At 62.9% G+C, this 226791-nt stretch carries 214 protein-coding genes, 1 tRNA gene and 3 pseudogenes (2 of these 218 cut by a window edge); 106 read left to right on the plus strand and 112 right to left on the minus strand.

The features are described 5' to 3' along the window. Both C4K40_RS24345 and C4K40_RS24350 read right to left on the minus strand, forming a co-directional pair. On the minus strand, positions 1-831 hold the 5' portion of the coding sequence (locus tag C4K40_RS24345; protein ID WP_022640521.1) for a mechanosensitive ion channel family protein. It extends 9 nt beyond the left edge of the window; 831 of the gene's 840 nt are visible here — the first part of the coding sequence; it begins with the start codon at positions 829-831; its stop codon lies beyond the left edge, outside the window. Between the two features lie 138 nt (positions 832-969). Then, entirely contained in the window at positions 970-1455 is a 486-nt protein-coding gene (locus C4K40_RS24350; RefSeq protein ID WP_022640522.1) for a YajQ family cyclic di-GMP-binding protein, read from the minus strand. 144 nt (positions 1456-1599) lie between these two features. Here C4K40_RS24350 and C4K40_RS24355 point away from each other — a divergent pair, with 144 nt between their 5' ends. The 3 genes from C4K40_RS24355 to C4K40_RS24365 are packed head-to-tail and all read left to right on the plus strand — an operon-like array spanning position 1600 to position 5177. Beyond that, positions 1600-2517 carry a putative 2-dehydropantoate 2-reductase gene (locus C4K40_RS24355; RefSeq protein ID WP_053131568.1) on the plus strand — a complete coding sequence of 306 codons (918 nt, stop codon included), beginning with the start codon at positions 1600-1602 and terminating at the stop codon, positions 2515-2517. A gap of 45 nt (positions 2518-2562) precedes the next feature. Further along, positions 2563-4599 (plus strand): ATP-binding protein, encoded by a 2037-nt coding sequence (locus C4K40_RS24360; protein WP_053131570.1) that lies wholly within the window; start codon positions 2563-2565, stop codon positions 4597-4599. 2 nt (positions 4600-4601) lie between these two features. Continuing rightward, the gene (locus C4K40_RS24365; protein ID WP_053131573.1) at positions 4602-5177 is read left to right on the plus strand and encodes a cob(I)yrinic acid a,c-diamide adenosyltransferase; all 576 of its coding nucleotides are present in this window, start codon (positions 4602-4604) and stop codon (positions 5175-5177) included. A 45-nt stretch (positions 5178-5222) separates the two neighbouring features. Here C4K40_RS24365 and C4K40_RS24370 read toward each other — a convergent pair whose 3' ends face one another. The 3 genes from C4K40_RS24370 to secA all read right to left on the minus strand — a co-directional run bounded on the left by C4K40_RS24370 (position 5223) and on the right by secA (position 10361). After that, positions 5223-6167, minus strand: coding sequence for a Nudix family hydrolase (locus C4K40_RS24370; protein ID WP_031320390.1), 945 nt, complete (start codon positions 6165-6167; stop codon positions 5223-5225). 115 nt (positions 6168-6282) lie between these two features. Continuing rightward, positions 6283-7500, minus strand: coding sequence for a bifunctional glutamate N-acetyltransferase/amino-acid acetyltransferase ArgJ (gene argJ / locus C4K40_RS24375; protein ID WP_053131576.1), 1218 nt, complete (start codon positions 7498-7500; stop codon positions 6283-6285). Positions 7501-7619: 119 nt separating this feature from the next. Further along, complete coding sequence (secA, locus tag C4K40_RS24380) at positions 7620-10361, minus strand: preprotein translocase subunit SecA (protein ID WP_053131579.1); 2742 nt, start codon at positions 10359-10361, stop codon at positions 7620-7622. Positions 10362-10684: 323 nt separating this feature from the next. On the opposite strand from secA, the gene C4K40_RS24385 reads away from it, so the two are divergent. Next, entirely contained in the window at positions 10685-11140 is a 456-nt protein-coding gene (locus tag C4K40_RS24385; RefSeq protein ID WP_031320396.1) for a DUF721 domain-containing protein, read from the plus strand. 1 nt (position 11141) lies between these two features. Here C4K40_RS24385 and C4K40_RS24390 read toward each other — a convergent pair whose 3' ends face one another. Then, entirely contained in the window at positions 11142-12626 is a 1485-nt protein-coding gene (locus tag C4K40_RS24390; protein ID WP_053131582.1) for a helicase HerA-like domain-containing protein, read from the minus strand. 194 nt (positions 12627-12820) lie between these two features. On the opposite strand from C4K40_RS24390, the pseudogene C4K40_RS32300 reads away from it, so the two are divergent. Next, a pseudogene (locus tag C4K40_RS32300) lies at positions 12821-13852 on the plus strand (cache domain-containing protein); the annotation flags it as partial. 93 nt (positions 13853-13945) lie between these two features. Continuing rightward, positions 13946-14710, plus strand: a complete 765-nt coding sequence (locus tag C4K40_RS32305; protein WP_371263433.1) for a methyl-accepting chemotaxis protein — start codon at positions 13946-13948, stop codon at positions 14708-14710. A gap of 59 nt (positions 14711-14769) precedes the next feature. On the opposite strand, the gene C4K40_RS31665 is transcribed toward C4K40_RS32305, so the two are convergent. Both C4K40_RS31665 and purU read right to left on the minus strand, forming a co-directional pair. Then, a complete protein-coding gene (locus tag C4K40_RS31665; RefSeq protein ID WP_164485039.1) occupies positions 14770-14940 on the minus strand; it encodes a hypothetical protein in 171 nt (56 codons plus the stop codon). A 66-nt stretch (positions 14941-15006) separates the two neighbouring features. Beyond that, positions 15007-15855: a formyltetrahydrofolate deformylase gene (gene purU, locus C4K40_RS24400; protein WP_022640532.1), complete on the minus strand. Its 849-nt coding sequence runs from the start codon at positions 15853-15855 to the stop codon at positions 15007-15009. 348 nt (positions 15856-16203) lie between these two features. On the opposite strand from purU, the gene mvaT reads away from it, so the two are divergent. Further along, positions 16204-16578 (plus strand): histone-like nucleoid-structuring protein MvaT, encoded by a 375-nt coding sequence (gene mvaT, locus C4K40_RS24405; protein ID WP_053131589.1) that lies wholly within the window; start codon positions 16204-16206, stop codon positions 16576-16578. Positions 16579-16680: 102 nt separating this feature from the next. On the opposite strand, the gene sbcB is transcribed toward mvaT, so the two are convergent. Then, the gene (gene sbcB, locus C4K40_RS24410; protein WP_022640535.1) at positions 16681-18108 is read right to left on the minus strand and encodes an exodeoxyribonuclease I; all 1428 of its coding nucleotides are present in this window, start codon (positions 18106-18108) and stop codon (positions 16681-16683) included. Between the two features lie 184 nt (positions 18109-18292). Between sbcB and C4K40_RS24415 the strand changes: the two genes are divergently transcribed. From C4K40_RS24415 to C4K40_RS24430, 4 genes are read left to right on the plus strand one after another with little or no spacing between them, the layout of a single operon-like run. Next, entirely contained in the window at positions 18293-19018 is a 726-nt protein-coding gene (locus C4K40_RS24415; protein WP_031320398.1) for an RDD family protein, read from the plus strand. Beyond that, positions 19015-19995 carry a stage II sporulation protein M gene (locus tag C4K40_RS24420; RefSeq protein WP_022640537.1) on the plus strand — a complete coding sequence of 327 codons (981 nt, stop codon included), beginning with the start codon at positions 19015-19017 and terminating at the stop codon, positions 19993-19995. Before C4K40_RS24415 ends, C4K40_RS24420 begins: the two co-directional genes overlap by 4 nt. Next, complete coding sequence (locus tag C4K40_RS24425; protein WP_031320399.1) at positions 19982-21541, plus strand: DUF4129 domain-containing protein; 1560 nt, start codon at positions 19982-19984, stop codon at positions 21539-21541. The genes C4K40_RS24420 and C4K40_RS24425 overlap by 14 nt, the downstream gene beginning before the upstream one ends. Next, positions 21538-22701: a DUF4350 domain-containing protein gene (locus tag C4K40_RS24430; RefSeq protein ID WP_053131592.1), complete on the plus strand. Its 1164-nt coding sequence runs from the start codon at positions 21538-21540 to the stop codon at positions 22699-22701. The genes C4K40_RS24425 and C4K40_RS24430 overlap by 4 nt, the downstream gene beginning before the upstream one ends. A 748-nt stretch (positions 22702-23449) precedes the next feature. Here the strand turns inward: C4K40_RS24430 and C4K40_RS24435 are convergent. Further along, positions 23450-23650, minus strand: coding sequence for a hypothetical protein (locus C4K40_RS24435; RefSeq protein WP_022640540.1), 201 nt, complete (start codon positions 23648-23650; stop codon positions 23450-23452). Here C4K40_RS24435 and C4K40_RS24440 point away from each other — a divergent pair. From C4K40_RS24440 to C4K40_RS24450, 3 genes are all read left to right on the plus strand, one after another. Further along, complete coding sequence (locus C4K40_RS24440; protein WP_053131596.1) at positions 23649-24752, plus strand: terpene synthase family protein; 1104 nt, start codon at positions 23649-23651, stop codon at positions 24750-24752. The genes C4K40_RS24435 and C4K40_RS24440 overlap by 2 nt on opposite strands. Positions 24753-25102: 350 nt before the next feature. After that, entirely contained in the window at positions 25103-26122 is a 1020-nt protein-coding gene (locus C4K40_RS24445) for a MoxR family ATPase (RefSeq protein ID WP_053131599.1), read from the plus strand. A 13-nt stretch (positions 26123-26135) separates the two neighbouring features. Then, positions 26136-27467 (plus strand): DUF58 domain-containing protein, encoded by a 1332-nt coding sequence (locus C4K40_RS24450; protein WP_053131602.1) that lies wholly within the window; start codon positions 26136-26138, stop codon positions 27465-27467. A 15-nt stretch (positions 27468-27482) separates the two neighbouring features. On the opposite strand, the gene C4K40_RS24455 is transcribed toward C4K40_RS24450, so the two are convergent. Together C4K40_RS24455 and C4K40_RS24460 are read right to left on the minus strand one after the other, a co-directional pair. Further along, on the minus strand, positions 27483-27842 hold the full coding sequence (locus C4K40_RS24455; RefSeq protein WP_022640544.1) for a PilZ domain-containing protein: 360 nt from the start codon (positions 27840-27842) through the stop codon (positions 27483-27485). A gap of 240 nt (positions 27843-28082) precedes the next feature. Next, positions 28083-28457, minus strand: a complete 375-nt coding sequence (locus C4K40_RS24460; protein ID WP_022640545.1) for a hypothetical protein — start codon at positions 28455-28457, stop codon at positions 28083-28085. Positions 28458-28615: 158 nt separating this feature from the next. On the opposite strand from C4K40_RS24460, the gene pyk reads away from it, so the two are divergent. Further along, on the plus strand, positions 28616-30067 hold the full coding sequence (pyk, locus tag C4K40_RS24465) for a pyruvate kinase (protein ID WP_022640546.1): 1452 nt from the start codon (positions 28616-28618) through the stop codon (positions 30065-30067). 97 nt (positions 30068-30164) lie between these two features. Here the strand turns inward: pyk and C4K40_RS24470 are convergent, their stop codons facing one another. Genes C4K40_RS24470 through C4K40_RS24480 form a run of 3 tightly spaced genes read right to left on the minus strand, consistent with a single transcriptional unit; the run spans position 30165 to position 32980 of the window. Beyond that, the gene (locus C4K40_RS24470) at positions 30165-30914 is read right to left on the minus strand and encodes an enoyl-CoA hydratase-related protein (RefSeq protein WP_022640547.1); all 750 of its coding nucleotides are present in this window, start codon (positions 30912-30914) and stop codon (positions 30165-30167) included. A 28-nt stretch (positions 30915-30942) separates the two neighbouring features. Next, a complete protein-coding gene (locus tag C4K40_RS24475; RefSeq protein ID WP_053131605.1) occupies positions 30943-31881 on the minus strand; it encodes an iron-sulfur-binding ferredoxin reductase in 939 nt (312 codons plus the stop codon). Next, entirely contained in the window at positions 31874-32980 is a 1107-nt protein-coding gene (locus tag C4K40_RS24480) for a diguanylate cyclase (RefSeq protein ID WP_053131608.1), read from the minus strand. The genes C4K40_RS24475 and C4K40_RS24480 overlap by 8 nt, the downstream gene beginning before the upstream one ends. Positions 32981-33396: 416 nt before the next feature. Between C4K40_RS24480 and C4K40_RS24490 the strand changes: the two genes are divergently transcribed. The 4 genes from C4K40_RS24490 to C4K40_RS24505 all read left to right on the plus strand — a co-directional run bounded on the left by C4K40_RS24490 (position 33397) and on the right by C4K40_RS24505 (position 39706). Beyond that, the gene (locus tag C4K40_RS24490) at positions 33397-34920 is read left to right on the plus strand and encodes a fumarate hydratase (RefSeq protein ID WP_053131611.1); all 1524 of its coding nucleotides are present in this window, start codon (positions 33397-33399) and stop codon (positions 34918-34920) included. A gap of 150 nt (positions 34921-35070) precedes the next feature. Then, positions 35071-36837: an ATP-binding protein gene (locus C4K40_RS24495; RefSeq protein ID WP_022640552.1), complete on the plus strand. Its 1767-nt coding sequence runs from the start codon at positions 35071-35073 to the stop codon at positions 36835-36837. Further along, a complete protein-coding gene (locus C4K40_RS24500) occupies positions 36831-38165 on the plus strand; it encodes a sigma-54 dependent transcriptional regulator (RefSeq protein ID WP_022640553.1) in 1335 nt (444 codons plus the stop codon). The genes C4K40_RS24495 and C4K40_RS24500 overlap by 7 nt, the downstream gene beginning before the upstream one ends. Positions 38166-38383: 218 nt before the next feature. Then, positions 38384-39706 (plus strand): MFS transporter, encoded by a 1323-nt coding sequence (locus C4K40_RS24505; RefSeq protein ID WP_053131615.1) that lies wholly within the window; start codon positions 38384-38386, stop codon positions 39704-39706. Between the two features lie 55 nt (positions 39707-39761). On the opposite strand, the gene C4K40_RS24510 is transcribed toward C4K40_RS24505, so the two are convergent. Further along, positions 39762-40517: a membrane protein gene (locus C4K40_RS24510; RefSeq protein WP_022640555.1), complete on the minus strand. Its 756-nt coding sequence runs from the start codon at positions 40515-40517 to the stop codon at positions 39762-39764. Between the two features lie 365 nt (positions 40518-40882). Between C4K40_RS24510 and C4K40_RS24515 the strand changes: the two genes are divergently transcribed. Together C4K40_RS24515 and C4K40_RS24520 are read left to right on the plus strand one after the other, a co-directional pair. Then, complete coding sequence (locus tag C4K40_RS24515; protein WP_053131617.1) at positions 40883-41179, plus strand: hypothetical protein; 297 nt, start codon at positions 40883-40885, stop codon at positions 41177-41179. 142 nt (positions 41180-41321) lie between these two features. Further along, entirely contained in the window at positions 41322-41951 is a 630-nt protein-coding gene (locus tag C4K40_RS24520) for a flavin reductase family protein (protein ID WP_053131620.1), read from the plus strand. Here C4K40_RS24520 and C4K40_RS24525 read toward each other — a convergent pair. Both C4K40_RS24525 and C4K40_RS24530 read right to left on the minus strand, forming a co-directional pair. Further along, on the minus strand, positions 41944-42216 hold the full coding sequence (locus C4K40_RS24525; RefSeq protein WP_022640558.1) for a hypothetical protein: 273 nt from the start codon (positions 42214-42216) through the stop codon (positions 41944-41946). The genes C4K40_RS24520 and C4K40_RS24525 overlap by 8 nt on opposite strands. A gap of 9 nt (positions 42217-42225) precedes the next feature. Next, a complete protein-coding gene (locus tag C4K40_RS24530; protein WP_022640559.1) occupies positions 42226-42591 on the minus strand; it encodes a putative quinol monooxygenase in 366 nt (121 codons plus the stop codon). Positions 42592-42922: 331 nt separating this feature from the next. Here C4K40_RS24530 and C4K40_RS24535 point away from each other — a divergent pair, with 331 nt between their 5' ends. Next, positions 42923-43864 carry an AraC family transcriptional regulator gene (locus tag C4K40_RS24535; protein ID WP_022640560.1) on the plus strand — a complete coding sequence of 314 codons (942 nt, stop codon included), beginning with the start codon at positions 42923-42925 and terminating at the stop codon, positions 43862-43864. On the opposite strand, the gene C4K40_RS24540 is transcribed toward C4K40_RS24535, so the two are convergent. Together C4K40_RS24540 and C4K40_RS24545 are read right to left on the minus strand one after the other, a co-directional pair. Further along, on the minus strand, positions 43861-45309 hold the full coding sequence (locus C4K40_RS24540; protein WP_053131623.1) for an aldehyde dehydrogenase family protein: 1449 nt from the start codon (positions 45307-45309) through the stop codon (positions 43861-43863). The two genes, C4K40_RS24535 and C4K40_RS24540, sit on opposite strands and share 4 nt — an antisense overlap. After that, positions 45306-46943, minus strand: a complete 1638-nt coding sequence (locus C4K40_RS24545) for a 5-guanidino-2-oxopentanoate decarboxylase (protein WP_022640562.1) — start codon at positions 46941-46943, stop codon at positions 45306-45308. The genes C4K40_RS24540 and C4K40_RS24545 overlap by 4 nt, the downstream gene beginning before the upstream one ends. Before the next feature lie 147 nt (positions 46944-47090). Between C4K40_RS24545 and C4K40_RS24550 the strand changes: the two genes are divergently transcribed. Beyond that, entirely contained in the window at positions 47091-47972 is an 882-nt protein-coding gene (locus tag C4K40_RS24550) for a LysR substrate-binding domain-containing protein (RefSeq protein WP_022640563.1), read from the plus strand. 203 nt (positions 47973-48175) lie between these two features. On the opposite strand, the gene C4K40_RS24555 is transcribed toward C4K40_RS24550, so the two are convergent. Together C4K40_RS24555 and C4K40_RS24560 are read right to left on the minus strand one after the other, a co-directional pair. After that, on the minus strand, positions 48176-48790 hold the full coding sequence (locus C4K40_RS24555) for an NAD(P)-dependent oxidoreductase (protein WP_022640564.1): 615 nt from the start codon (positions 48788-48790) through the stop codon (positions 48176-48178). A gap of 72 nt (positions 48791-48862) precedes the next feature. Beyond that, positions 48863-49747 carry an MBL fold metallo-hydrolase gene (locus C4K40_RS24560; protein WP_022640565.1) on the minus strand — a complete coding sequence of 295 codons (885 nt, stop codon included), beginning with the start codon at positions 49745-49747 and terminating at the stop codon, positions 48863-48865. 113 nt (positions 49748-49860) lie between these two features. Between C4K40_RS24560 and C4K40_RS24565 the strand changes: the two genes are divergently transcribed. Together C4K40_RS24565 and C4K40_RS31670 are read left to right on the plus strand one after the other, a co-directional pair. Next, positions 49861-50766 (plus strand): LysR family transcriptional regulator, encoded by a 906-nt coding sequence (locus C4K40_RS24565; protein WP_053131626.1) that lies wholly within the window; start codon positions 49861-49863, stop codon positions 50764-50766. A gap of 146 nt (positions 50767-50912) precedes the next feature. Continuing rightward, positions 50913-51089, plus strand: a complete 177-nt coding sequence (locus C4K40_RS31670) for a hypothetical protein (RefSeq protein ID WP_164485040.1) — start codon at positions 50913-50915, stop codon at positions 51087-51089. Here the strand turns inward: C4K40_RS31670 and C4K40_RS24570 are convergent. Next, complete coding sequence (locus tag C4K40_RS24570) at positions 51082-51996, minus strand: helix-turn-helix domain-containing protein (RefSeq protein WP_053131629.1); 915 nt, start codon at positions 51994-51996, stop codon at positions 51082-51084. The genes C4K40_RS31670 and C4K40_RS24570 overlap by 8 nt on opposite strands. A 355-nt stretch (positions 51997-52351) precedes the next feature. Here C4K40_RS24570 and C4K40_RS24575 point away from each other — a divergent pair, with 355 nt between their 5' ends. Then, the gene (locus C4K40_RS24575) at positions 52352-53866 is read left to right on the plus strand and encodes an MDR family MFS transporter (protein WP_053131632.1); all 1515 of its coding nucleotides are present in this window, start codon (positions 52352-52354) and stop codon (positions 53864-53866) included. Positions 53867-53887: 21 nt separating this feature from the next. Here the strand turns inward: C4K40_RS24575 and C4K40_RS24580 are convergent, their stop codons facing one another. The 4 genes from C4K40_RS24580 to C4K40_RS24595 form a co-directional block, all read right to left on the minus strand. After that, on the minus strand, positions 53888-54730 hold the full coding sequence (locus C4K40_RS24580; RefSeq protein WP_022640571.1) for a cache domain-containing protein: 843 nt from the start codon (positions 54728-54730) through the stop codon (positions 53888-53890). Positions 54731-54846: 116 nt separating this feature from the next. Next, positions 54847-55686: a hypothetical protein gene (locus C4K40_RS24585; protein ID WP_053131635.1), complete on the minus strand. Its 840-nt coding sequence runs from the start codon at positions 55684-55686 to the stop codon at positions 54847-54849. A gap of 106 nt (positions 55687-55792) precedes the next feature. Continuing rightward, a complete protein-coding gene (locus C4K40_RS24590; protein WP_022640573.1) occupies positions 55793-56785 on the minus strand; it encodes an NAD(P)-dependent oxidoreductase in 993 nt (330 codons plus the stop codon). Positions 56786-56882: 97 nt separating this feature from the next. Continuing rightward, positions 56883-57782, minus strand: a complete 900-nt coding sequence (locus C4K40_RS24595; RefSeq protein ID WP_022640574.1) for a LysR family transcriptional regulator ArgP — start codon at positions 57780-57782, stop codon at positions 56883-56885. Between the two features lie 110 nt (positions 57783-57892). Here C4K40_RS24595 and C4K40_RS24600 point away from each other — a divergent pair, with 110 nt between their 5' ends. The 8 genes from C4K40_RS24600 to C4K40_RS24635 all read left to right on the plus strand — a co-directional run bounded on the left by C4K40_RS24600 (position 57893) and on the right by C4K40_RS24635 (position 67350). Beyond that, positions 57893-58297, plus strand: a complete 405-nt coding sequence (locus C4K40_RS24600) for an ACT domain-containing protein (RefSeq protein ID WP_053131638.1) — start codon at positions 57893-57895, stop codon at positions 58295-58297. Positions 58298-58299: 2 nt separating this feature from the next. Next, positions 58300-58902 (plus strand): LysE/ArgO family amino acid transporter, encoded by a 603-nt coding sequence (locus C4K40_RS24605; protein WP_022640577.1) that lies wholly within the window; start codon positions 58300-58302, stop codon positions 58900-58902. 176 nt (positions 58903-59078) lie between these two features. Continuing rightward, on the plus strand, positions 59079-59675 hold the full coding sequence (locus C4K40_RS24610) for a superoxide dismutase (RefSeq protein ID WP_053131640.1): 597 nt from the start codon (positions 59079-59081) through the stop codon (positions 59673-59675). Positions 59676-59979: 304 nt separating this feature from the next. After that, complete coding sequence (locus tag C4K40_RS24615; RefSeq protein WP_053131642.1) at positions 59980-62031, plus strand: bifunctional diguanylate cyclase/phosphodiesterase; 2052 nt, start codon at positions 59980-59982, stop codon at positions 62029-62031. Between the two features lie 161 nt (positions 62032-62192). Then, complete coding sequence (locus C4K40_RS24620) at positions 62193-63530, plus strand: imelysin family protein (protein WP_053131644.1); 1338 nt, start codon at positions 62193-62195, stop codon at positions 63528-63530. A 190-nt stretch (positions 63531-63720) separates the two neighbouring features. Beyond that, positions 63721-65142, plus strand: coding sequence for a di-heme oxidoredictase family protein (locus C4K40_RS24625; RefSeq protein WP_022640580.1), 1422 nt, complete (start codon positions 63721-63723; stop codon positions 65140-65142). 43 nt (positions 65143-65185) lie between these two features. Then, entirely contained in the window at positions 65186-66250 is a 1065-nt protein-coding gene (locus tag C4K40_RS24630; RefSeq protein WP_053131646.1) for an imelysin family protein, read from the plus strand. Between the two features lie 2 nt (positions 66251-66252). Further along, complete coding sequence (locus C4K40_RS24635; protein WP_031320406.1) at positions 66253-67350, plus strand: DUF1513 domain-containing protein; 1098 nt, start codon at positions 66253-66255, stop codon at positions 67348-67350. Between the two features lie 66 nt (positions 67351-67416). Here the strand turns inward: C4K40_RS24635 and C4K40_RS24640 are convergent, their stop codons facing one another. The 9 genes from C4K40_RS24640 to C4K40_RS24685 form a co-directional block, all read right to left on the minus strand. Beyond that, on the minus strand, positions 67417-67644 hold the full coding sequence (locus tag C4K40_RS24640; RefSeq protein ID WP_053131648.1) for a hypothetical protein: 228 nt from the start codon (positions 67642-67644) through the stop codon (positions 67417-67419). Between the two features lie 2 nt (positions 67645-67646). After that, positions 67647-68360 (minus strand): lipopolysaccharide kinase InaA family protein, encoded by a 714-nt coding sequence (locus C4K40_RS24645; protein ID WP_031320407.1) that lies wholly within the window; start codon positions 68358-68360, stop codon positions 67647-67649. 4 nt (positions 68361-68364) lie between these two features. Continuing rightward, complete coding sequence (locus tag C4K40_RS24650) at positions 68365-69045, minus strand: class I SAM-dependent methyltransferase (protein WP_022640584.1); 681 nt, start codon at positions 69043-69045, stop codon at positions 68365-68367. A 197-nt stretch (positions 69046-69242) separates the two neighbouring features. Next, entirely contained in the window at positions 69243-70523 is a 1281-nt protein-coding gene (locus C4K40_RS24655) for a HAMP domain-containing sensor histidine kinase (protein ID WP_053131651.1), read from the minus strand. After that, positions 70513-71196, minus strand: coding sequence for a two-component system response regulator ColR (colR, locus tag C4K40_RS24660; RefSeq protein ID WP_053131653.1), 684 nt, complete (start codon positions 71194-71196; stop codon positions 70513-70515). Before colR ends, C4K40_RS24655 begins: the two co-directional genes overlap by 11 nt. Before the next feature lie 271 nt (positions 71197-71467). Continuing rightward, a complete protein-coding gene (gene groL, locus C4K40_RS24665; RefSeq protein ID WP_053131655.1) occupies positions 71468-73114 on the minus strand; it encodes a chaperonin GroEL in 1647 nt (548 codons plus the stop codon). A gap of 49 nt (positions 73115-73163) precedes the next feature. After that, positions 73164-73457 (minus strand): co-chaperone GroES, encoded by a 294-nt coding sequence (locus tag C4K40_RS24670; protein WP_011063093.1) that lies wholly within the window; start codon positions 73455-73457, stop codon positions 73164-73166. Between the two features lie 254 nt (positions 73458-73711). After that, the gene (locus C4K40_RS24680) at positions 73712-74185 is read right to left on the minus strand and encodes an FxsA family protein (RefSeq protein ID WP_053131657.1); all 474 of its coding nucleotides are present in this window, start codon (positions 74183-74185) and stop codon (positions 73712-73714) included. Between the two features lie 66 nt (positions 74186-74251). Beyond that, on the minus strand, positions 74252-74983 hold the full coding sequence (locus tag C4K40_RS24685; RefSeq protein WP_053131659.1) for a HugZ family protein: 732 nt from the start codon (positions 74981-74983) through the stop codon (positions 74252-74254). Between the two features lie 163 nt (positions 74984-75146). Here C4K40_RS24685 and C4K40_RS24690 point away from each other — a divergent pair, with 163 nt between their 5' ends. Continuing rightward, positions 75147-75905 (plus strand): SDR family oxidoreductase, encoded by a 759-nt coding sequence (locus tag C4K40_RS24690; RefSeq protein WP_053131661.1) that lies wholly within the window; start codon positions 75147-75149, stop codon positions 75903-75905. A 91-nt stretch (positions 75906-75996) separates the two neighbouring features. On the opposite strand, the gene apbC is transcribed toward C4K40_RS24690, so the two are convergent. After that, complete coding sequence (gene apbC, locus C4K40_RS24695; protein ID WP_022640600.1) at positions 75997-77091, minus strand: iron-sulfur cluster carrier protein ApbC; 1095 nt, start codon at positions 77089-77091, stop codon at positions 75997-75999. A 184-nt stretch (positions 77092-77275) separates the two neighbouring features. Between apbC and metG the strand changes: the two genes are divergently transcribed. From metG to C4K40_RS24735, 8 genes are all read left to right on the plus strand, one after another. Continuing rightward, positions 77276-79321 carry a methionine--tRNA ligase gene (metG, locus tag C4K40_RS24700; RefSeq protein WP_022640601.1) on the plus strand — a complete coding sequence of 682 codons (2046 nt, stop codon included), beginning with the start codon at positions 77276-77278 and terminating at the stop codon, positions 79319-79321. Positions 79322-79451: 130 nt separating this feature from the next. Then, positions 79452-80030, plus strand: a complete 579-nt coding sequence (locus C4K40_RS24705; protein ID WP_022640602.1) for an Rnf-Nqr domain containing protein — start codon at positions 79452-79454, stop codon at positions 80028-80030. Continuing rightward, complete coding sequence (rsxB, locus tag C4K40_RS24710; RefSeq protein WP_053131662.1) at positions 80027-81283, plus strand: electron transport complex subunit RsxB; 1257 nt, start codon at positions 80027-80029, stop codon at positions 81281-81283. Before C4K40_RS24705 ends, rsxB begins: the two co-directional genes overlap by 4 nt. Beyond that, entirely contained in the window at positions 81270-82259 is a 990-nt protein-coding gene (locus C4K40_RS24715) for an RnfABCDGE type electron transport complex subunit D (protein WP_053131665.1), read from the plus strand. Before rsxB ends, C4K40_RS24715 begins: the two co-directional genes overlap by 14 nt. Beyond that, positions 82256-82867 carry an RnfABCDGE type electron transport complex subunit G gene (locus C4K40_RS24720; protein ID WP_053131668.1) on the plus strand — a complete coding sequence of 204 codons (612 nt, stop codon included), beginning with the start codon at positions 82256-82258 and terminating at the stop codon, positions 82865-82867. Before C4K40_RS24715 ends, C4K40_RS24720 begins: the two co-directional genes overlap by 4 nt. Beyond that, the gene (locus tag C4K40_RS24725) at positions 82860-83444 is read left to right on the plus strand and encodes an Rnf-Nqr domain containing protein (protein ID WP_053131671.1); all 585 of its coding nucleotides are present in this window, start codon (positions 82860-82862) and stop codon (positions 83442-83444) included. The genes C4K40_RS24720 and C4K40_RS24725 overlap by 8 nt, the downstream gene beginning before the upstream one ends. A gap of 7 nt (positions 83445-83451) precedes the next feature. Further along, positions 83452-84090, plus strand: a complete 639-nt coding sequence (gene nth / locus C4K40_RS24730) for an endonuclease III (RefSeq protein ID WP_022640607.1) — start codon at positions 83452-83454, stop codon at positions 84088-84090. A 107-nt stretch (positions 84091-84197) separates the two neighbouring features. After that, a complete protein-coding gene (locus C4K40_RS24735) occupies positions 84198-84377 on the plus strand; it encodes a PA3496 family putative envelope integrity protein (protein ID WP_022640608.1) in 180 nt (59 codons plus the stop codon). A 137-nt stretch (positions 84378-84514) separates the two neighbouring features. Here the strand turns inward: C4K40_RS24735 and C4K40_RS24740 are convergent, their stop codons facing one another. The 5 genes from C4K40_RS24740 to C4K40_RS24760 form a co-directional block, all read right to left on the minus strand. Further along, positions 84515-85141: a response regulator transcription factor gene (locus C4K40_RS24740; protein ID WP_053131674.1), complete on the minus strand. Its 627-nt coding sequence runs from the start codon at positions 85139-85141 to the stop codon at positions 84515-84517. 313 nt (positions 85142-85454) lie between these two features. After that, entirely contained in the window at positions 85455-85694 is a 240-nt protein-coding gene (locus tag C4K40_RS24745; protein ID WP_053131676.1) for a hypothetical protein, read from the minus strand. Positions 85695-85871: 177 nt separating this feature from the next. After that, positions 85872-86291, minus strand: coding sequence for a hypothetical protein (locus C4K40_RS24750; protein ID WP_022640611.1), 420 nt, complete (start codon positions 86289-86291; stop codon positions 85872-85874). 279 nt (positions 86292-86570) lie between these two features. Then, positions 86571-87788: an argininosuccinate synthase gene (locus C4K40_RS24755; RefSeq protein ID WP_022640612.1), complete on the minus strand. Its 1218-nt coding sequence runs from the start codon at positions 87786-87788 to the stop codon at positions 86571-86573. Between the two features lie 129 nt (positions 87789-87917). Continuing rightward, on the minus strand, positions 87918-88832 hold the full coding sequence (locus C4K40_RS24760; RefSeq protein ID WP_022640613.1) for an OmpA family protein: 915 nt from the start codon (positions 88830-88832) through the stop codon (positions 87918-87920). Between the two features lie 157 nt (positions 88833-88989). Between C4K40_RS24760 and pyrC the strand changes: the two genes are divergently transcribed. Both pyrC and rnt read left to right on the plus strand, forming a co-directional pair. Next, positions 88990-90036: a dihydroorotase gene (pyrC, locus tag C4K40_RS24765; protein ID WP_053131679.1), complete on the plus strand. Its 1047-nt coding sequence runs from the start codon at positions 88990-88992 to the stop codon at positions 90034-90036. Next, positions 90033-90701, plus strand: coding sequence for a ribonuclease T (gene rnt / locus C4K40_RS24770; protein ID WP_022640615.1), 669 nt, complete (start codon positions 90033-90035; stop codon positions 90699-90701). The genes pyrC and rnt overlap by 4 nt, the downstream gene beginning before the upstream one ends. A 60-nt stretch (positions 90702-90761) precedes the next feature. Here rnt and C4K40_RS24775 read toward each other — a convergent pair whose 3' ends face one another. After that, positions 90762-91364, minus strand: coding sequence for a peroxiredoxin (locus tag C4K40_RS24775; RefSeq protein WP_022640616.1), 603 nt, complete (start codon positions 91362-91364; stop codon positions 90762-90764). Between the two features lie 324 nt (positions 91365-91688). On the opposite strand from C4K40_RS24775, the gene C4K40_RS24780 reads away from it, so the two are divergent. Continuing rightward, positions 91689-91907, plus strand: coding sequence for a bacterioferritin-associated ferredoxin (locus C4K40_RS24780; protein ID WP_022640617.1), 219 nt, complete (start codon positions 91689-91691; stop codon positions 91905-91907). A gap of 203 nt (positions 91908-92110) precedes the next feature. Next, entirely contained in the window at positions 92111-92584 is a 474-nt protein-coding gene (gene bfr, locus C4K40_RS24785) for a bacterioferritin (protein ID WP_022640618.1), read from the plus strand. Between the two features lie 128 nt (positions 92585-92712). On the opposite strand, the gene grxD is transcribed toward bfr, so the two are convergent. The 3 genes from grxD to C4K40_RS24800 form a co-directional block, all read right to left on the minus strand. After that, positions 92713-93054 carry a Grx4 family monothiol glutaredoxin gene (gene grxD, locus C4K40_RS24790; protein ID WP_022640619.1) on the minus strand — a complete coding sequence of 114 codons (342 nt, stop codon included), beginning with the start codon at positions 93052-93054 and terminating at the stop codon, positions 92713-92715. Between the two features lie 96 nt (positions 93055-93150). Next, positions 93151-95259 carry a molybdopterin oxidoreductase family protein gene (locus C4K40_RS24795; protein WP_053131681.1) on the minus strand — a complete coding sequence of 703 codons (2109 nt, stop codon included), beginning with the start codon at positions 95257-95259 and terminating at the stop codon, positions 93151-93153. Between the two features lie 134 nt (positions 95260-95393). Continuing rightward, the gene (locus C4K40_RS24800; RefSeq protein WP_022640620.1) at positions 95394-95684 is read right to left on the minus strand and encodes a hypothetical protein; all 291 of its coding nucleotides are present in this window, start codon (positions 95682-95684) and stop codon (positions 95394-95396) included. 413 nt (positions 95685-96097) lie between these two features. Here C4K40_RS24800 and argF point away from each other — a divergent pair, with 413 nt between their 5' ends. Then, the gene (argF, locus tag C4K40_RS24805) at positions 96098-97018 is read left to right on the plus strand and encodes an ornithine carbamoyltransferase (RefSeq protein WP_031320415.1); all 921 of its coding nucleotides are present in this window, start codon (positions 96098-96100) and stop codon (positions 97016-97018) included. Then, entirely contained in the window at positions 97015-98124 is a 1110-nt protein-coding gene (locus C4K40_RS24810; RefSeq protein ID WP_031320416.1) for an ABC transporter ATP-binding protein, read from the plus strand. The genes argF and C4K40_RS24810 overlap by 4 nt, the downstream gene beginning before the upstream one ends. 58 nt (positions 98125-98182) lie before the next feature. Here C4K40_RS24810 and ybaK read toward each other — a convergent pair whose 3' ends face one another. After that, positions 98183-98653: a Cys-tRNA(Pro) deacylase gene (gene ybaK / locus C4K40_RS24815; protein ID WP_053131683.1), complete on the minus strand. Its 471-nt coding sequence runs from the start codon at positions 98651-98653 to the stop codon at positions 98183-98185. Between the two features lie 371 nt (positions 98654-99024). Here ybaK and C4K40_RS24820 point away from each other — a divergent pair, with 371 nt between their 5' ends. From C4K40_RS24820 to C4K40_RS24885, 14 genes are all read left to right on the plus strand, one after another. Next, entirely contained in the window at positions 99025-99873 is an 849-nt protein-coding gene (locus tag C4K40_RS24820) for an MIP/aquaporin family protein (protein ID WP_031320417.1), read from the plus strand. 76 nt (positions 99874-99949) lie between these two features. Further along, positions 99950-101455, plus strand: coding sequence for a glycerol kinase GlpK (glpK, locus tag C4K40_RS24825; RefSeq protein WP_022640625.1), 1506 nt, complete (start codon positions 99950-99952; stop codon positions 101453-101455). Positions 101456-101677: 222 nt separating this feature from the next. Further along, positions 101678-102433 carry a DeoR/GlpR family transcriptional regulator gene (locus C4K40_RS24830; RefSeq protein ID WP_011063123.1) on the plus strand — a complete coding sequence of 252 codons (756 nt, stop codon included), beginning with the start codon at positions 101678-101680 and terminating at the stop codon, positions 102431-102433. 266 nt (positions 102434-102699) lie between these two features. Beyond that, positions 102700-104238, plus strand: a complete 1539-nt coding sequence (glpD, locus tag C4K40_RS24835) for a glycerol-3-phosphate dehydrogenase (protein WP_053131686.1) — start codon at positions 102700-102702, stop codon at positions 104236-104238. 360 nt (positions 104239-104598) lie between these two features. Continuing rightward, positions 104599-105513: a glutamate/aspartate ABC transporter substrate-binding protein gene (locus tag C4K40_RS24840; protein ID WP_022640627.1), complete on the plus strand. Its 915-nt coding sequence runs from the start codon at positions 104599-104601 to the stop codon at positions 105511-105513. Positions 105514-105707: 194 nt separating this feature from the next. After that, entirely contained in the window at positions 105708-106454 is a 747-nt protein-coding gene (locus C4K40_RS24845; RefSeq protein WP_022640628.1) for an amino acid ABC transporter permease, read from the plus strand. Further along, entirely contained in the window at positions 106454-107125 is a 672-nt protein-coding gene (locus C4K40_RS24850) for an amino acid ABC transporter permease (RefSeq protein WP_022640629.1), read from the plus strand. The genes C4K40_RS24845 and C4K40_RS24850 overlap by 1 nt, the downstream gene beginning before the upstream one ends. Next, a complete protein-coding gene (locus tag C4K40_RS24855) occupies positions 107122-107856 on the plus strand; it encodes an amino acid ABC transporter ATP-binding protein (protein ID WP_022640630.1) in 735 nt (244 codons plus the stop codon). Before C4K40_RS24850 ends, C4K40_RS24855 begins: the two co-directional genes overlap by 4 nt. A 176-nt stretch (positions 107857-108032) precedes the next feature. After that, a complete protein-coding gene (locus C4K40_RS24860; RefSeq protein ID WP_053131689.1) occupies positions 108033-109934 on the plus strand; it encodes a sensor histidine kinase in 1902 nt (633 codons plus the stop codon). Next, positions 109931-111256, plus strand: coding sequence for a sigma-54 dependent transcriptional regulator (locus tag C4K40_RS24865; RefSeq protein WP_022640632.1), 1326 nt, complete (start codon positions 109931-109933; stop codon positions 111254-111256). The genes C4K40_RS24860 and C4K40_RS24865 overlap by 4 nt, the downstream gene beginning before the upstream one ends. A 27-nt stretch (positions 111257-111283) precedes the next feature. Continuing rightward, the gene (locus C4K40_RS24870) at positions 111284-111613 is read left to right on the plus strand and encodes a GlpM family protein (RefSeq protein WP_172681635.1); all 330 of its coding nucleotides are present in this window, start codon (positions 111284-111286) and stop codon (positions 111611-111613) included. A 127-nt stretch (positions 111614-111740) separates the two neighbouring features. Beyond that, positions 111741-112661 (plus strand): arginase, encoded by a 921-nt coding sequence (locus tag C4K40_RS24875; protein ID WP_053131694.1) that lies wholly within the window; start codon positions 111741-111743, stop codon positions 112659-112661. Beyond that, positions 112658-113032, plus strand: coding sequence for a transporter (locus C4K40_RS24880; RefSeq protein WP_053131697.1), 375 nt, complete (start codon positions 112658-112660; stop codon positions 113030-113032). The genes C4K40_RS24875 and C4K40_RS24880 overlap by 4 nt, the downstream gene beginning before the upstream one ends. Before the next feature lie 31 nt (positions 113033-113063). After that, entirely contained in the window at positions 113064-113465 is a 402-nt protein-coding gene (locus C4K40_RS24885; RefSeq protein WP_022640636.1) for an EamA family transporter, read from the plus strand. Between the two features lie 167 nt (positions 113466-113632). Here the strand turns inward: C4K40_RS24885 and C4K40_RS24890 are convergent, their stop codons facing one another. Both C4K40_RS24890 and C4K40_RS24895 read right to left on the minus strand, forming a co-directional pair. Next, entirely contained in the window at positions 113633-114496 is an 864-nt protein-coding gene (locus C4K40_RS24890) for a fatty acid desaturase (protein WP_022640637.1), read from the minus strand. 112 nt (positions 114497-114608) lie between these two features. Next, a complete protein-coding gene (locus C4K40_RS24895) occupies positions 114609-115379 on the minus strand; it encodes a MipA/OmpV family protein (RefSeq protein ID WP_053131700.1) in 771 nt (256 codons plus the stop codon). Between the two features lie 229 nt (positions 115380-115608). Here C4K40_RS24895 and C4K40_RS24900 point away from each other — a divergent pair, with 229 nt between their 5' ends. From C4K40_RS24900 to C4K40_RS24925, 6 genes are read left to right on the plus strand one after another with little or no spacing between them, the layout of a single operon-like run. Continuing rightward, positions 115609-116304 carry an HAD-IB family phosphatase gene (locus C4K40_RS24900; protein ID WP_022640639.1) on the plus strand — a complete coding sequence of 232 codons (696 nt, stop codon included), beginning with the start codon at positions 115609-115611 and terminating at the stop codon, positions 116302-116304. Then, positions 116297-117691 (plus strand): aspartate aminotransferase family protein, encoded by a 1395-nt coding sequence (locus C4K40_RS24905; protein ID WP_022640640.1) that lies wholly within the window; start codon positions 116297-116299, stop codon positions 117689-117691. The genes C4K40_RS24900 and C4K40_RS24905 overlap by 8 nt, the downstream gene beginning before the upstream one ends. Beyond that, positions 117688-118554, plus strand: coding sequence for a carboxylesterase (locus C4K40_RS24910; RefSeq protein WP_022640641.1), 867 nt, complete (start codon positions 117688-117690; stop codon positions 118552-118554). Before C4K40_RS24905 ends, C4K40_RS24910 begins: the two co-directional genes overlap by 4 nt. Positions 118555-118568: 14 nt before the next feature. Beyond that, the gene (locus tag C4K40_RS24915; protein WP_053131702.1) at positions 118569-119696 is read left to right on the plus strand and encodes a GNAT family N-acetyltransferase; all 1128 of its coding nucleotides are present in this window, start codon (positions 118569-118571) and stop codon (positions 119694-119696) included. Continuing rightward, positions 119693-121471: an ATP-binding protein gene (locus C4K40_RS24920; RefSeq protein WP_053131705.1), complete on the plus strand. Its 1779-nt coding sequence runs from the start codon at positions 119693-119695 to the stop codon at positions 121469-121471. The genes C4K40_RS24915 and C4K40_RS24920 overlap by 4 nt, the downstream gene beginning before the upstream one ends. Beyond that, on the plus strand, positions 121461-122858 hold the full coding sequence (locus tag C4K40_RS24925; RefSeq protein ID WP_053131708.1) for a sigma-54 dependent transcriptional regulator: 1398 nt from the start codon (positions 121461-121463) through the stop codon (positions 122856-122858). Before C4K40_RS24920 ends, C4K40_RS24925 begins: the two co-directional genes overlap by 11 nt. A 71-nt stretch (positions 122859-122929) precedes the next feature. Here the strand turns inward: C4K40_RS24925 and C4K40_RS24930 are convergent, their stop codons facing one another. Beyond that, positions 122930-123964 (minus strand): alpha/beta fold hydrolase, encoded by a 1035-nt coding sequence (locus C4K40_RS24930; protein ID WP_053131711.1) that lies wholly within the window; start codon positions 123962-123964, stop codon positions 122930-122932. 233 nt (positions 123965-124197) lie between these two features. Between C4K40_RS24930 and metR the strand changes: the two genes are divergently transcribed. After that, positions 124198-125115, plus strand: a complete 918-nt coding sequence (metR, locus tag C4K40_RS24935; RefSeq protein WP_053131712.1) for a transcriptional regulator MetR — start codon at positions 124198-124200, stop codon at positions 125113-125115. A gap of 24 nt (positions 125116-125139) precedes the next feature. Here the strand turns inward: metR and C4K40_RS24940 are convergent, their stop codons facing one another. The 6 genes from C4K40_RS24940 to C4K40_RS24965 form a co-directional block, all read right to left on the minus strand. Continuing rightward, positions 125140-125649 (minus strand): GNAT family N-acetyltransferase, encoded by a 510-nt coding sequence (locus tag C4K40_RS24940; RefSeq protein WP_031321378.1) that lies wholly within the window; start codon positions 125647-125649, stop codon positions 125140-125142. Positions 125650-125651: 2 nt separating this feature from the next. Then, positions 125652-126017 carry a nuclear transport factor 2 family protein gene (locus tag C4K40_RS24945; protein ID WP_022643458.1) on the minus strand — a complete coding sequence of 122 codons (366 nt, stop codon included), beginning with the start codon at positions 126015-126017 and terminating at the stop codon, positions 125652-125654. Positions 126018-126033: 16 nt separating this feature from the next. Continuing rightward, entirely contained in the window at positions 126034-126672 is a 639-nt protein-coding gene (locus C4K40_RS24950; RefSeq protein WP_022643459.1) for a LysE family translocator, read from the minus strand. Positions 126673-126695: 23 nt separating this feature from the next. Continuing rightward, positions 126696-127127, minus strand: coding sequence for an NUDIX domain-containing protein (locus C4K40_RS24955; protein ID WP_053131715.1), 432 nt, complete (start codon positions 127125-127127; stop codon positions 126696-126698). An 87-nt stretch (positions 127128-127214) separates the two neighbouring features. Beyond that, positions 127215-128561: an HD domain-containing phosphohydrolase gene (locus C4K40_RS24960; RefSeq protein ID WP_053131718.1), complete on the minus strand. Its 1347-nt coding sequence runs from the start codon at positions 128559-128561 to the stop codon at positions 127215-127217. A gap of 196 nt (positions 128562-128757) precedes the next feature. Beyond that, on the minus strand, positions 128758-129027 hold the full coding sequence (locus tag C4K40_RS24965; RefSeq protein ID WP_053131721.1) for a type B 50S ribosomal protein L31: 270 nt from the start codon (positions 129025-129027) through the stop codon (positions 128758-128760). Between the two features lie 120 nt (positions 129028-129147). On the opposite strand from C4K40_RS24965, the pseudogene C4K40_RS24970 reads away from it, so the two are divergent. From C4K40_RS24970 to C4K40_RS24990, 6 genes and pseudogenes are all read left to right on the plus strand, one after another. Next, a pseudogene (locus C4K40_RS24970) lies at positions 129148-129246 on the plus strand (LuxR C-terminal-related transcriptional regulator); the annotation flags it as partial. Between the two features lie 163 nt (positions 129247-129409). Further along, a complete protein-coding gene (locus C4K40_RS24975) occupies positions 129410-131029 on the plus strand; it encodes an FMN-binding glutamate synthase family protein (protein WP_022643463.1) in 1620 nt (539 codons plus the stop codon). Between the two features lie 58 nt (positions 131030-131087). After that, a pseudogene (locus tag C4K40_RS31815) lies at positions 131088-131378 on the plus strand (cupin domain-containing protein); the annotation flags it as partial. A gap of 84 nt (positions 131379-131462) precedes the next feature. Further along, positions 131463-132305, plus strand: coding sequence for an alpha/beta fold hydrolase (locus tag C4K40_RS24980; protein WP_053132159.1), 843 nt, complete (start codon positions 131463-131465; stop codon positions 132303-132305). Positions 132306-132553: 248 nt separating this feature from the next. After that, positions 132554-133147, plus strand: a complete 594-nt coding sequence (locus tag C4K40_RS24985) for a papain-like cysteine protease family protein (RefSeq protein WP_022643466.1) — start codon at positions 132554-132556, stop codon at positions 133145-133147. A gap of 9 nt (positions 133148-133156) precedes the next feature. After that, positions 133157-133756, plus strand: a complete 600-nt coding sequence (locus C4K40_RS24990) for a hypothetical protein (protein ID WP_022643467.1) — start codon at positions 133157-133159, stop codon at positions 133754-133756. A gap of 102 nt (positions 133757-133858) precedes the next feature. Here C4K40_RS24990 and C4K40_RS24995 read toward each other — a convergent pair whose 3' ends face one another. Beyond that, positions 133859-135277, minus strand: coding sequence for an amino acid permease (locus C4K40_RS24995; RefSeq protein ID WP_022643468.1), 1419 nt, complete (start codon positions 135275-135277; stop codon positions 133859-133861). A 592-nt stretch (positions 135278-135869) separates the two neighbouring features. Between C4K40_RS24995 and C4K40_RS25000 the strand changes: the two genes are divergently transcribed. The 3 genes from C4K40_RS25000 (at position 135870) to C4K40_RS25010 (ending at position 140505) form a co-directional block, all read left to right on the plus strand. Continuing rightward, positions 135870-138977 carry a transglycosylase domain-containing protein gene (locus tag C4K40_RS25000; protein WP_022640646.1) on the plus strand — a complete coding sequence of 1036 codons (3108 nt, stop codon included), beginning with the start codon at positions 135870-135872 and terminating at the stop codon, positions 138975-138977. 164 nt (positions 138978-139141) lie between these two features. Then, entirely contained in the window at positions 139142-139723 is a 582-nt protein-coding gene (locus C4K40_RS25005; RefSeq protein WP_022640647.1) for a PadR family transcriptional regulator, read from the plus strand. Next, positions 139720-140505 (plus strand): siderophore-interacting protein, encoded by a 786-nt coding sequence (locus tag C4K40_RS25010; protein WP_022640648.1) that lies wholly within the window; start codon positions 139720-139722, stop codon positions 140503-140505. The genes C4K40_RS25005 and C4K40_RS25010 overlap by 4 nt, the downstream gene beginning before the upstream one ends. Positions 140506-140559: 54 nt before the next feature. Here the strand turns inward: C4K40_RS25010 and C4K40_RS25015 are convergent, their stop codons facing one another. Both C4K40_RS25015 and C4K40_RS25020 read right to left on the minus strand, forming a co-directional pair. Continuing rightward, positions 140560-141231 (minus strand): Pr6Pr family membrane protein, encoded by a 672-nt coding sequence (locus C4K40_RS25015; protein WP_022640649.1) that lies wholly within the window; start codon positions 141229-141231, stop codon positions 140560-140562. 8 nt (positions 141232-141239) lie between these two features. Beyond that, positions 141240-141470: a VF530 family DNA-binding protein gene (locus C4K40_RS25020; RefSeq protein ID WP_022640650.1), complete on the minus strand. Its 231-nt coding sequence runs from the start codon at positions 141468-141470 to the stop codon at positions 141240-141242. Between the two features lie 404 nt (positions 141471-141874). Between C4K40_RS25020 and C4K40_RS25025 the strand changes: the two genes are divergently transcribed. After that, entirely contained in the window at positions 141875-143914 is a 2040-nt protein-coding gene (locus C4K40_RS25025) for a TonB-dependent receptor (RefSeq protein ID WP_053131724.1), read from the plus strand. A 30-nt stretch (positions 143915-143944) separates the two neighbouring features. Here the strand turns inward: C4K40_RS25025 and C4K40_RS25030 are convergent, their stop codons facing one another. Next, complete coding sequence (locus tag C4K40_RS25030) at positions 143945-145333, minus strand: PLP-dependent aminotransferase family protein (protein WP_053131727.1); 1389 nt, start codon at positions 145331-145333, stop codon at positions 143945-143947. A 314-nt stretch (positions 145334-145647) separates the two neighbouring features. Here C4K40_RS25030 and C4K40_RS25035 point away from each other — a divergent pair, with 314 nt between their 5' ends. The 6 genes from C4K40_RS25035 to C4K40_RS25060 all read left to right on the plus strand — a co-directional run bounded on the left by C4K40_RS25035 (position 145648) and on the right by C4K40_RS25060 (position 152762). Then, a complete protein-coding gene (locus C4K40_RS25035; RefSeq protein ID WP_053131730.1) occupies positions 145648-146850 on the plus strand; it encodes a benzoate/H(+) symporter BenE family transporter in 1203 nt (400 codons plus the stop codon). Between the two features lie 220 nt (positions 146851-147070). Beyond that, on the plus strand, positions 147071-148426 hold the full coding sequence (locus tag C4K40_RS25040; RefSeq protein ID WP_053131733.1) for a carbohydrate porin: 1356 nt from the start codon (positions 147071-147073) through the stop codon (positions 148424-148426). Positions 148427-148544: 118 nt separating this feature from the next. Next, positions 148545-150965 (plus strand): glucose/quinate/shikimate family membrane-bound PQQ-dependent dehydrogenase, encoded by a 2421-nt coding sequence (locus C4K40_RS25045; protein ID WP_031320422.1) that lies wholly within the window; start codon positions 148545-148547, stop codon positions 150963-150965. A 317-nt stretch (positions 150966-151282) separates the two neighbouring features. Next, positions 151283-151543: a hypothetical protein gene (locus tag C4K40_RS25050; RefSeq protein WP_022640657.1), complete on the plus strand. Its 261-nt coding sequence runs from the start codon at positions 151283-151285 to the stop codon at positions 151541-151543. A gap of 176 nt (positions 151544-151719) precedes the next feature. Further along, positions 151720-152013, plus strand: a complete 294-nt coding sequence (locus tag C4K40_RS25055; protein ID WP_022640658.1) for a hypothetical protein — start codon at positions 151720-151722, stop codon at positions 152011-152013. A gap of 101 nt (positions 152014-152114) precedes the next feature. Continuing rightward, positions 152115-152762, plus strand: a complete 648-nt coding sequence (locus tag C4K40_RS25060) for a carboxypeptidase-like regulatory domain-containing protein (RefSeq protein ID WP_053131737.1) — start codon at positions 152115-152117, stop codon at positions 152760-152762. Positions 152763-152768: 6 nt separating this feature from the next. Here C4K40_RS25060 and C4K40_RS25065 read toward each other — a convergent pair whose 3' ends face one another. Next, positions 152769-154397, minus strand: a complete 1629-nt coding sequence (locus tag C4K40_RS25065) for a hybrid sensor histidine kinase/response regulator (protein WP_053131740.1) — start codon at positions 154395-154397, stop codon at positions 152769-152771. A gap of 141 nt (positions 154398-154538) precedes the next feature. Here C4K40_RS25065 and C4K40_RS25070 point away from each other — a divergent pair, with 141 nt between their 5' ends. Together C4K40_RS25070 and C4K40_RS25075 are read left to right on the plus strand one after the other, a co-directional pair. Continuing rightward, positions 154539-155156: a response regulator transcription factor gene (locus C4K40_RS25070; protein WP_022640661.1), complete on the plus strand. Its 618-nt coding sequence runs from the start codon at positions 154539-154541 to the stop codon at positions 155154-155156. A gap of 59 nt (positions 155157-155215) precedes the next feature. Continuing rightward, complete coding sequence (locus tag C4K40_RS25075; protein WP_053131741.1) at positions 155216-155647, plus strand: hypothetical protein; 432 nt, start codon at positions 155216-155218, stop codon at positions 155645-155647. 36 nt (positions 155648-155683) lie between these two features. On the opposite strand, the gene C4K40_RS25080 is transcribed toward C4K40_RS25075, so the two are convergent. Next, entirely contained in the window at positions 155684-158026 is a 2343-nt protein-coding gene (locus C4K40_RS25080; RefSeq protein ID WP_031320427.1) for a bifunctional diguanylate cyclase/phosphodiesterase, read from the minus strand. A 457-nt stretch (positions 158027-158483) separates the two neighbouring features. Between C4K40_RS25080 and lon the strand changes: the two genes are divergently transcribed. From lon to cmoB, 5 genes are all read left to right on the plus strand, one after another. Continuing rightward, entirely contained in the window at positions 158484-160904 is a 2421-nt protein-coding gene (lon, locus tag C4K40_RS25085) for an endopeptidase La (protein WP_022640664.1), read from the plus strand. Positions 160905-161082: 178 nt separating this feature from the next. Next, complete coding sequence (locus C4K40_RS25090; protein WP_022640665.1) at positions 161083-161475, plus strand: protease inhibitor I42 family protein; 393 nt, start codon at positions 161083-161085, stop codon at positions 161473-161475. Position 161476: 1 nt separating this feature from the next. Continuing rightward, positions 161477-162112: a lysoplasmalogenase gene (locus tag C4K40_RS25095; RefSeq protein WP_031320428.1), complete on the plus strand. Its 636-nt coding sequence runs from the start codon at positions 161477-161479 to the stop codon at positions 162110-162112. Between the two features lie 110 nt (positions 162113-162222). Further along, a complete protein-coding gene (gene cmoA / locus C4K40_RS25100) occupies positions 162223-162966 on the plus strand; it encodes a carboxy-S-adenosyl-L-methionine synthase CmoA (RefSeq protein WP_022640667.1) in 744 nt (247 codons plus the stop codon). Next, complete coding sequence (gene cmoB, locus C4K40_RS25105; RefSeq protein ID WP_022640668.1) at positions 162963-163919, plus strand: tRNA 5-methoxyuridine(34)/uridine 5-oxyacetic acid(34) synthase CmoB; 957 nt, start codon at positions 162963-162965, stop codon at positions 163917-163919. Before cmoA ends, cmoB begins: the two co-directional genes overlap by 4 nt. Before the next feature lie 123 nt (positions 163920-164042). Here cmoB and tadA read toward each other — a convergent pair whose 3' ends face one another. The 7 genes from tadA to treP all read right to left on the minus strand — a co-directional run bounded on the left by tadA (position 164043) and on the right by treP (position 173420). Further along, a complete protein-coding gene (tadA, locus tag C4K40_RS25110) occupies positions 164043-164537 on the minus strand; it encodes a tRNA adenosine(34) deaminase TadA (RefSeq protein WP_053131743.1) in 495 nt (164 codons plus the stop codon). Continuing rightward, positions 164537-165919 carry a multicopper oxidase family protein gene (locus C4K40_RS25115; protein WP_053131745.1) on the minus strand — a complete coding sequence of 461 codons (1383 nt, stop codon included), beginning with the start codon at positions 165917-165919 and terminating at the stop codon, positions 164537-164539. The genes tadA and C4K40_RS25115 overlap by 1 nt, the downstream gene beginning before the upstream one ends. A gap of 127 nt (positions 165920-166046) precedes the next feature. Continuing rightward, on the minus strand, positions 166047-166337 hold the full coding sequence (locus C4K40_RS25120; protein WP_053131748.1) for a PTS transporter subunit EIIB: 291 nt from the start codon (positions 166335-166337) through the stop codon (positions 166047-166049). Positions 166338-166339: 2 nt separating this feature from the next. Then, a complete protein-coding gene (gene ptsP, locus C4K40_RS25125) occupies positions 166340-168871 on the minus strand; it encodes a phosphoenolpyruvate--protein phosphotransferase (protein ID WP_053131750.1) in 2532 nt (843 codons plus the stop codon). Between the two features lie 60 nt (positions 168872-168931). Beyond that, the gene (locus C4K40_RS25130; protein WP_022640673.1) at positions 168932-170155 is read right to left on the minus strand and encodes a carbohydrate porin; all 1224 of its coding nucleotides are present in this window, start codon (positions 170153-170155) and stop codon (positions 168932-168934) included. 120 nt (positions 170156-170275) lie between these two features. Beyond that, a complete protein-coding gene (treC, locus tag C4K40_RS25135) occupies positions 170276-171925 on the minus strand; it encodes an alpha,alpha-phosphotrehalase (protein WP_053131753.1) in 1650 nt (549 codons plus the stop codon). A gap of 52 nt (positions 171926-171977) precedes the next feature. Then, the gene (gene treP / locus C4K40_RS25140; RefSeq protein ID WP_022640675.1) at positions 171978-173420 is read right to left on the minus strand and encodes a PTS system trehalose-specific EIIBC component; all 1443 of its coding nucleotides are present in this window, start codon (positions 173418-173420) and stop codon (positions 171978-171980) included. A gap of 230 nt (positions 173421-173650) precedes the next feature. Between treP and treR the strand changes: the two genes are divergently transcribed. Then, the gene (treR, locus tag C4K40_RS25145; protein WP_022640676.1) at positions 173651-174355 is read left to right on the plus strand and encodes a trehalose operon repressor; all 705 of its coding nucleotides are present in this window, start codon (positions 173651-173653) and stop codon (positions 174353-174355) included. Between the two features lie 12 nt (positions 174356-174367). On the opposite strand, the gene C4K40_RS25150 is transcribed toward treR, so the two are convergent. After that, on the minus strand, positions 174368-174889 hold the full coding sequence (locus tag C4K40_RS25150; RefSeq protein ID WP_053131755.1) for an AlpA family transcriptional regulator: 522 nt from the start codon (positions 174887-174889) through the stop codon (positions 174368-174370). Between the two features lie 5 nt (positions 174890-174894). Next, complete coding sequence (locus tag C4K40_RS25155; protein WP_031320431.1) at positions 174895-175173, minus strand: hypothetical protein; 279 nt, start codon at positions 175171-175173, stop codon at positions 174895-174897. Between the two features lie 230 nt (positions 175174-175403). On the opposite strand from C4K40_RS25155, the gene C4K40_RS25160 reads away from it, so the two are divergent. Next, a complete protein-coding gene (locus C4K40_RS25160) occupies positions 175404-175850 on the plus strand; it encodes a GNAT family N-acetyltransferase (protein WP_022640679.1) in 447 nt (148 codons plus the stop codon). 12 nt (positions 175851-175862) lie between these two features. Here the strand turns inward: C4K40_RS25160 and C4K40_RS25165 are convergent, their stop codons facing one another. From C4K40_RS25165 to C4K40_RS25185, 5 genes are all read right to left on the minus strand, one after another. Beyond that, the gene (locus C4K40_RS25165) at positions 175863-176588 is read right to left on the minus strand and encodes a M24 family metallopeptidase (RefSeq protein ID WP_164485041.1); all 726 of its coding nucleotides are present in this window, start codon (positions 176586-176588) and stop codon (positions 175863-175865) included. Positions 176589-176890: 302 nt separating this feature from the next. Beyond that, on the minus strand, positions 176891-178468 hold the full coding sequence (guaA, locus tag C4K40_RS25170) for a glutamine-hydrolyzing GMP synthase (RefSeq protein ID WP_022640681.1): 1578 nt from the start codon (positions 178466-178468) through the stop codon (positions 176891-176893). 104 nt (positions 178469-178572) lie between these two features. Next, positions 178573-180048 (minus strand): IMP dehydrogenase, encoded by a 1476-nt coding sequence (gene guaB / locus C4K40_RS25175; RefSeq protein WP_022640682.1) that lies wholly within the window; start codon positions 180046-180048, stop codon positions 178573-178575. Between the two features lie 162 nt (positions 180049-180210). Then, positions 180211-180759: a hypothetical protein gene (locus C4K40_RS25180; protein WP_053131758.1), complete on the minus strand. Its 549-nt coding sequence runs from the start codon at positions 180757-180759 to the stop codon at positions 180211-180213. Between the two features lie 131 nt (positions 180760-180890). Continuing rightward, positions 180891-181661 (minus strand): sulfite exporter TauE/SafE family protein, encoded by a 771-nt coding sequence (locus C4K40_RS25185; protein WP_053131762.1) that lies wholly within the window; start codon positions 181659-181661, stop codon positions 180891-180893. Positions 181662-181763: 102 nt separating this feature from the next. Here C4K40_RS25185 and C4K40_RS25190 point away from each other — a divergent pair, with 102 nt between their 5' ends. From C4K40_RS25190 to leuA, 4 genes are all read left to right on the plus strand, one after another. Continuing rightward, on the plus strand, positions 181764-182660 hold the full coding sequence (locus tag C4K40_RS25190; protein WP_053131765.1) for a LysR family transcriptional regulator: 897 nt from the start codon (positions 181764-181766) through the stop codon (positions 182658-182660). A 47-nt stretch (positions 182661-182707) separates the two neighbouring features. Further along, complete coding sequence (xseA, locus tag C4K40_RS25195) at positions 182708-184087, plus strand: exodeoxyribonuclease VII large subunit (RefSeq protein ID WP_022640686.1); 1380 nt, start codon at positions 182708-182710, stop codon at positions 184085-184087. Between the two features lie 3 nt (positions 184088-184090). After that, entirely contained in the window at positions 184091-184912 is an 822-nt protein-coding gene (locus C4K40_RS25200; RefSeq protein WP_053131768.1) for a M23 family metallopeptidase, read from the plus strand. A gap of 378 nt (positions 184913-185290) precedes the next feature. Then, a complete protein-coding gene (gene leuA / locus C4K40_RS25210) occupies positions 185291-186970 on the plus strand; it encodes a 2-isopropylmalate synthase (RefSeq protein ID WP_022640688.1) in 1680 nt (559 codons plus the stop codon). A 93-nt stretch (positions 186971-187063) separates the two neighbouring features. Here leuA and C4K40_RS25215 read toward each other — a convergent pair whose 3' ends face one another. The 22 genes from C4K40_RS25215 to trmJ form a co-directional block, all read right to left on the minus strand. Next, the gene (locus tag C4K40_RS25215) at positions 187064-187471 is read right to left on the minus strand and encodes a hypothetical protein (RefSeq protein WP_053131772.1); all 408 of its coding nucleotides are present in this window, start codon (positions 187469-187471) and stop codon (positions 187064-187066) included. Between the two features lie 66 nt (positions 187472-187537). Then, the gene (locus C4K40_RS25220) at positions 187538-188329 is read right to left on the minus strand and encodes an amidohydrolase (protein ID WP_022640690.1); all 792 of its coding nucleotides are present in this window, start codon (positions 188327-188329) and stop codon (positions 187538-187540) included. Next, a complete protein-coding gene (locus tag C4K40_RS25225; RefSeq protein WP_053131775.1) occupies positions 188317-189465 on the minus strand; it encodes a pyridoxal phosphate-dependent aminotransferase in 1149 nt (382 codons plus the stop codon). Before C4K40_RS25225 ends, C4K40_RS25220 begins: the two co-directional genes overlap by 13 nt. 166 nt (positions 189466-189631) lie before the next feature. Further along, positions 189632-191104, minus strand: coding sequence for a ribosome biogenesis GTPase Der (gene der / locus C4K40_RS25230; protein WP_022640692.1), 1473 nt, complete (start codon positions 191102-191104; stop codon positions 189632-189634). Positions 191105-191245: 141 nt separating this feature from the next. Continuing rightward, the gene (gene bamB / locus C4K40_RS25235) at positions 191246-192397 is read right to left on the minus strand and encodes an outer membrane protein assembly factor BamB (protein ID WP_022640693.1); all 1152 of its coding nucleotides are present in this window, start codon (positions 192395-192397) and stop codon (positions 191246-191248) included. Beyond that, entirely contained in the window at positions 192390-193031 is a 642-nt protein-coding gene (locus tag C4K40_RS25240) for a tetratricopeptide repeat protein (RefSeq protein WP_022640694.1), read from the minus strand. Before C4K40_RS25240 ends, bamB begins: the two co-directional genes overlap by 8 nt. A gap of 40 nt (positions 193032-193071) precedes the next feature. Continuing rightward, a complete protein-coding gene (gene hisS / locus C4K40_RS25245) occupies positions 193072-194361 on the minus strand; it encodes a histidine--tRNA ligase (protein WP_053131778.1) in 1290 nt (429 codons plus the stop codon). A gap of 22 nt (positions 194362-194383) precedes the next feature. Further along, a complete protein-coding gene (ispG, locus tag C4K40_RS25250; RefSeq protein ID WP_022640696.1) occupies positions 194384-195493 on the minus strand; it encodes a flavodoxin-dependent (E)-4-hydroxy-3-methylbut-2-enyl-diphosphate synthase in 1110 nt (369 codons plus the stop codon). A gap of 3 nt (positions 195494-195496) precedes the next feature. Next, positions 195497-196513, minus strand: a complete 1017-nt coding sequence (locus C4K40_RS25255) for a RodZ family helix-turn-helix domain-containing protein (RefSeq protein ID WP_022640697.1) — start codon at positions 196511-196513, stop codon at positions 195497-195499. Beyond that, positions 196513-197271 carry a type IV pilus biogenesis/stability protein PilW gene (gene pilW / locus C4K40_RS25260; protein ID WP_053131780.1) on the minus strand — a complete coding sequence of 253 codons (759 nt, stop codon included), beginning with the start codon at positions 197269-197271 and terminating at the stop codon, positions 196513-196515. The genes C4K40_RS25255 and pilW overlap by 1 nt, the downstream gene beginning before the upstream one ends. A gap of 12 nt (positions 197272-197283) precedes the next feature. Continuing rightward, positions 197284-198432, minus strand: coding sequence for a 23S rRNA (adenine(2503)-C(2))-methyltransferase RlmN (gene rlmN, locus C4K40_RS25265; protein ID WP_031320437.1), 1149 nt, complete (start codon positions 198430-198432; stop codon positions 197284-197286). A gap of 31 nt (positions 198433-198463) precedes the next feature. Then, on the minus strand, positions 198464-198889 hold the full coding sequence (ndk, locus tag C4K40_RS25270; protein WP_022640700.1) for a nucleoside-diphosphate kinase: 426 nt from the start codon (positions 198887-198889) through the stop codon (positions 198464-198466). Between the two features lie 94 nt (positions 198890-198983). Next, complete coding sequence (gene iscX / locus C4K40_RS25275; RefSeq protein WP_022640701.1) at positions 198984-199184, minus strand: Fe-S cluster assembly protein IscX; 201 nt, start codon at positions 199182-199184, stop codon at positions 198984-198986. 14 nt (positions 199185-199198) lie between these two features. Then, complete coding sequence (gene fdx, locus C4K40_RS25280; protein ID WP_022640702.1) at positions 199199-199540, minus strand: ISC system 2Fe-2S type ferredoxin; 342 nt, start codon at positions 199538-199540, stop codon at positions 199199-199201. A 3-nt stretch (positions 199541-199543) separates the two neighbouring features. Beyond that, complete coding sequence (gene hscA / locus C4K40_RS25285; protein WP_053131783.1) at positions 199544-201406, minus strand: Fe-S protein assembly chaperone HscA; 1863 nt, start codon at positions 201404-201406, stop codon at positions 199544-199546. Positions 201407-201457: 51 nt separating this feature from the next. Then, positions 201458-201979, minus strand: a complete 522-nt coding sequence (gene hscB, locus C4K40_RS25290) for a co-chaperone HscB (RefSeq protein WP_053131786.1) — start codon at positions 201977-201979, stop codon at positions 201458-201460. Positions 201980-201987: 8 nt separating this feature from the next. Next, complete coding sequence (gene iscA, locus C4K40_RS25295; protein WP_053131791.1) at positions 201988-202311, minus strand: iron-sulfur cluster assembly protein IscA; 324 nt, start codon at positions 202309-202311, stop codon at positions 201988-201990. 42 nt (positions 202312-202353) lie between these two features. Then, the gene (iscU, locus tag C4K40_RS25300; RefSeq protein ID WP_007929523.1) at positions 202354-202740 is read right to left on the minus strand and encodes a Fe-S cluster assembly scaffold IscU; all 387 of its coding nucleotides are present in this window, start codon (positions 202738-202740) and stop codon (positions 202354-202356) included. 93 nt (positions 202741-202833) lie between these two features. Further along, positions 202834-204048, minus strand: coding sequence for an IscS subfamily cysteine desulfurase (locus C4K40_RS25305; RefSeq protein ID WP_022640706.1), 1215 nt, complete (start codon positions 204046-204048; stop codon positions 202834-202836). 50 nt (positions 204049-204098) lie between these two features. Further along, the gene (iscR, locus tag C4K40_RS25310; protein ID WP_011063217.1) at positions 204099-204590 is read right to left on the minus strand and encodes a Fe-S cluster assembly transcriptional regulator IscR; all 492 of its coding nucleotides are present in this window, start codon (positions 204588-204590) and stop codon (positions 204099-204101) included. A 236-nt stretch (positions 204591-204826) separates the two neighbouring features. Next, entirely contained in the window at positions 204827-205603 is a 777-nt protein-coding gene (cysE, locus tag C4K40_RS25315) for a serine O-acetyltransferase (RefSeq protein WP_022640708.1), read from the minus strand. Further along, positions 205603-206373 carry a tRNA (cytosine(32)/uridine(32)-2'-O)-methyltransferase TrmJ gene (gene trmJ / locus C4K40_RS25320; protein ID WP_053131794.1) on the minus strand — a complete coding sequence of 257 codons (771 nt, stop codon included), beginning with the start codon at positions 206371-206373 and terminating at the stop codon, positions 205603-205605. The genes cysE and trmJ overlap by 1 nt, the downstream gene beginning before the upstream one ends. A 226-nt stretch (positions 206374-206599) precedes the next feature. Here trmJ and suhB point away from each other — a divergent pair, with 226 nt between their 5' ends. Next, positions 206600-207418 (plus strand): inositol-phosphate phosphatase, encoded by an 819-nt coding sequence (suhB, locus tag C4K40_RS25325; protein ID WP_007941397.1) that lies wholly within the window; start codon positions 206600-206602, stop codon positions 207416-207418. Positions 207419-207505: 87 nt separating this feature from the next. Here the strand turns inward: suhB and C4K40_RS25330 are convergent, their stop codons facing one another. From C4K40_RS25330 to queA, 6 genes are all read right to left on the minus strand, one after another. Next, on the minus strand, positions 207506-208054 hold the full coding sequence (locus tag C4K40_RS25330; protein WP_053131796.1) for a glycine zipper 2TM domain-containing protein: 549 nt from the start codon (positions 208052-208054) through the stop codon (positions 207506-207508). Positions 208055-208175: 121 nt separating this feature from the next. Next, entirely contained in the window at positions 208176-209090 is a 915-nt protein-coding gene (gene secF, locus C4K40_RS25335; protein ID WP_022640713.1) for a protein translocase subunit SecF, read from the minus strand. A gap of 9 nt (positions 209091-209099) precedes the next feature. After that, positions 209100-210968, minus strand: coding sequence for a protein translocase subunit SecD (gene secD / locus C4K40_RS25340; protein WP_053131797.1), 1869 nt, complete (start codon positions 210966-210968; stop codon positions 209100-209102). A 61-nt stretch (positions 210969-211029) separates the two neighbouring features. Next, positions 211030-211368 carry a preprotein translocase subunit YajC gene (gene yajC, locus C4K40_RS25345; RefSeq protein WP_011063224.1) on the minus strand — a complete coding sequence of 113 codons (339 nt, stop codon included), beginning with the start codon at positions 211366-211368 and terminating at the stop codon, positions 211030-211032. Between the two features lie 46 nt (positions 211369-211414). Next, positions 211415-212530, minus strand: a complete 1116-nt coding sequence (tgt, locus tag C4K40_RS25350) for a tRNA guanosine(34) transglycosylase Tgt (protein ID WP_022640715.1) — start codon at positions 212528-212530, stop codon at positions 211415-211417. A 14-nt stretch (positions 212531-212544) separates the two neighbouring features. After that, a complete protein-coding gene (gene queA / locus C4K40_RS25355) occupies positions 212545-213609 on the minus strand; it encodes a tRNA preQ1(34) S-adenosylmethionine ribosyltransferase-isomerase QueA (RefSeq protein ID WP_022640716.1) in 1065 nt (354 codons plus the stop codon). 108 nt (positions 213610-213717) lie between these two features. Here queA and C4K40_RS25360 point away from each other — a divergent pair. The 3 genes from C4K40_RS25360 to C4K40_RS25370 all read left to right on the plus strand — a co-directional run bounded on the left by C4K40_RS25360 (position 213718) and on the right by C4K40_RS25370 (position 216110). Beyond that, positions 213718-213802: transfer RNA gene (locus tag C4K40_RS25360), tRNA-Leu, on the plus strand. A gap of 567 nt (positions 213803-214369) precedes the next feature. Further along, positions 214370-215053 carry a bifunctional 2-polyprenyl-6-hydroxyphenol methylase/3-demethylubiquinol 3-O-methyltransferase UbiG gene (locus tag C4K40_RS25365; protein WP_022640717.1) on the plus strand — a complete coding sequence of 228 codons (684 nt, stop codon included), beginning with the start codon at positions 214370-214372 and terminating at the stop codon, positions 215051-215053. 7 nt (positions 215054-215060) lie between these two features. After that, positions 215061-216110 (plus strand): hypothetical protein, encoded by a 1050-nt coding sequence (locus tag C4K40_RS25370; protein ID WP_053131799.1) that lies wholly within the window; start codon positions 215061-215063, stop codon positions 216108-216110. Between the two features lie 296 nt (positions 216111-216406). Here C4K40_RS25370 and C4K40_RS25375 read toward each other — a convergent pair whose 3' ends face one another. The 5 genes from C4K40_RS25375 to C4K40_RS25395 are packed head-to-tail and all read right to left on the minus strand — an operon-like array spanning position 216407 to position 219966. Next, positions 216407-216646: a Rieske 2Fe-2S domain-containing protein gene (locus C4K40_RS25375; RefSeq protein ID WP_053131800.1), complete on the minus strand. Its 240-nt coding sequence runs from the start codon at positions 216644-216646 to the stop codon at positions 216407-216409. After that, positions 216630-217487 carry an iron-containing redox enzyme family protein gene (locus C4K40_RS25380; RefSeq protein ID WP_053131802.1) on the minus strand — a complete coding sequence of 286 codons (858 nt, stop codon included), beginning with the start codon at positions 217485-217487 and terminating at the stop codon, positions 216630-216632. The genes C4K40_RS25375 and C4K40_RS25380 overlap by 17 nt, the downstream gene beginning before the upstream one ends. Then, positions 217487-218287, minus strand: a complete 801-nt coding sequence (locus C4K40_RS25385; protein ID WP_053132165.1) for a dihydrodipicolinate synthase family protein — start codon at positions 218285-218287, stop codon at positions 217487-217489. The genes C4K40_RS25380 and C4K40_RS25385 overlap by 1 nt, the downstream gene beginning before the upstream one ends. Next, positions 218277-218795 (minus strand): DUF6190 family protein, encoded by a 519-nt coding sequence (locus tag C4K40_RS25390; protein WP_053131805.1) that lies wholly within the window; start codon positions 218793-218795, stop codon positions 218277-218279. Before C4K40_RS25390 ends, C4K40_RS25385 begins: the two co-directional genes overlap by 11 nt. Beyond that, positions 218788-219966 carry a pyridoxal phosphate-dependent aminotransferase gene (locus C4K40_RS25395; RefSeq protein WP_053131807.1) on the minus strand — a complete coding sequence of 393 codons (1179 nt, stop codon included), beginning with the start codon at positions 219964-219966 and terminating at the stop codon, positions 218788-218790. The genes C4K40_RS25390 and C4K40_RS25395 overlap by 8 nt, the downstream gene beginning before the upstream one ends. Positions 219967-220292: 326 nt before the next feature. On the opposite strand from C4K40_RS25395, the gene C4K40_RS25400 reads away from it, so the two are divergent. Beyond that, positions 220293-220931, plus strand: a complete 639-nt coding sequence (locus C4K40_RS25400) for an acyl-homoserine-lactone synthase (RefSeq protein ID WP_371263432.1) — start codon at positions 220293-220295, stop codon at positions 220929-220931. On the opposite strand, the gene C4K40_RS25405 is transcribed toward C4K40_RS25400, so the two are convergent. Both C4K40_RS25405 and C4K40_RS25410 read right to left on the minus strand, forming a co-directional pair. Next, positions 220901-221629 carry a LuxR family transcriptional regulator gene (locus tag C4K40_RS25405; protein ID WP_083456904.1) on the minus strand — a complete coding sequence of 243 codons (729 nt, stop codon included), beginning with the start codon at positions 221627-221629 and terminating at the stop codon, positions 220901-220903. The two genes, C4K40_RS25400 and C4K40_RS25405, sit on opposite strands and share 31 nt — an antisense overlap. A 285-nt stretch (positions 221630-221914) precedes the next feature. Next, a complete protein-coding gene (locus tag C4K40_RS25410) occupies positions 221915-222544 on the minus strand; it encodes a glutathione S-transferase family protein (protein WP_022639706.1) in 630 nt (209 codons plus the stop codon). 117 nt (positions 222545-222661) lie between these two features. Between C4K40_RS25410 and C4K40_RS25415 the strand changes: the two genes are divergently transcribed. Continuing rightward, positions 222662-223780: a hypothetical protein gene (locus C4K40_RS25415; protein WP_022639707.1), complete on the plus strand. Its 1119-nt coding sequence runs from the start codon at positions 222662-222664 to the stop codon at positions 223778-223780. A 4-nt stretch (positions 223781-223784) separates the two neighbouring features. Here C4K40_RS25415 and C4K40_RS25420 read toward each other — a convergent pair whose 3' ends face one another. Beyond that, positions 223785-224237 carry a MarR family winged helix-turn-helix transcriptional regulator gene (locus C4K40_RS25420; protein ID WP_022639708.1) on the minus strand — a complete coding sequence of 151 codons (453 nt, stop codon included), beginning with the start codon at positions 224235-224237 and terminating at the stop codon, positions 223785-223787. Positions 224238-224415: 178 nt separating this feature from the next. On the opposite strand from C4K40_RS25420, the gene aceE reads away from it, so the two are divergent. Continuing rightward, positions 224416-226791, plus strand: partial view of a pyruvate dehydrogenase (acetyl-transferring), homodimeric type gene (gene aceE / locus C4K40_RS25425; protein WP_022639709.1) — the 5' portion only. The gene runs 294 nt beyond the window's last position; the window shows 2376 of its 2670 coding nt (coding positions 1-2376); its start codon is at positions 224416-224418; the stop codon falls past the right edge of the window.

A 226791-nucleotide genomic window follows, 5' to 3' on the forward strand; every position in this document is an offset into this window, starting at 1 on the left:
GGCTTCCTGGACCATGCGGATCACCCGTTGCGGAAACGGGATATCGATACCCGCGGCCTTCAAACGATCACGGGACAACTCGTTGAACTGGAACATGACATCCCAGTAGTCGGCAGTCTTGACCCAGACGCGCAACGACAGGGTGATGGCACTGTCGCCCAGGGTCGAAACCACGGCCACCGGCGCCGGGTCGGCCAGCACACGCTCATCCTTGGCTAGCTCCAGCAACACTTCACGGGCCTTCTGCAGGTCCGCGTCGTAATCCACGCCCACATCGAATACCACCTTGCGAGTGGGTTGGCGGTTGTAGTTGGTGATGATGCCGTTGGACAGGTTGCCGTTGGGCACGATCACCGTCTTGTTGTCACCGGTACGCAGCACCGTGTGGAAGATCTGGATGCTGTCGACGGTACCGCTGATGCCCTGGGCTTCGATGAAGTCACCAATGCGGAACGGACGGAACAGCAGGATCAGCACTCCGCCGGCAAAGTTCGCCAGGCTGCCTTGCAGCGCCAGGCCAATGGCCAGGCCGGCGGCGCCGATGGCGGCGACGAAAGAAGTGGTCTCGACACCGATCATCGAGGCCACGCTGACGATCAGCAGGACCTTGAGCACGATGTTCGCCAGGCTGCTGATGAAGCCCTGCAACGCCAGGTCGGCATTACGCAGCGCCAGGAGCCTGCCCACTTTATGGGTCAGCTTGTTGATCAGCCACCAACCGATGGCCAGGGTGACCACGGCCAGCAGCACGCGACTGCCGTATTCCATGATCATCGGAATCCAGGCCTGGGAAGCCCGGACCAGGTTGTCTACTTCAGCATTCAAATCCATCTATCTCTCCAGGTTTCCGCGATTGCGCAGGATGCATGACTGACAGGCAGAACGACCGGCTCCCGGGGAGCTCAATCGTTTCTGCCATCGCTCCGGCCTCGGACGCCAACAAGAGCTAGAGGTTCCCGGAAGCGTCGATCAATCACGAAAGTTGTTGAACTGCAGCGGCATGCCGAATTCCTTGCCACGCAGTGCCGCGATGGCCTCTTGCAGGTCGTCGCGCTTCTTGCCGGTCACCCGGACCTGCTCGCCCTGGATGGCGGCCTGCACCTTGAGCTTGGCCTCCTTGATATGGGCAACGATCTTCTTCGCCAGTTCCTTGTCGATCCCTTCCTTGAGCACCGCTTCCTGCTTCATCACCTTGCCGGAGGCATAGGCGTCCTTGATTTCCAGGCATTGCACGTCGATCTTGCGCTTGACCAGGGCCAGCTTGAGGATCTCGATCATCGCTTCCAGCTGGAACTCGGCTTCAGCGGTCAGGTTGACGGTCAGGTCCTTGTCCTTGAACTCGAAGCTGCCCTTGCCCTTCAGGTCGTAGCGGCGATCCAGTTCCTTGACGGCGTTTTCCACCGCGTTGGTGACTTCGTGCTTGTCCAGTTCGGATACCACGTCAAACGACGGCATGTACTCTCTCCAAATAAAAAAGGGGCGCTGTTCAGAACATCGAACACGCCCGGCTTGCGGTTAAAATCCGCGCTCATTATAACGGGTCTTTCCCCTCCTTCACCGCGTGCCCTCCCCGGGCCTGCCAAACAGAGCGAAAACTTGATGTCCACCACCTGGCACGTCCTCGGCGCCGGCAGCCTCGGTACTCTCTGGGCCACACGCCTGGCCCGCGCCGGCCTGCCGGTACGCCTGATCCTGCGGGACCAGGCCCGCTTGCAGGACTACCAAGCCGCTGGCGGCCTGACCCTGGTCGAACAGGGCCAGAGCCACCTGTATCCGATCCCCGGCGAAACCTGCGACAGTCCGCAACCGATCCAGCGTCTGCTGCTGGCTTGCAAGGCCTACGATGCCGAGGCGGCGGTGGCGCGCATCGCCACCCGCCTGGCTCCAGGGGCCGAGCTGATCCTCTTGCAAAACGGCTTGGGCAGCCAGGACGCCGTGGCCGCCCGGGTTCCCGGGGCACGCTGCATCGCCGCCTCCAGCACCGAGGGGGCATTCCGCGATGGCGACTGGCGCGTGGTATTCGCCGGACATGGCTATACCTGGCTCGGCGATGCCGGCCACCCCAGCGCACCGATCTGGCTGGATGAACTCAGTGCCAGTGGCATTCCCCACGAATGGACCACCCAGATCCTCACCCGGCTCTGGCGCAAGTTGGCGCTCAACTGCGCCATCAACCCCCTGACGGTGCTGCACGACTGCCGCAATGGCGGCCTGCAGCAACACCGCTGTGAAGTCGCCACCCTGTGTGCCGAACTGGGCGAGCTGCTGCAATGCTGTGGGCAACCCGATGCGGCGCAAGACCTGCAACAGGAAGTCGAACGGGTGATCCAGGCCACCGCCGCCAATTACTCCTCGATGTACCAGGACGTGGCCAACCAGCGGCGTACCGAAATCCGCTACCTACTGGGCCACGCCTGCGCAGTCGCCAACCGCCATCGGCTGGCGTTGCCGCACCTGCAGCAATTGCAACTGCGCCTCAAGGAACACCTGCAACTGCACGGATTGCCCAGCGACTGAGCAGCGGCTACGCTGCCCACTTGCTCATTTCCAGCGATATAGCCGATGCCATTGCGCCAGCGTCTCGAAAACCTGCCGGTGGGCCAAAAGCTCCTGGCGGCTCTGCTTGTCTTGCTGACCACAGTGCTGCTGGTCGCCAACCTGACCTTCATCAGCGCCGCCTACTGGATCTCCCAGGAGAGCATGGCGCCCCAGGCCCTGCAGACCATCGGCCGGTTGGTGTCCAATCCGACCCTGTCGCTCCAGGCGTTGAACTCGCCCCAGGATGCGGAACGGTTGCTCAGCGAACTCGATAGCTACTCGCCCCTGCGCGCAGCGGCCATCTATGACGGCAGCGGCCAGCGCATCGCCCAGTTGCAGCACGGCGATCGCCTCAAGCTGCCCGAGCGCTACCGGCATATCGAGGCCTGGCAACTGACCGAGTTTCGCAGCAACCAGGTGATCCCCCTGCCACGTCCGGGCCAGGAGCCGGGTCACCTGCTGCTGGTGGCCACCAGCGAACTGCCCATGGCCTTCTATACCGGCACCCTCACCGCCAGCCTGGGCATCCTGATCTTCAGCGTGCTGCTGTGGCTGATCATCGCCCGGCAGATCAAGCGCCTGATCACCCAGCCGATCCACCAGCTCGAGGAACTGTCGCGCCAGGTCACCCGTGAAGAGAACTACGCCCTGCGCGCGGCGCGCGGCAACCACGACGAAATCGGCAGCCTGGCCGAGGCCTTCAACACCATGCTGTCGCGGATCGAGGCTCGGGAGCAGCAGCTCAAGCGTGCCCGGGACGATTCCCAGGCCGCCTACGACCAGGCCCAGGGGCTGGCCGAAGAGACCCGCCACACCAACCGCAAGCTGGAACTGGAAGTCCAGGTACGCAGCAAGATCGAGAAGAAGCTCACTGGCTTCCAGAACTACCTCAACAGCATCATCGACTCCATGCCCTCGGCGCTGATCGCCCTGGACGAACAGCTGTACGTCACCCAGTGGAACCAGGAGGCCAGCGCCCTGTCCGGGACACGCCTGGACGAGGCGCTGAACCAGCCGATCTTCCTGGCCTTCGAACCGCTCAAGCCATTCCTGCCCCAACTCAAGGAAACCGTGGAACAGCACACGGTGGCCAAGATCGAGCGGGTTACCTGGTTCAAGGATGAAGAAGCCAAGCACTATGCCCTGACCTTCTACCCGCTGATGGGCGGAGCCGGACGCGGGGTGGTGATCCGTATCGACGACATCACCCAACGCCTGTCCCTGGAAGAAATGATGGTGCAGTCGGAAAAGATGCTCTCGGTGGGCGGCCTCGCGGCCGGCATGGCCCACGAGATCAACAACCCCCTGGGGGCGATCCTGCACAACGTGCAGAACATCCGCCGCCGGCTATCCCCGGAACTGCCGAAGAACCTCGAATATGCCCAGCAGAGCGGGGTCGAGCTGCAAACCGTCAATCGTTACCTGGAAAGCCGCGAAGTCCCGCAATTGCTCGATGGCATCCAACAGGCCGGGGGCCGAGCGGCGAAGATCGTCACCCATATGCTCAGCTTCAGTCGCCGTAGCAACCGGCAGATGGCGCCCTGCGACCTGCCGGCGCTGATCGACCAGGCAGTGGAGATCGCCGGCAACGACTTCGACCTGGCGATCGGCTTCGACTTCAAGGGCCAGGCGATCATCCGCCAGTTCGATCCGAACCTGGGCCCGGTTCCCGGCACCGCCAACGAACTGGAGCAGGTGCTGCTCAACCTGCTGAAGAACGCCGCCCAGGCCATTCACCAGCGCGACGACGACAGCGAGCCGGGACGGATCATCCTGCGTACCCGGCTCAATCCGCCCTGGGCGGAAATCCAGGTGGAGGACAACGGCATTGGCATGAGCGAGAACGTGCGCAAGCGCACCTTCGAGCCATTCTTCACCACCAAGGAAATCGGCCAGGGCACCGGCCTCGGCCTGTCTGTGTCGTACTTCATCATCACCAACAACCACAAAGGGCAGATGGAAGTGCAATCGACCCGGGGCCAGGGCACCTGCTTCACCCTGCGCCTGCCCCTGGCCAGCAACCAGCCCCCGGTCCAAGCACCGTTACCACTGGAGAACTAGACATGGGTTTTCGCTTGTCGAAGATTTACACCCGCACCGGCGACAAGGGCGAAACCGGCCTGGGAGATGGGCGCCGAGTGCCCAAGGACCATCCGCGGATCGAGGCCATCGGCGAAGTCGACACCCTGAACAGCCAGTTGGGCCTGCTGCTGGCCGGCCTGGAAGAACAGCGCATGGCTTATCCCGGGCTGGCCCAGGTGATCGAGGTCTTGGCGCCCTGCCAGCATCGCTTGTTCGACCTTGGCGGCGAGCTGGCGATGCCGGTGTACCAGGCGCTCGATCAGCTGGAAGTGCAGCGCCTGGAGGCTGCCATCGATAGCTGGAACGAGGAGCTGGGCCCGCTGGAGAACTTCATCCTGCCCGGAGGCTCGATGCTGATCGCCCAGGCCCACGTCTGCCGTAGCCTGGCCCGCAGCGCCGAACGCCGCTGCCAGCAACTCAATGCGATCGAGCCGCTACAGGGAGTCGGGCTGGCCTATATCAATCGCCTGTCGGACCTGCTGTTCGTCGCTGCTCGCTTGATTGCCAAGCGCCAGGGCATCGCCGAGATCCTCTGGCAGGCCGCCGCCAAACCCTGACGGGCAACGACTTGGCGGGGCGGCACCGGCAAGCCGTTGCTTGATTCAGTCTTGCGGCCAGAAGGCACGGATCCCCGCCACGCCCTGGGCGCCGCAGGCCCAGGCCTGTTCGCACTGGGCCGGAGTTACGCCACCTAGCAAGTACACCGGCTTGTTGAAGCCGACGATCAGTTGCCCGGCCTGCTCCCAACCCAGGGGCTGGGCATCGGGATGGGTCTGGGTCGGCTGCACCGGCGACAGGGTCACGAAGTCCACGTCCATCTGCTGCGCCAGGGCCAGTTCCTCGGCGTCATGACAGGAGGCCGCCAACCAGCGATCCTTGCCGAATGGGCGCCCGGCACTGGCGTACTTGCGCAGTTGGGCCGACGTCATATGCCAGCCGGCCGACGGAAAGTCTCCCAGCCACTCGAAAGGTCCCTTGAGCATCAGCTGCGCCTTGCCAGCGCACAGGCCCACCGCATCCACCGCCAGGTCGCGATACTGCGGGTCGTAGCCACCGGGCGCCCGCAACTGGATCAGCTTGCAGCCCTGGGCAATGGCCTTCTGCATGCCACGCAGCAGGGCCGGGGTTTCCAGGCCCTCTGGAGTAATCAGGTAGTGCTCGGGCAAACGCGCTGCCGCGACGATCGGCTGATTGGCCGCCGGGAACTCATAATCGCCCAGTTGCCGTGGACTCACCCAGGCCAGGGGCTGGCCTTCGGCACCATGGGGCTCGCCGCTGAAGGCCGAGACCTCCCATACATCCAGCAAAACCTGCTTGTCCGGATAGTCGTGCTGCACCTTGATCAGTGGGCGCGCAGCCTGCATGGCAATGCCCAGTTCTTCCTGCAGCTCCCTAGCCAATGCCGCCTGCACTGTTTCCCCGGCCTCGACCTTGCCCCCGGGAAACTCCCAAAGGCCCCCTTGATGCTGAGTATCGGCACGTCGGGCGATCAGGATCTTGCCATTGGCATCCCGGATGACGGCCGCTGCCACATGTACTCGTTTCACCGCGTTTTCCTCTGGTCCGGCATTCGGCCGGCCTGGGTGGCCAGCCGATGAAAAAATGATGGTCGCCAAGCGCGAAGGCCTGCCCCGGATGGTTCCGAGGCGGCCATAGCGAGTATCAGGTACGGTACTCGGCGTTGATCTTCACATACTCGTGGGACAGGTCGGTGGTCCAGATGGTTTCGCTGCAGGTACCACGTCCCAGTTCGATACGGATGGTGATCTCTTCCTGCTGCATCACCGCCGCACCCTGGGCCTCGGTATAGCTGGCAGCCCGAGCGCCACGACTGGCGATGCAGACCACGCCGAGGAACACGTCGATCTTGCTCACATCCAGGTCCGGCACGCCGGCACGCCCAACGGCTGCCAGGATCCGCCCCCAGTTCGGGTCGGAAGCGAACAGTGCCGTCTTGATCAGCGGCGAGTGGGCCACGGTGTAGCCCACGTCCAGGCACTCCTGGTGGTTGCCACCGCCATTGACTTGGACAGTGACGAACTTGGTGGCGCCTTCACCGTCGCGGACGATGGCCTGGGCCACTTCCATGCAGACTTCGAACACCGCCTGCCTCAGCGCAGCGAACAGCGGGCCGCTGGCCTCGGTGATCTCCGGCAGGTCGGCCTGGCCGGTAGCGATCAGCATGCAGCAGTCGTTAGTGGAGGTGTCGCCGTCGATGGTGATGCGATTGAAGGACTTGTTGGCACCATCCAGCAGCAGGTTCTGCAGCACTTCGCGGGAGACCTTGGCGTCGGTGGCGATGTAGCCAAGCATGGTCGCCATGTTCGGCCGGATCATTCCCGCGCCCTTGCTGATACCGGTGACTGTGATGGTCACGCCGTCATGCTGGAACTGGCGGCTGGCGCCCTTGGGCAGGGTATCGGTGGTCATGATCCCGGTGGCGGCAGCGGCCCAGTTATCCACGGACAGGTCGTCCAGGGCGGCTTGCAAGGCACCTTCGATCTTCTCCACAGGCAGCGGCTCGCCGATGACCCCGGTGGAGTACGGCAGCACGGCGCTGGCGTCGACCCCGGTCAGCTCCGCCAGCTTGGCGCAGGTACGGCTGGCTGCCGCCAGGCCAGGCTCGCCGGTACCGGCGTTGGCATTACCAGTGTTGGTCAGCAGGTAACGCACCGGCCCCTGCACGCGCTGCTTGGCCAGGATCACCGGCGCGGCGCAGAACGCATTGAGGGTGAACACCCCGGCCACCGTCGAGCCTTCGGCACAGCGCATGACCACCACATCCTTGCGCCCGGGGCGCTTGATACCAGCCGAGGCGATACCGAGTTCGAAACCGGCAACCGGGTGCAACGTTGGCAAAGGACCAAGACCAACAGCCATGAATGCGCTCCTCTTATCAGATGGGGCACCGTCGGCATAAAAGACGGTGCTGCAAATGGAAAAACGCCGCGACGGCTGATGCCGTCACGGCGTGGGTGTTTCAGTGTCTGGCGAGGATCTTAGTTGATCTGGCCGTGACAGTGTTTGTACTTCTTGCCCGAACCGCAGTAGCACAGTTCGTTGCGACCCAGCTTCTGTTCATTGCGTACCGGCGCGGAAGCCAGGGCCACGTCCACCTCGACGCCCTCTTCCATTGCTTCGGGCTGGTCCAGGCCTGGAGCCTCGGCGTGCTCGAACTGCATGCGACGGGCCAGGGCCTCGGCTTCCTGGCGCAGGCGCGCCTCTTCCTCGGCCGGGTCTTCGCGACGCACCTGGACGTGGGACAGCACGCGGATCGAGTCGCGCTTGATGGAATCCAGCAGCTCGGAGAACAGCGTGAAGGACTCGCGCTTGTACTCCTGCTTGGGATTCTTCTGCGCATAACCACGCAGGTGGATGCCGTGGCGCAGGTGGTCCATGGTCGACAGGTGGTCTTTCCACAGGTCGTCCAGGACCCGCAGCACGATCTGCTTCTCGAAGGTGCGCAGCGCTTCGGCGCCGGCCTGGTCTTCTTTTTCGTTGTACGCGGCGATCAGCTCGTTGAGCAGCTTCTCACGCAGGGTTTCTTCGTACAGGTGATCGTCTTCGTCGAGCCATTGCTGGATCGGCAGGTTCACCCCGAAATCGCTCTGGAGTGCAGCCTCCAGGCCAGCCACATCCCACTGCTCAGGCAGCGACTGTGGAGGAATATGGGCACTGACGGTGGCGCTCAGCACGTCCTGGCGGAAGTCGGCGATGGTTTCGCCGATGTTGTCCGCGGCCAGCAGCGTGTTGCGCATGTGGTAGATCACCTTGCGCTGCTCGTTGTTGACGTCGTCGAACTCCAGGAGCTGCTTGCGGATGTCGAAGTTACGGCCTTCGACCTTGCGCTGGGCCTTCTCGATGGCGTTGGTCACCATGCGGTGCTCGATCGCCTCGCCGGACTGCATGCCCAGGGCCTTCATGAAGTTCTTCACCCGGTCGGAGGCGAAGATGCGCATCAGGCTATCTTCCAGTGACAGGTAGAAACGGCTGGAACCGGCGTCGCCCTGGCGACCGGCGCGACCACGCAGCTGGTTGTCGATACGCCGCGATTCGTGGCGCTCGGAAGCGATGACCTGCAGGCCACCGGACTCCAGAACCTGCTGATGGCGTTTCTGCCAGTCGGCCTTGATCTGGGCGATCTGCTCGGGAGTCGGGTTCTCCAGGGAGGCGACTTCCACTTCCCAGTTGCCGCCCAGCAGGATGTCGGTACCACGGCCCGCCATGTTGGTGGCGATGGTCAAAGCTCCCGGACGACCGGCCTGGGCAATGATCTCGGCTTCCTTTTCGTGGAACTTGGCGTTCAGGACCTTGTGCTCGATGCCTTCCTTGTTGAGCAGGTTGGACATGTGCTCGGAGGTCTCGATGGTGGCGGTACCCACCAGCACCGGACGACCCTTGGTCATGCAGTCCTTGATGTCGCTGATGATCGCGGCGTATTTCTCGTCCGCGGTCAGGAACACCAGGTCGTTGTAGTCCTTGCGCGCCAACGGCTTGTTCGGCGGGATGACCATCACCTGCAGGCCGTAGATCTGATGGAACTCGAACGCTTCGGTATCGGCGGTGCCGGTCATGCCGGACAGCTTGGTGTACAGGCGGAAGTAGTTCTGGAAGGTGGTCGAGGCCAGGGTTTGGCTCTCGGCCTGGATATTGAGGTTTTCCTTGGCCTCGATGGCCTGGTGCAGGCCCTCGGAGAGGCGCCGGCCGGGCATGGTGCGACCGGTGTGCTCATCCACCAGGACCACCTGGCCGTCCTGCACGATGTACTCGACGTTGCGGTTGAACAGCTTGTGCGCTCGCAGGCCGGCATAGACGTGGGTCAAGAGGCCCAGGTTGTGGGCCGAGTACAGGCTTTCGCCTTCGGCCAGCAGGCCGACCTGGGTCAGCATCTCTTCGATGAACTGATGGCCGGCTTCGTTGAGTTCGACCTGGCGGGTCTTCTCGTCGACGGTGAAGTGACCGGCCTTGGTGACCTGGCCTTCCACTTCCTCGATGTGCTGTTCAAGACGCGGGATCAGCTTGTTGATCTCGGTGTACAGACGGGAGCTGTCTTCGGCCTGGCCGGAGATGATCAGCGGAGTACGGGCTTCGTCGATGAGGATCGAGTCGACCTCGTCGATCACGGCAAAATTGAGCTCGCGCTGGAATTTTTCTTCCATGCTGAAAGCCATGTTGTCGCGCAGGTAGTCGAAGCCGAATTCGTTGTTGGTGCCGTAGGTGATATCGGCGGCGTAGGCGGCGCGCTTTTCCTCCGGCGGCTGGAACGGCGTGACCACGCCGACGCTCAGGCCGAGGAACTCATACAGAGGGCGCATCCAGTTGGCGTCGCGGCGTGCCAGGTAGTCGTTCACCGTCACCACGTGCACGCCCTTGCCGGACAATGCGTTGAGATAGACACCCAGGGTCGCTACCAGGGTCTTGCCCTCGCCAGTGCGCATCTCGGCGATCTTGCCTTCATGCAAGGTCATGCCACCGATCAGCTGCACGTCGAAGTGGCGCATCCCCATGATCCGCTTACCGGCTTCACGGGCGACCGCAAAGGCTTCGGGCAGCAGTTTGTCGAGGGTTTCACCCTTGGCGATACGGGCCTTGAACTCTGCGGTCTTGGCACGCAATTGATCGTCCGAAAGGGCCACCATTTGCTCTTCGAAGGCATTGACGATCTGTACCGTCTTGAGCATGCGCTTGACTTCACGCTCGTTCTTGCTTCCAAAAAGTTTCTTTAACAAAGGCGCAAACATATCGGTAGGATCTTCCACACATAGGGTTGGAGGGCGGCCCCGGTGAGTCGCCCGAGCAGCCCTCATGGCCGCATGCGAACGAGCATTCTACCCGGAAACGATGGTGAGGAAAGTGGCGTTATTCCACGATGCTGGCACAGCGCTTTGACGGGGCCCACCTAAAATAAGGGCTTTTCGTTGAACTTCAAGTACATTCCCCACAGAAGTTACTGATCACGATCAGCAAAGGATCACCAACTCGGCGCCAGGCGGAAAAATGACGAACCGGGTACGCCGGACGCTTTCTGTTACCATGGTGCCTCTGTAACTTCAGGTTTCTAACCATGGCATTTCGCCCTCTTACGGCGCGTCCTCCCGCCGTTCTTCTTCGCGAAGCCAAGCCTCTCAAAGCCATACTCGGCCACGCCCAGCGCCTGGCGCACCTGCAGCGCCTGCTGGACAGCCAATTGCAGCCGGCGGCTCGCGAACATTGCCACGTCGCATCCTGGCGCGAAGGCAGCCTGCTGCTGATCGTCACCGACGGGCACTGGGCTACCCGCTTGCGCTACCAGCAGAAGCGCCTGCAGCGCCAACTCCAGGCGTTCGACGAATTCGCCCGCCTGACGCGCATCCAGTTCAAGGTCCAGCCCCCTACCGTCCAGCGGGGAGCGACCGGACACAGCATAGACCTGTCGAACAACGCCGCCGAGACCATCCAGGCCACTGCCAACGGCATCTCCGACCCCAAGTTGCGCGCGGCCCTGGAGCGCCTGGCCAGCCACGCCAAGCCGCGCAGCTGAGTCAGCGGCGCTTGCCGCCCAGCAACGAGCCCATCAGCCCACGCACCAACTGCCGCCCCAACTGATTGGCGGCCTGGCGCATCGCCGACTTCAAGGCCTGCCCGGCCGCGGTCCCCAGGAACTCACCAGCCCGGTCGGCCAGGCTCGGTTCCTCGGACAGCGGTTTGCCAGCTTCGACCTGCCCCTGCGGCGCCAACTCCTTGCGCCCCATCAGCACCTCATAGGCGGATTCGCGATCGATCGGCTTGTCATAGCGTCCCAATAGCGGCGAACTGGCGATCAGGGCCTGGCGCTCGGCCTCGGTCAACGGCCCGATCCGTGATTGCGGCGGCGCTACCAGCACCCGCTGGACCATCTCCGGCGTGCCCTTGTCCTGCAGGGTGCCGACCAACGCCTCGCCAATGCCCAGCTCGGTCAGCACCGAGAGCGCATCGAATGCCGGGTTGGGCCGGAAACCATCGGCCACTGCCCGCAGCGACTTCTGTTCCTTGGCGGTGAACGCCCGCAGACCGTGCTGGATGCGCAAGCCCAGCTGGGCCAGCACATCATCCGGCAGGTCCCCCGGCGACTGGGTCACGAAGTACACCCCGACGCCCTTGGAGCGAATCAGCCGCACCACTTGCTCCAGGCGATCCTGCAAAGCCTTTGGGGTACCGGCGAACAGCAAGTGCGCCTCGTCGAAGAACAGCGCCAGCAACGGTTTGTCGGCATCGCCCCGCTCAGGCAATTGCTCGAACAACTCAGCCAGCAGCCATAGAAGGAAGGTGGCATAGACTTTCGGCGCCTCGTGCACCAGGCGACTGGCATCGAGCAAGTGGATCCGTCCCCGACCATCGGCGGCCGGCTGCAGGATGTCCTCCAATTGCAGAGCCGGCTCGCCGAACAACGATTCGGCGCCCTGTTGCTCCAGCGTAGCCAGGCGCCGCAACAAGGCCTGGCTGGAGCCGGTGGTCATCAATGCCGCGTCTTCGCCCAGCAGTTGCGGATTGTCCTTGAGGTGGTTGAGCAGCGCCTTGAGATCCTTGAGATCCAGCAGCAACAAGCCTTCGCGATCCGCCACCTTGAACGCCGCATACAACGCCGACTGCTGGCTGTCGGTGAGCTCCAGCAGGCTGCCCAGCAACAGCGGTCCCATTTCGCTCAGGGTGGTGCGCAGCGGATGACCGGACTGGCCATGGATATCCCACAAGGTCACGGGATAGGCCTGGGGCCGGTGGTTGAGCCAGGGCATGCCGGCAATCCGCTCGGCGACCTTGCCCTGGGGATTGCCCGCGGCACCCAGCCCGCAGAGATCCCCCTTGATGTCCGCGGCGAAGACCGCCACCCCGGCATCGCTGAAAGCTTCCGCCAGGCGCTGCAGGGTGACGGTCTTGCCGGTACCGGTAGCGCCAGCCACCAGGCCATGGCGGTTGGCCAGGCGCATGGCCTGGACGATCGGCTGGCCGTCGAGGCCGGCGCCGATGATGAGTTGCGATGAGTCAGGCATTTTGTCACCCCTGGTTAATCTTTGGCCTTACACGGTCGATATGAAGAAATGATGGATCAGAAGTATCTGAAATAAAGGTCAGGTAATTCCCTTGGGATAGATGGAGATATCAGCTTATTTATAACACCGCCTCTTTGGCGCACCGTTCCAACCCGATGCCCTGGACTCAAAGACCTTAGCGGACACCCCAAGCCATGAACAAAAATCTGCGCTTCAGCCACAAGATCCTGCTTGCCGCCTCGCTCATCGTCATAGCTGCCTTTGCACTATTCACGCTCTATAACGATTACCTGCAACGTAACGCCATCCGTGATGATCTGGACAACTATCTTCAGGAAATGGGCGACGTCACTGCAAAAAATATTCAGACCTGGCTCGCTGGCCGTGCGCTGTTGATCGAGAACCTCTCCCAGTCGGTGGCCCTGAACCCCGACCCGGCCAATGTCAGCAACCTGCTGCAACAGAAGGCCGTGAGCTCCACCTTCATGGGTGCCTACCTGGGCAACCAGGACGGCAGCTTCATTATCCGCCCGGACAGCAAGATGCCCGATGGCTACGACCCGCGCGCGCGCCCCTGGTACAAGAGCGCCGAAAGCACCAATGGCTCGGCCCTGACCGAACCCTATGTCGACCTGGCCACGGGGCAACTGGTGATATCCATCGTCGACAGCGTGCTCAAGAACGGCCAGCGCACCGGCGCGGTCGGCGGCGACCTGAGCCTGCAAGTGATCGCCGACACGGTCAACGCCCTGGACTTCGACGGCATGGGCTACGCCTTCCTGATCAGTGCCGACGGCAAGGTGCTGGTCCACCCGGACAAGAACCTGGTGATGAAGAATCTCAAAGACATCTACCCCCAAGACACGCCGAAGATCAGCAATGAACTGAGCGAAATCAGTGTCGACGGCAAGACGCGCATCGTCACCTTCACCCAGATCAAGGGCCTGTCCTCGGTAAACTGGTACATCGGCCTGTCGGTGGACAAGGACAAGGCCTTCGCGATGCTCAGCGAATTCCGCACCTCGGCGGTGATCGCCACCCTGACAGCGGTGGCCCTGACCATCGCCCTGCTGGGCCTGCTGATTCGCCTGCTGATGCAACCCTTGCACGTGATGACCCGTGCCATGCAGGACATCGCCGACGGTGAAGGCGACCTGACCCGCCGCCTGAACATCCATAACCACGACGAGTTCGGCATCCTGGGCATCGCCTTCAACCGCTTCGTGGAACGCATTCACGGCTCGATCCGCGAGGTGTCCTCGGCCACCGAACACGTCAACGAGGTCGCCCTGCGTGTGGTCAGCGCCTCCAACTCGTCGATGCTCAACTCCGACGAACAGGCCAGTCGCACCAATAGCGTCGCCGCCGCCATCAATCAGCTGGGCGCCGCGGCCCAGGAAATCGCCCGCAACGCCGCCCAAGCCTCGCAACAGGCCAGTGACGCTCGCAACCTGGCCGAGGATGGCCAGCAAGTGGTGGATCGCAGCATCCAGGCGATGAACCAGCTGTCGGACATGATCAGTGCCTCCAGCAATAACATCGAGACCCTCAACAGCAAGACCGTGAACATCGGCCAGATCCTCGAGGTGATCACCAGCATTTCCCAGCAGACCAATCTGCTGGCGCTCAACGCCGCGATCGAGGCCGCCCGCGCCGGCGAGGCCGGACGTGGCTTCGCCGTGGTCGCCGACGAAGTACGCAACCTGGCGCACCGTACCCAAGAGTCGGCGCAACAGGTGCAGACCATGATCGAGGAGCTGCAAGTCGGCGCCCGTGAGTCCGTCAGCACCATGAGCAACAGCCAGCGCCACAGCCAGGACAGCGTGGAGATCGCCAACCAGGCCGGAGAACGCCTGAACAGCGTGACCCAGCGTATCGGCGAGATCGATGGCATGAACCAGTCGGTGGCCACCGCCACTGAAGAGCAGACCTCGGTGGTGGAGTCCATCAACATGGACATCACCGAGATCAATACCCTGAACCAGGAAGGCGTGGAAAACCTGCAGGCGACCCTGCGCGCCTGCTCCGACCTGGAGCAGCAGGCAGCACGCCTGAAGCACCTGGTGGGCAGTTTCAGGATCTGAAGATCGGGGCGAACGCCCCTTGGACAGGCCGGCGGCGCATCAGGCGCCGGCCACCAGCCTCAACGCGATGGCGCAGAAGGCTCTTGCTGCAACTGCTCCCAGAGTTCGGCCGCCCCCGGGAAATCGGTGCCATCCTCGGCATCGAGTTCATCGGGGTCGTAGCGACTCAGGCAACCCTCGCCCAGTACGGCGGGAGCCTGGGAAGTGGCTTTATCCAGAGGATCGGTCATGGGGCTGACCTCGTCGATTGCAAACCAGGACCGGGATATTCAGCGCCCGCTCCTGGTTTTTTTCAATCAGAACACCACGGTCTTGTTGCCGTGCACCAGCACGCGGTCTTCCAGGTGGTAGCGCAGGCCGCGGGCCAGCACCATCTTCTCCACATCACGCCCGAACCGCACCATATCCTCGATGCTGTCGCTATGGCTGACCCGCACCACGTCCTGCTCGATGATCGGACCGGCGTCCAGCTCTTCGGTCACGTAGTGGCAGGTGGCGCCGATCAGCTTCACGCCACGCAGGGATGCCTGGTGGTAAGGCTTGGCGCCGACGAAGGACGGCAGGAAGCTGTGGTGGATGTTGATGACCTGCTGGGCGTACTCCTGGCACAGCTGCGGCGGCAGGATCTGCATGTAGCGCGCCAGCACCACCACGTCGGCACCATGCTCCTTGACCAGGCGCGAGACCTCGGCGAAGGCCGGCTGCTTGTCCTTCGGATCCACCGGAACGTGGAAGAACGGGATACCGTGCCATTCGACCATGCTGCGCAGGTCGTCGTGGTTGGAAATCACGCAAGGGATATCGCAGTCCAGCTCATTGCTGTGCCAGCGGTGCAACAGGTCGGCCAGGCAATGGGACTCGCGGCTGGCCATCAGCACCACGCGCTTTTTCTCGGCGGTATCGGTGATCCGCCAGTCCATCGAGAACTCTTCGGCGATGGGCGCGAACGCCTGGCGAAATGCCTCGAGGCCAAAAGGCAGGGAGTCGGCACGAATCTCGTGGCGCATGAAGAACCAACCGCTCTGGTTGTCCGAGTGGTGGCTCGCTTCGGTGATCCAACCGTTATGGGAGGCCAGAAAGTTACTGACTTTGGCAACGATGCCAACGCGGTCAGGGCAAGAAATCACCAACCGAAAGGTGCGCATGGGGGGGAAACTCCAGAACTTCGCAAAGGTCGCCATTCTAGCCATTGCGCAGCAAAACTGCAGTATTCATTGCACCAGCAGTGCCGATCGGTGCCGGCAACAGGGCCTTAGATCAGGCTTAACCAGCGGTGTTCCCAGTACAGATGGCAACACTTGCAAATAGCGCACAACTAATTTGTGAATATCACAAGAAAACCTGCCCTTCTTTTAAATAGCGAAATGACTGTTACGCCTAAAGACACTAAGAAGACCAAATAAAGCATCGGTATTATGTTTACTTGTACAAACTCCGTGACTATTATTGCAACATTGTCATCCAGCCACCCAGCGCCCAACAAGGTAGCCCCCATGTCCCTGATCAACGAATACCGTGCAACAGAAGAAGCTATCAAAGAACTGCAAGCACGTTTGAAGAACCTGTCCCAAGACGACAAGCTGAAAGCCGAGCTGGAGTTCGAAGGCAAACTGCGCAGCCTGATGGGCGAGTACTCCAAGTCCCTGCGCGACATCATCGCGCTGCTGGATCCGGAATCCAAAGTTAAAGCGCCGCGGACCGCTGTGAAAACCACCGGCACCAAGCGTGCGCGTAAAGTTAAACAGTACAAAAACCCGCATAACGGTGAAGTCATCGAAACCAAAGGCGGCAACCACAAGACCCTCAAAGAGTGGAAAGCCAAGTGGGGTGGCGATGTGGTTGAAGGCTGGGCAACCCTGCTGGGCTAAGGCTCGCAGACCGACCCACGGTCTTTTCGCTACAACTAAAAAACGCCAGGTCACTGGCGTTTTTTATGCCAGGCGTTCACGTCGAACGCCGCCGGCAACTTTTTAAAGGCCCAGTCGCAGGGCCAGATCACGAACATGTTGCTGCCACTGCTCCAGCACCTGGCGTTGTCTCGGATCAGCACTTAACAGGGATTGCTCCAGAGCTTGCCGAAAACTTTCCAGGGTATTGGGCGCCCCCAGTTGCGGATCAAGCAAACGCTGCTGGCAGAATCCGCGCCAGCGCTCTTGCTCATCCTTGCTCAATGTTTCCGAAAAGTTACGGGCACGGTAGCGGAACAGAAGTTCCGGCAACCGCTCATCATCGAACGGCCATTCTTGCAGAGCCAAATGCTGCGGATCGGCCTGGCGTACTTGCTCACACAAGCGGCGATCGCGATCACCAATAAAGCCATCGTACAACTGCTGCTCCGGATCCTCGCTGGCAGCGAATTCATCAGGTCCGTAAATCAGCGAAAGTTTATCCTGCCAAACTTCCCGAGCCTCGCTCAGACGCAAAGCGCGGCGCTGGTATTCTTCCATATCCAAGTGCAGGCGCTGTTGATCTTCGACACGCAACACATTCAACGGCGCCACAACCGGGCAGCGATTGATATGGATGAGTTTCAACGGCACCGGCAATTCGCCTTCGGCCAGGTCTTCACGCCGGGTATACAGGCGCTGGCGCAACGTCTGGGCATCCAGGTCCAGGAGCCCTTGGGGATCCAGGTGCAGGTCGCAGACGATCAAGGCATTGCGATTGCGCGGATGCCAGGCCAGGGGCAACACCACGCCGACATAATGCCGCGCGGCAGAGAAACGCCCGGAGATGTGCACCATCGGCTGCAACAGGCGGATCTGGTCCATCACCCGCTGCTTGCTGCGTAACTGGAACAACCATTCATAGAGCTTGGGCTGCTTGTCGCGGATCAATCGCGCCAGGGCAATGGTCGCTCGCACATCGGACAAGGCCTCGTGGGCCTGGCCATGGTCGATGCCATTCTCTGCCGTCAGGCGCTCCAGTTTCAGCGTCACCTGGCCCTGCTCTTCAGGCCAGGCGATACCCTGGGGCCGCAGCGCATAGGCCGCCCGCACCACATCGATCAGGTCCCAGCGACTGTTGCCGCCTTGCCACTCCCGGGCATAGGGGTCGAAGAAATTCCGATACAGGCCGTAGCGAGTCATCTCGTCGTCGAAACGCAAGGTGTTGTAGCCCGCGCCGCAGGTTCCCGGGCGGGCCAACTGCTGATGCACCCGGGTCATGAAATCGGCCTCGCTCAACCCGCGCTCGGCCAGGCGCTGCGGAGTGATGCCGGTGATCATGCAAGCTGCCGGGTGCGGCAGGATATCGTCGGCGGGCTGGCAATAGAGGTTGACCGGCTCGTCAATTTCATTGAGCGCCAGGTCGGTGCGAATACCTGCCACTTGCAACGGACGGTCGTTGCGCGGGTTGATGCCAGTGGTTTCGTAGTCGTACCAAAAGAGGGAAGTCACGGCCTGTTCCTGAACTGAAAGACCGACGCAGTCTAGGCGCTTGCATAGCGCCAGGGCCAGTCGCATCGACCCGCAGCCCTGCCCCGAAGTACTTTAATTCGCAGTTAATGATGTCGTTTGCCCCTCAGACACTGCTAGCATCGGCGCTGGATTTTTCTCCACCAGGCCATCCAGCAAGTTGCCCATGTCCGAAACACCAGCACCGCCAAGGAACGCATCGCTGCCCCCGCCATTGGATACGCGTTACCAGGTCGAGACCCCGGAGGGTATCGATCTGCCACTGCGACCGGCGGGACTGCTGGTTCGTGCCCTGGCCTATGGCCTGGATCTGGGCATCCGCGCCCTGGTCATGGGCGTGCTGTTCGTCGCCCTGGGCTTTTTCGGCGAGATCGGCATCGGCCTGGGTTCGATCCTGCTGTTCCTGATCAGCTGGTGGTACATGGTGCTGTTCGAGGTGCTGAACCAGGGCCGCTCCCCCGGCAAGCAGATGATGGGGCTGCGGGTGGTACAGGACGATGGCACGCCGATCGGCTGGAGCGCCTCCCTGACCCGCAACCTGCTGCGCTTTGCCGACATGCTGCCGTTCGCTTACTTCCTCGGCGCCATCAGTTGCCTGCAGCACCCGGCCTTCAAGCGCCTGGGCGACCTGGCCGCCGGTACCCTGGTGATCTATCGCGAGCAGACAGTCGAACGGCCGCAACTTCCCCCGGCCACGCCCCGCAGCGCGCCCTTCGCCCTGAGCCTGGATGAACAACGGGCGATCCTCGGTTTCGCCGAGCGCCAGGCCCAGCTGTCCGCTGAACGGACCCAGGAGCTGGCGGCCATCCTGGCCCAGCCGCTGCACGTACCCACCGCCCAGGCCACTGCCGAACTCAACGGCATTGCCCGCGGTTTCCTGGGAGCGACATGAAGCAAAGTCTTTTCGAGAGCCGCCACCAGGCCCAATGGCAGCACTTCGCACAACTGCTCGAGCAACTTGAACAAGGCCGGGCCAAGGCCGAGCGATGCCAGACCTTCGTCCAGGACTACCGGCGCCTGTGCCAGCACCTGGCCCTGGCCCAGGAGCGCGGCTACAGCAGCTACTTGATCGATCCGCTGCAACAGCTGGCGCTGCGCGGCCACCAGCAGCTATACCGCCGGCGCACCGCCATCAGCGCCAACGTGCTGGGCTTCCTGCTGGCCGGCTTCCCGCGCCTGGTGCGCCAGGAGTGGCGCCTGGTAACGATCGCCAGCCTGCTGTTCTTCGTCAGCCTGCTGGGCATCGGTCTGCTGGTGTACCTGTATCCCGAACTGGTCTACAGCCTGATCAGCCAACAGCAGGTGGGCGAAATGCGCGGCATGTACGACCCGGCCGCCGGTCACCTGGGTCGCGCCGTCGAACGCGCCTCCAGCGAAGACTGGGTGATGTTCGGCTACTACATCATGCACAACATCGGCATCGCCTTTCAGACGTTCGCCAGCGGCCTGCTGTTCGGCCTGGGCAGCGTGTTCTTCCTGGTCTTCAATGGCCTGATCATCGGGGCCATCGCCGGCCACCTGACCCAAATCGGTTTCGGCCAGACCTTCTGGCCTTTCGTCATCGGCCATGGCGCCTTCGAGCTCACGGCCATCGCCCTGTCCGGTGCCGCAGGCCTGAAGCTGGGTTGGGCGCTGATCGCCCCTGGTCGCCTGCCTCGTGGTGAAGCCCTGTTGCAGGCGGCGCGAATCAGCGTGCAATTGGTCTATGGGGTGATCGTCTTCCTGTTGATCGCAGCCTTCATCGAGGCCTATTGGTCCTCCATGACCTGGCCCGCGCCCTGGCTCAAGTACAGCGTCGGCGCGGCGCTGTGGGCCCTGGTCCTGTCCTACCTGGGCCTTGCCGGAAGAGTCCCCCATGCGCCTGAGTGATGCCAGCGTGGTGATCCGCCCGCGCAACGCCTGGGAAGCCATGGACCTGGGCATGCTCATGGGCCAGCGCCACCGGGGCTTGTTGATGACCAGTTGGGCCATCGTCAGCTTACCGGTGTTCGCCCTGCTGAGCCTGTTGCTCTGGGATTGGCCATCCCTGGCATTGCTGTTGTTCTGGTGGCTGAAGCCGGCCTTCGAGCGCCTGCCGCTGTTCATCCTGTCCAAGGCGCTGTTCGGCGATACCCCGAGCCTGGGCCAGGCTTTGCGGCAATGGCCACGCCTGCTCAAGCCGCAACTGCTGGCCAGCCTGACCTGGCGCCGCTTGAGCATGAGCCGCAGCTTCCTGATGCCGGTAATGCAACTCGAGGGGTTGAGCGGCGATGCCCGCCAGCAACGCCTGGGGGTACTGCTGCAGCGCAATGCCGGGGCCGCACGCTGGCTGACAGTGATCGGGGTGCACCTGGAAGGCGCGCTGTGGATCGGCCTGATGGCGTTGTTCTACCTATTATTGCCGCAGCAAGTGGAACTGGACTGGAACTGGCAGACCCTGATCGTCGCCGCCCAGCAGGACTGGCTATGGTTGGAACACCTGACCAATGCCTTCTACGCCCTGGTGCTGGTGGTCTGGGAGCCGCTCTACGTAGCCTGCGGCTTCAGCCTGTACCTCAACCGCCGCACTGAGCTGGAAGCCTGGGACATCGAACTGGTGTTCCGCCGCCTGCGCCAGCGCCTGGCCGGTGCCAGCGCCTTGCTGCTGGTACTGGGCGCGTTGTGGCTGGCACCCAGCCAGTCGCTCTGGGCCGCCACCGCCAGCAATGCCAAGCAGGTCGTGGCTGGTCCCGAGAGTCCGCGCCTGCTGCAACAGCCGCTTACCAGCAAGGCGGCGCAGGACAGCATCAAGGGCATCCTGGCAAAGCCACCGTTCAAGAATCAAGAATCGGTGACCCGCTATCGCTTCGGCGAAGAGCAACCACAGAAAAAAGACGCCAAGGGCAAGCCCCCGGGTTGGCTCAAGGATCTGCTGGAAGGCCTGGGCAAGAGCAACTTCAACGCCCTGGGCAAAGGCCTGGAGATATTGCTCTGGGGGCTGCTGCTGGGGGCGCTGGCATGGTTGCTGTGGCGATATCGCGACTGGTTGCGCACTTTCGTCGGCTGGCGCCCGCAGCCACGCAAGACCCGTCCGCCGGCCATGCCTCAGCAACTGTTCGGCCTGGAGGTCGGCAGCCAGACCTTGCCGGATGATGTCGCGGCCCATGCCGCCGCGCTCTGGCCAAGCCAACCGCGCGAAGCCCTGGGCCTGCTCTATCGGGCCCTGCTCAGCCGCCTGCTGGAAGACTTCCACCTGCCCCTGGACATCGGCGACACCGAAGGCCAGGTGCTGGAACGGATCAAGGCCCTGCGGCACCCGCAGCTGGAGAGCTTCAGCATCGAACTGACCCGGCATTGGCAGAACATGGCCTACGGGCACCAGGTTCCCGGCACCGAGGCGCAGCCACGCCTGTGCGATGGCTGGCGCCAGCTCTTCGGCCCAGGAGTCGCATCATGAGTCGTACCGTATGGGGCATCCTCGCCCTGCTGGTGATCCTGGTGCTCGGCACTGCCGGCTATTACCTCTATCGCCATGCCACGCCCTACCAGGAGCTGGTGGATCACGGTCCGTCGCCGCAAGCCCTGGCCAACCCATACCTGGCGGCGCAGATGTTCCTGCGCGAACGTGGCCTCAAGGTGGAACACGCCAATGGCCTGGAGGTGCTGGCGACTCTCAAGCCTGCCGGCAATAGCCTGCTGATGCTCGGGGACCGCTCGAACATGAGCCCACACCAGGCCGACCAGGTACTGGACTGGGCCCGTGCCGGCGGGCACCTGGTGTTCGTCGCCGAAGCGCTGTGGGACGAGGAGACCGAGCAAAGCGGCGACCTGCTGCTGGACCGGGTCCAGGTGCAGCAGATGATGAGCGAGGACCTCGAGGAACCACCGGAGCCGGAGGCGGACGACGCTTATCCGAAGCTGACCAAGGTCCATGTCGAAGGCGAGCGGGCCCCGGCCTACATCAGCTTCGATACCGCCTACCACCTCGAAGACCCGCAAGGCCTGGCGCAGTCCTGGGCCAGCAGCGGCGTGGCCACCCACATGCTGCAGCTCGAGCACGGCAAGGGCAGCATCACCGTGCTGACCGATGCCGATATCTGGAAGAGCCCGGCCATCGGTCGCTACGACAACGCCTGGCTGTTGTGGTACCTGAACGCCGATACCGCGGTGACGTTGCTGTTCGACACCAACCATCCGAATCTCTGGCAACTGTTGTGGAAGAACTTCCCCCAGGCGCTGGTGGCCCTCGGCCTGCTCATCGTCCTGTGGCTGTGGCACGCCGGATTCCGCCAGGGCCCATTGCTGGCACCGGCGCCCAAGGCCCGGCGCCAGCTACTCGAGCACCTGCGCGCCAGTGCCGGTTTCATTCTTCGCCATGGCGGCCAGGGCCCCTTGGTGCAGGCCCTGCAACTGGACATCCGGCGCCGGGCCCGGCGCCGACACCCGGGCTTCGAACAACTCGAGCTCCAAGCCCAGTGCGAAGTGCTCGCGCTGCTCAGCCAGCAGCCCGTGGAGGCAGCCAGGCAAGCACTGCAACCGCGGTCCGGGCAACGGCTGTCCAGTACCGACTTCAGCCACCTGGTTGCCCAGTTGCAAACCCTCAGGAATGCCTTGTGATCTTTTGTCCCACACGACAACCAAAGCATTGCGATAGCGATACCCCGGGACAGCCTCAGCCTACGAGAGCCCATCACAGTTGATGAGGGCACAGGCACTAAAACCCACTAGACCAGGCTTGAACATCGCAAGCTCCCGATATAGCCAAACGTGCTAATCAGCATCATGGGATGTGCTAGAAACTATTGAGAGCCTGCGGGCCCAACCTGGGTACTTTTACTGTTGCGTTTCCAAACCTGACACACACCAGATTCCCCCTCCTCTTTTCAATCTCCTTGGTCATGACGCAACATCGGACTGAAAAACACAACCAACTATAAAACCATCTACTGACGCTTACCGAACATACTCAAGCGAAAAACATCATGGATAGAGACTGCTATTGGGAACGATTCCCACAAGACAAATCAACATTCTGGCAATGGCAAAACAGCAGCTTGACTTGTTCCAGCTACCGAGCAAGATTCGTTAGCGCCTCCAACGACAAGGAACTTGCAACTCCAATCCCAGCTATCAGCCATGTTGCGCATAACGCAGAAGAATACTGCCGGCCATCATTGTGTATCTCTGCAAGCAGTTTCGCGAAAGCGCCATATGAAGCCGCCAGTTCTACAGCTTTCCAAACTCTCCCGAGCCACCTTATAAAACCCTCTGTTCAAGGACAGCCATACTGTTCCAATACCTGGTGAAAAGTTATCGCCCTGCTACGAAGCATGGGGATTTCAGGGCCAATAAAACCCCAAGTCATCTAGATAGCCATAGACACCCAGGGGACAACTTGGCCATTGATGACCCACTGGGCAACCGCGCCGACAAACACCAGGCAAGAGGCCACTGGCAATGAGATCAAGCTTGATCCGAAACCCAACAATAGAAGCGCCAGCACTTCGTTCTTAATTTGATCACCAATAATCATGATTGAAAGGTGGCGGTTCTCAATGAACAGCATGACTGATGACGATACCCGGCTCTATCTCCCTTTCGACTTCAAGCCTCACCACTCTCAAAACACCGAGCTGCTTGGGAGCACCCTATGGCTGAAGAAAATGCAGCTCATCGAAGACGGCAGTTTTGCCGAAGCCGTCGTACACACGGCCTCGCAGTACATACGCCTCATACACCCCTGCATCGACAACAAGTTCATCAACGTCGTATTCGACCTGGCATCCTGGATATTGGTCATAGACGACATAATTGAAAATAGCGCTTCCGCCAACACGACCGATAGCACTATCGAGTTGCTCAGCACCATTAAATTCATCTGCGAGTTCGATCACGAGCAGAACCCAAGCCTGGATGACCAGCATCCCGCAATAAAATCCTTTATCGACATACGGCAAAGGTTCATGAAGCAACTACCCCGCAAAAACCACATGCACCTGATGAACGCCGTAAGCAATCAAATGTCAGGTTTCATCTGGGAAATATGCAGCAACCAGGCAAAATCTAGCATATCCCTCAATACATATTGCGCAATTAGAGCTTCAAGTTTTGGCGCACAAATCTGCTATTCACTCTTTCTTGCACTCAACAGCATTCCCATCAATAGAATGATCGAAACGAGAAATGAATTCGTAAAAATGAAAAACTGCATCTTCCTTGCAGTCGGCATCGACAATGACCTTTATTCCTACGCAAAAGAACACACCGACGGCAGCAAGGCCTTCAATATCATCGACGTCATTCAGCAAGCACTGAATATCGACTTGTACAGCTCGATCAGAAAAACCATCAATCTAAGAAATATGCTAATAAATCGATACACCATCTTGAACAGCTCGCTATCAAGCGAGACAGAGATAAGATGCCGCGCAGTCCATCTTGAAGAATTGCTAGCCAGAAACATCCACTTCGGAAAGACCAGCGAGCGATATAGAAAAACCCCTGAGGGTGCAACAGAAGGCGACAACTACTTCTTTTCCGCGTCCTACCGTTTCAACACAACCAATGCCTTTGAAAAAAAAGAAATAAAAGAAATTCTCGAATTAGCCCCTCTCATATCAAGCTTGTGGCATGACCCGGCGACAAACCCTGCTAGCCAGCTGGATTAGCCCAGCCAACGTGGATGGTGGCGTCCATCTGTTGCAGCCGCAGCGTTACAACCTGGGCCTTACTCCCAGAATTCAGCCAACGGCGGCGCCCTCTCCTGCCGACAGCAAGAGAGTCGTAGCGCCGCCTGCCAATGTCTGAATGTCGTCTCGATCAAGAGCGGTGATTCGAGCAGCCCCAACGATCAAGGCCAGGATGGCAGGCTTTGATGCAATCAAACTGACTGCATGGATAGAATGCGCATGGCTGGTCAGTCTCCCAGCCGGCCTGCAGGACACAAGCGCGAGAAATTTTGGTTATGCGCCTGTGTTATGGGCGCTAAAAACTAACCGTCAGTAAGGTTGCGTAATCCATGAGTGAACAATCCGCAGAACCACTTGCCTGCGCCGAGCCGTCCCCAGCCACAGCGCCCCAGCAGCGGCAACGGGCCAGCCAGCTGGCCCAGGCGGTGCGCCAGGAACTGCAGAAGGCCGTGATCGGCCAGCAAGCGGTGATCGACGACGTGCTGACGGCGCTGATCGCCGGGGGCCACGTGCTGCTCGAGGGTGTTCCAGGCCTGGGCAAGACCCTGCTGGTACGTGCCCTGGCCCGCTGTTTCGACGGCGATTTCGCACGTATCCAGTTCACTCCCGACCTGATGCCCAGCGACGTCACCGGCCATGCGGTGTATGACCTTGCCAGCGAGCAATTCAAGCTGCGCAAGGGGCCGCTGTTCACCAACCTGCTGCTGGCCGACGAGATCAACCGCGCGCCGGCCAAGACCCAGGCCGCCCTCCTGGAAGCCATGCAGGAACGCCAGGTGACCCTCGAAGGCCGGGCGCTGCCCATTGCCCAGCCGTTCATGGTCCTGGCCACACAGAACCCCATCGAGCAGGAAGGCACTTATCCGCTGCCCGAAGCCGAGCTGGATCGCTTCATGCTCAAGCTGCGCATGGACTACCCGGACGCCGTCCAGGAGCTGGAGATGGTCCGCCAGGTGGCGCGCTCGACCCGCGCCGACATGCTCGATGTGCAACCCCTGCGCACCGTGCTGCAGGCCGAGGATGTGCAGGACCTGCAACGCATCGCCAGCGAGCTGCCGCTGGACGACCAGGTGCTCGACTACGCCGTGCGCCTGGCCCGGGCGACTCGCAGCTGGCCGGGCCTGACCCTCGGCGCCGGCCCGCGGGCGTCCATCGCCCTGGTACGCGGCGGTCGGGCCCGGGCGTTGCTGCGCGGTGGCGACTTCGTGATTCCCGACGACATCAAGGGCTGCGCCATGGCCGTATTGCGCCATCGGGTGCGTGTCGCCCCGGAACTGGACATCGAGGGCCTGTCGGTGGAACAGGTGCTCCAGCAGATGCTCGAACAAATTCCGGCACCACGCCTGTGAGCGGCCAACGGTGATGAAACCGACCCGTTTACTGCTGATCTGGCTCGGCGTCCTGGCCGGCCTGGGCACCATTCTCGGAGCGACCCGGGCCCTGGGCGTGGAGATCGCCCCACGCCTGGACTCGGTCGCCTGGGGCCTGGTGCTGGCGTTGTCGTTGCTGGCCCTGCTCGACGCCTGGCGCGCCTGGCGCCTGCCTGCGCTGCAGGTACGCCGGCATCTGCCCGGCAGCCTGCCCCTGGGACGCTGGAGCGAAGTGCAACTGGAAATCCGCCACGCCCATGGACAGGCACTGGATGTGCAGCTGTTCGATCATCCGCCCCAGGGCCTGGCCTTCGAACACCTGCCGCAGTCGGCCAGCCTCGAGCCCGGCCATGCCAGCCGCGTGAGCTACAACGTGCGCCCGTTGCTGCGGGGCCGCTTCGATTTCGAACGGTGCGCTATCAGCCTGCCCAGCCCACTGGGCCTGTGGCAGGTCCGGCGCCTGGTGGCGGTCCAGGACAGCACCCGGGTCTACCCGGACTTCGCCCGCCTCTACGGCGGCCAGTTGCTGGCGGTGGACAACTGGCTCAGCCAACTAGGGGTACGCCAGCGGCAACGCCGGGGCCTGGGCCTGGAATTCAACCAGCTTCGGGAATTTCGCGAGGGCGACAGCCTGCGCCAGATCGATTGGAAGGCCACCGCTCGCCAACGCACGCCGATCGCCCGGGAATACCAGGATGAACGCGACCAGCAGATCATCTTCATGCTCGATGGCGGACGCCGCATGCGCAGCCAGGACGATGAGCTGGCGCACTTCGACCACGCCCTCAACGCCTGCCTGCTGCTGAGCTACGTGGCCCTGCGCCAGGGTGATGCAGTGGGCTTGTGCAGCTTCGCCGCCAATCCGTCACGCTACCTGGCACCGGTCAAGGGGCCGGCCCAGCTCAGCGTGTTGCTCAACGGCGTCTACGACCTGCAGAGCAGCCAGCGCCCCGCCGACTACCAGGCCGCCGCCAGCGAACTGCTGGCCCGGCAGAAGCGCCGCGCGCTAGTGGTGCTGGTCACCAACCTGCGGGACGAGGACGACCAGGAACTGCTAACGGCGGTCAAGCGCATCGGGCGCCAGCATCGGGTGCTGGTGGCCAGCCTGCGCGAAGAAGTCCTCGACCAGGTGCGTCAGACGCCGGTGCAGACCCTCTCCGAGGCGTTGACCTATAGCGCTACGGTCCACTACCTCAACAGCCGCGCCGAGCTCCACGAGCGCCTGGGCGCCCACGGCATCAGCCTGCTCGACGTCCGTCCGGGAGAGCTGGGCGCCGAGCTGGTAAGCCGTTATCTGAACTGGAAGAAAGCAGGCAGCCTGTAGCGGCTGCCCGGGGAGTCAGGCCGAGGCCTGCAATGGATAGAAGCTGAAGTAATGCCGCAGGGCCTGCTCCAGCTCGGCCAGTTCCGGCGAGGAACGCTGCAGGCTGAAGCCACTGTCGTAGTGATGGGGCGTAAGGTCCTCGTGACACCACAGGCAACGGGCGCTGAAATCCACCAATTGCAACTGGCCTTCGCCCGCTGGCACCTTGACCCGCAACTCGAACTCGCCACCGACCAACATCGGCAATTGGCTGATCAGCATCAGCCCATCGGCCGAGAGATTACCGAGGAACCCGACGGGCTTGTCGGTGAACCGGTTGAAGACCTTCAAAAAAGACGGCAGCTGCTGCCGTTCGATCCGACGTTCCGTGAACATGCTGGGTATCGCTATGCAAAGGTCATTAAGCATGACCGCGCTAGTGCTTCGGAACGGCCCCGATACTGGCTCGCTCTCCCGGCCAGGTAGGCGAGCAACGTCGCCATAGGGCTCCATGCCCCTGCCCCGGAGAAGTTCGGGGGCAGTCTTCGAACCGCACCTGCAGAACTACGCCTGCAGGGCCGCATGTACGAATGTTAGCTCAAGCACCCGGGGCGATGGCAATGCCCCGAGAGGATCTCACAAGGCGGTGCGACGAACCTGGGCCGCACCATTGGCCGGGTAGTGTCCCAGTTGCTGCAAGGTGTCCAGGCGCGCCCGGGCGCGGTAGGCATATTCGCTGGTGGGGTACTGGGTGATGATGAACTGGTAGGTCTGGACGGCGTCGACGAACAGCTTCTGGCGCTCCAGGCACTGGCCACGCAGCATCGACACTTCAGGCTGGATATAGCGCCGCGCACGACTGGCGCGATCGACCTGGCTCAGCTCGAGCATCACTCGCTCGCAACTGCCAGCGTCATAGGCGCGGTAGGCATTGTTCAGATGGTGGTCCATGGACCAGCGGGTACAGCCGACAACACTGACGGCCAGGGCAGCAATGAGTACGAATCGCATGGGGTATCTCCTGTCTTGTGCAGTGTATCGACTCATTGGCGAAAATCTTCAAGGTTGTCGCTGCAAACAAACAAAGCATTTAAGTAGTGCAAACGAACAATGACTACAACTGCGGAGCATAGTAGCCTCTCGTTGCGCTTGAATTCAGGAGTCCGTGCATGTCCGTTCGTCGTACCAAAATCGTCGCCACCCTTGGCCCGGCCAGTAACTCGCCGGAAGTTCTCGAACAACTGATTCTCGCTGGCGTGGATGTCGCCCGTCTGAACTTCTCCCACGGTACTCCCGCCGAGCACAAGGCCCGCGCCCAACTGGTCCGCGACCTGGCCGCCAAGCATGGGCGCTTCGTGGCGATCCTCGGCGACCTGCAAGGCCCGAAGATCCGCATCGCCAAGTTCACCAACAAGCGCATCGAATTGAAGATCGGTGACAAGTTCATCTTCTCCACCAGCCATTCGCTGACCGAAGGTACCCAGGAAATCGTCGGCATCGACTATCCGGACCTGGTCAAGGACTGCGGCGTCGGCGACGAACTGCTGCTGGACGACGGCCGCGTGGTGATGCGGGTGGAAACCGCCACCGCCACCGAACTGCATTGCGTGGTGACCGTCGGCGGCCCGCTGTCGGACCACAAGGGCATCAACCGTCGTGGTGGTGGCCTGACCGCCCCGGCCCTGACCGAAAAAGACAAGGCCGACATCAAGCTGGCAGCCGAGATGCAGGTCGACTACCTGGCCGTGTCCTTCCCCCGTGATGCCGCCGACATGGAATATGCGCGCCAACTGCGCGACGAATCCGGTGGTACCGCCTGGCTGGTGGCCAAGATCGAACGCGCCGAAGCCGTGGCCGACGACGAAACCCTCGATGGCCTGATCAAGGCCAGTGATGCGGTGATGGTCGCCCGTGGCGACCTGGGCGTGGAAATCGGCGATGCCGAGCTGGTGGGCATCCAGAAGAAAATCATCCTGCACGCCCGCCGCCACAACAAGGCGGTGATCGTGGCGACCCAGATGATGGAGTCGATGATCCAGAACCCGATGCCGACCCGTGCCGAAGTATCCGACGTGGCCAACGCCGTGCTCGACTACACCGACGCGGTCATGCTCTCGGCGGAAAGCGCCGCCGGTTCCTACCCGCTCGAAGCGGTCCAGGCCATGGCGCGGGTCTGCGTCGGTGCGGAAAAGCACCCGACCAGCAAGACCTCCAGCCACCGCATGGGCAAGGTGTTCGAAAGCTGCGACCAGAGCATCGCCCTGGCCGCCATGTACACCGCCAACCACTTCCCCGGCGTGAAGGCGATCATCGCCCTGACCGAGAGTGGCTACACCCCGTTGATCATGTCGCGGATCCGCTCCTCGGTGCCGATCTACGCCTACTCCCCGCATCGTGAGACCCAGGCCCGGGCCGCCATGTTCCGTGGTGTTTACACCATTCCGTTCGACCCGGCATCGCTGCCTCCGGAGCAGGTCAGCCAGGCCGCCATCGACGAACTGCTCAAGCGTGGCGTCGTGGAAAAAGGCGACTGGGTGATCCTCACCAAGGGCGATAGCTACCACACCACCGGTGGCACCAACGGCATGAAGATCCTGCACGTTGGCGATCCGGTAGTCTGATTCAGGCTCCGCGCGAGACAAAAAAGCCCCGGCGTGAACACGCCGGGGCTTTTTCATGTGAGCAGGGTTTTTCCGCATAGCGCCAATACTGGCGCTCTCAGCTCTTGGCGAGGAACCCGGACAAGGCAGCGATCGCTTCCGGTGAACGCAGGCGCTGGGTGAACAGCTTGCCCTCCTCCTCGATGACCCGGCGCAGCAGCTCACGATCCGGGGCCTTCATCAGTTGCTTGCTGACCTGCACAGCTCCCGGCGCCAGCTGGCTGAAACGCAAAGCCGCTTCCCGGGCCTTGGCCAGGGCCGCCGCGCCGCTTTCCAGGGCAGCGGTGGCGATACCCCAGGCGGCTGCCTGTTCACCGGAAAAACCCTCGCCCAGCAACAGCAACTCGGCGGCCCTGGCCTGGCCCAACAGGCGCGGCAGGATCAGGCTAGAGCCGAACTCCGGACACAATCCGAGGTTGACGAACGGCATGCGCAAGCGCGCGTCACGACTGACATAGACCAGGTCGCAATGCAGCAGCAAGGTGGTGCCGATGCCCACCGCCGGGCCGGCCACCGCCGCCACCACCGGCTTGCGGCACTCCAGCAGGCTGCGCATGAAGTGGAACACCGGGCTATCCAGGTCGGTAGGCGGTTGCTGGAGAAAGTCGGCGATGTCATTGCCGGCGGTGAAGCACTCGCTGCTTCCGCAGATCAGCAGCGCGTTGATTTCAGGGTCGGCATCGGCCTCGACCAGGACCTCGGCCAGGCGGCTGTACATGGCGCGGGTCAGGGCATTCTTCTTGTCGGGGCGGTTCAGGCGCAGGGTCAGCAGCCCGCCCTCGCGTTGCAACTCGATGGCATCGGTCATGGGGATCTCGCTCTGGGGGAATCAGCACTCAACCACGAGGCAGGAACACATCGGCCAGCAGTTGGTTGCGCGGCAACCCAGCCAGGTAGAGGCGCCTGGCGAAGGCTTCGACACTGTCAGGGTGACCGCAGAGTAAGGCCTGGGTTTGCCGGGAAACAAGCCGCAATTGCGCCAGGAACGACGCCAGCTGCGCCCCCTCCAGCAGGTCCACGGTCAGTTCGGGACGATTGGCCGCCAGTGCCGCCAGGGGTTTGGCCAGGTAGTGCTCGCTCGCATCATGGGCCACGTGAATGACCCGGATGGGGCCTTGGTGATCCTGGTGCAAGGCCTCGCGCAGCACCCCGAACAACGGTGCCAGGCCGGTCCCCGCGGCCAGCAGCCAGAGCGGCCGCTGCTGCCAGTCCGGATCGTAATGCAGGGCACCGCCGCGCAACTCCCCCAGGCGTAGCGGATCGCCCACTTGCAACTGGCGGGCCGCGTCGCTGAATTGCCCCGGATGGCGGCAATCGAGATGGAACTCCAGGAAGCGATCATCCTCGGGCAGGCTGGCCAGGGAGTATGGCCGGGCGATCCGGCTGGCGGTCCACAGCACCAGGTGCTGGCCGGCCCGGTAGCGCAGCGGCCGACCGGGTTGCAGGCGCAGGCGCAGGACGGTGGTGGACAGCCAATCGATACCTATGACCGTGGCGGGCAAGCCATCACGCAAAGGATCGAAGGTCTCTACCTGCAGGTTTTCTACCACTTGGCATTGGCACGCCAGGCGCCAGCCCAGTTGCCGCTGCTCGTTGCTCAAGGCATCGGGCCGGATGTCGGCGGGCAAGCCCTGGACGCAGTGCACCAGGCAGGCATGGCAGCTACCGGCCCGACAGCTATAGGGAACGGCCACCCCTGCCTGGTTCAATGCATCCAGCAGGTTGCTGCCAGGCGCCACCTGCCAGCGCTGGCCGCCCACGGTCAATTCAGGCATCGAGTGTTTCCCAGGCTGCACAGCAACGATTGCGCCCATCGCGCTTGGCCCGATACAGCGCCTGGTCGGCGCGCTGCAAGGCGTTATCCAGCTCGTCGCCGGCCTGCAGCAGGGTCATGCCTGCCGACAGGCTGAGGTCGGGGATGTCCAGGCCCACCAGTTGCACTTGCATGAAGGCCAGGCGCAGGCGCTCGCAGCAGGAGGTCAGGCGCTCGGCATCGCATTCGGGCAGCAGCACCACGAATTCTTCGCCGCCATAACGCGCCAGCACATCGCCGTCCCGCAGGCACGCGGTGGCCACCGCGGAAAACGCCTGCAATACCTGGTCGCCCGCGGCATGGCCATGGATATCGTTGATACGCTTGAAGTGATCCAGGTCGATCAGCGCCAAGCCGTGGACCTGCAGCCGGTCCATGGCCTGAAGCTCGCGGCCGGCGATACGCAGGAAGTGCCGGCGGTTGAACAAGCCGGTCAGCTCGTCGGTGGCCACCAGGTCCTCGAGCTGGCGCATCATGCCGCGCAAGGTGTCCTGGTGGGCCTGCAAGGCGAATCGGCGCTGGCGCATGCGTGAGCGCGAGGCCTGGACATAGGCGGCGTACAGGCACAACCACACCAGCATCACCAGCAGTACGCAGACCTGCAGCGCCGCCAGCTGCGGGTCGTCGAGGGCAAAGTGATAGCCGTCCCAGAGATTGACGCCGGCAAAGCAGAAGAAGATCAGCACCGTGCAACGCAGGTAGGCCCGGCGCGACAAATGGAACAGGCCGAACAGCAGCGGCAGGACATAGAACACCAGGAAGGCGCCCCGGGCCTGGTCGAGCAAGGCGACCAGCCAGGTCTGCCAGGCGATGCCCAGGACCACCTGGACCTCGGTCAGGCTGGGATCGGCCAGGCGCAGGTTGCGCCCACTGAGAAATACCCAGCACAACAATCCCTGGCTGGCCAGGACCAGGACCGTGCCCAGCAGTGCACTGCCGGTGGATGCCCGGTAGTGCCCCGTGAGAACGGCCAGCCAGAACAGCAGCAGGATCAGTCCGTAGGTGCCCGCAGCGATGGTGAAGCGCTTGAATAACAAGCTCTGGATGGTTTTATGGGTCAATCGTTGACTCACCGTGAGATAAAGAGGCTCAAGAGTTTCCTACTCTGCAGGCCACTCGCCACTTTAGTGCTGCGCCCGGCAAATGACTATGCAAATTTCCGGCAGTCCTCCGAGCGGTAGTCATCTCTGCAAGGCAAGAACAGTGCCCGTGCGCCAGGCGACTTTCGTTTGCCTGCCTGGCGGGTGTGCCCGGCACCCAGGCGCGGTATACTGCCGCGCCTTTTTAGTGTCGCGCCAGTTGTCTGTCCGGCGTGCCTAAGGTTCTGCACGACAACTCGCCTCGCCTGTTTTCAACGCCGCAGGGTCAGCGCGCAGGCCGTTTTCGTACATGACCCGGAAGGTGCCTGCAACCGACCGATCCACCCAAGCTGCAGTCACCTTATTAAATGTTCCCGTCTTTTAGAGGAGCGCGACTCATGACCGTGATCAAGCAAGACGACCTGATTCAGAGCGTTGCCGACGCCCTGCAGTTCATTTCCTACTACCACCCCGTGGACTTCATCCAGGCGATGCACGAGGCTTACCTGCGCGAAGAATCGCCAGCGGCCCGCGACTCCATGGCACAGATCCTGATCAACTCGCGCATGTGCGCCACCGGCCACCGGCCAATCTGCCAGGACACCGGCATCGTCACCGTATTCGTGCGCGTAGGCATGGACGTGCGCTGGGACGGCGCCACCATGAGCCTGGACGACATGATCAACGAGGGCGTGCGTCGCGCCTACAACCTGCCGGAAAACGTCCTGCGCGCCTCGATCCTGGCCGACCCGGCAGGTGCCCGCAAGAACACCAAGGACAACACCCCGGCGGTGATCCACTACTCCATCGTTCCCGGCAACACCGTGGAAGTGGACGTGGCAGCCAAGGGCGGCGGCTCCGAGAACAAATCGAAGATGGCCATGCTCAACCCGTCCGACTCGATCGTCGACTGGGTCCTCAAGACCGTGCCGACCATGGGCGCCGGCTGGTGCCCGCCTGGCATGCTCGGCATCGGCATCGGCGGTACCGCCGAGAAGGCCGCGGTGATGGCCAAGGAAGTGTTGATGGAATCCATCGACATCCACGAACTCAAGGCCCGCGGCCCGCAGAACCGCATCGAGGAACTGCGCCTGGAGCTGTTCGAGAAGGTCAACCAGCTGGGCATCGGCGCCCAGGGCCTGGGCGGCCTGACCACCGTGCTCGACGTGAAGATCATGGACTACCCGACCCACGCCGCTTCGCTGCCGGTGTGCATGATCCCCAACTGCGCCGCCACCCGCCACGCGCACTTCGTGCTCGACGGCTCGGGCCCGGCCGCCCTGGAAGCGCCGCCCCTGGACGCCTACCCGGAAATCGTCTGGGAAGCCGGCCCATCGGCCCGTCGCGTCAACCTCGACACCCTGACTCCGGAAGAAGTGCAAAGCTGGAAGCCGGGCGAAACCGTCCTGCTCAACGGCAAGATGCTCACCGGCCGCGATGCCGCGCACAAGCGCATGGTCGAGATGCTCAACCGTGGCGAACAACTGCCGGTGGACCTCAAGGGTCGCTTCATCTATTACGTCGGCCCGGTGGATCCGGTCGGTGACGAAGTGGTGGGCCCAGCCGGTCCGACCACCGCCACCCGCATGGACAAGTTCACCCGCCAGATCCTCGAGCAAACCGGCCTGCTGGGCATGATCGGCAAGTCCGAGCGCGGCCCGACCGCCATCGACGCGATCAAGGACAGCAAGGCCGTGTACCTGATGGCCGTCGGTGGCGCCGCCTACCTGGTGGCCCAGGCGATCAAGAAGTCCAAGGTGCTGGCCTTCGCCGAACTGGGCATGGAAGCGATCTACGAGTTCGAGGTCAAGGACATGCCCGTCACCGTCGCCGTGGACAGCAACGGCGAGTCGGTACACATCACCGGTCCTGCCATCTGGCAGAAAAAGATCAGTGACAGCCTGGCAGTAGAAGTGCAATAAGCCTTCCCGGCCTGGCCAGAGCGGCGGTGCTGTTGATCCAACGGCCCGCCGCTTTTTTATGCCGCGCCCTTTGCCGACACTGTCCGCGATCAACGTTCCACCCGGCGCTCATGCTATCGTTCCCGCCCCCAATGCAGCCTGCCCCGACCCATGGCCCAGATCTCACGCTCCCTTCGCCTGACGTTCTACATCCTGGTGATTCTCGCTGGCACCGTCGTCAGCGCCGGCCTGGCCATGCGCCACGCCGAACGCCAGACCCTGGTGGAGGAAGCCGCACGCGCCAACGAGCAATTGGGACTGTATGCCAACTCCCTGCACACCCTGATCGAACGCTATCGGGCACTGCCGGCGGTGCTGGCCCTGGACCCGGAGTTGCGCGCGGCGCTCCAGGGATCGGTGACGCCTGAAACCCAGGACGCGCTGAACCGCAAGCTGGAGAAGATCAACGGCGCCGCCCGTTCCTCGACCCTGGAACTGCTCAACCATGACGGCCTGGCCGTGGCCGCCAGCAACTGGCGCCTGCCCAGCAGCTACGTCGGCCACAACTACGGTTTCCGTCCCTACTTCAAGCAGACCCGCAGCCAGGGCAGCGGGCGCTTCTATGCCATCGGCGTGACCAGCGGCATCCCCGGGTATTTCCTCTCAAGCGCGGTCAAGGCCGACAACGACGAGTTTCTCGGGGCCATGGTGGTCAAGCTGGAGTTTCCCGAGCTGGAACATGAATGGAGCCAGGGCAGCGATACCCTGCTGGTGACCGATGCCCGCGGCATCGTGTTCATCGCCAACCAGCCGGGCTGGCGCTACCGCCACCTGCAACCGCTGTCGGCCAACGATCTGGAAGAGATCCGCCTGACCCGCCAGTACGACAAGCAACTGCTGGTGCCCCTGCAACATACCCAGCTGCAGCAGATCGACGACGGCAGCCAGTTGATCCGCGTCCAGGACGACCAGGGCGCGACCAATTACCTCTGGGAATCCCTGCCGCTGGCCGCCGAGGGCTGGACCCTGCACCTGCTGCGCAAGCCGCCCAGTGCCTTCGAGGAAAGCCGTAACGCCGGCCTCGCCGCCGGTGGCGCCTGGCTGGCCCTGGTGTTCCTGCTGCTCTTCCTCAACCAGCGCTGGCGCCTGGGCAAGATCCGCCAACGCAATCGCCAGGAGCTGGAGCAACTGGTGGAGGAGCGCACCCGCGACCTGCGCACCGCCCAGGAAGGCCTGGTGCAATCGGCCAAGCTCGCGGCCCTGGGGCAGATGTCCGCAGCCCTGGCCCATGAAATCAACCAGCCCCTGACCACCCAGCGCATGCAGTTGGCCACCTTGCGACTGCTGCTGGAGCACGGCCGGGTGGACGAAGCCTACAAGGCCCTGCGGCCGCTGGACGACATGCTGACCCGTATGGCCGCCCTGACCAGCCACCTCAAGACCTTCGCCCGCAAGAGCCCCAGCGGCCTGCGCGAGCGCCTGGACCTGGCCGCGGTGGTGGACCAGTCCCTGCAACTGCTCGAAGCACGGCTGCGCACGGAAAACATCCAGGTCATGCTGCAAGTGACTCGCCCCGCCTGGGTCCGCGGCGATGCCATCCGCCTGGAGCAGGTCTTGATCAACCTGCTGCGCAACGCCCTGGACGCCATGCTGGACAAACCCCACAAACACCTGCAGATCAGCCTCGAGGCCGAGGACCAGCTCTGGCAGTTGCGCGTGGCCGATACCGGCGGCGGGATCGCCGACGAGCATCTGCTGAGCGTGTTCGATCCGTTCTTCACCACCAAGCCGGTGGGCGACGGCCTCGGGCTCGGGCTGGCGGTGTCCTACGCCATCGTCCATGAACTGGGCGGCCGCCTGAGCGTCGCCAACCAGGACCAGGGCGCAGTGTTCACCCTGAGCCTGCCCATCGACCTGGAGGCACATATCCAATGCTGAACTCAGTGCTGGTGGTGGACGACGAAGCCAGCATCCGCAGCGCCGTGGAGCAGTGGCTGAGCCTGTCGGGCTTCGAGGTGCAGCTGTTCAGCCGGGCCGAGGAATGCCTGGCGCGACTGCCACGGGACTTTCCCGGGGTGATCCTCAGCGATGTGCGCATGCCCGGCATCAGCGGCCTGGAACTGCTGGCCCAGGTCCAGCGCCTGGACCCGGACCTGCCGGTGATCCTCCTGACCGGCCATGGCGACGTGCCCATGGCGGTGGAGGCCATGCGCGATGGCGCCTATGACTTCCTGGAAAAACCCTTCAGCCCCGAGATCCTCCTCAGCAGCCTGCGCCGGGCCCTGGACAAGCGCCGGCTGGTGCTGGAGAACCGCCGCCTGCACCAGCAGGCCGATAGCCGCGCCAGGCTCGACGCCACCTTGCTCGGCGTTTCCCAGGCCTTGCAGACCCTGCGCCGCCAGGTGCTGGAGCTGGCCCCGCTGCCGGTGAACGTGCTGGTGCGGGGCGAAACCGGTAGCGGCAAGGAGCTGATCGCCCGCTGCCTGCATGACTTCGGACCGCGGGCCGACAAGCCCTTCGTCGCCCTCAATTGCGCGGCGATTCCCGAACAACTGTTCGAGGCCGAGCTGTTCGGCCACGAAAGCGGCGCCTTCACCGGTGCCCAGGGCAAGCGCATCGGCAAGCTGGAATATGCCAACGGCGGCACCCTGTTCCTCGACGAGATCGAAAGCATGCCCCTGGCCCAGCAGGTCAAGCTGTTGCGGGTGCTGCAGGAACAGAAGCTCGAACGCCTGGGCTCCAACCAGAGCATCAGCGTCGACCTGCGGATCATCGCCGCCACCAAGCCCGACTTGCTGGAAGAGGCCCGGGCCGGGCGTTTTCGCGAAGACCTGGCCTACCGCCTGACTGTTGCCGAACTGCGCCTGCCGCCATTGCGCGAACGCCGCGAGGACATCCCCCTGCTCTACGAGCACTTCGCTCGCCAGGCCGGACAACGCCTGGGCCGCCAGGTGGTCGCGCTGGACGGTCCACAGCTGGGGCGCCTGTTCAGCCATGACTGGCCAGGCAACGTGCGCGAGCTGGCCAATGCCGCCGAGCGCCAAGTGCTGGGACTGCAAGAGCAGCAGGCCGAAGCGCTCGCCGTTGGCCAATCCCTTGCCGCCCAGCAAGAGGCCTTCGAAGCACAGTGCCTGCGCGCCGCCCTGGCCCGGCACAAGGGCGAGATCAAGGCGGTGCTCCACGAACTGCAACTGCCGCGCCGCACGCTGAACGAAAAGATGCAGCGCCATGGCCTGAGCCGGGAAATGTTCGTCAAAGGCAGTTGAAAATCCTGAGGGCCGCAAGGCATGCATCTGGCCTCTGGCGACGTCCCTTCCTAGGCAATTTCCCGCTCATAGCCCTCCCCGCGATAGGCGGATTTCCGCTTATCGATTCATCAAGACCCTTCTAGACCGGGCTTCTCGCTCCTGGCACAGCTCCTGCTATAGCCCTGGCAGGCTGCGTTTGCGCGCACTCCACAACAACAATGAATAGAAGGTTCGTGATGGATATTTCCAATACCCTGCCTGCCGGGTCGGCCGCCGTGCCCACCCAGGAAAAGACCACCGCCAGCCGCTTGAAATCGATTTTCAGCGGCTCGATCGGCAACATGGTCGAGTGGTACGACTGGTACGTCTACGCCGCATTCTCGCTGTACTTCGCCAAGGTCTTCTTCCCCAAGGGCGACACCACCGCCCAACTGCTCAATACCGCCGCGATCTTCGCCGTGGGCTTCCTGATGCGCCCGATCGGCGGCTGGTTGATGGGGCTCTACGCCGACCGCAAGGGGCGCAAGGCCGCCTTGATGGCCTCGGTACTGCTGATGTGCGCAGGCTCCCTGATCATCGCCCTGACCCCGGGCTACGAGACCATCGGCGTTGGCGCGCCGATCCTGCTGGTGCTGGCGCGACTGATGCAGGGCTTGTCGGTGGGAGGTGAATACGGCACCTCGGCCACCTACCTCAGCGAAATGGCGACCAAGCAAAGCCGTGGTTTCTTCTCCAGTTTCCAGTACGTCACCCTGATCTCCGGCCAGCTCATTGCCCTGGCGGTACTGATCGTCCTGCAGAACTTGCTGACCACCGAAGAACTGCAGTCCTGGGGCTGGCGGATTCCGTTCGCCATCGGCGCCCTCTGCGCCGTGGTGGCGCTGTACCTGCGCCGTGGCATGGAGGAAACCGAGTCCTTCGCCAAGAAGAAGGAAAAACCCAAGGAAAGCCTGATGCGCACCCTGCTGCGTCATCCCAAGGAACTGCTGACCGTGGTTGGCCTGACCATGGGCGGCACCCTGGCCTTCTACACCTACACCACCTACATGCAGAAATACCTGGTGAACACCGTCGGCATGAGCATTTCCGACTCCACCACCATTTCCGCAGCGACCCTGTTCCTGTTCATGTGCCTGCAACCGGTGATCGGCGGCCTGTCGGACAAGATCGGCCGACGCCCGATCCTGATCGCCTTCGGTGTGCTCGGCACCCTGTTCACGGTGCCGATCCTCAGCACCTTGCATAGCATCCAGACCTGGTGGGGTGCGTTCTTCCTGATCATGGCGGCCCTGATCATCGTCAGTGGCTACACCTCGATCAACGCGGTGGTGAAGGCCGAGCTGTTCCCGACCGAGATCCGCGCCTTGGGCGTGGGCCTGCCCTACGCCCTGACCGTCTCGGTATTCGGCGGTACCGCGGAATACATCGCCCTGTGGTTCAAGAGCATCGGCATGGAAACCGGCTACTACTGGTACGTCACCGCCTGCATCGCCTGCTCGTTGCTGGTCTACGCGACCATGAAGGACACCGGCAAGCACTCGCGGATCGAAACCGACTGACAAGACCAAGCGCCCGGGTGCAAGGCCCGGGCGCTTGGTTCGACCCATCCGGGGTTCAAGACAGTTGCGCGGCGCCCTGGCGCGAGTCGCGCTTCTGCGCCCAGCAAGCCCCGACGACCAGCACCAGCAGGATCCCCGCCAAGACCACCGACGAGCCGACAGTGCCGAAGTCCAGGCCGCCCTTTTCATGGGACTTGGTCAGGAAGTCGCCCAAGGTCGCACCGAACGGCCGGGTCAGCACGAAAGCCACCCAGAACAGCAGGACCGGCGACAACCTGGTGCAGTACTTGAGCACCACCACCAGGGCAATGGCCGAGCCGATCAGCAGCGCACCGCCAGCAAAGCCCAGGCCCGAGTCATCGGCCAGGAAATCACCGAGCGCGGTGCCCAGGGTGTTGGAAAACAGGATCGCCAGCCAATAGAACAGCTCGCCACGAAAACCCTGGACCCGATTCACGTTCAACGACTCGCCGCTCATGCGCCAGGCAGCGAAGATCACCAGCAAGATAGCGATCAGGATCAGCGACCCACTGGCGTAACCCAGGCCCAGGGTGCGGTCCATGAAATCGGACATGGTGGTGCCCGCGGTACTGGTGGAGAGGATCACCAGCCAATACAGCACCGGGTTGTAGGTCTTGGAAAACAGCTGGGTGACCAGCGTCAGCAGGAACACGCTGATGAGGATCATTGAGCTGATGGCGTAGCCGACATCGAGGGTCATCGACAGCAAGTCACCGGCGGTTTCGCCCAGGGTCGTCGCGCAGATTTTCATGACCCAGAAGGCCAGGGTGATCTGGGGAAGTTTGTTCATTCGGTAGGGAGCTCCAAGGGTCGCATTCGAGGTGGCCTGTCTTGGTATGCAGGCTTGCGTGGAGGCTGAACGGCGGCGAGTGAAAAATCGGTAGGGCGTGTATGAAAAAACCGTTGGCCGGCATTTTCTGGCGCATGACTGCTCAATTAATGATCAGTTAACCCAGGGTATCCAGCCTGTCAGCGGGATAAATCCGAATCCATCCAGAAGCCTGATGCCCCTTATAGGCAGGTGAGCACAGACCGCAAAAACATCGATTTAACTGATTATTTAAAGCATTTATTTGCGCTTTTTAATCAACTTGATCGGAGTAGGATTCATCCCAAGCCCACCAACAACGCCCCACCCCATCCGGAGTCGCCATCATGAAAAACCAACTGATCCTGGCCCTGACCCTGTCGGTACTGGCTGCCCATTCCTTCGCTGCCGATGGCTACGATCGCACCGGGTCCGCCACCTTCGCCGCCGATGGCTACGACCGCACCGGGTCCGCCACCTTCGCCGCCGATGGCTATGACCGCACCGGTTCCGCTACCTTCGCCGCCGATGGCTACGATCGCACCGGTTCCGCTACCTTCGCCGCCGATGGCTACGATCGCACCGGGTCCGCCACCCTCGCTGCCGATGGCTACGACCGCACCGGTTCCGCCAACATCGGCTGATCGTTCTTCTGGACAGCACAGCCCGGCACTTGCGCCGGGCTCGATCTTTCCAGGCCACACATCCTGCACGGCGAAGCTGGAATTCGCCGGATGCGCACTGCACTATGGCGCCCCCTAAAGCTCCCAGCAGGAACCGCGAGCCATGCCCGACGATATCCACTACTACGAACCCGCCCTGGGCCACGGCCTGCCCCACGACCCGTTCAACGCCATCGTCGGCCCGCGTCCCATTGGCTGGATTTCGTCCCAGGACGAGCAGGGTCGCCTGAATCTTGCGCCCTACAGCTTCTTCAACGCCTTCAACTACATTCCGCCGATCATCGGGTTCTCCAGCGTCGGGCGCAAAGACAGCCTGAACAACATCGAGAAGACCGGCGAGTTCGCCTGGAACCTGGCCACCCGGCCATTGGCCGAGCAGATGAACCAGAGCTGCGCTGCCGTGGCCCCCGAGGTCGACGAATTCGCCCTGTCGGGCCTGACGCCAGTGGCTTCGAAAGTCATCGCCGTGCCACGGGTAGCCGAAAGCCCGGTGTCCTTCGAGTGCAAGGTCACGCAGATCATTCAGTTGCAGCGGGCGGACAAGGAGCTGGTGCCGAGCTGGCTGATCCTCGGCGAAGTGGTCGCCGTGCATATCGCCAAGTGGCTGCTCAAGGACGGCATCTATGACACCGCCGCGGCAGAACCCATTCTGCGCGGCGGCGGTCCGGCGGATTACTTCCAGCTGGGCCCCGAGGCCCTGTTCAAGATGTACCGCCCGGGAGTGGTCAAATAGTCTTCCAGCACAATTGACCGTCGGCGTCGACGTCTATCAGCTGTTCGAGTTGTTGCGCGGCAGCCTGGTCGGCGTCATGGGCGGTCTTGAACTTCTGCTCGTCCAGGACTTTGTGAAAGCGCGGGGCTCCTGAAACATCCAGGGCCTTGATGGCGATGGCGGCGCTGTATCCCCCCTCCCCTGGAACCACAGCGGAAACTGCTTCGTAATGTGCAAACTCTTTGCGTGCCATGTTGCGGGTCCTGGCCAATGGAAAGTCGGCCATTCTAAACCTTCAACTGGCCAGCTTGTGCACCGGCACGCAGTGCAACTGGGGGTACTCGCCCGGCAGTTCCTGTGCCGAAACGGTATCGAAGGTGTGCAAGTCCAGGCTGTCGACCACCAGGTCCTGGACCAGCTCGCTGAAGACCTCCATGGCCGGCGAGCTGAAATAAGCGGTCATCGCCTGCTGGCTGCTCCAGAACCCGGACACCAGCCACAACTGGGCATCGCACTGCGAGCGTTGCAAGGCGAACTGCAGGCAGCCGGGCGCCTGGCGGGACGGTTCAATCAGGCTGCTCAGGCGAGCGCCCAGCTCTGTGGAGCGCCCCGCACGGGCGCGGACCAAAGCCATATGGCTGACGGGAATATGCGTGGACATGTGCGACCCTCCCAGGTGTCGTCGAGGCAGCCGGGGGACGGGCTGCGACAGGATCCAACGATACGGGCCGCGGGTGAACCCGGGTTAGTCGATTCCTGCCGCTAATTTGCCCAATCCTGCGATATCGCCCACCACCAGCTTGCTCGTCCCGCGCCATGGGACAAAATGACTACAGCGGTGTTTCAAGCAAGTGAAACTCCAGTCGATGGGACAACCTCGTACATCGCGCGCGCAAGTAGCAGGATCAGGCAAGTTTTACGCAGGATCGGCCTAGCCTCCCCGCTTGCACAAACTTAAGCTGTGCCGATCGCAAAACCCCGGAGGCTGCCCCATGTCATCCCAGGAAAACCTGCCGGCTCCCCTCGCCCCGGAAATGGAACGCCAGCGTGCGGAACTGGCGGCGATCATCGATCGCCATACCGTCGTCGACGGCAGCCATGCCACGGCCATCGATTCGCTGTTCGTCTCGCGCCACAGCCATACCCACCAGTTCGCCCCGGTGCTGGCGCAGCCGGCGCTGTGCATCATGGCCCAGGGCCGCAAGGAGGTGCAGCTGGCCGACGAGACCTACAACTACGACCCGTTGAACTACCTGGTGGTCTCGGTTGCCGTGCCCCTGAGCGGCAAGGTGGCGATGGTTTCCCCCGAGCAGCCGATCCTGGCCCTGCGCCTGGACATCGACCCCGGCGAGATCAACGCCCTGATCGCCGACGCCGGTCCCCTGGGCGTGCCCGCCCGGCCCACCGGACGCGGCCTGTACGTGGAACGCCTGGATTCGCCGATGCTCGATGCGGTGTTGCGCCTGACCCGCCTGCTGGACACACCCAAGGACATCGCCATGCTGGCGCCCCTGGTCCGCCGGGAAATCCTCTACCGCCTGCTGCGCAGCCCCCAGGGCCATCGCCTGTACGAGATCGCCACTACCAATAGCCAGAGCCACCGGGTCAACCAGGCGATCGAATGGCTCAACGGTAATTTCGAACAGTCGCTGCGCATCGACGACCTGGCGCGCGAGGTCAACCTGAGCGTGTCGACCCTGCACCATCGCTTCAAGGCGATGACCGCCATGAGCCCGCTGCAATACCAGAAGCAATTGCGCCTGCAGGAAGCCCGCCGGCTGATGCTGGCCGAAGGCCTGGAAGCCTCGGTGGCGGGCTATCGGGTGGGGTATGAAAGCCCTTCGCAGTTCAGCCGCGAGTACAGTCGCCTGTTCGGCGCGCCACCCTTGCGGGACATGGCGCGCCTGCGGGCAGGCAGCTTGGGACCGGGTTAGTTGGCCCGTACCACGTGCTTGATCTCCTGGAACGCCTGTAGCCCCCAGGGCCCCAGCTCACGACCGATGCTGCTCTGCTTGTAGCCGCCCCAGGCCGTCTGGGGAAAGATCACCTGCGGTGCGTTGATCCACACCAGTCCGGCCTGCAGGGCATTGGCCACCGCCTCGGCATTGGCGGTATCGCCACCCACTACACTGGCGACCAGGCCGAACTCGCTGTCGTTGGCCAGTTCGATAGCCTCTTGCTGGCTGTCGAAGCTGCGCACGCACAGCACCGGACCGAAGATCTCCTCCCGCCACAACGCGCTGTCAAGCGGCACCTCGGTGAATACCGTGGGCTGGATGAAGTAGCCCTGTGCCAGGTGCGCCGGGCGACTACCGCCACATACCAGCCGGGCCCCAGACTGCAAGCCACGGTCGATATGCCCCAGCACCCGCTGGTATTGCGCCTGGTTGACCAGCGCGCCCATCTGCGCCCCGGCCTCGAACGGCTCGGCCACCCGGATGCCTTCGGCCCGGGCCTTGAGCCGGTAGAGGAATTCATCGGCCAGTTCAGCCGCCACCAGCACCCGGCTGGTGGCCGAGCACATCTGCCCGGCGTTGAAGAATCCACCGCCGCAGGCCAGCTCCACCGCCAGGTCCAGGTCTGCATCCGCCAGGACCAGCAACGATGATTTGCCGCCCAGCTCCAGGCTCACGCCCTTGACGGTTTCCGCCGCCCGCTGCATGACCTGGACACCCACCGCATTGCTGCCGGTGAAGGAGATCTTCGCCACTCGCGGGTCCGCCGCCAAAGGCGCCCCCACTGCCAGGCCGGTGCCGCAGACCAGGTTGAACACCCCCTGGGGCAAGCCGCTCTGGGCAATGATCGCCGCCAGCTCCAGCTCCGGCAACGGTGTGACTTCCGATGGCTTGAGCACTACGCTGCAACCTGCCGCCAGGGCCGGTGCAAGCTTCCAGGCGGTGGTGACCATGGGGAAGTTCCACGGCACGATGAGCCCGACGATGCCACATGGCTCGCGGCGCAGGCGGGCGCTGAAGTCCGCGCTGGGCAGCGCCACCTCGGCATCCTGGCGAGCGTCCAGGCCCTCGGCCAGTTCGGCGTAGTAGTCGAACGTGGCGATCACGTCGTCGACGTCCATGCCCGCCTCGGTCTGGGGCTTGCCGTTGTTGCTTGATTGCAGTTGCACCAGGCGCTCGCGACGCGCAGCCACGCCAGTGGCGATCCTGCGCAGCACCACCGCCCGCTCGGCACCAGTGCTTCTGGCCCAGCGAGCCAGCCCGCCAGTGGCAGCACGCAACGCGCGGTCCACGGCCTCTGGCCCACCGCCGGCCACCCGGGCCAGGGGAGCCTCGGTGGCCGGGTTGATCACTTGCAGCGGCTCATTGCCGGCCGACCATTGGCCGTCGATATACAGGCCGTCCAGCATCGGTTGCGCAGTCATGCCTGTACTCCCTGGGTCCAGCGATTCTGGTCGATTTCAATCAGGCTCGGGCCCTGGCGATCGACCGCCAGGCGCAAGGCCGCGCGCAACTGCGCGATGTTGTCGACGCGCTCGGCAGCGCAGCCCAGGCCCTTGGCCACGGTGATGAAGTCCGGGGTGTAGATGTCGACGCCCACTGGTTCGATGGCGCGATTGACCATGTACTTCTTGATCTCTTCGTACCCCTGGTTATTCCACAACACGACGATGACCGGAGTTTGCGCCTCCACGGCGCAAGCCAGTTCAGCCAGGGTGAACTGCAAGCCGCCGTCACCGATCAGGCAGGCCACCGGCCGCCGCTGGGCCGGGCTCGAGCCACCGCCGAGCCAGGCGCCGATGGCCGCCGGCAAGGCATAACCCAGGGTGCCGTAGCCGGTGGAAGCATTGAACCAGCGTCGTGGCTGGTCAGGATTGAAGGTCAGGTTGCCGCTGTATACCGGCTGGGTGGAGTCGCCCACCAGGACGATCTCCGGCAACTCCTCGACCAGGGTTTGCAAAAGCCGGGTCTGGGCCCGGGTCGGGGCATCCCAGATGAGCTCCAGCTCCTGGCGCAAGGCATCGACACGCACAGCCCCCCAGTCACTGCTGCGCTCGGCCAGGGTTTGCCGCGACAGCTCCGCCAGCAAGGCCTGGGCGGCGATATCGGCATCGGCTACCAGCGCCACTTTCGGCGGGTAGTTGCGCACGGTCTGGTCGGCATCGATATCGACCCGCAACAGCGTGCCGGGAATCTGGAAACCACCGGCGAAGGTCACGTCGTAGTCGGTTTCCGCCAGTTCGGTGCCGATGGCCAGCACCACATCGGCCTGGGCCACCAGGGCCCGGGTAGCCACCAGCGACTGGGTCGAACCGATCAGCAGCGGGTGCGCCGAAGGCAGCATGCCCTTGGCGTTGATGGTCAAGGCCACCGGGGCCTGCAGCAGCTGCGCGAGCTGGGTCAGGGACGCGGCGGCATCGATAGCGCCACCGCCAGCCAGGATCAGCGGACGCTTGGCCGTCGCCAGCAACTGGCCCATCTGCGCCACGGCCGCCGGGGCGGCGCCGGCCCGGGCGATCTGTACCGGCTCGCTGGCCAGCAGGTGGTCGGCGTCCTGGACCAATACGTCAAGCGGGATCTCGATATGCACCGGACGCGGACGGCCAGCCTGGAACAGGGCGAAGGCCCGGGCCAGCACCACCGGCAACTCATCAGCACACATCAGCGTATGGGAGAACGCTGCCACGCCACCGACCAGGGCACTCTGGTTCGGCAACTCATGGAGCTTGCCGCGCCCGCCGCCCAGTTGGCTGCGGGTCTGCACGCTGGAGATCACCAGCATCGGGATCGAATCGGCGTAGGCCTGGCCCATGGCGGTGGTGATGTTGGTCATGCCAGGGCCGGTGATGATGAAGCACACCCCGGGCTTGCCGCTGGTGCGGGCGTAGCCGTCGGCCATGAAGCCGGCGCCTTGCTCATGGCGCGGGGTGACGTGGCGGATGGAGGAACGGGCCAGGCCCCGATACAACTCGACGGTATGCACTCCAGGGATACCGAACACCTGCTCGACCCCATACCCCTCGAGTAACTTGACCAGTACTTCGCCACATGTCGCCATCTCATCGCCCTTTCTTGTTGGTTGATACCGTGCGACCGGGAAACACCCGTGGACGCCGGAAGGGGGCTATTGGAACGGCGCGCCGGTAGCCGGAACAATGGATAAAAAGTCATACTAGCCATGTCCTCACGTCATGCCTGGCCCTCCATGAAACGCCTGCCTCCCCTGCCCGCGCTGCACACCTTCCTGGTCACCGCCCAGTGCTGCAACTTCACCCGCGCCGCCGAGCAACTGCATATCACCCAGGGCGCGGTGAGCCGACAGATCGCCGGACTGGAAAGCCACCTGGGCTATCCATTGTTCCAGCGCCAGGCTCGTGGCTTGAGCCTGACCACCGAAGGCCTGGAGTGGCTGCCACGGGTGCAGCAGGTATTCGAGTTGATCAATGGCGCGGTGGACGAGATCGGCAGCCGCAGCCGCAACCTGCGCCTCAAGGCCCCGACCTGCGCCATGCGCTGGCTGCTGCCACGGCTGTTGCAATGGCAGAAGGAACGACCGGAAGTGCCGGTGCAACTGACCACCACCATCCAGCACGGCGTGGACTTCACCCGCGAGCCGTTCGATGCCGCAGTGATGTATGGCGCCCCGCCCTCCCCGAACCTCGGTTCCCGGCACTTGTTCAATGAACAGCTGACCCCGGTGTGCTCGCGACCGCTGATGGAGGGCCCTACGCCCCTCAGGAGCCCGGCGGACCTGCAGCACCACCTGTTGCTGCATCCGTCCCATGACCAACGGGATTGGCAACGCTGGCTGAAGGCTGCGGGCACGCCGTTCAACACCCTGGGCAAGGGCCAGCATTTCGAGACCCTGGATCTGGCGATGTCGGTGGCGTCCCAGGGGACCGGGGTGGCGATGGGCGACTGGGCCCTGATCGGCGATGACCTGAGTGCCGGGCGGCTGGTCATGCCGTTCGAATTGAAGATACCGACGGGCCAGGCCTATTACCTGGTCTATCCGGAGCGTCCGGGGCCTTCGGCGCAATTGCTGGAGTTGCTGGACTGGCTGGTGGAACAGGCGCACCAGCGCTAGTACGCTGCTTTCGGACTGGAACCCTGCGGGCCCCTCGCAGGCTCGACAGCGGCTACAGCCACGGTGCGAGCCGCTTCATGTAGTCGCTGCCGCAGGCTGCATAAGGGGGCGCAGCAGCCGCAAGTTGCTGATTCAACCCTAGCTGCCTCGCAAGCTGTGGCGGCTACACCGGGGAGTGCAGCCGCCAGAGCCCGATAGTCGGATCAGTAACCGACGGTGAAGCGCTGGCGCACGTGAGCGGGTTTTTCCACTTCGTCGAGCATGGCGATGGCGTAGTCGGCGAAGCTGATCCAGCTACGACCTTCGGCGCTGACCAGCAGGTCGTCCTGGCCCAGGCGGAACTTCCCGGTGCGTTCGCCTTCGACGAACTCCGCCGACGGCGAGAGGAAGGTCCAGTCCAGGTCCTGCTCCTTGCGCAGGGTCTCCAGGTACACTCCGCCGGCACTGGCTTCGGCCTTGTACTCCTCGGGAAAGCCGGGGCTGTCGATGACCTTGCCGCCACCGGGCAACAACAGCGAACCGGCACCGCCCACCACCAGCAGGCGCTTGACCCCGGCCTTCTTCACCGGATCGATGATGGCGCTGGCGGCGATGGGGGCGAAATGCGCGGCGCTGAGCACCACGTCATGGCCCGCCACGGCCGCTTGCAGCGCGGCGCTGTCGGCCACGTCCACGGCCCGGCTGACGATCCCGGCCCGCTGGCCGATCTTCGTGGTGTCGCGGGCGATGGCGGTGACGCTGTGACCACGACGCAGGGCTTCTTCCAGGAGTTGGCTGCCGGCCCGGCCGGTGGCACCGATGATTGCGATCTTGCTCATGACGATTCTCCAGTTGGCAAAGAGAGTACAGCGCCCCCCGCTCCCGGTCCGGGAGCGGGGGTCAGGAAGGTTTCACCACTTCATTTCGCCCTTGGCGACCTTGGCGCTCAGTTCCAGCGAGCTGTCCTCGCCCAGGTCCGGGTAGCGCTTCTTCATGGCGGCGATCAGCGCCGCGGAGTCCTTGGCCTTGGCAGTTTCCTCATCGAAGGCCTTGATGTAGTCCGCCGTGAAATGCACCGGCTTCAGGGACCGCGCGCTGTCGCCCAGGTAGTGACCGGGAATCACGGTCTTGGGCTTGAGGCCATCGATGGTCTTGAGGGTCTTCAGCCATTGCTGGTGGGACTGGGCAGTCTGGGTATCGGCCATCCACACATGGATGTTCTCCGAGACCACCACGCCGCCGACCACTGCCTTGATCGAAGGGATCCAGACGAAGCTGCGGTCCGGTTGCTTGCCATCCAGGCCGATGACGTCGAGCTTCTGCCCTTCCAGGGTCAGGCTGTGGCCCTCGAGCACGCTTGGCACGATGGTCTTGGCCGGAACGTCAGCGCCCATTTGCGGCCCCCAGAAAGCCAGCTTGCCTTCGACGGTGGCCTTGATGTGTTCGACCGTCGGCTGCGAGGCCACGACCTTGGCGTCCGGGAAGGCGCTGGTCAGGGTGTCGAGACCGAAGTAGTAATCCGGATCGCCATGGCTGATGTAGATGGTGGTCAGGTGCTTGCCGCTGGCGCGGATCTTGTCCACCAGCTGCTGGGCCTGGGACTTGCCGAACTGGGCGTCCACCAGGATCGCGTCCTTCTTGCCGCTGACCAGCACCGAGCTGACCGGGAAGATGGCGTTGCTGCCAGGGTTGTAGACATCCAGTTGCAGGGCGGGCTCGGCAGCTGCGGCATGGGCGGCGAAACCGAGGACGGCGGTGGCCAGCAGCAGGCGTTTGAATGAAGTGAATCCGATCATGGGGGCAGCTCCAGCAGCGGTTGGCGTATTGGGAATGGAGCAAGCTTAGTTGCCAGACTCGTCACAAAAAATGCGATGCTTGGACATAGTTTGTTTCTGAAAGCGGGCAAATCATGGATCGTCTCCAAGCAATGCGAGTCTTCGTCACCGTGGTCGACCTGGGCAGCCAGTCGGCGGCGGCCGATCACCTGGACCTGTCGCGACCGGTGGTCTCGCGTTACCTGGCGGAGCTGGAAGACTGGGTCGGCGCGCGGCTGATGCACCGCACCACGCGCAAGCTCAGCCTGACCGCTGCCGGTAGCGAGATCCTGCCCCGTTGCCGGCAGATGCTGGAGCTGTCCAGCGACATGCAGGCGGCGGTGAGCGAGCCCGACGATGTCCCGCGTGGGCTGCTGCGCATCAGCGTCAGCACCTCGTTCGGCCAGTCGCAACTGGCCGCGGCCATGGCCGACTACGTCAAGGACCACCCCGGGGTGAGCATCGACCTGCAGATGCTCGATCGCACGGTGAACCTGGTGGACGAACGCATCGACCTGGCGATCCGCACCAGCAACGACCTGGACCCGAACCTGATCGCCCGGCGCCTGACGGTCTGCCGCTCGGTGATCTGCGCGGCCCCGGCCTACCTGCGCGAACACCCGGCGCCCCAGCGGGTGGAAGAACTGAGCCAGCACAACTGCCTGACCCACTCTTACTTCGGCAAGAGCCTGTGGCACTTCGAACAAGATGGCGAGCCGGTGTCGGTGCCGGTCCAGGGCAACATCAGCGCCAACGAGGCCAGTACCCTGCTGCGTACCACAATGGCTGGTGCCGGCATCGCCATGTTGCCCAGCTACCAGGCCGGGGAATACATCAAGCGCGGGGAACTGGTGCGCCTGCTGGCCCATGCCGAGCCTCGCCGGATGAACATGTACGCGGTCTACGCATCGCGCAAGCACATGCCGGCCACCTTGCGCAGCATGCTGGATTTCCTGGTACTCAGGTTTCCCCAGGAGCCCACCTGGGACCAGGGGCTCTAGCGGAAGGGGCGAGGCAGCGGGACGATCCATTTGCTGAATACCCCGCCAAACAGCCGAGGTGGGGTTCCTGGCAAGTCCGGACAGCTGGCCTATTCTGATAACAGTGCTTTGGAAAATACCGAGGCACCGGTTCAGAGGTCATCGCCATGAACGTCAAGACAAGAAGATACCTGGCCATTTTCATGACCTGCACCGTGACCCTGGCGCTGTACGGCACCGCTGCCTACCGCGTCGAACAGGCCCGCATGCAGACTCGCGCCTATGCCAGTTGCAACCTGGAACGCTGCATCCCCCACAACGCCACCCTGAACGCCCTCAGGTAAGCGACAGGGAGCCCGGATCGCCAGCCTGCTCGGCCTTCAGGCGGTCACGGAAGACCTTGGGCGAAATGCCTACCCGGCGCCGGAACAGCCGGGTGAAGTTGGTCGGGTCGGAAAACCCCAGCTCGGCGGAAATCTCGTAGATGGTCATCCCGGTGTAGGTCAAGAGGCGCTTGGCCTCCAGCAACTGGCGCTCGTGCATGATCTGCAGCGCGGGTTGTCCCGCCAGTTCCCGGCAAGTGCCATTGAGGTGCGATACCGAAATCCCCAGCTTGTGGGCCAGCTCCTCGACCTTCACATGCTCGCGATAGTGCGCCTCCACCAACTGCATGAAACCGTTGAAATAGTCCCGGGCTCGCTGTGGCCGCTGGCTGGCCTTGCTGCGCTGCAACGCCTGACGCCCGACCCAGACCACGATCATGCCCACCAGGGAATGCATGAGCATCTCCCGTGCTGGCTGCTGGCCCTGGTACTCGTCCTGCAGCGCCCTGAACAAACCGTCCAGGTACTGCGCATCGTCGCCCGCAGGATAGCTGGCGCAAGTGCCGAGGATGTCCCGTGCCTGCCCCAACTGGGCTTGCAGGTGCCCCACCAGCGGCGCCGCCAGGGTCACCACATGGCCTTCGACATCCTCGGAGAAACGAAAACCGTGGACCGACAGCGGCGGCACGACCTGGATCGCCACCTCATCCAGCGAAGTCCGCTGGTCCTCGACCTGCATCTGCACCTGGCCACGCCGCACGAACAGCAGCTGGCACAGATCGGCATGCCGGTGGGGTTTTATTTCCCAATGCAATTCGCGACCGCGCTGGCTGAAGGGCTCGCAGTGCAATAGATCGGGAGTGGGCCACTCCAGGCTCTCGCCATAGAGTTTGAAAACGGGAATGGATGCAAGGGCTGGCTTGTTCATCGCTGCAATCCGGGCCTCGGAGGAACGGGCAGGCATGGTGCCCAGGGAATGGGTACATGCAGATTCCGTTGGGTTGTCTTGCTCAATTGACGGATTCGCCCAGTCAAAATGCAAGCATAGGCAACATTCATAAACACTCATTCTGTGGCCTGCCAGGCAGGGCGTGCAGAAGTGCCACTATACAGAATGCTTCCCATTTCGCTGCAAGCAACTGTAAATCCCCCCACCCCAAACGTTTGATGAAATAACTGTCAGGAACATGCTTGCAGAGCTATCCGGTAGGTAGCTATCAAGTACACTGGCCCACATCTTCGCCGGCATCCCGTCCGGCCCATCAATGCCCGCAGGTTCCTTCGTGTCCCACCTCCACCAACCTGGCCCCCCACCGGTGGCCATCCGCAACGTGCTGGTCGCCCTGATGCTGGCGATCTTCCTCGGTGCGCTGGACCAGACCATCGTCGCCGTCTCGATGCCGGCCATCTCCGCCCAGTTCAAGGATGTCGGCCTCCTGGCCTGGGTGATTTCCGGCTACATGGTGGCCATGACCGTGGCCGTGCCGATCTATGGCAAGCTCGGCGACCTCTATGGTCGGCGCCGCCTGATGCTGTTCGGCATGGGCTTGTTCACCCTGGCCTCGCTGTTCTGCGGCCTGGCCCAGAACATGGAACAGCTGGTGCTGGCGCGGATCTTCCAGGGCATTGGCGCCGGCGGCATGATCTCGGTGAGCCAGGCCATCATCGGCGACATAGTCCCGCCCCGGGAACGCGGACGCTACCAGGGTTACTTCAGCAGCATGTACGCGGTGGCCAGCGTCGCCGGCCCCGTGCTGGGCGGCTACATGACCGAGTTCTTGTCCTGGCGCTGGGTGTTCCTGATCAACCTGCCCCTGGGCCTGGGCGCCTGGTGGGTGGCCTATCGCACCCTGGTGGGACTACCAGTTCCCCAGCGCAAGCCGATCATCGACTACCTCGGCACCCTGCTCTTGATCATCGGCCTCAGCGCCCTGCTGCTGGGCATCACCCAGATCGGCCAGGGGCACTCCTGGCGCAGCGCCGAAGTGCTCGACCTGCTGGCCATCGCCATCATCGTCCTGGCGCTGTTCACCTGGCATGAACGGCGGGCCCGCGAGCCACTGTTGCCCATGCACTTGTTCGCCAACCGCAGCGCCCTGTTGTGCTGGTGCACGATCTTCTTCACCAGCTTCCAGGCCATTTCGCTGATCGTGTTGATGCCCCTGCGTTTCCAGAGCATCACCGGAGCCGGGGCCGATAGCGCCGCGCTGCACCTGCTGCCCCTGGCCATGGGCCTGCCCATGGGCGCCTACTGTGCCGGACGGCTGACCTCGGTGACCGGACGCTACAAGCCGATGATCCTCACCGGGGCCTTGTTGATGCCGGTCGCGATCCTCGGCATGGCCCTGGTTCCGCCCCAGGCGGAACTGGGCAGCGGCTTGTTCATGTTGCTGTGCGGGATAGCCAGCGGCATGCAGTTCCCCACTTCGCTGGTGGGCACCCAGAACGCGGTGGAACAGCGTGATATCGGGGTCGCCACCAGTACCACCAACCTGTGCCGTTCCTTGGGCGGCGCGGTCGGGGTGGCGTTGATGTCGGCACTGCTGCTAGCCTTGTTGCAAGACTCTGGCCTGGCGCACCTGGGCGGCGGACTACTGAGCGAAGGCCACACCGGCAATGCCCTGCTCGAAGGCCTGAATGCCGCGCCCGGTCCGGATCGGGATGCCCTGCGCAGCGAGTTGCTGCTGACCTTCCGCCACCTGCTGCTGGTCAGCGCCGGAGTCTCGCTGCTGGGCCTGGCGGCGGCGATCGCCATGCCCAACCGCCTGTTGCGCGGACGCGAGGACAAGGCCCGCTAAGCGGGCCGGGGTGCACCGGCCTCACGGACTGTAATAGCCCACCGCGACCAGCAGCCGGCCCACCTTGCGCAGGTAGGCGTGCTTGTCTTCGACCTTGCCGGTCACCGGGTTCTTCCAGCGGTACTGGTACTCGCCCTGTTCCTGGCGGGCCATGAGCGCCAGCATCGGCTCGCCCACCGGCTTGCCCTCGGGGTCCCTGACCTTGGCGAAGTCCGTGTCGAGCAACCGCAGGTTGGTGCCATGGGCCAGGTAGCGCCGGGAGTCCAGATCGACCACGAACACGTACAGGTCATCCTCGATGAACCCGCCCTGCAGGTCGTTGATGGCCGCGAGCGTCGCCGCCCGATCGCTGGCCAGGGCCTCGGCGCTGCGCTCCAGCAACGCCCGGGCCTGGTCGGCCGATGCCCTGGGCAGGTAGTAGCCCACCGCCAGGATCCGCTCGCCGACGCGCTGGAAGTACACATGCTTGCGTTCGATCTTGCCATCGGCCCAGTTCTGCCAGCGGTACTCGGCCTGCTGGATACCGCTGCCCTGGGGAGTATGCAAGGCGTCCTGGAACGCCTTGCGCAAATCCGCCCCCAGCACCGCTGAGACATCGCGGCCGATCAGCGCCGACGACGGACCACCGCTGGCCAGCATCACACCCTGGGTATCCACCACGAACACATAGCGATCCTGGTCGACGAATTCGCCCTGGCGGCTGAAGGCGGCGAACGCCTTGTCACCCTGCTCCTGGTAATAGGCCAGGGCCTTTTCCAGCAGCGCCCGCGCGGGGGCGCCATCATCGGCGGGAGCCGCATGCAGCGCAGCGACACATAGCAACCACCACCAGCCCAGCCAGGCATGCTTGCGCAACAGCTTCATCGCCCACTCCTCGTTCACATTGACGTTCGAAGAGCGTAGCCGGCTGCGACAGATGGGTAGACATTCAGCTAACGAGGGTCGGGCCCGGTCGCGGGAGGCGCGTCGGGCCGGATCGTTCAGGGGCGGGTGTTGAGCTGTTGCTGCAGGTTCTGGATCTGGCTTTGCAGGGTGTTGATGTTGCGAGTGACCTGGCCCCGGAAAGCGTCGAACTCAGCGGTGCTGGCACCGTTTTGCGCAGTAGCGGGACGGTTGTCCTGCTGGCTCTTGAGCACGATCAGGTCCTGCTCCAGGCGCTCGATGGCGGCGCCCGGGTTGCCCTGTTTCTTCAACGCAGCCAACTCGGCGGCCAGGCTCTTGAGCTGGGCATCGACCTTGCCGCCATCGGCCTGGGCTCCCTTGAGGCTCGCCAGCTCGCCGCCCAGGGCCTTGAGCTGGGCCTGCAACTGGGTATTGGCCGCCTGCAACTCGGCGCTCTGGGCGCCCATCTGCTCCAGGCGCTTGTCCAGGTCGGTAGCCTGGCCGACCACGCCCTGTTGCTGCCGGCCTTGATCCTGCAAGCGGCTTTCCAGCTGCTTGATCTGCAGCTTCAGGGCTTCGCTGTCGCTGGTGACGCTGGTCTGGCTGGCCACCACCTTGCCGGAGATGTCCTGCAGCCGGCCAGCGGCCTCCTCGCTGATCCTGGCAAAGCTTTCCTGGGTCGCCACCAGTTGCTGCTCCATCAGCGAGATCTGCTGGAAGCTCCACCAGGCAAGGCCGGCGAAGGCAAAGAACAACGCCCCCACCAGCGCCCACAGCGGGCCGGTGCCGGCACCCTTGGCCTTGACCGCCGGCGCGCTACGCGAGTGGATCGCAGTGCGCTCGCGGGCACCGCTGGTGGTCGGGAAGACATCGTCGTCGAGAGGATCGGCGCGCAGGCTTGGAACGTCGTCGAAGTCATCGTGTGCATCGTTACGCATTGGGCAACCTTTCTGAACCGCGGAGGGGGCTGGATGCGGCGAGTATAAACCGCCGATGGGCCAGGCCAATGGACAGGAGCGGACGCAGCCGGTTCAGTCGCCGGTTTCAGCCCATGTCCTGGGCCTGCCACCAAGTGCAGAACTCGTCCAGGGCGGCCCACAGGCTGACCTTGGGCTCATAGCCCAGATAATGCCGGGCGCGGCTGATATCCAGGGTGAAATCCTTGTTCATGACTTGCATGCCCAGGCGCGACAGGGTCGGTTCCGGACGCCCGGGCCAGATCCGGCAGAAGCCCTCATTGAGCGCCGCCACGCTGTAGGCCAGGCCATAGGAACGGTAGCGGGTCACCTGCGGCACCTGCATCTGGCGCATCACGTAGTTGACCACGTCCCATAGCGGTACCGGGGCACCGTTGCTGATGTTGTAGGCCTTGCCCAGGGCCGAACCACTGGCGTGCAAGCAACTGAACAGGGCTTCGTTGAGGTTGTGCACGCTGGTGAAGTCGACCTTGTTCAGGCCATTGCCGACGATGGCCAGGCGTCCCTTGCGCTGCATCCTCAGCAGCCGCGGGAAGATGCTCATGTCGCCGGCACCGGTAACGAAACGCGGACGCAGGGCCAAGACTTCAAGGCCGAACTCCTGGGCACCGAAGACCTTCTGCTCGGCCAGGTACTTGGTGGCGGCATAAGGGTGCTTGAAGCGCTTGGGCACCTGTTCTTCGGTCAAGCCCAGGTGATCGCGGCCATCGAAGTAGATCGACGGCGAGGACAGGTGCACCAGGCGCCGGACCCGCTGCTTGAGGCAGGCTTCCACCACGTTCTCGGTCACCTGCACGTTGCCCTGGTGGAAATCCTGGTAGCGCCCCCACAGGCCCACGGCGCCAGCGCAATGCACCACGGTATCGACGTCGCGGCACAGCTCGCGCACCAGGTCGGCGTCCCCCAGGTCGCCCTGGATGAATTCGGCGCCACGACGCACCAGATGCTCCGCGGCTTCGGCACGGCGCCCGTTGACCCGCACCTCCAGGCCCTGCTCAAGGGCGAAACGGGCGAAACGCCCGCCGATGAAGCCGCTTGCGCCGGTGACCAGAATCTTCATGAAATATTCCTAAGAAAGCAGTGACGAGCTACGAGCTGCAATCTGCAAGTTGAAAATCAGTGCGCAAGCTGTCTGCTTGCAGCTTGTCGCTTGACGCTTACGGCTGCTCCCAGGGCACCAGCCACTGTGCGGATGAACGAGCCAGGTGCTCGGTGAGCAAGCCCAGCAGTTGCCCGCCATTGCGCCAATGATGCCAGTACAGCGGCACATCGATGGGTTTATCCGGCAGGAGTTCTTGCAGTACCCCTCGCTGCAATTGCTCGCGAACCTGCAATTCGGGCACCAGCCCCCAGCCCAACCCGGCTTCGGCCAGGCGGATGAAGCCTTCGGAAGACGGGCATAGATGATGCTCGAAGCCGCCGTCTACGCCCAGGGACGCCAGGTAGCGATGCTGCAGGAAATCATCGGGACCGAACACCAGTGCCGGAGTCCGGGCCAGTTGTCCCGCGCACACTCCCTGGGGAAAGTGCCGGGCGATGAAGGCCGGGCTGGCCAGGGCCCGGTAGCGCATGGCCCCCAGCAACAGGCTGCGGGCGCCGGCCACCGGTCGCTCGCTGGCGCAGACGCAAGCGGCCACCTCGCCTGCACGCATGCGCTTGAGGCCCACGGTCTGGTCTTCCACCACCAGGTCCAGGAGCAAGTGGTGCTCGGCGCAGAACGCCCCCACCGCTTCGGCCCACCAGGTAGCCAGGCTATCGGCGTTGAGGGCGATGCGCAGGCGTTCCGGCAGCCCCTCCTCGTCCAGGGCCGGCACCAGGCTCTGCAGGTCGCGTTCCAGCAACCGCACCTGCTGCACATGGTTGAGCAGGCGCCGGCCGATCTCGGTGGGGGCCGGCGGCGTGACCCGGACCAGGACCGGCTGGCCGATCCGCGCCTCCAGCAACTTGATCCGCTGGGAAATGGCCGACTGCGACAACCCCAGCACCTGGGCCGCCCGTTCGAAACCGGCCTGTTCGACCACTGCGGCGAGGGCCGAAAGCAACTTGTAGTCGAACATCAGTTTTCCTAATGAGAGATCAGCACTATTGGTTTTTCTTATACAGCCTGGAGCCGGAAAATAGCCAGCATAAAGCCTCTGTATCGCCTCTTAGTTCAAGGATCTTCTTCATGGCTGGTGAAACCTCCCTCGCGACCCTGCTGCGCAGCATGAGCCCGCAGCTCAACGACGGCGAGTATGTGTTCTGCTCCATCACCGACCGCAGCCTGCTGCGGGACTGCGAAGTGCTGGGCAGCTTTCACGAGCACGAAGGCCTGACGGTGATCCTGCGTCGCGAGCAGGCCGAACGTCTCGGCCTGGGGTTCGACTACGTCGCCGCATGGATCACCCTCCAGGTGCATTCGGCGCTGCAGGCCGTGGGCCTGACAGCCGCCTTCGCCGGCGCCCTGGGCCGCGCCGGGATCAGCTGCAACGTGATCGCCGGTTACTACCACGACCACCTGTTCGTCGGCCTGGCCGATGCCGAAAAAGCCGTCCAGGTGTTGCAACGCCTGGCCGCCGGCGAGGAGCTGTAATCATGTGGCAAAGCTATGTAAACGGCCTGCTGGTGGCCGCCGGCCTGATCATGGCGATCGGCACCCAGAATGCTTTCGTCCTGGCCCAGAGCCTGCGCCGCGAACACCATTTGCCGGTGGCCGCGCTGTGCGTGACCTGCGATGCCTTGCTGGTGGCCGCAGGTGTGTTCGGCCTGGCCACCGTACTCGCCCAGAACCCGACGCTGCTGGCGGTGGCACGCTGGGGCGGCGCGGCCTTCCTGATCTGGTACGGCGCCCAGGCGCTGCGCCGGGCGTGCTCGAAGCAGAGCCTGGAGCAAGGCGGTGGCCAGACCGTACGCTCGCTACGGGCGGTGATGCTCAGCGCGTTGGCGGTGACCCTGCTCAACCCCCACGTTTACCTGGACACGGTGCTGCTGATCGGCTCGCTGGGCGCCCAGCAGGCCGAGCCCGGTGCCTACGTGGTCGGCGCGGCCAGCGCCTCGCTGCTGTGGTTCTTCACCCTGGCCCTGGGGGCGGCGTGGCTCGCGCCCTGGCTGGCCCGGCCGGGTACCTGGAGGATCCTCGACCTGCTGGTGGCGGTGATGATGTTCAGTGTCGCGTTCCAGTTGATCAGCGCCGCGTGACTTATTCCAAAAGGCTCTGGAACCTCTATCCCACACAGTTGTTGCGTGGTTATGCCTCCCCCCCGATGCTATGATCCGAAGCTTGCGCCGCAAAGAGTACAAACTCCCCGGCGCTTGTCCGGCCGCCCGTGATCGGCCTTGCGCTCACCGCAACTGACCTGATTAGGAGAATCACCATGGCTTTCGAATTGCCGCCGCTGCCCTACGCACACGACGCCCTGCAGCCGCACATTTCCAAGGAAACCCTGGAGTACCACCACGACAAGCACCACAACACCTATGTCGTGAACCTGAACAACCTGGTGCCAGGCACCGAGTTCGAAGGCAAGACCCTGGAAGAGATCGTCAAGACCTCCTCGGGCGGTATCTTCAACAACGCAGCCCAGGTCTGGAACCACACTTTCTACTGGAACTGCCTGGCGCCAAACGCCGGCGGCCAGCCAACCGGCGCCCTGGCCGATGCCATCAACGCAGCGTTCGGTTCGTTCGACAAGTTCAAAGAAGAATTCACCAAGACTGCGGTTGGCACCTTCGGTTCCGGCTGGGGCTGGCTGGTGAAGAAGGCCGACGGTTCCCTGGCCCTGGCCAGCACCATCGGCGCCGGCAACCCGCTGACCAGCGGCGACACCCCGCTGCTGACCTGCGACGTCTGGGAACACGCCTACTACATCGACTACCGCAACGTGCGTCCGAAGTACGTCGAGGCGTTCTGGAACCTGGTGAACTGGAAGTTCGTGGCCGAGCAGTTCGAAGGCAAGAACTTCGTAGCCTGAACCTGTTCGCAGTGAAAAAACCCGGCCTGGCCGGGTTTTTTTTGCCCATTGCAAAATCAGGATGTTGTCCCGGGGGCTCCAGGCGCTAAGATTCCATGCAGGTAAAAAACAACGCTTTCCCCTCAAGTTGCATGACGTCGCTACCGACACACTGTCCACAGCTAGAGCAATCCTGATTCTGATCACCCGGGCTTCGCCCGCAGACGTCCTGTCCTCGGCCTTGATGTCACTTTGACGGCCATCACGGGATTGCCAATACTCATGGCAACTTGACGCTACGCGCACGGAACAAGGAATAGCCCCTTTGAAGCTGGAACTCAAAAACAGCTTGTCGGTGAAATTGCTCCGGGTTGTGCTGCTGTCGGCACTCATAGTGGGTGTGGTCCTGAGCTGCGCCCAGATCGTCTTCGATGCCTACAAGACTCGGCAGGCGGTAGCTAATGACGCCCAGCGCATCCTCGACATGTTTCGCGACCCATCGACCCAGGCGGTCTACAGCCTGGACCGGGAGATGGGCATGCAAGTCATCGAGGGCCTGTTCCAGGACGATGCGGTGCGCATGGCCTCCATCGGCCATCCCAACGAAACCATGCTCGCGGAAAAATCCCGCGACCTGCAGAAATCCTCCAGTCGCTGGCTGACCGACCTGATCCTCGGCCAGGAACGCACCTTCACCACCCAATTGGTGGGCCGCGGTCCATACAGCGAGTATTACGGCGACCTGAGCATCACCCTGGACACCGCCACCTACGGCCAGGGCTTCATCGTCAGCTCGGTGATCATCTTCATCTCCGGAGTGCTGCGCGCCCTGGCCATGAGCCTGGTGCTGTACCTGGTCTACCACTGGCTGCTGACCAAGCCGCTGTCGCGGATCATCGAGCACCTGACCAACATCAATCCCGACCGTCCCAGCGAACACCAGCTCCCCTTGCTCAAGGGTCACGAACGCAACGAGCTGGGGATCTGGATCAACACCGCCAATCAGCTGCTGGCGTCCATCGAGCGCAATACCCACCTGCGCCATGAAGCGGAGAACAGCCTCCTGCGCATGGCCCAGTACGACTTCCTCACCGGCCTGCCCAACCGCCAGCAACTGCAACAGCAACTGGACAAGATCCTGGTGGACGCCGGGCGCCTGCAACGCCGGGTCGCCGTGCTGTGTGTGGGGCTGGACGACTTCAAGGGCGTCAACGAGCAGTTCAGCTACCAGACCGGCGACCAACTGCTGCTGGCCCTGGCCGATCGCCTGCGCGGCCACAGCGGCCGCCTCGGTGCCCTGGCGCGCCTGGGCGGCGACCAGTTCGCCCTGGTGCAGGCCGATATCGAACAACCCTACGAAGCCGCGGAACTGGCCCAGAGCATCCTCGATGACCTGGAAGCCACCTTCGCCCTCGACCAGCAGGAAATCCGCCTGCGCGCGACCATCGGCATCACCCTGTTCCCGGAAGATGGCGACAGCACCGAGAAGCTCCTGCAAAAAGCCGAGCAGACCATGACCCTGGCCAAGAGCCGCTCGCGCAATCGCTATCAGTTCTACATCGCCAGCGTGGACAGCGAGATGCGGCGCCGCCGGGAACTGGAAAAGGACCTGCGCGAGGCCCTGGCCCGCGAGCAGTTCTTCCTGGTCTACCAGCCGCAGATCAGCTATCGCGACCACCGGGTGGTAGGTGTCGAGGCGTTGTTGCGCTGGCAGCACCCGGAGCACGGCCTGGTGCCGCCGGACCTGTTCATCCCGCTCGCGGAGCAGAACGGCACCATCATCGCCATTGGCGAGTGGGTGCTGGACCAGGCCTGCCGCCAGTTGCGGGAATGGCATGACATGGGCTTCAGCGAGTTGCGCATGGCGGTCAACCTGTCCACCGTGCAACTGCACCACGCCGAACTGCCACGGGTGGTCAACAACCTGCTGCAGATCTATCGCCTGCCACCGCGCAGCCTGGAGCTGGAAGTCACCGAGACCGGCCTGATGGAAGACATCAGCACCGCCGCCCAGCACCTGCTGAGCCTGCGGCGCTCCGGGGCCTTGATCGCCATCGACGACTTCGGCACCGGCTACTCGTCACTCAGCTATCTCAAGAGCCTGCCCCTGGACAAGATCAAGATCGACAAGAGCTTCGTCCAGGACCTGCTGGAGGACGATGACGACGCCACCATCGTGCGCGCCATCATCCAGCTGGGTAAGAGCCTGGGCATGCAGGTAATCGCCGAAGGCGTGGAAACCGCCGAGCAGGAGGCCTACATCATTGCCGAGGGCTGTCACGAAGGTCAGGGCTATCACTACAGCAAGCCACTGTCCGCGCGGGAGCTGGGCGCCTACCTGAAACAGGCCCAGCGCAGCAACGCAGCGATCCTCTGAAGCCAGCGCGGCGCGGGGCTTTGCGCCCTGCGCGAAGGCTCTTCGGAGAAGAAATAATTACAGCGGCAACCCTTTACACATAATGCAAATCTTTCGCATTATGTCGCAGTTTTTCGCGCGCCCCGCGCCGTCCACTCTCCTCTCGAAGCAGGATGTTCGCCATGATTCGTATGCCTCTGGCTACCGCCAGTCTGTTGGCCATCGCTATTTCCCTCGCCGGTTGCGGCGAAGGCAAAGACGACAAGGCTGCCGCTCAAGCACCGACCCCGGCTACCAGCACCGCGACTGCGGCCGGCGACGCCGCCAAGATCGACGAAGCCGCCGCCAAGGCCGTCGTCGCGCACTACGCCGACATGGTCTTCGCCGTCTACAGCGACTCCGAATCCACTGCGAAAACCCTGCAGAGCGCTATCGATGCCTTCCTGGCCAAGCCTGACGACCAGACCCTGGCAGCCGCCAAGGCCGCCTGGGCGGCGGCGCGCGTCCCGTACCTGCAAAGCGAAGTGTTCCGCTTTGGCAATACCATCATCGACGACTGGGAAGGCCAGGTTAACGCCTGGCCACTGGACGAAGGCCTGATCGACTACGTCGACAAGAGCTACGAGCACGCACTGGGCAACCCCGGGGCCAACGCCAACATCATCGCCAACACCGAGATCCGCATCGGCGAAGACAAGATCGACGTGAAGGACATCACCCCGGAAAAACTCGCCAGCCTCAATGAGCTCGGCGGTGCCGAGGCCAACGTCGCCACTGGCTATCACGCCATCGAATTCCTGCTCTGGGGCCAGGACCTCAACGGTACCGGCCCTGGCGCCGGCGCTCGCCCGGCCTCGGACTACCTGCAAGGTGCCGGCGCCACCGGCGGCCACAACGAGCGCCGCCGCGCCTACCTCAAGGCCGTGACCCAGCTGCTGGTCAACGACTTGGAAGAAATGGTCGGCAACTGGAAGCCGGACGTGACCGACAACTACCGCGCCACCCTGGAAGCGGAACCAGCCGAGACCGGCCTGCGCAAGATGCTCTTCGGCATGGGTAGCCTGTCCCTGGGCGAACTGGCGGGCGAGCGGATGAAGGTATCCCTGGAAGCCAACTCCCCCGAGGACGAACAGGACTGCTTCAGCGACAACACCCATAACTCGCACTTCTACGACGCCAAGGGCATCCGTAACGTCTACCTGGGCGAGTACACCCGTGTCGACGGCACCAAGATGACCGGCGCCAGCCTGTCGTCCCTGGTGGCCAAGGCCGACCCGGCCGCCGACGCTGCGCTCAAGGCCGACCTGGCGGCCACCGAAGCCAAGATCCAGGTCATGGTGGACCACGCCAACAAGGGCGAGCACTACGACCAGCTGATCGCCGCTGGCAACGAGTCGGGCAACCAGATCGTGCGCGACGCCATCGCCGCGCTGGTCAAGCAGACCGGCTCGATCGAGCAGGCCGCCGGCAAGCTGGGCATCAAGGACCTGAACCCGGACAACGCCGATCACGAATTCTGATCAGCACAACGTCCAGCAGAAGGCGGCCCTCGGGCCGCCTTTTTCATGCCTGCGACCAGGCCCGGCGTCGGGTGCAAATCAGTTCCGGCGCCCTTGTCCTGGATCAAACCAAACGATAATTCCTCTTATTCAAACCAGGCTGCCCTGTTAGACTTTGCGCCCTTGTTTTGCTCGTCCTGCAGGATATCCGATGCCTTCGTCGCTGCTTCGCTGGTCCGCGCTGTTCCTGGCCTTGAGCCTGGGCGCCTGCGATGAGGCGCCGCGCTTCACCCAGGCCGAGCCTGGCGAAGCCCGCGCCGGGGGCGCGACGACAGTCAACAAGAGCGATCGCAATGCCTTTTCCCTGCCGTCGGCCAACCTGCCGCCTACCCGCCGCCTGGATTTCAGCGTCGGCAACAGTTTTTTCCGCAACCCCTGGGTCATAGCCCCTTCCACCACCACCGCCCGCGATGGCCTGGGCCCATTGTTCAACACCAACGCTTGCCAGAACTGCCATATCAAGGATGGCCGTGGCCATCCACCGGCCCCGGACGCGCTTAACGCGGTATCCATGCTGGTGCGCCTGTCGATCCCCGACGACCCGACCCTGGCCCGGCTCATCGAGCGCACGGGGGTAGTGCCGGAGCCGGTCTATGGCAGCCAGTTGCAGGACATGGCGATCCCCGGGGTGGTTCCCGAGGGCCGGGTGCGGGTGGACTACGAACCGCTCCAGGTGCACTTCAAGGACGGCACCCAGGTTGAACTGCGCAAGCCCAGGCTGCGAGTGACCGACCTGGGCTACGGCCCGATGCATCCGGACACCCGTTTCTCGGCCCGGGTGGCGCCCCCCATGATCGGCCTGGGGCTGCTCGAGGCCATTCCCGAGGAAGCCATCCTGGCCAATGCCAGGCCGACCCGGGAAAACCCCATCGCCGGCCGGCCCAACTGGGTCTGGGACGATGCCCGGCAAAAGACCGTACTCGGGCGTTTTGGCTGGAAAGCCGGGCAACCGAGCCTCAATCAACAAAATGTTCACGCGTTCTCTGGTGATATGGGCCTGACCACCAGCCTGAGACCCTTCGATGACTGCACCGACGCGCAAACCGCCTGCAAGCAAGCCCCCAACGGCAATGGCCCAGACGGTGAACCGGAGGTCAGCGACAACATCCTGCGCCTGGTGCTGTTCTACACCCGCAACCTGGCGGTGCCCGCCCGCCGCGATGTGGACTCGCCCCAGGTCCTGGCCGGCAAGAACCTGTTCTTCCAGGCCGGCTGCCAGTCTTGCCATACCCCAAGCTTCACCACGGCGGCCAACGCCGCGGAACCTGAATTGGCCAACCAGTTGATCCGCCCCTACAGCGACCTGCTGCTGCACGACATGGGCGAAGGCCTGGCCGACCAGCGCACCGAGTTCAAGGCCAGCGGTCGCGACTGGCGCACCGCTCCGCTATGGGGCATCGGCCTGACCGAAACCGTCAGCGGCCATACCCAGTTCCTGCACGATGGCCGCGCCCGCAACCTGATGGAAGCGGTGCTCTGGCATGGCGGCGAAGCCGAAGGTGCGAAACAGCAAGTCCTTGCTTTCAATGCCCAGCAGCGCGCGGCGTTGCTGGCATTCCTGAATTCCTTGTAACGCTCGACTCATATGCTTTCTCCACAATAAAGGGAGCCCGAACATGTTCCGCCCCAAACTGCTCTTCACCAGCCTTGCCGCGCTCGCCCTGGGCGCCTGTTCGCCCCAGGACCCACAAGCCGTGACTTCCGCGGCCATCGCCAAGCAGGTGATCCTGCCGACCTACAGCCGCTGGGTCGACGCCGACCGCCAGCTGGCCGTCAGCGCCCTGGCCTTCTGCGAAGGCAAGGAAAGCCTGGAGACCGCCCGCGCCGACTTCCTCCATGCCCAAAAAGCCTGGGCCGAACTGCAACCGCTGCTGATCGGCCCGCTGGCCGAGGGCAACCGCTCCTGGCAGGTCCAGTTCTGGCCGGACAAGAAGAACCTGGTCGGTCGCCAGGTCGAGCAACTGGTCAACGCCAACCCACAGATCGATGCCGCCGCCCTGAGCAAGTCCAGCGTCGTGGTGCAAGGCCTGTCGGCCTATGAGTACATCCTCTTCGACAGCAAGATCGACATGGCCGATAGCACCCAGAAAGCCCGCTATTGCCCGCTGCTGACCGCCATCGGCGAACGCCAGAAGCAACTGGCCGAGGAGATCCTGTCGAGCTGGAACAACAACGACGGCATGCTGGCGCAGATGAGCAAGTTCCCCAACCAGCGCTATGCCGATTCCCACGAAGCCATTGCCGACCTGCTGCGTGTGCAAGTCACGGCCCTGGACACCCTGAAGAAGAAGCTCGGCACCCCGATGGGCCGCCAGACCAAGGGCATCCCACAGCCGTTCCAGGCCGATGCCTGGCGCAGCCAGTCGTCGCTGCAAGGCCTGGAGGCCAGCCTCAGCGCGGCCCAGACCGTCTGGGCCGGGGTCGACAACAAAGGCCTGCGCGGCCTGCTGCCGGCCGAGCAGAAACCACTGGCCGACAAGATCGACGCAGCCTATGCCGCGTCCTTGAAACTCTTCGCCAGCACCCAGCGCTCGCTGACCGAAATGCTCGGCGACGACGCCGGGCGCCAGCAACTCAACGACCTGTATGACAGCCTCAACGTGGTCCATCGCCTGCACGAAGGCGAACTGGCCAAGGCGCTGGGCATCCAACTGGGCTTCAACGCCAACGACGGTGACTGATGATGCTGCGACGTCAGGCTTTGGCACTGGGCAGCTTGCTGCTCAGTGCGGTGACCTTGGGCGGCTGGACGCTGTTCAAGCAAAAGGGCAAGCAGCCCTTGCTGCTTTCGGCCAGGGATGACGGCGACGGCAAGCATTACGCCGTCGGTTATCAACTGGACGGTAAACAGGTGTTTGCCACCCAGGTCGGCCAGCGTTGCCACGACATCATCAACCACCCGCGCTTGCCCATCGCCCTGTTCGTGGCCCGGCGCCCGGGCACCGAGAGCTACCTGGTCGACCTGCGCGACGGCAAGCTGCTGCAGACCCTGACCTCGCAACCTGACCGGCATTTCTATGGGCACGCGGTGATCCACAAGGATGGCGAGTGGCTGTACGCCACCGAGAACGATACCCGGGACCCGGGGCGCGGCCTGTTGGGGGTCTACCGCTTCGAGAACGAACGCCTGGTGCACAGCGGCGAACTGTCGACCCACGGCATCGGCCCGCACCAGGTGTCATGGATGCCCGATGGGGAAACCCTGGTGGTGGCCAACGGCGGCATTCGCACCGAAGCCGAAAGCCGGGTGGAAATGAACCTCGACGCCATGGAACCAAGCCTGGTGCTGATGCAGCGCGACGGCACCCTGCTGAGCAAGGAAACCCTGGCCCAGCAGATGAACAGCGTGCGCCACATGGGCATCGCCAGCGACGGCACCATCGTCACCGGCCAGCAATTCATGGGCGCCGCTCATGAATCGTCCGAACTGCTGGCGATCAAGCGGCCCGGCCAACCCTTCAGTGCATTCCCGGTGGCCGAACAGCAATTGCAAGCCATGGGGCACTACACCGCCAGCGTCGCCGTGCACAGCGAGCTGCGGCTGGTCGCCCTCACCGCTCCCCGGGGCAACCGTTTCTTCATCTGGGACCTGGACAGCGGTGCGCTACGAGTAGATGCCCCGCTGCCGGACTGCGCGGGGGTCGGCGCCGTGGCCGATGGCTTCGTGGTGACCTCGGGACAAGGCCGTTGCCGCTTCTACGATTGCCGTCAGGCGCAGATCGTGGCCAAGCCCCTGGAACTGCCTGCAGGGCTGTGGGACAACCACCTGCACCTGGCGTGAAGACAGGATTCGGGAAAAATCAAAAGGCCTCGCATCGCGAGGCCTTTTGATTGGCAGGAAAACTCTTCAGCTCTGGGGCTTGAGGCCCTGGCTCATGCCGAACATGAACAGCAACAGGTCATGGTCGGGCTTGGCCGCCGTGGACACCTTCGCCACCCGTGGCAACGGACAGTGGGCATTGCCCTTGGCCGCGCTCAGCACCTGGGTGCGTGGCTGCTCCCAGGCAACCACCGCCAGGGAAGCAACTGCCAAGGCTCCTGCCAGGAATACACCTCGTGCAATTTCTAGCTTCATAGCTATAAACCTTTGATAGAGCTGCCAAACGCCGTCCTGTAAAAGTAGTAGAGCTTCTCCCAGTCGGTGTCGCTCCACGACGAATGGCGACGCAATTGCTTTAGATCATGAGCCGCGGCCCGCTTGCTGCTCAGGCGCTGGCGGCATTTCTCGAAATCCAGCAAGGCGATCTTCGGTCGAGCCTGCTCGCCTTCACCGTCCACCCGCACGAACACATGCTTGGAATACAGGCAACCATGCTGCCAGCGTCCCTTGTGCATCCGCGCCAGCGTCGTCGCCAGGGATTGCAGCACCTGGTCGTGGAACGCCTCACCATGGCGCTCACGCTCGCCGGCGGCGTACCAGTTGTCGATCTCGATGAAACCATCGAGCGACGCCGTGACCAGCAGGGCCTGCCATTCGTTCTGCGCTCCTCGCCTGGCACCACAGAACACCGGCTCCGGAACGGTCACCTGCAGCAAGCGCAGGCCCTTGAGTGCGTTGAGTTCACGCAGGACCGTAGGGCGTCCGAAAGGATGCAACCAACTGCGGTAGATATGCCCTACCTGACGCTTGGCATACAGCAGTCTTCCATTACTGCCTACAAGCCGTTGAACACCACTCTCACCGCCTCGGCGCTTGTTGGGTTCTTCAACCCATTCACCTTGCTCGTTCCAGAAGTATTCGAAGCGATCTGTGGGCACGGCATCCATTTCCGAAGCACATTCAACAGCCATCCTTTTACCTCTTGCGTAGTACGTAAACTCGCCACATGGCGTAGAGCGGAAGGAAGTCCAGGTGTTGCTGGACGCTAAAGCCGGCTTGCCGGAATTCTTCTTCGACCGTGGCCGCCGGTAACACGAAACGGTTCTGGTAACCCTTTTGCCCAACCTCGGATGGTCGCTTGCGCTCCATCCTTTTGCGTTTCCAAGCCTTGAAGTTGCCGTCGACCCACAACGAGACGATCACGCTATCGCGGGTCACCCGCTGGAACTCGCGCAACAGCGCCATGCGGTGCTGCGCTTCACCGACATGGTGCAACAAGCGCATGGAGAAAATGCAGTCCACGGCGTTGTCCGGCAGATCGATGGCAAACGCCGATGTCTGCAAGGGCCGTACCCGTTTCACCACTTCGGCAGGTTGCGCCACCGTGGCGGTGTTGAGCATAGCCGCTGAATAATCGGCGCCAATGATGATTCGATTGCTCTTTTCGGCCAGTAACGGCCAGAAACGCCCAGCGCCACACGGCAGGTCCAGTACCAACCCCGGATCGCCTGCCAGGGACAAGGCAGTGCGAGCCAAGTGCTCATCTCGCTTGTGGGACAGCTGGCGCGCCAGTCCATCCTGATGCTTGAGCAGGTACTCCAGGGCATGCTGGGTATCGTACTTCTCGGAAAACTTCAGCTTGATCGGTGCAACCATCGCCAGGACCTCCTGCAATTGATGGCACTACCTTAAGCAGCGCCATGTCAGCGACAGGTTGTTCCCGCGTGAAAACTTCGTACCGTCCAGCCAAGAAATATTGCAGGGTTTTACAGCGGGCGAACAGTGGCCTGGGGCCATTTCAAAGGAGAAATCGACAAGTGACAGGCCCTGTAAAACAGGGCCATGCAAGACAATCAGACCTTGGTCGATTGCAATTGAACGTGAAAACGACAGCCATTGGGGGTCATGGTGCTGAGGCTGACGCTCCAGCCCTGGTTTTCACAAATACGCTGGACCAGCGACAAGCCAAGGCCCAGGCCTTCCCCACGCTTCTCATCGCCACGCACGAAAGGCTCGAACATCGCCTCGCGCTTTTCCTCAGGAATGCCCACGCCGCTGTCCTCCACCGTGAAGCTACCGGGCGCCAGGCTCAGGCGAATGAACCCCTGCTCGGTATAGTGCAGGGCGTTGCGCAGGAGGTTGCCCATCACCGCATGCAGGAAGGTGGCGTGGTAGCGGGTATCGTCGGACTGTCCGGGATCGAAGATCAGTTCGATGCCCTTGGCCTCGATGGACTCGCTCCACACCCCGAGCAGGTCGCTGGCGGCCTGGCTCAAGGTCAACTGTGGCGACATGCTGGCGTCCTCACGCTGGGCTCTCGCCAGCATCAGGAAGGTCTGCACCAGTTCGCGCATTTCCGAACAGGCCCGAGTGATCCTCTCCACCTGGGCCCGCCCGCGATGGTCCAGGGCCGGGTTTTCCAGCAACAGCTCGCAAGAGGTGGCCAGGACCATCAATGGCGTACGCAATTCATGACTGACGTCACTGGTGAACAGCCGCTCGCGATTGAGCGCCTGGCGCAGGCGGCCCAGGGTCGCATCGAAGGCGATGGCCAGCTCTCCCACTTCGTCCGCTGCGTAGTCCGGCGCCAATGGCGGTGCCAGGCCCAACAACTGGTCACGATGCCGTACCTGGCGTGCCAGGCGCACCACCGGCGCCATCACGCGCCGCGCCAGCACCCAGCCGAGGAACACCGCCAGCGCCAGGCTGAGCACGAAGCCCACCAGCACCACCGCGAACAGCACTCGCTCGCGCTCTTCGAAATCGCTCTGGTCTTGCAGCAGCACATAGCGCCGGCCATCCACCACCTCGACCATGGCGTGATAGGACAACTGTTCACGAAACACTTCATGGAACCCGGGGTCCAGGTGACGCAGGTCCTTGGGCAGCTCGAAATCGCCGCGACCACCACTGTAGTAGAAGAGTTGGTCGGGCTCGGGGCGGTGGCTCCAGTCGCCGACGTTATCCATCAACAGCAGGCGTTGCAGGTCGCCTCCGAGACCAGCGGAGATGAGCTTTTCCTCCACCAGGTGAACGGTGGCCACGATGCCCATGGCGAAGGCCCCAGCCACCAGGGCGCTCATCAGCGCAAAGGCGATGATGATCCGCTGGGCAAGGCTCTGCTTAAACTCCATCGCGGCCCTCGGCCAGGCGGTAGCCGACACCATGCACGGTGTGCAGCAGCGGCTTGGCGAACGGCTTGTCGATCACCTGGCGCAATTGGTGGACGTGGCTGCGCAGGCTGTCGCTGTCCGGACAGTCATCGCCCCACAGGGCTTCTTCGAGGATTTCCCGGCGCAAGACATGGGGACTCTTCTGCATCAGCACCGCCAGTAGTTTCAGGCCGACCGGGTTGAGCTTGAGCAGGCGTCCCTCACGGGTGACTTCCAGGGTGTCGAGGTCGTAGCTCAGGTCGCCCACCTGCAATGCCCGCCTGCCGCCACCCTGGCTGCGGCGCATCACCGCCTCGATCCGGGCGGAAAGCTCCGAAAGGGCAAAGGGCTTGACCAGGTAATCGTCGGCTCCGGACTTGAAGCCCTGGAGGCGATCGTCGAGCTGGTCGCGAGCGGTGAGCATGATCACTGGCGTGTCACGCCGGGCGTCTTCGCGCAGGCGCTTGCACAGGGTGTAGCCATCGATCCCCGGCAGCATGATGTCGAGCACGATCAGGTCGTAGTGCTCGGTGGCGGCCAGGTGCAAGCCCGACAGTCCGTCCTGGGCGCAGTCCACGGTATAGCCCTTGAGCCCCAGGTAGTCAGCCAGGTTGGCGAGAATATCGCGGTTGTCTTCAACCAGTAGGATTCGCATCGGCACTCTCTCCGTATACAGTTACGGCCGTCTTGGCTCGCGCAGCTTAAGGCCAAGTCCGGCTCACCGCCACCCTTGTCGGAAGGCTCGGGGGGCTGTTTCCAGTGTCGCCATGGCTTGACGTTTTTTTCACCCGGGACTCACGTCCCGACGACAGCCAGGGCAACACAATGGCAGCCATTTGCCCCGGGTTTGCCGCAGGACAACGGAAACGAAAAAGCCCCGCCGGCTTGCGCCGGCGGGGCCTTTTCAGTACAGGGGTAAGGCTGGCTTACATCATGCCGCCCATGCCACCCATGCCGCCCATGTCTGGCATGCCGCCGCCAGCTGGAGCGTCTTTCTTCGGTGCGTCGGCAACGGCGGCCTCGGTGGTCAGGATCAGACCGCCGATGGAAGCTGCAGCTTGCAGAGCCGAACGGGTTACCTTGGTTGGGTCCAGGATGCCCATTTCGATCATGTCGCCGTATTCGCCGGAAGCAGCGTTGTAACCGAAGTTACCTTTGCCGTTCTTCACTTCGTTGACTACAACGCTTGGCTCGTCGCCGCTGTTAGCGGAGATCTGGCGCAGCGGAGCTTCGACGGCGCGACGCAGAACCGCGATACCTACGTCCTGGTCAGCGTTGTCGCCCTTGAGGTCGACGATCGCTTGCAGGGCACGGATCAGGGCTACGCCACCGCCAGGCACCACGCCTTCTTCAACGGCTGCACGGGTAGCGTGCAGGGCGTCTTCAACGCGGGCTTTCTTCTCTTTCATTTCAACTTCGGAGCCAGCGCCAACCTTGATCACTGCAACGCCGCCGGACAGCTTGGCCAGGCGCTCTTGCAGTTTTTCACGGTCGTAGTCCGAGGAAGTCTCGGCCACTTGGGCACGGATCTGGGCGATACGGGCTTCGATGTCGGCCTGGTTGCCAGCACCGTCGACAACGGTGGTGTTTTCCTTGGACAGGGTCACGCGCTTGGCGCTACCCAGGTGCTCCAGGGTGGTGCTTTCCAGGCTCAGACCGATTTCTTCGGAGATCACGGTACCGCCGGTCAGGACGGCGATGTCCTGCAGCATGGCCTTGCGACGATCGCCGAAGCCTGGAGCCTTGACGGCTGCGACTTTGACGATACCGCGCATGTTGTTCACAACCAGGGTCGCCAGGGCTTCGCCTTCGACGTCCTCGGCCACGATCAGCAGTGGGCGGCCGGCTTTAGCAACGGCTTCCAGCACTGGCAGCATTTCGCGGATGTTGGAGATCTTCTTGTCCACCAGCAGGATCAGCGGGCTGTCCAGCTCGGCAACCATGGTGTCTGGCTTGTTGACGAAGTATGGGGACAGGTAGCCACGGTCGAACTGCATGCCTTCAACGACCGACAGTTCGTTTTCCAGGCCGGTGCCTTCTTCGACGGTGATCACGCCTTCTTTACCGACTTTTTCCATGGCTTCGGCAATGATGTCGCCGATGGAGTTGTCGGAGTTGGCGGAGATGGTGCCTACCTGGGCGATGGCCTTGGTGTCGGCGCATGGCTTGGACAGAGCCTTGAGCTCCTTGACGATGGCGATGGTCGCCTTGTCGATGCCGCGCTTGAGGTCCATCGGGTTCATGCCGGCAGCAACGGCCTTCAGGCCTTCGTTGACGATCGACTGAGCCAGAACGGTGGCGGTGGTGGTGCCGTCGCCAGCGTCATCGTTGGCACGGGAGGCAACGTCCTTGACCAGCTGCGCACCCATGTTCTCGAAACGGTCTTCCAGTTCGATTTCCTTGGCTACGGAAACGCCATCCTTGGTGATGGTCGGAGCGCCGAAGCTCTTTTCCAGGATCACGTTACGGCCTTTCGGGCCCAGGGTAGCTTTTACCGCGTCAGCCAGGACGTTGACGCCGGTGAGCATTTTCTTGCGGGCGGAGTCGCCGAATTTAACTTCTTTAGCAGCCATGATCGATATTCCTTAAATACTGTGTAGTAGCGGGAAAATACGCGGGGAATCAGCCTTCGATAACAGCGAGAATCTCGTTCTCGGCCATTACCAGCAGATCTTCGCCATCGACTTTCACGGTGTTGCTGCCGGAGTACGGGCCAAACACCACTTTGTCACCCACTTTCACGGCCAGCGCACGTACTTCACCGTTGTCCAGCACACGGCCGGTACCTACAGCGACGATTTCGCCACGGTTAGGTTTTTCAGCGGCCGAACCAGGCAGAACGATACCGCCGGCAGTTTTCGATTCTTCTTCGCTGCGACGGATGACGACGCGGTCATGCAGAGGACGAAGCTTCATTGTCGATCTCTCCTAATTGTGGTTTTCAGCGGCCGGTGTCGATACCGGCGGGTTAACAAATCCGGCGTGGCCGGTTGCGGCTCGACGAGCGAGACGCGGAAGTCTGTCTGGTATCAGCACCAGAAACCTTGCGGTGACCGTTACATAAGGGCGCACAAGGCTATTACAAGGGCTGGTCGATGAATTTTTTTAAATCGCCTGCGCAATAACCAACACGGCACCCGAAGGTGCCGTGTTTGCGAGGCTGGAAGCGATCAGTCGCGGTGCTCGAACTCACCTTCGATGACGTTCGGTTCGCGTCCCAAGGGTTGCTGCGGCGCAGGACCACCACGGGCCGAGCGCATGTCGTCGGCGAAGGCACGCTGGCGCATGGCCTGCTCCTCGGCACGCTCGCGCATCTTGTTGGCCAGCAGGCGACGGGGGAATGGCAGCAGCATCAGCAGGCCGAACACATCGCTGATGAAGCCCGGCAAGATCAACAAACCACCACCCAGGGCCAGCATCAGGCCCTCGAGCATCTGCTGGGCCGGCAACTCGCCACGATTGAGACTTTCACGGGCGCGCAGGGCCGTGGCTAGGCCGGCCACACGCAACACCATCACGCCAAGCAGCGAACCGAGAATGACCAGCAGCAGCGCCGGGAAAAACCCGATCGCCGCGCTGACCTTGACGAAGACGAACAGCTCCAACACTGGGAACAGCAGAAAGAGCAACAGAAAAGGGCGCATCAAATGGTTTCCTCTGCGGAAGAATGCCTTCCAGTAGACCGTAAATGACGTCGCCAATTCGTGAATTCAAGCATCCACGGTCTGATTTTTCGGCCACTGATCGGCGCGCGCCAGGAAAACCAGGGCCTCGCGCACTTGTGTCGACGTGTTGCAAGGGGCTTGGAATGGCAACCAATACAGCGCCTGGCCAATACGCAGGTGCATGCCCTCGGTATCGATCCCGGCCATCTGCGCCGGTACCTTGTCAGGCAAGCCGGTCAGCTCGACGTAGTGGGCGATGGCCTTGGCATGATCGCTGTTCATGTGCTCCACCATGCTCAACTCGGCCTTGCCGGCGAACGGGTTGGCCAGGGTCAGCTGGTCGACCCAATGGATGGCGCCGAAACCGCCGATGTAGCGATGGCGCACCGGCTTGAGCACCCAGAAATCGAAATCGTGGGCCTGGTGATAGTTCTGCGATTCGGGAAAGTAGCGGTAGTAGCGCTCGGCGGCGGCCTCGATCGCCGCCTCGTCGGCCAGCTTCTCGGCCTCGGCCAGGTAGGTCAGGCGCCCCACCGCCTGCACGTCATCGGCATCGCGCTCACCGACCAGCAGCGAACACTTGGGATCTTTCTGCAGGTTGTGGGTGTGCTGGGCGATGCGGCTGATGAGGATCAGCGGACGACCTTCGGCATCGAGGCAATAAGGCACTACGGAACCGAAGGGAAAACCCGGCATGGACTTGGAATGCGTGGACAGCACGCCACGGTATTCCTTGAGCAGCAGTTCTCGTGCATTCTTGGCAGCTTCAACGCTCACTTTATGACTCCTTCAATAGAATCCGTCGAAAACGGACGGGCGATCGGACCACGGTCCGTCTACGCCAACGGGGCAATACTCGTCTGCAGCCAGGCCAGGCCCAGCTGTCGCGAAGGGCCCTGGTACAAGGACACCCTCTCACGACAGCTGACAGGACATGCGAATGCAACTCACTGACAAAGTAATCATTATCACCGGCGGTTGCCAAGGCCTGGGCCGCTCCATGGGCGAGTATTTCGCCAGCCGTGGAGCCAGGCTGGCCCTGGTGGACCTGAACCAGGAAAAACTCGACCAGGCCGTCGCGGCCTGCAAAGCCCATGGCGTCGAGGCACGCTCCTACCTGTGCAACGTGGCCAACGAAGAACAGGTCGAGCATATGGTGAATCAGGTTGCCGAGGACTTCGGTGCCATCCATGGCCTGATCAACAACGCCGGGATCCTGCGCGATGGCCTGCTGCTCAAGGTCAAGGACGGTGAAATGACCAAGATGAGCCTGGCCCAATGGCAGTCGGTGATCGACGTCAACCTGACCGGCGTGTTCCTGTGCACCCGGGAAGTGGCGGCGAAGATGGTGCAACTCAAGACCAGCGGCACCATCATCAACATCTCGTCGATTTCCCGCGCCGGCAACATCGGCCAGACCAACTACTCTGCGGCCAAGGCCGGGGTTGCCGCAGCGACCGTGACCTGGGCCAAGGAACTGGCGCGCTACGGCATCCGCGTGGCCGGTATCGCCCCGGGCTTCATCGAGACCGAGATGACCCTGGGCATGAAGCCCGAGGCCCTGGAGAAAATGACCGCCGGTATTCCGCTCAAGCGCATGGGCAAGCCGGAAGAAATCGCCCACTCGGCGGCCTATATCTTCGAGAACGACTACTACACCGGACGCATCCTGGAAATGGACGGCGGCTTGCGCCTCTGATCCGAAGACGCTGCTCCCGGCCCTTGCGGCGCGGGAGTTGATGCAACAACGCTCGCCGCAACCTAAATCGCGACGAGCGCCTGCCCTGGGCTCAATCGTCGCTGACGGTGATGCTGGGCATCGCCGGGGCGGCAGCTTCCTGCAACACAATACGTGCCCCCACGTGCCGTGCCAGTTCCTGGTAGACCATGGCGATCTGGCTATCCGGCTCGGCGATCACCGTCGGCTTGCCGCCATCGGCCTGCTCGCGGATCAGCATCGACAGCGGCAGCGAAGCCAGCAGTTCGACGCCGTACTGGCTGGCCAGCTTCTCGCCGCCGCCTTCGCCGAACAGGTGCTCGGCATGGCCGCAGTTGGAGCAGATGTGCACCGCCATGTTTTCCACCACTCCCAGTACCGGGATGTTCACCTTGTGGAACATCTCGATGCCCTTGCGCGCATCCAGCAGGGCCAGGTCCTGGGGCGTAGTGACGATCACCGCACCCGCCACCGGGACCTTCTGCGCCAGGGTCAGCTGGATGTCGCCGGTACCCGGCGGCATGTCGATCACCAGGTAGTCGAGATTGCCCCAGTCGGTCTGGGTCACCAGTTGCTGCAAGGCGCCAGAGGCCATCGGGCCACGCCAGACCATGGGCGTGTTGTCGTCGGTGAGGAAGGCCATGGACATGACTTCGACACCGTGGGCCTGGATCGGCACGAACCACTTCTGGTCCTTGATCTTCGGCCGTGTGCCTTCGGCGATGCCGAACATGATGCCCTGGCTCGGGCCATAGATATCGGCGTCGAGGATGCCCACCCGGGCACCTTCCCGAGCCAGGGCCAGGGCCAGGTTGGCGGCGGTGGTGGACTTGCCCACGCCGCCCTTGCCCGATGCCACCGCCACCACGTTCTTGACGTTGGCCAGGCCCGGTACCTGGGCCTGAGCCTTGTGCGCGACGATCACGCTGCTGGCCTCGACCTTGGCCGAGCCCACGCCTTCCAGGCCCTCGATGGCCAGTTGCAGCATCTGCGCCCAGCCACTGCGGAACAGGCCGGCGGCATAGCCCAGCTCCAGGCGGACCGAGACCCGGTCGCCCTGGATGTCGATGTCCCGCACACAGCCGGCGCTCACCGGGTCCTGGTTCAAGTAAGGGTCGGTGTACTGGCGAAGCACGGCTTCCACCGCTGCGCGATTGACGGCGCTCATGGGCAACTCCGATAACAAGACAGGAAAATCAGCCGGCTATCCTACGCCGCCTCTCCCTTCGTGGCGAGGGAGCGGCGCCGCCCCTGGAGCTTGCCTGCGCTGCACAGGGACGCCTGGAAGGGTGAAAATTCCGTCCCGGCGTTTTATAGTGGCCGACCTTCGTTTCATCAAGTAGCCGAGCCCCATGTCCGAGCCACGCAAGATCCTCGTCACCAGCGCCCTGCCCTATGCCAATGGTTCCATCCACCTTGGCCACATGCTCGAGTACATCCAGACCGACATGTGGGTGCGCTTCCAGAAGCACCGCGGCAACCAATGCGTCTATGTCTGCGCCGACGACGCCCACGGCTCGGCCATCATGTTGCGCGCGGAAAAAGAAGGCATCACCCCGGAACAACTGATCGCCAACGTCCAGGCTGAACACAGCGCCGACTTTGCCGACTTCCTGGTGGACTTCGACAACTTCCACTCGACCCACGCCGAGGAAAACCGCGAGCTGTCGAGCCAGATCTACCTCAAGCTGCGGGATGCCGGGCACATCGCCACGCGCGCCATCACCCAGTATTTCGACCCGGACAAGAAAATGTTCCTGGCCGACCGTTTCATCAAGGGCACCTGTCCCAAGTGCGGCACCGAGGACCAATACGGCGACAACTGCGAGAAATGCGGCGCCACCTACGCCCCCACCGACCTGAAGGATCCGAAGTCGGCGATCTCCGGCGCCACTCCGGTGCTCAAGGAGTCCCAGCACTTCTTCTTCAAGCTGCCGGACTTCCAGCAGATGCTGCAGACCTGGACCCGCAGCGGCACCCTGCAAGACGCCGTGGCCAACAAGATCGCCGAATGGCTGGATGCCGGCCTGCAGCAGTGGGATATCTCCCGCGATGCGCCTTACTTCGGCTTCGAGATCCCCGATGAGCCAGGCAAGTACTTCTATGTCTGGCTGGACGCGCCGATCGGCTACATGGCCAGCTTCAAGAACCTCTGCGCCCGCCGTCCGGAACTGGACTTCGATGCGTTCTGGGCCAAGGACTCCAGCGCCGAGCTGTACCACTTCATCGGCAAGGACATCGTCAACTTCCACGCCCTGTTCTGGCCCGCCATGCTCGAGGGCGCGGGCTTTCGCAAGCCCACGGCGATCAACGTCCACGGCTACCTGACCGTCAACGGCCACAAGATGTCCAAGTCCCGCGGCACCTTCATCAAGGCCCGCACCTACCTGGACCACCTGTCGCCGGAATACCTGCGCTACTACTACGCCTCCAAGCTGGGCCGTGGCGTCGACGACCTGGACCTGAACCTCGAGGACTTCGTGCAGAAGGTCAACTCCGACCTGGTAGGCAAGGTGGTCAACATCGCCAGCCGTTGCGCCGGGTTCATCCACAAGGGCAATGCCGGAGTGATGGTCGACACCAACGCTGCCCCCGAGCTGACCGAGGCCTTCCTGGCCGCCGCACCGAGCATCGCCGAGGCCTACGAGGCCCGTGACTTCGCCCGCGCCATGCGCGAGATCATGGCCCTGGCCGACCGCGCCAACGCCTGGATCGCCGACAAGGCACCCTGGTCGCTGAACAAGCAGGAAGGCAAGCAGGATGAAGTCCAGGCCATCTGCGCCACCGGCATCAACCTGTTCCGCCAGCTGGTGATTTTCCTCAAGCCGGTACTGCCGGTCCTGGCCGCCGACGCCGAGGCATTCCTCAACGTCCCGGCACTGACCTGGAACGACCACCAGCAATTGCTGGCCAACCATCAGCTCAACGAATTCAAGCCGCTGATGACGCGGATCGACCCAGTGAAAGTACAAGCCATGACCGACGCCTCGAAGGAAGACCTCGTCGCCAGCCAGACCGACACTGGTGCGCCCAAGGGCAATGGCGAACTGGCCAAGGACCCGCTGTCGCCGGAAGTCGACTTCGACACCTTCGCCGCCATCGACTTGCGCGTAGCGTTGATCGTCAAGGCCGAAGCCGTGGAGGGCGCCGACAAGCTGCTGCGCCTGACCCTGGATATCGGCGATGAACAGCGCAATGTCTTCTCCGGGATCAAGAGCGCCTACCCGGACCCGTCCAAGCTCGACGGTCGCCTGACCATGATGATCGCCAACCTCAAGCCACGGAAAATGAAGTTCGGTATCTCCGAGGGCATGGTGATGGCTGCCGGCCCAGGCGGTGAAGAAATCTACCTGCTGAGCCCCGACAGCGGCGCCAAGCCCGGCCAGCGGATCAAGTAAGGCCGTCGGCTGGACCCCGTCCCCCCGTTGCCCACTGGCGCAACGGGGGGATTTGCATATCTGGGCAGTCACGCGCGCGCGTGGAGTTTGCCTACTCTTGAGGGACAGCCTGCTTGCACCGGCATCGACCATGACCCACTTCCTGCTCGCTCTCATCAGCACCGCCCTGGTCAACAACTTCGTGTTGCAGTGGCCGCTGGGCGTCGATCCGCTGTTGCAGTCCCAGGCTGGCCACAGGCGGCAGGTCCACGCCCTGGGCCTGGCCACCACGGTCTTGATGCTGGTCAGCAGCGTGCTGGGCCAGCTGCTCTATCGTGGCCTGCTCGAGCCTTGGGGGCTGGCATCGCTGCAACTGTTCTTCTGGCTGCCCCTGAACGTGCTGCTGATCCAGCCGCTGCTGGGCTTGCTGGCGCGGATTCTGCCCGGTTGGCCGTTCGACGGTCTCTGGCTGTTGCTCCTGGGCAATGCCGGCGTGCTTGGCCTGTTGCTGGTAGGCAGCCGCGATGATCTGGGGCTGGCGACCCTCGGCGCCATGGCCCTGGGAGCCGGCCTGGGTTTCTGGCTGGTACTTGGCTTGTTCAGCGACCTGCGCCAGCGCGTCTGCAACAACGATGTTCCCCTGCCCTGGCGGGGCCTGCCCCTCGACTTGATCGGCGCCGGTCTGCTGGCAGTGGCGTTCCTGGGCTTCAACGGAATGGTCAAACCATGAGTCTGATTCAACGCATCGATGCCCTCTTGCCGCAAACCCAATGTGGCAAGTGCGGCCATGGCGGATGCAAACCCTACGCCGAAGGCATCGCCAAGGGCGAGGCCATCAACAAGTGCCCACCCGGCGGCGAGGAAACCATCGCCGGCCTGGCCCGGCTACTGCAATTGCCGGTCATCGAACTGGATCGCAGCCGCGGCGAAGCCCCGGCCCAGGTGGCCTACATCCGCGAAGCCGAGTGCATCGGCTGCACCAAGTGCATCCAGGCCTGCCCGGTGGACGCCATCGTCGGCGCGGCCAAGCTGATGCACACCGTGCTGGTCGATGAATGCACCGGTTGCGATTTGTGCGTGGCGCCCTGCCCGGTGGATTGCATCGACATGCTGCCCCTGGCCCTGGGCCAGGTGGTACCGATTGTCGGCGGCCTGGCCGGCAGCCCCGAGCAATTGCAGGCCCGCAGCAGCAAGCGCGAGCACGCCAGGCGCCGCTTCGAACAACGCAACCAACGCCTGCTGCGTGAAGAAACCCGACGCCTGCTGCGTGAAGAAACCCGACGCCTGCTGCGTGAAGAAACCCGACGCCTGGCCGAACGCCAGGCCCGGGCGCAAAAGGCCGCCCAACCTGTCGCAAGCGGCGACAACCCGGTCCAGGCGGCGATCGAACGAGTTCGTGCGCAGAAGGCCGCGGCTGCCGATGCCGCGCTGAAAAAAGCCAAGATCGAATTAGCCATGAGCCGGACCCAGTTGAACAAGTCCCTCAAGGCCTTCGGTCATCCGCCCACCTTCGAGCAACAGTCGCAACTGATCGTCCTGCAGCGTCAGTTCGAAGCCGCCGAGCAGGCCCTGGCTCGCCTGGAAGCCCAAACCCCAGCCACGCCACCAGTGGCGACGCCCAAGGATGCCAATCTCAAGCGCGCCAAGATCCAGCTGGCCACACGCCGCGCCGAACTGAAAAAAGCCCAGGCCGCAGGTGCTCCACAGGCTGAACTGGAGGCGCTGGGCGCAGCCCTGGCGGCTGCCGAACAGGACCTGCATGCCGCCGAGGATGCCAGTGCCAAGCCGGCACCGGTGCTCACCCGTACCGAGAAGCGGCCAATCGACCCGCAACTGCGCCGCCTGAAGACCGAGCTGGCCTATGCCCGGGCCGAGCTGCACAAGTTGCAACGCCAGGCAGGCAGCAGTGCCGAACAATTGACCCAGGCCCAGGCACGCCTGAGTGAAGTCGAACGCCAGGTGGACGCCCATGCCGCTGGCTGAGGGCGCCGACCCACGCCTGCACCAGGCCATGCAGCGAGTGCTGCTGGCCACTCTGCCAGGCCTGCTGGTACTGCTGTGGCTGTATGGCTGGGGAGTGCTGTTGAATCTGCTGCTGGCCGCTGGTGCCGCACTGGCCATGGAGGCGCTGGTATTGCGCCTGCGCAAGCGCCCGCTGCTGGCGTCCCTCAGCGATGGTAGCGCCCTGGTCAGCGCCACTCTGCTGGCCTTGGCCCTGCCGGCCTACTGTCCCTGGTGGCTGGCGCCAAGCGCCGCGGCCAGCGCCATGCTCCTGGGCAAGCACCTGTATGGCGGCATCGGGCAGAATCCCTTCAACCCGGCCATGCTCGGCTATGCCCTGGCCCTGCTGTGCTTCCCGCAGTCGATGACCCGTTGGCCTGCCCCCCAGGCCATGGGCTTGCTGGACGGCCTGCAACTGGTCTTCGGCCTGGACGGTTCGCGTCCCGATGCCTGGGCCCAGGCCACTGCGCTGGACAGCCTGCGCATCAACAAGAGCCTGACCATCGACGAGCTGTTCGCCGCCAGCCCGGCCTTCGGTCATTTCGCTGGTCGCGGCGTCGAATGGGTCAACCTGGGCTTCCTGGCCGGCGGACTACTGCTGCTGCAACAGCGAGTCATCAGCTGGCATGCCCCTGTTGGCATGCTCGGCAGCCTGCTGCTCATCAGCTTGCTGTGCTGGAACGGTACAGGCTCCGACTCCCACGGCTCGCCGCTGTTCCACCTGCTCACCGGGGCCAGCATGCTCGGCGCCTTCTTCATCGTCACCGAACCGGTATCAGGCCCCAAAGCAGCCAGGGCACGCTTGCTGTTCGGGGTCGGGGTCGGCCTGCTGACCTACCTGATCCGTACCTGGGGCAGCTACCCTGACGGCCTGGCCTTCGCCGTGCTGCTGATGAACCTGGCGGTGCCCGCCCTGGAACGCCATTGCGCCCGCGAACCAGCCGGGAGCCGACCATGACGACCCCACGCAGCCTGTTGTTGCTGGCAGCCCTTGGCATCCTGGGCATCGGTGCCACGCTGTGGTTGCAACATGCCAGCGCCCCGCGGATCGAAGCCGAGCAAAGAGCCCTGCAAGCGCGCAAGCTGCTGGACCTGCTGCCAACGGACAGCTATGACAACCAGCCCTTGGATCGGCCAGTGCCACTGCCTGCCACGCAGCTGGCCAACAGCCGCCTGCTCGAGGGCTACCTGGCCACCCGCAATGGCCTGCCCAGCGCCCTGCTGCTGCGCAGCCAGGTTACGGGGTATGCCGGCCCCATCGAGCTGCTGATCGCCATCGACAATCAGGGCCGCCTGCTGGGCAGCAAGGCCCTCAGGCAGGAGGAGACACCGGGCCTGGGCTCCCACATCGGCGATCAACCCAATCCTTGGCTGACCGGGTTTTCCGGCAAGTCCCGCAACGATCCCGGTGACGCAGGCTGGGCACTGAAGAAGGACCAGGGCCAGTTCGACCAGATCGCCGGCGCCACCATCACCTCCCGTGCAGTGATCAGTGCCCTGCACGATGCCCTGCGTTACTTTGACGAACACCGCGCCACCCTGCTCGAGGGAGCCGACCATGAATAAGCCGCTGGCGCTGCCCGGGCTGTTGATGCTGCCGGCACTGATCGGGGCGACGGATTCCTGGGTCAAGGCCCTGGGCATGACCCTGGGCTTTGGCTTGCTGGCGACGGCTTTCGGTCTTGGCATGCGCTCGCTACGCCCGCATCTGCAGGCCGGTGGCCCGCGCCTGCTGGCCAGCTTGTTGCTGGCCGCCGGCCTTGGCAGTTGCCTGTGGCTGGCCGCGCAGGCCTGGAGCCTGGAGTTGCACAAGCAACTGGGCCTGTACCTGGCGCTGTTGCCCTTGCAGTGCATAGCACTGGAACAGGTGGGATTTTTCCAGCATGCCGACCGGCTACGCCTGGCCCTGGCTTTTTGTGCCGCCCTGAGCCTGCTGGGCGCCCTGCGCGAACTGCTGGGCACCGGGGCCCTGGGTAGCCACCTGGGCTGGCTCATCGGCATGACCGATACCGGGAGCGGCTGGGTAGTGGCCAATGGCGGCTTGCACCTGCTGACTCTCGCCCCGGGCGGTTTTATCCTGCTGGGCCTGTTGCTGGCCGCCACCCGGGCCTGGACCCTCTACCGATCGCCTTCGAGGACATGAATCACCCATGAATGCAGCCAAACGCCTGGAAATATTTCGCCGGCTCCATGAGGACAACCCCGAACCGAAGACCGAACTGGCCTACTCCTCGGCATTCGAACTGCTGATCGCCGTGATCCTTTCGGCGCAATCGACCGACGTCGGGGTCAACAAGGCGACTGCCAAGCTGTTTCCCGTGGCCAACACCCCTGCAGCCATCCATGCCCTCGGGGTCGATGGGCTGTCGGAGTACATCAAGACCATCGGCCTGTACAACAGCAAGGCCAAGAACGTCATCGAAACCTGCCGCCTGCTGGTGGAACGCCATGGCGGCGAGGTACCGCAGACCCGGGAAGAACTCGAAGCCCTGCCGGGCGTTGGTCGCAAGACCGCCAACGTGGTCCTCAACACGGCTTTTCGCCAATTGACCATGGCCGTGGATACCCACATCTTCCGGGTCAGCAATCGCACCGGGCTGGCGCCAGGCAAGAACGTGGTGGAAGTGGAAAACAAGTTGATGAAGTTCGTGCCCAAGGAATATCTGCTGGACTCCCACCACTGGCTGATCCTGCACGGTCGATATGTTTGCCTGGCCCGCAAGCCACGTTGCGGAAGTTGTCGGATCGAGGACCTGTGCGAATACAAGCAAAAGACTTCCGATGATTGATCGAGCATTGATTTTCTTCATGACTCGATTGAAAAAATCTTTTTTACCCGCCAGGAGAATATCGATATAAGGAGCGCCAATGGCAGTCCTAGCCTGGAGTCGACCTTATGAGCACTGGCAAAGAACAACTGGACGTAGAAGACGATTTCACCGCGGCTGAAACAGACGATGCCGAACCTGTGGTGGAGGTGGCGAAGACCAACCTGAGCAAGCGCCGCACCATCGACAATCTTCTGGAAGAACGGCGCCTGCAAAAGCAGCTGGCCGATTACGATTTCGATCTTTAGTAACGAGAAAACCTCCGACTGGAGGTTTTCTCGTTACTGGTTTCTCCTGCTCCCACGGTCGGCCTTAGAGGCCGACCAAGCGTCCGCATTATTCAGGGATCATCCCGCCCGCTACAGTCCTTGCTATCGGAAAAACTTCATATCAACCGGTGCCGCTGGGCAAACTCGATCAGGTCGACCAGTGACCGGGCATTGAGCTTGGTGAGCAATCTTCGCTTGTAGGTACTGATGGTCTTGTTGCTCAGACATAGTCCTTCGGCGATTTCCTTGTTACTCATTCCACTGGTGAGTTGTTTCAATACCACCAACTCACGCCCTGACAACAGTTCGATCATTTCTTCCTCGCTGCTGACTCCCTGGCTGGAACGGAAAGTGTGCAACGCTTCATTGGGGAAGTAGCTGTAGCCGGCCAGCACCGCCCGCACCGCGCTGATCAACTCGGTAATGTCCTGCTGCTTGCACACATAACCCGCCGCCCCGGCCTGCATGCAACGCATGGAAAAAGGCCCGGGCGTCTGCAGGGTCAACACCAGTATCTTGATCGGCATGGCCCGTGACATCAGCCGCGTTATAACTTCAAGCCCATCAAGTTGTGGAAGTCCAATATCCAGGATCAGGATGTCCGGCACATACTCCACGGCCAACTTCAATGCATCCGCGCCATTGTCCGTTTCCGCTATAACTTCAAAACCATGTCGCTCCATCAACATACGTACGGCCAGACGAGTTACCGGATGATCATCCACGATCAAGACTCTTTTCATAGGTCCGTCCACGTCCTGAGATTTTTAGAGCCAGCACCATACCCGAGAGAATTGACGCTGGCACCGTGTATCAGGCGGCTACGACTGTAGGAGGACGTTCCTTACAAGCAATACCGAATTGCCTTACAAAATAACTTTCACACTGAACAACAAACTTTAAAGGCACATAAGACCAATCAACAACCAAGCTACTTTCCGTACTAACAGAAATTTAATAAAAACATGACAAGTATTGTTTCTAAAAGTTTAAATCACTCAAAATCCCAAACTAACAAACGACCACCCCATGATTTAGCTCCATCTAAATATTCATCTATTGAGTTTGTCTTCGACTGATCAAGTGGGCCTTTACTTCATCCGCATATGCGACCAGCCGCTCCTCGTCGTCCTGGAACAACTGGCACATCCTCACCAGCGCCTCGGCATCCGCACTATTGCCTGCCTGGCGCAGCAATTCAGCGATACGCCTGAGTTCCACCGCCGACCAGCGCAAGTCGGAAGCCGTGCCTTGCAGGTCACGCCGGAGACTCTGTTCCACATCGTTAAGCCGCATGCTGATCTCCCTGATTTTCGTCGATCCCCAACCCTGAACATGATAGGCCCTGCCCCGCAGGCTGCCAGGCTGCTCGCCAACCGGAGGTTGCTGGAAACCTGGGCAAAAAAAACCGGAGCCCCGCAGGGGCTCCGGATCGCCTACTCATATCAGGCAAGGATCAACGACACTTCGCCCTCATTTATCGCAAGTGGCGTGGTAGCGCCCCTTGGGATTCTTGTATGAGAAAGCGTGGCAGGTCTTGAGGCGGGTATCGGGGTCGGTGGATTTATAGACGTAGGCAGTTACATGCTGCTTGCCCTTGAACGGCTCAATGCCACCTATGTGCCAAAGACTTTTCTTCAGGTAGAGGTCAGTGTTGGCGATGCTGTTGTAGCCATTGGTGATGGATTCACTCGCCGAAAGGCTGAGGGTCTGGCGAATGGTCGTATTTTCTCCATCGGTGGACTTGGTCTCGAGCTGCACTTCGGTAATGGCATCCCAGGTGCTGCATTCCTCATCGCCACAGACATAAACCGCCGCCAGCGCATGGCTGGAAAGCACAGCCAGGCCCAGCGTCGAGGCCAGGGGAAACAGGTAGGATCTGAGCGTTTTCATTGGAGTCCCTCCCAATAGGAACTTGATAGGCGCAACGGTAAGTTAGGGTCTGGCCCTTACCCTGTACCGACGGCCTATTGGCAGCCAGGGGCAGGTACCGCTAACGACCTTATTCCCGCCCGTGTGGCGCTACCACGCGGAACCGCTTCCCCGACAAGCCGCCCAGAGACCCCGAGCATTTGCCGGCCCCATGCAAAACGCCGCTGGTCTCACAATGAGCCAGCGGCGTTTTGGGTACGACGGTGTGCCTATGGCGGCCTGTCACGGCCGCTCAGGGATTCAGAGCATGCTCCGGCCCTTGTTGGCGGCGATGCGCATGCGCAACGCATTGAGCTTGATGAAGCCTGCCGCGTCCGCCTGGTTATAGGCGCCGCCATCTTCTTCGAAGGTGGCGATGTTGGCGTCGAACAGTGAATCGTCGGACTTGCGGCCGGTGACGATGACGTTGCCCTTGTACAGCTTCAGGCGTACCACACCGTTCACGCTGGCCTGGGAGGCGTCAATCATCTGTTGCAGCATCAAGCGCTCCGGGCTCCACCAGTAACCGGTGTAGATCAGGCTGGCGTACTTGGGCATCAGCTCGTCTTTGAGGTGCGCCACTTCACGGTCCAGGGTGATGGACTCGATGGCACGGTGGGCCTTGAGCATGATGGTGCCGCCAGGAGTCTCGTAGCAGCCACGGGACTTCATGCCTACGTAGCGGTTCTCGACGATGTCCAGGCGACCGATGCCGTTCTCGCCGCCGATGCGGTTCAGTGTCGCCAGCACGGTGGCCGGGCTCATCTCGACGCCATCGATGGCGACGATGTCGCCGTTGCGGTAGGTCAGCTCGATATAGGTCGGGGTGTTGGGGGCCTTCTCCGGGGAAACGGTCCAGCGCCACATGTCTTCTTCGTGCTCGGTCCAGGTGTCTTCCAGCACGCCGCCTTCATAGGAGATGTGCAGCAGGTTGGCGTCCATGGAATACGGGGATTTCTTCTTGCCATGGCGCTCGATCGGGATGGCGTGCTTCTCGGCGTAGTCCATCAGCTTCTCGCGGGACAGCAGGTCCCATTCGCGCCAAGGGGCGATCACCTTCACGCCGGGCTTCAAGGCATAGGCGCCGAGTTCGAAACGCACCTGGTCGTTGCCCTTGCCGGTAGCACCGTGGGAGATGGCGTCGGCGCCGGTCTCGTTGGCGATCTCGATCAGGCGCTTGGCGATCAGCGGACGGGCGATGGAGGTACCCAGCAGGTACTCGCCTTCATAGACGGTATTGGCGCGGAACATCGGGAAGACGAAGTCACGCACGAATTCTTCGCGCAGATCGTCGATATAGATCTCTTTGACACCCATGGCTTGTGCCTTGGCGCGGGCCGGTTCGACCTCCTCGCCCTGGCCCAGGTCAGCAGTGAAAGTCACTACTTCACAGTTGTAGGTATCCTGCAGCCACTTGAGGATCACCGAAGTGTCCAGGCCGCCCGAATACGCGAGAACGACCTTGTTAACGTCCGCCATGCCATCACTCCACGGGGTTGTACGGAAAGCCGTCGAGTCTACCGGTCAATGCGGATAATTTACAGAGGGGCGACAGCTTATGACGCCCAGGCGACAAAATATGTCAGGCGGGCGACGATGAAAACCGGGTCAGGAAGTGGCCGCAGCCCCCGCTCCGGAGGCCGCCTGGGGCGCCGGGGCAGGTTTCTCGGCGGGGGCGGCCCGCTCCAGATGCACGTTGACCCGACGATTCTTGGCCCGGTTGGCGGCATTGGTATTGGGTGCCAATGGATAGCGTTCGCCATGGAAACGCACGACGATCTGGTTTTCGGCCAGGCCATTGGCCTTGAAGAACTCCATCACCGCCAGGGCCCGGCGCCGCGACAGGTCACGGTTGGTCAGGCGATTGCCGCTGTTGTCCGAGTGTCCATCGAGCTCAATGTGATTGACCGTCGGGTCGGCCTTGATGAAGTCCACCATGACCTGCAGCTTGGCCTTGGCCCGGGCATCGAGCTCGATACCACCTCCAGGGAAACCGATCTCGGCCTGCTTGATCTGGTCGTAGTTCATCGGCAGCAACTTGGTCATGCAGGTCTGATAGTCGCCATAGGCCTTGCTGAACTTCACCGGTAGCAGGCGAACCTCGGAAACGCCGCCCTCGCGGGAGTAATGACGGACCACCGGGCTGCGCCCTTCCAGCAAGCCGATGATCAAGCGGCCAGCCTGCATCTGGTTGCTGTTGAACAACACGCCATCGGTGCCGGCCTTGACCGCCCCGAGGTTGATGTCGCCACGACCGGGCTGCCAAGGCGCGGCAGCCGCGAGCAGGGTCGCCGAGCCACCCGCCTGCATCGGGTTGAAACTCTTGAGGCGGAAGATCGCTTGTTCGCCGGCCCGGCGCACGAACTCACCAGAACCGAAATCGGTCACCGGCTGGATCAAGCGGCATTCGAACTTGTCGCCTTCGACCGTCCACTCAATGCTCTCCAGGCGAGTCTGGAAAGTGAGAGCCATCGCGGGCAGGCTGGCAAACACACTGAGCAAGGCTAGATAACGCTGGCGCACGGGAGGCTCCACTGACGTGTACAACAGAAAAATCGACAGGCGTGAATACGCCATACCTTCGGGCTATCGGTCGCTCTGAGCAAAACTTGATAGCGAGTGCCTGCAAGAGTCTTTTCCGGTAGCATTCCCCCCTAGTTTTACCCGCCTGGAACCTCCCATGTCCGACCGCCTGACCCTATTGCGTCCCGACGACTGGCATATCCATCTTCGCGATGGTGCCGTGTTGCCCAATACAGTCGCAGATGTCGCGCGCACCTTTGGCCGCGCGATCATCATGCCCAACCTGGTGCCTCCAGTGCGCAATGCCGCACAAGCCGACGCCTATCGCCAGCGCATCCTCGCCGCCCGCCCGGCCGGCAGCCGCTTCGAGCCGCTGATGGTGCTCTACCTCACCGACCGTACCCAGCCGGACGAGATCCGCGAAGCCAAGGCCAGCGGCTTCGTGCACGCCGCCAAGCTGTATCCGGCCGGCGCGACCACCAACTCGGACTCGGGCGTGACCAGCATCGACAAGATCTTCCCGGTACTCGAAGCCATGGCCGAAGTCGGCCTGCCGCTGCTGGTCCACGGTGAAGTGACTCACGGCGACATCGATGTCTTCGACCGCGAGAAGATCTTCATCGACGAACACATGCGGCGCGTGGTCGAACGCTTCCCGACACTGAAGGTGGTGTTCGAACACATCACCACCGCCGATGCAGTGCAGTTCGTCAAGGAAGCCCCGGCCAACGTCGGCGCCACCATCACCGCGCATCACCTGCTCTATAACCGCAACCACATGCTGGTAGGCGGGATTCGCCCGCACTTCTATTGCCTGCCGATCCTCAAGCGCAACGTCCACCAGCACGCCCTGCTGGATGCTGCTACCAGCGGTAGCGAGAAGTTCTTCCTCGGCACCGACTCCGCGCCTCACGCCCAGCATGCCAAGGAAGCCGCCTGCGGTTGTGCCGGCTGCTATACCGCGTTTGCCGCCATCGAGTTGTACGCCGAGGCCTTTGAACAACGCAATGCGCTGGACAAGCTGGAAGCCTTCGCCAGCCTCAATGGCCCACGCTTCTATGGCCTGCCGGCCAACACCGACCGTATCACCCTGGTCCGTGAAGAATGGACCGCCCCCGCCAGCCTGCCGTTCGGCGAGCTGACTGTCATTCCGCTGCGCGCCGGGGAAAAACTGCGCTGGCGCCTGCTGGAGGATCACTCGTGAGTGACGAACATTTCGACGATGAACAAGAAGGCAGCGGTGGCCCTCGCCACCCCATGGCCGCACGCTTTCGCGGCTACCTGCCAGTTGTCGTCGACGTAGAGACCGGCGGCTTCAACTGCGCCACCGACGCCCTGCTGGAAATCGCCGCTACCACCATCGGCATGGACGAAAAAGGCTTCGTGTTCCCCGAGCACACCTACTTCTTCCGGGTCGAGCCTTTCGAGGGAGCGAACATCGAGCCGGCGGCCCTGGAATTCACCGGGATCAAGCTCGATCACCCCCTGCGCATGGCCGTCAGCGAAGAGACCGCCCTCACGGATATCTTCCGCGGGGTGCGCAAGGCCTTGAAGGCCAACGGTTGCAAGCGCGCGATCCTGGTCGGCCATAACAGCAGCTTCGACCTGGGCTTCCTCAACGCCGCCGTGGCGCGCCTGGACATGAAGCGCAACCCGTTCCATCCGTTCTCCAGCTTCGACACCGCCACCCTGGCGGGCCTGGCGTACGGCCAGACGGTACTGGCCAAGGCCTGCCAGAGCGCAGACATCGACTTCGACGGTCGCGAGGCACACTCGGCGCGCTACGACACCGAGAAGACCGCCGAGCTGTTTTGCGGCATCGTCAACCGCTGGAAGGAAATGGGCGGCTGGCAGGACTTCGACGACTGAAGATCCGCTGCATAAAAAAACCGGCCCTGAGGCCGGTTTTTTTATGCGAGATGCCAGGCCTTACAGCTTGCCGGCGTTCTCGGTCAGGTAGGCAGCAACGCCTTCTGGCGAAGCGGTCATGCCTTTGTCGCCTTTTTTCCAGTTGGCAGGGCAGACTTCGCCGTGCTCTTCGTGGAATTGCAGGGCATCGACCAGACGGATCAGCTCTTCCATGTTACGGCCCAGTGGCAGGTCGTTGACGATCTGCGAGCGAACCACGCCCTTGTCGTCGATCAGGAAGGCGCCACGGAAAGCCACGCCGCCTTCGGACTCTACGTCGTAGGCCTTGGCGATTTCGTGCTTCATGTCGGCAGCCATGATGTATTGAACCTGACCGATGCCGCCGGCATTGATCGGGGTGTTACGCCAGGCGTTGTGGGTGAAGTGCGAGTCGATCGACACGGCGATCACTTCCACGTTGCGTGCCTTGAAGTCAGCCATGCGGTGGTCCAGGGCGATCAGCTCGGACGGGCAGACGAAGGTGAAGTCCAGCGGGTAGAAGAACACCAGGCCGTATTTGCCTTTGATGGCCGAGGACAGGGTGAAGCTGTCGACGATTTCGCCATTGCCGAGAACGGCCGGGACGGTGAAGTCAGGGGCTTGTTTGCCTACGAGAACGCTCATTGGATATCTCCTGGTGTGGACGTACTGATGGAAGAAGGGGACCGGCCTCGAGTCTGTCATTTTGATACGACAGCTGCATGACCTGACCCCGCTTCGCATGAACCGAGCATCATACACGGCGTTTTTAAGCTGTCCTTAGTGGTTTTTTCCCAAGCTGGCCCACAAGGCGAAAAATACCGCTTATCTGTCATTAACGGGAGCAAAAGCCATTCGTCACCCCGACGGAAAACCGCAGGAAATGCTGTCGAAACCACTTTGACAATCATTCTCGTTAACATTAAGATCCATCGCAATTGAGCCCTAACCAGCGACGGTTCTCATCTTATGTATGTCTGCCTCTGCACCGGTGTCACCGACGGCCAAATCCGCGAAGCGATCTACGAAGGTTGCTGCAGCTACCGTGAAGTGCGCCAGGCGACCGGCGTTGCCAGCCAATGTGGCAAATGTGCTTGCCTGGCCAAGCAGGTGGTCCGCGAGACGCTGACCGAATTGCAGACCGCCCAAGCAGCGATTCCCTATCCTGTGGAATTCAGCGTCGCCTGATTTAAACACCCAGATTCAAGAACCGGACCTAGTGTCCGGTTTTTTTATGCCTGCAATTCAATTGCTTAGGTGCAAAACGCGGAACACAAACATTCTTATTCCGATTAATTTTTATATATTATTCAATAACTTAGGTTTGACAGTAATCTATATGCGGCTCAGACTCTGCCCATGTTCAACTAATTAAAGGGCAGGACCCCATCATGAAAGGCGACATTACAGTCATCCAGCATCTCAATAAAATCCTTGCCAATGAACTGGTCGCGATCAATCAGTACTTCCTGCATGCCCGCATGTACGAAGATTGGGGCCTGAACAAGCTGGGCAAGCACGAGTACCACGAGTCCATCGACGAGATGAAGCATGCGGACAAGCTGATCAAGCGCATCCTCTTCCTCGAAGGCCTGCCCAACGTCCAGGACCTGGGCAAGCTGCACATCGGCGAACACACCAAGGAAATGCTCGAGTGCGACCTGCGCATCGAGCGTACCGGGCATGCCGACCTCAAGGCAGCGATCGCCCACTGTGAATCGGCCGGCGACTTCGGCAGCCGTGAACTGCTGGAAGATATTCTCGAATCCGAAGAAGAACATATCGACTGGCTGGAAACCCAACTAGGCCTGATCGATAAAGTTGGTATCGAGAACTATCTGCAATCGCAAATGGGTGACGAGTAACTTAACTCGTAATATTCCCGACAATAAAAAGCCCCGCTTCTTTCCAGAAGCGGGGCTTTTTGCATTACGTGGATATATTCACGTAATGCGCAGGAGCGAGTGCTCTCGCTCCTGCAAGGCAACCTGGATCAGGCTTCGGTCTTGGCTGCGGCTGCTTTCTCGGCAGCGGCCTTGATCAGGGTCTGCAGCTCACCGTTGGCGAACATCTCCGCCATGATGTCGCTGCCACCGACCAGCTCACCATCGACCCACAGTTGCGGGAAGGTTGGCCAGTTGGCGTACTTGGGCAGGTTGGCGCGAATTTCCGGGTTCTGCAGGATGTCCACGTAAGCGAACTTCTCGCCACACCCCATCACGGCCTGCGCGGCTTTCGCGGAGAAGCCACACTGCGGGGCATTCGGCGAGCCTTTCATGTAAAGCAGAATGGTGTTGTTGGCAATCTGCTCTTTAATAGTTTCGATGATATCCATGGAACACCTCGGCTGAACTTTCCGACTCTGTTGTCGGCACGGTGGCGCATTGTAACGGAATCCTGAGCGCGCTGCTTGGCCTCTCCGACAGACATCTCAGGCCGCCACCACCTTGACCGGCACGCCATTGAGCGCCGCATTCCCCGACAACGCATCCAGATGGCGCTCATCGGTCAAGTCATTGGCGCTGCAGCCTGGTTGTCCGCTGGCGATCTCCATCTGCACACCCGGGCGGGCGTGCCCCCAGCCGTGGGGCAGGCTCACGACTCCCGGCATCATATCGGCGCTGGCCAGTACCTCGACCTCCACCGTGCCAACCCGGGAACTGATGCGTACTCGCTGGCCATCGCTCAAGCCACGCTGGGTCAAGTCTTGCGGATGCATCAGCAATTGATGGCGCGGCTTGCCTTTGACCAGGCGATGATAATTATGCATCCAGGAATTGTTGCTGCGCACATGCCGCCGCCCGATCAGCAGCAGCTCATCCACCTGCGGTACAGGCTGTGCGGCAAAACGTTGCAGGTCCGCCATGATCGCCGCTGGCGCTGCCTGGATCCGTCGGTTCTCGGTCTTCAGGCGTTGCGCCAGGTTCGGCTGCAACGGCCCCAGGTCGATGCCGTGGGGGTGCAGGTCCAGGGTTGCCAGGGATAGCCTGAGCGGCGCCCCGTCGCCATAACGTCCGGCACGCAATCCCAGGTCGATCATCTGCGCCGGAGCCATGGTCGGCTTGAGGCTGTTGCCGGTTCTCGCGGCGAACGCCTTGGCCAGGCCGACGAAGATTTCCCAATCGTGCAAAGCCCCCTCGGGCTTGGGCAATATCGCCCGGTTGAAACGACTGACGTTACGCACCGCGAACATGTTGAACGTGGTGTCGTAGTGATCATTCTCCAGCGCCGAAGTGGACGGCAGGATCAGGTCCGCATAACGGGTGGTTTCGTTGATGTACAGATCGATGCTGACCATGAACTCCAGGCCGTCCAGGGCCTGCTCCAGGCGTCGGCCATTGGGCGTGGACAGCACCGGGTTGCCCGCCACCGTGACCAGGGCCCGGACCTGTCCCTCGCCCTCGGTGAGCATCTCTTCGGCCAAGGCGGATACCGGCAGCTCGCCGCCGTATTCGGGAAGTCCGGATACCCGGCTCTGCCAGGCATTGAAGTGACCGCCCGAGGTCGCCGCCACCAGGTCCAGTGCCGGCTCGGTACACAGCGCGCCGCCCACCCGGTCGAGATTGCCGGTGACCAGGTTGAGCAATTGCAGCAACCAATGGCACAGCGTGCCGAAAGCCTGGGTCGAGACGCCCATGCGTCCATAGCAGACCGCCCTGTCGGCACTGGCGAACTCCCTGGCCAACTGGCGGATCTGCGGCGCCGGGATCGCGCACAACGGGCTCATGGCCTCCGGGGTGAAACGGGAAATCGCCTCCCGCACCTGGGCCAATCCATCCACCTGCAGATGACTGTCGCGCATCGGGCCGTCCAAGAAAATGCTGTTCAGCAGGCCGAACAGCAAGGCCACGTCGCCCCCGGGGCGAATGAACAGATGCTGATCGGCCATCGCCGCCGTCTCGCTGCGCCGTGGATCGATCACCACCACCTTGCCGCCCCGGGCCTGGATCGCCTTCAGGCGCTTCTCCACGTCGGGCACGGTCATGATGCTGCCATTGGAAGCCAGGGGATTGCCGCCGAAAATCAGCATGAAGTCGGTGTGATCGATATCGGGAATCGGCAACAGCAGGCCGTGGCCATACATCAAGTAGCTGGCCAGGTGCTGGGGCAACTGGTCCACCGAAGTGGCGGAGAAACGGTTGCGGCTCTTGAGCTGACCGAGGAAGTAGTTGCTATGGGTCATCAGCCCATAGTTATGCACGCTGGGATTGCCCTGGTAGGTGGCCACCGCATCCTTGCCATGGCGCTGCTGGATATCCGCCAAGCGCTCGGCCACCAGGGCGAAGGCCTCATCCCATTCGATCGGCTGCCATTCATTACCGACCCGCCGCACCGGATGGCGCAGGCGATCCGGATCATCCTGGATGTCTTGCAGGGCCACGGCCTTGGGGCAGATATGGCCACGACTGAAGTTGTCCTGGGGATCGCCCTTGATCGAGGTGATCCGCGGGCCGCTTCCCGGCTCTTCGGTGATTTCCAGGGTCAGACCGCAGATGGCTTCGCACAGGTGGCAGGCACGGTGATGGAGAGTCTTGGTCATGGCCAGTCTCTATTGTTCGACGACACCTGCGATCAGGCATCGGAAGCCAGGACTATGGCGTCAGTCCACCAGGCACGCCAGGGATGTTCGTCCCATGAATCCACCACCATCAACCCGGGACATGCTCGCCACCGTCAGTTGGGCGGTAGCCTGGGCAGGCTGTCCATGGACACCGGCACTCTCGATTCCGCTGGTCCTTGTCCGGGATAAGTGCCCGACAACTGGGCAAGCAGGCGCCAATGTTCATCGAGGCCGGCACTGAGGGTCATCATCCGATCGATCATCTTGCGCGCCGCGTCCCGGGTCACCTGGTCATCGCTGCGCAGCAGTTCGAAGGAAAATGTGGTCACCGAGGCCGTCATGTCGGTGAGGGCCCGGGCCGTGAGCCCCAGCAGCGTCATAAGTTGTTGCTCCTTGGACTCCATCGCACACGCTTCCCGGCTGCTGATCCGCCTTTATAACCCCAGCACTTTGCATTAGGAAATGTTTCAGGTTGGCGACCGAGGCTCACCTGGCCGGCAGATCCACGGCCCATGGGTCAGAAAGCGACCACGGCCCCGCGGGCAGCGTCCCTTCGATTGCCAAGCCGTGCCGGGGCAGTGTACAAATGCCCGGCTGCTGCCTGGAAACTGATCTTGAAAATGCCGACGCGTTCGCGTCCCGGCTCCTGTGAACACCCTTGATCGCCGTAGCACTATTGGTAATACGCGACATTTAATTATAAGATCGCGCCTTCCCCATTTCGTCGCCCCGTGCGGCTTCCGCCGCAGGTCCAGCCTATTGTTCGATAAAACAAGGCCTAGAGAATCTGCGGTCCGTGGCAAAAAGGTAGTTAATGATGAGCGCAAGGCACTTTCTCTCCCTGATGGATTGCACGCCCGATGAGCTGGTCAGTGTGATCCGTCGAGGCGTCGAGCTGAAGGACCTGCGTAACCGCGGCGTACTCTTCGAGCCCTTGAAGAATCGTGTGCTGGGCATGATCTTCGAAAAGTCCTCGACCCGTACCCGCCTGTCCTTCGAAGCCGGCATGATCCAACTGGGCGGCCAGGCGATCTTCCTGTCGCCACGCGATACCCAACTGGGACGCGGCGAACCCATCAGCGATTGCGCCATCGTCATGTCGCGCATGCTCGACGCCGTAATGATCCGCACCTTCGCCCACAGCACCCTGACCGAGTTCGCGGCCAACTCCCGCGTCCCGGTGATCAACGGCCTGTCCGATGACCTGCATCCCTGCCAACTGCTGGCCGACATGCAGACCTTCCTCGAGCATCGCGGCTCGATCCAGGGCAAGACCGTGGCCTGGATCGGCGACGGCAACAACATGTGCAACAGCTATATAGAAGCGGCCATCCAGTTCGACTTCCAGCTGCGCATCGCCTGCCCGGAAGGTTATGAACCCAACCCAAGGTTCGTCGCCCAGGCCGGCGAGCGCGTGACCATCGTCCGTGATCCTCGGGAAGCGGTACAGGGCGCCCATCTGGTGAGCACCGACGTCTGGACCTCCATGGGCCAGGAAGAGGAAACCGCCAAGCGCCTCGAGCTGTTCGCCCCGTTCCAGGTCAACCGGGCCCTGCTCGACCTGGCAGCACCGGATGTGGTGTTCATGCACTGCCTGCCCGCCCACCGCGGCGAAGAAATCAGCCTCGACCTGCTGGACGATCCACGTTCGGTGGCTTGGGACCAGGCGGAAAATCGCCTCCACGCACAAAAGGCCCTGCTCGAGTTCCTCGTCGAGCCGGCGTACCACCACGCATGAGCCAACCATTGCTACTGAACCTGCGCAACCTCGCCTGCGGCTACCAGGACCAGCGCGTGGTGCAGAACCTCAACCTGCACCTCAACGCCGGTGACATCGGCTGCCTGCTGGGCTCCTCCGGTTGCGGCAAGACCACTACCCTGCGGGCCATCGCCGGCTTCGAACCGGTACACGAAGGGGAAATCCAGCTGGCCGGGGAAACCATTTCCAGCGCCGGCTTCACCCTGGCCCCGGAAAAACGCCGGATCGGCATGGTGTTCCAGGACTACGCGCTGTTCCCGCACCTATCGGTGGCGGACAACATCGCCTTCGGCATCCGCAAGCATCCGCAAAAGGACCGGGTAGTCGCCGAACTGTTGGAACTGGTCAACCTCAAGCAATTGGGCCAGCGCTTCCCCCACGAGCTGTCCGGCGGCCAGCAACAGCGGGTGGCCCTGGCCCGCGCCCTGGCTCCCGAGCCGCAGTTGCTGCTGCTCGACGAACCCTTCTCCAACCTCGATGGCGAACTGCGTCGCAAGCTCAGCCATGAGGTGCGCGATATCCTCAAGACCCGCGGCACCAGCGCCATCCTGGTTACCCACGACCAGGAAGAAGCGTTCGCCGTGAGCGACCAGGTAGGGGTATTCAAGGAGGGCCGACTGGAGCAGTGGGACACACCCTACAACCTCTACCACGAGCCACAGACTCCTTACGTCGCCAGCTTCATCGGCCAGGGCTATTTCATTCGTGGCCAGTTGAGCAGCCCGGAGTCGGTGCAGACCGAACTGGGAATGCTGCAGGGCAACCGTGCCTACACCTGGCCGACCGGCGGCGCGGTGGACGTGCTGCTGCGCCCGGACGACATCGTCCATGCACCGGACAGCACCCTCAAGGCCCGGGTAGTGGGCAAGACCTTCCTCGGCGCCTCGACCCTCTATCGCCTGCAACTGCCCACCGGCAGCCAGCTGGAGTCGATCTTCCCGAGCCACGCCGACCACCAGGTCGGAGCCGATGTAGGCATCCGCGTGGCCGCCGAACACCTGGTGTTGTTCCAGGCCTCGGGCAGCACCGCCGCACAGATCGCCGCAAACGATTCGGGCGTGCGCCGCTACAGCAACGCCCACTGACGCAAAAAGCCGGCTGCCGCATAACACGGCAGCCGACCTTGCATTCACGTCTCCCGGTTCAGTCTCGCCCGATATCGGCGAACTTGGCCTGGGTATGCTCGGCCAGCACCGCTGCCGACAACTCCACTTCCAGACCACGGCGACCGGCACTGACGAAGATGCTGGCAAAGGGCTGTGCGCTGTTGTCGATGAAGGTACGCAAGCGCTTCTTCTGCCCCAGCGGGCTGATCCCCCCCAGCAAATAGCCGGTGGCACGCTGGGCAGCGGCCGGATCGGCCATCTCGGCTTTCTTCACCCCCGCCGCATGGGCCAGGGCCTTCAGGTCGAGACTACCCACGACCGGCACCACCGCCACCAGCAACTCGCCCTTTTCGCTACTGGCCAGCAAGGTCTTGAACACCTGTGCCGGATCCAGGTTGAGTTTCTCCGCCGCTTCCAGGCCGTAGGAGGCCGCCTTGGGATCGTGTTCATAACTGTGGATGCGATGTTCGGCGCGAACTTTTTTCAGCAGGTCCAGTGCAGGGGTCATGGCAGCTCCAGGGCAATGATGAAAGGCAAAACAAAGCACCCGGATTTTAGGTTATTCGTCGACAAAAGGCTCTATTCCGAGCCTTGAAAACCAACGCCCCACCACGACCGCGCGACCATCGCTGTCAGTCTTGGCACAACCCCCGCAAAGCATTCATTTGACTGATATCTATAAAATGACCACTCGTTCACTTTCGACCTTTGACAGCGGTGTTTCTTGTCTATATTTTTTCGTTTCTGAATATCATGCGGTAGATCCAAGTTGGCACCCAGTAGCAAGACGAGGCCGGAATGGGGATTCCGTCGTCGTTGGAAGTCGCGCTCCATGCCTTTTGCAGCAGCGCCAGACAACAACAAAAACCGAGGTTCACAATGACAACTGCTCTGCAACAACCATCGCTATCGGGCCAATGCATCGCCGAGTTCCTGGGTACCGCGCTATTGATCTTCTTCGGTACCGGTTGCGTCGCCGCGCTCAAGGTCGCGGGCGCCAGCTTCGGCCTGTGGGAAATCAGCATCATCTGGGGGATCGGCGTGAGCATGGCGATCTACCTGACCGCAGGTGTTTCCGGCGCACACCTGAACCCCGCCGTGAGCATCGCCCTGTGCCTGTTCGCCGACTTTGAAAAGCGCAAACTGCCGTTCTATATCCTGGCCCAGGTCGCTGGCGCCTTCTGCGCCGCCCTGTTGGTTTACACGCTATACAGCAACCTGTTCTTCGATTTCGAACAAGCCCACCAGATGGTCCGTGGCTCCCAGGCGAGCCTGGAACTGGCCTCGGTATTCTCCACCTTCCCCAACCCGGCCCTGAGCACCGCCCAGGCTTTCCTGGTGGAAGTGGTGATCACCGCAATCCTGATGGGCGTGATCATGTCCCTGACCGACGACAACAACGGCCTGCCGCGCGGCCCCATGGCACCGCTGCTGATCGGCCTGTTGATCGCCGTGATCGGCAGCGCCATGGGCCCGCTGACCGGCTTTGCGATGAACCCGGCGCGGGACTTTGGTCCTAAACTGATGACGTTCTTCACCGGCTGGGGTGAAATCTCCTTCACCGGTGGCCGTGATATCCCGTATTTCCTGGTGCCGATCTTCGCCCCGATCCTGGGTGCCTGCCTCGGCGCAGCAGCCTATCGCGGCCTGATTGCCCGCCACCTGCCCGATGCCGCGCCGGCTGCGCAAACCGAACCAGCCGCTGACGGCAAGGTCAAGGCTTCCTGAATCCGCTGGCGCGGGATCCTGCCCGAATCGATCCCGCGCCTGTTTCCACTCCCTTATTTCGTCCAAGGCAATCGACATGACCGACATTCAGAATAAGAACTACATCATTGCCCTCGATCAGGGTACGACCAGCTCCCGAGCCATCATTTTCGACCGCGACGCCAACGTGGTCTGCACCGCTCAGCGCGAGTTCGCCCAGCACTACCCACAAGCCGGCTGGGTCGAGCATGACCCCATGGAAATCTTCGCCACCCAGAGCGCGGTGATGGTCGAGGCCCTGGCACAAGCCGGCCTGCACCATGACCAGGTGGCCGCCATCGGTATCACCAACCAGCGTGAAACCACCGTGGTCTGGGACAAGAACACCGGTCGCCCGGTCTACAACGCCATCGTCTGGCAATGCCGGCGCAGCACCGAGATCTGCCAGCAGCTCAAGCGTGACGGCCTGGAAGACTATATTCGCGAGACCACCGGCCTGGTCACCGACCCCTACTTCTCCGGCACCAAGCTCAAGTGGATCCTCGATAACGTCGAAGGCAGCCGCGAGCGCGCCCGCAACGGCGAACTGCTGTTCGGTACCATCGATAGCTGGCTGATCTGGAAATTCACCGGCGGCAAGACCCACGTCACCGACTACACCAACGCCTCGCGCACCATGCTCTTCAACATCCACACCCTGGAGTGGGACGCGAAGATGCTGGAAGTGCTGGACATCCCGCGCGAGATGCTGCCGGAAGTTAAGTCCTCCTCGGAAATCTACGGCCGTACCAAGAGCGGCATCGCCATTGGCGGTATCGCCGGCGACCAGCAAGCGGCGCTGTTCGGCCAGATGTGCGTCGAGCCGGGCCAAGCCAAGAACACCTACGGCACCGGCTGCTTCCTGCTGATGAACACCGGCGACAAGGCGGTGAAGTCCCAGCACGGCATGCTCACCACCATCGCCTGCGGCCCACGCGGCGAAGTGGCCTATGCCCTGGAAGGCGCGGTATTCAACGGCGGCTCTACCGTGCAATGGCTGCGTGACGAGCTGAAGATCATCAACGACGCCCACGACACCGAATACTTCGCCGGCAAGGTCAAGGACAGCAACGGTGTGTACCTGGTACCGGCCTTCACTGGCCTGGGCGCGCCCTACTGGGACCCCTACGCCCGTGGCGCGCTGTTCGGCCTGACTCGTGGCGTGCGCGTGGACCACATCATCCGCGCCGCCCTGGAATCCATCGCCTACCAGACCCGCGATGTGCTCGACGCCATGCAACAGGACTCCGGCGAGCGCCTCAAGGCCCTGCGCGTGGACGGCGGCGCCGTGGCCAACAACTTCCTCATGCAGTTCCAGGCCGACATTCTCGGCACCCAGGTGGAGCGTCCGCAAATGCGTGAAACCACCGCCCTGGGCGCCGCCTACCTGGCAGGCCTGGCATGCGGTTTCTGGGGCAGCCTGGAAGAGCTGCGCGGCAAGGCAGTGATCGAGCGCGAGTTCGAACCACAACTGGCCGAAGCGGAAAAAGAAGAGCTGTATGCGGGCTGGAAGAAAGCCGTCAGCCGCACCCGCGACTGGGAACCCCACGACGAGGCCAAATAAGCCAGATCCTGGACTCCATCTCCAGGCAACCTGGACAGCTCCGCATGACCTGCGGGGCTGCGCAACGAACCGGCATAGCCGCATCCACCACCTGCCGCAGGTGAGGTGTGCGGACCGGTTTTCGAGGCACGGCACTCGCCGTCACACGGCCTGGCAACTGGTAGGGAGCGGATTCCTGCGGCATCATGGGCAAATTTTGCACGGCAGCCCAAAGGAAGCCCCATGAATCTGCCTCCCCGTCAGCAGCAAATCCTCGACCTGGTCCGCGAGCGCGGCTATGTCAGCATCGAGGAATTGGCCCAGCTGTTCGTCGTCACCCCGCAGACCATCCGCCGCGATATCAACCAGCTGGCGGAAGCCAATCTGTTGCGTCGCTACCACGGTGGCGCGGCCTATGACTCCAGCGTAGAAAACACCGCCTACGCCATGCGCGCCGACCAGATGCGCGATGAGAAACAACGCATCGGCGAAGCCGTCGCCGCCCAGATCCCCGACCATGCCTCGCTGTTCATCAACATCGGCACCACTACCGAATCCATCGCCCGCGCCCTGCTCAACCACAGCCACCTGAAGATCATCACCAACAACCTGCACGTGGCCTCGATGCTCAGTGCCAAGGATGATTTCGACGTTCTGCTGACCGGCGGCAATGTCCGGCGCGACGGCGGCGTGGTGGGCCAGGCCAGCGTCGATTTCATCAACCAGTTCAAGGTGGATTTCGCCCTGGTGGGCATCAGCGGCATCGACGAAGACGGCAGCCTGCTGGACTTCGACTACCAGGAAGTGCGGGTCTCCCAGGCGATCATCGCCAACGCCCGGCAAGTGATCCTGGCCGCCGACTCCAGCAAGTTCGGCCGCAACGCGATGATCCGCCTGGGCCCGATCAGCCTGATCGATTGCCTGGTGACCGACCAGCAACCGGTGCCGGCCCTGACCCAACTGCTCAACCAGCACAAGATCCGCCTCGAAGTGGTCTGAGACCGCCTCCCCCCTCCCTACACCGCTCGCGCATTCGAACGATATCCCGCCACCAGGCTGGGTATCGGCGCGCCTGCGTGCCCGCCGCCCACCGGCACAGCAGCTACAGTTACCCCTCGGTAATGTTCGAAAACTTTCCTTTAGCGGTTTTCCGATCAGTTTTTTCAATCGAAACACGCTGGATGTGCGGTTCCTTATCCGCTAATATTTTCGGAAATGAACATTAATGTTCGAATTCAAATATCAAAGCAACACGAGGCTTGCTGATGCCCACTTCTACCTTGCCCGCGCGCCCTCTCTCCGAGGTTTACGATATCGCCGTCATTGGCGGTGGGATCAATGGTGTTGGAATTGCCGCGGATGCGGCGGGTCGCGGCCTGTCCGTGTTCCTTTGTGAAAAGGACGACCTGGCCAGCCACACCTCCTCCGCCAGCAGCAAGCTGATCCACGGTGGCCTGCGCTACCTGGAGCACTACGAATTCCGCCTGGTGCGCGAGGCCCTGGCCGAACGCGAGGTGTTGCTGGCCAAGGCCCCGCACATCGTCAAGCCGATGCGTTTCGTCCTGCCGCACCGCCCTCACCTGCGCCCGGCCTGGATAATCCGCGCCGGCCTGTTCCTCTACGATCACCTGGGCAAGCGCGAGAAGCTCGCCGGCTCGCGCGGCCTGAAGTTCGGTGCCGACAGCGCACTGCAAGCGCAGATCACCCGGGGCTTCGAGTATTCCGACTGCTGGGTCGACGACGCCCGCCTGGTGGTGCTCAACGCCATGTCCGCCCGTGAACATGGCGCCCACGTGCATACCCAGACCCGCTGCGTCAGCGCCCGTCGTAGCAAGGGCCTGTGGCAGCTGGACCTGGAGCGTGCCGACGGCAGCCTGTTCTCCATCACCGCCAAGGCCCTGGTGAATGCCGCCGGCCCTTGGGTCGCCAAGTTCATCAAGGACGACCTGAAGCTGGAGTCGCCCTACGGCATCCGCCTGATCCAGGGCAGCCACCTGATCGTGCCCAAGCTGTATGAAGGCGAGCACGCGCATATCCTGCAGAACGAGGACCAGCGCATCGTCTTCACCATTCCCTATCTCGACCAGTTCACCCTGATCGGCACCACCGACCGCGAATACACCGGCGATCCGGCCAAGGTGGCGATCACCGAGGGGGAAACCGACTACCTGCTGCAAGTGGTCAATGCCCACTTCAAGAAACAACTGAGCCGCGACGACATCCTGCACACCTATTCCGGGGTTCGTCCGCTGTGCAACGACGAGTCCGACAACCCGTCGGCGGTCACCCGTGACTACACCCTGGCCCTGTCCGGCAGTGGTGACGAGGCGCCCTTGCTGTCGGTGTTCGGTGGCAAGCTGACCACCTACCGCAAGCTGGCGGAATCGGCCATGGCCCAGCTGGCACCTTACTTCAAGCACGCCAAGCCAAGCTGGACAGCCCAGGCCAGCCTGCCCGGCGGCGAGGACATGAGCACGCCGCAAGCCCTGGCCGAAGCCATCCGCAGCCAATATGACTGGGTGCCCAGCCAGATTGCCCGGCGCTGGGCCACCACCTACGGCAGCCGCACCTGGCGCCTGCTGGAAGGCGTGCAAGGCCTGGGCGACATGGGCGAACACCTGGGCGGCGGCCTCTACAGCCGCGAAGTGGACTACCTGTGCAGCGAGGAATGGGCGCTCAAGGCCGAGGACATCCTCTGGCGCCGCAGCAAGCTGGGGCTGTTCACCACCGAACAGGAACAGCAGCAACTGCGGGAATACCTGGAAAAAGTCGAGCACAATCGCGGCAAGATCAAGGCAGCTTGAACCTCTAGCCCAACCAGCCCCTGCACCTTGAGGTCCAGGGGCTTTTTTGTACCTGTACAGCGGACATTCGCGGCACAGAAGAGCTCAAGCGAGCCGATGCCGAACGTTCGGTTTTCCGAACGCTGCTTGCGGGGTAGTTCGGTTAACCGGATAGCCTGGCTAGGCGGGTTTCGTCATGAATATTTAATTCCCTTTAAAATCAATTAGTTGATAGCTTCCTGCTGGTCTGGCACGACTCATGCTCTACACTGTTCGACGAATGCCTGTCGTGCCAACACAACAGGAGCCGTCAAGGCATTCGCTGTATAAAAGAGCCGTCGAACTGGCTTCATAAAAAAAACAAATGTCGAGGAAATATTGATGCGCATCGTTCCCCAGTTGTTGGGCGCAGCTATCGCTGCAGCTCTGATTAGCACTCCAGTTCTCGCTGCCGAGCTCACCGGCACACTGAAGAAAATCAAAGAGTCCGGCACCATCACCCTCGGACATCGCGACGCTTCCATTCCGTTTTCCTATATCGCTGACGCTTCCGGCGTACCGGTCGGCTACTCCCACGACATCCAACTGAAGATCGTCGAAGCGCTCAAGAAAGACCTCGACATGCCTGACCTCAAGGTCAAGTACAACCTGGTCACCTCCCAGACCCGTATCCCGCTGGTACAGAACGGCACCGTGGACGTCGAGTGCGGCTCCACCACCAACAACGTCGAGCGCCAGCAACAGGTCGACTTCTCGGTCGGCATCTTCGAGATCGGTACCCGCCTGCTGTCCAAGAAGGACTCCACCTACAAGGACTTCGCCGACCTGAAGGGCAAGAACGTGGTAACCACCGCCGGTACCACCTCCGAGCGTATCCTCAAGGCCATGAACGCCGACAAGCAGATGGGCATGAACGTGATCTCCGCCAAGGATCACGGCGAGTCGTTCCAGATGCTGGAATCGGGCCGTGCCGTCGCCTTCATGATGGACGACGCCCTGCTGGCCGGTGAGATGGCCAAGGCCAAGAAGCCTACCGACTGGGCCGTGACCGGTACCCCCCAGTCCTACGAAATCTACGGCTGCATGGTCCGCAAGGGTGATGCTCCCTTCAAGAAAGCCGTGGACGACGCCATCGTCGCTACCTACAAGTCGGGCGAAATCAACAAGATCTACGACAAGTGGTTCCAATCGCCGATCCCGCCAAAAGGCCTGAACCTGATGTTCCCGATGAGCGACGAGCTCAAGGCCCTGATCGCCAATCCGACCGACAAAGCGGCTGACGACAAAAAGTCCTGATTCCTGACTAACCTTACTCCTGAGGGGGCCCTGGCCTCTTCAGGAGCCTGTCACTACCTGCTGGCACATTCTGGAAACACTCGCACCGGTGGTTGTCGAGCCGATAGTGCGTGCCTGGCCGTCCTGGCCAGAAGGGAACGGATCTCCCCAGGCGGGTGCTTGTAGTACATCGAACGATCTGAGGGGTAACCCCAATGAATTACAACTGGGACTGGGGCGTGTTCTTCAAGTCCACCGGCGTGGGCAGCGAGACCTATCTCGACTGGTTCATCTCCGGACTGGGCTGGACCATCGCCATCGCCGTGGTGGCCTGGATCATCGCACTGATACTGGGATCGATCCTGGGGGTCATGCGTACCGTGCCGAACCGCCTGGTGTCGGGCATCGCCACTGTCTACGTGGAGATCTTCCGCAACGTGCCCCTGTTGGTGCAGCTGTTCATCTGGTACTTCCTGGTGCCCGACCTGCTGCCGCAGAACCTGCAGGACTGGTACAAGCAGGATCTCAACCCGACCACCTCGGCCTACCTGAGCGTCGTCGTCTGCCTGGGCCTGTTCACCGCCGCCCGGGTCTGCGAACAAGTGCGCACCGGTATCCAGGCCCTGCCCCGCGGCCAGGAGTCCGCCGCTCGCGCCCTGGGCTTCAAGCTGCCGCAGATCTACTGGAACGTGCTGCTGCCCCAGGCCTATCGGATCATCATTCCGCCGCTCACCTCGGAATTCCTCAACGTCTTCAAGAACTCCTCCGTGGCCTCGCTGATCGGCCTGATGGAGCTGTTGGCCCAGACCAAGCAGACCGCCGAGTTCTCGGCCAACCTGTTCGAAGCCTTCACCCTGGCCACCCTGATCTACTTCACCCTGAACATGAGCCTGATGCTGCTGATGCGCCTGGTGGAGAAGAAAGTCTCGGTCCCCGGCTTGATCTCCGTGGGAGGTAAATAATGGAATTCGACTTCTCGGGCATCGTCCCGGCCATTCCCGGCCTGTGGAACGGCATGCTGATGACCCTCAAGCTGATGGTCCTGGGCGTGGTCGGGGGGATCATCCTCGGCACCCTGCTGGCCCTGATGCGCCTGTCCCACAACAAACTGCTGGCGAACATCGCCGGCGCCTACGTCAACTACTTCCGCTCGATCCCGCTGCTGCTGGTGATCACCTGGTTCTACCTGGCGGTGCCTTTCGTGCTGCGCTGGATCACCGGCGAAGACACCCCGATCGGCGCGTTCACCTCGTGCATCGTGGCCTTCATGATGTTCGAAGCGGCGTACTTCTGCGAAATCGTCCGGGCCGGCGTGCAGTCGATTCCCAAGGGCCAGATGGGCGCCGCCCAGGCCCTGGGCATGACCTACGGCCAGACCATGCGCCTGATCATCCTGCCCCAGGCGTTCCGCAAGATGACCCCGCTGCTGCTGCAGCAGAGCATCATCCTGTTCCAGGACACCTCCCTGGTGTACACCGTGGGCCTGGTGGACTTCCTCAACGCCTCGCGCTCCAGCGGCGACATCATCGGCCGCTCCAATGAATTCCTGATCTTCGCCGGTCTGGTGTATTTCACAATCAGCTTCGCCGCCTCGCTGCTGGTCAAGCGTCTGCAAAAAAGGTTCGCCGTATGATCTCTATCAAAAACGTCAACAAGTGGTATGGGGACTTCCAGGTGCTGACCGACTGCAGCACCGAGGTCAAGAAAGGTGAGGTGGTGGTGGTCTGCGGGCCGTCCGGTTCGGGCAAGTCGACCCTGATCAAGTGCGTCAATGCCCTGGAGCCTTTCCAGAAGGGCGACATCGTGGTCGACGGCACCTCCATCGCCGATCCCAAGACCGACCTGCCCAAGCTGCGCTCGCGGGTGGGCATGGTGTTCCAGCACTTCGAACTGTTCCCGCACCTGAGCATCACCGAGAACCTGACCATCGCCCAGATCAAGGTCCTGGGCCGCAGCAAGGAAGAGGCCACCAAGAAAGGCCTGCAATTGCTCGAGCGGGTGGGCCTGGCTGCCCACGCCCACAAACATCCAGGTCAGCTTTCCGGCGGCCAGCAACAACGTGTGGCCATCGCCCGCGCCCTGGCCATGGACCCGATCGTCATGCTGTTCGACGAACCGACCTCGGCCCTGGACCCGGAAATGGTCAACGAAGTACTGGATGTGATGGTGCAACTGGCCAACGAAGGCATGACCATGATGTGCGTGACCCACGAAATGGGCTTTGCCCGCAAGGTAGCGAACCGAGTGATCTTCATGGACAAGGGCCAGATCATCGAGGACTGCCAGAAGGAAGAGTTCTTCGGCGATATCAACGCCCGCTCCGAACGTGCGCAGCACTTCCTCGAGAAGATCCTGCAGCACTGATACGGCGGCGTTCCGCCCGCCCTCGTGGCAAGGGAGCCTGCTCCCACGGGGTCGCCTGGCGACCCCCAACCTGCGAACGGATCTTGCCTGGCACAACGCACCCAGCGCTCTACGACGGCCCCGGGCCGAGCGCGAGTGCGCCCTGTCGCCATGCTGGTTGACCCAAGGCATCTGTGATGAAATGCGACCCCACTCTCTATCGCGCCACGCCGCCATCACTCGCCGTGAAACCCCGTCTGATCCGTCATCTGTTGCTGCCGCCTTTGGTCATCGCCCTGATGGCCGCCCTGGGCTACGCCGGATTCTGGATCAGCGAGCACAACGGCATCCGCACCCTGGGTGAAAACGGCGCGCGCCAACTGGAGCTGCATGCCCGCGCCGTAGAGAGCGAGATCAGCAAGTACACCTACCTGCCCAGCCTGCTGGAGCTGGAATCCAGCGTCTCGCAATTGCTGGCCGACCCTTCGCCGGAGCACCGCCAGGCGGTCAACCAGTACCTCGAAGGCTTGAACCGGCGCAGCCGCAGCCGGGCCATCTATGTCATGGACACCACCGGCCGGGTACTGGCCACCAGCAACTGGCGCGATGTCGACAGCTACCTGGGCGAAGACCTGTCGTTCCGGGCCTACTACCAGAACGCCGTGCGCGGCTACCCCGGGCGCTTCTACGGCATCGGCAGCACCAGTGGCGAGCCCGGCTACTACCTGGCCCACGGCCTGGAGGAGCAAGGCAAGATCATCGGCGTGGCGGTGGTCAAGGTCCGCCTCGAAGCCCTGGAGGAACGCTGGCAACGGGCGCGCATGGAAGCCTTCGTCAGCGACGAGAACGGCATCATCATCCTCTCCAGCGATCCGAGCCGCCGCCTCAAGTCGGTCCGCCCCCTGAGCGACGACACCAAGGAACGCCTGGCCCGCAGCCTGCAGTACTACTGGTTCCCGCTCAACGAACTGGAACCCCTGGCCCGCGAGCGCCTGGACGAGGGCGTGGAGAAACTCACCTTCCCCGCCAATACCGAACTGGCGGACGACGAACAGCCCATCAGCTACCTGTCCCAGACTCGGCCCCTGAGCGACACCCCGTGGAATTTCACCCTGCTGACGCCCTTGCAGGACCTGCGCCGCGAAGCCATCAACCAGGGCATCCTGGTGGCCGTGGCCTTCGCCCTGGTGGCTTTCCTGATGATCGCCTGGAACGAACGGCGCAAGGTCATCGCCACCCGCCTGGCCGCCCGCGAGGCCTTGCAGGAAGCCAACAGCCAGCTCGAACGACGGATCACCGAGCGCACCGCCGACCTGCGCGCCAGCAACGAACGGCTCAAGGCGCAGATCCGTGAGCGCCGCCAAGCCGAGGAGACCCTGCGCCGGGCCCAGGACGAGCTGGTCCAGGCCGGCAAGCTGGCAGCCATCGGCCAGATGTCCACCAGCATCGCCCACGAACTCAACCAGCCGTTGGCAGCGCTGCGCACGCTATCGGGCAACACCGTGCGCTTCCTCGAGCGCGGCGCCCTGGACACCGCCAGCGCCAACCTCAAGACCATCAATGAACTGATCGACCGCATGGGCCGCATCACCGCCAGCCTGCGCTCCTTCGCCCGTCGTGGCGACGACCAGGGCCAGGCCAGCCTGGGCAAGGCGGTGGACGCCGCCTTGCAGGTCCTCGGCGCGCGCCTGGAACCGCTGCCCCTGCAACTGCATCGCGACTTCGCCGAGCAGACCCTGCAGATCGACCAGACACGCCTGGAGCAGATCCTGGTCAACCTCATAGGCAACGCCCTGGATGCCATGCAGGCACAGCCGGCGCCGCAGCTCTGGCTCGAAGGCGAATCCGCCGACGGCAAGTACCGCCTGCGGGTACGGGACAACGGCCATGGCATCGACCCCGAGACACGCAAGCATCTGTTCGAACCCTTCTTCACCACCAAACCCGGCGAACAAGGGCTGGGACTGGGCCTGACCCTGTCCGCCAGCCTCGCCGCCGCCACCGGCGGCAGCCTGGGGGTGGAACATCCGGCAAGCGGCGGCACCGCCTTTGTCCTCAGCTTGCCCCTGGCAAGCCCTAATCGAGCCGAGCCGATATGAACCACGAGCTGACCGTGCTGATCGTCGAAGACGACCCCCATGTCCTGCTGGGTTGCCAACAGGCCCTGGCCCTGGAAGACATTCCCTGCATCGGCGTAGGCAGCGCCGAAGATGCCCTGGCCCAGGTCGGGGACAACTTTCCCGGCATCGTGGTCAGCGACATCCGCCTGCCGGGCATCGACGGCCTGGAACTGCTGACCCGCCTCAAGGCTCGCGATCGCAGCCTGCCGGTGGTATTGATCACTGGCCATGGCGACATCTCCATGGCGGTGGGGGCGATGCAGAACGGCGCCTACGACTTCATGGAAAAGCCCTTTTCCCCCGAGCGCCTGGTGGAAGTGGCTCGCCGCGCCCTGGAACAGCGGGGCCTGGCCCGTGAAGTGAGTTCACTACGGCGCCAGCTGGCCGAACGCAGCTCCCTGGAGGGGCGAATCATCGGCCGCTCGCCAGCGATGCAGAACCTGCGGGAATTGATCGCCAACGTCGCCGATACCTCGGCCAACGTGCTGATCGAAGGCGAGACCGGCACCGGCAAGGAACTGGTCGCCCGGTGCCTGCACGACTTCAGTCGGCGCCACCAGCAACAGTTCGTCGCCTTGAACTGCGGCGGCCTGCCGGAAAACCTGTTCGAGAGCGAAATCTTCGGCCACGAGGCCAACGCCTTCACCGGTGCCGGCAAGCGGCGCATCGGCAAGATCGAGCACGCTCACCAGGGCACGCTGTTCCTCGATGAAGTGGAAAGCATGCCCATCAACTTGCAGATCAAGCTGTTGCGGGTGCTGCAGGAGCGTACCCTGGAGCGCCTGGGCTCGAACCAGAGCGTGGCCGTGGACTGCCGGGTGATCGCCGCCACCAAGTCGGACCTCAACCAGTTGAGCCAGGCCAAGGAGTTTCGCAGCGACCTGTACTACCGCCTCAACGTGGTGACCCTGGAGCTGCCGCCCCTGCGCGAGCGGCGCGAAGACATCCTGCAACTGTTCGAGCACTTCCTGCAGCAGTCATCCCTGCGCTTCGACCGCGTGGCGCCGGAGCTGGACAACCAGACCCTGTCGAACCTGATGAGCCACGACTGGCCGGGCAACGTCCGTGAATTGCGCAACGTCGCCGAGCGCTTCGCCCTGGGCCTGCCAGCCTTCAAGAAATCCGGCAGTGGCAGCGGCCAGGGCCTGGGCTTCGCCGAGGCGGTGGAAGCCTTCGAGCGCAACCTGTTGAACGATGCCTTGCAACGCAGCGGCGGTAACCTGACCCAGGCCAGCCAGGAGCTGGGCATGGCCAAGACCACGCTGTTCGACAAGGTCAAGAAGTACGGCCTGAGCCACTGACCCCAAGGCGCCCTATCCATGGATCTGTTGTTGAAAGCCGCGCTGGGCGCGGCTGTAGTGGTCATTCTCTCGGCCCTGGCCAAGACCCGTAACTACTACATCGCCGGGCTGGTACCGCTGTTCCCGACCTTCGCCCTGATCGCTCACTACATCGTCGGCAAAGGCCGTTCGCTGGACGACCTGAAGACCACCATCCTGTTCGGCATGTGGTCGATCATTCCCTATTTCGTCTACCTGGCGACCCTGTACTTGATGGTCGACCGCCTGCGCCTGGAGGCCTCCCTGGCGGTGGCCGCGGTGGCCTGGCTGATGGCCGCCAGCATCCTGGTCGGCGTCTGGGTCCGGGTCCACGCCTGAGCCCCTCCGGGCAGGGCCGCATGCGCCCTGGCCCGACCCTTGCATTTACCCGGCAAAGCCCACCCGGCCTGCGTTTTAGCCTGATCACGCAGTTTTCCGGGGGGCGCTGCCATGGGTAAAGTACACCTTGAACATTCTAGATCTCGACCACAGCCTGACCGCCCAGGAGCCCATCACCCGGCGCCTGCAAAGTGGCCAGGCGCAACGCATCGACCTGCTGGACCTGGGCCCCAGGCTGCGGCTCTGGTCCACCGAGCGCACCTATCGCCAATTCATCGAGCGCCTCGAACGGCGGCCCCGACATAGCGGCCCGCAGCCGGAAATCTTCTTCGTCGGCTCCGGCGACTATCACCACCTGACCCCGGCCTTCCTGCGCAATCTGCCGGAGCCGGTGAGCCTGATCCACTTCGACAACCATCCGGACTGGGTGCGCTTCGCCCCACGCCGGCATTGCGGATCCTGGGTCAACCGGGCGCTGCAACTGCCCAATATCCAGCGCATCGTCACCCTGGGGCCCTGCAGCGAAGACCTGCACAACCCGCAACTGCGCGGCGGCAACCTCGGTGCCTTGAAGCACGGCAAGTTGCAATTGTTCCCCTGGCAGCACGAACCCTCCCGGGTCTGGGGCCGGGTCGGCGATGGCGCCGGGCACCAGCAGCAAGACCAGCACCTGCACTGGCGCAACCTGGCCCAGCAGGACTGGACGGACTTCCTCGACGGCATGATCGCCAGCCTGCCCACTGCGGCGGTCTGGATCACCATCGACAAGGACGTGCTGGCCAGCGAGGACGCCGCCACCAACTGGGACCAGGGCGGCATGCGCCTGGAACACCTGCTGCAAGCCATCCGCGCCCTGGCCGCGCGCAAACGGATACTGGGTATCGATGTTTGCGGCGAATTCGCCCAACCGGCCTTCAGCAATGCCTTCAAGCGCTGGGAGGCCAAGTCCGACCAGCCACCGCCCGAACGCTGGAGCCAGGAGGATCTGCTGCGCAACTCGGTGACCAATGAAGCCCTGATTTCGCTGTTCGAGGAGCTGTTCCCATGACCTTGACCGTCGTGTTGCTGGTGGCCTTTTCCATCCTCCTGGATGTGATCGGCCAGTTGTGTTTCAAGCTGGGCCTGGACCGCTTGCCGGAACTGGAGGGGGGCTTTCGCCTGAACGCCTTCTGGGGACAGGTGTTCAACGCCCCTCTGCTGTGGTGCGGGGTAGGCGCCTACGTGGTGGAGTTTTTCGTCTGGCTCGAGGCCCTGTCCCGGGCCCCCCTGAGCCTGCTGTTCCCGGCTGCGGCCCTGGGTTATTGCGGAGTGGTGCTGGCGGGCAAGGTGGTGCTGGGGGAAACCGTCAGCCGCCGGCGCTGGCTCGGCACCCTGGTAATCACCGCCGGCGTGATGCTGGTCTGCGTCGCCAGTACCTGAGCCCTGTCCAACCGATACAAGGAAACGCTTCATGAGTTCGAACCAAGCTAACGACTGGCTGCATGGGCGCCTGGGTACCCTGCTGCTGTGGTTCTTGTTGATCAGTTTCGAAGGGGCCGGCCAGATCGCCACCAAGGTCGGCGGCGACCAACTGGGACAGATGGATTTCAGCCTGCAATGGCTGGCGGCGGTCGTCGCCAATCCCGGGGTGCTGACGGCGATCGCCTGCTACATCGGTGCATTCTTCGTCTGGATGCTGATCCTGCGGCGCAGCAGCCTCTCCCTGGCCTTTCCCCTGAGCGCCCTGGTGTATGTGGTGGTGCTGCTGGGCTCGTGGCTGATGCTGGGCGAGCAGATCAACCCGCTGCACTGGCTCGGGGTCTTCGTGATCATGGGCGGGATCGCCCTGCTGGCCGAAGGCGAGAAAGCCTGAAAACACCCTGCGCCCGCTGCGCGGGCGTGCACAGCCTTCGGCAGCGATACAGGATCGGCTTCGTGTAGCCGCTGCCGCCAGGCTGCGACAAGGTCATCAGGACCTTCAGACTTCAGCCTCCTGCGTCAGCTGCGCGGTCGTGCGCAGCCTTCGGCGGCAGCTACAGGTTACTTGCGGTGGGAAACCAAAAAGCCCAGTCCGTGGGACACCGGGATCACTTTCACCCCCGCCGCACGCTGTTCCTCGCGAATCTGGCGATGGAAGGCCTTGACCTTGGTCCAGTGCATCTTCGGCCGGTAGTGGTGCTCGGCGTGGTAGCCGTTGTTCATCCAGATCAGGTTGTACAGCGGGCTGTAGGAACTCACGCCCCAGGCGATCGGCAGGTCGGGATTGCCGCCCAGGTGCTCGTAGTAGCCATTGAGCGACGACAGCGACTGACCCAGGTACCAGAACGGCAACAGCACCAGCACCGCGTGCCAGTCGAAGAGCGCCAGGGCCAGGTAGAAGGCCACGGTCACGGCGACTTCCACTTTCACCCAGCGGGCATCGTCCGGGCGCTTGCGCTGCATTTGCTGGTAGATCTCCTTCGGGTCATCGCGAAAGAAACTGAGGAAGGTGTAAGCCCATGGGTTGTCCGGCTGGCCGTTCTTGCCATGCAGGTAGATCGACAGCGGATCGACGGTCTTGCCATTGGCGTCCGGCAGGTCGGAGTTGCCCCGGTGGTGGCGGTTATGGATGTCGCGGTACAGGGTCTGGGAAAAACCGATGGTCACCGACAGCAGCAGGTCGAAGGCGCGGTTCATCCAGGAGGGCGTGAAGTAGGCGTTGTGGATCTGATTGTGGGAAATGCTGTTGATACTCCACGACAGGCTGACGGCGTACAGCAGCGCGGCCGGGATGATGATCCACCAGGACAGCGCGTGGAAATCCAGCACCAGCCACAGGACGAAGGCGAAATGCGCCAGGGCCATGACGATCGGGATCAGGTCCCAGAGGGAATAGGCGAGCAAACGATAGGCAGGACGGGCCATGAAGAACTTCCTGAGAAATTGAATTCATGGCGCCTGTTGCAAAGGCCAGACCAGTTTTCCTCCTGGCGGCGCCCGTGGCTGGTCCAGCCCCGGGCTCCAGGCCGCAAAGCCCTCAGAAACGGTAGCTGATGGCGGTCTGTACTTGTCCCTGGTTGACGTGGCCCTTGTCGCGCACGATGGTGCTGTCGGCCGCCGAGTTGACCAGGCGGATCCAGCTGGCGCTGGCCACCAGCGACCAGTTGCGCCCCAGCGGGACCTGGATGTTCTGGGTCAGGGTGAAGTTCTGCAGGCCACCGCCGGCGTCATAGTGCTGGATGCCAGAGGCCAGGAACTCCTTGGTGCTGACACCGAAGAAGGTCTGGTTCTGCCGGGCATCGGCAAAGTGCAGGGTCAGGTTGTTGCTGCCGATGATGCCCATGCCCAAGGGGTAGCCGATCTCGGCGCCCACCTTGCCCAGCATGCCGCCCTGGCCACCGGAGCCGCCCACGGCCTGGCCCACGGCGGCGAACACGCGCCAGAAATCGTCCGGGGCGTACTGCACGAAACCACCGACGTCGGCCATGTCCGGCACGTCCCGCAACCCGCGCAACGAGCCGTCGGCATTACGCCCCTGCAGGTAATTGATGTAGGGCCCGGCACTCCAGCCATTGCTCTTGAAGGCATCCCAGGTCAGGCCGTCGTCGGTGCTCAGGCTGACATCGCCCCAGTCCAGGTCCAGGTAGGGCAAGGGCGTGGTGTCGTAGCGGCTGGCCGTAGGGTCGTGGGGTTGGTAGCCGATGCCCAGGCCCACTTCGCCAGTGATACCGGAGTCGCCCCAGGCGCTACAGGCAAGGCCCAGCGACAGCAGGCCGGCCAGGAGGGAGGGGAAGGTGAACCTTGGCATGAATGAAATTCCTTATCTGTAAATGCGCGCATCAATCACCACGGACAGCCTCGAGCGCAAGCACTGATGTTGTTTGTAGCAAGCTACAAAAATTGTAGCTACCAAGCTACAAATCGCCCCATTCGCCAGCCAAGGCCCCAGCCCCGCTGGGTTTCCCCTACTTGGCACAGTCCCTGCTCTACCTCTGCCACAAGCGTACACAACGCTCTTATTCAACAGGTAACAGCAGATGATGCACTGGCATATCGTATGTGACTTCGACGGGACCATCTCCCGCGCCGACGTGATCGATAACGTCCTCCAACGCTTCGCCGACCCAAGCTGGGAAACCATCGAGCAAGAGTGGCTGGACGGTCATATCGGCTCCCGGGAATGCCTCAGTCGCCAACTGGCCCTGGTCAAGGCCTCGCCCGCCGAATTGCTGGGCTATTTCGACAGTGTCGAGATCGACCCCGACTTCCCTGACTTCGTCGACCATGTGATCGGCCTGGGCGCCACCATCGAAGTGGTCAGCGACGGCATCGAACAGGGTATCGCCCGCATCCTGGCGCGCAACTACGTGACCCTGCTGCCGATCCTCGCCAACCGCCTGCGCCAGGTCGACCACAACAGCTGGCGCATCGACTTCCCCTATTCCAGCGACGCTTGCCGGGCCGCTTCCGGCAACTGCAAGTGCAAGTCCACCCCGCGCGGCAAACGCGTGCTGGTGATCGGCGATGGCCAGTCCGACATGTGCGTGGCCTCCACCGCCGACTTCGTCTTCGCCAAGGGCCGCCTGGCCGAGTACTGCGAACGCAACGCCATTCCCTACGCGCGCTTCGACTCCTTCGCCGAACTGCCGGCGCTGCTGGCCAAGCTGCCGCGCGAAGCCGCCAACGCCACCACTTTCTCTCTTGAAACCCAGGAACTCTTCCACCATGTCTGATATCCGCATCGCTACCGCAGAAGACCAGGTCCTTCTGGAAAAAGAAGCCAAGTACTGCTCCTACGGCGATACCGTCCACTACATCGAACCCCCGCGCATCTTCAGCCGCTGCGAAGGCTCCTACGTCTGGGATACCGAAGACCAGGCCTACCTCGACCTGCAGATGTGGTACTCGGCGGTGAACTTCGGCTACGCCAACCCGCGCCTGAACAACGCCTTGAAGCAGCAGATCGACACCCTGCCGCAGATCGCCAGCCAGTACCTGCACAAAGGCAAGATCGAGCTGTCGGAAATGATCGCGGTCGACGCCAAGAAGAAGTTCGGCCTCGACGGTCGCGTGCACTTCAACGTCGGTGGTTCGCAGTCCGTCGAGGACTCGCTGAAAGTCGTGCGTAACGCCAGCAACGGCAAGAGCCTGATGTTCGCCTTCGAAGGCGGCTACCACGGTCGTACCCTGGGCGCCTCGTCCATCACCTCCAGCTACCGCTACCGCCGCCGCTACGGCCACTTCGGCGAGCGTGCGCAGTTCATTCCGTTCCCGTACCACTTCCGCGGCCCTAAAGGCATGACCAAGGAAGAGTACGGCAGCCACTGCGTGAAGCAGTTCGCCCGTCTGTTCGAAACCGAATACAACGGGGTCTGGGACCCGAAGGTCGGCCAGAGCGAATACGCAGCATTCTACGCCGAGCCGATCCAGGGCACCGGCGGCTACGTGATCCCGCCGATGAACTTCTACCGCGAGCTCAAGCAAGTACTGGATCAGCACGGCATCCTGCTGGTGGTCGACGAAATCCAGATGGGCTTCTACCGTACCGGCAAGCTGTGGTCGATCGAGCACTTCGACGTCCAGCCTGACGTGATCGTGTTCGGCAAGGCACTGACCAACGGCCTCAACCCGCTGGGCGGCATCTGGGCCCGTGAAGAGCTGATCAACCCGGGCGTGTTCCCGCCAGGCTCGACCCACTCCACCTTCGCCTCCAACCCGCTGGGCACCGCCGTGGGCCTGGAAATGTTCAAGATGACCAGCGAGATCGACTACGGCGCGATGGTCATGGAGAAGGGCAAGTACTTCCTCGAAGGCCTCAAGGACCTGCAGAAGCGCTACCCGATCATCGGCGACGTCGACGGCCTGGGCCTGGCCCTGCGCTGCGAGATCTGCACCACAGACGGCTTCACCCCGGACAAGGCGACCCTGGACTACATGGTCGAGGAAGGCATGAAGGGCGACATCGTCATCGACGGCCAGCGCCTGGGCCTGATCCTCGACGTGGGCGGCTACTACAAGAACGTGATCACCCTGGCGCCATCGCTGGAAATCAGCTACGCGGAAATCGATCTGGGGCTGGCCCTGCTGGACCGCCTGCTGGATCGGGCCATGAAGCGATGAGCATGGCTGAGATCGATCTGGGCGAAGGCGACGCCGGCTTCGTTCTCGGCACGGGTCAGGTCGGGATCTTGTTGATCCACGGCCTGACCGGCACCCCGACGGAACTCCGTCGGGTGGCCCAGGGCCTGGCCAAGGACGGTACGTGCACCGTGTACGTACCGACCCTGCCCGGGCACTGCGGGGACAACAGCGACCTGCAGGCCACCGGCTGGCAGGACTGGTACCAAGGCGTGCGCAAGACCTTCGCCGCCATGCAGCAACGCCACGAGCAGGTGTTCGTCGGCGGCCTGTCCATGGGCGCGGTGATGTCGATGTACCTGGCCTCCGAGCATCCGGGGCGGATCAGCGGCCTGCTGATGTATTCCACCACCCTCAAGTACGACGGCTGGAGCATCAACAAGCTGGCATTCCTGACCCCGCTGCTGATGAAGATCCCGTTCGGCGTGCATATCTGCCGCTTCGAGGAAAAACCACCCTACGGCATCAAGAACGAACGCCTGCGGGCCATCGTCGAGAAGCAGATGAAGGCCGGCGCCAGCAGCGATGCCGGACTCCTGACCATGGAGGGCGTGACGGTGCGCGAGTTGCACCGGATGAACGCCGTGGTCAAGAAACGCATGCCGTCGATCATGACCCCGGCCCTGGTCCTGCACTCCAGCGAAGACGACATCACCAGTACCTGGAATGCCGACTACGTGGAGCGCAAGCTCGGCGGCCCGGTGACCAAGATCCTCCTGGACAACTGCTACCACATGATCACCGTGGACCTGCAATACCAGCGGGTGATCGAGCTGAGCGCCGACTTCATCCAGCAACGGGTGACCAGCCCGAGCCTGCGCGAAGACTATCGACAGCTGGCGTGACTTAAGGACGAGACGTGATTACCGCCCAAGCCTTTTCAACCATACAGGCCATCGAACGCAGTGCCTGGAACGACTGTTTTCCAGGGGCCCTGGAGGATTGGGACTATTACCTGGCCGTGGAAAAAGCCGCCATCGCCGATTTCCGCTGGCGCTACCTGGCGGTCTACGAGGGATCGACCCTGGTGGCGGTGGCGCCGGCCTTCACCACCCAGTACCGGCTCGATACCACGGTTTCGGGGCTGGCCAAGCGCTTCACCGAGCGCCTGGAACGCCAATGGCCCGGGGTCCTGCAACTGCGCCTGTACGCCATCGGCTCGCCAGTGGCCGAACAGTGCAATGTCGGCACCGCCAGCCATGTACCGGCCGAACGCCGCCAAGCCCTGCTGGACGAGTTGCTGAAGCTGGCCCGGGCCGACGCCGACAGCTTCGGCATCGGCCTGATGGCGGTCAAGGACGCCGCCAGCCACGACCGGCAATGGGCCGCCAGTTGCCTGGCCGCCGGGCTGCAGGCGATGCCGAGCCTGCCCAGCGCCCTGCTGCCGATACCCTTCGCCTCCATCGACGCCTACCTGGGCACCCTGGGCAAGTCCACCCGCAAGGACCTGCGCCGCAAGCTCCGGGCGCCGGCGCCGCGCATCGAGTGGCGGCAGCGGATCGATGACGTGCTACCGGACATCATGCGCCTGTACGAGGCGACCCTGAACCGCGCCGACCTGCAGTTCGAACGCCTGCCGGCGGAGTACTTCACCGGCATCCTCGAACAGCTGGGTGAACGGGCCGCCTGCGTCCTGTACTGGGTCGGGGAGCAACTGGTGGCGTTCAACCTGGTGCTCATCGACCAGCATCGGCTGATCGACAAGTTCTTCGCCCACGACCTGGATGTCACCCGCGAGCACAACCTGTATTTTCGCAGCTGGCTGGCCAACGTCGACTACTGCATCCAGCAGCGCATCCCGCTGTACGAGTGCGGCCAGGCAGGTTATGCGAGCAAATTGCGCCTGGGCTGCCATTTCACCGCTAACATGCTGTTTTTCCGCCACCGCAATCCCTTGCTCAACGCGTTGCTGAAGGTGATAAAACGCTTTGTCCGCCCGGATCGCTCCGACCCCGCCATGGCCGCTGCAATAAGCGAAAGTACATGACCAGAAAAGATCGTCGTCCTCCCCGCCCCTTCGCCATCTCCCGCTGGAGCCTGCAGCGCAAGCTGGTGCTGGCGTTCTGGCTGGTCAGCGTGATTCCCACCATGATCGCCGCCGAGCTGGCGGCCACCACGTTGTCGGAAATCTTCGACAGCAACGTGCGGATCTGGCTGCAGGAATCCACCAAGATCGTCGAGGACGAGATCACCGAAATCCTGCGCGACAACGCCCGGATCGCCCAGCTGTTCCTGCGCTACACCCGGCCCCCGGGGGAACGCAACGCAGCCAAGCATGACAAGCTCACCGCCGATATCGCCGACTCCATGGGCATCGATGTAGTGGCGCTGATTCGCAAGAGCGACCACAAGGTGATGTTCACCACCGCCGCCGACGATGTGGTCGGGCAGATCAGCACCGCTTCCAACGCCGTGTTGCAGACCATCCAGGTCGGCGGTGCGGCCACCGGCGTGGTGGTCTCGACCTTCCAGACCAACCTCGACGGCGTCGACTACCAGTTGTTGATCGCCACCTACCTGGACGCCAGCTTCCTCACCAGCGTGGCCGACGTGCACTCCCTGGACCTGCGCCTGTACCTGGCCAAGGCCGACGACTTCTCGGAAATCTTCGCCACCCAGCGCTTCGAGGACCACCCGCCACAGGTACCGCACCGGATCGAGGACATCCTGCGCACCACGCGCCAACCCACCGAGCAGTTCACCAGCCGCTACAGCGGACTGTACCGGCCGATCTTCAACGACAGCGGCGACCTGGTGGGAGTGATCTTCAGCGGCCTGCTGCGCCACAGCAGCCTGGTGGGCCTAGTCAACCAGAGCAACCTGTTCATCCTGATCTTCCTCCTCAGCTCGGCGGCCTCGCTGTGCGTCGGCTGGCTGGTGTCGCAACGCCTGACCCGGCCCCTGCGGGGCTTGTCCAAGGGCGTACAGGCGGTGATCAGCGGCGACTACCGGCAACGGGTGCCGGTGATCGGCGGCGACGAGCTGGCGGAACTGAGCAGCACCTTCAACCACATGACCGAGCGCCTGGGCGAGTTGCAACACCTGGAGGGGCAACTGCGCCGCCGTGACCGCCTGCATGCCCTGGGCGAGGTCGCCATGGGCCTGGCCCACGAGATCCGCAATCCGCTGGGCATCATCAAGACCGCCACCCAACTGCTGCACCGCAGGGCCGACCTGCCCGAGAACGACAAGCGCCACCTGGAATACGTGATCAGCGAAGTCAGCCGGATCAACGACCTGATCACCGAGTTCCTCGACTTCGCCAAGCCCAGCGCACCGATCCGCGCCACCCAGCCGGCGCGCCCCCTGCTCGAGGAGCTGCTGGGGTTCTGCGGCCCGGAACTGGCGACCCACAACATCGACGCACGCATCGAGGACCTGGCCCCGGGCGCGACCATCCACGCCGACGCCCGCCAGCTCAAGCAGGCCTGCCTGAACCTGATCCTCAATGCCATCGACGCCATGCCCGAAGGCGGCCGCCTGACCCTGGGCATCGCCCAGCAGGAGGACGAAACCATCATCAGCATCGGCGATACCGGCCAGGGCATCGAGCCGGACATGCTGGAGCGCATCTTCACGCCATTCGTGACCACCAAGGCCTCGGGCACCGGCCTGGGCCTGGCCAAGGTCTATTCGATCCTGGAAAGTCATGACGGCCACATCGAATGCGCCAGCGAAAAGGATGCCGGCGCCACCTTCAGCCTGTACATTCCGGCCAATGGTGAAGACGACGAGGATGATGAGGACCGCGATGACGCATAACCTGTTGGTGGTCGACGACGAACCCAAGCTCTGTGACCTGCTGTCCTCGGCCCTGGGCCAGAACGGCATCCAGGTGTTCACCGCGGGCAACGGCCTGCACGCGCTCAAGGTGCTGGAACAGGAAGATATCGACCTGGTGATCAGCGACTGGCGCATGCCCGGCATGGACGGCCCGCAGTTGCTGGGCGAGATCAAGCAGCGCTACCCGCAGTTGCCGGTGATCGTGATGACCGCCTACAGCACCGTGAAGAACGCCGTGCAGTCCATGCGCAACGGCGCCTACGACTACATCGCCAAGCCTTTCGACATCGACGAGCTGGACATCACCGTCAGCAAGGCCCTGCAGTTTCGCGACATCCTCAAGGACAACCAGCGCATGCGCGCCGAACTTGAGGAACACCAGCAGATCGACAGCCTGGTGGGCGACAGCCCGGCCTTTCGCCAGGTGCTGCAAGCGGTGGACTCGGTCCGCGAGAGCAATGCCACCATCCTGCTCACCGGCGAAAGCGGCACCGGCAAGGAAATGGTCGCCCGGGCCATCCACAAGCATGGCAATCGCGCTGGCAAACCATTCGTCGCGGTCAATTGCGCGGCCATCCCCGAAGGCTTGCTGGAAAGCGAGATGTTCGGCCATCGCAAGGGTGCCTTCACCGGCGCCGTGGCCGATCGGGTCGGGCGCTTCCAGCAGGCGGACAAGGGCACGTTGTTCCTCGACGAAGTGGGCGACATGCCCCTGGCCCTGCAAGCCAAGATCCTGCGCGCGCTGCAAGAGCGGGTGATCGAGCCGGTGGGCGATCCGCGGGAGCGCAAGGTCGATGTGCGGGTGATCGCCGCGACCAACAAGGACCTGTTGCAAGCGGTGGCCGACAAGGAGTTTCGCGAAGACCTGTACTACCGCCTCAATGTGTTCCCCATTCCCTTGCCGGCCCTGCGCGAGCGCGTCGAGGACATCGGCCCGCTGGCCCGGCATTTCGCCCACAGCCTGGGGGCCACCGCCGGCAAGCGCATCACCGGCTTCAGTCCCCAGGCCTTGCAGGCCATGGCCAACTACAACTGGCCGGGCAATATCCGCGAGCTGCAGAACTGCGTGGAGCGGGCGACCATCGTCGCCACCGGCCAGACCATCGAGGAAAGCGACCTGCCGGGCTACCTGTTCGATACCCGTGCCGAGGAGGGAGCCGCCAGCGTCGCTCTCAACGTCGGGCCGCAAGTGCCCAGCGATCTGGACGCTGCCCTGGCCGAAGTGGAAAAGGCCTACATCCTCGCGGCCCTGCACCAGAGCAACGGCGTCCAGGCCGCCGCCGCCCAGATGATCGGCATCTCCGAACGCAGCTTCTGGTATCGCTTGAAGAAACTCGGGATCCAGGTGGACAAGATCGTTCGCTGACGCGAACAGCGACAAGCTGCAAGCTGCAAGCTGCAAGCTGCAAGCGAAAATCTATCCGCTTGAGGCTTGGCTCAGAGCATGCGTCCCACTTCCAGCGGCTCGATCTGCGCCCAGTGCGACGTATCTTCGCGATGACTTTGCAGGTACGGCAGCACCGCCGCCAGCAGCGGCGCCTTGAACGCTTCCTGGAAACGATGGGCCAGCCCCGGGATCAGCTTCAACTGGCTGCCCTGGATATGCGCGGCCAGATGCACCCCATGCATCACCGGCAGCAACGGATCGGCAGTGCCGTGGACCACCAGGGTCGGCACCCGCAATTGCTTGAGCATGGTCACCCGGCTCGGCTCGGCGAGGATCGCCATGATCTGGCGCTTGACCCCCTCGGGGTTGAACGCCCGGTCATAAGCCAGCGCCGCCTGGTGCAGCAATACCTGGCGATCGTCATGCACCTTGGGGCTGCCCAGGGCCGCCAGCAAGTCCGCCTGCTGTTCCAGGGCCGCCTCCCGGTTGGGCGCATTGCGCCGCGACAGCAATTGCACCAGCGCCGCGTTGGGTGCCGGCAGGCCTTCGGCGCCGGAACTGGTCATCACCAGGGTCAGGCTCTCGACCCGCTGCGGAGCCATCGCCGCCAGGTGCTGGGCGATCATCCCGCCCATGCTCGCCCCCAGCACATGGAACTGCTCCACATGCAGGGCATCCATCAGCCCCAGGGCATCATCGGCCATGTCGGTCAGGGTGTAGGGCGCGGCCACTGGCAGGCCGAGCTTGTAGCGCAGCACTTCGAGCGTCAGGTTGGCGCTGGCCGGCGCCTGGCGCCAGGTGGACAGGCCGACGTCGCGGTTGTCATAGCGGATCACCCGGAAACCTTGCTGGCACAGGGCGACCACCACCTCGTCCGGCCAATGGATCAACTGCCCGCCCAGGCCCATGACCAGCAGCAGGGCCGGATCCGAAGCCCGGCCGATGCTCTGGTACGCCAGGCTCACCTGTGGCAGGTCGACCCGCTGGGTCGCCACATCGACGTCGCAACGCCCGGACGCAAAAACAAACTGGCCGAGCAATAGCCCGGCCAGCAAGAGACAACCTGAAAGAAATCTTGCCCGCATGGAAAACACCGAAACGCAGAACCCCAGTGGAGCGCGAGTCTGATGAAGTTCGATGATTCGCGCTGCCACAGTTGCGTGACAATTTGATGAAGATTGCCCCGACGGTCGTGCCCGCCGGAACGGCATGGGGCAAAACCCCGGATAAAGCGGCGCCAGTGGTCGACAGCCCCTTAAACATGAGACAAACTCACCAACCTTCGCACTTATCAGTAAATTTACTCATGGAGAGCCCGGTGCTCGAGATCCGTCACCTGAAGACCCTGCACGCCTTGCGCGAAGCCGACAGCCTGGTCGAAGCCGCCGAACGCCTGCACCTGACCCAGTCCGCCCTGTCCCACCAGTTCAAGGAGTTGGAAGAGCGCCTGGGCATGCCGCTGTTCGTGCGCAAGACCAAGCCGGTACGCTTCACCAGCGCCGGCCTGCGCCTCTTGCAACTGGCGGACGCGACCCTGCCACTGCTGCGCGGCGCCGAACGCGACCTGTCGCGACTGGCCGGCGGCACCGCCGGGCGCCTGCACATGGCCATCGAATGCCACAGCTGCTTCCAGTGGCTGATGCCGACCATCGACCAGTTTCGCGACGCCTGGCCTGAGGTGGAGCTGGACCTGGCTTCGGGCTTTTCCTTCGCCCCGCTGCCGGCCCTGGCCCGTGGCGACCTGGACCTGGTGGTAACCTCCGACCCGGTGGACCTGGCCGGGATCACCTACGTGCCACTGTTCACCTACGAGGCCATGCTGGCGGTCGCCAACCAGCACCCGCTGGCGGGCAAGCCCTACGTAGTTCCCGAAGACCTGCGAAGCGAAACCCTGATTACCTATCCGGTGGAGCGCGATCGCCTGGACATCTTCACCCGCTTCCTGGAGCCGGCGGACATCGAGCCGGCGCAGGTGCGCACCTCGGAACTGACGGTGATGATGATGCAGCTGGTGGCCAGCGGTCGCGGCGTGTGCGGCATGCCCCATTGGGCGCTGCATGAATACAGCTCGCGGGGCTATGTGAAGGCCAAGCGGCTGGGGGAAAAGGGCCTGTTCGCCACCCTGTACGCGGCGATTCGCACCGATATGCTGGACGCGCCCTATATGCGTGATTTCCTGCTGACCGCCAAGGACACTTCGTTCTCGACCCTCGACGGGGTCAGCGCGGTGCGTTGATTGCCCGAAACTGCCGGTGGCGGCTCAGCCTTGCTCCGGTAGTCGGTACCACATGTGGATCTTGTCGAAGTAGTCATCCCCCACTCGCACCGCCAGGGGTTCGAGGCCGTACTGGACGAAACCGCAGCGCTGGTACAAGGCCAGCGCCGAGTCGTTGCCCGCCGTCACCGTCAGTTGCACCAGGCGCACGCCTTCGTATTCCGCCGCTTCGGCTAGCAGCTCCTGCACGAGGCGCAGGCCCAGGCCGCTGCTGCGCTGTTGGGCGGTGACGTACAAGCCAAAGAGCGTCGCCTTGTGTTGGGCTTTTTCGCGCAGCTCGAAGGCCAGGCCAACGACCCCCACCAGGCGCCCATCGCAGAAGGCCCCCAGTAGCACGTCCAACTCGCCATCCAGGCGCGCGGCCCACCAGGTCAGGGGCAGTTTTTCCCGCTCGCGGACACTGGAGGTGAATGCCTCGGGATGGCGGTCGTAGGCTTCGAGCATCAAGGCCCGGTACTGCTCGACATCCTCCGGGACCAGGCGCTGGATCTGCATGTTCAATCGAGGCTCTTCTGTCCGGTGATGAATGAGGCGGACTTTATCTTGCCGTCCTGCACTTCATAGATGGCTACGGTTTCCAGGGTTCCGGTGCCGTCGCTGAAAGTGCGGCTGATCAGTTCATGATCGATGACCACATTGCCCATCACCGAGCGCTGCAGCAGCCGGGCGTGCAGGTTGGGCTCCTGGAAGCGCAGTTGCGCCCGGGCCCGGATCTCTTCATGACCACGGGCCAGCAAGGTCGCCGGATGCTCGTATTGCCGGGCGTCCCTGGCATAGGTCGCCAGCCAGGCCTCCAGGTCCTTGCGGTTATAGGCTTGCAGTTGCTCCTCGACCACGGCCTCGGGGCTGGAAAACTCTGTCATGGCACTACTCCTGTGTTCAGTTGGCACGACGTTGTTCGAACATCAAGCGCACCGCCAATCCTGCCAGCACGAAGCCCATGAAATAGCGCTGGACCGACAACCAGGTCGGATTGCTGGCGAACCAGGAGGCGATACCGGCGGCGAACAGGGCGATCAGCAGGTTCACCGAGAAACTCACGCTGATCTGGGTCAGGCCGAGGATGATGCTCTGGGTGAATACCGAACCGTATTCGGGGTGGATGAACTGCGGGAAGATCGATAGGTAGAACACGGCGATCTTGGGATTCAGGGCACTGGTCAGGAAGCCCATGGTCATCAGCTTGCGCGGCGAATCGGCCGGTAGTTGCTGGGCCTCGAAGGGCGACCGGGCACCGGGCTTGAGCGCCTGCCAGGCCAGCCACAGCAAGTACAGGGCACCTGCCCACTTGAGGACCTCATAAGCCATGGGCACCGCCATGAACACGGCGGTGAGCCCCAGGGAGGCGGCCATCAGGTGGACGAAGAATCCCGCCACCACGCCCAGCAACGAGGTTACGCCGGCCTTGCGTCCCTGGCAGATCGAACGGGAGATCAGGTAGATCATGTTCGGCCCGGGGGTCAGCACCATCAACAGGGAAGCGGCGACGAAAATCAGGTAGTCGTGCAGTGGAATCATGGCAGTCCTTGGCAAGTGATCGATCAGGCGAGGGTCGCTTGAGACTGGCGATAAAACGGCAAGATCAGATCCCGTGTCAACGGCGCCAGGAACAAATCTCCGTCGCCGGCCGGATCGATCCAGCGCACCTCCTCGATCTCCGCTGCCGGAGTCACCGGGGTATCGATACGGATCAGGAAGACCTCGGCCTGCACCACATGGCCGGGCTCATTGGCCGCGGGAGCCGAGAACTGCTGCAGGTAGCGGGCCTGGGCAGGGTCGATGCGCAGGCCCAGTTCCTCCTCCAGCTCGCGGGCCAGGGCATGCACCGGCTGCTCGCCGGCCTCGATCTTGCCGCCAGGCTGCATGAAGGCGCGGGTGCCGCGCTTGCGCACCAGCAGGGTGTGGCCGTCGGCGCCGATCAACAGCGCGGCGGCGATACGAATGATGGAAGGATCAGCAGAAGAAGCAGGCATGACGATGGGGTGACCTTGGAAATGAAGGGGCAAGGATCACACGTGCCGCCCTCCCGACGCTATCGAGCAATGGTCTTTCGCTGTCGCTCAGGCGCCCACGGTTTCTTCCCGGGGCAGCTTGACGAACACGCTGTAACGCGCGCCCTCCATGGTTTCGAAGGCGATCAGCTTGTCCACCAACGGCAGGTTGAGCACCTTGCCGGCATTGAGCAGCAACATGCCGTTGTCGGCGTTGAGGTTGCGCGCCAGGATCATGCCCGGCGCCAATTCGCGGGTGCCCAGGACCCGGACCGACGGATCGCCCAGGGTCACGTCGCACAGGTACACCGAGCACACCTGGATGAAACCCTCCACCAGCTGCGGGTCGTACAGGCGCCCGGCGTACTTGCGAATGAAGACCAGGGCCTCGTCGCTGTTCATGCGGCGCTCCAGGATCAGGCCGCACTGCAACTCGATGAAATCCACCGCCAGCTTGAGCACCCGCGAGCCCAGGGGGATAGCCTCGCCCCTGAGCCGATCGGGAAAACCGCTGCCGTCCCAGTGTTCCTGGTGATGACGGATCAGCCGCGCGGCATCCTGCACCGGCTCCAGGGTCATCAACAGCGATTCGCTCTGTTGCGGATAGGCCCGGTAGCGCTCGCGTTGCTGGTGATGCAGCAGGTCGGCCGGGGTGGTCATCAGCTGATCGCTCCAGCTCAATTTGCCGATGTTGTGCAAGGCCGCGGCCATGGCCAAGTCGCGCTGGAAGATCGCATCCAACCCCTGGATCGTGCAGTAGGCACGTACCAGCTCGATGATCCGCCGATTGGTCTGCTTGGCCAGAGGCAGGCGCTGGTTGACCAACAGGGAAAACAGTTCGGCACCGGTGGCATAGCTGTGCTTGAGCTCCTCGTAGGCCAGGTCGAGCATGTCGGCGGTCTGCTGCAACTCGGCGGTGCGCGCCGCGACGCGTCTTTGCAACTGGACGTTGAGCGCCTTGAGCTCAGTGTTCTGCTGGCGCACCAGAAGCCCCAGGCGCTGGCGCTCACGCTCGGCATGCTGGTGGTCGAGGGCCTGGCGCAGGGCCAGCAGCAACTCCTGGTCGTCCCAGGGCTTGTTCAGGTAGCGATAGATCTCGCCCTCGTTGATGGCCCGGGCGACGAGCCTGGGGTCCGGGTCACCGGTCAGCAGGATCCGTGCGGTGTCCGGATACTGCTGGTGGATGCGCGCCAGCAGCGCCGGGCCATCCATCTGCGGCAGGTGGGCGGCGCTGATCACCAGGTCCACCTCGCAGTGGCCCATCACGTGCAGGGCCTGGATGGCGTCCCGGGCAAAATGCAGTGCATAGGGATGGGGGCTGAGCAACTGGCGCAGGCGTTGCAGGACCAGGTCCTGGGCGTCCACCAGCAGGACCCCGGGCAAGCGGGAGACTGTGACAACGTCCGGATCACCCATGGGGACACCTCGGGTCAACGTTGATGCACGCGTCCATCATTGCGTGTGCCGGCAACAACGAAGCTTGCTGCCTGATTGAAGATTAGAAGAATTTCCAATTGCGATGATGGCTTTTTAACACCACTCATCCAGCGACAGTGTCCCGCTGTCGTTCAGCGACGCCCCTGGCCAGTGGCGAGGGGCGCTGCCGGTGCACTCACTTGGCGGCCTTGCCGCCGGAGCCGAAGGATGCAAAACGCTTGTTGAAACCGGCGATACGGCCTTCGGACTGGGTCTTGCGCTGCTGGCCGGTGTACACCGGATGCGAGGCGCTGGAGACGTCCAGGGCCACATAGGGATAGGTCTGGCCGTCGCTGTACTGGTGGGTGCGATCGGTGTCCACGGTGGAGCCGATGAGGAAGAACACATCGGCGGCGGTGTCGTGGAACAGCACGGTGCGGTAATCGGGATGGATACCGGATTTCATGGGGGGCCTCCAGGGCGTTTGGGTGAATTCAATACGTTATAAAATAACACATCATAACTTTCCAAACGAGAACCGATTGCAACAAGCCCCTGGCTGCCTGTCTGTGCCGCGCCAGAGCGGCTGATCAGCGGTTGCTCCAGCAAGGAGATCGCCCGTAAGCTGGAAATTTCCACCGAGACGGTGAAAAACCATAAGACAATCAGCGCCAGCACGCTGGGGCATGGCGTCCCGGCTCCGGCTGTTCGCGGAACTTTCTTCAGGTGCATGGCGCCTGATAGCCGGCCCGGCCTGTCGCCGCGCCTGGACATAACAATAAGAACCAGCGCTCCAACAAGAATGAGTACCGACAAACGATCTGATGAGTCCGAACCAAGGAACCCGTATGAGCCTGTCACTCCTGAGCCGCTATGCCTTCTTTGCCGCCTGCGTGATATTCACCCTCGCCAGCCTGCCCTTCGTCGAATATGACTGGGTCTGGCCCTTCACCCTGGTCACCGGCCTGCTGAGCCTGCTGGGGATCTTCGACCTGCTGCAAAGTCCCCATGCCGTACGCCGCAACTACCCGATCCTGGGCAATATCCGCTACCTGGTCGAAGGCATCCGCCCGGAAATCCGCCAGTACCTGCTGGAATCCGACAGCGACGCCCTGCCCTTTTCCCGGGCCCAGCGCTCGCTGGTCTATTCGCGGGCCAAGAACCAGAGTGCGGACAAACCCTTCGGCACCCTGATCGACGTCTACCAATCGGGGTTCGAGTTCATCGGCCACTCCATGCGCCCGGCGCCCCTGAGCGATCCCGACAGCTTTCGCGTCACCGTCGGCGGCCCACAGTGCACCCAGCCCTATTCGGCCTCGGTGTTCAACATCTCGGCCATGAGCTTCGGTTCCCTGAGCGCCAACGCCATCCGCGCGCTGAACCAGGGCGCCAAGCTCGGCAACTTCGCCCATGACACCGGCGAAGGCAGCATCAGCCCCTACCACCGTGAACACGGCGGCGACCTGACCTGGGAACTGGGCAGCGGCTACTTCGGCTGCCGCACCAGCGATGGGCGCTTCGACCCGGAGCGCTTCGCCGCCCAGGCCAGCAACCCCCAGGTACGGATGATCGAGATCAAGATGAGCCAGGGTGCCAAGCCTGGCCACGGCGGCATCCTGCCCAAGCACAAGGTGACCCAGGAAATCGCCGATACCCGGGGTATCCGCATGGGCGAGGACTGCATCTCGCCATCGAGCCACAGTGCCTTCTCCACCCCTATCGAAATGATGCATTTCATCCAGCAGTTGCGTGAACTGTCCGGTGGCAAGCCGGTGGGCTTCAAGTTCTGCCTGGGCCATCCGTGGGAGTTCATGGGCATCGCCAAGGCCATGCTGGAGACCGGCATCCTTCCGGACTTCATCGTGGTCGACGGCAAGGAAGGCGGCACCGGCGCCGCACCGGTGGAATTCACCGACCATATCGGTGCGCCGATGCGCGAAGGCCTGCTGTTCGTGCACAACACCCTGGTGGGCCTGAACCTGCGGGACAAGATCAAGCTCGGCGCCAGCGGCAAGATCGTCAGCGCCTTCGACATCGCCAGCGTACTGGCCATCGGTGCCGACTGGGCCAACTCGGCGCGCGGCTTCATGTTCGCCATCGGCTGCATCCAGTCGCAGAGCTGCCATACCAACAAGTGCCCGACCGGCGTGGCCACCCAGGACAACCTGCGCCAGCGGGCGCTGGTGGTACCGGACAAGGCCCAGCGGGTGTACAGCTTCCATCGCAATACCCTCAAGGCCCTGGCCGAGATGCTCGCCGCCGCCGGCCTGCAGCACCCTTCGCAATTGGAAGCCAAGCACCTGGTACGGCGCATGTCGGCCACCGAGATCAAGCTATTCTCCCAACTGCATGTATTCCTCAAGCCCGGCGAATTGCTGACCGGCGAAGTCACCGGCGAGTTCTACTCGCGCATGTGGCAACTGGCCCGCGCCGACAGCTTCGAGCCCAACACCCCGGCCGCGGCCTGATCGCGGCCCCCGGGCCTGCCCCTGGCGGCCCGGGCCTTGGCCCACAAGGAAGAGCGCCATGCCCCTGCTGTCATTCGACCGGTTGTCCCAGCAACTGCCCGAGCCCTGGCAATCCTCGCCGGTGGGGCGGATCGGCCCGGCCTGCGTCAAGGTCCTGCGCATGGACCAGCAGCCCAGCGGCGACGAAGTCCACGACTACGACGAAGGCCTGTTGGTGACCGAGGGCTGCCTGCGCCTGGGCATCGACGGCGGCACCGTGCAGGTGCGGGCCGGGCAGATGTACCTGGTGCCGGCCGGGCAGGTCCACAGCGTGCTCCCGGGCAGCCAGGGCACCCTGGTAATCATCGATACTTGGAGCCGTGCGCCCGCAACGGCGTCCCGGCGCGCCCACCCACGGCCCGTAGCGGCCGACCCCATAGCCACGGAGAAAGCCATGTCCCATCGCTTGCTTGCAGGGCTCGTCCTGCTGCTGTCGTTCACCAGCACCTTCGCCAGCGAGCGCTGGCAGACCCTGCCGCCCACTCCAGCCCCGGTGGCCGGGGCCCAGGGTGGATATGCAAAGGTCAATGGCATACGCCTCTACTACAGCAGGATCGGCCATGGTTCGCCGGTGGTGCTGCTACATGGCGGCCTGGGCAATGCCGACTACTGGGGCCATCAGGTCAAGGCCCTGGCCGCCCGGCACACGGTGATCAGCGTCGACAGCCGTGGCCATGGACGCAGCACCCGCGACGCGCGCCCCTACGGCTACGACCTGATGGCCGACGACGTGGTCGCCCTGCTCGACCAGCTGAAAATCACCCGGGCCGATTTCGTCGGCTGGAGCGATGGCGCGATCCTCGGCCTGGACCTGGCCATGCGCTACCCGCAACGGGTGGGCAAGGTCTTCGCCTATGCCGCCAACACTCGCACCGACGGGGTCAGGGAAGGGGTGGAGAACAATCCGACCTTTGCCGCCTACATCGAGCGCGCCGGCAAGGAATACGCGAAGCTGTCGCCAACACCCGGGGAGTACCAGGCCTTCGTCGAGCAGATCAGCCACATGTGGGCCAGCCAGCCCAACTGGAGCGACGCCGACCTTTCCAGGATCAAGGCGCCGGTACTGATCGTCGATGGCGATCGCGACGAAGCCATCAAGCGTGAACACACCGAATACATGGCGGCGACGATTCCCGGGGCCGGGCTGTTGATCCTGCCCAATGCCAGCCATTTCGCCTTTCTCCAGGATCCCGGTTTCTTCAACGCCGCCCTCGAGCATTTCCTCGACGGCCAATGACCCCGGCCTTTCCCCCGCCCCACCACGGATGTCCCCTTTAGCGGGGACGTCTTTATTGGCAATTTTGCATAAACGCATATTTAAATTGCGTTGACGCATATTTCATCTAAGGTTGATTACAGACCCGACAGCGCCTGCCATCGAGGCTGGCCTGGCGCGATGCTCGGCATTCGGGTCCGGTACGCCGCTCGCTCCCGTGCGGCGACGAACACCAGCCGGAGGCTGGTTTTCATTCACGGAGGATGAACATGCTAAGCACTACCCTGCCCCCTATCGGCAATCCACAAGTCATGCCCCGCTGCCTGGCCGGCACCCTGCTGGACCCAGAGCTGGACGAGATCACTCAAGCGGCCGAGGCCGCGCCCCTGGCCGGCGCCCGCCTGAACTTCAACATCCAGCAGCAAACCCAGACCAACTGGTGCTGGGCCGCCCTGTCGGCCTCGGTCGGCAATTACTACAACACCGGCTCCTGGACCCAATGCGGCGTGGCCAACGCCGAGCTGGGCCGCAGCACCTGCTGCAGCCAGCCCGGACCGTGCAACGTCTATGGCTACCTGGACTCGGCCCTGCGTACCACCGGCAGCTACGGCGGCATGCGCGAAGATCGCATGCAGATGGCCGCCATCGAGAACCAGCTCGGCATGGGCCGCCCCGTCGGCCTGCGCTGCGCCTGGTACGGCGGTGGCGCGCATTTCCTGGCGATCTACGGCACCGACGGCGGCTACGTACTGGTGGCCGACTCGATCTTCGGCTACTCGACCCGCGCCCTGAACAGCTTCCCCGGCACCTACAACGGCGGCGGCAACTGGACCCACACCTACTTCACCCGGAAAAACTACTGAGGAGGCAGCATGCAACTGACTTATCCAAAGGCGCCCGTCGGTGGCGTCCAGCAACTGCGTCCGGCCCTGCAGGCGGCCCTGCAGACCCAGGGCTTCGGTATCAATCGCGCCTTCGCCAATGCCGGTCCGGCCACCTTGAACCTGTCCCAGGCCTTTCGTGGCTATACCCTGAGCCTGGAAGACCTGGCCAACGGCCAGGACCTGGCCCAGGCCACGCCGGGCGATTGGCATTACCTGGTGTTCGCCGGTGGCGTCTCGATCGCCGATGCCCAACTGACCGAAACCACCGGCCAGCTGGAGTTCTGCGCGCTGAACCACGGAGCCCTGGCGGCCTCGACCATCAGCGCCCTGAACCTGGCCGAACAAGCCCCGCAACTGCAAGGCAAGTCCTATGAACTGCGCTTGTTGTTCGTCCCGGCCCTGCAAGCAACGCTGATCTGGCTGCACGGCGACGCCGAGGAAGTGCTGATCCCCATCGAGCCCACGCCCGCCAACCTGGTACCCCGGCAGCTCTACAGCGAGGCCACGCTGTTCGGCCTGCTGGTACCGGCCGCCAAGCAGGCCAAGGCTGTGTTCGATGCCGACACCAGCGGCACCCTGGGCGGTTGAGCCCGGCAAAAAAAATCCGGCGCCCCTCGCGGGACGCCGGATTTTTCATTGCCTGGCCATCAGGCCGGGCTGCTCACGCCGAGAGCAGCACCGGGACGCGGGTCAGGAGGCCGAACGGGCCTGCTGCTGGGTGTTGGTCGGCTGCAGGTTGAGCATGTAGAACAACGCGGTCAGCAGCACCAGGAACGCCGGGCCGACATACAGCGCCACGCGGGTATCCGGGAAGTAGGCCATCAGCCCCACCACCAGCACCAGGAACGCCAGCGCCAGGTACGAGCTGATCGGGTACAGCCACATGCGGTACTTGAGGCCAGCGCGCTCGGCCGCAGTCAGGCCTTTGCGGAACTTGAGCTGGGCCAGGAGGATCATCACCCAGGTCCAGATCGCGCCGAAGGTGGCGATGGAGGTCACCCAGACGAACACCTTCTCGGGCACCAGGTAGTTGAGCAGCACGCCCAGCAGCAAGGCGAAGATCGACAGCAGCAAGGCGCGACGCGGCACGCCGCTTTCCGAGGTCTTGGCGAAGCTGGCCGGCGCCTGGCCGTTCTGCGCCAGGCTGTAGAGCATGCGACCGGTGCTGAAGATGCCACCGTTGCAGGACGACAAGGCCGCGGTGATCACCACGAAGTTGATGATGCCAGCGGCGGTCTTGATCCCCAGGCGCTCGAAAGTCATCACGAAGGGACTGCCCTGGGTGCCGATTTCGTTCCATGGATAAATCGACAGGATCACGAACAGCGCGCCCACGTAGAACAGCAGGATGCGCCAGAACACCGAGCCGATGGCGTTGGGAATGGTTTTTTGCGGGTTGCGTGCTTCACCGGCGGTCAGGCCGATCATCTCCACGCCCAGGTAGGCGAACATCACCATTTGCAGGGACATCAGCACGCCGGTCACGCCGTTGGGCATGAAGCCGCCGTGGGTCCACAGGTTGGAGATCCCCAGGGCCACCCCATCGTTGCCGAAGCCGAAGGCGATGATGCCGACACCGCCGATGACCATGGCGATGATGGTGACGATCTTGATCAGGGCGAACCAGAACTCGAACTCACCGAAGGCCTTGACCGCGATCAGGTTGATCGAGCCCATGCTCACCAGGGCCGCCAGGGCCCAGATCCAGCGCGGTACATCGGGGAACCAGATGCCCATGTACACCGCCACGGCGGTGATCTCCGCGACGCAGGTCACCAGCCACAGGAACCAGTAGTTCCAGCCAGTGAGGAAGCCCGCCAGCGGGCCCAGGTAATCTTGTGCATAGCGGCTGAAGGAACCCGCGACCGGGTTGTGCACCGCCATCTCGCCGAGGGCGCGCATGATCACCAGGATCGCCAGGCCGCCGATGATGTAGGACAGCATGATCGCCGGACCGGCCATTTCGATGGCCTTGGCCGAGCCGAGGAACAGGCCGACGCCGATACAGGCGCCCAGGGCCATCAAGCGAATATGCCGTTCGCCGAGTTCGCGTTTCAGCGGGCCGCCCTGAGCGGTTTCGCCGTGGGGCAGTTGGTTGCCAACTGGCATAGAGATACAACCTCATTTTGTTATTGGATATGAACCACCGAGTCTTCCAGGTCGCGGCGGATAACCGCGGCCTGCTCGACCGGACCGGCCTTGTGGGACGGCGCGTCTGTAGGACAAAACCTGCCAGATCAGCGGGGTGCGCAGTATAAAAAGCTCGTCACAGGGCTTTTCACTCTATAAACAGCAAAATTCAGAGAGAAATCTCGGCAAAAACCGCTTTCACGGAGAAGCATTCCCTGCTTTTTTCCACCAAACCCCACTCGGAAAGGGGCGTGAGTATTGCACAGCCCCGGTGCCCCGTCATGCCCCTACCTAGGGCGTATTTACCTGGGAAAAGGCTCTATAACAGGGGTTTGCAAAGGGAGGTAGGCAGCCCTGCGTACAAGCCCACGACAGCCCTGGATCCGGGCTCGACTGGCTATTGGGTACAACGTACGACTCGCCCTGGTAGTGAGCGGATAACCAGCCAGAACGCAGACCTGATTCCCCGCTGACCCGCCAAACGGTCGTTTTGACAATTTCTTCACCACCGGCCGCCACCGACTAAGCTTCAGACAAGTCCGATCAATCTCTGTGGAGGGATCAATCGACTATGGGCGCTTTGGGGCACACCGATCCACGCAGTACCGCAGTGCCAAGCCACAGCGACGACGAAGCGCCTTTGCCCGAACGCCCCCGGCCCCGCCGTTATTTCTGGCGCCTGTTCTGGCTGTTGTTGTTGATCGCCCTGGTCGCCCTGGGCGTTGCCGCCAGCCGCGAAATGCGTACTTCCAGGTTCCAGGCCCGGGAATTCAGCAGCCTGGCCCGTGACCTGAGCTATTCCCTGCAACCTGGCCCCAGCGACGCGATTGTCTATCCCGGCGCCGGCCCCTTCGATCGACGCTTGGGTTACAGCGCCCTGGGCGAGTTCCTCCCACGCCTGCTCAAGCGGGGCTACCTGATCGAGTCCCAGGTACGGTTCTCCCCGGCATTGATGGACTACAGCGAAAACGGCCTCTTCGTGCCCTATGCCGAGAAGATCCAGGCCGGGCTATCCATCACCGATTGCCGCGCCGCGCCGATGTACCGGTTCAAGTATCCGCAGCAGTTCTATGCCAGCTTCGCCAGCATCCCGCCCCTGGTGGTGCATAGCCTGCTGTTCATCGAGAACCGCGACCTGCTGGATCCACAGCTGGCCCAGGCCAATCCGGCGGTGGACTGGCCGCGCTTCGCCAAGGCCGCCTGGTCCCAGGTAGCCCGGCTGCTGCACCTGCCCGGCCAGAGCGCCGGGGGCAGTACCCTGGCCACCCAGCTGGAAAAATACCGCCATTCCCCCGATGGCCTGACGGTGTCGGGCGGGGAGAAGATCCGCCAGATGATTTCCGCCAGCGTGCGCGCCTATCAGGACGGCCCGCAGACCCTGGAGGCCCGCAAGCGCATCGTCCGCGACTACCTCAATAGCGTGCCGCTATCGGCCGTCCCCGGCCATGGCGAGGTGCACGGCATGGCCGAAGGATTGCGGGTCTGGTACGGCGCCGACTTCAGCCAGGTCAACCAGGCCCTGGCCGGCACCGGCACCGATGGCCACAGCCTGGCCCAGCGCGGCTTGGCCCTACGCCAGGTGCTGTCGTTGATGATCGCCCAGCGCCGCCCCTCCCATTACCTGGCCAAGGGCCGTACGGAACTGGCGGACCTGACCGACAGCCATATCCGCCTGCTGGCGCAGAACAATGTCATAGACCCGGCGCTGAGCGCCGCCGCCCTGGCCAGCAAGGTGGCCTATCGCGACTGGCAGCAACAGCCGACGATCCAGCCGATCGAGACCAACAAGGGCATCAGCGTGGCCCGCAGCCGCCTGGCGGCCCTGCTCAACCGCCCGCTGTACGACCTGGATCGCCTCGACCTCTCGGCCACCAGCACCCTGCAGAGCGACCTGCAGCGCCAGGCCACCGAGTACCTCAAGCACCTGGCCGACCCGACGTTCGCCGCCCAGGTCGGAGTGCTTGGCGAACGCCTGCTCACCCCCACCAGTACCACCCAGGTCCGCTACAGCTTCACCCTGTTCGAACTCACCGGCGACGGCTCCCGGGTACGGGTGCAGACCGACAGCACCGACCAGCCCTTCGACATCAACGAAGGCAGCAAGCTGGAGCTGGGCTCCACCGCCAAGCTGCGGGTGCTGACCACCTACCTGCAGATCATCGCCGAGCTGCATGACAAGTACGCCGGGCAGACCCCGGCGCAGTTGAAGAAAGTCCCGGTGGACGACCAAGACCGCCTGAGCCGCTGGGCCCTGGACTACCTGGCGCAGAACAGCGACCAGAGCCTGCCGAAGATGCTCGACGCCGCCCTGGATCGCACCTACTCCGCCAGCCCCGGCGAGGCGTTCTTCACCGGCGGCGGTGTGCACCACTTCCACAACTTTCGCAACGAGGACAACGGGCGCAGCCCGACCCTGCGCGATGCCCTGCGCGAATCCATCAACCTGCCGTTCATCCGCCTGATGCGCGACCTGGTGCGCTACAGCACCTACGGTGGCGACAGCACCAGCGCCGAGCTGCTCAAGGACGATGACAACCCACGGCGCCAGGAATACCTGGCGCGCTTCGCCGACCGCGAAGGCACCTCGTTCCTCCTGCGGTTCTGGAAGAAGTACCGCAACAAGGACACCCAGTCGCGCCTGGAAACCTTCCTCGACAGCATGCACCCCACGGCGATCCGCCTGGCCGCGGTGCATCGCTACCTGCTACCGGATGCCAGCCAGGACAGCTTCAACCGCTTCGTGCGGGCCCATATGAAAAACGCCAAGGTCGGCGAGAAGCTCACCGACGAGCGCCTGGACAAGCTCTACGCCAGCTACGGTCCTGGAGCCTACGACCTGCCGGACCAGGGCTACATCGCCAAGGTCCACCCGCTGGACCTGTGGCTGCTCGGCTACCTGATGAACAACCCCGAAGCCAGCTTCAGCCAGGTGGTCAAGGCCAGCGAATTCGAACGCCAGGAAGTCTACAGCTGGTTGTTCAAGAGCCGTCACCGCAGCGCCCGGGACAGCCGCATCCGTACCATGCTGGAGATCGAGGCGTTCCTCGACATCCACCAGCGCTGGCAGGCCGTGGGCTATCCGTTCGACCACCTGGTGCCGTCCCTGGCCACCGCCATCGGCAGTTCCGGCGACCGGCCAGCGGCCCTGGCCGAGCTGGTGGGGACCATTCTCAACGACGGTGTGCGCCTGCCGACCCTGCGCATCGACAGCCTGCACTTCGCCGCCGGCACACCCTATGAAACCCGCTTGCTCAACGACCCGGACAAGGGCCAGCGGGTAATGCCTTCGCAGGTGGCCACGGCGCTGCGCGGGGCCCTGTCCCAGGTGGTGGATGCAGGCACGGCAAAGCGGGTATCCGGCAGCTTCAAGCTGGCCGACGGCACGCCCCTGGCCATGGGCGGCAAGACCGGCACCGGCGACAACCGCATCGAAGCCATCGGCGCCGGAGGCCGGGTGCTGAGCTCCAAATCCATCAACCGCACCGCGACCTTCGTGTTCTACATCGGCGATCACCACTTCGGCACCCTCACCGCCTATGTTCCCGGCGCCTCCGCCCAAGCCTTCAAGTTCACCTCGGCCTTGCCGGTGCAGGTGCTCAAGGGCATGGCGCCGATCCTCATGCCCTACCTGCAACCGGGTAGCGGCACCCAGTGCCAGGGCAACCTGGTGCAACGCTGACACCCTCCACGCCGGCCAGCCCCGGGGCTGGCTGCACGGCATTTCGCGCTCTCTTTGCCAATTGGCGCTCGCGACGAACGGTGGCCCCGGGTCGTGCGGAACCGCTTGCTTCAGCATTAAGATATATCTTAAGTTATGTCTTAACCAAAACGGAGAGCACGAAAATGAGAGAGCACCACCATCCCCACCATCACCGCGGACATGGCGACGGCCCCGAAGGCTTCGAGCGCCGCGGCGGCCGTGAGCGCGGCGGCCGTGGCCCACGGGTATTCGCCCCCGGCGACCTGAAGCTGCTGCTGCTGGCGTTGATCGCCGACGAGCCTTGCCATGGCTACGACCTGATCCGCCAGATCGAAACCATGTTCGATGGCGTCTACAGCCCAAGCCCGGGCGTGATCTACCCGACCCTGACCTTCCTGGAAGAAAGCGAAATGATCCAGGGCGATGCCGAAGGCGGAAAAAAACGCTACAGCGCCACCGACACCGGTCGTCTGTTCCTCAAGGAGCAGGCCGTTGCCCTGGATGGCGTGCGCATGCGCATCGAAGTCAGCAAGCGCTCGCTGCGCGGGCATGACCGCCCGGCAGAAATCCACGAGGCGGTGCACAACCTGCGCCATGCCCTGCAAATGCATAACGGTCGCTGGAGCCCCGAGGAAATCCTGCGGGTCCGCGATCTGCTGAACAACACCGCCAAGGCCATTGTCGATGGTCCTGCAACCCCTTCCAGCCAGGAGAAAGCCGAATGACTGCCACCCCCGAACTGTCCATTCACCGGGTCATGCACGAGATCAAGCGCCGGCGCCTGCAGGTCCTGCGTGTGGTCGACGTCACCCCGCGCATGCGCCGGGTCACCCTGGGCGGCCCGGAACTGGCCGGGTTCCTCAGCCTGGGCAGCGACGACCATGTGAAGTTGCTGTTCCCGCAGAACGCCGAGCAGCAAGCCGCCCTGCAAACCCTGGTCATGGGCCCGGGCAAGGACAGCGGACCGATGCCCGCCATGCGCGACTACACCCCGCGCCGCTACGACCCGCAGTTGGGCGAGCTGGACATCGACTTCGTCTTGCACGGCGACGGCCCCGCATCGACCTGGGCCGAACAGGTCCAGCCCGGACAGGAGCTGCACATCGCCGGGCCACGAGGCTCGATGGTGGTCCCGGATATCTTCGACAGCTACCTGCTGATCGGCGATGAAACCGCCCTGCCGGCCATCGCCCGGCGCCTGGAGGAACTGCCTGCCGGCCGCCGGGTCCTGGCGGTGATCGAAATCCAGGATCGTGCCGAACGCCAGGCGCTGCACAGTGCCGCCGAGGTGGAAGTGATCTGGGTCGAACGCGATGGCGGCCAGCAGGATCTGCATGCTTGCGTGCGCGGGCTGCAAGTGCCCCAAGGCCGGCTGTATGCCTGGATCGCCACCGAGAGCAAGGTCTCGCGGCAACTGCGCCGGATTCTGCTCGATGAACACCGGCTCGACGACGAGTTCGTCAAGGCCGTCGGCTACTGGCGCCTGGATACCAGCGAAGAAGACTGATCGCTCACCCGCCAAGCCCTCGCCGGCGCAGGTGCCCAGTACCTCGCCGGCGAATCATTTCTGGCCCGCGCAATGCCGGCGCCCCAGCCAGTGGTCCAACCCCAGCAATAGCAGCGACACCAGGACGAACCCTGCCAGCAGTCCGAGGGCATTGAGCACGGCCCGGGGATACCCCAGCCGGTCAACGGCGATGAAGGGATAGGGATAGAGCCCGAGCAAGTGACCGCGCAGGAGCAGGTAGGCGAAGTACAAGGTCGGGTACAGCGTCCATAGCCCGACATGGCGCAAGCGCAGGCGGCCCTTGGGTACGCAGCAGCACCAGTAGGCCAGGAACAGCAGCGGCATCACATCGTGCAGCAGCTCATCGGCCAGCCACTGCCAGCCTTGGGGATGCCACAAGTGGCGCAGCAGCAGGTTGTAGGCCAGGCCCACCAGCACGATGCTGGCCGCCACCGCACCACTGACCCAGGGTTGGAGCATGAACGCCTGCCCGCGGGAAACCCGCAGGTTCAGGGCGCAGGTCAGCACGCTGGCCACCAGGGTATTGCTGAGCACGGTGAAGAAACTGAAGAAGTTCACCAGGCCGCCCAGCAAGCTGGCGCCGACATCCCAGCGCAGCAACAGGATCAGGTACAGCTGCACCGCCAGGCCGAACCAGCCAAGGAATGCCGCGATCGCGATCAGGCCGCGCCGAGCGGACCACTGGGCCAGCGATCCGTCCTCCATGCGGGGCCTCAGAGCGGACGCTTGGTGCGCTGCAATTTCACGTAGAGCCGCTCGACCTTCTCCCGGGCCCAGGGCGTCTTGCGCAGGAACGTCAGGCTCGACTTGATGCTCGGATCGCTCTTGAAGCAGCGGATGTCGATGCGTTCCGCCAGTCCCGACCATTCGTAGTGCTCCACCAGGGCCTTGAGGATCTGTTCCAGGGTCACGCCATGCAGCGGGTCGGTGTGGGTAACGGTCATGCCAGGCCTTCGAACGCAGATGAGGAAAACAAGCCGCGCACCTTAGCCGACGGCCTGCGCCCGCGCCAGTGCGCTGGATTAACTGTAGCCGCTAGGCAGCCCGCAAGGCTGCGCAGGCCTTCAATGATCGACTGGCCAAATTCGTCACCAGCCCCTACCTGTCGGCCGCTGCGCGCCCGTTCACAGCCTGCGGCAGCGGTGATGCGCGGGCGGCTTGGCTGCCGTTGCGCCAAGCCGCGAAGGCGCCCCGATGCGAGTCGATGAAAAAGTTCCTGGCTTTTTCATACATTTGAGATGTTATATTGTATCAACACATGACAACTCACCCGCGCTTCGGGTGTCCCGTGTCCCGCCTGTTTTTCGACTCATATGCGCGTCGCGCAATGCTTGCCAAGGAACGACCGATGTCCCTCTCAGCTCACCGCCCTTCTCGCTCGCTACTGTGGCGCCTGTCGCCGCTGTCCGCCGCCGTGCTGATCGCCTCCCAGGCCCACGCCGTGGAACTGCCGCAACAGGTCATCACCGCCAACCCCCTGGGCAACACCGAACTGGCCGCCCCTACCACCGTGGTGGAAGGTGATGCGCTGACCCTGGCGCAGAAGGGCAGCCTCGGCGAGACCCTGAACAAGCAGCCGGGGGTGTCTTCGTCGTACTTCGGCCCCGGTGCCAGCCGCCCGGTGATCCGCGGCCTGGACGGTGATCGCATCCGTATCCTGCGCAACGGCGTCGGCGCCCTGGATGCTTCGTCGCTGTCCTATGACCATGCCGTGCCCCTGGATCCGGTCAACGTCGAGCGCATCGAGATCGTCCGTGGCCCGGCAGCCCTGCTCTACGGCGGCAACGCCATCGGCGGGGTGATCAACAGCTTCGACAATCGCATCCCCACCGAGGCCATCGAGGGCATCCACGGTGCCGGCGAATTGCGCTACGGCGGTGCCGATACCACCCGCAGCAGCGCCGGCAAGCTGGAAGCCGGCAACGGCACCTTCGCCCTGCACCTGGATGCCAACTCACGGCAGTTCAACGACCTGAAGATCCCCGGTTACGCCCGCAGTCGCCATGCTCCGGCAAGCGAAGACGGGGACGGCAAGAAAGGCCGCCTGGGCAACAGCGACGGCCGCCAGGACGGTGGCGCCATCGGCGGTTCCTACACCTGGGACGACGGCTACGCCGGCTTGTCCTACAGCAACTACGACTCCAACTACGGCTCCCCAGCCGAGCAGGACGTACGCATCCGCATGAAGCAGGACCACTACGCCTTCGCTTCCGAGTTGCGCAACCTGCAAGGCCCTTTCAGTTCGCTGAAGTTCAATGCCGGCTATACCGACTACGAACACCGCGAGATCGAAGGCGGCGAAACCGGCACCACATTCAAGAACAAGGGTTATGAAGCCCGGGTCGAGGCTCGGCACTTGCCCATCGGCCCGCTCGAAGGGGTGGTCGGGGCCCAGTTCAATCGCAACGAATTCTCGGCCCTGGGCGAGGAAGCCTTCGTCCCGAAAACCGATACCAACAGCGGCGCGCTGTTCATCCTCGAGGAACTGCAAGCCACGGACCGCCTGAAACTCAGCCTTGGCGGGCGCCTGGAACACACCGTCGTGGACCCGGATGGCAAGGGCAACGAACGCTTCGCCCAGGCCGACAAATCCAGCAGTTTCACCGCCGGCAGCCTGTCCTCGGGCGCGGTCTACACCCTGACTCCGGTCTGGTCCCTGGCTGCCACCCTGGGCTACACCGAACGCGCGCCGACCTTCTACGAGCTGTATGCCAACGGCGCCCACGTCGCCACCGGCACCTACGAAGTGGGCAACGCCAAGCTGTCCAAGGAAAAAGCCGTCTCCAGCGACCTGGCCCTGCGCTTCGACAACGGCGTGCATAAAGGCAGCGTCGGGGTGTTCTACAGCCACTTCTCCAACTACATCGGCCTGCTGGGGACGGGGCGCACACTCGACGATGAAGGCGAAGAAGATCTGGCAGGGCATCCGGAATACATCTACAGCGGAGTACGGGCACGCTTCACTGGAATCGAAGCCCAGGATCGCTGGACCCTGGGAGAGAACGCCTACGGCAAGTTCGCCCTGGAGCTGTCCGGCGACTACACCCGGGCCAAGAACCTGGACAACGGCCAGGACTTGCCGCGTATCGCACCACTGCGCCTGAACAGCGGCTTGCTCTGGGAACTGGACCGCTGGCAGGCCCGGCTGGACGTGCAACACGCCGCCAGCCAAGGCCGAGTACCGGACAACGAAAGCGGCACCGATGGCTACACCACCCTGGGAGCCAGCGCCGGGTATCGCTTCGACATCGGCAGCAGCCAGTGGCTGGCCTTCGTCAAGGGCGAGAACCTGACCAACCAGACCGTGCGCTACGCCAGTTCGATCCTGCGGGATATCGCCCCAGCGGCCGGGCGCAGTGTGGAAGTGGGCCTGCGCACTACCTTCTAAGGCCAGGCCAGCCAGCGCCCCGCTCGGCGCTCAGCGATAGCGCCGCGGGTCGGTGTCGATCAGGCTGGCCAGTTGGGTCAGGGCAAAGCGCAACTCGTCGCGGGTGGTGGGCGACATCAGCACCACTCGCACCTGGCGGCAGCTGGCATCGCGCTCCACCTGGAACTGCGTGCCGCTCATCACCAGCACGCCATTGGCCCGGGCCAGGGTGGCGAACTCATCGGCGGTCCAGGGCTGCGGCAAGGTCAACCACAGGTGGTAGCTGTGGGGCTGGGTCCGGAACTCGAAACCGGCGAACACTTCCCGGGCAATCGCCTGGCGCGCCGCCGCCTCACTGCGCTGGGTCTCTACCAGCTTGCGGTCCAGCCCCTCGACCAGCACATTGCTGGCCAGTTGCGCGGTCAGCGGCGAGGGCATCCATACGCTGCTGCGGACCATCGCGCTCAAGCGCGACAGCAGCTTGGGCGGGCTGTACAGGTAGCCGACCCGCAGGGCCGGCATGATCGCCTTGGACAGGCTGGTGAGGTACACCGAACGCTCCGGCGCATAGGCCGATAGCGGCTTGATCTGCGGATCGGTGGCGAGAAAACCGTAGATATCGTCGTCGACCAGCAGGAAGTCGAACTCTTCGGCCAGTGCCGCAATCTGTGCCCGACGCCCCGGCGACATGATCGCCGTGGTGGGGTTCTGGCAACTGGCGACACACACCAGCAACGCCGGTTTCTCCCGCAGGCACTGCTCGCGCAAGGCTTCGGGCAGTATCCCCTCCTCGTCCATGGCCACGCCCCGCAAGCGCCGCTCCAGACCATGGGCCACCGAGATGATGCCCGGGTAAGCCAGGGACTCGCAGAGCACCAGGTCACCGGCATTGCTCAAGGCGCTGATGGCGACCATCAGCCCGTGCTGCGCGCCGGAGGTAATCACCACTTGTTGCCACTGGGCCTCGGGCAGCGAATGCCGCAACCACTGCGCCCCCGCCTCGCGGTGGGCCGGATGGCCGCCATCGGGGGCATAGTCCAGGGCCCGACCGAAATCGCTGCTGCGGGCCATGCCCACCAGGGCGCCGCGCAGCCAGTACTCCAGGGTTTCGCTGTAGGGCTTGATCAGCGACAGGTCCAGGGCCTCGGACTGGCCCAAGGCCAACGACGGCCCGGCTGCGCCCTCCGCCAACGCCAACGGCGCGTGCCCCAGCACGTAGGTACCACGCCCCACCTCGCCCTGCACCAGGCCGCGGCGCTGGGCTTCACCGTAGGCCCGATTGATGGTGCCGGGGGTAACGTTCAGGGTCACCGCCAGCTCGCGCAGGGTCGGCAGGCGCTCACCATCCTTGAGCAGGCCACTGCCGATATCCCGCTGCAGGGCATCGGCGATGGACAGGTAGACCGGCTGGTTGAAGTCGCTTAACTGGGGAACCCACATGGAGGCTGGTGACCATCGGCTGCATTGAAATGCGGCGCAGCATAGCACAGGGCCGCCGCCCACTCGCCTATGGAATCAATCGGCAAATTGATTCAATCACCAGGCCAGATTTCGCCCGGATGATTTTTTATCAAACGTACCTCTACCAACAAAATCGTTAATAAACAGTTAGTTAGAATAAATAATCAGTATTCAATGCTCCTCGCCAAGCATTGATTGCATCAATACAATTGAATCGATTCAATTTTCTGAAATACACTGAAACACGCTCCTTTCGATCGACTCAATCATCCACCCCCACCAGTCGAGATGCCATGCACAACCTCAGCAAGGACCTGTCCCTCTCCGCCGTGGTCGCCGGCTTGATCGCCGTGATCATTTCCTACGCCGGCCCCCTGATCATCGTGTTCCAGGCTGCCCGCGAGGCCCATATGCCCGATGACCAGGTGTCCTCCTGGATCTGGGCCATATCCATCGGCAGCGGCCTTACCGGCCTGCTGCTCAGCTGGCGCTTGAAGGTGCCGGTGATCACCGCCTGGTCCACCCCCGGTGCCGCACTGCTGGTCTCGATGCTGCCGACGGTATCGCTGCCCCAGGCCATTGGCGCGTACATCGTCGCCGCGCTGATCATCGCCGTGCTCGGCCTCAGCGGCGCCTTCGACAAGCTCATGGCCCGCCTGCCCAAGGCCATCGCCGCCGCCATGCTGGCGGGCATCCTGTTCCGTTTCGGCGCCGGGCTGTTCACCTCGCTCAGCCTGCAACCGGTGCTGGTGCTGGCGATGCTCGCCACCTATCTGCTGGGCAAGCGCTGGTCGCCGCGCTACGCGATCCCCGCCGTGTTGCTGGTGGGCTGTTGCATAGCCGCGGCCCTGGGCGAATTCAACCTGGGGGCCATCACCCTGGCCGTGGCCGAGCCGATCTTCATCGCCCCACAGTGGAATTGGCAGGCCATCGTCAATATCGGCCTGCCCCTGGCCCTGGTGACCCTCACCGGGCAATACGTGCCGGGCATGGCAGTCATGCGCAGTTCCGGCTATACCACCCCGGCCCGCTCGATCGTGTCCTGGACCGCCATCACCTCGGCGCTGCTGGCCCCCTTCGGCGCGCACGGCATCAACCTGGCCGCTATCACCGCGGCGATCTGCACCGGCCGCGAAGCCCATGAAGAGCCCAATAAGCGCTACATCGCCGGAATCGCCTGCGGCTTGTTCTACCTGCTCATGGGAGTGTTCGGCGCCACCCTGGCCTCGGTCTTCGGTGCCCTGCCCAAGGAACTGATCGCCGCCCTGGCCGGCCTCGCCCTGTTCGGCGCCATCAGCACCGGCCTGAGCGGCGCCATGGCCGACGACCAGCAACGTGAAGCGGCGCTGATCACCTTCCTGGTCACCGCCTCGGGCATGAGCTTCCTGGGCCTGGCCGCGGCATTCTGGGGCTTGATCTTCGGCCTGGTGGCGTACTTCGTCCTCGGTCATACCCGGCACAAGGCTGCCGTGGTGCAACCGTCTCCATCACGCTGAGCGGCAAAACCCGAACGACTGTTACCGAATCCGAAACGGTTCATGTCGATAAAAGCGCTTTCTCTTGCCGAGAGGGCGCTTTATTCTTCGCACCCGAAGCTGAAACGCTTCACTTTCCTTTTGAAAACAGCGGCCTGGCGCCCTCGACCGACAGCGGTCAAGGTCGCATGCCCTGCCCTTGTTTTGCCTATTCCTAGAAAAAGACCTTATTCGAATGCCTATGCCTCTTTCTCAGCGCGCAAAAGATAGCGCTGTCCTGACGCCAGCCGCCTTCCTCGGCGCCCTGGGTTTTGCCGCTTGCGCCCAAGCCACGCCGGCCTTCGACAGCGACTCACCCTGGATGCTCGGCGACTGGAACGGCACCCGCACGGAACTGGCCAGGCAGGGCTACGACTTCAAGATCGACTACGTCGGCGAGATGGGTGCCAACCTGCGCGGCGGCTACGACCATGACCGCACCGCACGCTACAGCGACCAGTTCGCCTTCGGCAGCCACCTGGACCTGCAGAAGATCCTCGGCTGGGACGATGCCGAGTTCCAGCTGACAGTGACCAAGCGCAATGGCGACAACATCAGCAACGACCGGATCAACGACCCACGGGTCGGCGGGTTCACCTCGGCCCAGGAAGTCTGGGGTCGCGGCCAGACCTGGCGCCTGACCCAGATGTGGTACCAGCAGAAGTTCTTCGACCAGAAGCTGGACATCAAGGCCGGTCGCTTCGGCCAGGGCGAAGACTTCAACAGCTTCCCCTGCGACTTCCAGAACCTGGCGTTCTGCGGCTCGCAAGTCGGCAACTGGGCCGGCAGCGTCTGGTACAACTGGCCGGTCAGCCAATGGGCCCTGCGCATCAAGTACCACCTGACCCCAGAGCTCTATGCCCAGGTCGGCGCCTACGAGCAGAACCCTTCGAACCTGGACCGCGACAACGGCTTCAAGCTCAGCGGCAGCGGCACCCAGGGCACCTTGCTGCCGGTGGAGCTGGTCTGGACTCCACGGCTCAATGGCCTGCCCGGGGAATACCGCGCCGGCTACTACTACAGCAGCGCCAAGGCCACCGACGCCTATAAAGACCGCAATGGCCAGCCCGCCGCGCTGACCGGTGAGGCCTACCGCAGCAGTTCGAGCAAGCACGGCCTGTGGCTGGGCGTGCAACAGCAGGTCACCAGCCTGGCCAGCGACCAGTCCCGGGGCCTGAGCCTGTTCGCCAACGTCACCGCCCATGACAAGAAGACCAACGCCATCGACAACTACGTCCAGGCTGGCCTGGTCTACAAGGGTCCGTTCGACGCCCGGGCCAAGGACGACATCGGCTTCGCCCTGGCCCGGGTCCATGTCAACCCGGCCTACCGCAAGAACGCCCAGGCCAGCAACCAGGCCCGCGCGCTGTACGACTACGACAACCCGGGCTACCTGCCGCCCCAGGACACCGAGTACAGCGCCGAGCTGTACTACGGCGTGCACCTGGCCAACTGGCTGACCGTGCGCCCCAACCTGCAATACATCCGCCATCCCGGCGGTGTGAACCAGGTGGACGACGCGCTGATCGGCGGCATCAAGCTGCAGAGTTCGTTCTGAGGCCCGCCGGCAAAAAAAGCCGGCGCCATCCACTTTCCTGCTGAACCAAGCCCGCGCCTGAACGTCATCTACAGTGAACATGCGCGGGTACATTCTTAACGTCACGGAGAACCACACTATGAGCACAGAGGGCGCTTCGAGCCCGAGCCGCTTGCTACCAAGCCTGCTCGGGATCTTGCTGCTGCTAATGGGCCTGGCCTTGCTGGCCGGGGGGATCAAGCTGAGCATGCTCGGCGGCTCGCTGTACTACGTCCTGGCCGGTATCGGCCTGACGCTAACCGGCCTGCTGTTGCTGGCCGGCAAACGCGCGGCACTGGGCCTGTATGCGCTGGTGCTGTTCGCCAGCACCATCTGGTCGCTGTGGGAAATCGGCCTGGACTGGTGGCAACTGGTACCGCGCCTGTCGCTGTGGTTCGCCCTGGGCGTGGTCTTGCTGCTGCCCTGGTTCCGTCGCCCACTGCTGCGTGATGGCCCGGCCCCCATGGGCACCGCCGCCCTGAGCGTGGCCGTGGTCCTGGCTGGTGGCGCCGCCATCGGCAGCCAGTTCACCAACCCCGGGGAAATCTCCGGCGACCTGGGCCGCGACAGCGCGGACATGACCAGCACCGCCCCGACCATGCCCGAAGGCGACTGGCAGGCCTATGGCCGTACCGAATTCGGTGACCGCTACTCGCCGCTCAAGCAGATCACTCCGGCCAACCTGGGCAAGCTGCAGGAAGCCTGGCGTATCCGCACCGGCGACATGCCGACCGCCAAGGACCCGGTGGAAATCACCAACCAGAACACCCCGCTCAAGGCCAACGGCATGCTCTATGCCTGCACCGCCCACAGCAAGGTACTGGCGCTGGACCCGGATACCGGCAAGGAAATCTGGCGTTTTGACCCGCAGATCCAAGGCCCCAACGGTGACGACTTCCGTGGCTGGGCCCACATGACCTGCCGTGGCGTGTCGTACTACGACGAAGCCAACTACCAGAACTCCGACGCCATCAGCCATCCGGCGTCGCTCTCCCCAGCTGGCCAGGCCATCACCGCCAGCTGCCCGCGCCGCCTGTTCCTGCCGACCGCCGATGCGCGCCTGATCGCCATCAACGCCGACACCGGCAAGGTCTGCGAAGACTTCGGCAACAAGGGCGCCGTGGACCTCAAGGCCGGCATCGGCTCGTTCACTCCAGGTGGCTACTACTCCACCTCGCCGGCGGCCATCACCCGCAACCTGGTGATCATCGGCGGTCATGTGACCGATAACGAGTCGACCAACGAGCCGTCCGGGGTGATCCGTGCCTTCGACGTGCACGACGGGCACCTGGTCTGGAACTGGGATTCGGGCAACCCCGACGAAACCACGCCGCTGCCTGAAGGCAAGACCTACACCCGCAACTCGCCGAACATGTGGTCCCTGGCCAGCGTCGACGAGAAACTGGGCCTGGTCTACCTGCCACTGGGCAACCAGATGCCCGACCAATGGGGCGGCAACCGCACCGCGGGCGCCGAGAAATTCAGCGCCGGCACCGTGGCCCTGGATATCGATACCGGCAAGCTGCGCTGGAACTACCAGTTCACCCACCACGACCTGTGGGACATGGACGTGGGCAGCCAGCCAACCCTGCTGGACATGAAGACCGCGGACGGCGTCAAGCCGGCGCTGATCCAGCCGACCAAGCAAGGCAGCCTGTATGTGCTGGACCGTCGCGATGGCACCCCGATCGTGCCGATCCGCGAGATCCCGGCCCCGACCGGAGCCGTGGAAGGCGACCACACCGCACCGACCCAGGCCCGTTCGGACCTGAACCTGCTGAACCCGCCACTGGACGAAAAAGCCATGTGGGGCGCCACTCCGTTCGACCAGATGCTGTGCCGCATCCAGTTCAAGGAGCTGCGCTACGACGGCCAGTACACCCCGCCATCGGTGCAGGGCAGCCTGGTCTATCCGGGTAACGTCGGCGTGTTCAACTGGGGCAGCGTATCGCTGGATCCGGTACGCCAGTTGCTGTTCACCAGCCCGAACTACATGGCCTTCGTTTCCAAGCTGGTACCGCGCGCCGAAGTGGCCGCCGGCAGCAAGCGCGAAAGCGAGACCTCGGGCGTGCAACCCAACACCGGTGCTCCTTATGCGGTGATCATGCATCCGTTCATGTCGCCGCTCGGCGTGCCTTGCCAGGCTCCGGCCTGGGGCTACGTGGCCGGTATCGACCTGACCACCAACAAGGTGGTGTGGAAGCACAAGAACGGCACCAGCCGTGACAGCTCGCCGATCCCGATCGGCCTGCCGATGGGCGTACCGAGCATGGGTGGTTCCATGGTCACCGCCGGCGGCGTGGGCTTCCTCAGCGGAACCCTGGACCAGTACATCCGCGGCTATGACGTGAAGAACGGCAAGGAGCTGTGGAAATCCCGCCTGCCAGCTGGCGGCCAGGCCACGCCGATGAGCTACACCGGCAAGGATGGCAAGCAGTACGTGCTGGTGGTCGTGGGCGGCCACGGCTCACTGGGCACCAAGATGGGCGACTACATCATTGCCTACAAACTGTCGGAATAAACCCGATAGCGACTGAAAAAGGCGGCTACCTGCGGGTAGCCGCCTTTTTTTGTGCCCGCCCTCACACGCCTTCGTGTAACGGCTGCCGCAGGCTAGGTACGGCCGCGCAGCGGACGCGGATCCAGGAAGGCCCTACGGGCCTTGGCGCAGCTTCCCAGGCTCGGCAGCGGCTACAGCCATGGGTTTTGAAAAGTCCTACAGCTCATAGAGAACAACATCACCTTGTTCCCTGCGACCGTCTGCCTTTAAGGTCCGCAAGATCACCGGGCAGGCCCCAGGCAATGGACGACGACACCGCACATCCCCCAAGGCGCTTCATGCCCCTCACCAGCAACGACTACGATATCCCCGCCCTGCTGGTGGACACCCAGGCCCCGCTGGATGCGCTGCACGAAGCGGCCATCCACCGTATCCGCGCCGCGACCCAGCTGCTGGAAAGCATCGCCAGCCAGGACCACCTCGGCGGCAATCCACAATTGCTCCAGGACTTCGCCCAACTGTGCGTCATCCCCTTGCGTGATGGCTGCGACTTGCTGGATGTATTGGGCCGCCGCCTGCAGGAACAACTGGCCGATTGACCCTGCCAACCTGCGTAATTGCAAAGGGACATTAGCCCATCTGTGCTAATCGACCCTCCCCGTCCCCCGACGCTATAGTTTTGGCCAACCACCTCGTTCCCACCAACACCGCAGTCCTGCGGTGCGGGGGACGGCTGCGCCGTGGAAAGAAACTACAACACCAAGGAAGCGTCATCATGAAACTCCATCCCAACGCCCGTTCCTTCACCCTGCTCAGCGGCCTGGTGGTCGCGCTCGCCGGCTGCGCCGTCGCCAGCCCCAGCAACGACGACCTGAAGAACCGCGCCCAGCTCACCATTGGCAAGAACGTGACCAGCGTCTCGAACGTGCGTAACGACAATACCCAGACCTACTTCACCGCCAACACCAGCGCCGGTGGCTACAACTGCGTGCTGCCCTCCGGCGGCATGATTGCCTTTGCCAGCATGGGTGGCCTGGTCTCGATGCCTGCCGAGTGCAACAAGGAATAAAGCGGCCATCCCGAAAACTCGCGACGAGTCACCGCACCTGCCCGACACAGGGCGGTGCCGTGCGAACGCGCTACTTCCCTGCACGCAAAGGTCCCGCCGTCATGACATCCCGCCTATTCATGGTCTCCGGTACAGTGCTGCTCGCTTGTGCCTTGAGCGCCTGCGCCCCGCGCCAGGGACGAACCCTGGACGAATACCCGCTGGTGAAGGTCCCCAGCGTGCAATACCCCGACGTCCCCTTCGACACCCAGGCCGCACGTGCGGCCATGCAACCGGGCACGGCAACCCTCACCGGCAAGTTCTGCATCGTCGGCAACGATGGCATCGAGAGCAGCCGCAACGTCGAGATCTATCTCTATCCAGTCACCCCGCACTTGCAGGCCTGGCACAAGTTGCGCTCATCCCAGCCCGAAGGCGCACCGGTGAGCATGCTCCCCGAGGCCGTGGCCGTGCACCGGGTGACCCGGACCAACGACAACGGCATCTTCCAGTTCACCGGCCTGCAACCGGGCCGATACTTCGTCCAGGGTCAGGACATGGTGTACGGCACCAGCCGCTGGAACGAGTACGTGGGAACCGGCCAGAGCAACACCAACTACGGGCCGGTGACCACCCACTACTACACCGAGCGCAGCTCGATCTCTTCGTACTCGGGCATGCTGGATGACTTCGTCGAACTCGCCAGCGGCGACAACAAGAAGCTGACCATGACCAACTACCCCCTGCTCATCCCGTGCCGGACCTGGTAGCGTCCGCTACGCCCCAACTTGGTGAACCAGCGCTACTGGCGTCTCGCGCAAGGCACGCAAGGTAGCCCGCAACTCCACCGGCCGCACCGGCTTGGACAGGATGGCGATGTTGCGATCGTGCAGCGCGGCATGGATCTTCTCGATGTCGTGGCCGGTGATGATCAGCGCCGGCACTTCCCAGCCCCGTTGCTGGCGTATGTGGTCGATGCACTCGATGCCCGAGACCCGGGTGCCCAGGTCATAGTCGGCGACGATGATGTCGCAGTCGGTGACCAGGTCCTGCGCCGACGCCTCGGCCTGGACCACGCAGCCCCAACGCTCCAGTAGCGCCGAGGTGGCCAGCAGCACGTTGCGGTCATCCTCCACCAGGCATACCCGCAAACCGCTCAGCAGGCCGTTCTGCAACGCCTCGTCGTGGCGCCGCAACTGCTGCGGCGCGGCCGGTTGCAGGCCCGCCAGGGTCACGCTGGTGCCGTGGTCGACCCGCGAGCGCAAGCGCACTTCCAGGTCCACCAGCTGCCCCAGGCGCTTGACGATGGACAACCCCAGGCCCACGCCCTCGACATCCTTGTCGCGCAATTGGCGGACCCGGTAGAACTCTTCGAAGATCCGCGGCAGGTGCTCTTCGGCGATACCGCGCCCACGGTCATGGATCTCGATGGCCAGGCCCTGGCCACGGCGGCGCACGCCAATCAGCACGGGCCCCTGCGGCGCATACTTGAAGCAGTTGGACAGGACGTTCTGCACCATGGTCGCCAGCAACCCGGGGTCGATGCGTACCCAGTGGTTGCAGGGCCGCAGCCGCAGCTCGACCCCGGCCCAGCGCGCCGCCTCGGCGTTCTGCCGGATCAGGTCGCGCAGCAACTGTCCCAGGTGCACGGTTTCGTACTTGGGTTGCACGCGCCCGTTGTCCAGGGTGTAGAGGTCGAGGATCGAGCGGAACAACTGCGACACGTTGAGCAGCGAACGGTCGATGTTGTCCACCAGCCGCCGCTCATCCTGGCCCAGGTCGGCCTCGCGCAGACAGGCGGTGAACAGGCCTATGGAGTGGATCGGCTGGCGCAGGTCATGGCTGGCCTGGGCCAAAAAGCGCGATTTCTCCAGGTTGGCGGCGATGGCTTGCTCGGAGGCCAGCCGGGTGCGCTTGAGCAGGATATGGGCATAGATCGGGATCACCGTGCTGGTGACCATCAGCATCAGCACCATGTAGGGCTGGCTCTGCCAGTACGGGGTCAGCAGGTAGACCATGAACAACGCGAACAACGCCAGGACGGTGGCAATGGCCAGGTAGCGCGAGCCGAAGCGCATGCCATTGCCCAGGTTGACCCAGACCATCACCGCATAGATGGGCAGCGCGCCCTCGCCGCCCATCACCAGGCCGAAGCAGGTGCCGGTGTAGTCGTAGATGATCCCCAGTATCCGCCGGGCCGGGTAGTGGCCCGGCCAGCGGGCGATGGCCAGGCGCAGGCCGATGGAAACCAGGGTGAAGACGATGATGTAGATGATCACCGGCAAATAGGTGTCGAAATCCTGCCCCGGCAGGCAACTGGTGATGATCACGTAGACCAGCGCGCAACTGGCGACGATGATGCGCAACGTGGCCTGGTCGAGCTCACTGTCCTTTTCGACTTTCATGCAAACAACTCCTTGTTCGGGACACCGGCACGGTGCCTTGCTGGCAATACGCGGTATCGGACACGACCAGCGGGCAGGTACAGTGCCGGCCTGCCAAGGTAGCATGGCCCCAGGACCGATTGTTTCAAGGAGCTTCAAGACATGACATGCAGGATTATCGTCGCCGACGACCATCCCCTGTTTCGCGAGGGCATGCTGCGCACCGTCCAGCGCCTGCTGCCCGAGGCGGTCCTCGAAGAAGCCGGCGACCTGGCGACCGTGCAGGCCCTGGCCGGCAGTGGCGAGGAGCCCGACTCGCTGATCCTCGACCTGCGCTTTCCCGGGTTGACCTCGGTGAGCATGATCGCCGACCTGCGTCGGCAACTGCCCAGGACCTCGATCATCGTAGTGTCGATGGTCGACAACCAGGACCTGATCAGCGAAGTCATGGCCGCCGGCGCCGACGGTTTCATCGGCAAGAACATCTGCCCAGAGGACATCGCCCAGGCGATCCTCGACATCCGCCAGGGCGAGGTGGTGGTCAAGTACGCACCCTCCGGCCTGCTGCTGCCCCTGGATGCCTGCACCGAACTCAGCGCCCTCACCACCCGCCAGCAAGAAGTGCTGCGCCTGATCGCCCAGGGCAAGACCAACAAGGAAATCGCCCGTGAACTGGACATTTCGCCGTTCACCGTGCGTATCCACGTCTCGTCGCTGCTGCACGCACTGAAGGTGCCCTCCCGGGCCGCGGCGGCAGTGAAGTTCGCCGGGAACGGCTGAACCGCCAACTGTCCTACTGACCCGATGCGCCCAGCCCAGGCGGCTGCGCTGGAGAAGACATGCACACCGCAGTACCCGAAGACATGCTCGAACAACTGCAACGCTGGATCGGCGACAGCGAAGCCGCCAACTGGAACGAATACATTACCGAGCACGTGGCCAAGGGCGTGCTCCAGGCCTTTACTGCAGCGCAATGGCAGCGCCTTGACGCGCTGCTCCTGGACCAGCCCGAATACTGGCAGCAACGTTGCGCCGTCTCCCTCGGGGAGTTGCGCGGCCCGCAGGCCATCGCACTGCTCAAACGCCTGCTGGTGCAATCTCCTTACCTGGATGTGCGGATCATGGCGATCTATGAACTGGACTGGGCGGAAGTGGCCATCGAACGGCGCTATGCACTGCCGGTTCGCGAGGTCATGGCCCGGCTTCCCGAAGACCAGGTGGAACCCGAGCTGCACAGCCTGCTGGCCAAGGCCGAGGCCGCTAGCTGCTGATCGGCCGGGAACCGGCGGGAAGCGCCGCCATGGCCTTCAACTCGAGACCCGGGCCTTGAGCAACCAGCGCTCGAAGGACTCGGTGGGCAGCGGCCGGCTGATCAGGTAGCCCTGCACCGTATCGCAGCCCCAGCCTTCCAGCAGCTTCAGGCAGTGCTCGAACTCCACCCCCTCGGCCACCACCTTGAGCCCCAGCTTGTGGCTCATCTCGATGGTCGAGCGCACGATCACCGCATCGCCGCTGGTCTCATCCAGGTTGCGGATGAACGACTGGTCGATCTTCAGCTCCTGCACTGGCAGGCGTTGCAGTTGTGCCAAGGACGAGTAGCCGGTGCCGAAATCGTCCACCGACAGGCTGATGCCACAGCCACGCAAGCGCTGGAGCACCGCCAGGGATTGTTCCGGGTGGCGCATGATGGCGCTTTCGGTGATCTCGAAGACCAATTGCTCGGCCGCCACCTGATAGCGATCCAGGCCTTGGCTGACCCGTTCCACCAGGTCGCTGTCCTCCAGGTCCCGGGCGGAGATGTTCAATGACAGGCGCACCGGCAGGGCGCGGCGGTTCCATTCGGCCAACTGGCGCATGCAGGCCTCGATGACCCAGGTGGTCAGGCTGTGCATGCTGCCGGTACGTTCGGCCAGGGGAATGAATTCCGCCGGCGACACCACGCCGAACACCGGATGTTGCCAGCGCAGCAGGGCTTCGGCCTGGTGCAGGTAATCCCGGCGCAGGTCGAGCTTGGGCTGGAACAGCAGGAACAACTCGCCCTCGGCAGCGGCGCGACGCAGGTCGCGGATCAGGCTGATCTGCCGCTGATGGGCCAGGTCGCGGTCCTGCTGGTAGACCTGCAGGTAACCCGGCTTGAGCGCAGCGTCGTGGCGGGCGATGGCCGCACGGCTGATCAGCTCTTCGGCGGACTGGCCATCGGCCGGGTACACCGCCACGCCCACGCAGATCTGCAAGCGCACTTCATCGCCCTGGATCAACTGCGGCCGGCTGAGCAGGCCATGGAGCCGGTCGGCCATGGCGATGGCGCCTGTGAGCTCGGTGTTCTCCAGCAACAGCAGGAACTCGCTGGTGGTGATGCGTGCCGCCGTGTCGCCCTGGGACAGGACCTCCCGCAGGCGCCAGCTGAGCTCGCCCATCATCTGCTCCAGGCCTTCGGCCCCGAAGCCTTCGTTGATCGCCCGGTAATTGTCGATCCCCAGGTACAGCAGCACCACGTTGCGCCGCTCGGCAATGGCCTTGCTCAGGCGCTCGATGGCCAGGGCCCGGTTGGGCAGCCCGGTCAGCGGATCGTGCAGGGCGTTGTGGGCCAGTTGTCGCTCGCGGGTGGCGATGGCGCTCTGCATGGCGTTGAAGGCATCGGTCAGCACCCCGAACTCATCGCTGCGCTTGATCGCTACCGGCGCCTGGTAGTTGCCGGAACCTATGCGTCGGGCCGCCTGGGCCAGGTCCTCCAGGGGCCGGGCCACCCAGCGCGCCATCAGCAAGGCACAAAGCAGCGATGCCACCAGCGCCACGCTGGCGATCCACAAGAACTCCCGGTCCAGCGGAGCGAAAGCTTCCAGGGCCTGTTCCATGGGGCTTTGCAAGAGGGCCATGACCCGCGGGTCGCCTTCGCCGCCGGTATTGGCCAATTGCAGCGCCTGGTTGAGAAAGCGCTGGCCATGGAGTTCGCTCAATTGCGGTAACGGCTGCCACAGCGAATCGCGCAGGATGTTGATGATGGCCGACCAGAGCACCTCCGGCTGGGTGCTGAACAACTCGCCGGAGCGTTGTCCGTCCACTGCCAGGAACGAGACCTCGAGGTTGCTCATCGAGCGCAGTTCCTGGGCGAAGGACTCGTCCATGGGAAAGCCCATGACCACCCGGGCGATCGGCAAGGGCTCGAGCACTTCACCCTGGACCAGCAGGTAGGGCCGGTCCTGGATCGCCACCAGCAGCATGTGGATGTCGTGGCGCAGGGCCCGGCGCAACGCCTGGTCATAAGGGAAGGTCTGGTCGCGACCGATGGCTGGCAGGGTACTGGCGATGACCCGGCCGTCCGGGGACAGGACGAACATCTCGCTGGAGCGAATGCCACCCCGGTGCTGGGCCAGGGCCGCGAGGATATCCACCGGCCTGCCGCTGATCACCGCGCGCCGAAATTCGGAATCCCCCACCAGCCAGTCGATGCCGTATTGCAGGTTGCGCCCGCGGGAATCCAGCAAGCGCTCGAAGACCCGGGTGCCGGTCTTCAACTGCAACTGCGCCTGGCGCTCCACCGCCTGGGTGGTGGCGGTCTTGACCGCGAAATACACCGCGGCGATCAGCACCAACAGCAGCAGGGCAAGCACCCCGACGATCCTTGCCTGGAAGGTTCGGCGCCACCTCATGAGGGCGCTCTCGACAACTCCGGTTGCCAGCAGGATCCAGGAAACGACAACGCGGCTAGCTGCCGCCGGGCGCTGAAAAATCCGTTCTTCATACCCATCCCTCTGAGAAGCTGAATATGGATGTCAAATAAATGGCGTCTTTGTTCCGATAATCCGGACACTCAAGTCAATGCGCAAATCATAGAAGATCGCGCAATGAAACTGGTGAGTTTGAAGTCATTTTATTGACAAGCGATATCAGAAAATTACTTCAAGCTATCTCACCGATTCCACCACAAGGCTAGGAAATTACGCCATGAGCCAGGACAATTCGGGCCTGGAACACTCCATGACCTGACAACCTGCACCGCCAACGCGGGCTGGCACAGCTCGGAAAAAAGCTGTAACCCTTGCCCCATTGAAACCCGCCATGACCCGCCCCATCTAACCCTGCATAGCCCATCGTGCAGGAGCCTCCATGAGCGATCAGCAAGAATTCCCCGAAGATCCGCGTGACTACGTCGATCCGGATGAAACCGAACATCCGGTCGCCCATGGCACCGACCTGGCACTGCCGGGGCAAAGCCTTCCGGACAAGGTCTACATCATCCCGATCCACAACCGGCCGTTCTTCCCGGCCCAGGTGTTGCCGGTCATCGTCAACGAAGAGCCCTGGGCCGAGACCCTGGAGCTGGTGAGTAAATCCGAACATCACTCCCTGGCCCTGTTCTTCATGGATACGCCCCAGGAAGACCCACGGCATTTCGATACGTCGGCGCTGCCGGAGTACGGCACCCTGGTCAAGGTCCACCACGCCAGCCGCGAGAACGGCAAGCTGCAATTCGTCGCCCAGGGCCTGACCCGGGTGCGCGTGCGCACCTGGCTCAAGCACCATCGCCCACCCTACCTGGTGGAGGTCGAGTACCCGCGCCAGCCCGCCGAGCCCACCGACGAGGTCAAGGCCTACGGCATGGCGCTGATCAACGCGATCAAGGAACTGCTGCCGCTCAACCCGCTGTACAGCGAAGAGCTGAAGAACTACCTCAATCGCTTCAGCCCCAACGACCCTTCGCCACTGACCGACTTCGCCGCCGCCCTGACCTCCGCCACCGGCAACGAGTTGCAGGAAGTGCTCGACTGCGTGCCCATGCTCAAGCGCATGGAGAAAGTCCTGCCGATGCTGCGCAAGGAAGTGGAAGTCGCGCGCTTGCAGAAAGAAATTTCCGCCGAGGTCAACCGCAAGATCGGCGAGCATCAGCGCGAGTTCTTCCTCAAGGAACAGCTCAAGGTGATCCAGCAGGAACTGGGGCTGACCAAGGACGATCGCAGCGCCGACCTGGAACAGTTCGAGCAGCGCCTGCAGGGCAAGGTCCTGCCGCCCCAGGCGCAGAAACGCATCACCGAGGAAATGAGCAAGCTGTCGATCCTCGAGACCGGCTCGCCGGAATATGCGGTCACCCGCAACTACCTGGAATGGGCGACCGCGGTGCCTTGGGGCATCTATGGCGAGGACAAGCTCGACCTCAAGCACGCGCGCAAGGTGCTGGACCAGCATCACGCTGGCCTGGACGACATCAAGAACCGCATCCTCGAGTTCCTCGCCGTGGGTGCCTACAAGGGCGAGATCAGCGGTTCCATCGTGCTCCTGGTGGGCCCGCCCGGCGTCGGCAAGACCAGCGTCGGCAAGTCCATCGCCGAGTCCCTGGGCCGACCGTTCTACCGCTTCAGTGTCGGCGGCATGCGTGACGAGGCCGAGATCAAGGGCCACCGCCGCACCTATATCGGCGCCCAGCCGGGCAAGCTGGTGCAGGCCCTGAAGGAAGTGGAGGTGATGAACCCGGTGATCATGCTCGACGAGATCGACAAGATGGGCCAGAGCTACCAGGGCGATCCGGCCTCGGCGCTGCTGGAGACCCTCGATCCAGAGCAGAACGTCGACTTCCTCGACCATTACCTGGACCTGCGCATGGACCTGTCCAAGGTCCTGTTCGTGTGCACCGCCAACACCCTGGACGCCATCCCCGGGCCGCTGCTGGACCGCATGGAAGTGATTCGCCTGTCGGGCTACATCACCGAGGAAAAACTCGCCATCGCCAAGCGCCACCTGTGGCCCAAGCAGCTGAATAAGGCCGGTGTGGCCAAGACCAGCCTGGGCATCAGCGACAGCGCCCTGCGCACGGTGATCGACGGCTACGCCCGGGAAGCCGGGGTGCGCCAATTGGAAAAACAACTGGGCAAGCTGGTGCGCAAGGCCGTGGTACGGCTGCTGGACGAACCCGACGCCCGTATCAAGATCGGCCCCAAGGACCTGGAAGCGTCCCTGGGCATGCCGGTGTTCCGCAACGAGCAGGTGCTGAGCGGGGTCGGGGTCATCACCGGGCTGGCCTGGACCAGCATGGGCGGCGCCACCTTGCCCATCGAGGCCACGCGCATCCACACCCACAACCGCGGCTTCAAGCTCACCGGCCAGCTGGGCGATGTGATGAAGGAGTCGGCGGAGATCGCCTACAGCTACGTCAGCTCGCACCTCAAGCAGTTCGGTGGCGATAGCAAGTTCTTCGACGAGGCCTTCGTCCACCTGCACGTACCCGAGGGCGCCACGCCCAAGGATGGCCCCAGCGCCGGGGTGACCATGGCCAGCGCCCTGCTGTCCCTGGCACGCAACCAACCGCCGAAGAAAGGCGTGGCCATGACTGGCGAGCTGACCCTCACCGGCCACGTGCTGCCCATTGGCGGGGTGCGCGAGAAGGTGATTGCCGCACGCCGGCAGAAAATCCACGAACTGATCCTGCCGGAGCCCAACCGCGGGCACTTCGAGGAACTACCGGACTACCTCAAGGAAGGCATCACCGTGCATTTCGCCAAGCGCTTCTCTGACGTCGCCAAGGTGCTGTTCTAACCCGGGCCCTGCAGGAGCGGGGCTTGCCCGCGACGAAAACGACGCGTGGTACCTCACGTACCGCGTCATTGTTCATCGCGAACACGCTTCGCTCCTGCAACCGCCCAGCCCCGCCACACATTTCTCCATCTTCAGTTATGCTCGCCGTTCGTCGTGAATGATCGGAGCTTCCTGACCCATGCCCGCCAACCGCCTGCTTATCCTGCTCAGCTTTGCCCTGCTGGCCGCCTGCGCCAGCCAACCCAAGCAAAACGTCACCGTGGAAAACCAGAGTGAGTGCCCGCTGCAACTGCACAACGGGCAGAACTTGATCGTCACCCTGCCGAGCAACCCCACCACGGGCTATCGCTGGGCGATCCAGGATTCGGCTGGCGGCATCCTGCGCAAGGTCAGCCCGGAGGTCTACAGCAATCCGGATGACACCGGCCTGGTCGGCAGCGGCGGCTTTTCCACCTGGCGCTTCCAGGCCTTCGCCAACGGCACGGGCCGCCTGCTGCTGACCTACCAGCAGCCCTGGGCGCCGGAGGAAGCGCCGGTCAAGGCCTTCGACTGCTCGATCACGGTCAATTGACATGGGCTGGCTAATCCTTGCGCTGATGGGCGCCGCGACCTTCATCTACGGCACTGCCATACATGCCACCCTGCTCTGCCTGCTGGTCAAGCCCCTGCCGGTGCTGGCCCTGCTGGGCTGGCTGCACGATGCGCCTCCGGGGGACTATCGGCGCTGGATCATCATCGGCCTGCTGTTCTCGGTGCTGGGGGACATCCTGCTGGCCTGGCCCATGGACCTGTTCGTGTTCGGCCTGGGCGCCTTCCTGGTGGCCCACCTGGCCTACCTCAAGGCTTATCTGAGCGACTGCCGGCGCCTGGCGCCACTGCCACTGCTGCTGGCCCTGGCCATCGGCGGGGCGCTGCTGAGCGTGCTGATCGCCCATGGCCTGGGGCCGTTGCTGGTACCGGTGATCGTCTATGCCCTGACCATCAGCGCCATGCTCTGGCGGGCCCTGGCGCGGCTGGGCACGGCGGTGCCCAAGCGCTCGGCGGCCCTGGCCGCGCTCGGTGCCTTGAGTTTCGCCTTCTCCGACAGCCTGATCGGCCTGAGCCGCTTCGTCGGGGCCTTCGATGCCGCGCCCTACCTGATCATCGTTTTCTACTGGCTGGGCCAGTGGGGCATCGCCGCTTCGGCCTTCAGCCAGAAGCCGCGCTAGCCCCGGGATGGGCGACACCCGTTGTCGCCCTCGCTGCTCCAGGCCTTATCGCAGCCGGCCGCAGCGGCTACAATGCCGCCCCTCTTTTTATCGCCATCGCCGGAACCGCCGTGAGCAAAGAACCCGACCGCCTATTCGCCCAGCCCCTGGCCCAGGTGCCCGACTTCGCCTTCAACGAGGACGTGGTGCGGGTCTTCCCGGACATGATCAAGCGCTCGGTACCCGGCTACCCGACCATCGTCGAGAACCTCGGGGTCCTGGCTGCACAGTTCGCCCAGCCCCACAGCGTGCTCTACGACCTCGGGGCGTCCCTCGGGGCGGTGACCCAGGCCTTGCGTCGGCATGTACGCAGCGATGGCTGCCGGGTGATCGCGGTGGACAACTCGGCGGCCATGGTCGAGCGCTGCCGGGAGTACCTCAACGGCCAGGACTCGATGTTCCAGGAGCTGCTGCCGGTGCAAGTGGTGGAGGGCGATATCCTGGCCCTGGAGTTCCAGCCGGCCTCGGTGGTGGCGATGAACTTCACCTTGCAGTTCATCGCCCCTGAACAGCGCCAGGCCTTGTTGACGCGTATCCGCCAGGCACTGCTGCCCGGCGGCGCACTGATCCTCTCGGAAAAGCTGCGCTTCAACGACGTCCAGGAACATGAGCTGCTCACCGACCTGCACGTCGCCTTCAAGCGCGCCAATGGCTACAGCGAACTGGAGATCGCCCAGAAGCGCAGCGCCATCGAGAACGTCATGAAGCCCGACAGCCTCGAAGAACACCGCGAGCGCCTGCTGGCCGCCGGCTTCTCGAAAGTCGTGCCCTGGTTCCAATGCCTTAATTTCGCTTCGTTGATTGCCCTGCCATGATCGATCTGTCCCCCCTGGCCCGCCATCTGGTGGGCACTCCCCTGGCCGTCTGGGCCCAGGGCCTGCAAGCGCAACTCGATGCCAAGATGGAAAAGGGCCATGGCGACCTGGCCCGCTGGCAGAGTGCGCTGGACGCCCTGCCGGACGTGCGCCCCAGTGAAATCGACTTGCTCAACGGCCTGCTCCTGGACACCGACTGCGACGCCGCGACCCGCGAGCGGATGCGCACTGCCCTGATGGGCCTGAGCCCCTGGCGCAAGGGCCCGTTCGACCTGTTCGGCGTGCATGTGGATACCGAGTGGCGCTCGGACTGGAAATGGTCGCGGGTCGCGCCGCACCTGGACTTGCAGGGCAAGCGCATCCTCGATGTCGGCTGCGGCAACGGCTACTACATGTGGCGCATGCTCGGCGCTGGCGCCGACAGCGTGATCGGCGTCGATCCGAACTGGCTGTTCTTCTGCCAGTTCCAGGCCGTACAACGCTACCTGGAACAACCCAAGGCCTGGCACCTGCCGTTCCCGTTCGAGGACCTGCCGCCGAACCTCGAGGGTTTCGACACCGTGTTCTCCATGGGGGTGTTCTACCACCGCCGCTCGCCCATCGAGCACCTGCTGGCGCTCAAGGACTGCCTGGTCAAGGGTGGTGAACTGGTGCTGGAGACCCTGGTGGTCGAAGGCGACCAACAGCAGGTACTGGTGCCGGAAGACCGCTACGCACAGATGCGCAACGTGTGGTTCCTGCCGTCGGTACCGGCCCTGGAGCTGTGGCTGCGCCGCGCCGGGTTCAGCGACGTGCGCTGCGTGGATGTCAGCCTGACCAGCGTGCAGGAACAGCGGGCCACCGAGTGGATGAAGTACCAGTCCCTGAGCGACTTCCTCGACCCCGACGACCACAGCAAGACCATCGAAGGCCTGCCGGCGCCGATGCGCGCCGTGATCGTCGCCAGGAAATGAATCCCCCACATCCATAGGATGCGAGGCTGGCCCGCGATAGCGATATCGAACATCAAGCCCGATTCAAGGTGAGCATGCCCGGGCTGGCGTCATCGCGGGCAAGCTTCGCTCCAGTGCTGGCGTTCAATCGCGGCTGGCGCGCCGCGCCTTGAAGAACTCGCTGAGCACCGTGCCACATTCCTCGGCCAGTACCCCGCCCTCGTATAGCACCCGGTGGTTGAGAAACCCCTGGGTGAAGAACTGTCCCTGGCTCTGCACGATGCCCGCCTTGGGCTCCAAAGCGCCGTAGACCACCCGCGCGATGCGCGAATGGACGATCAGCCCGGCGCACATGCTGCAAGGTTCCAGGGTGACGTACAGGGTGCTGCCTGGCAGGCGGTAATTGCTCACCGCCTGGGCTGCGGCGCGGATGGCCACCATCTCGGCATGGGCGCTGGGGTCGCTGCCGCTGATCGGGCAGTTGTAGCCGCGGCCGATGACCTGCCCATCGAGCACCAGCACCGCGCCCACCGGCACCTCGCCCAGGGTGGCCCCTTGGGCGGCCAGGGCCAGGGCCTCGCGCATGAACTCCTGATCGCGGCTGCGATCGATGATCGACGCCGGGCGAATCTGGCGCATCACACCACCTCGATCGCGGCCATCAGGCCGGTTTCCATGTGGTCGATCACATGGCAATGGAACATCCAGGTGCCCGGGTTATCGGCCACCAGCGCCACCTGGGCGCGTTCGTTCTTGCCCAGCAGGTAGGTGTCGGTGAACCAGGGCTCGACGATCTTGCGGCGATTGGAAGCGATCACCTTGAAACTCATGCCGTGCAGGTGGATAGGGTGCTGGTACTGGGTCATGTTCTTGAGCTCGAAGATGTAGCTCTTGCCCTTCTTCAAGGTGGCGATCGGGCGATCGGCGCAGGTCTTGTCGGTGATGTCCCAGGCCTGGCCGTTGATCTGCCACAGGCTCGGCGGCTTGCCGTTCTCGGTATTCACCGAGACCTTGCCGGCCCACTCGAAATTGAAGTTGAGCTTCTCGGCCTTTTCCAGGTCCGGTTCGGCGATGGGGTTGGCCGGCAGCGCCTTGGGCCAGTCACCGGGGGCTTCGCTGCTGGCCACCGAGCGCAGGGTGCCCAGGCGCACGAAACCATCGCGCAGGGAAATCTCCTCGCCCGCCTCGGGAATGCGGATGGCCAGGCAGATACGCATGCCCGGTCCCAGCCAGTAATCGTCGTCCAGCGGGCGCGGGGTGATCGGGTTGCCGTCGAGGGCGTAGATCATCGCCTCGCAGTTGCCCTTGAGGTTCAGGCGATAGGTCCAGGTGTTGTCCAGGTTCAGCAGGCGCACCCGCACCACCTGCCCGGCCGGCAGCTCGGTCACCGCCCCGGCCTGGCCGTTGATGGTGATCAGGCGCCCCGCGGTACCGTTGCGCGCGGCCTCGCGCGGCACGCTGAAGGGCATCCAGGCGCCCTGCTCGTCCACATGCCAGGTCTTCAGGCTCAGGGTGCGCTCATGCTGGAAGCCGGTCGGCTCGCGCTCCTCGACGATCAGCGGGCCCACCAGGCCCCGCCCCAGCTCCTCGGAGCTGCTGACGTGGGGGTGGTACCAGTAGCTGCCGGCATCCGGCACGCGGAACTTGTAGTCAAAGAACTCGCCCGGTTTGACCGGCAGTTGCGAGACGTAGGGCACGCCGTCCATTTCCAGCGGCAGGCGGATGCCGTGCCAATGGATGGTGGTTTCCACCGGCAGGTGGTTGATGAAACGCACCCGCAGCCAGGTGCCCTGGCGGACCCGCAACTCGGTGCCCGGCGCCGACGGCCCGAAGGCCCAGGCCTGGGTCTTGAAACCCGCTACCAGTTCGACATCCAGCGGAGCGGCGATCAGCTCGTAGTCGTGCCCGGCATTGTCGTCCGCGACCTTGCCCAGCCAGTAACGCGACGCACCGCCGGCGCCCACGCCAACCACCACCAGACCGGCCAGACCACCGAGTATTTGTCGACGGGTAAAGGACATGGACTCAACTACCTCACGTATCTGCCGCGGGCCCGGGCCCGCAAAAAGGCGAATACGATACACCCGCAGTTGAGAAACAGTAAGGCCAGCGCGGCGACGGGACGCAGATGCAGGGCCGTGGCTGTGCTCAGTCGCGCAGCCCCAGCAACAGATGCACCACGCCGCCTGCCAGGGGCATCACCGCCGGCACCCCTGCCCTTTGCAGGGCAGGGCTGTCGAGCAATTGCGGGTCATGCAGCTCCAGGCGCAACCGGGTCAGGGCCAGCCATTGCTGGCTCTTGATATTGGCAGGTCCGCCCAATGCCGCCAGCGTCGGTTCATCCAGGGCATGACCGCCAGCCTTGGGCGCTTTCGGCTGGTCAGGCACTAGGTCCGGGGTCAGGGCTTTCCAGAACGCCCGCTGTAGTTTCTCGAACATCTTCAGTTCTCCAGGACCGGTGAGTGAACGGCAAACGGTTGGCGATGCAGGCATTCACGTACCTGGGCAGCATCCTCCAGATCGACGATACGCGCGGCCAGCGCCTGGCACTGGAGCAGGTCCAGCTCCCGCACCCGGGCCTTGATGGCCGGGATCAGCGGCACGCTCACCGACAACTCATCCACCCCCAGGCCCAGCAACAGCGGCACCGCCAGGGTTTCAGAAGCCAGCGCACCGCACACACCGACCCACTTGCCGTGAGCATGGGCAGCCCGGACCGTGGTGGCGATCAGGCGCAGCACCGCCGGGTGGAAGCTGTCGGCCTGGCTGGCCAGGCGCGGGTGATCGCGGTCCATGGCCAGGGTGTACTGGGTCAGGTCGTTGGTGCCGATGGAGAAGAAATCCACCTCCGGGGCAAAGCGATCCGCCAGCAGCGCCGCTGACGGCACCTCGATCATGATCCCCAGCTTGGGCGATTGCGCGAGCCCCAGGGCCTGGACCTCTTGCTCCAGCAACTGGCGCGCCTGGCGCAGCTCCGCGAGCTGGCTGACCATCGGCAACATGATGTGCAAGCGGGCCTGCCCGGCACTGGCCAGGATCGCCCGGAATTGCTCCCGCAGCAGTTCCGGACGCGCCAGGCACAGGCGAATGCCGCGCAGGCCGAGAAAGGGGTTGGCCTCGCTGTCCATCGGTACATAGGCCAGGGGCTTGTCGCCGCCCACATCCAGGGTCCGCACCACCAGGTTGCGTTCGAGTCCCAGGGACTGGGCGATGGCCTGATAGGTAGCGGCCTGTTCCTGCGGGCTCGGCGCCTGGGTACGGTCCTGGTAGAGGAACTCCGAACGCAGCAGGCCGACACCATCGCCCCCCAGGCTGACGGCCTGCTCGGCCTCCGCCAGGCAGGCAATGTTGGCCGTGACCTCAAGGTGATGACCATCGAGGGTTACCGCCGGCAGCGCCGCCTGGGCCAGGTCCCGGTGCTGGCGCTGGCGTTGTTGTTCGCGCTGGGTATCCAGTTGCCGCAGCAACTGCGGATCCGGGTCCCGGTGCAGTTCGCCACGGTCGGCATCCAGCAGTACCGGCGTACCGTCGGCCAGTGACAGCACCTGGGGCGACAGGCCACAGAGCGCCGGCAGTCCCAGGGCTCGGGCCAGGATCGCCACATGGCTGGTGGCGCCGCCGCCCACGGTGACAAAACCCAGCACCCTGGTGGTATCCAGGTTCGCAGTTTGCGAAGGGGTCAATTGCTCGGCCACTAGGATGGCCTGCTCCGGCAGGTCCAGGGCCTGTTCCTGCACGCCAAGAATCAGCTCCAGTACCCGCTGGCCAACATCCGCCAGATCCACCGCACGCTCGGCCAAAAGGCTGCTGCCCAGGCTTTGGAACAGCTCGGCGGTGACCTCGATGGCGCTGTTCCAGGCAAAGGCGGCGCTCTTGCCGCTGGCGATCAGCGACTCGGCCTGCTCCAGCAGGCTCGGGTCGTCCAGCAGCTCCTGGTGCGCGCGGAAGATGTTCTGTTGCGCTTCACCCGAGGCATCGTCCCGCAGCTGTTGCAGGGCACAGGCGGCCTGGCGCAGGGCCCGCGCCAGGGCTTGGCGCTCCTGCTGCGGGTTGGCTGCCTGTTCAATGATTTGCAAACGCTGCGGCACCACCTGCAGCACCTGGCCGAAGGCCGAGCCCGGTGAAGCACAGACCCCACGCAGGATGGCCCCGGGGGCAGCATCCGATACAGCTGGGGATACGGCTTTGGGCAGCGCAGCGACCTGCTCCCCACAGCCGGAAGCCAGCAGCGCCACCAGGGCCTGGATCGCCTGTTCGGCATCCGCGCCCACGGCACTGACCTGCAAGGCATCGCCCTGGACCGTCTGCAACGCCATGATCGACACCAGGGACTTGGCGTTGGCCGAGTCGGTGCGCCGGTGCAGGCAGATGTTCGCGGCAAAACCCTTGGCAGCCTGGGCCAGCAAGGCCGCCGGGCGCGCATGCAGGCCCTGGGGGTTGCCCAGGATCAGCGGCTTGGAAAACAGCGCCTCACCCTCGGCCTCAGCGTCCTCGGCAGCGCCCAGGGCCGCCGGCGCGAGCTGCAGCAGCGGCTGGCCCTGCTCCACCAGCCGGCGATCGTCCACCAGCGTGGTCACCGGCTCGCCGCTGACCACCAGCATCAGGGTCAGCAGGCTGCGAGCATGCAGGGCCAGGTAGTCGGCGTCGAACTCGATCAGCGCCTGTCCCGCCGCCACCTGCTGGCCTTCGTGGACCAGGCAGGTGAACCCCTTGCCCGCCAGGTTCACCGTGTCCAGCCCGATGTGCATCAATACCTGCTGGCCCTGCTCGCCGGTAATGCTTACCGCGTGGCCACTGTGCTGCAGGTTGCTGATCACCCCGGACAGGGGCGCGCAGAGGGTCTGGGAAGTCGGGTCGATGCATAGGCCGTCGCCGATCACCCGGCTGGAGAACACCGGGTCCGGCACCTGCTCCAGGGGCAGCAGCACACCGGACAAGGGCGCGAGCAATTGCAAGGGTTGGGTTATGGCCATGACGTCACCTGCTGTTGATTCCTTGAAGTGCCGATGGAGCGCGAGCCCCGCCAGCATCGCTTATTTCCACCAGTACTCGACCTGCAAACCGACGTTCGCCCCATGTCGGGCGCTGCCGAACGCACCGCTGTCGGACAGCGCGGAGCCGGCCGCCAGTTGGTTGGCCGCACGCTTGGCCGCCTCGTTCCAGCTGGCATAGGTGTAATACAGGCGCACCTCGGGACGGGCCCAGAACTCCGGTCCCTTGGGCGACCAGGTCGGCGCGAAGGTGAACTTGCTGAGCTTGCGCGTGCCCCCGGGGGCCTCCACCTGATCGTGGCCGAACTCGGCCACCAGCTTGAACTGCTCGGTGATGGCATAGGCCGGGCGCACGCCAAGGGAGATCCAGCTCTGGTCCTGGCCGTCGGGGCGAATGTCCTTCTGATAGACCGCCTCAAACTGACCGCCGAAGCGTGGGGTCAGTTGCCAGTCGAAAAACTCCACCAGGCGATAGCTCTTGTTACTGTCATCCAGGTAGGAGTTGCCGGTATAGCCCAGGCCGGTGCCCGGGCCCTCGCCGTATTGCAGGGCGAGCTTGTTCTTGCCGCCCAGGAAACCCTGTTGCACATGCTGGGTGGTGATCGCCCAGCCGTTGTGAGCGCCACGGCGATCGGGCTTTTCCAGGTAGCTCAGGCCCAGCTCCAATTCGCCGCCGGGGTTGCTCTGGAAGCCGGCGACGTTGAAGTCATGACGGGTCACGGCCTGCTTCTGGTAGAGGTTGTCCTTGCGGGAAAAGGCATAGCTGTATTTCAGATCGCCGATGCGCACGTCCTCGACCCCGCCGCCGGTGGCGCTCTGGTTCCAGTAGTAGAAGTCGGAGATATGGATGTCGTTACGCTTGTAGTAACGACGCCCGGCCCACAGCGAACCGCCATTGAGGCTGGGCAGCTTCGACCACTGGGCATACATCTGCGGCATGCGCGCCGAGCCGTTCTCCCCCTGGAAGGTCAGGTTGCGGTCGTAGCGGTTGTTGAGCGATGCCATGCCATCGATGCTGAGCACCGAACCGTCCTCGAGGGTGTACAGATCCTGGCGCAGCTCCAGCTCGGCGTACTGCTCGCACTCGTTGCCCAGGCGGTATTTGGATGGCGCGCCGGGAAGCTGGAAGCACGATTGCCCGCCACTGTTGACCGAAGTGCCGAGGCCACTGCGCAGGTAGCCGGCAAACTCCAGGGCCTGGGCCGGATAAGGCAAGGCCAGGCACAGGCAGGACGCCGCCAAACCGCGATTGATCGTTGTTTTCATAAGCCACCCCATTATTTTTATTGTGATATCCGGATCCGCAGGCGCCGGCAGGCCGGCGCGAGGCCCTGCGCTGGCTCCGGTACAGCGCATGCCTGGCAAACGGCAAAAGCCACCTGGCTACTAGGCGTCGGCCAGGTGCAGGACGAAGGACTCATAGGGCCGCAGCAGCAACTGCCGGCTGCGCACGACATCGCCCAGGTAGTTGCTGATCAGCTGCCGCTGTTGCATACCCGGCGCGATAATCTGCGGCGGCAATTGGACCTCGCACGGCGTGCCATAGAAATTGTTCACCACCAGCAGGCGCTCGCCCTGCCCTTCGCGCACGTAGATCCAGAGCTGTGGGTGGTCGGGCAGCAATTGGCGGTAGATGCCGTGCTGGATCAACGCCTGTTCCCGACGCAAGGCGATCAACCGACGATAGTGGTGCAACACCGACTGCGGGTCCTCTTGCTGCGACTCGACATTGATCCGGTCGGCATTGGCCGCGACCTCGATCCAGGGCTCGGCGCTGCTGAAGCCGGCATTGGCCCCGGTATTCCATTGCATGGGTGTACGTCCGTTGTCCCGGGACTTCTGCTGGATCGCCGCCATGATCTGTTGCGGGTCTTCACCAGCCTCGTGCTTGAGGCGGTAGATGTTCAGGGTCTCGACGTCGCGGTATTGCTCGATGCGCTGGAAATGCGGATTGGTCATGCCCAGCTCTTCGCCCTGGTAGACGAAGGGCGTGCCCTGCAGCAGGTGCAAGGCGGTGGCCAGCATCTTCGCCGACACCACCCGATGCTCGCCGTCGTCGCCGAACCGCGATACCACCCGGGGCTGGTCGTGATTGCACCAGAACAACGCGTTCCAGCCGCCGCCAGCCTGCATGCCGCACTGCCAATCGGACAAGATGCGCTTGAGTTCGAGGAAGTCGAAATCGGCCCGCAACCACTTCTGCTGGTTGGGGTAATCCACCTTCAGGTGATGGAAGTTGAAGGTCATCGACAGCTCCTTCGACTCCGGGTTCGAGTAGCGGATGCAATGCTCCAGGCGGGTGGAAGACATCTCGCCGACATTCACCAGGTCGTGGCCGGCGAACACCTCCCGATGCATCTCCTGCAGGTACTCATGGACGTTCGGGCCATCGGTATAGAAACGTCGGCCGTCGCTCTGGTCTTCGGGAAAATCCGCCGGCTTGGAGATCAGGTTGATCACATCCAGGCGAAAGCCGCCGACCCCCTTGTCCCGCCAGAAGCGCATCATCTTGAAGACTTCGGCGCGCACCTGGGGGTTGTCCCAGTTCAGATCGGCCTGGGTGTGATCGAACAGGTGCAGGTAGTACTGGCCGGTCTGCGCCTCGTACTCCCAGGCCGAGCCGCCGAACTTGGACTCCCAGTTGTTGGGCTCGTCGCGCCAGATGTAGAAGTCCCGGTAAGGGTTGTCCAGGCTGCTGCGGGCCTGCTGGAACCAGCTGTGCTCGATGGAGGTGTGGTTGACCACGATGTCGAGCATCAGCTTGATGCCGCGCTTGCCGGCCTCCGCGATCAACAGTTCGCAGTCGGCCATGCTGCCGTAGCTGGGATCGATGGCGTAGTAGTCGCTGATGTCATAGCCGTTGTCGCGCTGCGGCGAGCGCAGGAACGGAGTCAGCCACAGGCAGTCGACCCCCAGCCAGTGCAGGTAGTCGAGCTTGTCTACCACGCCCAGCAGGTCGCCTGTGGCCTGTCCTGAGTGGCTGTGAAAACTTTTCGGGTAGATCTGGTAGATCACCGAGCGCTGCCAGTCTTGCATGGGGGATTCCTTTGGAAAGTGCACAAGCATTCACCGCCTCCTGCCAGGCCGGTCAGGCCACTCGGTAACCGGGACGGATGATCTTCAGGCTCAAGCCGCAAGTGAGGACGAAGGGCACCACCAGGGCCACGACCATGCCAATGACGAACATCGGGATGTATTGGGGAATGATCGAGATGAATCCCGGCAGCCCGCCGACACCGATGGCCGAGGCCTGGACCTTGTTCAGCGAGAGAACGACGCTGCCCAGGGCCGAGCCGATCAGCGCGGCGTAGAACGGAAACTTGTAGCGCAGGTTGACCCCGAACATCGCCGGCTCGGTGATGCCGAAATACGCCGAGACCGCCGAGGTCGAGGCCATGCTGCGGTCCCGGGCGTTACGGCTCATGGTGAATACCGCCAGGGCGGCACTGCCCTGGGCCAGGTTGGACATGACGATCATCGGCCAGATGAAGGTGCCGCCCTGGGTAGAAATCAGTTGCAGGTCGACCGCCAGGAACATGTGGTGCATGCCGGTGATCACCAGTGGCGCATAGAGCAGGCCGAAGATCGCCCCGCCCACCATCGGCGCCAGCTCGAACAGCGTGACCACGCCCTCGGTGATCAGGATTCCCAGGTGGCGGGTCACCGGTCCGATGATCGCCAGGGCCAGCACCCCGGTGACCACGATGGTGGTGATGGGCACCACCAGCAGGGTAATGGCATTGGGCACCCTCGCCCGCAGCCACTTCTCGATCACGCTCATCACGTAGGCGGCCAGCAGGATCGGCAGGATCTGCCCCTGGTAGCCGACCTTCTCGATCTGGAACAGGCCAAGGATGTCGAAGTACGGCAGGCTCTGGCCATCCAGGCCGGCCACGGCCTTGCCGTAGTTCCAGGCGTTGAGCAGGTCCGGGTGGACCAGCATCAGGCCCAGGACGATGCCGAGGATCTCGCTGCCGCCAAAGCGCTTGGCCGCCGACCAGCCCACCAGGGCCGGCAGGAACACAAAAGAGGTGTTGGCCATCAGGTTGATCAGGCTCCACAACCCGTCCAGGTCCGGATGGGCCTCAAGCAAGGTCTTGCCCTCGATGAACATGCCCTTGGCGGCCAGCAGGTTGTTCACCCCCATCAACAGCCCGGCGATGATCAGGGCCGGCAGGATCGGCATGAACACGTCGGAGAAGACCCGCACCAGGCGCTGCATGGCGTGGGCCTTCTGCGCGCCCTTGTGCTTCACATCGGCAATGGTCGAGACGGCAAGGCCGGTCTGCTCGCGCAGTGCCGCGTAGACCTTTTCCACCTCGCCGGGGCCGATCACGACCTGGAACAGGCCACCGGTGAAGAACGAGCCCTTGACCAGGTCGATCTGGTTGAGCGTGGCGCTGTCGACCCGGCTCGGGTCCTTCAGGGCCAGGCGCAGGCGCGTCACGCAATGGGCCGCCTGCTCGAGGTTGTCGGCGCCACCGAGGCTGTGCAGCAACTCGCTGGCAATCGTTGAATAGTCGTGGCTCATGCTCGTTCTTCCACCTGAGATTCTTGTTATTGGCAGCACGCCGGAGAGGAAAGCTACTCGTCTGTACGAGTTAAATCAACAACTCGTACAGACGAGTTTGTTTTTTCTTCGAGTCCCCCCACCAAATCCACTTTCCAGGCTCGCTAGAGCCTGCGTCAGGCGCATGGACAAATGCCCCGCCCAGCCCTTAAGGTGCCTGCCTTGAGCACCGTCCGGCACAGAGCCATCCCATGAGCAAATACAACCGGATCTACAGCGATCTGCTTGCCAGCATCACCACCGAACGCCTGGAACGCGGCGCCCGCCTGCCCTCGGAAGCCGAACTGATGGACAGCTACCAGGCCAGCCGCGGCACTGTGCGCAAGGCCATCGAACTGCTGCAGGAACGCGGTTTCGCGCAGAAAGTCCATGGCAAGGGCACCTTCGTGCTCTCGTCCGCTCCCATCGAGTTCCAGCTGGGTGGCATCGTCAGTTTCCAGGAAACCTATCCGCGGCTGGGGGACGACGTCAGCACCGAGGTGGTGGAGTTCAGCCAGTTTCCTCTCGAAGGGTCACTGCGGGCGCACCTGCAGGCAGAAGAAGGCAGCCTGGTCACCCGGATCAAGCGGGTACGGCGCATCGACGGCAAGCGGGTGATCCTCGACATCAACCACTTCGTCGCGGAGCTGATTCCCGGGCTGGACCGGCAAATCGCCGAGCACTCGATCTACGCCTATATCGAACAGACCCTGCAACTGAACATCAGCTACGCCCAGCGCACCATCGAGGCCAGCCCGCGCAGCAAGGACGACCAGCAGTTGCTCGACCTGGACGGCCAGAGCCATGTGATCGTGGTCAGCAACCAGACTTTTCTCCAGGATGGCCGGCAGTTCGAGTACACCGAGTCACGCCATACCCTGGACAAGTTCTACTTCTCCGATATTGCGCGGCGCTGAGCCGGCGAGCGATCAACCCAGCAGCGCCAGCAGTTCAGCGTTCAACGGCCCGATGCACCGCACCTGCCGGGCGAGGTTGACCTGTTGCGCCACCCGAGCCACCTCGGTTACCGGATGTCCGCGCCAGCGACCGCCGTGACCATCCAGCCAGTCGAGGACCTGCGCCAGGTGCCAGCACCAGGGTTGGCCCTGATGAATGGCCAGGGGAAAGCTGTCGTCATGGTTGAGCATCAGCCTGTGCATGTCTTGCCGCGACAGGCCGGCGATCCCGGCGATTTCATCGAGGCCGACGAAATCCGGTCCGGCTTCGACCAGTTGCGCCCCAGGCAGGGCCTGCCGGATCTCGCCCAGGGCGCTGAACAGGGCTTGCTGAGCGTTGCTCGCCTTGCGCCGGAACTCCAGCGCCAGGCGCCCGCTCACGCCGCAGCCCAACAAGGCATCGGTACAACCGGCGGCGCCCAGGCGCTCGGTCACCTGCCATGGATCGCAGTCCCGGGCCGGCAAGCGGTAATCGAGGGTGAACAGGTATTCCATATCCTTCACTCCAGGCCTGGCGCCAGGGGCCCGGTTCGGCGCAACTGGTGCAGGGTGCAGTTATCGATCAACCGGCACAGGGCCCGGGCATGTCCGTTCGGGCACTTGGGCCAACGCCAGACCGTGGCGCGGCGAAACTCGCCGCACAGGCACAGCGGCGGCTCCTGGGGGCAGCAGATCATTCCCCAGACCTGCTCGCCACCGACCTCGATCCGCCAGCCCTGCCACTGGGCGTAGCGCAGGGCCATTTCAATTTCCTGCTCGGGATGCGTTGCACGAGCCATCCGTGGCCTCCAGTATGCTCAGCGATTCAAGGCTTGCACCCCCGCCCACCTTCCTCGGGACGGATGACAGAGGGGGGGCCATCGAGGTTACACAGCCGGAGAAGAACAGCAGCCGCCCATGTCTTTCTCGATGTTGCCTGGACGCGAAAAAACCGCCCTTGCCAACCTGCGGCAACACAAATGCCAGCCCGCGCCCCGTCCATGGTGAGCGCCCACAGGAAAACCCACTGATGAACCCGAGGATTCGGCGCTTTACCCGGGACGACTTTGTCCAGTACCGCTCCTGGTACGCAGACCCGGCACTCAACGAACAACTGGGCCCCATGGATGAAGACTGGCTGGCCGCCGTACTCGGGGACAAGGAAGGCATGCAGTACAGCTATTTCGAGAATGAGCGGCTGGTGGCAGTGCTGGGCATCAGCTTCCACCCCGTCGAACTGGCCTGGGTACTCACCGATATCGCCATCGACCCGGCACTCAAGCGCCAAGGCATAGGCCAACGGGCGCTTCGGGCGGTGATGGCTATCGAACCCAGGGAGCATGGTGATAGCTGGATGGCCTACGTCATGCCCGACAACCTGCCTGCATGCCGGTTCTTTGCAGCCCTGGGCTGGCCATGCACGGCGCCTGGACCCGACGACGAAATGCTCACCTACCGGCATCGACGCCAGCACTGACCGGCAACCTGCTCAGTCCGGCAGGCCACTCAGGCGCTCCATGCCCTCCTCGGTGACCCGGACCATGGCGCTGAGTACCACGCCATCGTTGCCATCCTGGGCCAGCACGCGCCAGCCACCGCAGAGCACGCGAATTTTCGCAGTCCCGGCCTTGGCCAACACCTGGACGTTGAGCACCTGCCCTACCCGCATCGGCTCCGACGGCCCATCGACACGGTAGCCCAACACCTGGGGCGGCTGGATGCGCTGGCGGCCCATGGCGTAACCGCAGTATTCGGCCACGGCACTCAAGCCCTGGGCATCCAGCACTTCCTGGATGGCTGCGCCGATGGCGTTGACCGGCGTGCCGGCACACACCTGGCCAAGCCCCTGCTCCAGGGCCAGCCTGGCACCGGCCAGCACACGGCGTTGCTCGGCAGAGGCTCCAGCCGTGGCGAAGGTCCAGGACTGCGCCCCATAACCCTTGTCCGAAGACACCACGATCTCCACCTTGACCAGGGCGCTGGCCGGCAGTGGTTTATCGGTGGGCGGGCAACTGATCAGCTGGGCGTTGACCGAAACCGGTACCGCCGCCGGATAGCCCTGGAAGCCCACCAGGGCGGGCAACAACTGGCGCTCGTGCATCTGCTGCAAGACTTGCTCCTGCAGCTCCAGTCCCGATACGCCTTCACGGATCAACGGCTTGAGCGACTGGAGGATCTGCGTCACCTGGACCGCTAGCCGACGCTCCTCAATCACGATCTCTGCTTCAGGCAACTTGCCTATCCGTTCGAATGCCCGGCGATTGCCTTCGGCAAGGCGCTCATGACTTGCCAATGCCCCGGCAGGCTCGGGCGCTGCCTGCCTACTCGCCAGACCCAGGGCGCTGCACAACTTGCTCAACCAACTCATGTCCATAACCCTTTTCGTTACCAGCTTCTGGCCAGGTATTGCGCCGCCATGAAAAAGGCCCCTGATCTTGCAATCAGGGGCCTTTCGGGCGGGTCAGCCTTGGCTTGGCCGCCCCATGACGCTATCCGTCGCGGCAAGCCGCAGGGGCGTCATTCCCACTCGATGGTGGCTGGCGGCTTGCTCGACACGTCGTAGGTGACGCGGGAGATGCCTTCGATCTCGTTGATGATCCGGCCGCTGACGGTCTCCAGCAGCTCGTATGGCAGGTGCGCCCAACGAGCGGTCATGAAGTCCACGGTCTCCACCGCGCGCAGGGCCACGACCCAGGCGTAGCGACGACCGTCACCCACGACGCCCACCGATTTCACCGGCTGGAACACCACGAATGCCTGGCTGGTCTTGTGGTACCAGTCGGCCTTGCGCAGTTCTTCGATGAAGATGTGGTCGGCGCGACGCAGGATGTCGGCGTACTCCTTCTTCACTTCACCGAGGATACGCACGCCCAGGCCCGGGCCCGGGAACGGGTGGCGGTAGACCATGTCGTACGGCAGGCCCAGCTCCAGGCCGATCTTGCGCACTTCGTCCTTGAACAGCTCGCGCAGCGGCTCGACCAGCTTGAGGTTCATTTCCTCCGGCAGGCCGCCGACGTTGTGGTGCGACTTGATCACATGGGCCTTGCCGCTCTTGGCGCCAGCCGATTCGATCACGTCGGGGTAGATGGTGCCCTGGGCGAGGAACTGGATGTTTTCCAGCTTGCTGGCTTCGGCATCGAACACGTCGATGAAGGTGCGACCGATGATCTTGCGCTTCTTCTCCGGGTCGGCTTCACCGGCCAGGTTGTCGAGGAACTGCTTCTCGGCGTCGGCACGGATCACCTTGACGCCCATGTTCTCCTTGAACATGGCCATCACCTGGTCGCCTTCGTGCAGGCGCAGCAGGCCGTTGTCGACGAATACGCAGGTCAGCTGGTCGCCGATGGCGCGGTGCAACAGCGCGGCAACCACCGAGGAGTCGACACCGCCGGACAGGCCGAGCAGGACGTTGGCCGAGCCCACTTGTGCACGGACCTGGGCGATGGCGTCCTCGACGATGTTCGATGCAGTCCACAGGGCTTCGCAGCCGCAGATGTCCTGGACGAAGCGCGACAGGATACGACCGCCTTGCTTGGTGTGGGTCACTTCCGGGTGGAACTGCACGCCGTAGTAGCCCAGGGCGTCGTCGAACATGCCGGCGATCGGGCAGCTCGGGGTGCTGGCCAGGATGTTGAAGTTGCCCGGCATCTGGGTGACCTTGTCGCCGTGGCTCATCCACACGTCCAGGCCCAGTACGCCGTCGTCGTCGACGTGGTCTTCGATACCGTCCAGCAGGCGGCTCTTGCCGACCACGTCAACGCGGGCATAACCGAATTCGCGCAGCTCGGAACCTTCGACCTTGCCGCCCATCTGTTCGGCCATGGTCTGCATGCCGTAGCAGATGCCCAGCAGCGGGACCTTCAGGTCGAATACCGCTTGCGGTGCACGGGGGCTGTTGGCTTCGTGGACCGACTCCGGGCCACCGGCCAGGATGATGCCGCGCGGATTGAATTCGCGGATCGCTTCATCGTCCATGTCGAACGGGTGCAGTTCGCAGTACACGCCGATTTCGCGCACGCGGCGGGCGATCAGCTGGGTGTACTGGGAACCGAAGTCGAGGATCAGGATGCGGTGAGCATGAATGTCGAGGGCCATGGTCAGTCTCGTCTAATTTCAGAAACGACACGGGGCTGAAAAACACAGCCCCGGTTACTAGATTCGTCGATCGCCTGCAGGCCTGGACCTGAAGGCGACCACTATCAACCTACGCGATAGTTGGGTGCTTCCTTGGTGATCTGCACGTCATGGACGTGGGATTCAGCCATGCCGGCACCGGTGATGCGTACGAACTCCGGCTTGGTGCGCATCTCGTCGATGGTCGCGCTGCCGGTGTAGCCCATGGAGGACCGCAGGCCACCCATCAGCTGGTGGATGATCGCGGCCAGTGCGCCCTTGTAGGGAACGCGACCTTCGATACCTTCCGGAACCAGCTTCTCGGCACCGGCCGAGGAGTCCTGGAAGTAGCGGTCCGAAGAGCCTTGCGCCTGTGCCATGGCACCCAGCGAGCCCATGCCACGGTAGGCCTTGTAGGAACGGCCCTGGAACAGTTCGACTTCACCTGGAGCCTCTTCGGTACCGGCGAACATCGAACCCATCATCACGCAGGAAGCACCGGCGACGATGGCCTTGGACAGGTCGCCGGAGAAGCGGATACCGCCGTCGGCGATCAGTGGCACGCCCGTGCCTTCCAGTGCCGCTGCGACGTTGGCGATGGCGCTGATCTGCGGCACGCCGACACCGGCAACGATACGGGTGGTGCAGATCGAGCCTGGGCCGATACCGACCTTGACCGCGTCGGCGCCAGCGTCGGCCAGGGCCTTGGCGGCGGCACCGGTGGCGATGTTGCCGCCGATCACCTGCACTTGCGGGTAGTTCTCTTTCACCCAGCGAACGCGATCGATCACGCCCTTGGAATGGCCGTGGGCGGTATCCACTACCACCACGTCGACACCGGCAGCCACCAGGGCGGCAACGCGCTCGCCGGTGTCCTTGCCGGTACCGACGGCAGCTCCGACGCGCAGGCGGCCCTGGTCGTCCTTGCTGGCCAGCGGGTAGGCCTTGGCCTTCTCGATGTCGTTGACGGTCATCATGCCCTTGAGGACGAAGGCGTCATCGACGATCAGCACGCGCTCGATGCGGTGCTTGTGCAGCAGCTCGCGAACGGCGGACTTGTCGGCGACGGCCCCATCCTTGACGGTGACCAGGCGCTCTTTAGGCGTCATCACTTCGCGGACGCTGACTTCCAGGCGGCTTTCGAAACGCACGTCACGGGAAGTCACGATGCCCACCAGGTCACCGTTGTGCAGCACCGGCACGCCGGAGATGTTGTGGGTCTTGGTCAGGTCGAGCAGGTCGCGCACGGTGGCGTCGGCTTCGATGGTGATGGGGTCCTTGACCACACCGGCCTCGAAACGCTTGACCTTGCGCACTTCGGCAGCTTGCTGCTCGATGGTCATGTTCTTGTGGATGATGCCGATGCCGCCTTCCTGAGCCATGGCGATCGCCAGACGGGCTTCAGTGACGGTGTCCATGGCGGCGGAAACCAGTGGGATATTCAGCTCGATGCCACGGGTCAAACGGGTCTTTAGACTGACTTCGTTAGGCAGTACTTCGGAATAACCGGGCACTAAGAGGATGTCGTCGAAGGTGAGGGCTTCTTGGCTGATACGCAGCATCGCGGGGGCTCCCGGGCGGGAAAATGGAAGCGCGCCATTATACTCAGACCGCCTGCCGGGCTCAATGTAAAACTCGATCTAATATCGTTGGAGTGATGGATGGAGAGCGCCTGCCATGCTAGCCGGAACCAACCCGGCCAACCGGGCGCCCCCGCCAAGAAACTACAACTCGACCTTGATCCAGCTCATCGGCTGGTCCAGCCAGTCGGCGAACTCATCGATGAAGCTCTGCTTGAACCCCGCTTCGGCCCAGTTGTTGAAGATGAAGCCCAGGTTGGAAAACCCGCACGGCTGGAGGAACAGGAAGCCGTTGATGTCGTCTTCATGGCCGCATTCGGGACAGGTGAAGTTGTCGGTGCGCCCGGGCATCCAGTCTTCCAGGCTTTCGAACAAGGCCTCGCCGACTTCCTGGCGACACTCGGCGCAACCGGCTTCTTCGAGGAAGCCCTTGGTCGGGGTATAGATGCAGCGCTTGGTGATGATCTCCAGGCCATTGACTGGCTCACCGAACGGCAGCGTCTCAGGATGCAGCACCACGTCCCGGGCGCCTGGCGCGATGGCATGCCCCATGCGGTTGCCGGTGCGCCCGCAAGTGGTCAGGGCTTCCTCGACGATATTCTTGCGTACCAGCCAGCGCACGATGGCGCGGGCCCGGGGCTCATGCACCGGCAACGTGGAGATTTTCGGGACGAGGATGCTTTGGGAATTCATGGTCCAGCCTGGAGCGTCGAGGGACAGGGAAAACGCAGCGCCGGCGAGCCGACCCCATCACCCAAGTGTAGAAGCCGGTTCGGCGACGAGCCGCGCCGAGGGCCGGCAGCTTAATCCCTGCTCCTTGCAGGTCAAGCGCTCAAGTAACGGCCGATCAGGGCAATGCCACTGGCCAGTACCAGCCAGGTCACCAGGCGCACGAAGGTTTCCCGGGACAGTTTCATCGCCAAGCGCCGGCCAATCCACGACCCCAACACCATGGCCGGCAACAAGCACAGCGCCAGCAACAGCAGCGATACCTCGGCGTAGACCCCGGCCAGGGCGAACAGGCTCAGGCGTACCACGGTACTGCTGCTGATCAGCGCGCTCTGGGTCGCCCGGGCCGAGTCCTTGGGCAACCGACTGTTCAGGTAGATCGCATACAGAAAGCCACCGCTGCCGAACAAGGCACCGAACAAGCCACCCACGATGCCCATGGGCACCGACCAACCGGCCGCCATCTGCGCCGGGCGGGCCTTCACCCAGAGGCTGTAGATGGCATAGGCACAAATGAACATCCCCATCAGCAGCAGCAACACATCGGACTTGAGGCTGAGCAGGAAGATTACCCCCAGGGTGCAGCCCACTGCCATGCACGGCAACAGGCGCAGCAACTCGGGCTTGGCCACGTCCTTGCGTGATGACAGGAAGCTGCCGAAGGCGGCGATGAAATCCAGCAGCACCAGCAACGGCACGATCTTCGACAAGGGCATGAACAGGATCAAGATCGGCCCGGCCACCAGCGCCGTGCCGAAACCGGCGATGCCGAACACTATGTAGGCCAGGGCAATGCCCAAGCCGATCGCCAGCCAGGCACCCGGCCCGAACGCCCACTGGTTCAATCCTTCAACGAACAGACTCATTACCGCCACTTCCTCGACCTTATGTCCCACGACTTTAGCCAGAGACGAGCCTTGCGACTAATATCGTCGTAGCCGCCCACTCATCGCAAAAAGGCATGACTTGTGATTTCAACCCGTCAACTGCGCTACTTCGTGGAAATCGCCGAATGCGGCAGCTTCAGTGCTGCGGCTGAACGCCTGTTCGTCGCCCAGTCGGCCCTGAGCCGGCAGATCAAGGAACTGGAAGGCCTGCTGCAAACCCCGCTGTTCGAGCGTACCGCTCGCCTGCCACGCTTGACCGCCGCCGGCGAGGCGTTCTTCCCCAAGGCCCGCAACCTGCTGACCGAACTGCACAAGGCCGGCGAGCTGGCGACCCAGGTCGGCCAGGGCCAGCTGGGAACCCTGCGCCTGAGCCATTCCAGCACAGTGCCCATGAGCGGGCGCCTGCTGCAGGGGCTCGGCCACTATCTGCAGCAGTGCCCCGGGGCCTCTCTGGACATCGTCAAGCTGTCTTCCGAAGCTCAGTTGGAAGAGCTGGCCGAGGGCCGCCTGGACGTGGGCCTGTTGCGCCTGCCAGTGCTGCGCCAGCGCGAAGGGGTGCAAATCATCCCGCTGTTCAGCGAACCCTTGCTGGTGGCACTGCCACCGACACATCCCCTGGCGCTCGCCCCACCAGCCAAGGGGATCGACCTGGCGCAACTGCGCGACGAAGCCTTTATCTCCATTCCCCATCCCCAGCGAGGCGGCTTGAGCTACCTCTCGGCCGAGTTGTGCATGCGCCAGGGCTTCTTTCCCAAGGCGGCGCGGGTGATGTCGCGCAAGACCACCCAGTTGCAGTTGATCCAGGCCGGTTTCGGCATCGCCCTGTTGCCCGAGTCGATGCAGGATATAGCCCCGGCCAGCATCCATTTCCTGCCCTTGGCCGATAGCGATTGCCAGAGTGTCATCGCCCTCGCCTGCCGCCAGGAACCCACGCCGCTGGTGGCGCAGTTCGTCGAGCATTTTCGCGACTGTCTATAAGCGATTTGCCTTGGCCCATTGGGAAGCAGCCCTTTAAACTGCGCCCCATGATTAAAGATCCCTTTGCACGACTCGGACTGGACCGCGAAGTCCTCACCGTCACCCAGCTCAACGGCCGCGCCCGGGTGCTGCTCGAGGACGTGTTCAGCAATATCTGGGTCGAGGGCGAGATCTCCAACCTCGCCCGTCCGGCTTCCGGCCACGTGTACTTCACCCTCAAGGACAGTGGCGCCCAGGTGCGCTGCGCGCTGTTCCGGCAGAACGCCGCGCGGGTGCGCCAGGCGCTCAAGGACGGCCTGGCGGTCAAGGTCCGGGGCAAGGTCTCGCTGTTCGAGGGACGCGGCGACTACCAACTGATTCTCGACACCGTGGAACCAGCCGGCGACGGTGCCCTGCGCCTGGCCTTCGAGGCCTTGAAGGACAAGCTCAGCGCCGAAGGCCTGTTCAGCGCCGAGCGCAAGCGGCCGCTACCGGCCCACCCCCAACGCATCGGCATCATCAGTTCACCCACGGGGGCGGTGATTCGCGACATCATCAGTGTCTTCCGGCGCCGCGCGCCTCAAGTCTCGCTGACCTTGATCCCTACTGCAGTGCAGGGCCGCGAAGCCACGGCGCAGATCGTCCGGGCCCTGCAACTGGCCGACGCCCGGGGCTTCGACGCCTTGATCCTGGCCCGTGGTGGCGGCTCCCTGGAAGATCTCTGGTGCTTCAACGAGGAGCCGGTGGCTCGGGCTGTAGCCAACTGCGTGACACCGATCGTCAGCGCCGTCGGCCATGAAACCGACGTGTCCATCAGCGATTTCGTGGCCGACGTCCGCGCGCCCACGCCCTCGGCCGCCGCCGAGTTGCTGGCCCCGGACTCCAGCGACCTGCAACGGCGGGTCGACAGCCTGCACCGCCGCTTGGTAATGCGCATGCGCGACCGCTTGCTGCGCGAGCGCCTGCGCCTGGATGGACTGGCCCGGCGTCTGCGCCATCCAGGCGAGCGGTTGCGCCAGCAGGCACAGCGCCTGGACGACCTGGACATGCGCCTGCGCCGGGCTTTCGAGCGCAGCCTGAATACCCGCCGCGAACGCCTGATCCGCCTGGAGACCCGCCTCGGCGCCCAGCATCCGGGACGCAACCTGGCGCTGTTGCGCCAGCGCCTGGACAGCCTCGCCGAACGCCTGCCCCGGGCCATGCGCGAAGGCCTGAAGGCCCGGCGCTTGCAACTGCACAGCCAGATGCAGACCCTACACGTGGTCAGCCCCCTGGCGACCCTGGGCCGGGGCTACAGCATTCTCCTCGACGAGCGTGGCCAGGCCATCCGCAGCGCCGCGCAAACCCGCAATGGCCAGCGCCTCACCGCGCGCCTGGGCGAAGGCGAACTGCAGGTGCGGGTCGAGGACAACCACCTGACGCCTGTCACCCTTTCCCTACTGGACTGATCCATGCCACGTTTTCTCTGCTCCCTGCTGTTGCTGTGCCTGGCCTACAATGCCCAGGCCGATAGCTATATCACCCGCCTGTTGAACAAACCCGTGCCCGGCGGCGTAGCGGTGATCGACCTCGGCCAAGCCACCCAGGCGCCCAAGGCCAGCTACCAGGGCAAGCCGGTGCTGGTGGTCAAGGAACAGGCCAACTGGCTGGCGATCGTCGGCATTCCGCTGACGGTCAAGCCCGGGGCCCAGCAACTGACTAGCGCCAGCGGCAACCTGGGTTTCGTGGTCGGGAACAAGAAGTATCCCGAGCAGCACATCACCCTGAAGAACCAGCGCCAGGTGAACCCCAACCCGGCCGACCTGAAACGCATCGATGCCGAACTGGCCGAGCAACTGCGCGCCTACCGCAGCTTCAGCGCCAATACCCCGAGCAACCTGTTGCTGGACAAGCCGGTGAACGGGCCGCTGTCGAGCAAGTTCGGCGTGCGCCGCTTCTTCAACGGTGAGGAACGCAACCCGCATTCGGGCCTGGACTTCGCGGTGCCGGCGGGCACGCCGATCAAGACCCCGGCGGCGGGCAAGGTGATTCTCACCGGCAACTACTTCTTCAATGGCAACACGGTGTTCGTCGACCATGGCCAGGGTTTCATCAGCATGTTCTGCCACATGTCGAAGATCGACGTGAAGGTCGGCCAATCCCTGGCCCGCGGCGCAGTGGTCGGCAAGGTCGGCTCCACCGGCCGGGCCACCGGTCCGCACATGCACTGGAACGTCAGCCTGAACGACGCACGGGTCGATCCGGCGATCTTCATCGGCGCCTTCCAACCCTGATCTGCCTCGCCATAAGCGGACTACCGCCGGCCCTTTACGGCCAAGGGCGCTTGCCCCGAGGATTGCGCAGCTCGCGAGGACTGCGCAATCCACATAAAACAAAAAACCATCAAGCAGAATAAAATCTCGTCAATTTTTGAAATTCGAGTATTCCTCTCAATTTTTTTTCGTTGCTTGCCATCTCTGACCCCAATAGTTAGGGTTGAGCACATGAAAACCTCTCACACCCTCATTCAGCGTCGTCAACACCGGAGCCTCTGCCTCGTCAGCGCACGACTGCCAGGCTGAACCGCGGTTCCTCATCCCCCTGCGTCAACAATTCATTCTTGACTCACCGGCAGGCCGCCCCTTTTCGGCCCGGACCATAAGGATTTCGCCATGACCATGCTCAAAGATCCGTCCTCCAAGTACCGCGCGTTCCCGACCATCAACTTGCCGGACCGCACCTGGCCGTCGAAGACCATCACCAGCGCGCCGATCTGGTGCAGCTCGGACTTGCGCGATGGCAACCAGTCGCTGATCGAACCGATGGACGCGGTCAAGAAACTGCGTTTCTGGAAGACCCTGGTGGCGGTCGGTGTGAAGGAAATCGAAGCTTCGTTCCCTGCCGCTTCGCAAACCGACTTCGACTTCGTACGGACCCTGATCGAAGACAAGCATATTCCGGACGACACCACCATCCAGGTGCTGACCCAGGCCCGTGAAGACTTGATCGCCCGCACCTTCGAATCCTTGCGCGGGGCGAAGAAGGCCATCGTCCACCTCTACAACGCCACCAGCCCTTCTTTCCGCCGCATCGTCTTCAACCAGGACAAGGCCGGGGTGAAGGAAATCGCGGTGAATGCGGCCAAGCTGTTCGTCAAGTACGCCGCCCAGCAACCGGAAACCCAGTGGCAGTTCGAATACTCGCCGGAAACCTTCAGCGCCACCGAGCTGGAATTCGCCAAGGAAGTCTGCGATGCCGTGGTGGAAGTGTGGAACGCGACTCCAACTCATAAGGTGATCCTCAACCTGCCAGCTACCGTCGAAGTGGCAACGCCGAATATCTACGCCGACCAGATCGAGTGGTTCTGCCGCAACATCAACCGCCGTGACAGCGTGATCATCAGCCTGCACACCCACAACGACCGTGGCACCGGCGTAGCAGCTACCGAACTGGGCCTGATGGCCGGTGCCGACCGCGTCGAAGGCTGCCTGTTCGGCAACGGCGAGCGTACCGGCAACGTCGATCTGGTGACCGTGGCCCTGAACCTCTACACCCAGGGCATCGACCCCGAGCTGGACTTCTCCGACATCGACGGCGTGCGCAAAGTGGTGGAAGAGTGCAACCAGATTCCCGTGCATCCGCGCCACCCCTATGTGGGCGACCTGGTCCACACCGCCTTCTCCGGCTCCCACCAGGATGCAATCCGCAAGGGCTTCGCCCAGCAGCAAGCCGATGGCGTCTGGGAAGTACCGTACCTGCCGATCGACCCGGCCGACATCGGCCGCAGCTATGAAGCCGTGATCCGCGTCAACAGCCAGTCGGGCAAGGGCGGCATTGCCTACCTGCTGGAACAGGAGTACGGCATCAGCTTGCCGCGCCGCATGCAGATCGAGTTCAGCCAGGTGGTACAGCGGGAAACCGACCGCCTCGGCCTGGAGATGACCGCCCAGCAGATCCACGCGTTGCTGCACAGCGAGTACTTGCAGGCCAATACCCCGTACGCGCTGGTCAGCCATCGCCTGCAGGAAGAGAACGGCCACAGCTCGGTGGAGGTGGAAGTCGCGAGCAAGGGCCAGGGCGAAACCAACCTGCACTGGCGCGGCAAGGGCAACGGCGCCCTGGAGGCGCTGGTGGCCGGCCTGCCGGTACCAGTGGAAATCATGGACTACAACGAACACGCCATCGGCGCAGGCACCAACGCCAAGGCGGCGGCCTACATCGAGCTGCGGGTCAACGGTGAACGTGCGGTGCACGGCGTGGGCATCGACGAGAACATCACCACCGCCAGCTTCAAGGCCTTGTTCAGCGCCCTGAACCGCGCCCTCAGCGAACAGCAGGCCCAGGCCGCCTGACCCGACAGGCACCAGGTAAAAGGCCCCGGGGAGTCGCTCTCCCCGGGGCCTTTTTGCATCTGGCCGGCAAGGCCAATGCTTGCCGCCAGTCAGTCAGGCATGCACGTCGACACTGAACATGGCCTGCAGCAATGCCGCCTGCAGGACCTGCAAGGTGCTGCTGGTCTGGGCGATCTGCGCCTGGAGCTCCATGACCTGCTGGGCCTTCTGGTCGTCGCTGGCCTGGCTCTTTTCGGTACTGGCCAGCTGCGCCTGCTGTTGCTCGAGGATCTTCTGGGTCTGCTCGATCTGTTTTTGCAGTTGCTTGACCGGATCGCCCCCGCCCTTCACCGCATCGATACCCGCATCGGCGGAATTGACCCGCAGTTCCTTATCCTCGTCCTGTTCGATCCTGGCCGCTGGCGCCAGCGGGCTGGCGGCAGTGTCTTCGGCCCCACTAAAGCGGACTTTCGGCGCCACCGGCGGATAAGGATTGACGGTATTGGCGTTGATGCTGGTCATGAATGATTCCTCCTGGACTCATGTCCTATCGGCATCGGCCCCAAAGCTTGATGGGCCGCTGCGATCCTAGGTGAACCTGAAGCCGTCGGCATCGAGGTTGGCCGGAAACCGGGCGCGGTAGGCGGCCAGGTCCGCAGCCTTGAGGCAGACCTGGAATACCCCGTCCGCCTCTCCGGCACTGAGCAGGCTCTCGCCCTGGAAGTCCAGCACCTGGCTGTCGCCGGTGTAGGCGAAGCCCTTGCCATCGGTGCCCACCCGGTTTACCGCGGCGACATAACACAGGTTCTCGATGGCGCGCGCCGGCAGCAGCCGGTTCCAGTGCAAGCGCCGCGCTCCCGGCCAGTTGGCGGTATACAGCAGCAAATCAGTGTCCTGGGAATCGCGGCTCCACACCGGGAAACGCAGGTCGTAGCAGATCAACGGGCGAATGCGCCAGCCCTTGAGCTCGAACTGCACTTGGCGCTCGCCAGGAGTGAAATGCTCGTGCTCGCCAGCCATGCGGAACAGGTGACGCTTGTCGTAGTGCCAGACTTCACCGTCGGGGCGCGCCCACAGCAGGCGATTGCGGTGGCTGCCATCGGCCGCCTGGATGATCACGCTGCCAGTGATCACCGCATCGAGCTTCTTCGCCTGGCAACGCAACCACTTGCTGGTCGGACCATTCTCCGCTTCCGCCAGGGTCTGGGACTCCATGGAGAAGCCGGTAGTGAACATCTCCGGAAGAATCACCAGGTCGGCGCCACGGGCCTGTTCCAGCAACGGCTCGAAATGCTCCAGGTTGGCCTGGCGATCGTGCCAGGCCAGGGTCGTCTGGACCAAAGCCAGGTTCAGATCGGGTAGTGCACTCAGATCACGCATAGTTTCTCCGCTGCCTGACGCAGCGTCTCCTCGCGCTTGGCAAAACACAGACGCACCAGACGCTGCCCCTGGGGCGGCTGCTGATGGAACACCGACACCGGGATGGCCGCGACCCCATGTTCACGGGTCATCCAGGTCGCCATCTCGACATCGTTCAGGTCTGGACGAATCTGCGAATAATCCACCAGTTGAAAGTAGGTGCCGGTCACCCGGGTGAAACTGAAGCGTGAAGCGCTCAACAGATCACAGAACAGATCACGCTTGGCCTGGTAGAAAGCAGGCAACTGCTCGACGTGTTCCGGATGCTCGGCCATGAAATCGGCGAGAGCGTACTGCAAAGGGGTCACCCCGCAGAAGCTGACATATTGATGCACCTTGCGCAGCTCGACGCTCAAGGCCGGTGGCGCCACCACGTAGCCAGTCTTCCAGCCGGTGACGTGGTAGGTCTTGCCGAAGGAGCTGACCACGAATGCCCGCTGGTACAACTCCTCATGGGCCAGGACGCTGGCATGGGGCACGCCATCGAACACCAGATGCTCATAGACCTCGTCGCTGACCAGGTAGATGTCGCGATCGCGGATCAGCTCGGCCAACCGGTCCAGCTCGGCGCGACTGATCAGGGCGCCACTGGGGTTGTGCGGGGTATTGATGATGATCATCCGCGTACGCGGCCCCAGCGCCGCCTCGAGCCGCTGCCAGTCGATGGCGAAGTCGCCCTGGCCCAGTTGTACGTGCACGCAGCGACCGCCGGCCAGTTCCACCGATGGCTCGTAGCTGTCGTAGCTGGGGTCGAAGACGATGACTTCATCTCCCGGGCGGATCACTGCATGGATCGCGCAGAAGATCGCCTGGGTCGCCCCCGGCGTGATGGTCACTTCAGCGTCAGGGTCGACCTTGGCGCCATAGCTGCGGGCGATCTTGGCCGCCACCTGCTGGCGCAGCGCCGGCAGGCCGGTCATCGGTGCGTACTGGTTATGACCACTGGCGACATGCCGGCCGACTGCATCGCGCAGTGCTTGCGGGCCGTCGAAATCCGGGAATCCCTGGGACAGGTTGAGCGCTCCGGTCTGGGCCGCGAGCTGGGACATTTGCGTAAAGATGGTGGTGCCGACATTCGGCAGTTTGCTGGTGATCATGCGGGTTCCCTGCTGAACACCCGGCTCTACGACGGCGCGGGAGGTCCCGAGGATAGCCCAAAGCGCGACGATTGAAAAAGGGGCCCGAAGGCCCCTTTTCCTGTCACAGTTTCAAGCTCCAGGCCGCAAGCTGCAAGGCTTGGCCGCCTTGACCCGGAATGCTTGGTCAGCGCTTGTCGCGGCGCTTCTTGTCGGCTTTCTTGTGGTGCGACATCAAGCGGCGCTTCTTGTTGACCTGACGGTCGGTGAGCGTGTTCTTGTTGCCCTCGTACGGGTTGTCGCTGCCCTTGAACTCGATACGGATCGGCGTACCCACCAGCTTCAGCACGCGCCGGTAGGTGTTCTCCAGGTAGCGCACATAGGACTTGGGCACCTTCTCCACCTGGTTGCCGTGGATCACGATCAACGGCGGGTTGGCACCACCCAGGTGGGCGTAGCGCAGTTTGATCCGGCGGCTGTTGACCATGGGCGGGGCATGCTCGCTCACGGCGTCTTCCAGGATCTGGGTCAGGCGGCTGGTAGGCCAGCGGGTTACCGCCGACTTGAAGGAGTTCTGCACCGATTGGTACAGGTTGCCCACGCCAGTGCCGTGCAATGCCGAGATGAAGTGGATATCGGCGAAGTCGACGAAGAACAGCCGGCGCTCCAGCTCGGTCTTCACGTAGTCGCGCTCGCTAGGCTGCATGCCGTCCCACTTGTTCAGGGCGATCACCAATGCCCGACCGGCTTCCAGGGCGAAGCCCAGCAGGTTCAGGTCGTGGTCCACCACACCTTCGCGGGCGTCCATGACGAAGATCACCACGTTGGCGTCCTTGATCGCCTGCAGCGTCTTGACCACCGAGAACTTCTCGACTTCCTCGTGAATCTTGCCGCGCTTGCGCACACCCGCGGTGTCGATCAGCGTGTACTTCTCCTCGTTGCGCTCGAACGGGATGTAGATACTGTCGCGGGTGGTGCCGGGCTGGTCGTAGACGATGACCCGGTCTTCACCGAGCATGCGGTTGACCAGGGTCGACTTGCCTACGTTGGGACGACCGATGATGGCGATCTTGATCCCATCCTTCTCGCTCGGACCAGGAATACGCTTGGCTTCCTCGCCTTCGGCAACGATCTCTTCCTCGCCCTCTTCGAGCTCGTCGGCGTCATCCTTGGGGAATTCGCGCAGGGTGATTTCCAGCATCTGGCTGATGCCACGGCCGTGGGCGCCGGCGATCGGGATCGCGTCCCCCATGCCCAGCGGGGCAAACTCGGCGCGAGCCATGTCCGGGTCGATGTTGTCGACCTTGTTGGCGATCACGTAGGAGGTCTTGTTACGTTTGCGCAGGTGCTCGCCGATCATCTGGTCGGCCGCGGTGAACCCGGCCTTGGCGTCCACCAGGAACAGCACCACATCGGCTTCTTCGATGGCCAGCAGCGACTGCTCGGCCATCTTTTCATCCATGCCATGTTCGTCACCGGAGATACCACCGGTGTCGATGAGAATATAGGTACGCCCTTGCCACTTGGCCTCACCGTATTGGCGATCACGGGTCAGACCGGACAGGTCGCCGACGATGGCGTCGCGAGTCCGAGTCAGGCGGTTGAACAAGGTGGACTTGCCGACGTTGGGTCGGCCCACCAGGGCGATTACGGGAACCATGCGGCTCTCCACTGCATTATTTCAGAAAATACAAAAGCCGCTGCGAGGCAGCGGCTGGTGCTCGGGGCAGCACCTTGAAGTGCTGCAAGCCTTGTCCAGACAAGGCCGCTTGGGGAATCAACCCCAAGCATAGTCAAACCATTACTTGATGGTCAGGGCTTCCAGTTTGCCGCTGTTGCCAAACACGTAGATCATGTCGCCCACCACCAGCGGACGAGCGCGCAGGCCGTCACTGTCGATGCGCTCACGAGCGACGAAACGACCATCCACCTGGCTCAGCAGGTGCAGGTAGCCTTCCAGGTCACCCACGGCCACATAACTGGAGAACACTTCCGGTGCCGACAGTTGACGGCGAGCCAGGGAATCGTTGCTCCACAGGGCGGAGGTCGAACGCTCGTCGATGCCTTCCACGGTACCCGAGGACAGGCTCACGTAGACGCTGCCGAAGCCCTGGGCGACACCTGCGTAGCTGGAAGCATCACGCTGCCACAGCGGGCGACCGCTCTCCAGATCCAGGGCCGTGACACGCCCCTGGTAGCTGGCCACGTACAGGGTGCCACCGGACAGCAGCAGGCCGCCGTCGATGTCCACCACGCGATCCAGTTCGGAACGACCTTGCGGGATGGCGACACGCTGTTCCCACACCGGCACGCCGTTGCGGATATCCAGCGCCACTACCTTGCCGGTGGAAAGGCCGGCCAGGGCCAGGCGATTGGTCGCCAGCGGAGCACTGGTGCCACGCAGGGTCAGGACCGCCGGGGTGCTGTCGTAGAGCCAAAGCTGGTTGCCGGTGCTGGCATCGAGGCCGATCACCCGGTCATCCTGGGTCTGGACCACCACTACATCACCGTTGGTAGCCGGCGGAGCCAGCACTTCACTGGTGACACGGGCACGCCATTTCTCTTCACCGTTGGAAGTGTCCAGGGCGATCACTTCACCCTTGAGGGTGCCGATCATCACCAGGCCGTAACCCACGCCCACGGCGCCGGAAACCGGCAGCTCCAGGTCCTGCTTCCATTTGACGTCGCCGTTCATGCGGTCCATGGCCACCACTACACCGGTGACATCGGCGGCGTAGATGGTGCTGCCGTCGATAGCTGGAACCAGCATGTTGTAGGTTTCGCCCTGGCCATCACCGATGGAACGGCTCCACTGTTTCTGCAGGACCACCTCTTCCTTGAAGTCGACCAGTTCGGCCGGTGGCAGTTCTTTCTTGCTGTTGCTGCTGCAACCCGCGGCCAACAAGGCCAGGGCCAGCAATGCTGCATGTTTCCAACGGATCACGTCACGCATCCCCTTTGGCCAGGTCGTCGAGCTTGATTTGTAGGCCACCGACCGCTGCTTCATCCGACAGCGCCGCCTTGGCTTTCTGATATGCAGCATGGGCTTCGTCAATGCGGCCCAACTGGACCAGCAGATCGCCCTTGAGTTCTTCACGAGTGGCCAGGAAGGCCTTGTCGGCATCGCCGTCGAGCAGCTTCAGGGCCTCGTCGGCCTTGTTCTGCGCGGCCAGCACCTGGGCCAGGCGCTGACGCGCCACTTCGCCCAGGGTCGCGTTCGCCGGCTTGTCGGCCACGGCCTTGAGCTGGGCTACAGCGTCATCCAGCTTGCCGCTGTCCACTGCTACCTTGGCGACGAACAGGCTGCCGTACTGCGCATAGGCGCTGCCGCCGAACTCGCTGTTGAGCTTGCCGGCCAGGTCGGTGACACGGGCTGCATCCGGCTTGCCATCGGGCGTCAGGGTGGTTTCAAGCAGTTGCTGATAGAGCACCGAAGCGCCTTGCGACTGGTTGTTCTGATATTTGTGCCAGGCCTGCCAGCCGAACACGATGACCAGGGCCAGCAGGCCGCCGTTCACCAGGGGTTTGCCGTTACGCTGCCACCAGTCTTTCAATTCCGCCAGCTGTTCATCTTCGGTACTCGACACCCCAATACTCCTTATTCGCTAAATCGGCTGTTTGACAGCTTCAACCCTGCACGACGCAGGTGGCCAGGTGCGCAGCGAGTGCATCCCAGGCAATGCTTTGTTGTTCGCCCTGGCCACGCAGGGGCTTGAAACCTACCACTTGCTGGGCCATTTCGTCGTCACCGAGGATCAGCGCATACAGCGCACCGCTCTTGTCGGCCTTCTTGAATTGGCTCTTGAAGCTGCCACCGCCGGCGTTGACCTGCAGGCGCAGGTTCGGCAACTGGTCGCGTACCCGCTCGCTCAGGGCCAGGCCTGCCAGTTCGGCGGCCTCGCCAAAGGCGCACAGATAGACATCCACCTGGCGGGAGATCTCTTCCGGCACCCGCTCCAGGGTCTCCAGCATCAGCACCAGGCGCTCGATACCCATGGCGAAACCCACGCCCGGGGTCGGCTTGCCGCCCATCTGCTCCACCAGGCCGTCGTAGCGGCCGCCGGCGCAGACAGTGCCCTGGGCACCGAGCTTGTCGGTCACCCACTCGAAGACGGTCTTGCTGTAGTAGTCCAGGCCACGCACCAGCTTCGGATTGATCACATAGGGGATGCCAGCGGCTTCCAGGCGGGCCTTGAGGCCTTCGAAATGCACCCGGGACTCTTCATCCAGGTAGTCGGCCAGCTTCGGCGCGTCCACCAGCACCGCCTGGGTGCCTGGGTCCTTGGTGTCCAGCACCCGCAGTGGGTTGGTCTTGAGGCGACGCTGGCTGTCTTCGTCCAACTGTTCGTGGCGGGCCGAGAGGAACTCCACCAGGGCATCGCGATAACGTGCACGGGCCTCGGCGGTCCCCAGGCTGTTGAGCTCAAGCTTCACCGCATCGCGGATCCCCAGCTCGCCCCACAGGCGCCAGGTCAGCACGATCAGTTCGGCGTCGATGTCCGGACCGTCCAGGTTGAACACTTCCAGGCCGATCTGGTGGAACTGGCGATAACGGCCTTTCTGAGGACGCTCATGGCGGAACATCGGGCCGACGTACCAGAGCTTCTGCACCTGGCCGGCACCGGTCAGGCCATGTTCCAGGGCTGCGCGCACACAGGCGGCGGTGCCTTCCGGACGCAGGGTCAGGGAATCGCCGTTGCGGTCCTCGAAGGTGTACATCTCTTTTTCGACGATGTCGGTCACTTCACCGATTGAGCGCTTGAACAGCTCGGTGAACTCGACGATCGGCATGCGGATCTGCTTGTAACCGTAGTTATCCAGCAGCCGTGCCACGGTGCCTTCGAAGTAGCGCCACAGCGGCGTCTGCTCGGGCAGGATGTCGTTCATGCCACGAATGGCTTGCAGGGACTTGCTCACAAAGAATCCTTAATACGTTCGGTTAGCCACGAGCGATCAGCGCTGCGTCGGCCTCGACCTTTTCGGCCGCCTTCTGCCGGATCAGCTTTTCCAGCTCGTCCACCAGATTGTCATTGGTCAGTTTCTGCGACGGCTTGCCATCGATGTAGATCAGGTTCGGTGTACCGCCGGTCAACCCCACATGGGCTTCCTTGGCTTCGCCCGGACCGTTGACCACACAACCGATCACCGCGACATCCATGGGTACCAGCAGGTCCTCGAGACGCCCTTCCAGCTCGTTCATGGTTTTCACCACATCGAAATTCTGCCGCGAGCAGCTCGGGCAGGCGATGAAGTTGATGCCACGGGAACGCAGGTGCAGGGACTTGAGGATGTCGTAGCCGACCTTCACTTCCTCGACCGGATCGGCCGCCAGCGAGATGCGAATGGTATCGCCAATCCCTTCGGCCAGCAGCATACCGAGGCCGACGGCGGATTTCACCGTGCCTGAACGCAAACCACCGGCTTCAGTGATCCCCAGGTGCAGGGGCTGGATGATTTCCTTGGCCAGCAGACGGTAGGCCTCGACGGCCATGAACACATCGGAGGCTTTGACGCTGACCTTGAAATCCTTGAAGTTCAGCCGTTCCAGGTGTTCCACATGGCGTAATGCCGACTCCACCAGCGCTGCCGGGGTCGGTTCGCCATACTTCTTCTGCAGGTCCTTTTCCAGCGAGCCGGCATTGACCCCGATGCGGATCGGGATGCCGCGGTCACGGGCCGCGTCCACTACCGCGCGCACCCGATCCTCGCGACCGATGTTACCCGGGTTGATCCGCAGGCAATCGACGCCCAGCTCGGCTACCCGCAGGGCGATCCGGTAGTCGAAGTGGATGTCGGCCACCAGCGGTACCTTGACCTGCTGCTTGATCCGGCCAAACGCTTCGGCGGCGTCCATATCGGGCACCGAAACCCGCACGATATCGACACCGGCGGCTTCCAGGCGGTTGATCTGGGCCACGGTTGCGGCCACATCGTTGGTGTCGCTGTTGGTCATGCTCTGTACCGCGATCGGGGCATCGCCGCCCACCGGTACCGAGCCGACCCAGATCTTGCGGGACTCGCGACGTTTGATTGGAGATTCGCCGTGCATGACTTATTGACCTAACTTCAGGCGAGCAGTCTCGCCAGTGGTGAACGGGGCGATATCCACCGCCTGACCGTTGTAGCTGATTTGTGCGCCACGGGCGTAGCCCAGCCGTACGGCAAAAGGCGGCTTGCCGCTGACATCGACGCTCTCGCCCTTGCGCTTCAAGGCGCTGAGCAGGATCTTGCCATTGCCGTCGGTGACCTGGGTCCAGCAATCGGCGCTGAACTGGATCTGCACCTGCGCGGAGCCGGCGGCTGCGACAACCGGGGCTGGCACGTTGGCCTGAGCGGTCGCCGTGGTTGCCGGGGCTGGCACCGGAGCGGCCGGGGTCGCGATCACCGGGGCCGTAGCCGGGGCGGTCACAGGATGGGACACAGCGGCTGGAGCAACCGCCGGCGCCTGCGCAGGGGCAGCCGGAGCCACAACCGGGGCTGGGGTCTCGGCAGGTGTCTCGCCGGCCAATTGCGCGGCATTGGCCTCGGCTTCGCTCTGGCCTTCGGCAACGGCCTGGTCTTCCGGCTCGTCGATCGGGTGGATCTGGGTCTTGCCGTCGGCGCCCTCGACTTCCACATGTTCCGGGCTCAGGCCCACCAGTTCCTTGCTGCGCTGCGAGGTCTGGTCCTGCCACCAGATGAAACCACCGCCGACCACGGCCACCAGCAACAACAGGCTGACGATCCTCAGGATGGTATGGGAGACCCGCACCGGCTCTTCGATACGGCCCAGGGCATGCACGCTGCTGCCTTGGGAGTCGGTGCCGGTGTATTGGTCGAAAGCCTGGACCAGGGTCGCCTGGTCCATATCCAGCAACTTGGCGTAGGCACGGATATAGCCACGGGCGAAGGTATGCCCCGGGAGCTTGTCGAATGCGCCGGCTTCCAGGTTGCTCAGTGAGCTCACGGTGAGGTTGAGCTTGTGGGCCACGTCCGCCAGCGCCCAACCATTGCTTTCGCGAGCCTGGCGCAAGGTCTCACCGGGATTGACGCTAGTCGCTGCTTGAACTTCGGGTTGCGCCACTTTCATCATTGCTCCGACAGGTATTGCTGATATTCCGGCGTACCGGGATAGAGTCGTTTTAGTTGCAGACCGTAACTGGAGGCCTTCTCGTGATCTTCGAACACCGTTGCCAGGCGCACGCCGAGCAATAGACTACGTGCATTTTGCTCGCCAAGCAGGTTAAAACGATCGTAATAATCACGCGCGGGCACATAATGCCTGTCTTCGTAAGACAACTCAGCCATTTCCAGCAATGCGCGAGGCTGTTGGTGATTCAGCCGCAGGGCCTTCTCCAGATGCGACTGGGCCAGCTTGCGCTGGCCGAGCTTCGAGGCGGTCATCCCAAGGTTCTCGAGAACCCGGGAACGGCCGGGATACAGGGTATCAGCTGCGGCCTGCTCGAAACGCGAGTATGCGTCGTCGTAGCGCTTTTCCTGGAACAGGAAACTGCCGTAGTTATTGAGAATCCGGGAATCGTCCGGGCGTGCCGCCAGGGCCTTGCGAAACTGCGCTTCAGCCAGCGCCGGCTCCATCTCGGCCTGGAACACCAGCGCCAGGGCGGCATTGGCGTCGGCATCGTCGGGAGCCAGCTCCAGGGCCTTTTTCAGCGGGGCCTTGGCTTGTTCACCCAAGCCCTGCTGCAAATAGCCCAGCCCCAGCTGCACATAGGCCTGGCGCGCCTCGTCACGCCCCTTGCCAGTGTCCAGCGGGCTGGAATCGCCCGACATGACACAGCCAGCGCAGAGACTGGCAACAAGCAGGAGCAGCGCTAGGCGCAAGACCATGGAGATCCTCTCTCAGGTACGGGCCGCGACGCTTTGCGGCATATCGGCATCGGCGCTCAATTCACGCACGGCGATATAGCGTTCACTGCGCCGGGTGCGGTCCAGCACCTGGCCTACCAACTGGCCGCAAGCGGCATCGATGTCTTCCCCGCGAGTGGTGCGCACGGTGACGTTGAAGCCGGCATGGTGCAACTGGTCCTGGAAACGCCGGATGGCGTTGTTGCTCGGACGCTCGTAGCCGGAGTGGGGGAACGGGTTGAACGGGATCAGGTTGATCTTGCAAGGAATGTCCTTGAGCAACTCGATCATCTGCACCGCGTGCTCAGGCTGGTCGTTGACGTCCTTGAGCAGGGTGTACTCGATGGTCAGCACACGCTTCTCGCCCAGGGCCGACATGTAGCGCTGGCACGAGTCGAGCAGCATCTTCAGCGGGTACTTCTTGTTGATCGGTACCAGCTGGTTGCGCAGCGCATCGTTGGGAGCGTGCAGGGACAACGCCAGGGAGACGTCGATGTGCTTGGCCAGCTCATCGATCATCGGTACCACGCCGGAGGTCGACAGGGTCACCCGGCGCTTGGAGATGCCGTAGCCCAGGTCGTCCATCATCAGGTGCATGGCCGCGATGACGTTGTCGAAGTTCAGCAGCGGCTCGCCCATGCCCATCATCACCACGTTGGTGATGGCTCGGTCGATGGTTGCCGGGACGCTGCCGAAGGATTTGTTGGCAATCCACACCTGGCCGATGACTTCAGCGGCGGTGAGGTTGCTATTGAAGCCTTGCTTGCCGGTGGAGCAGAAACTGCAGTCCAGGGCACAGCCGGCCTGGGACGAAACGCACAAGGTGCCGCGCTTGCCCTGGGGAATGTATACGGTCTCGACGCAGCTGCCGGACGCCACGCGCACCACCCACTTGCGGGTGCCGTCGCTGGAGATGTCCTCGCTGACCACTTCCGGACCGCGAATCTCGGCAACGGCCTTGAGCTTTTCACGCAAGGCCTTGCCGACATTCGTCATGGCGTCGAAATCATCGACGCCAAAGTGGTGAATCCATTTCATTACCTGACCGGCACGGAAACGCTTCTCCCCGATCGAGTCGAAGAATTTCTCCATTTCCGGTTGAGTAAGCCCCAACAGGTTAGTTTTGCCGATCGATGTAGTCATGGTTTCACCCTTCACTCACAGGCCTGGCGGCTTAGCGAGTGGTCACCTCGGTAGCTGCGAAGAAGTAAGCGATTTCGCGAGCAGCGGCGGCTTCGGAGTCCGAACCGTGAACGGCGTTGGCGTCGATGGACTCGGCGAAGTCAGCGCGGATGGTGCCGGCAGCAGCTTCTTTAGGGTTGGTAGCGCCCATCAGCTCACGGTTGCGAGCGATGGCGTTCTCGCCTTCCAGGACCTGAACCACAACCGGACCGGAAGTCATGAAGGCAACCAGTTCGCCGAAGAAGCCACGCTCGCTGTGCTCAGCGTAGAAACCTTCGGCTTCGGCCTTGGACAGTTGCTTCATTTTCGAAGCTACAACGCGCAGACCGGCTTCTTCAAAACGGGAAACGATCTTGCCGATGACGTTTTTTGCAACAGCGTCAGGCTTGATGATGGAGAAAGTACGTTGAACAGCCATGGTGTAACTCCAGAAACGGTGATTAAAGCGAAAAATTAAACCCGCGAATTATACGCGGGTTTAAAGGGATTGCCTAACTGCGTAGCCCGCGGATTCAGTCAGTTTCGTCGATCCAGGCGGCCTGAATTGCTTCAAGAACCTTCTCGCCTCCGCGAGCCGGATCGTCACTGAACTCCGGCAATGCCAGAACCCACTTGTGCAGATCGACAAAGTTCACATAACGCGGATCCACATCCGGCTTGGAATCAGCCAGCTGGATCGCGATTTCCAGTACATCAACCCACTTCAGACTCATGATGACCCCTTGAATCAGTGCGGCGCTTCGGCCGCGTGGTTGAGCGAGTACTTGGGAATTTCGACGGTCAGGTCTTCATCGCCAACGATAGCCTGGCACGACAAGCGCGACTGGGCTTCCAGGCCCCAGGCCTTGTCCAGCAAGTCTTCTTCCAGCTCGTCGGCCTCGTTCAGCGAGTCGAAACCCTCGCGCACGATGCAATGGCAGGTAGTGCAGGCACAGACACCGCCGCAGGCGCTCTCGATCTCGATGTGGTTGTCATGGGCAACCTCGAGTAGCGAAACGCCGGGCTCGACTTCGACGACCAGGCCATCCGGGCAGAACACGGCGTGGGGCAGAAAAATGATCTGCGGCATCAGTTATTCCTCGATCTCATTCAGGTTGCGCCCCGCCAGGGCGGCTTTCACCGTCGAATCCAGGCGACGGGCAGCAAAGGCGTCGGTCACTTGCGACAGACGCTTGGTCTGCTGCTCGATGGCATAGCCATCGGTGCCACGCATCAATTCACTCAGTTCCTGCATCTGCAGCTCGATGACCATGCGCTCCTCGGCGTCCAGCAAGCGGTCGCCGTCGGCCTCCAGGGCCCCCTGCACCGCCTCGATCAACCGCTGGGCATCCACCTGCTGCTCACGCAACACGCGGGCGACCTTGTCATCGCCGGCGTACTGGAAGGAATCCTTGAGCATCCGGGCGATCTCGCCGTCGGTCAGCCCGTAGGACGGCTTGACCTGGATACTGGCTTCGACTCCCGACCCCAGCTCCCGCGCGGCAACGCTGAGCAGGCCATCGGCGTCCACCTGGAAGGTCACCCGGATCTTCGCCGCGCCAGCCACCATCGGCGGGATGCCACGCAGCTCGAAACGTGCCAGGGAGCGGCAGTCGCTGATCAGCTCGCGCTCACCCTGCAGCACATGGATCATCATGGCCGTCTGACCATCCTTGTAGGTAGTGAAATCCTGGGCTCGCGCGACCGGGATGGTGGTGTTGCGCGGAATCACCTTCTCCATCAGCCCACCCATGGTTTCCAGCCCCAGGGACAGCGGAATCACGTCCAGCAGCAGCAATTCACCGCCGTCACGCTTGTTGCCCGCCAGGGTATCGGCCTGGATCGCGGCACCTATGGCCACCACCTGGTCCGGATCGATCTCGGTCAGCGGCTGGCGACCGAACATCTCGGCAACCGCCTCACGCACCCGCGGAACACGGGTCGAACCACCGACCATGACCACGGCCCGCACTTCATCGAGCTCGACGCCGGAGTCCCGCACCGCGCGACGGCAAGCCTTGAGGCTGCGAGCGACCATCGGCTCGATCAATTCATCGAATGCCGCGCGGGTCAGCGCGGCGCGCCAGGCGCCATACTCGACGTCCACCGAAGCCGCGTCGGTCAAGGCTTCCTTGGCCCCACGGGCAATCTGCAACAGGTTACGCTGCGCGCCCGGATCCAAGTCGGAGGACAAACCGGCGCCCTGGATGATCCAGCTGGCGATGGCATGATCGAAATCGTCGCCACCCAGGGCGGTATCGCCACCCGTGGCCAGCACCTCGAAGACACCGCCGGTCAGGCGCAGGATGGAGATATCGAAGGTCCCGCCACCCAGGTCGTAGATAGCCACGACCCCTTCGGCCTGCTGGTCCAGGCCATAGGCCACGGCGGCGGCCGTTGGTTCGTTGAGCAGGCGCAGCACATTCAGGCCGGCCAGCTTGGCCGCATCCTTGGTCGCTTGCCGCTGGGCATCGTCAAAATAGGCAGGAACGGTGATCACCGCGCCGACCAGCTCTCCGCCCAGAGTCGCCTCGGCCCGCTGGCGCAGCACCTTGAGCACCTCGGCGGAGACTTCCACCGGGCTCTTCGGCCCCTGCACCGTCTCGATGAACGGCATGTGCGATTCACCACCGACAAAACGATACGGAAGCTGCTCGCCCAGCTGCTTCACGTCAGCCAGGCCGCGCCCCATCAGGCGCTTGACCGACAGCACGGTGTTCAGGGGATCGGCGGGGGCCGCCAACCGGGCGGACTCACCCACCTCGACGTGATCGGCGTGGTAGCGCACGGCGGAGGGCAGGATGACCTGGCCCTGTGCATCGGCCAGCGGCTCGGAAAGGCCGCTGCGCAACGCAGCGACCAGCGAATTGGTAGTACCCAAGTCGATCCCCACAGCCAAGCGACGCTGGTGCGGTTGAGGACTTTGGCCGGGTTCAGCGATCTGCAGTAGGGCCATGTCTATCTGGACTTATCTGTATATCAGGCGTGCGACCGGAGCGGCACTAGGTTAATCGTCGAGGCGCTCTTCTAACTGGCGCACTTCGTAGGTGAGCTTGTCGAGGAACTGCATGCGCCGCATCAGGCGCTCGGCCTGCTCGCGCTGCGCGGCATCGTCCCAACAGGCTGCGAAGCTTTCGTTCAGCTGTTCCTGGGCGGTCTTGAGCCGGCGCTTGAACGCCGCCACCCCCGACAGATCGGCAGTGTCCTGCAAGTCCTCGAGCTCTTCGCGCCATTGCATCTGCTGCAGAAGAAACTCGGGGTCGTGCACCGTGACCTCAAGCGGCAGCTCGCCGCCCTTGAGAGCCAGAAGATAACGGGCACGCTTGGGAGGGCTCTTGAGGGTCTGGTAGGCCTCGTTGAGACTGGCGGACCGCTCCAGGGCCAGGCGCTGCTCACGCTCGGGGGCGTCGGCAAACCGGTCGGGATGGACTCCGCGCGCCAACTCACGATAGCGCGCGGCCAACTGCTCGAGATCCAGGCGAAAACTCGGCTGCAACTCAAATAAGGCGAAATGACAAGGAGTACCCACAAGCAGCCTCAGACGTTGAAGCTTTCGCCGCAGCCACACTCACCGCGCACGTTGGGGTTGTTGAACTTGAAGCCTTCGTTCAACCCTTCCTTGACGAAATCAAGCTCGGTGCCATCCAGGTAGGACAGGCTCTTGGGGTCGATGATCACTTTCTCGCCGTGACTTTCGAACACCTGATCGTCCTCGCCGATCTCGTCAACGAACTCCAGCACATAGGCAAGGCCGGAACAGCCCGTGGTGCGAACACCCAGGCGAATCCCATCACCCTTGCCGCGCCCATTGAGGGAGCGTCGCACGTGTTGAGCAGCCGCTTCTGTCATGCTGATAGCCATCGTGACTCCTTACTTGTCGCCAAATCTGTGAAAGCCGATCGGTCAGATCAGGCCTTTCTTCTGCTTGTAGTCGCGAACGGCAGCCTTGATGGCGTCCTCGGCGAGTACCGAGCAGTGGATCTTCACTGGAGGCAGGGCCAGCTCTTCAGCCAGCTGGGTGTTCTTGATGGTCTCGGCTTCGTCCAGGGTCTTGCCCTTCATCCACTCAGTGGCCAGGGAGCTGGAAGCGATAGCCGAACCGCAGCCGTAGGTCTTGAACTTGGCATCTTCGATGATGCCCTGCTCATTGACCTTGATCTGCAGGCGCATCACGTCGCCACAGGCAGGAGCACCGACCATGCCGGTGCCGACATCCGGATCTTCCGCGTTCATCTTGCCGACGTTACGCGGGTTCTCGTAGTGGTCGATGACCTTTTCGCTGTAAGCCATGATTCTTAATCCTCACTCATCAGAGAGTCGCTCTGGGGTTCCACAAACCGCCTTGTCGATACGTCCTGCAGAACCCTGTGCGGCGACTTAAATTCAGTGTGCCGCCCACTCGATCTTCGAGATATCGACGCCATCTTTGTACATGTCCCACAGCGGCGACAGGGCGCGCAGCTTGGTAACGGCCTCGCAGACTTTCTGTGCGGCGTAGTCGATCTCTTCTTCGGTGGTGAAGCGGCCGAAGGTGAAGCGGATCGAGCTGTGCGCCAGCTCGTCGTTACGGCCCAGGGCACGCAGCACGTACGAAGGCTCCAGGGAAGCCGAAGTACAGGCCGAACCGGACGACACTGCCAGGTCCTTGAGCGCCATGATCAGCGACTCGCCTTCGACGTAGTTGAAGCTCAGGTTCAGGTTGTGCGGCACACGGGCAGTCATGCTGCCGTTGACGTACAGCTCTTCCAGGTGCTCGACCTGCTTGTAGAAACGGTCGCTCAGGGCCTGGATGCGAGCGTTCTCGGCCGCCATGTCTTCCTTGGCGACGCGGAAGGCTTCACCCATGCCTACGATCTGGTGGGTAGCCAGGGTCCCGGAACGCATGCCGCGCTCATGACCACCACCGTGCATGGTGGCTTCCAGGCGAACACGTGGCTTGCGGCTCACGTACAGCGCGCCGATCCCCTTGGGACCGTAGGTCTTGTGGGCAGAGAACGACATAAGGTCGACCTTCAGTGCCTGCAGGTCGATCTCGACCTTGCCGGTGGACTGGGCGCCGTCGACGTGGAACAGGATGCCCTTGGAACGGGTCAGCTCGCCGATGGCGGCGATGTCGTTGATGGTACCGATCTCGTTGTTCACATGCATGATCGAAACCAGGATGGTGTCGTCACGCAGAGCGGCTTCCACCATGGCCGGAGTGATCAGGCCGTCTTCACCCGGCTCGATGTAGGTCACTTCGAAGCCTTCGCGCTCGAGTTGGCGCATGGTGTCCAGGACAGCCTTGTGCTCGATCTTCGAGGTGATCAGGTGCTTGCCCTTGGTGTGGTAGAAATGCGCGACACCCTTGATAGCCAGGTTGTCGGACTCGGTGGCACCGGAAGTCCAGACGATTTCACGCGGGTCGGCGTTGACCAGGTCAGCCACTTGGCGACGGGCGTTTTCCACCGACTCCTCGGCTTTCCAGCCGAACACGTGGGAGCGGGAGGCCGGGTTACCGAAGTTCCCGTCGACCAGCAGGCATTCACTCATCTTTTGCGCTACGCGCGGATCGACCGGCGTGGTCGCTGAGTAATCAAGGTAAATCGGCAATTTCATGGACTCTCTCCTAAATCAGGCTGGCTGGCGTGCCGCTAGCTCTTCGGCTGTCATTCGACGGCGGACGCTTCAATCTTGTCCAGGCGCGGCGCCTTGCCATTACAACGGCGCTGGTCCTGTCGCTGGGCCACTTCTTGCACCTCACGGCGAGTTACAAGGTCGGCCAAGCTGATACCGCTCAGAAATTCGTGAATCTGCAGGCTCAGATCGCACCACAGGTGATGGGTCAGACAGGTGTCACCGGCATGGCAATCGCCCAATCCCTGGCATTTGGTCGCATCGACCGATTCGTTCACCGCATCGATCACCTGGGCTACCTGGATCCCCTGCATATCGCGTGACAGCTGATAGCCGCCACCGGGCCCCCGGACGCTGGATACCAGGTTGCTACGGCGCAACTTGGCGAAAAGCTGTTCGAGATAGGACAGGGAGATGCCTTGGCGCTCAGAGATATCGGCCAGGGAGACCGGGCCATGTTGCGCGTGCAACGCCAGGTCAAGCATGGCGGTCACCGCATATCGGCCTTTAGTAGTCAGTCGCATGGACAAGTACCACGGAGTTTCGGAATGGAGGCGAGTATGCAATACCCGAGTAATCGAGTCAACTATAAGACCAACTACTTTAGTCGGGTTTACCCGCAAAAGAGCGCGCGAATCATAGCAAAGTCTGCGACGTAATGGCACAGCGGATGGCAACAACCGACCTACGGGTCCGTTTCCGGCCAACGCGCCCTTTATTTGCGAGCGCCTCGGCCCCTGAGGAACCGAGACGCCGGCATTCAGCCGACCCGGCTGTCGCTCTTGTCCTTGACGCCGGCGAAGTCTTCCTCGCGCAGCGCAGGCAAGTCCTTGGCGCAATAGTCGCTACCCAGGTCCTTCAGCGCACCGCAAATCCCTTCCAGACGACCATCGACCGCCTGCAGGTGATCGAGCAACTGGCCAATGGCACGCGCCACCGGGTCGGGCATGTCCTCACTGACGCCATAAGCATCGAACCCGAGCTTTTCCGCCATGGCCTTGCGCTTGGCTTGCTGCTCGTCGCTGGACTTCATGATGATCCGCCCCGGGATCCCCACCACCGTCGCCCCTGCCGGCACTTCCTTGGTCACCACCGCATTGGAGCCGACCTTGGCGCCCGCACCGACCGTGAACGGCCCGAGCACCTTGGCGCCCGCCCCGACCACCACGCCATCCTCCAGGGTCGGATGGCGCTTGCCCTTGTTCCAGCTGGTACCACCCAGGGTCACCCCCTGATAGAGCGTTACATCATCGCCAATCTCGGCCGTTTCGCCGATGACGATACCCATGCCGTGATCGATGAAGAAACGGCGACCCACCTTGGCCCCAGGATGAATCTCGATCCCGGTCAGCCAGCGCCCAAAGTTCGACACCAGGCGCGCCAACCACTTCCAACCCATGCCCCACAAGGCACCGGACAAACGATGAATCCAGATCGCATGCATGCCCGGATAGCAGGTCAGCACCTCGAAGGCGTTGCGCGCCGCCGGGTCACGATGGAATACGCTCTGGATATCTTCACGCAGACGCTCGAACATCACTGATCCTTCCGCTTCTGCAGCTCCCCACGGGCCGCTTTCTGGGTTTCCGTGAGGATGCCGCGCAATATGTTCATTTCCGCTCGAGTCACCGAGCTACGACCGTATAGCCGACGCAGGCGCGCCATCAAGTGCCGGGGCTTTTGCGGATCGAGGAAGTCGATTTCCACCAGCGCCTGCTGCAGGTGCTCGTAGAATCGCTCCAGCTCATCCATGGTCGCCAGCTCATCACTGGACGACACCGCTTCATCCTTGCGCGCCGCGCCCGACTGTCCTTGCACCGCCAACCAGGACATGCGCACTTCATAGGTCAGCACCTGCACCGCCGTTGCCAGGTTCAGCGAACTGAACGCCGGATCCGACGGGATATGCACGTGAAAATGACATCGCTGCAGCTCGTCGTTGGTCAGACCGGAATCTTCACGACCGAACACCAGGGCGATCTGTGCCCCCTGCCCCGCCTGCTCCACGACTTTTACCCCCGACTCGCGAGGATCGAGCAATGGCCAGGGGATGCTCCGCTCACGGGCACTGGTACCGAACACCAGGGTACAACCGACCAAGGCCTCTTCGAGCGTGGCGACCACCTGGGCGCCCTCCAGGATATCGGTGGCACCGGATGCCCGCGCATCCGCCTCAGGAGAAGGAAATACCCGGGGCTCCACCAGCATCAGGCGCGACAGCCCCATGTTCTTCATGGCGCGTGCAGCCCCACCGATATTGCCGGGATGACTGGTATTGACCAGGACGACACGAATGTTCTGCAGCAAGGGAAGCGCCCTCGGACACGGGAAAGGGGAACAAATCTTACAGAACGGGCCGCGCTGTTGCCTTAAAAATAACCACCCGCCACTCCCGGCAACTCACTAGCAATCCAGGACCACCCACAAGCGCCACACAGCGGGCAGATGCAATCAAAGCGAACTCCGAACTTCATCTGCAAAAGTTTTCTGCTAGAATGCTCGGCTTTCTTTAACAACCTTAGGTGACCTATCCATGCAGCCAATGCTGAATATCGCGCTGCGCGCCGCCCGCAGCGCCAGTGAACTGATTTTCCGCTCCATCGAGCGCCTGGATACCATCAAGGTCGATGAAAAAGACGCCAAGGACTACGTGTCCGAAGTCGATCGCGCCGCTGAACAGAAGATCATCGACGCGCTGCGCAAGGCTTACCCGAATCACTCGATCATGGGCGAAGAAACCGGCCTGCATGCCGGCACCGGGATCGAAGGTGAAGAGTACCTGTGGATCATCGATCCGCTGGATGGCACCACCAACTTCCTGCGTGGCATCCCCCACTTCGCTGTAAGCATCGCCTGCAAATACCGTGGTCGCCTGGAACATGCCGTGGTCCTGGATCCGGTTCGCCAGGAAGAATTCACCGCCAGCCGCGGTCGTGGCGCCCAACTCAACGGTCGGCGCCTGCGGGTCAGCGGCCGCACCAGCCTCGACGGAGCCCTGCTGGGCACCGGCTTCCCATTCCGCGACGACCAGATGGACAACCTGGACAACTACCTGGGCATGTTCCGCGCTCTGGTTGGCCAAACCGCCGGCATTCGCCGCGCCGGCTCCGCCAGCCTGGACCTGGCCTATGTTGCCGCCGGTCGCTTCGATGCCTTCTGGGAGTCGGGCCTATCCGAATGGGACATGGCGGCAGGCGCCCTGCTGATCCAGGAAGCTGGTGGCTTGGTGAGCGACTTCACCGGCGGCCATGACTTCCTGGAAAAAGGCCACGTGGTAGCCGGTAACACCAAGTGCTTCAAGGCCGTGCTGACTGCCATCCAGCCACACCTGCCAGCGTCGTTGAAACGCTAAGCAGCAGGCATGAAAAAGCACCCCGCGGGGTGCTTTTTTATACCTGCGATTCGCGCCATCGGCAGCCGCCGACTCATGCGCAAAGCATTATTGGCCGGGCTGGTTCTGCCCCAGGATCAGCCGACCATCTTTGTCCACAGGGATCTGGTTACCCGGATCGCGATCCATTCGTACCTGGCCCTGCTTGCCCCCCAGATCGTACTTCACGTCATAACCCACAACCTTCTCGCTAATGTCATTGATCGTATTGCAGCGAGTTTGTGTCGTGGTGTAGGTGTCACGCTCCTGCATGCCCTCCTGCACCTTGTTACCCGCATAACCACCGCCCACGGCACCAGCTACAGTAGCGATCTTGCGACCATTACCGCCGCCAATCATGCTACCCAGCAAGCCGCCGCCTACCGCACCGGCCACGGTACCCAGGATCTGATGCTCGTCCTTGACCGGACGCTGCCGGGTCACGGCAACATCCTTGCAGACTTCACGAGGAGTCTTGATCTGTTGCTTGACCGGCTGCACCGCCAATACTTGCGCATACTCAGGGCCGCTTTTAACCAGGCTGTAGGTGGCCACAGCACCCCCGGCAGTGACACCGACAGCACCCAATACCGCACCAACCAGCAACGACTTGTTCACGTGAACCTCCTGACCATACATACGGGTCATAACCCGCGCTTCTCCCAGCCTTGGAGCAAAAAAAAAAGCGCGAGTTCAACACTCGCGCCTTTTTAGCTGACAACTGGAAGGGGTCAGGCCGTCACGGACGGTCGTCCACTTCCTTGTCGGTATTGGCTGCGGGGATCAGGTCCTCGCTGCTCAGTTTCAGCCAGATCAGCACCACGTTGGCGATATAGATCGACGAGTAGGTACCCGCCAACACGCCGACGAACAGGGCAATGGAGAAGCCGTGCAGGTTATCGCCGCCGAAGAACAACAGGGCAATGATCGCCAGCAAGGTGGAGATCGAGGTCGCCATGGTCCGCAACAGGGTCTGGGTGGTCGAGATGTTGATGTTTTCGATCAGGCTGGCCTTGCGCAGCACACGGAAGTTCTCGCGCACCCGGTCGAATACCACGATGGTGTCATTGAGCGAGTAGCCGATGATCGCCAGTACCGCCGCCAGCACCGTCAGGTCGAAGGTGATCTGGAAAAACGACAGGATACCCACAGTCACCACTACGTCGTGGATCAGCGAGACAATCGCACCGACCGCGAACTTCCACTGGAAGCGGAAAGCCAGGTAGATGAGGATGCCACCCAGAGCCATGAGCATGCCGAGGCCGCCCTGGTCACGCAGCTCTTCACCCACCTGGGGACCGACGAACTCGACGCGTTTGACCTGCGCCGGGTTGTCACCGCCAACCTTCTGCAGTGCAGCTGCCACCTGGTGGCCCAGTTGCGGGTCTTCGCCCGGCATCCGCACCAGCAGGTCGGTGGTCGCGCCGAAGCTCTGCACGATCGCCTCGTGATAACCGGCGTCGTTCAACTGCGAACGCACCTTCATCACATCCGCCGGACGCTCGTAGGTCAGCTCGATGAGCGTACCGCCGGTGAAGTCCAGGCCATAGTTCAAGCCCTTGTGGAACCAGCTGAACAACGCCAGAACGGTCAGGAGCACGGTCAGGCCGAACGCAACGTTGCGCACGCCCATGAAGTTGATAGTACGTAACATGGCAGCCCCTTAAATCCACAACTTCTTGAAGTCACGACCGCCGAAGATCAGGTTGACCATCGCACGGGTCAGCCAGATGGCCGTGAACATCGAGGTAAAGATCCCGAGGGACATGGTCACCGCAAAGCCCTTGACCGGACCGGTACCCATGGCGAAAAGGATGCCACCCACCAGCAATGTGGTCAGGTTGGAGTCCAGGATCGCCGTGAATGCCCGGCCGAAGCCTTCGTTGATCGCCCGTTGCACGGTCATGCCAGCGGCGATTTCCTCACGTATCCGCGAGAAGATCAGCACGTTGGCGTCCACCGCCATACCCATGGTCAGTACGATACCGGCGATACCCGGCAGGGTCAGCGTCGCCCCCAGCAGGGACATCAGGGCCAGCAGCAGCACCATGTTCAACGCCAGCGCCACAGTGGCGATCAAGCCGAAGAAGCGATAGATGGCGATGATGAACAGCGATACGAACAGCATGCCCCACAACGAGGCATCGATACCCTTGGTGATGTTGTCGGCACCCAGGCTAGGACCGATTGTGCGCTCTTCGGCGAAGTACATCGGCGCCGCCAGACCACCGGCACGCAGCAACAGCGCCAGTTCCGAGGACTCGCCCTGGCCGTTCAGGCCAGTGATGCGGAACTGGCTGCCCAGTGGCGACTGGATGGTCGCCAGGCTGATGATCTTCTTCTCTTCCTTGAACGACTGCACCGGCACGTCTTTCTCGACGCCATCCACCACTTGCTTGGTGTAGGTGGTGATCGGCTTCTGCTCGATGAAGATCACCGCCATGCCACGGCCGACGTTGTTGCGGGTCGAACGGTTCATCAGCTCGCCGCCATGGCCATCAAGCTTGATGTTCACCTGCGGACGACCGTGTTCGTCGTAGCTAGCCTGGGCATCGGTCACCTGGTCACCAGTGATGATCAGGCCCCGCTCGATCAGCGCAGGAGGGCGGTTGCCCTCACGGAACTCGAAGGACTCGGAAGTAGCCTTGGTGGCACCCGGCTCGGCGGCCAGGCGGAACTCGAGGTTGGCCGTCTTGCCCAGGATCCGCTTGGCTTCGGCGGTGTCTTGCACGCCTGGCAACTCGACCACGATCCGGTTCGCGCCCTGGCGCTGGACCAGAGGCTCGGCCACGCCCAGTTCGTTGACCCGATTACGTACAGTGGTCAAGTTCTGCTTGATGGAGTATTCGCGGATTTCCGCCAGCTTGGCCGGGGTCATCGCCAGACGCAGCACCGCCTGACCGTTGAGGTCGGCTGGCACGATGTCGAAATCATTGAAATTCTTGCGGATCAGCGCACGAGCCTGTTCACGGCTGTCTTCGTCGCTGAAGCCCAGCTGGATGGCGCCATTGAGCTGCGGCAGGCTGCGATAGCGCAGGCGCTCTTTGCGCAGCAGGCTCTTGACGTCGCCTTCATAGACTTTCAGGCGCGCGTCGAGGGCTTTCTCCATATCCACTTCCAACAGGAAGTGCACACCACCGGAAAGGTCCAGACCCAGTTTCATCGGGTGCGCGCCCAGATTGCGCAGCCACTGCGGAGTGGTTTGCGCCAGGTTCAACGCCACCACGAAATCATCGCCCAGCGCCTTGCGCACTACATCCTTGGCCGGGAGCTGGTCTTCCTTGTTGATCAAGCGCAGCAGGCCGCCCTTGCCGTTGGCGGCAACGGAAGAAGCCTTGACGTTGATGCCGGCGTCGGTGAGCGCCTTGCTCGCACGATCCAGATCCGCCTGAGTGACCTGCAGCGCAGTGCTCGCACCGCTGACCTGAATGGCCGGGTCATCAGGGTATAGATTGGGAGCGGAATAAATAAAACCGATCGCCAGCACCGCCAGGATCAGTAGGTACTTCCATAGAGGATATTTGTTCAGCATCACGCCGCCCGTTATGACGCGGGGCGCCTTGCGCGCCCCGTCGATTGGTAAAAGATGAAACTTAGATCGCTTTCAGCGTGCCTTTTGGCAGCGTGGCCGCGATCGCGCCCTTCTGGAACTTCAGCTCAACCGAGTCCGACACTTCCAGAACCACGAAATCGTCGGTCACTTTGTTGATCTTGCCGGCGATACCACCGGTGGTCACAACTTCATCGCCTTTCTGCAAGCTGCCCAGCAGGTTCTTCTGCTCTTTGGCGCGCTTGGCCTGTGGACGCCAGATCATCAGATAGAAGATGACCAGGAAACCCACCAGAAAAATCCACTCGAAACCAGTGCCAGCAGGGCCGGCAGCAGCAGGTGCGGCAGCATCCGCGTACGCGGCAGGGATCAAAAAGCTCATTTAGCACTCCGATAGTTGCAAAATTAGTATCTGACGCTTCTGGAAATCAATCCAAAGGCGGCACGGGCAATCCGCGCTTGGCATAGAAGGAATCGACAAAGGCGGCCAATGTACCTTGTTGAATAGCCTCGCGCAAACCAGCCATAAGGCGCTGGTAATGGCGCAAATTATGGATGGTATTGAGCATACTTCCGAGCATTTCCCCGCACTTGTCCAAGTGGTGCAGATAGGCACGGGAGAAGTTCTGGCAGGTATAGCAATCACAGGTTGGATCCAGGGGCGAATCATCATGGCGATGGAACGCGTTACGGATCTTCAGCACGCCGGTGTCGATGAACAGATGCCCATTGCGGGCATTGCGGGTTGGCATCACGCAATCGAACATGTCCACACCGCGGCGCACACCCTCAACCAGATCTTCCGGCTTGCCAACTCCCATAAGGTAACGAGGTTTGTCGGCTGGCATCTGGCCTGGCAGGTAGTCCAGAACCTTGATCATTTCATGCTTGGGCTCGCCCACCGACAGGCCGCCGATGGCCAGGCCGTCGAAGCCGATCTTGTCCAGGCCTTCCAGGGAGCGCATGCGCAGGTCCTGGTGCATGCCGCCCTGGACGATGCCGAACAGCGCCGCAGTGTTGTCGCCGTGGGCGTTCTTCGAGCGCTGCGCCCAACGCAGGGACAGCTCCATGGAGATCCGCGCCACGTCCTCGTCAGCCGGGTACGGCGTGCATTCGTCGAAGATCATCACGATGTCCGAACCCAGGTCACGCTGCACCTGCATCGACTCTTCCGGCCCCATGAACACCTTGGCGCCGTCCACCGGCGAGGCGAAGGTCACGCCCTCTTCCTTGATCTTGCGCATGGCGCCCAGGCTGAACACCTGGAAGCCACCGGAGTCGGTAAGGATCGGCCCTTTCCACTGCATGAAGTCATGCAGGTCGCCGTGGGCCTTGATCACTTCGGTGCCCGGACGCAGCCACAGGTGGAAGGTATTGCCCAGGATGATCTCGGCGCCGATGGCCTCGATATCCCGCGGCAGCATGCCCTTGACCGTGCCATAGGTACCCACCGGCATGAAGGCCGGGGTTTCCACCGTACCGCGGGGGAAGGTCAGGCGACCGCGACGCGCCTTGCCATCAGTGGCCAGGAGCTCGAAGGACATACGACAGGTGCGACTCATACAGTTTCCTCGGGGGCCAGGTCCTTGGGAGCGGTTGGCGCAGGATTACGGGTGATGAACATCGCATCACCGTAGCTGAAGAAGCGGTATCCATGCTCGACCGCCGCACGATAGGCAGCCATCGTCTCGGGATAACCGGCGAAGGCCGAAACCAGCATCAACAGCGTGGATTCCGGCAGGTGGAAATTGGTCACCAGGGCATCGACCACATGGAACGGCCGGCCCGGGTAGATGAAGATATCGGTGTCGCCGCTAAACGGCTTGAGCACGCCATCACGGGCAGCGCTTTCCAGGGAACGCACGCTGGTGGTGCCTACCGCGACCACCCGACCGCCACGGGCCCGGCATGCGGCCACGGCATCCACCACGTCCTGGCCGACTTCCAGCCATTCGTGATGCATATGGTGATCTTCGATGCGCTCCACCCGCACCGGCTGGAAGGTCCCAGCCCCCACATGCAGGGTCACGAAGGCGGTCTCCACGCCCTTGGCGGCGATGGCTTGCAGCAGCGGCTGGTCGAAGTGCAGCCCTGCGGTCGGCGCCGCCACCGCACCCAGGCGCTGGGCATAGACCGTCTGATAACGCTCGCGGTCTGCGCCTTCATCCGGACGGTCTATATAAGGAGGCAGCGGCATATGTCCGACCCGGTCCAGCAGCGGCAACACCTCCTCGGTGAATTCCAGCTCGAACAAGGTGTCGTGGCGAGCCAACATACGCGCCTCGCCACCACCGTCGACCAGGATCGTCGAACCCGGCTTGGGCGACTTGCTGGAGCGCACGTGGGCCAGCACACGGTGGCTGTCCAGCACCCGCTCGACGAGGATCTCCAGCTTGCCGCCGGAAGCCTTCTGGCCAAACAGGCGTGCCGGGATCACCCGGGTATTGTTGAACACCATCAGATCGCCCGGGCGCAGATGCTCGAGCAAATCGGTGAATTGACGGTGGGCCAGGGCGCCGCTTGGCCCATCCAGGGTCAGCAGGCGACTACCGCGACGCTCGGCCAACGGGTGGCGGGCGATCAGCGAATCGGGAAGCTCGAAAGTAAAGTCAGCAACGCGCATGATGGGGTTCGTCTAGCAGGGCCGGAAAGTTTAGCGGAATCAGCAAAAATTGACCATGAAAGCCGATTGACCAACGGTATCCGCCTCTCTATACTTCGCCGCCATTGAGCCCTGATGGCGGAATTGGTAGACGCGGCGGATTCAAAATCCGTTTTCGAAAGGAGTGGGAGTTCGAGTCTCCCTCGGGGCACCACATAGCAGTATCTGAGAGTCTCTACCAGCCTCTCAGACCCAGAGAAACCGGCCACTTGGCCGGTTTTTTTGTGCCTGCTCTCCTCCCTCTGTCTACATCTCAAGTAATGCTCCGAACATTTCGGTCAAACACGCCCATCATCAGGATCAGGGTAGTGGCGCGATGAGAGGCGCCATGAACATCTTCGGACCAGGTGCACTTGGCACGTCATCCGAACGCGCCCAGATAGAACCTGACATTGACCGACTATTTCAAATTTGACCTGTCGATACCGCTGCAGCACTATCCGCTTGCCAAAAAACCACGCATTTTCGCGAGTGACGATAGAGCGACAAGCAACGGCCGCCACAGGTTGTGCGCTCAGGCTCAATCGAGCAGTCCTCACGCAAAACGCTGGGTACGAGACGGTGGCTCAACGGTCAAGACGACGGTAGATCGAAGCTTGTACAAGCAGTGACCTGTTACCAGTTTTGATGAAGCACTGAAGCCCCGCAGCCAACTGGGTGTTCAAGTAGGAATCATTTATCCAAGGTGCCTGGAGTCCGGGCACTTAGTGTCGAGGTGTTTATGGGGTTGCTTGATAGAGATTTTGGCTTGGACAGCGGTGAACGACTCACCGCCCTGCACGTAGATGCCCTTCCACCCGATGCCATCGCCCGTTATGCATTCGCATGCGAGGCCCTCGCCGATTTACCAGGGCCGCTAGTTGGTGCCGATATTTTTTGCGGTAATGGCTACGGCACTCATCTGCTAGCGCAATCTTTGCCGTGCTTCATACACGGTATCGATGGATCGGCAGAATCAATTAATCTGGCCAACCGCAGTTATGTGGATATGAATGTACTGTTCAGCCAGAAATTTTTTCCGTTCTCATTGCCGGCCAATCATTTCGATTTCATTGTGTCGATAGAGTCCATTGAACACGTCGAGCAAGGTGAAGCGTTTTTTGGATTGTTGGTCCATGCATTGAAGCCTGGTGGTCGATTGATTATCTCTGCGCCCAACTCACAGGTCATAGATCTGCTCAAGAATCCCTACGCGTGGCACTACAAGCATTACACCGTTGAGGAGCTCATGAGCTTGGGAGAACGCCATGGACTGAACTTGATCACGTGGCTGGGAGCCGACTGCACGCTGGTCAACCCTGCTGGGAAGGTTGTCTCGGGCAATTACTTCAGTCCACATAGCGGAGCTTTGGAAACAGGCCGTATCGGCGATACACAAACCTTTTATTTTCAAAAACCACAGTGAGCCCGGCATGACTGTTCGTAAAAAGCTCTACTTTATCGGCTGGGACTACAGTTCGCCGCGCTCAGTCCCCTTCAAGCGCGCCTTGCAAGATCGGAGTTTTCCCTGGGAGCCGGTGGCACTGGTGCATGACAAGGTACTCATTGATGCCGTTGATGGCATCAAGTTGATGACCACGGAGGATTTTCTGGCCCAATGTGTCCCGGGACAGACGACAGCCATGTTGTTCTCTCATGATGAACAGCAACGCAATCTTTGGCAGCGCCGTGGGCGTGAGCATGGCATTCAGTGGGTCGACCAAGGTGAGTTGCTGACGGACTATGCCGCTATGTTGAGCCATACCGGACAGTCCCGTGACCTTGGACCAATGATCCTACCGCAAGCGTTCGATCCAATAGCCAGCGATGCGCTCAAGGCTTATCGCGGACGTTGGCCTGACGCGAAGTCCAACCAAACGTTTGAAGCCTATTTGAGCTTTCTTGATACCGGATTAGCCACGCGACTATCCGAGATCATGCAGCCACTGTGCGAGCACCCTTTTTATCAGACAATCGCTCAAAGGCAGTCCTTGCAGCCCACCGATGCGACAGACACCCTGGTCTGGGAAATTGCGCCAAAACGCACTGCCTTCCTTGAGCAAGTGATACTGCAGTCCCCGAGCAATCGTATCAACTACGCGTTCTCAGCCATGACTACCGTTAGTGCTAGCAGTGAAGCTACCAAGCTTAAGTTCCTGCTACAGGGACTGGGGATTTCGCCTGCTGCTTCCTCCATCCAAACCAAGGATGGGGAGTTGCTCCAAACAAGCCTCGATGGATTCGATTTGCCAGATACCGCGGCCCCACGTAAATGGCTGAACCTGCAGGTCGATGCCCCTGCGGCCATACTGCAAGCCCTGTCTCGCCATACTCGTGAATTGTTAGCGCATGTGCGAGTGGGTCTACGCCCGACACAATTGCTTCAATTGCTGGAGACTCATTCCATCGATGGCATGACATTGATCTGCGACAGGCCCGGCCCACTGGGGTTACAAGTGACGATCAAGATAAAGCAGGGGTAAGTGATCTTGCTTTCCAGAAGCGTCATTGCGACTTGTGCGTACTTGAGGATCATCCGTCGGGACTGAGCAACTGGCCAGCCAAGCTTTCTGGCCTGATGCTTGGAACAACGGTGTCCGTCAACTTGAGTGGACACCGTTTGAGCTTTGCCCAAGGTATCGCCATACAGCAGTCCTGAAAGCCTCTCAAAGTCGTTTTACCGCCAGAAAATTCCTGGTCCTTTCCGACTCTACAAACGCGACTGCCGCACGACCCGAAAGTCGTGCGGCAAGATGAGCGGATGCGAAACGGCCTTCCGTCAGGAAGTCACGCGCTTGACCTCCAGGCGTCCGCAGGGTGGACCGCTGAGCTGCTCACCGGTTTCCAGGCTGAACACCGAGAAGTGCAAGGGGCAGGTAATGCTCTTGCGCTGCTCATTGATGTTGCCGTGGACCAGCCAGCCCTCGCGGTGTGGACAGGTATGGGGCACCTCGTACCGCTGGTTGTCGATCTCAACGGTGAAGGTGCCGGGGCGATGGAACTCAGATAGCTCGCTCAACGGCCTTCTCCCGATTGAAATGCTTGAGACGCTGGGCCTTTTCCACGGCGGCGTCGAACGCCGCGTTGGTGATGTCGCGGCCCATGCAGATGCCCTGCCAGGCCTTGACCGGATCCAGGTCCCCCGCCACGTCCATGGCCTTGAGCAGGCGCTGGCCTTCGATGGCGTGGTACACGTCGATGTGCACATGCTCCGAGTAATAGGTGTGGGCCTTGATCTTCAGGCGATCGCAGATCGCGGTGTAGCACTCGAAGAAAAACGGCACCACGGTCTCGAAGTAGGTGATCACCCCGGCGAAATACGAAGGATCGTCGGCGCGCATGGTCAGCCAGCAGAACATGTTGGGGAATGAGTAACCTGCCGAGGAGTTGGCCTCGATGTAGAACGGCAGGTCGGTGGGCATCTCCAGTTCCTTGAGCAAATCCATGTACAAGGTGGTATGGGAGCGCTTGATATTCCCGGAGCCGAACTCGTCGATCATCATCCGCAGCATCGGCATCTGCGCCTCCAGGCTCAACCGCGGCATCAGGTGGTAGAACACCTGGGCCTCGGTCAGGCCATCGAGGGCGAACTCCTGGACCAGGATCCGGAACTCATCGAGGGTCATCTGTTCGGCAACATATACCGCGCTGGGTGGTACTTCGCTGCGATCCTGCTCCACCAGGTCGGCCAGCTTCTGGCGCAGGGTGGCCAGGTCGCGCGGCACCTCGGCGGTGAGGGTCTTGTCGATGGTGGAGAAAATCCAATCGTGCTCGAATTCGGCGATCCGGCGGTCAAGCGGCTTGAGATGCTTGATGCAGGAACGATTGGCCAGAAACAGTTCCTTCTGAAGATCGTTCATCACGCTGCTCCCTCTTCTGCCAGCACCCGGTCAGTGGTGATGACACCCCGGGCCTTGAGTTCCTTTTTCACCTGGGCGTACCAATCGTCGGCCCCCAGATCGAAGTAGCCATTGAGTGTCTCCACCCACTGCGCCACCACTTGCTGGCGCGCGCCTATGGCCAGGCGGCACAACGCCGGTTCCAGGTTGGCCAGGGACACCACGTTGCCATCGGACTCCAGGTCGCGCGCCAGGGACATCTCCCAGCCGATGAAGTAGTCCAGGCCTTCGGCCCGCAACTGCTGGATCTGCTGCTGGGTTCGCGGCTGCGACGGCGAATCCTTGATGCCGATCACCCGCGGCAGGCGAGCGATGGTCATCAGGGTCTCGAAGCTCTTCTCGTTCCCCGACAGCGCGGACTCGTTGTAGATGAAGATATCCAGCGACGTGGCGTCATGGACGGCACGATAATGCTCGATGATCTCCTCCTGGGTAGTGCCTTTGGCGAACGGCGAGGTGAACATCACCCCGTGTGCCCCCAGTTCCTGGGCCAACCGGGCATATTCCAGGACCTCGGCGGTGGTGCCACGCTCGATGCCGGCGATCACCGTACGGTCCTGGGCGTGGGCCAGGGTCAGTTCCAGCATGCGCTGCCAGTCCCGCCGGCCCAGGCGCCAGCCCTCGCCTGAAGTCAGGCAAGGGATGTAGCCATCGACATAGGGCTGCGAGCCATGCAGCAACTGGCGCACGCTGGTTTCACAGATCTGCGACCGCTCGTCCAGTGGCGAGATCAGGGGCACGAAAATGCTCTTAGCCGACATCATGGAAATCCTCCTGCTCGATCAGCATTTCCTTCGACTGTTCGAACAACCCTTGTAGGAATTCCGGGAAAGCCGGCCCGGAGGCCGGCTGGGGGAATGGCTGCAGATAGGGTTGCAAGGCTGCCAGGTCACGCAGCTCCGGGTCGTGGGTGTACAGCGGCTGGCCGTACTCCACCACCTGGGCGGCGAGCAACTTCTTCTCGACGCTCAGGTGCGACCATGCCGGCTCCCGGGTGGCGCGCTGCAATACAGCGTTGCAGTAGCCCTGGCGCTGGATGTCCATGTCGGTGTGCAGCACGTCCATGAACGGGTAGTAGACATCCTGCAGGTGCCGGCTCTTCTTCCAGATGATGGCATCGCAGATGCCGATCTGGCCGTAGTTCATCTGCACCTGCTGCTGATAGAAGTGGCTGAAGAACCCCAGCGACTTGGCCCGCAACTGCGGATCGGCGTGATGCATGCCCATGAAGACGGTGGCATCGATCACCGGCAAGAGTGCCTCAGCCATTGTACTTCTCCAGTGCCCGGGCGATGGTCTCGACCGCCTGCTGGAACTCTTCCGGCTTGCGCGCCAGAGCCAGGCGGATGTACTTCTGCCCGGCTTCAGGCTGACTCCAGTAGAAGTACTTGCCCGGCAGCACGTAGACGTCGTAGTCCATCAGGTAGGCCTGCAGGTCATCGGCGCTAACCCCCTCACGAGTGATTTCGAACCAGGCCACGCTAGTGTCGACCATCGGCGTCAGGTAGTTGAGGAAGCTTCCGTCCAGACGCTTGCGCGCCACTTGGCGGTTGATGTCCAGCACCGAGCGCACCGACTCGAAACCATCTTCGCTGCTGTCAAGGATGTACTGGGTGACCACGTTGAGGATGAACGGCGAGACGTTCAGCAGCACGCTGGTGACGATGCTGTAGATATCGGCATTGATACCCTTGCTCGACATGATGGTGGCGCACTTGGCGTCCTGCAGCGGCCAGGTTTTGCCGGTGTCTTCCATGATGATGTACTGGGTGCCGATCTCGTCGAGGATCGCGTAGGCGTCATAGCGGCTACCGCCGGAGGCCTTGATGAATGCGGCGAAGCAGAAGTCGAGGATCAGCAGCTTGCCGTGATCCTTGCAGTAGCGCGCGACCTCGATGAAGGTTTCCGGGCCCTCGGCGAACAGGCTCGAACCGGTAGGGTTGTTCGGGTCCACCAGGAAGATCGCGTCGACCTTGGCCGCTGCAGTCTCGAGGTTGGCGTAGACATGCTCCGGGGAATGGAACAGCGACTCGTTGAGCGGCGACAGCGGTACTTCCATGTGCTTGAGCAGGTCATGCAGGTTGTCGAAGCACGGCTCGATCAAACCAACGCTCATGTCGCGCTTGCGCAGGTAGGTCGCGGTGATATGCATGGCAATCGACGCGGCGTAGACCAGGTAGATCTCGTCGTGGCGCTTGAGGGCGTGCTCCTGGCCGTGGAAGGTGAAGAACGCCTTGATGAACTCCTGTTCGCTCTGGTACTGGGTCTGGCCCTGGGCGCGGTACCACAGCTCCGGAAGTCGTTCGACGATCTGGCGCTGGGTTACGCTCTGGTCCTGGTGAGTATGGGCATCTGCAAGATTGAAACGGGTCTTCAGGGCAGAGATTTCATGCTGAGTGATATCCTGCTTAACTTCCTGACGCGTAATTACGACACTCATATTATTATTCCTGTAAGAGCTAAATAATCGCCTGCGGGATAGGTGTAGTTATCAAACCACGGGTAAATCCTCTCCATGTTTATCGCTCCGCGACAGGCCGACAACTGTACCTAAGTGCAGATCGACACTTATAAAAACGAGCGTTTAATTCTTTCCGCGAAGACTGACCTTAGGTACAGTTGCTTTCTCGAAACAGGCAATTCATCCTTTCCGCGCCTCGGCGCGATGGATGAAGGTGGTCTGTCTTTATTCCTCGGACGGAAATAACAATAAGTATGGATAAAGTCAGTTTTTATAATATCGACCACACAAATGCGTCCCAGGACTTGCTGGGAAACTTGTATGGGTTGCGCAAGGAAGTCTTCGCCGACCGGCTCAATTGGAAGGTCAATGTCTGCGGTGACCAGGAAATCGATGAATACGACAATCCCCACGCCACTTACCTGGTTGGAGTCCACACCGGAATCCCCCTGGCCAGCCTGCGCCTGATCAACACGCTGCATCCCTACATGGTGGAAGGGCCATTCCGCAGTTTTTTCAGCCAGCCCGCGCCCAAGCACCGCCTGATCGCCGAGTCCAGTCGCTTCTTCGTCGACAAGACCCGTTCCCGCGCCCTCGGGCTGGAGCGCCTGCCACTGACCGAAATGCTCCTGCTGGCCATGCACAGCCATGGAGCACACACAGGCCTGGAGTCGATCGTCACCGTGGTGAGCCAAGCCATGTCACGCATCGTGCGCCGGGCCGGATGGCACTACGAGATCCTCGACAGCGGGCAGGCCTCACCCGGAGAGCGGGTATTGCTGCTCAAGATGCCGATATCGCCAGACAATGCCGGGCGCCTGCAGGCGATGATCGCCACCAAGGGCGGCAACCACCTGTACGAACTACACACTGCAGGCCCACGCCAACGCTCCGCCAGCGTCAGGCGAGCGCCTCAGACCATGCCCATGCTCACAGCCTTGTAGACCGCCTGCTTGGCATTGCAGACCTGCAACTTGTGCACGATGTTGGACATGTGGAATTTCACCGTGCGTACGGAAATCGCATGGATCGCAGCGATTTCCCCGTAGGTCTTGCCCTTGACCACCCATTGGAGGACTCCCATTTCCCGATTCGACAGGCTGGCATCGTCCTTCTCGGGAAACAGCTCATTGGGGGTGAACCTGTCCATCAGGCTGTTGTGAAACTGGATCAGCGCCATCTGGATCTCAGCGGTATGCCGGGTCATGACCTGATCGAAGTCGGCCCGCAATTCCGTGTTACAAATACTCAGCGCGGCGAACAGACCATTGGAGTCATGGAGATTGAAGGTGAAACCGGTGGATATCCGATATTTCTCGGATAGCGCGAATAATTTATCGCCCTGCCCTGGCTCCGCGGACTCAAGCGCTTCGCGCCAGGAAAAGGGGGCAATGGACTTCAATCCATGATTGATTACCGGATCGATCAAGTGGTAATTGGAAGCCTTGTAGATATCCAGCCAACGCTTTGGATAACTGGAGAAGATCAGCGGCTTTACTTGCCGCCCTTTATGCATGGTGAAATAGGCATATTGACAACCATCGAGGGGCGGCAGACGCTTCTCGAAGGCATTTTTCAGCAGATAATCAAGTTCAGCTTCATCATCGGTTACTTGTCTGCCACTAACTAATTGAGTGCTCATAAGAACTCCATGTTCTTTATAGTGTTCAGTCCGTGAATCTTGTTGTTCTGACTTCGCCACCCCTGCCACTCAACTCAAAAGCTTTTATGTAGTAAAGACAAATAATCACTACACAAATTAACTACAACGTGAGTTCAACAGGAGATATCGACCTTCTCGAAGCCCGTGACTCAATGACCGAACCGGCAGTAAATCCAACCTCGTACCCACTATGAATGCAGAAAACCGCTCTTTCCCGACAGGGCCAGAGCGGTTCATCGAACCAGCTGACATTCCCGGGTTCGCCTAGGCTTCCCGGGAGTCGGCCAAGCCAGCCTTTACCGCCGGCCGCGCTTCGATCGCATCCAGCCAACGGCGAACATGGCGGAACGGAGTGATATCCAGGTTCAGCTCCTCATGGGTGCGCAACCAGGGAAACGCCGCGACGTCGGCGATGGAATAGTTGTTCGAAGCCAGGTAGGCATGCTTGGCCAGCTGGCTGTCGACTACGCCATAGATACGCAGCGACTCCTTGCGGTAGCGCATGATGGCTTCCTGGTTGGCGGTCTTGCTGCCATGGAGGAACCACCAGAGCTGGCCGAGCATCGGACCGATGGCGCCGACCTGGAAGAACAGCCATTGCTGAACCGCCAGTTGTTCGGTCGGCGACTGGGCTCGAAGGCAGTCGTATTTTTCCGACAGATAGCCAAGGATCGCTGCCGACTCGAATACCGAGACTCCAGCCTCATGATCGACGATCGCCGGGATCTTGCCGTTGGGGTTGATCTGCAGGAACTCCGGGGAGTGCTGGCGCCCTTCGGACAGATTGAATTTCACCCGTTCACAATCGATGCCGGCTTCCTTGAGGAAAATGCTGATTTTCTGTCCGTTTGGGGTGTCTGCGGTATAGAAAGTGAGGGATTTTGGCGTGTTCATGAGTCCTCCGTTGACTGCTGCGAATGTCACTGCGTTTGAATCTTATTGCATTTGCAATCATATTGAGGCGTACAGTATGGTGCAAGAATGACGGAACGCACGGAGAGCTTCGAAGTTATGATGGGTTTTTCCAGTTTCAGGACCACGCGCGAGACCGGCGAGGCCGCGCAAGCCTGCATCGACAAGATCCAGACGTTGGCCGTCCAGGCCAGCGAAGGATGCTCTTCACCGCTCTACACCATGATCGACATCGCCAATCGTCTGGAGAGGGATCCGAGAACGGCGAAGAACATCTGGGTGGTGCGTTCCAACACGCGTCCCGGTGCCGCGCCCGAGCACACCCGGATCAGCGCCTGGCCCCTGCACTTCAGTTCCCAGGCCCGCGCCAGCGAAAAACCGCTGCTGTACCTGACCAGTTCCTCCACATCGGCCCAGCTATGCGCCCTGTCGAGCGAGTCCTCCCAGCGCGGGATCCTGTGCAACGATATCGAGACCATTTCCTCGATCTGGCCCAAGGGTGCGCATCCATGGGTACCGTTGTGGCTGGCGGCCAATCCTCGCTGCCTGCCCTTCGACCCGGCCAGCGGTGCCGAGGCCCGGGCCATTGCGCTGGCGGCGCTGAAAAGCCTGTATGTAGATGGAAGCAACGGTTTCTACTACATGGCCCTGCACGACGAGCCCAATGACTTCGTCGGCCCGATGGACAAGCACAGCATCAACCAGGCCCTGCAAGGCATGTACAAGATCGCCGAGCTGGAGGCCGGGCCCGATCGCCCCAAGGTCCGCCTGCTGGGAGCCGGGCTGAGCCTGCGCGCGGTGATCGCTGCGGCGCAGATCCTGCACGAGGACTGGGGCGTGGGTTGCGAACTGTGGAGTTGCCCCAGCTATACCCGCCTGGCCCGTGATGCCGACAGCGCCCTGCGCTGGAACCGCATGCACCCGGACCTGCCGCGGCGCTCATCGCATCTGCGCGACAGCCTGAACGTCGAGGATGCGCCGGTGGTCGCCGTGACCGGGTACGCCCAACATGTGGCCGAGCAGATCGGTGCCCATCTGAATTCGCGTTTCGTCGCCCTGGGTGCCGATTCCATCGGCTCACTGCCGACCCGTCCGATTTCCAGCAAGACCGTGGACAAACGCTGGATCGCCACCCTGGCCCTGCGCGCCCTGGCCCAGGACGGCAAGGTTCCCCAGGAATACGTCAAGCAGGCCATGCGCCGCTACCTGCTGCAATGAAGGCCTAGGCCTCTCGCCCACTCCTGCGCGCGGCGCTGGCCGCGCGCTCCAGGGCATCACTGAAAAAGCGCTGTTGCTGTTCATCGAACTGCGCCAGGAACAACTCGGCGACCGCATCTTCGTAGATTCGCCACATCTTTTTGCGCAACACCTTGCCGGCCTCGGTGATCGAGGCGCAGGCACCACGGCCGTCCTCGCTGGCCCGGCTGCGCTCGACCAGGCCTTCGGCCTCCAGACGGTCGATCAGGCGTGTCAGGTTGTAGCGTTCGATCGCCATGACATCGGCCAGCTCGTTCATTCGCCGGGTACCACCAGGGCCGCTTTCCAGCCCCCACAAGGCGTCGTACCAGGCATAGGCCGGAAGCCCGGCGGCAGCCAGGCGGCGTTCGATTTCGCGAATCAGGCAGCGGTGGGCCCTGACGAATCTGAACCAGGTATCCGGCTCGCTGGAAGACATGCATCACCTTTTTTCAAGAATCGATTTAGTTGCAATTGTAACGCGGTGCACGATAAATTCCCGAGAATAATTGCAATTGCAATCATCTGGATTCTGAACAATATCGGCAACCGCCGATGCCCCTCGCTATGGCACCGAACGACTCGGTGTTCCCCGCTGTACTGCCCAGGAGACGACGATGGCACAACAATCAGTGTTTCTCGACGAGGATCCACAAGAGACTCGTGAATGGCTCGAATCCATTGAATCGGTTCTTAATGTCGAAGGCCGCCCTCGGGCGCATTACCTGATCGACCAACTGCTGGATTTCGACGTCGCCCAACATGGCGACTTCTACGGGCGCGTGACCACGCCCTACGTCAACACCATCCCGGTCAGCCGCCAACAGCCCTACCCAGGCGACCTCGCCGTAGAGAAGCGGATCAACGCCTACATCCGCTGGAACGCCCTGGCCATGGTGCTGCGCGCCGGCAAGCACTCCAACGTCGGCGGGCACATTGCCTCCTATGCCTCGGCGGCAGTGCTCTACGACGTAGGTTTCGACCACTTCTTCCGTGGCCGCACCGAGCAGTTCGCCGGTGACATGGTCTACATCCAGGGCCACTCCTCGCCAGGCATCTACGGCCGCGCCTTCCTCGAGGGCCGCCTGAGCGAAGAGCAACTGGACAACTTCCGCCGCGAAACCGACCGCGATGGCGTGTCCTCCTACCCTCACCCACGGCTGATGCCCGACTTCTGGCAGTTCCCCACCGTTTCCATGGGCCTGGGTCCGATCACCGCCGCCTACCAGGCACGCTTCATGCGTTACCTGGAGAACCGTGGCCTCAAGGAACACCAGGGCCGCAAGGTCTGGGCGTTCCTGGGCGATGGCGAAATGGACCAGCCCGAATCCCTGGCGGCGATCTCCCTGGCCGGTCGGGAAAAACTCGACAACATCATCTTCGTGGTCAACTGCAACCTGCAGCGCCTAGACGGTCCGGTACGCGGCAACAGCAAGGTGGTCCAGGAATTCGAAAGCCTGTATCGCGCCGCTGGCTGGAACGTGATCAAGGTGATCTGGGGCAGCGGCTGGGATGCCCTGCTGGACAAGGACAAGAGCGGCCTGCTGCGCCGGCGCATGATGGAATGCGTGGACGGCGACTACCAGAACTACAAGTCGCAGAACGGCGCCTACGTGCGCGAGCACTTCTTCGGCAAGTATCCCGAACTGCTGGAACTGGTCAGCGACATGACCGACGAGCAGATCTGGAAACTCTCCCGTGGCGGCCACGATCCGGAGAAGGTCTACAACGCCTACGCCGCGGCCATGCGCCACACCGGCGGGCCGACCGTGATCCTGGCCAAGACCGTCAAGGGCTTCGGCATGGGTGAGGCCGGCGAAGGCCAGAACATCAACCACCAGCTCAAGAAGATGGGCGACCAGGCGGTCAAGGCCTTCCGCGACCGTTTCGGCCTGGAGCTCAGCGATGAGCAACTGGGCGACATGCCATACCTCAAGCCGGCACCGGACAGCGTCGAGGCCAACTACCTGAAGGCCGTGCGCGGCAAGCTCGGTGGCCATATCCCGGCGCGCTTCAGCGATGCCCAGTCCCTGCAGATCCCGCCGCTGTCGGCCCTGGAGACCCAGCTCAAGGGCACCGGCGATCGGGCGATCTCCACCACCATGGCCTTCGTGCGCATCCTCGGCACCCTGCTCAAGGATCCGAACATCGGCAAGCTGGTGGTACCGATCGTGCCGGACGAGTCCCGTACCTTCGGCATGGAAAGCCTGTTCCGCCAGATCGGCATCCACTCCCACGTGGGCCAGTTGTATACCCCGCAGGACGCCGGCCAGCTCAGCTACTACAAGGAGAGCAAGGACGGCCAGATCATGCAGGAGGGACTCAACGAGTCCGGGGCCATCTCGTCGTGGATCGCCGCCAGTACCTCCTACAGCAACCACGGGGTGATGACCGTCCCGTTCTACATCTTCTACTCGATGTTCGGCTTCCAGCGGGTCGGCGACCTGGCCTGGGCCGCCGGCGATGCCCGGGCCCGTGGCTTCCTGCTCGGCGCCACCTCCGGGCGCACCACGCTGATGGGCGAAGGCCTGCAGCACGATGACGGCCACAGCCACGTGATGTCGTCCACCATCCCGTGCTGCGTCTCCTATGATCCGACCTATGCCTACGAGCTGGCGGTGATCATCCAGGACGGCATGCGCCGCATGTATGTCGAGAACGAGGACATCTACTACTACATCACCCTGCTCAACGAGAACTACGCCCACCCGGACATGCCCGAAGGCGTCGAGCAAGGCATCCTCAAGGGCATGTACCGCTTCTCGGCCCCGGCCAAGCAGAACAAGGGCAAGCACGTGCAGCTGATGGGTTGCGGCTCGATCCTGCAGGAAGTCAACGCCGCCGCGAAGCTGCTGGAAGCCGACTTCGGCGTCAGCAGCGAGGTCTGGAGCGTCACCAGCCTGACCGAGCTGCGTCGCGACGGCCAGGAAGCCGAGCGCTGGAACCTGCTGCATCCCGAGCAGGAGCCTCGCGTGAGCTATGTGGAAAGCTGC

Source organism: Pseudomonas sp. CMR5c (genome assembly GCF_003850545.1).
GTDB lineage: Bacteria > Pseudomonadota > Gammaproteobacteria > Pseudomonadales > Pseudomonadaceae > Aquipseudomonas > Aquipseudomonas piscis.

Bases quoted from the DNA above. Each gene is read 5' to 3' on its own strand.
- C4K40_RS24350 (WP_022640522.1), bottom strand. From the start codon at position 1,455: ATGCCGTCGTTTGACGTGGTATCCGAACTGGACAAGCACGAAGTCACC.
- C4K40_RS24355 (WP_053131568.1), top strand. From the start codon at position 1,600: ATGTCCACCACCTGGCACGTCCTCGGCGCCGGCAGCCTCGGTACTCTC.
- C4K40_RS24360 (WP_053131570.1), top strand. From the start codon at position 2,563: ATGCCATTGCGCCAGCGTCTCGAAAACCTGCCGGTGGGCCAAAAGCTC.
- C4K40_RS24365 (WP_053131573.1), top strand. From the start codon at position 4,602: ATGGGTTTTCGCTTGTCGAAGATTTACACCCGCACCGGCGACAAGGGC.
- argJ (WP_053131576.1), bottom strand. From the start codon at position 7,500: ATGGCTGTTGGTCTTGGTCCTTTGCCAACGTTGCACCCGGTTGCCGGT.
- secA (WP_053131579.1), bottom strand. From the start codon at position 10,361: ATGTTTGCGCCTTTGTTAAAGAAACTTTTTGGAAGCAAGAACGAGCGT.
- C4K40_RS24385 (WP_031320396.1), top strand. From the start codon at position 10,685: ATGGCATTTCGCCCTCTTACGGCGCGTCCTCCCGCCGTTCTTCTTCGC.
- C4K40_RS24390 (WP_053131582.1), bottom strand. From the start codon at position 12,626: ATGCCTGACTCATCGCAACTCATCATCGGCGCCGGCCTCGACGGCCAG.
- C4K40_RS32305 (WP_371263433.1), top strand. From the start codon at position 13,946: ATGCTCAACTCCGACGAACAGGCCAGTCGCACCAATAGCGTCGCCGCC.
- C4K40_RS31665 (WP_164485039.1), bottom strand. From the start codon at position 14,940: ATGACCGATCCTCTGGATAAAGCCACTTCCCAGGCTCCCGCCGTACTG.
- purU (WP_022640532.1), bottom strand. From the start codon at position 15,855: ATGCGCACCTTTCGGTTGGTGATTTCTTGCCCTGACCGCGTTGGCATC.
- mvaT (WP_053131589.1), top strand. From the start codon at position 16,204: ATGTCCCTGATCAACGAATACCGTGCAACAGAAGAAGCTATCAAAGAA.
- C4K40_RS24415 (WP_031320398.1), top strand. From the start codon at position 18,293: ATGTCCGAAACACCAGCACCGCCAAGGAACGCATCGCTGCCCCCGCCA.
- C4K40_RS24420 (WP_022640537.1), top strand. From the start codon at position 19,015: ATGAAGCAAAGTCTTTTCGAGAGCCGCCACCAGGCCCAATGGCAGCAC.
- C4K40_RS24425 (WP_031320399.1), top strand. From the start codon at position 19,982: ATGCGCCTGAGTGATGCCAGCGTGGTGATCCGCCCGCGCAACGCCTGG.
- C4K40_RS24430 (WP_053131592.1), top strand. From the start codon at position 21,538: ATGAGTCGTACCGTATGGGGCATCCTCGCCCTGCTGGTGATCCTGGTG.
- C4K40_RS24440 (WP_053131596.1), top strand. From the start codon at position 23,649: ATGACTGATGACGATACCCGGCTCTATCTCCCTTTCGACTTCAAGCCT.
- C4K40_RS24435 (WP_022640540.1), bottom strand. From the start codon at position 23,650: ATGCTGTTCATTGAGAACCGCCACCTTTCAATCATGATTATTGGTGAT.
- C4K40_RS24445 (WP_053131599.1), top strand. From the start codon at position 25,103: ATGAGTGAACAATCCGCAGAACCACTTGCCTGCGCCGAGCCGTCCCCA.
- C4K40_RS24450 (WP_053131602.1), top strand. From the start codon at position 26,136: ATGAAACCGACCCGTTTACTGCTGATCTGGCTCGGCGTCCTGGCCGGC.
- C4K40_RS24455 (WP_022640544.1), bottom strand. From the start codon at position 27,842: ATGTTCACGGAACGTCGGATCGAACGGCAGCAGCTGCCGTCTTTTTTG.
- C4K40_RS24460 (WP_022640545.1), bottom strand. From the start codon at position 28,457: ATGCGATTCGTACTCATTGCTGCCCTGGCCGTCAGTGTTGTCGGCTGT.
- pyk (WP_022640546.1), top strand. From the start codon at position 28,616: ATGTCCGTTCGTCGTACCAAAATCGTCGCCACCCTTGGCCCGGCCAGT.
- C4K40_RS24470 (WP_022640547.1), bottom strand. From the start codon at position 30,914: ATGACCGATGCCATCGAGTTGCAACGCGAGGGCGGGCTGCTGACCCTG.
- C4K40_RS24475 (WP_053131605.1), bottom strand. From the start codon at position 31,881: ATGCCTGAATTGACCGTGGGCGGCCAGCGCTGGCAGGTGGCGCCTGGC.
- C4K40_RS24490 (WP_053131611.1), top strand. From the start codon at position 33,397: ATGACCGTGATCAAGCAAGACGACCTGATTCAGAGCGTTGCCGACGCC.
- C4K40_RS24495 (WP_022640552.1), top strand. From the start codon at position 35,071: ATGGCCCAGATCTCACGCTCCCTTCGCCTGACGTTCTACATCCTGGTG.
- C4K40_RS24500 (WP_022640553.1), top strand. From the start codon at position 36,831: ATGCTGAACTCAGTGCTGGTGGTGGACGACGAAGCCAGCATCCGCAGC.
- C4K40_RS24505 (WP_053131615.1), top strand. From the start codon at position 38,384: ATGGATATTTCCAATACCCTGCCTGCCGGGTCGGCCGCCGTGCCCACC.
- C4K40_RS24510 (WP_022640555.1), bottom strand. From the start codon at position 40,517: ATGAACAAACTTCCCCAGATCACCCTGGCCTTCTGGGTCATGAAAATC.
- C4K40_RS24515 (WP_053131617.1), top strand. From the start codon at position 40,883: ATGAAAAACCAACTGATCCTGGCCCTGACCCTGTCGGTACTGGCTGCC.
- C4K40_RS24520 (WP_053131620.1), top strand. From the start codon at position 41,322: ATGCCCGACGATATCCACTACTACGAACCCGCCCTGGGCCACGGCCTG.
- C4K40_RS24525 (WP_022640558.1), bottom strand. From the start codon at position 42,216: ATGGCCGACTTTCCATTGGCCAGGACCCGCAACATGGCACGCAAAGAG.
- C4K40_RS24530 (WP_022640559.1), bottom strand. From the start codon at position 42,591: ATGTCCACGCATATTCCCGTCAGCCATATGGCTTTGGTCCGCGCCCGT.
- C4K40_RS24535 (WP_022640560.1), top strand. From the start codon at position 42,923: ATGTCATCCCAGGAAAACCTGCCGGCTCCCCTCGCCCCGGAAATGGAA.
- C4K40_RS24540 (WP_053131623.1), bottom strand. From the start codon at position 45,309: ATGACTGCGCAACCGATGCTGGACGGCCTGTATATCGACGGCCAATGG.
- C4K40_RS24545 (WP_022640562.1), bottom strand. From the start codon at position 46,943: ATGGCGACATGTGGCGAAGTACTGGTCAAGTTACTCGAGGGGTATGGG.
- C4K40_RS24550 (WP_022640563.1), top strand. From the start codon at position 47,091: ATGAAACGCCTGCCTCCCCTGCCCGCGCTGCACACCTTCCTGGTCACC.
- C4K40_RS24555 (WP_022640564.1), bottom strand. From the start codon at position 48,790: ATGAGCAAGATCGCAATCATCGGTGCCACCGGCCGGGCCGGCAGCCAA.
- C4K40_RS24560 (WP_022640565.1), bottom strand. From the start codon at position 49,747: ATGATCGGATTCACTTCATTCAAACGCCTGCTGCTGGCCACCGCCGTC.
- C4K40_RS24565 (WP_053131626.1), top strand. From the start codon at position 49,861: ATGGATCGTCTCCAAGCAATGCGAGTCTTCGTCACCGTGGTCGACCTG.
- C4K40_RS31670 (WP_164485040.1), top strand. From the start codon at position 50,913: ATGAACGTCAAGACAAGAAGATACCTGGCCATTTTCATGACCTGCACC.
- C4K40_RS24570 (WP_053131629.1), bottom strand. From the start codon at position 51,996: ATGAACAAGCCAGCCCTTGCATCCATTCCCGTTTTCAAACTCTATGGC.
- C4K40_RS24580 (WP_022640571.1), bottom strand. From the start codon at position 54,730: ATGAAGCTGTTGCGCAAGCATGCCTGGCTGGGCTGGTGGTGGTTGCTA.
- C4K40_RS24585 (WP_053131635.1), bottom strand. From the start codon at position 55,686: ATGCGTAACGATGCACACGATGACTTCGACGACGTTCCAAGCCTGCGC.
- C4K40_RS24590 (WP_022640573.1), bottom strand. From the start codon at position 56,785: ATGAAGATTCTGGTCACCGGCGCAAGCGGCTTCATCGGCGGGCGTTTC.
- C4K40_RS24595 (WP_022640574.1), bottom strand. From the start codon at position 57,782: ATGTTCGACTACAAGTTGCTTTCGGCCCTCGCCGCAGTGGTCGAACAG.
- C4K40_RS24600 (WP_053131638.1), top strand. From the start codon at position 57,893: ATGGCTGGTGAAACCTCCCTCGCGACCCTGCTGCGCAGCATGAGCCCG.
- C4K40_RS24605 (WP_022640577.1), top strand. From the start codon at position 58,300: ATGTGGCAAAGCTATGTAAACGGCCTGCTGGTGGCCGCCGGCCTGATC.
- C4K40_RS24610 (WP_053131640.1), top strand. From the start codon at position 59,079: ATGGCTTTCGAATTGCCGCCGCTGCCCTACGCACACGACGCCCTGCAG.
- C4K40_RS24620 (WP_053131644.1), top strand. From the start codon at position 62,193: ATGATTCGTATGCCTCTGGCTACCGCCAGTCTGTTGGCCATCGCTATT.
- C4K40_RS24625 (WP_022640580.1), top strand. From the start codon at position 63,721: ATGCCTTCGTCGCTGCTTCGCTGGTCCGCGCTGTTCCTGGCCTTGAGC.
- C4K40_RS24630 (WP_053131646.1), top strand. From the start codon at position 65,186: ATGTTCCGCCCCAAACTGCTCTTCACCAGCCTTGCCGCGCTCGCCCTG.
- C4K40_RS24635 (WP_031320406.1), top strand. From the start codon at position 66,253: ATGCTGCGACGTCAGGCTTTGGCACTGGGCAGCTTGCTGCTCAGTGCG.
- C4K40_RS24640 (WP_053131648.1), bottom strand. From the start codon at position 67,644: ATGAAGCTAGAAATTGCACGAGGTGTATTCCTGGCAGGAGCCTTGGCA.
- C4K40_RS24645 (WP_031320407.1), bottom strand. From the start codon at position 68,360: ATGGCTGTTGAATGTGCTTCGGAAATGGATGCCGTGCCCACAGATCGC.
- C4K40_RS24650 (WP_022640584.1), bottom strand. From the start codon at position 69,045: ATGGTTGCACCGATCAAGCTGAAGTTTTCCGAGAAGTACGATACCCAG.
- C4K40_RS24655 (WP_053131651.1), bottom strand. From the start codon at position 70,523: ATGGAGTTTAAGCAGAGCCTTGCCCAGCGGATCATCATCGCCTTTGCG.
- colR (WP_053131653.1), bottom strand. From the start codon at position 71,196: ATGCGAATCCTACTGGTTGAAGACAACCGCGATATTCTCGCCAACCTG.
- groL (WP_053131655.1), bottom strand. From the start codon at position 73,114: ATGGCTGCTAAAGAAGTTAAATTCGGCGACTCCGCCCGCAAGAAAATG.
- C4K40_RS24670 (WP_011063093.1), bottom strand. From the start codon at position 73,457: ATGAAGCTTCGTCCTCTGCATGACCGCGTCGTCATCCGTCGCAGCGAA.
- C4K40_RS24680 (WP_053131657.1), bottom strand. From the start codon at position 74,185: ATGCGCCCTTTTCTGTTGCTCTTTCTGCTGTTCCCAGTGTTGGAGCTG.
- C4K40_RS24690 (WP_053131661.1), top strand. From the start codon at position 75,147: ATGCAACTCACTGACAAAGTAATCATTATCACCGGCGGTTGCCAAGGC.
- apbC (WP_022640600.1), bottom strand. From the start codon at position 77,091: ATGAGCGCCGTCAATCGCGCAGCGGTGGAAGCCGTGCTTCGCCAGTAC.
- metG (WP_022640601.1), top strand. From the start codon at position 77,276: ATGTCCGAGCCACGCAAGATCCTCGTCACCAGCGCCCTGCCCTATGCC.
- C4K40_RS24705 (WP_022640602.1), top strand. From the start codon at position 79,452: ATGACCCACTTCCTGCTCGCTCTCATCAGCACCGCCCTGGTCAACAAC.
- rsxB (WP_053131662.1), top strand. From the start codon at position 80,027: ATGAGTCTGATTCAACGCATCGATGCCCTCTTGCCGCAAACCCAATGT.
- C4K40_RS24715 (WP_053131665.1), top strand. From the start codon at position 81,270: ATGCCGCTGGCTGAGGGCGCCGACCCACGCCTGCACCAGGCCATGCAG.
- C4K40_RS24720 (WP_053131668.1), top strand. From the start codon at position 82,256: ATGACGACCCCACGCAGCCTGTTGTTGCTGGCAGCCCTTGGCATCCTG.
- C4K40_RS24725 (WP_053131671.1), top strand. From the start codon at position 82,860: ATGAATAAGCCGCTGGCGCTGCCCGGGCTGTTGATGCTGCCGGCACTG.
- nth (WP_022640607.1), top strand. From the start codon at position 83,452: ATGAATGCAGCCAAACGCCTGGAAATATTTCGCCGGCTCCATGAGGAC.
- C4K40_RS24735 (WP_022640608.1), top strand. From the start codon at position 84,198: ATGAGCACTGGCAAAGAACAACTGGACGTAGAAGACGATTTCACCGCG.
- C4K40_RS24740 (WP_053131674.1), bottom strand. From the start codon at position 85,141: ATGAAAAGAGTCTTGATCGTGGATGATCATCCGGTAACTCGTCTGGCC.
- C4K40_RS24745 (WP_053131676.1), bottom strand. From the start codon at position 85,694: ATGCGGCTTAACGATGTGGAACAGAGTCTCCGGCGTGACCTGCAAGGC.
- C4K40_RS24750 (WP_022640611.1), bottom strand. From the start codon at position 86,291: ATGAAAACGCTCAGATCCTACCTGTTTCCCCTGGCCTCGACGCTGGGC.
- C4K40_RS24755 (WP_022640612.1), bottom strand. From the start codon at position 87,788: ATGGCGGACGTTAACAAGGTCGTTCTCGCGTATTCGGGCGGCCTGGAC.
- pyrC (WP_053131679.1), top strand. From the start codon at position 88,990: ATGTCCGACCGCCTGACCCTATTGCGTCCCGACGACTGGCATATCCAT.
- C4K40_RS24775 (WP_022640616.1), bottom strand. From the start codon at position 91,364: ATGAGCGTTCTCGTAGGCAAACAAGCCCCTGACTTCACCGTCCCGGCC.
- C4K40_RS24780 (WP_022640617.1), top strand. From the start codon at position 91,689: ATGTATGTCTGCCTCTGCACCGGTGTCACCGACGGCCAAATCCGCGAA.
- bfr (WP_022640618.1), top strand. From the start codon at position 92,111: ATGAAAGGCGACATTACAGTCATCCAGCATCTCAATAAAATCCTTGCC.
- grxD (WP_022640619.1), bottom strand. From the start codon at position 93,054: ATGGATATCATCGAAACTATTAAAGAGCAGATTGCCAACAACACCATT.
- C4K40_RS24795 (WP_053131681.1), bottom strand. From the start codon at position 95,259: ATGACCAAGACTCTCCATCACCGTGCCTGCCACCTGTGCGAAGCCATC.
- C4K40_RS24800 (WP_022640620.1), bottom strand. From the start codon at position 95,684: ATGGAGTCCAAGGAGCAACAACTTATGACGCTGCTGGGGCTCACGGCC.
- argF (WP_031320415.1), top strand. From the start codon at position 96,098: ATGAGCGCAAGGCACTTTCTCTCCCTGATGGATTGCACGCCCGATGAG.
- C4K40_RS24810 (WP_031320416.1), top strand. From the start codon at position 97,015: ATGAGCCAACCATTGCTACTGAACCTGCGCAACCTCGCCTGCGGCTAC.
- ybaK (WP_053131683.1), bottom strand. From the start codon at position 98,653: ATGACCCCTGCACTGGACCTGCTGAAAAAAGTTCGCGCCGAACATCGC.
- C4K40_RS24820 (WP_031320417.1), top strand. From the start codon at position 99,025: ATGACAACTGCTCTGCAACAACCATCGCTATCGGGCCAATGCATCGCC.
- glpK (WP_022640625.1), top strand. From the start codon at position 99,950: ATGACCGACATTCAGAATAAGAACTACATCATTGCCCTCGATCAGGGT.
- C4K40_RS24830 (WP_011063123.1), top strand. From the start codon at position 101,678: ATGAATCTGCCTCCCCGTCAGCAGCAAATCCTCGACCTGGTCCGCGAG.
- glpD (WP_053131686.1), top strand. From the start codon at position 102,700: ATGCCCACTTCTACCTTGCCCGCGCGCCCTCTCTCCGAGGTTTACGAT.
- C4K40_RS24840 (WP_022640627.1), top strand. From the start codon at position 104,599: ATGCGCATCGTTCCCCAGTTGTTGGGCGCAGCTATCGCTGCAGCTCTG.
- C4K40_RS24845 (WP_022640628.1), top strand. From the start codon at position 105,708: ATGAATTACAACTGGGACTGGGGCGTGTTCTTCAAGTCCACCGGCGTG.
- C4K40_RS24850 (WP_022640629.1), top strand. From the start codon at position 106,454: ATGGAATTCGACTTCTCGGGCATCGTCCCGGCCATTCCCGGCCTGTGG.
- C4K40_RS24855 (WP_022640630.1), top strand. From the start codon at position 107,122: ATGATCTCTATCAAAAACGTCAACAAGTGGTATGGGGACTTCCAGGTG.
- C4K40_RS24860 (WP_053131689.1), top strand. From the start codon at position 108,033: ATGAAATGCGACCCCACTCTCTATCGCGCCACGCCGCCATCACTCGCC.
- C4K40_RS24865 (WP_022640632.1), top strand. From the start codon at position 109,931: ATGAACCACGAGCTGACCGTGCTGATCGTCGAAGACGACCCCCATGTC.
- C4K40_RS24880 (WP_053131697.1), top strand. From the start codon at position 112,658: ATGACCTTGACCGTCGTGTTGCTGGTGGCCTTTTCCATCCTCCTGGAT.
- C4K40_RS24885 (WP_022640636.1), top strand. From the start codon at position 113,064: ATGAGTTCGAACCAAGCTAACGACTGGCTGCATGGGCGCCTGGGTACC.
- C4K40_RS24890 (WP_022640637.1), bottom strand. From the start codon at position 114,496: ATGGCCCGTCCTGCCTATCGTTTGCTCGCCTATTCCCTCTGGGACCTG.
- C4K40_RS24895 (WP_053131700.1), bottom strand. From the start codon at position 115,379: ATGCCAAGGTTCACCTTCCCCTCCCTCCTGGCCGGCCTGCTGTCGCTG.
- C4K40_RS24900 (WP_022640639.1), top strand. From the start codon at position 115,609: ATGATGCACTGGCATATCGTATGTGACTTCGACGGGACCATCTCCCGC.
- C4K40_RS24905 (WP_022640640.1), top strand. From the start codon at position 116,297: ATGTCTGATATCCGCATCGCTACCGCAGAAGACCAGGTCCTTCTGGAA.
- C4K40_RS24910 (WP_022640641.1), top strand. From the start codon at position 117,688: ATGAGCATGGCTGAGATCGATCTGGGCGAAGGCGACGCCGGCTTCGTT.
- C4K40_RS24920 (WP_053131705.1), top strand. From the start codon at position 119,693: ATGACCAGAAAAGATCGTCGTCCTCCCCGCCCCTTCGCCATCTCCCGC.
- C4K40_RS24925 (WP_053131708.1), top strand. From the start codon at position 121,461: ATGACGCATAACCTGTTGGTGGTCGACGACGAACCCAAGCTCTGTGAC.
- C4K40_RS24930 (WP_053131711.1), bottom strand. From the start codon at position 123,964: ATGCGGGCAAGATTTCTTTCAGGTTGTCTCTTGCTGGCCGGGCTATTG.
- C4K40_RS24940 (WP_031321378.1), bottom strand. From the start codon at position 125,649: ATGCAGATCCAGCGCCTGGTCCCGGAGGATGTCGAGCAGTACCGGGCC.
- C4K40_RS24945 (WP_022643458.1), bottom strand. From the start codon at position 126,017: ATGACAGAGTTTTCCAGCCCCGAGGCCGTGGTCGAGGAGCAACTGCAA.
- C4K40_RS24950 (WP_022643459.1), bottom strand. From the start codon at position 126,672: ATGATTCCACTGCACGACTACCTGATTTTCGTCGCCGCTTCCCTGTTG.
- C4K40_RS24955 (WP_053131715.1), bottom strand. From the start codon at position 127,127: ATGCCTGCTTCTTCTGCTGATCCTTCCATCATTCGTATCGCCGCCGCG.
- C4K40_RS24960 (WP_053131718.1), bottom strand. From the start codon at position 128,561: ATGGGTGATCCGGACGTTGTCACAGTCTCCCGCTTGCCCGGGGTCCTG.
- C4K40_RS24965 (WP_053131721.1), bottom strand. From the start codon at position 129,027: ATGAAATCCGGTATCCATCCCGATTACCGCACCGTGCTGTTCCACGAC.
- C4K40_RS24975 (WP_022643463.1), top strand. From the start codon at position 129,410: ATGAGCCTGTCACTCCTGAGCCGCTATGCCTTCTTTGCCGCCTGCGTG.
- C4K40_RS24980 (WP_053132159.1), top strand. From the start codon at position 131,463: ATGTCCCATCGCTTGCTTGCAGGGCTCGTCCTGCTGCTGTCGTTCACC.
- C4K40_RS24985 (WP_022643466.1), top strand. From the start codon at position 132,554: ATGCTAAGCACTACCCTGCCCCCTATCGGCAATCCACAAGTCATGCCC.
- C4K40_RS24990 (WP_022643467.1), top strand. From the start codon at position 133,157: ATGCAACTGACTTATCCAAAGGCGCCCGTCGGTGGCGTCCAGCAACTG.
- C4K40_RS24995 (WP_022643468.1), bottom strand. From the start codon at position 135,277: ATGCCAGTTGGCAACCAACTGCCCCACGGCGAAACCGCTCAGGGCGGC.
- C4K40_RS25000 (WP_022640646.1), top strand. From the start codon at position 135,870: ATGGGCGCTTTGGGGCACACCGATCCACGCAGTACCGCAGTGCCAAGC.
- C4K40_RS25005 (WP_022640647.1), top strand. From the start codon at position 139,142: ATGAGAGAGCACCACCATCCCCACCATCACCGCGGACATGGCGACGGC.
- C4K40_RS25010 (WP_022640648.1), top strand. From the start codon at position 139,720: ATGACTGCCACCCCCGAACTGTCCATTCACCGGGTCATGCACGAGATC.
- C4K40_RS25015 (WP_022640649.1), bottom strand. From the start codon at position 141,231: ATGGAGGACGGATCGCTGGCCCAGTGGTCCGCTCGGCGCGGCCTGATC.
- C4K40_RS25020 (WP_022640650.1), bottom strand. From the start codon at position 141,470: ATGACCGTTACCCACACCGACCCGCTGCATGGCGTGACCCTGGAACAG.
- C4K40_RS25025 (WP_053131724.1), top strand. From the start codon at position 141,875: ATGTCCCTCTCAGCTCACCGCCCTTCTCGCTCGCTACTGTGGCGCCTG.
- C4K40_RS25030 (WP_053131727.1), bottom strand. From the start codon at position 145,333: ATGTGGGTTCCCCAGTTAAGCGACTTCAACCAGCCGGTCTACCTGTCC.
- C4K40_RS25035 (WP_053131730.1), top strand. From the start codon at position 145,648: ATGCACAACCTCAGCAAGGACCTGTCCCTCTCCGCCGTGGTCGCCGGC.
- C4K40_RS25040 (WP_053131733.1), top strand. From the start codon at position 147,071: ATGCCTCTTTCTCAGCGCGCAAAAGATAGCGCTGTCCTGACGCCAGCC.
- C4K40_RS25045 (WP_031320422.1), top strand. From the start codon at position 148,545: ATGAGCACAGAGGGCGCTTCGAGCCCGAGCCGCTTGCTACCAAGCCTG.
- C4K40_RS25050 (WP_022640657.1), top strand. From the start codon at position 151,283: ATGCCCCTCACCAGCAACGACTACGATATCCCCGCCCTGCTGGTGGAC.
- C4K40_RS25055 (WP_022640658.1), top strand. From the start codon at position 151,720: ATGAAACTCCATCCCAACGCCCGTTCCTTCACCCTGCTCAGCGGCCTG.
- C4K40_RS25060 (WP_053131737.1), top strand. From the start codon at position 152,115: ATGACATCCCGCCTATTCATGGTCTCCGGTACAGTGCTGCTCGCTTGT.
- C4K40_RS25065 (WP_053131740.1), bottom strand. From the start codon at position 154,397: ATGAAAGTCGAAAAGGACAGTGAGCTCGACCAGGCCACGTTGCGCATC.
- C4K40_RS25070 (WP_022640661.1), top strand. From the start codon at position 154,539: ATGACATGCAGGATTATCGTCGCCGACGACCATCCCCTGTTTCGCGAG.
- C4K40_RS25075 (WP_053131741.1), top strand. From the start codon at position 155,216: ATGCACACCGCAGTACCCGAAGACATGCTCGAACAACTGCAACGCTGG.
- C4K40_RS25080 (WP_031320427.1), bottom strand. From the start codon at position 158,026: ATGAGGTGGCGCCGAACCTTCCAGGCAAGGATCGTCGGGGTGCTTGCC.
- lon (WP_022640664.1), top strand. From the start codon at position 158,484: ATGAGCGATCAGCAAGAATTCCCCGAAGATCCGCGTGACTACGTCGAT.
- C4K40_RS25090 (WP_022640665.1), top strand. From the start codon at position 161,083: ATGCCCGCCAACCGCCTGCTTATCCTGCTCAGCTTTGCCCTGCTGGCC.
- C4K40_RS25095 (WP_031320428.1), top strand. From the start codon at position 161,477: ATGGGCTGGCTAATCCTTGCGCTGATGGGCGCCGCGACCTTCATCTAC.
- cmoB (WP_022640668.1), top strand. From the start codon at position 162,963: ATGATCGATCTGTCCCCCCTGGCCCGCCATCTGGTGGGCACTCCCCTG.
- tadA (WP_053131743.1), bottom strand. From the start codon at position 164,537: ATGCGCCAGATTCGCCCGGCGTCGATCATCGATCGCAGCCGCGATCAG.
- C4K40_RS25115 (WP_053131745.1), bottom strand. From the start codon at position 165,919: ATGTCCTTTACCCGTCGACAAATACTCGGTGGTCTGGCCGGTCTGGTG.
- C4K40_RS25120 (WP_053131748.1), bottom strand. From the start codon at position 166,337: ATGTTCGAGAAACTACAGCGGGCGTTCTGGAAAGCCCTGACCCCGGAC.
- ptsP (WP_053131750.1), bottom strand. From the start codon at position 168,871: ATGGCCATAACCCAACCCTTGCAATTGCTCGCGCCCTTGTCCGGTGTG.
- C4K40_RS25130 (WP_022640673.1), bottom strand. From the start codon at position 170,155: ATGAAAACAACGATCAATCGCGGTTTGGCGGCGTCCTGCCTGTGCCTG.
- treC (WP_053131753.1), bottom strand. From the start codon at position 171,925: ATGCAAGACTGGCAGCGCTCGGTGATCTACCAGATCTACCCGAAAAGT.
- treP (WP_022640675.1), bottom strand. From the start codon at position 173,420: ATGAGCCACGACTATTCAACGATTGCCAGCGAGTTGCTGCACAGCCTC.
- treR (WP_022640676.1), top strand. From the start codon at position 173,651: ATGAGCAAATACAACCGGATCTACAGCGATCTGCTTGCCAGCATCACC.
- C4K40_RS25150 (WP_053131755.1), bottom strand. From the start codon at position 174,889: ATGGAATACCTGTTCACCCTCGATTACCGCTTGCCGGCCCGGGACTGC.
- C4K40_RS25155 (WP_031320431.1), bottom strand. From the start codon at position 175,173: ATGGCTCGTGCAACGCATCCCGAGCAGGAAATTGAAATGGCCCTGCGC.
- C4K40_RS25160 (WP_022640679.1), top strand. From the start codon at position 175,404: ATGAACCCGAGGATTCGGCGCTTTACCCGGGACGACTTTGTCCAGTAC.
- guaA (WP_022640681.1), bottom strand. From the start codon at position 178,468: ATGGCCCTCGACATTCATGCTCACCGCATCCTGATCCTCGACTTCGGT.
- guaB (WP_022640682.1), bottom strand. From the start codon at position 180,048: ATGCTGCGTATCAGCCAAGAAGCCCTCACCTTCGACGACATCCTCTTA.
- C4K40_RS25180 (WP_053131758.1), bottom strand. From the start codon at position 180,759: ATGAATTCCCAAAGCATCCTCGTCCCGAAAATCTCCACGTTGCCGGTG.
- C4K40_RS25185 (WP_053131762.1), bottom strand. From the start codon at position 181,661: ATGAGTCTGTTCGTTGAAGGATTGAACCAGTGGGCGTTCGGGCCGGGT.
- xseA (WP_022640686.1), top strand. From the start codon at position 182,708: ATGATTAAAGATCCCTTTGCACGACTCGGACTGGACCGCGAAGTCCTC.
- C4K40_RS25200 (WP_053131768.1), top strand. From the start codon at position 184,091: ATGCCACGTTTTCTCTGCTCCCTGCTGTTGCTGTGCCTGGCCTACAAT.
- leuA (WP_022640688.1), top strand. From the start codon at position 185,291: ATGACCATGCTCAAAGATCCGTCCTCCAAGTACCGCGCGTTCCCGACC.
- C4K40_RS25215 (WP_053131772.1), bottom strand. From the start codon at position 187,471: ATGACCAGCATCAACGCCAATACCGTCAATCCTTATCCGCCGGTGGCG.
- C4K40_RS25220 (WP_022640690.1), bottom strand. From the start codon at position 188,329: ATGCGTGATCTGAGTGCACTACCCGATCTGAACCTGGCTTTGGTCCAG.
- C4K40_RS25225 (WP_053131775.1), bottom strand. From the start codon at position 189,465: ATGATCACCAGCAAACTGCCGAATGTCGGCACCACCATCTTTACGCAA.
- der (WP_022640692.1), bottom strand. From the start codon at position 191,104: ATGGTTCCCGTAATCGCCCTGGTGGGCCGACCCAACGTCGGCAAGTCC.
- bamB (WP_022640693.1), bottom strand. From the start codon at position 192,397: ATGCGTGACGTGATCCGTTGGAAACATGCAGCATTGCTGGCCCTGGCC.
- ispG (WP_022640696.1), bottom strand. From the start codon at position 195,493: ATGCACGGCGAATCTCCAATCAAACGTCGCGAGTCCCGCAAGATCTGG.
- C4K40_RS25255 (WP_022640697.1), bottom strand. From the start codon at position 196,513: ATGAAAGTGGCGCAACCCGAAGTTCAAGCAGCGACTAGCGTCAATCCC.
- pilW (WP_053131780.1), bottom strand. From the start codon at position 197,271: ATGGTCTTGCGCCTAGCGCTGCTCCTGCTTGTTGCCAGTCTCTGCGCT.
- rlmN (WP_031320437.1), bottom strand. From the start codon at position 198,432: ATGACTACATCGATCGGCAAAACTAACCTGTTGGGGCTTACTCAACCG.
- ndk (WP_022640700.1), bottom strand. From the start codon at position 198,889: ATGGCTGTTCAACGTACTTTCTCCATCATCAAGCCTGACGCTGTTGCA.
- iscX (WP_022640701.1), bottom strand. From the start codon at position 199,184: ATGAGTCTGAAGTGGGTTGATGTACTGGAAATCGCGATCCAGCTGGCT.
- fdx (WP_022640702.1), bottom strand. From the start codon at position 199,540: ATGCCGCAGATCATTTTTCTGCCCCACGCCGTGTTCTGCCCGGATGGC.
- hscA (WP_053131783.1), bottom strand. From the start codon at position 201,406: ATGGCCCTACTGCAGATCGCTGAACCCGGCCAAAGTCCTCAACCGCAC.
- iscA (WP_053131791.1), bottom strand. From the start codon at position 202,311: ATGGCTATCAGCATGACAGAAGCGGCTGCTCAACACGTGCGACGCTCC.
- iscU (WP_007929523.1), bottom strand. From the start codon at position 202,740: ATGGCTTACAGCGAAAAGGTCATCGACCACTACGAGAACCCGCGTAAC.
- C4K40_RS25305 (WP_022640706.1), bottom strand. From the start codon at position 204,048: ATGAAATTGCCGATTTACCTTGATTACTCAGCGACCACGCCGGTCGAT.
- iscR (WP_011063217.1), bottom strand. From the start codon at position 204,590: ATGCGACTGACTACTAAAGGCCGATATGCGGTGACCGCCATGCTTGAC.
- cysE (WP_022640708.1), bottom strand. From the start codon at position 205,603: ATGTTCGAGCGTCTGCGTGAAGATATCCAGAGCGTATTCCATCGTGAC.
- suhB (WP_007941397.1), top strand. From the start codon at position 206,600: ATGCAGCCAATGCTGAATATCGCGCTGCGCGCCGCCCGCAGCGCCAGT.
- secF (WP_022640713.1), bottom strand. From the start codon at position 209,090: ATGTTACGTACTATCAACTTCATGGGCGTGCGCAACGTTGCGTTCGGC.
- secD (WP_053131797.1), bottom strand. From the start codon at position 210,968: ATGCTGAACAAATATCCTCTATGGAAGTACCTACTGATCCTGGCGGTG.
- yajC (WP_011063224.1), bottom strand. From the start codon at position 211,368: ATGAGCTTTTTGATCCCTGCCGCGTACGCGGATGCTGCCGCACCTGCT.
- tgt (WP_022640715.1), bottom strand. From the start codon at position 212,530: ATGTCCTTCGAGCTCCTGGCCACTGATGGCAAGGCGCGTCGCGGTCGC.
- queA (WP_022640716.1), bottom strand. From the start codon at position 213,609: ATGCGCGTTGCTGACTTTACTTTCGAGCTTCCCGATTCGCTGATCGCC.
- C4K40_RS25365 (WP_022640717.1), top strand. From the start codon at position 214,370: ATGGGGTTGCTTGATAGAGATTTTGGCTTGGACAGCGGTGAACGACTC.
- C4K40_RS25370 (WP_053131799.1), top strand. From the start codon at position 215,061: ATGACTGTTCGTAAAAAGCTCTACTTTATCGGCTGGGACTACAGTTCG.
- C4K40_RS25380 (WP_053131802.1), bottom strand. From the start codon at position 217,487: ATGAACGATCTTCAGAAGGAACTGTTTCTGGCCAATCGTTCCTGCATC.
- C4K40_RS25385 (WP_053132165.1), bottom strand. From the start codon at position 218,287: ATGTCGGCTAAGAGCATTTTCGTGCCCCTGATCTCGCCACTGGACGAG.
- C4K40_RS25390 (WP_053131805.1), bottom strand. From the start codon at position 218,795: ATGGCTGAGGCACTCTTGCCGGTGATCGATGCCACCGTCTTCATGGGC.
- C4K40_RS25395 (WP_053131807.1), bottom strand. From the start codon at position 219,966: ATGAGTGTCGTAATTACGCGTCAGGAAGTTAAGCAGGATATCACTCAG.
- C4K40_RS25405 (WP_083456904.1), bottom strand. From the start codon at position 221,629: ATGAGCACTCAATTAGTTAGTGGCAGACAAGTAACCGATGATGAAGCT.
- C4K40_RS25410 (WP_022639706.1), bottom strand. From the start codon at position 222,544: ATGAACACGCCAAAATCCCTCACTTTCTATACCGCAGACACCCCAAAC.
- C4K40_RS25415 (WP_022639707.1), top strand. From the start codon at position 222,662: ATGATGGGTTTTTCCAGTTTCAGGACCACGCGCGAGACCGGCGAGGCC.
- C4K40_RS25420 (WP_022639708.1), bottom strand. From the start codon at position 224,237: ATGTCTTCCAGCGAGCCGGATACCTGGTTCAGATTCGTCAGGGCCCAC.